The sequence below is a fragment of the uncultured Shewanella sp. genome (assembly GCF_947501665.1).
In the GTDB taxonomy this organism is placed as follows: Bacteria; Pseudomonadota; Gammaproteobacteria; order Enterobacterales; family Shewanellaceae; genus Shewanella.
The window spans coordinates 1-208,047 of sequence record NZ_CANMWS010000007.1 but is presented as its reverse complement, the minus strand read 5'-3'; the positions used below and the strand labels follow the sequence as shown (position 1 = coordinate 208,047).

Sequence of the window (208,047 nt, the reverse complement as noted above, 5' to 3'; positions counted from 1 at the left end):
TTAGTTATTTAGTTATTTAGTTATTTAGTTATTTAGTTATTTAGTTATTTAGTTATTTAGTTATTTAGTTATTTAGTTATTTAGTGAGTTATTGTGGATATTAAGGCAAGGGAATGTCATGAAAAAAAATCAATTATTAATTTTATTATTACTCAGTACAATATTAAGTGCCTGTGGAGGAGGCTCTGATGACAGTGCAAATGATGAAGAGCAAAAAGTTCAATATACTGTGACGACAGTGATCAATGAAGGCGGCAATATTGCACCTGATATTGTTTATACCGATGGTAAAGACTCCACTGTTTTCACGATTACCCAAAATGATGGCTATGAAATAGACCAAGTATCAGGTTGTGAAGGCGTATTGAGTGGGAGTATTTATACCATAGATAAGGTATCTAGCGATTGTGCAGTGAATGTTATTTTTACAAAATTATTTCCGAATGATACTGATGCGCCCAATGTTATTGTTGAGTTTCCAGTGAAAACATCGAGAGCCGATGGACAGCAAATTACGATAAAAGGAAGGGTTGACGATATTGCGGGTGTGAAAGCCGTGAGAGTGAATGGTGTGGATGCCGAACTCATTTTTAGTGAAGATATTGACCATAAATCCGCTAAGTGGCAGATCAATTATATGTCGCCGGTTGATGAAACTGTGTTAATTGAAACTGAAGATATATACCGGAATATTAATACAAAAGCGGCTGAATTGACCATTATGAATGAATCTATTTCAGCCAATAGCCCATTTGTGATTGATAATATGTCTAGTCGTATGTTTATTCACGAAGGAGCGGGAGAGTTTTTTGAAGTTGATTTAGTAACAAAAGCCATTTCTCGTTTTAAGGCTTCTGGAATTAGTTCATATAACATTCCAATTAGTTATCAAGAGAAAACGGACAGCATTTTATATGTTGACAATGAGGAATATGAGTTACGAGTGGTTGCTATCTCTCCAGTCACTGCTCAAAGTGAATTACTGATGAATTATACGCTAGCGGTTGATACTGACTTATGGTCTTATGGGTGGGTTCATAGAGTCGATTTTTCACAAGATAAAGAAGCGCTATTCATTTTATTCAAGTATCTACTAGATGATGGAACATCTTCCATTAAGAATATGATGTTAAAGCTCAATATGGATACTATGGAGTTCGTTGTAGTGTTTGATGAGAAAACACTTAATAATCAATATGTCTATACTCATGATTTTGCTTACTCTTCCTATGGATTTGTGGTATTTGATGATAATTGGCTCGGAAGTCGTTTATTGTTTATTGATTATGATGGCATCAATATGTGGCCTTTAGAGACTTATACTAGCTTAAATATGATGAATATTAATGTAGATAATAATAATGTGGTTGTTTCTGGTAGGGACAGTATTGAGAATATTAATTTAGAAACAGGGATTGTATCTATAGTATCTAAAGATGAAGATGAAGATGAAGATGTAGGTGATTTAGCTATTCAACAAATAAACTATACTGATATTGATGTTGTCAATAACCAACTTTATTTAAGTGATCATGACTTAAATATATTAATGCAAGTAGATTTGAAGTCAGGTGAACGGTCTAAATTTATCAGTGATAATGTGGGAGGGGGGGACTTATTAGTATTCCCTTATAATATTGCTATTGATGATAATAAAAATATTGCTTATACCTTAAATAAATATGATGACAATAGTGGTACGGTTAAATTAATGGAAATTGATTTGAACACTGGGTTAAGAAAAAATATTTTTGAATTAGATGGAGTGTCCTATTGGGACTTATATGGGATGGTCTTTGACCAGGACTCACAAATTATCTATGTAAACAACTATGAGAAAGTGATAGCGATTGATTTAAATAAGAAGGCTCAATTTATATTAACCAGTCATTTTAATGGAGGAGGTATTTTATTTAACAATTTAAGCAGTATTATGCTAGATAATAAAAATAATCGATTATTAGCATTTGATAGCTCGATAGGAAACTTATTAGCCATTGATTTATCCACAGGTGAGAGAAGTTTAATTACTTCATCTGTATTAGTTGAAGATTTAAAAGGCATTAATACGGCTAGTTTAGATCAAGAAAACCAAGTTATTTATATGATCAGTGAAAATCGAAACCATGTTTTACAATTGGATTTAAAAACAAATCAAGTAGTAAAAACATTTGATTCATGTGAAGGGAGGGTTTTTGATGATGATATTTTATATTCTCTTTCTTTTAATAAAGAGAATAATGCACTTTTGTTGAATAGTTCTCAATTTATGCAATATAACTTTGATACGAAAAAATGCAATTATATCAATATTGATGTAAGTGCCAATGCTATCGATGTGAATGCATTGGGGCAGTTTTTTTCTATTGTATTTAGTGGACTATACCAAGTGGATTTAGAAACAAGCAGTAAAGTTGGCGTTTCAATGAACTGAATAACGTTATTATTTAATAGGTAAGCCTTGTTACTATTCTGTTTATTACAATGCTTACATTTTTTTAAAATGTTTCTTTTTAATCAATATTCGTTTGAAATAAAAACAGTTACTTTATTTTTATTGAATAAGGTTTGACTTGTGATAACGCTTACAAATAAAATAATTTAAAATCAATCATCTATAAATTAAATTTGAACGATTTATATACTAGTACTATTTTTGAAACATTAATTGGTGAATTGAATAAGCTATCAAAGAATGCCGAACTCATAGTGATGAATAATTGTGCGTCATGTCGAGTGAATAATCAATTTGATATGCACCTTATTTATTTAGAAGAAACACAAACTGTGCATATTGTTAGCTATATTCAGGTGCTTGATGATAATACTCGCATGTCTGTTTATGAAACTTTATTAGAAGCTAACTTTTTAGCCACGAGAGAGGGGGCTTTTGCTATCACGCCAGATAGGCATTATTTTACTTACAATGAAAGTCGATGTATTTATCAAGTTAGTCCATTTGAATTGGATATTATGATGTCCAGAGTCATTCAAATCAGTCAAAAAACCTTAAGTATTAACTCCGTTATATCATCAAATTGATGACAATGAAGTTTGATATCTAAATTTTAATTAAGAGCGTTATATTTACCATTATGCCAGATTTAAATCGTTTTATTCCATCCCCCGTTAGACACTTTCATGTTGATGAGCAATCTGTTGAGTTAATGCCAACTCATACTGGCGATAAGGTTAAACGTATTCCTGTATCCACAGAATTGATGGATCATTTAGTCAAAGCCAAGCAAACGATTTTATCAATAAAATATGATGAGGGAATTGAGTATATTGGTAATCAAAAAAATCATATTCAAGTCACAAGTGGTCAAAGTTACATTGATGCGATGGCGGGCAAACGTATAAATTTGTTCATTGATAAAGCCAATGGTGAGGTGAATCAAACGGCTTATAATCATTGGGATGAGTTGGGGCAAGCCGTTTTTCGAGCGAGAGTGACTCAAGGTTCGTTTTGCGGTGATGTAGGTCGCTTACTGTTTGTTAAATTAGCGGCTGAGCAGCACAGCATGCCCATACATCTAGCGGCATGGGATGGGGATCATTCTGTGGTGATCATCGGACACTTAAATGAAAAAGGGATGCCAGATGATAATGCGATTGTGGTGGATGCTTGGTGCTTAACGCCAACACCTGTGCTGTATAAAGACAGTCACTTTAAAGCGGTGACCATCAATAAAACGGCGCCGCCGACCACGAACATGGAAGGGGAGACAATGCGTCAACAAATGTTGACTATTTTAGCGGAGACCAAAAAAAGCGTTTTAAATACCGCCCAGAAGGATGCGTTATTGGGAAGCGTGGATTCCAGTAAATATTTACAGTCAAACGTTCAAGCTGAGTATAAAAAAGTGATCCCTAATTTTGAGATCTGTGAGGAGATTTTGCTCAGAGCCAATAAGCTATGGGATCACCCTTCGCCTTATGCCAATGATGTCAATAAAGTGGCTCGAATTTATCAAGAGACTCAAGGAAGAAATCGAACTTACTCCTTTGAAATAGACACTAAGGCCTACCTTGAATCGATGAGTGGCGTCCAAAAGTTTGGGATTTCTCAGGATGAAGAAAAAAATATTCGCTCAGGTTTTACTCAAGCGTTATTGAGTACTAGTACAAGTGTGGATGACTTAAATCGTTTATTACAGCTTGATCCGACAGCCATGCAAGTGAAAGATAAGCAAGGTCGTTTACCCATTCAATATGCCTTAGAAGCTTATTCTTTAGAAATGGATCCGGTTAAACGGCATGCATTGACTGAGAAGATAACCTTTTTAATTCAGCACCTCTCTTTTAATCATAAATCAGTTGCTCAAAAAATGTTTGCGGCTTGTTTTGAATTTACGCTGCAAACGAAAGCAGGTTATCCCATATTGAATGCATTGCTGAAACATCACCCACATATTGATGTAAACACCGCAATTAATCAACAAGGCCAAACACCTCTCATTGCGGCTATCTCAAGTGAAGATGGTGCGATGGTGAAATGGCTATTATCTCAAGAGAAATTATCATTATCACAATGCAATAAGCAAGGGGAGCATCCGCTTTTTGTCGCTTTATATCAGCCAGAAATGTTTCAATTGTTGGTGGCTAAAAATCAGCACGTCGTTGACTTAAGCATCAAAGATCCCGAGACGCAGAATACTTTGTTAATGGCACTCATTGAAAATTATCAGCCCACATTAAGTTTGGCTCAGTTAAGTCATCAGCGTCCTGATGTAAAGCAAATGCTGATGGATAATATGACGGAAAAGGATTTTTATGTAACCAATGGAAAGGGGCAAACAGTATGGGATTTGTGTTTTTCTCATCCAAGTATTTTGGCGCGTAATCATGACATGGTAAAACATTTATCTGTCAAAGCCCCCGAATTCATGTCGACAAATAATTTAAGTCGGCAGCATTATCAAGGGCAAACAGCATTAATGAGCATGGTGTACCAACAAATGCCTGAATTGGAGAAAATCGCCATTGAGCACATGTCACCTAAAGATTTGGGGATAAAGGATGAGTCAGGCAATACGGCCATTTCTCTTGCCGCTCATTACGGTAATGAACAAGCCCTTAGGTTGCTATTAGATAAAGCCAATGTGGAAGACTTACGTTTGAAAAATATTGGTTTTAAGCAAGAGTCATTGTATGAGTGGGCCAAGCATCGGTGTGAAAACCCTTCTTTTAAGACAAAGCTGCAGCGTAAATTATCTGGAACAGAGCTGCCTTATTGCCGAGTCAGTCAAACCTTGTTACAAGAGATTTATGATAATAAAAACTTAAAGCCTTTAAAGTCTTAATGAGACAAGGCATGCCAGTATAGTCTGGCATGCCTTTGATTGACTTATTTTCTATTATTGTAGTGGAAAATTTGTGTTGGAGAGATAAATCACAAATGATTGGACACGGGTGCCACTGTCGCCCAAATTGTCTTTTACTTCAAGTGAAACGTGATATTCACCGGATTGAGTATATTTGTGAACCACATTTTTACCTTGTGCTTGATGGCCGTCACCAAAATCCCAAAACCATTGGGTAATGTTACCGTCATTATCAATACTGTGACTATTGAAACGTGCGACGCCATAAGTCACGTGAGCGGAAAAGTTTGTAATGGGCAATTGATTGGGAGGCGTAGCCGTTGACTGGGCTACTAAGGTGGCGTTGTCATAGGCGGACCAAGCGTGAAGCATGATCCAATAAGTGCCTGAGGGGGATGCGGGCAAATAGCAGGCTTCTTCATTACCGGATTGATAAGGGCGGCAATCAAACTGATTAAAAGTGGGCGCTTCGCCCGCCCTGACATATAAGTCGGCGTCGCCAGTTCCCCCAGACAGCATGACACTGATGTCATTGGATGCATTATCAACATGGAAAGTGTAATAGGTTTTATTGCCTGTTGCGGCGAATACGTCGATGGGAGTGTTAAGTGTCAGTGGAATAGGCTCGGGTAAAGGGGTGGGCTCGGGGGCGATACAAGGTTCCACCCCAACTGCATTAAAGGCATGTTCAATATCCTCAACATTATAACCTAAATCAAAGGCGGCATTTTTAACTCCACAAGCGCCATCCCAAAAGTGACTATCGGCGGTCCAATAAATTTGGTTTGCCAGTAGCATTACCTCAAAGGCTTTACGGGTATCCCAGTTAGGGGTGGTGGCTAAGATATAAAAGGCTTTGTTAAAAATCCCAGAGCTGTAATGCACATTCATGCCATCAAAATAATCCTCTGGGTGATCGATTGAACGGCCATCCAGGGTGGGGTCATTCATATAACGTAAGGCACCATCGCCTTTAAAAATATCGGCGCCCACTTGCCAGTCGTTACTGCCATGCATGTAAAATTCGGCCGCTTCACCAGCCATGTCTGAGAACGCTTCATTCATGCCGCCTGACTGATTAACATAAATCAGGCCAGAGTTTTGCTCTGTGACGCCATGACTGACTTCATGAGATGACACATCTAAGCTCACAAGGGGGTGGAATCGGGTCATGCCGTCCCCAAATGTCATGGCACTGCCATCCCAAAAGGCATTTTCAAACCCTTTTGAATAATGGACGCGCATCGCGAGTTGGAAACTCAGCGGCGCAGTATCATACCACTCGCTGTACATGTTATAGATAACGTTGCCAAAAAAGTGGGCATCATTGAGTGGTGAAAAAGCGCCATTAACAGATTTAACGGTATTGCGTGGGCAGGTATATGCAAATGCCGTATTACCTTCAAAGCGATGGTTTAAGTTGATGGTTTTGACATTGGGTGAGTCCATAATACATTGATTGTTGTCGGTGGTGACATCCAGAAAATCAAAATCCGTTCCGTACTCATACTGCCCTGTTTTTAGGTTACCGCCAGGCCCCGTACCGATTGCGGTATAGTTAATGCCTTCCCACCGTTTAAGCACTTCACCACTATGGGCATCAATGATACTAAAAGGGCGGGTGGGCTGCTCACCATATTGAACATATGAGGTGATATAAACCAGTCTTGTTTGCTTTATGTCATCTAAGTAAATCCATAAGTCTGCTTGCTCGTTATAGAATGGCAACGCACTATTATCACTATCTTGAGTCTGACGTTTTGATGCTGTCAATGCTTGTTCTTTCGTCAATTTTGGTGTGATAAAACTGACGTTTTTTTCAATTTGAGTTAACAGCTTTCCGTTAAGATTAGAATAGACACCGAGTGCAGAGACATTGGCGCTGAGGGTATGGCCAAAAACAGGAATGCCATAAAAGCGTTGCTGTAGACGTTGCTTGATTTGAGCATTTTTGAGAGTGACGGTCTTAACAGGAATAAAATCACTGCCTTTTTCCAGTGATAATGCCTGTTGTAGATCATTTGTTGAGAGTGCTTGATGGCTCTTGGTGAGTTCCACCGTACTGGCGGCGAGACTGGATAAACTGAAAAGGGTTGAAATAGCGAGCACAAGAGGTGAGATCTTATTATTTTTCATTTTGTTATATATCCATTAAAAGTGATGATAAAAATCTGACATCCATTTCAAATAAATGATTTAAACATAAGTGTTGTAAACCATTACCGCTATTATTTATTAGGAAACAATTAATTATCCTATGGGGTGAGCATTTTATGGGCAATAGGATAAAAGAGTGATCTTTTGACCAGTAAGGCTTGATAAGCCTGATTTAACTTGAATAGTTATTTTTTAATGTTAGTCTACAAGGCCATTACATATTGAGAGTCTTGCGTGAGTTTAATCAGTCGGTCTATTTACAGAGCATTTTTTGTGTTGCTATTGTGTTTGAGTTTCATCACTCAAACGATGGCAGGTACGATGATGTCTTGTGAAGAGATGAATATGACTGAAACGAACATGCAAACCGATATGAAAATGGGAATGTTAACTCAAGCGTTATTAATGAAAGATCAGAGTCATCATCAGGCCCATAATGCGTCAGCATCTTGTGGGAAAGATATTGTGAGCGGCATGAATCAAGGTGCCAATCAATCAGCCCATCAGCAATGCCAACAATGTCATTGTGTCGTGGCTCCATGTTCGAGTCCTGTGGTGACTCAGCAATTACATTCCCATACCCCCTTATTGCTATTAGTGGCTCGACTCAGTGCTGTCTCTGTGGCTACTTCTTCGCCGTTAAACCCAACGTTATATCGCCCTCCTATTTATTTATTCGTTTAAGAATGACATAAATTTCAGTTTAGATACTTGTTAAGTCAGGCTTATTGTTCTTATATTTTAGGTAATACTTGCCACTAATTCAGTGTGATTAATGTCGCTTGTTGGTAACGTTTATTCAGCAAGCGGTTGTGTTGGATTAAAAGCTTGCCCTACCTTAATTATCAATAATTTCTGTCAAGACTAAATGGAATTTGAAATCGCTCATTTTATCACAGCTTGCGAATACGAAAAGACGTATTGATGTCCTAAAGATAAGTGCTACTCAGTACTCTCGATAAGGATGGGCTTTGTGTTAAATGAGTGGATAAACCATCATGATTGAATGTTAGGGAGAGCTGTTGAATGCGCAATAGACTCGATAATCATAAGTGCATAGATAGAAGTAAGTGGATATTGTTAAGTGTAATGTTTTTTGTGGGGATAAATGCTCTGGCTCGAGCCAATGAGGCAAGTTATCTGGCTGATGGGATAAGTTTTGAAACAGCGATTGATTTGGCGCAAAAGAATGATCCTTGGATAACGGGCAATATCCATCAACAGCAGGCCATAGAATCAAGAAGCTTAGTTGCCGGTACTTTGCCGGATCCTAAAATATCCCTCGATATGGCCAATTTGCCTGTCAATAGTTTCGATTTAGGACAAGAAGCAATGACGCAATTGAAAGTGGGCGTGTCTCAAGCATTCTCAAGAGGCGATACGTTGAGCTTAAAAGAACGGCAATTAGCGATTCAAAGCGAAGCGTATCCTTTTTTAAGAGAAGATAGAACCGCTAAAGTCGCTATTGCGGTGGGCAGTTTATGGCTGGAAATATATCGAATTGAGCAAAGTATTCGGCTGATCCACGATAACCATGCCTTATTTGAACAATTGGTGGATGTGACGCAAGCCAGTTATTCTTCCGCTGTTGGCAGAACGGCTCAAAAAGATATTATTCGTGCGCAATTGGAGTTAACACGTTTAGATGAGCGAGTGGATACTTTAAAACAGCAAGAATATCGATTGAAAGGACAGCTTGCTCAATGGTTAAGTGATTTCTCAACTCCAGAACAAGCGAGATTATTATTCAATCACACACTGCAAGGTAAAGGGCCGAATATTGAGATCGGTAATTTACTGCCCAATATTTCATTGCATCATACTGAATTATTCATTTCTGGAAAAACTGTCAGTCCTGAAACCTTGATGCCGTTTTTAGCCTTACATCCTTCTGTTATGGCGGTGGATAAAAAAATCAGCGCAACAAAAACAGGTATTGCCATTGCGAGTCAAAAATACAAACCAGAGTGGGGAGTGAATGCCAGTTATGGTTATAGAGCGGACGATCCGACAGGGCAGAGTCGTTCCGATTTCATGTCTGTGGGGGTAAGTTTTGATGTCCCCATTTTTACTGCGAATAGACAAGACCAAGAAGTGAAGGCGGCGGTATCAGATACGGAAGCAGCAAAAACGGATAAAATGTTGTTATTAAGGGAGCTTTTTGGGATTTACATGAGTGATACCGGGCGTTTGTACAGTATTAATCAAAGACTAAACTTGTATATCGATACACTCCTTCCCCAAGTGAATGATGAGGCTGAAGCATCGTTAACCGCTTATACCAATGATGATGGTGATTTTTCGGATGTGGTTCGCTCACGCATTACCGTGCTGAATGCCGAAATTGATAAATTAACGTTAGATGTTGAACAACAGAAAATTAAGTTAGCACTCAATTATTTATTTGTCGGTGAGCAACAACAAGCCAAGCTTTACCAAATGAAACACAATATCGCAAGCCAAGATAATGGCGCAAAGAGGGAGTATTAACATGAGGAACAATATTAAATCTTTGCTGATAGGTTTTGCTATTGGTGCAGCTTTTATTTTGATTTATAAACAATTTTTTGTAAGTGCTCCGCCAAAACAGGCAGGGGATCAAGTTCAAGCTCAACCACAGAAAAAAATCCTTTATTGGGTGGCACCAATGGATGCCAATTATAAGCGAGATAAACCGGGGAAATCTCCCATGGGGATGGACTTAGTGCCTGTTTATGATGATGCTGGACAAGGACCTGATGCTGGGCCGGGAACAATTAAAATCTCACCTAATGTTGTGAATAACCTCGGTGTGAGAACTGCGGTTGCAGGTTATAGCGCTTTGCATTCACAAATCGATACTGTGGGTTATGTTACCTATGATGAAGATACGATTATTCATATTCATCCTAGGGTTGAAGGCTGGATTGAGCAGTTACATGTGAAGGCGGTGGGCGATCCAGTCAAGAAAGGTGAAGCATTATATGATCTTTATTCACCTGAACTTGTGAATGCCCAAGAAGAGTTTTTATTGGCCATTGATAGAAAAAATACTCGGCTTATTCAAGCTGCCGAAGAGCGGTTGTTAGCATTACAATTGTCAAAGTCAGTGATTTCTACGTTAAGGAAAACGAAAAAAGTCCAACAGACAATCAGTTTTTATTCGCCTCAAAATGGTGTGGTCGAAAAGCTGAATATTCGAGAAGGCTTTTATGTGAAGCCTGGCTCAACATTGATGTCGATTGGTAATTTAGCGGATATTTGGGTTGAGGCTGAGGTGTTTGAAAGCCAAGCCGCTCAAGTCAGAGTGGGAATGCCTGTGGTGATGACGCTTGATTACCTTCCCGGTAACGTTTTCAAAGGTAACATTAATTATGTGTACCCAAGTCTAGATGCTAAAAGCCGTACCATGAAAGTCAGGTTGAAATTTCATAATGATAAAGGGGAATTTAAACCTAACATGTTTGCTCATATTAGTATTGATGTGAGCGCGGGAAATGAAGCGTTACTTATTCCAAAAGAAGCCCTCATTCGAACCGGTAACCAAGATAGGGTGGTATTAGCTTTAGGGCAAGGCCGTTTTAAATCCATTGCAGTCACTGCTGGGCGTTTTGATGCAAATAATGTTGAAATTTTAACTGGCTTGACAGCAGGAGATAAAGTGGTGAGTTCAGCACAGTTCTTACTTGATTCTGAGTCCAGCAAAACGTCAGATTTTAAGCGAATGGATCATGACATGAGCAGCATGGACCATGACATGGGCAACATGAACCATGACATGGGCAGCATGGATCATGACATGAGTAGCATGGACCATGACATGGGCAGCATGGATCATGACATGAGTAGCATGGATCATGACATGAGTAGCATGGACCATGACATGGGCAACATGAACCATGACATGAGCAGCATGGACCATGACATGAGCAGCATGGATCATGACATGAGCAGCATGGATCATGACATGAGCAGTAAGGATCATGACATGAGCAGCATGAACCATGACATGAGTAGCATGGATCATGACATGGGCAGCATGGATCATGACATGAGCAGTAAGGATCATGATATGGGCAGCATGGATCATGACATGAGCAGCATGGATCATGATATGGGCAGCATGGACCATGACATGAGTAGCATGCATGAGCAACATGACATGAACAATATGGGCAATATGAAAGGAATGAGTCATAGGACCAATCAAATGGCTCATCACAAGGGTGATGCCAGTCAGCACAATGTTGCCATGGCAACAGGTGTCATTAATCGAGTTAAGGTGAATGAAAATACACTCAATATTAGCCGTGGACCGATTGAAAAATGGGGACGCCCTGCTGCAACATTGGATTTTATTGTCAGTAAAAATATTGAGTTAAGTGATTTTAAAAAAGGTATGCAAGTGGATTTTACTTTTGAAGTGAAAAAAGGCGAGTTCATGATTAACCGCATCAAGCGTATTGATGCAACACCATCTAATGAGACGTCAGCGGCTTTAGGCGCTCCATCCAATACTCATTCACCCGCTCATCGAGCCATGTAGGAGGAAGAAGAGTATGCTGACTTCTATTATTCGTTGGTCGGTGCATAACCGATTCTTTATATTATTAGCGACTTTTATTCTCGTCGTAATGGGCTTGTATGCGGTAAAAAACACCCCTGTTGATGCCATTCCTGATTTATCTGACGTACAAGTGATTATTAAAACAGACTATCCGGGTCAAGCGCCGCAAGTGGTTGAAGATCAGGTGACTTATCCGCTCACGACAGCCATGTTATCGGTACCAGGAGCGGTAACGGTACGGGGATACTCTTTTTTTGGCGCCTCGTATGTTTATGTCATTTTTAATGAAAAAACGGATTTATATTGGGCTCGCTCACGGGTCCTTGAGTATTTAAGCCAAGTGACATCGAGCCTACCTGCTAATGCAAAGTCAGAGCTCGGCCCGGATGCCACTGGAGTGGGTTGGGTTTATTTGTATGCTTTGATTGATAAATCGGGGAAATTGGATTTAAGCCAACTGCGGAGTTTACAAGATTGGTTTTTAAAATTTGAATTGCAAACGGTGCCAGGGGTGTCAGAAGTGGCGGCTTTGGGAGGAATGGTAAAGCAATATCAAGTGAAAGTGGATCCCAATAAATTACGGGCTTTTAGTATTCCTTTGTCATTGATTCAAACCGCGATACAAGAAGGTAATCAAGAAATTGGCGCCTCTGTGGTGGAGATGGCTGAGGCCGAATATATTGTTCAAGCCACAGGTTACATCAAGAGTATTCAAGATTTAGAAAACATTCCTCTGGGCACCAATGAAAATGGCACACCTTTGCTATTAAAAGATGTGGCGGATATTGGTACGGGGCCGCAAATGCGCCGTGGTATTGCTGAGCTTAATGGAGAAGGTGAAACGGTAGGCGGCATCGTGGTGATGCGTTTTGGCGAAAATGCTCAGCAAGTCATTAATGGTGTAAAAGAAAAACTGAAACAGCTTAAGAAAAGCTTACCTGAAGGTGTTGAAATCGTTCCTGTTTATGACAGATCGGCATTGATTGAACGCGCGGTGAGTAATTTAAGCCATAAGTTATTAGAAGAATTTGCGGTGGTCGCGTTGGTGTGTATGGTGTTTTTATTCCATATTCGTTCTTCATTAGTGGCTATTGTGAGTTTGCCTGTGGGCATTTTGATGGCATTTGTGGTGATGTACTTTCAGGGGCTCAATGCCAATATCATGTCTCTTGGTGGCATTGCCATTGCTATTGGGGCCATGATAGATGGGGCTATTGTCATGATTGAGAACATGCATAAACACATGGAGCATACGCCTCTCACCAAAGAAAACCGGTGGCAAGTGGTGATTGACTCTGCCACTGAAGTGGGGCCCGCATTATTTTTCAGTTTACTCATTATTACGGTGAGTTTCATTCCTGTGTTTACGTTAGAAGCACAAGAAGGCCGTATGTTTTCACCGTTAGCTTTTACTAAAACTTATGTGATGGCAGCTTCTGCTGCATTGGCTGTCACTTTAGTCCCTGTGTTAATGGGCTATTTTATTCGAGGCAAAGTGTTACCTGAGCATAAAAATCCTGTGAATCGTTTATTGACAGCTTTATATATGCCAGCGCTAAGAAGGGTTTTACGTTTTCCTAAATCCACCTTAGTGGCAGCAGTAGTATTGATAGGCATTGGCATTTATCCACTGCACAAAATCGGCAGTGAGTTTATCCCTCCTTTGGATGAAGGGGATTTGATGTATATGCCAACGACTTATCCTGGTATTTCCATTGGGGAAGCACGGGAACTATTACAACAAACCGATAAACTGATAAAAACAGTACCTGAAGTGAAAACCGTGTTTGGTAAGGTGGGGCGCGCAGAAACCGCGACGGATCCCGCGCCATTGACTATGATAGAAACCTTTATTCAGCTCAAGCCTCATGACCAATGGCGTGAGGGCATGACAACGGAGAAGCTCAAAAAGGAGCTGGATGCCTTAGTGAAACTCCCAGGTGTCACTAATGCCTGGGTTATGCCGATTAAAACCCGTATTGATATGCTGGCCACAGGGATTAAAACCCCGGTGGGGATTAAAATAGCGGGGCCGAAATTGGATGTTATTCAACATATTGGTCAGCAAATTGAAACGATTTTAAAGGATGTACCCGGTACAGCTTCAGTTTACGCTGAGCGTGTAGCGGGGGGGCGTTATGTTACAGTGGATATTCAGCGAGGAAAAGCGGCGCGTTATGGCCTCAATATTGCGGATATTCAGCAAGTGGTGGCGACGGCAATTGGTGGTATGAATGTGACACAAACCGTTGAAGGTTTAGAGCGTTATCCGGTGAGTTTACGCTACCCACAAGATTATCGAGATTCACCTGAGCAATTGTCATTATTGCCCATTGTAACCCCTAATGGTCAACGAATTTCATTGGGCGATGTGGCTAATGTGTTTATTGAAGATGGACCGCCAGGCATTAAATCTGAAAATGCGCGTCTAAACGGCTGGGCATTCATCGATATCGATGGCGTAGATGTGGGTACCTATGTTGAAGATGCGCGTCAAGTGCTGGAAGAAAAACTTGATTTACCTGTGGGGTATTCCATCACTTGGGCGGGGCAGTATGAATACATGCAACGGGCAAAGGAAAAGTTGAGTTATGTGGTGCCGTTAACCTTGGCGATTATTGTGGTGCTGTTATTTCTCAATTTCAGAAATTTCATTGAAGTGGCCATTATTATGGGCACCTTGCCACTTGCTATGGTAGGCAGTATTTGGTTGATGTACCTTGAAGGGTTCAATTTTTCGGTCGCCGTGGGAGTGGGCTTTATTGCGCTTGCGGGGGTGGCTGTTGAAATTGGCATCATCATGTTGGTGTATTTAAATCAAGCTTTTCATGCAATGAAAGAGGAGCATGCTCAAAACAATCTGCCGATCACGAAAGCGGATCTCTTTAAGGCCGTGTTATATGGCGCAGGTCAACGGGTGCGTCCTGTGATGATGACTGCTGCTGCGATTATTATTGGTTTATTACCTATTTTATACGGCACAGGAACGGGCTCTGAAGTCATGAGCCGTATTGCCGCCCCGATGGTCGGCGGTATGCTCAGTGCCGTGATTTTGACCTTACTGGTATTACCCGTGGTGTTTTATTTATGGCGTTGGTCTGTTGTCAAAAAAGAAGTCAAAAAAGACGCTAAAAAAGCATCGACTGAGGAAGAAATAAAGCTCGTCGACTAACGATTAGAGAGGATCATTAATCTATTAAAGCGGGTTAATTCGTCAAAATAAAAAAAGGCGTGATCATCACGCCTTTTTTGTTTTTGGTTAGATAATGGATTCTAACGTTTATTCATTACATTACTTACGACGACGAAGTGCTGCAAAAGGCAGTAATAATAAACTGAACCACGCAAGAGAACCACCTGAAGACGTTGATTTTGCTTTCTCTTCTGTTTGCTCTTCAGCTTGAATAGTAACCGTTACCGAGGCAGGTTCAGAGCGATTGCCTAAGGTATCAAATGCGACAACTTCAGCAATCATCTGTGACATATCCGTCGTTAACTTAGCATCTTCACTTAGGCTCACAGTACCTTCTTTGTCAATCATGAGGAATGCTGAGTTATTTTCGAGAATAATGACTTCAGAAAAAGGGCTGGTTTCATCTTCATCGATAATGGTCAGTTGACCCAGTATGGTTCCCGGTGCGGTATCTGGACTGATAGTAAAATCAGTACTTGTTACAGAGGGGGCAACGTGAGATATATCATTTTCTTCTACTGGATTAGCTGGTATAAAAGAAAGCGCGCCTTCTTCTGAAAGTAACATGTAGTCATCATTACCTGAAATAACGGCGATATCGCCTGGGCTTAATTCTGTGATAGTTTCATTATTCATGCCTTGTAGCTGAATATCAAATGTTGACTCTTCAAGTAACAAGCTTGTTTTTAGTTCATCACCATTGCCGGTCGAGGCTTGGGCCCATTTATCTTCTTCTATACGGTAGTTAACAGTGATTTCATTCCCAACTGCGCTTTTATCTAAGCCTAAATCTTCTAGACAAGCATAAAGAGTGATGAAATCATTGCCCGTTGTATGGTAGGCGAATCTGAGTGTATTGGCCGATTCACCATAATTACCCACTCCACCATAGATGGCTGCAGGGTATCCATCATCGAACCATTTTAGGTATACCGTACCTAGGCTGTAATCCCACTCACCATTATTATCAACATCAAAATCAACTTTGTAGCTAGCATTTAAGGCATGTGCGATTGGTTGACGTGTTTGCAGCACACTATCAATAGCATAGCCTGTCGTACAGTTTCCGTCCTGAATCATTTGACTCGATGCGTTAATTAAATCATGACGCAAATTATCATTTACGGGGCTTGAAGCGGTTAAAGGAACGGCATAGAGATTTGTTAGTGTTGTAGTTCCAGTGTTTTTTAAGATATACGCAACGGAATCGTCTGATAACACTTTTTGCTCTAGGCTGACAGCACCTTTAGTTTTAGGTAACATGTGATACACTAAATGTAGAGCTGTTTCATCGCCATCTTTAAATTCAATCGCCCCGTCATATTCAGAAAGCGTTAATGCAGCAGTGGCCTCCTCTGATGAGTTATCTATTTCAAACCAAGACGTAAGCTGCCATTGAGGAAGCTTGCTGGGATCCAAAGTTGCAGTCACGTCAAATTCAATAATTTGTCCTGCAGGTACAGTAATGGACTCAGGTAAATCAAATGTCAGTGCTGTAGACTCAAGATCATTCTTAAAACGCTGATTAACATTTAGGCTATAGGTTTTATTTTCAGTTGCAAAGTTTTTAATGCTGACTGTTTTAGTGATACTGGTAACTTCATTCGCTGTAACTAAGCCATAAGCGAGTGCAGCTTGTTTTGTATCCTTATTCCATGCAGCAACCGATGAGTTTATGGCTTTTTCTACATCGACTAGGCCAGCACCAATATAACTAATTGGAGCCAGTTCAGTGTCTGAATTGATTTCACGGGCTTCCATAGTGACATCTAAATTTGCCGTATTCATCATGGTGGCTTTTATTTCTAGTGCGCTGCGGTTAGGCAGTGCTTCTTTAATGATACTCATGGCTCCGGCGGTGATCGGGGCAGAGAATGAAGTACCACTAATAGGGCTTAATCCATCACCTTGTCCTGGATGAGCAGTTAAAATATCGGTACCCGGTGCAGTGATCTCTGGTTTTAATGTTCCTGCTGTTGACGGACCGCGTGATGTAAAGCTAGCAATAGCACCTGAAGTGCTTTTTCCTTCAGAGGCAATAGAGTAATTATTATTACCAGCCACTAAGTCAGCTTTAATAATATCACCATCTTCTTTGGAGATCATAATTGAAGGAATGATGACTGCCGGATCGCTTCCACCCATCACAAACGCACCGTCATTGTCTTTATTATTCGCAATAATAACAAAGATAGCTCCTTTATTTTGTGCACTTAAGACTTTTTGTGTGAAAGAGCAATCACCACGGTCCATTATTACTGCCTGACCAGTAAAGTCAATTTCATCAGCAAATGAATCACAACCTGTTTGGTTAGCATCAGGATAAATCAGTGTTGTTTCATTGCCGTTAAAATCATAATCATGAGAAGTATTAAACCCAGCAGAATATGCTGTTACATCAATATTAGCTAAAGTTGCTGTTACTGCGCCTTGTTTGGTGGTTGGGTGGGTCATTGCGCCTACAGATAAAGCGCTATCAGTGGTACTTGGTCCTCCTACAATAAAGGGTGTTGCACCATCATTGCCCGCTGATATGACTAGATTTACACCTAACTCGACCATTTCATCAATCATAACCTGAACGGCATCATCTTTGTTATCACCAAAATCGCCACCGAGAGACATGTTGACGGTATCGACACGGTCTTCAATGTTACCATCGTCATTAGGATCCATTGCTGCTTCAAGAGCCAGTAACTGAGAAAGCCCTGGACAACCTGAGTTACAAACTGAGTAGACGAGCAGTTCAGCATCAGGTGCAACACCTAAGACAGAGTGACTGACATGTGTACCATGATTAGTATCCACATCGAGAGGATTGCCATCGAAATTAATAAAGTCATAGCCTCCAATAACGTTGCCTTGTGGCCAATTCGGTGCTGTATCAGCTGATTCAACCGCTTTTTCATAATCTTCAACTTTTCCACTGCCACCTAGTGCCGCATGTGTGTAGTCAACACCCGTATCGAGAATAGCAATACGCTGTCCTTTACCTGAGGCGATAGTGGCTTCAACAATTTTAGTCGCATTAATATATTCAGCACTCGCAACAACATCTAGATCATAATCATAAACAGGATAAATATCGGCAATATCGGGATTATTAAGGAGTGATTTTAACGAATGCTCATCGCCTTCCACAACGATCGAATTAACTAGTTTTGATGTTTTTGCTAAAACGCGGACGCTATCACCGAGTGCGTCAATGGATGATTGTACTCTCGCTTGAGAGTCTGTAATAGTTTGTTGAGCAGAGTCTACTTGAAATGTCGTGTTCTTGCTTTGGGTGGCAATAGAATGGGTATTGAGTTTCACCATCCAGGCAACAGCTTGTTTTTTTTCTTTTGTCTGTAATGTTACTTTTGTGCCATTGAATTTATTTAGGGCATCAGAGGGGAGATATTTATTTTCTGTTGATGCATGAGATGTTGTTGACAACAAAGCGGCTGTAATAGCAATAGATAATTTAGTTTTCAAAAGTACTTCCTTTTTAAGTCCATTTTTTAACGATTTATTATTCTTTAACGTTCCAAAAATGTTGTAAAAATAAACGCAGTAAAAATCTTTTTATCATATGAGGAACCTTTAGTTAACATATTATTGTGTTATCCATTCTGATTGGTCGTTAAGTGTACAGAATTTTTTTCTTAATATAATGATTTTAAAGTTAATTATTTTATTGAATACTAGAATCTTTACACTTGCTTAATATGTTAACTTGTTGATTTTTCTTATTTTGATTTAAAGTTACTTATGTGTATTTTTTGTATGGAATTTGATGTTTGTTTGTTTTTTGTGTTAATAATAATTGCCGGTTGATTTTTATGGGGAGTTTTAGATTAAGCATGGCGTAATCATGTTTAACTATAAAAAAAGACCAAAAACGTAATAGTCTGATTTATAACTATAAATAAAAGCATCTTTGAAGGTGTAAAGGGAATAATAAATGAGAAGTCCAGTTGCAGTTGCTGTTTCAGCAGCATTAATGTCCATGGCGATGAGTATACAGGCCTCAGAGCAATACAGCGTATCCATCTCAAAACCTGATTTACCTGCTGACGCGATTCAGTCAGTCAATTCGAAATCACAACAAGATCTTAATTTTGTTAATGGTCAAAGTCGTCAGAAAGTATTTATTCCTGAAGATGATTTAGACTCAGGTGTTCATCGCTATTTTGTGCGTTTTGATGACAGCCCAGTGGCCTTATATGAAGGCAATATCCAAGGCTATAAGGCGACGAGCCCTGCCGTAACTGAAAGCAATAATCGAAAGCTTGATATTAATAATGTGGATGTGAAGGCGTATCGTCAATATTTGACTAATCGTCAAGATACTGTAATCGGTCAAGCTAAATCTCAGCTAGGCACTTTAAAAATAAAACAAAGAACCAACTTATCATACAATGGTATGGTGGTTGAAATGACTCAAACTGAGGCAAAAAAACTTGCCTTAATTAGTGGTGTTGCTCATATTAAACGCGAAGTGTTACGCCATACACAAACGGATGCTGGGCCTGCGATCATTAAGGCTCCTGAAGTTTGGCATGGTAATGCGACTGGAACACTGACCTTTGGTGAAGGCATGGTTGTGGGGATCATCGATACGGGTATTAATAGCGATCATCCCTCATTTGCCGATATCGGTGGAGATAACTATGATCATACTAATCCTTGGGGGGAAGGGGTTTATTCTGGGGATTGTGCCGCTGATTATCCCGCGCTGTGTAATGACAAATTAATTGGTGTACATAGCTGGCCGCTTATTACCGATCAATATCCCGACTATGATCCCGATGTAGCGCAAAACGGTGAAGATCATGATGGCCATGGCTCTCACACTGCTAGTACCACAGCGGGTAACTTCGTATATGATTTATCGATTTCCGATGTTGATGGTAAGCCATTAGGCATTTCGTTTGATGCGATGTCTGGTGTTGCGCCTCATGCGAATATTGTGTCTTATCAAGTCTGTAAGCCAGGCGATGATGATGCCATTGGTTTTAATGGTTGTTATCCTTCATTAACGGTATTAGCCGTTGAGCATGCTATCGAAAATGGCGTCGATGCGTTGAACTACTCTATTGGTGGAGGCACCAGCGATCCATGGCAAGATGCGGATGCATTAGCTTTTTTAGCTGCACGAAAAGCAGGTATTCATGTGGCCACATCGGCAGGTAATGATGGCCCAGATCCACAAACGGTTGGCTCACCAGGTGATGCACCTTGGTTGACGACTGTAGCAGCTTATACCCATGACAGAGATTATGCTGAAAAAACATTATCAGAATTTACTGGTGGTGATACGACAGTGCCAAGCGCTTTAACAGGTAAAGCAGCTTCGGGTGCATTCAGTGGGTCTATTGTTTATGCGGGTGATTTTGTTAATGCAAACGATCCTGATAACGATCCGGCGCAATGTTTACAACCTTTCCCAGAAGACACTTTCGCAGAGAACACCATTGTAGTTTGTGATCGTGGCGCGATTGCTCGCGTTGATAAAGGACGTAATGTACTCGCAGGTGGCGCCTCAGGTCTGGTATTAGCTAACCTTCAAGATGGCGCTAGCAGTGTGGTTGCCGATGCACATACGCTTCCTGCTATTCACATTAATGCAGACCAAGGTGATGCATTAAGAACGTGGCTTGCAACAGGTTCCGATCATACAGCCAGTATTTCAGGAACCTCGATTGTACGAGATGAAAGCCTTGCACGCATTGCAGCTGACTTTACCTCTAGAGGTTCAAATAAATCAGTTCCTGATATTATTGTACCTTCTATTGCAGCGCCTGGTGTGAGTATTTATGCCGCTTATGCTGATGAGCAATCAGATAAATTTAAAGAAAGCCCTAATCCAAGTGACTATAGCTTCTTAAGTGGCACGTCAATGGCGAGCCCGCATATTGCAGGTGCCTTGACCTTGATTGCTAAGTTACACCCTGATTGGTCTCCAGCTGAAGTACAATCGGCACTAATGTTAACTGCAGATCAAAATACCTATAAAGAAGATGGTGTTACACCGTCAGATTTCTTTGATATGGGGGCAGGTTACGCCAATATTTCAGCAGCGGCACAAACGGGTCTTATCATGGATGAGACCTATGAAGGCTATATGGCGGCAAATCCTGGTATTGGTGGTAAACCCCTTGAGATAAACTTGCCGACTATGGCGAATTCTCAATGTGTTGATACTTGTACTTGGACAAGACTTGTTAAGGCGACAGCTGATGCAACTTGGAATGTTACGACTGAGGGGGCTGATGATGGATTAGGCCTAACGGTTTCTCCTACTGAATTTACTGTTGCTGAAGGAGAAATTCAAGAATTGACGATTACAGCAGATGTTTCATCTGCAGATGAAGGTTGGAATTTTGCGAATATTAGTTTAACGGCAAATAAATTACCGGATGTCAAATTACCTGTCGCAGTACAAAAAGGCACCGATAATATTCCTGCAGAAATATCGATAATGGCATCAAGTGACCAAGGTACAGTGACTTACACTAATTTGGTTTCAAAAGAACTTTCTGGCATGACAATTGGTGTATATGATAAAGCTGTCGATATTGCTAAACAACAAGAAATTGATGTGCCAGACGGTGATTTAGGCTTTATTTCCGTTGAATTTGATAATCATGTTGATAATGTAACTTTCACTATTTCCTCAGAAACAGCACCAGATGTTGACTTAAGAATTTTAGATGCTGATTTTACTAAAATAGGCAGTAGTGCGGGGGCTACCTCTGATGAAAGTGTCACTTTTATCGATTTAGCAGCAGGTACTTACTATGTTGTGGTGGATGGCTTTACAGCCTCTGCACCAGGTGCAACTGATAAAGTGTTAATTTCAACGACATCGGTTACAGCAGAGGAAGAGAACTTAAGCGAACATGTTTTTGCTAGTGTTGATGAAAGAGAAAACGATTTTGATTTAATCTTTAAATGGGATAAAGGTGAAGATGCTAAAGGCTTCGCCATTATTGAATCTGCTGATAAAACACTATCAAAACAAATTCCTTTTTCTATCATTCGTCAAGATGATGTTATTCTTGCTCAAAGTTTAGCTGAAGCATTAATACCAGGTGAAATCAATACTGTTAGCTTTAATATTTTGCCTAATACTAGTGAAGAAGATAAAAATTACGCCTTTACTTTAGTTGCCCCTTCAGAAGTTGAGATTGTCAACGTTTCTCAAAACGGAAATATGTCGGAGAATGAGGTAAAATGGGATGTACTTCAAGAAACAGGCGAGTCTACTGAATCGACTATTAGCTTTGATATGTTGCCTAGTAAAGCAGGTAGCAATTATAGCTTATTACTCAACTACGTAGTGGATGATGCTGAGGTTGAACAAGAATATACATTTAGTGTACAAGAAGTCGCACCAGTTGCTGAAATTAGTGCACCTGATAGCGTTATTGAAACGGCTAATATAACTTTGGATGGTTCTAATTCTTCTGATGCGAATGGAGATGAATTAACTTACCAATGGGTGCAAACTGCAGGCTCAAGTGTTGAATTTGATGAATCAAGTTCAAGTATCAGTTTTGATACCCCGCTGGTAACGAAAAGCGGAGATACTTTTGCATTTGATTTAACCGTCACTGATAGTAATGGTAATACTGATACTGCTTCAACAAGTGTGGATGTAAATGATAACTCTAGCGGTGGTTCATTAGGTTGGTTAGCCATGACGTTATTGCCTCTAGCTTGGTTACGTCGTAAGTTCGCTGCATAATGCTCAAAAAGTGAAATGAATAAAGCGTGGCTTTTAATGCGTGCTTTATTGATTGTATATAGATGGTATATATAGGCTGATCCCTTGAAGATGGGATCAGCCTGTTTTGTCTTAGGTTACGGTATTATTAGCCTCGAACGCTTGATGAGCGGGCTTAAGGTTTGACATTTCGAGTGATAGGGTTTTGTAGAATAATTAAGGTTTCAGTAGACTGAATTTCATCAATGGATTGAATGCGATTGATTAACACATGTTGTAAGCCATCGATGGACTGACACATGACTTTAACGAAGACATTAAAGTTACCTGTGGTGTAATACGCTTCAACCACTTCTTCTAACGCATTGAGTTTTTCTAGCGCAGCAGGATAGTCTCCTGCACTTTTTAAGTTAATACCAATGAAGCAACAGACATCATAGCCGAGGGCTTTTGGGTCGACAGTGATCTGTGCACCTGTGATGATCCCTGCTTGTTTCATTTTTTCAACTCTGACATGAATGGTACCGGCACTGACAGAGAAGCGTTTAGCCAGCTCTGCAAAAGGCGTGCGTGCTTCTTGCATTAAGGCGGCAAGGATCTGATTGTCAAGAGGATCACGATTAAATGCCGTTTCCATTTTTTGCCCCTTAATATGTCAATATGTTGATAGTGATTTGATGTGGGTTAAGTCTTAGCCTATCGAGCCCGCGTTTATGAAACACTCACTTATCGCCTCCTAACAGAGAGAAACGACTTGAGAGAAATGAGTTCACTGAGCCATATCTGGACTGTCATTTATTGTTCCCCTTGTGCCTCAATAAAGGGGGTATCACAAGTAAATGTCATGGCTTCACCGGAATAAGGATGAGTGATAGTTAAGCTCTGAGCGTGCAATAATAACCGAGGTGCCAGGCTTTTGGCTAATGGATCAGCATAAAAATTATCGCCTAAGATAGGATGTCCAAGGGCCATCATATGTACCCTAAGTTGATGAGAGCGGCCTGTTATGGGGGTGAGTTTGACTAAACTTGAGCGTTTGGCTTGGCTTATTACTTCAAAATGAGTATCAGATGCTTTACCTATTTGATGGCATACTTTTTGTTTTGGTCTGTTTGGCCAGTCGCAAATGAGCGGTAAATGAACACTGCCTGAGTGGGCTTTAACATGCCCAGCGACTCGTGCAAAATAGGTTTTTTGTGTTTCTCTATCTCGAAATTGTCTTTTCAGTTCTTTTTCAGCACTGCGTCTAAGGGCAACAATGATGATACCAGATGTGGCCATATCTAGGCGATGTACAATTTGAGCATTAGGGTGATCGTTTAATACACGGCTGTAAATACTGTCACTATGAGCAGGATCGCGTCCTGGCACTGACAAGAGTCCAGAGGGTTTATCAAGAACAATAATGTCTTTGTCTTGGTGAATAATGGTTAACCAAGGTGATGTGGGAGGAGAATAAACAAAATCGTTCATGAAAGCCCTTGCTATTGTAATACAGTCAATAAATGCGTCGCAAAGATACCTTTACAAGGGAAGCCTTGCAAGTGCTAGCATTAAGCCGAGGTGATTATTTTTATTTGTAGGCTTAATCATCTTCAGCTTATGGGCTATTCATCAGGAAATGTTCTCAGTAGAATGCGCATATTGATATCATTTGAGAGTGTATGCGTGACAGATTTTAAGGTAATTTATGAGTCGAGCGATGAATATGGGCCGTTAATGGTATTAGACAATAAAGAAACGCGTATATTGGCTTTTGCAGAAAATGATGAGCAAAGTAAATTATTAAAACTGACTCCTCATATCCCTCAACATACTTATGTACAAGCGATGTTATTAGTATTGCTTTTTTGTCAGCCAAAAAGAGTGATGATTTTAGGGCTGGGAGGGGGAGGGTTAATTCACGCGCTTAAGCATTTTGATGCGGGCATAAAAATAACCGCTGTTGAACTCAGAGAGCAGGTTATCAATTTATCTAAGCGTTTTTTTCAATTGCCGCAAAGTAAAAAATTGACGCTAGTCCATCAAGATGCCAGTGTCTTTTTGACTGAAAACGATCATAAAAAGGTTGATGTGGTGTTTGCCGATATTTATGGCGCTGATGGTGTCGATGAGTCACAGTTATCACTTGAGTTTATTGAGTCATGTGCCAAAAATATAAAAGAAAAAGGATTTCTTGTACTCAATTGTTGGAAAGAGCACAGTCAAAATCAAGCATTATTGGCGTATTTACAGCGTTATTTTGTGGATGTTCGAGCATGTTTAACTGGGGGCGGAAATTGGGTCATTATTGCCAGTAAACAGCAGCAAAAAATGAGTGGCAGCGAGCTTAAATCCTATGCGCAAACTCTATCTAAAAAGCTTGATTTCCAACTCGATAGAAGCTTGACTCGATTTAAGTTGCTTGATGATACCTAAGTTATTCGCGGATGAATGTTTAAGGGATTTGAGTATAAATTTGATTGTGGCTTTAAAAGTGACGCTATTGTTTATATTAATATGGCCTGCTAAAGGCTAGAAATGCTTAGGATGAGGTTTAAAAGATGCAGGCAATGTTTATTCCCGATCCTATTGTTGAATCATTTTTAGATGAATTATGGTCAACAGAAGGGTTGAGTGATAATACCTTAGCGGCCTATCGCAGTGATTTATTGCATTTCGACACATACATTCAAATGCAAGGTCGAATGTTATTAGACGTGACTCAAACAGAAGTTAGAGCTTATCTTGAACATCGTTTTGAGCAAGGATTTGCGAATAGTAGTAGTGCACGTTTAGTGAGCAGTTTGAAGCGGTTTTATGGCTTTTTAAGGATCAATAATCGCATTAATATTGATCCTATGGAGATGTTGCAAGCGCCCAAGTTAATCAGAAAGCTGCCTAACTCTTTGAGTGAGGAGGATGTGAGTGCCTTGTTAGCTGAGCCTAATGTGGAAGATGCTGTCGAATGTCGCGATAAAGCCATGTTAGAGTTACTATATGCAACAGGGCTGCGGGTGACTGAATTGGTGAGTTTAACCCTTGAAGAAATAAGTCTTAATCAAGGGTTAGTGCGTATTGTGGGAAAAGGCGGGAAAGAGCGCATTGTGCCTATTGGGGAGTACGCTGTCGCAGAAATAGAATCTTATTTGTCTCATGGGCGAGGTAGTTTATTAAAAAATCAACCCAGTGATGTGTTGTTCCCTTCTAAACGAGCGCAGCAAATGACGAGACAAACCTTTTGGCATCGTATTAAACATTATGCCATGAGAGCGGGTATTCTTTCTCCTTTATCGCCCCACACTTTACGTCATGCATTTGCGACTCATTTATTAAATCATGGTGGTGATTTGCGCGTGGTCCAATTATTGTTGGGTCATAGTGATTTATCGACAACACAGATCTATACTCATGTGGCTAAAGCAAGATTATCTGAATTACATAAAGCGCATCACCCAAGAGGCTGAGACAATATTGGTGTAAGACTTTAGTTGGGTTTAACGAAAGTCGTGATATTATTTTGTACAAAAAAACAACAATCATTGTAAAAAAGTTGCTTTCAGCTAATTGAGGCTGTAAGTTTTGATGCTAAAGCAGGGTCTCGTCTTTTGAAGCATCAGAATCGTGATCCACACTTAATTTATTTAGGATATCCAATGAAGTTTACTCGTGTACTTTCTTTGATGGCGGTGATGGCGTTATCGCCTGCGGCCATGGCAGCAACGGATGCTAATAAAGCTGAAGCGCAAATGCTGAAGCAAAAACTGAGCTCAACACTTGATGTTGATGTGATGTCGATCAAAATGTCATCGATTCCTGGTTTATACGAAGCCTTAACCAATCGCGGCGTTTTGTATATCAGTCAAGATGGCACTAAGTTAGTGCATGGTACTATTTATGATCTTGATAATGGTATGAAAAACTTAACGGAAGCAGCAATGGCAGGACCAAGGCTGAAAATGCTGAAGAAACTTGAAGATAAAATGCTTGTTTATAAAGCAAAAAATCAAAAGTATGTCGTCACTGTCTTCACCGATATCAGCTGTGGTTATTGCCGCAAGTTGCATGCTGAAATGTCAGAGTATAATGATTTAGGCATTACCGTGCGTTATTTGGCCTTCCCTCGTGCGGGTGTGCCATCAGCAACAGCGGATGAAATGGAAGCGGTGTGGTGTTCAGTCGATCCTTTAAAGGCGATGACAGATGCTAAAGCAGGTAAGCCTGTTAAAGATGCGGACTGTGATGCTAAGATTAAAGAGCAGTATGAGCTGGGTGTTGCATTTGGTATTAATGGTACGCCAGCGATTATTTTAGAAGATGGTAGCTTAATTCCTGGCTATCAGCCGCCGAAGCAATTGTTAAAAATACTTCAGCAAATGGATGAGCAAAAAAAAGCAGGATCAGCGAAGTAAGTGAGTTTACCACACTGACATTGTTTTAATAAGAATGAGCCGATTGGCTCATTTTTTATGCCTAATCAAATTGGTATTATTTAGTGTCTTTTTTTATACTTTAGCTTACGATATAGGCCTTATTGTTTCTTTAGGTAACTTTCATTTGTGAACCATCAAATTAATCGCCGCCCTCATGTGGATGATAGCCATCTGTCAGATTCTTTTTCGCCCTTATTAAAACAAATTTATGCCAGTAGAGGTGTACTTGCCCATGAGTGTGACTTAAGTTTAGGTCAATTATTAAGACCCACTACAATGTTGGGACTCACTGAGGCTGCAAGCATTATTGCCGATGCAATGGCGAATAAGAAGCACATTCTCATTATGGGGGATTTTGATGCTGATGGGGCCACATCGACCAGTGTCTGTTTGTTAGCACTGCGAATGATGGGGGCCATTAATGTTGATTATCTTATTCCTAATCGATTTGATTTCGGTTATGGGCTCAGCCCTGAAATCGTGCAAGTGGCACAGGCTAAGGGAGCGCAGCTTTTGATCACTGTGGATAATGGAATTTCATCCATTGAAGGTGTCGAAGCGGCAAAAGCATTAGGGATGCAAGTGGTGATAACCGATCATCATTTGCCTGGACAGGTTATTCCAAATGCTGATGCGATAGTGAATCCTAATCAAGTCGGTTGTGGATTTGCCAGTAAAGCCATTGCCGGTGTGGGAGTCGCTTTTTATTTAATGTCGGCTCTACGAGCAGAATTAAGAACGCGAAATTGGTATCAAACTCATAAACTTACTGAGCCAAACTTGGCCCATTTATTGGATATTGTGGCATTAGGTACGGTAGCAGATGTGGTGCCGTTAGATTGCAATAATCGTATTTTAGTTGAAATGGGGCTAAAAAGGGTTCGAGCAGGACGATGTCGAGTGGGGATCACTGCGTTATTAGATGTGGCGAAAAAGAATCCGTCTCGAGTCGTGGCTTCCGATTTTGGCTTTACGGTTGGCCCTAGATTGAACGCGGCGGGTCGATTAGATGAAATGTCTTTAGGGGTGGAAACCTTACTTTGTGACGATGTCATGGAAGCGCGAAGAATGGCGTCGAAACTCGATAGCTTGAATATGGAAAGGCGAGAACTAGAGCAAGAAATGCAACAAGAAGCATTAACAAGCTTGAAGCGTTTGACATTCGATATTGAATCTTTGCCATGGGGAATTGCTTTATTTCAAGCGGATTGGCATCAAGGGGTTATTGGTATTTTGGCTTCCCGTATAAAAGATAAATATCATCGACCAGTGATTGCATTTGCTGATGCGGGGAATGGAGAAATAAAAGGTTCTGCTCGGTCTATCAAAGGCGTGCATATGCGAGACTTACTTGAATTGATAAACAGTCGGCACCCCAAAATGATCTTGAAATTTGGTGGTCATGCGATGGCCGCGGGGCTATCCATAAAAGAAACGGATTTTGCGGCGTTTCATGATGCGTTTGATAAAGCGATTCGGGAAACGATAACACCTGAGTTACTCACAGGGGAATACCTATCCGATGGCGAATTAACGGCAAACGAATTGACTATGGATGTTGCCATGGAGCTTAGGCAAGCAGGGCCTTGGGGCCAAGCTTTTCCTGAACCATTATTTGATGGGTATTTTAGACTTATTCAGCAGCGTATTGTAGGAGAGAAGCATTTAAAGCTCGTGTTAGAGACGCTATGTGGTCGAGTCATGCTTGATGCTATTACGTTTAATGTAGACTTAAAGAATTGGCCTGATGCCAGTGTTCAGCAAGTGAGATTGGTGTATAAATTGGATGTGAATGAATACCGCAATAATCAATCCTTGCAGTTATTAGTTGAGCAGATTGAAGCGGCATAATAGTGAGCCGGAAATAAATGGGAAAAGCTAAGTTATTGTTAACTTAGCTTTTTTGTTTTTCAGTCTGTGATCGTTTCAACGCCAGTTTCTTTACCCACTAACAATACGTCTGCACCGCGATGAGCAAATAACCCGTTAGTGACAACACCCACAATCCCATTGATTTGTTCTTCTAATATTTTGGGCTGCATAATTTTCATGTTATAGACATCTAAAATGATATTGCCATTATCGGTTTTGACGCCTTCTCGATAAACGGGATCGCCACCGAGTTTAACCAGCTCTCTGGCCACGTAAGAGCGTGCCATAGGAATAACTTCAACGGGTAATGGGAATTCACCTAAAATGTCAACCTGCTTGCTACTGTCAGCGATACAGATAAATTTATCTGCCACTGCGGCAACAATTTTCTCACGTGTTAATGCTGCACCGCCACCTTTAATCATGTGCATGCTGGCATTGATTTCATCTGCACCATCGACGTAAAGAGATAATTCATTGACACTGTTAAGATCGAAAACTGGGATCCCCAAGGCTTTCATTTTTTCAGTTGACGCTTCAGAGCTAGATACTGCGCCATCAATGTCAGCTTTCATTGTGGCAAGTGCATCAATAAAGTGATTGACTGTCGAGCCAGTGCCCACACCGACAATACTGTCATGTTCAACGTATTTTAGTGCGGCCCAAGCAGCGGCTTTTTTCATTTCATCTTGCGTCATTGTGTTATCTCATCAAAGCAGTAAAGTGGCTCTAGTATACTCTGCTTCGCTGAGGTGATCTTTGGTTTTTTCTGATGAAAAATGATTTTGCTAAAAAATGGGCCAAAAAGAGAAAAGCCATTGTGACTATGGGTAAGAAAGCGTATTTTGAAAACATGATTGATGATTTGTATCTAAGGAGTGCCAATGGCGGGTGCCAGTTTACTCACTTTGCTTGATGACATTGCAACTGTGTTAGATGATGTAGCAACCATGAGCAAAATGGCTGCCAGAAAAACGGCTGGAGTATTAGGAGACGATTTAGCGTTAAATGCTCAACAAGTTTCGGGGGTCAATGCTGACAGAGAATTGCCTGTGGTGTGGGCGGTGGCGAAAGGCTCTTTGAGAAATAAATGCATTTTAGTGCCATTGGCGTTATTGATCAGTGCATTCATTCCTTGGGCGGTGATGCCTTTGTTAATGATAGGTGGCTTGTATCTCTGCTTTGAAGGTTTTGAAAGCCTTTATCACGCTTACACTCATAAAAAACAGACAAAGCAATTTGTACACTCTGAGGGTAATTCTACAATTCAGAAAGAGGAAACGCCGCTGGATCTTAAGGCTTATGAAACGAAAAAAATCAAAGGCGCTATTCGAACGGATTTTGTATTATCTGCTGAGATCATTGCGATTACCTTAGGTGTTGTGGCGCAAATGAGTTTAATGACTCAGTTTATAACCTTAGTGATTATTGCTGTTGTGATGACAATTGGCGTGTATGGTATTGTGGCTTTGATTGTGAGGATGGATGATGCGGGACTATACTTGAGCCAGCAGCAGGTAATAGGTCACCGTGGCAATGTTCAGCGAAAAATAGGCTTATTATTATTAAGTGCCGCCCCACGATTGATGAAAAGTTTATCGGTTATTGGCACGATTGCCATGTTTACAGTGGGTGGGGGGATTTTGACCCATGGTTTACATCAAATTTCAGCCTTGTTTAGTGTGATGGCTTCAATGACTCAATCTTGGCATTTATTGGGGGCGATTTTGTTTTTTATCACCCCGAGTATATTAAATGCATTTTTTGGTGTCTTAGTGGGTGGGCTTGCTTTACTCGTGTTTGAGCTGACTAAGACAATCCAGAAGAAAGTGAATAGTTAAAAAGGATGTTCTGTTGAGTGATCGTGATGAGATAAAAATAGCGACATTGAATTTGTTTAATTTTATGGAGCCTCCCGGGGCTTATTATGATTTTGATAATATTTATACTCATCAGGAATGGCAGAAAAAACTCGCATGGATAGCGCAATTTTTATCTAAGGCCAAACCGGATGTGATTGCTTTTCAGGAAGTGTTTAGTGGTGAGGCACTCAAGGCGTTTATTAAAGCGCAAGGCTACCCTTACTTTGCTATTGCAGGTGAGCCTGTACCAATAGCCGATCACGTATATGATTCTCCTGTCGTGGCCATTGCTTCACGTTACCCCATTGAATATACATTGGTGATAGAAGCAGATCCCCGATTAGCGGGAAGCATGGGGTTAATTAGTGACTTTAGGTATAGTCGCTCGCCCTTGCTGGCAGGGATTAAATTGCCGCATGTGGGGAGCTGTGAATTCTATGTTGTGCATTTTAAATCGAAACGTCCTACTATTGAACCAGTACAGAGTGCTTATCAAGTAAAATCATTACCTTCAGAGCCAACAGAGCAGATTGAAATACCTACAATTGATCCTGATAATGTCGGCCAAGTGTTAGCTGAAAATGTGTTGGGTACGTGGGCGTCAAGTATTCAGCGAGGAACTGAAGCTGCGATGTTATTGAGTAATATCATAAAAAGACGACAACATTCTCATCTGCCTTTTGTATTAATGGGGGATTTTAATGATGCGATGTCTGGGGATATATTATCTCACTTATTGACTCATGAATTGCGTTTTTTTCGACCATCGATTGGTGAGCTCAGTGATTTTTGTATACGAGATGCCTTTGATTTATATCAAGGCAGTTTAGATCTCGTGTTTGAATTACCTCGCGCAGCGACACATTATTATGGCGCTCAAGGGATGGTATTAGATTATATTTTATTATCGTCAGAGTTTGTGCCCACCGATAAGCATAATATGGCTGTGGTATCCCAATATCAAATATTTGACGAACATTTAGTTAATCCTCAATATGAGCATGATAGCCAAAGTAGCGATCATGCACCTGTGATGATAAGTTTGCAGCCAAGAGAGTATATTTAATTTGTGCTCTTATGTTTGTTATTTCTTTGTTGTATTAATAAGAGATGCTTTGCTGACGGCTTTACTTTTTATTCGTTAGTGCACACATTACGCTTATTTTTAAGGCATAAATATTTTTTTTAGTATAAAATGCACCTCCAAAATCAGGTGGGTGCTTTAAAAAATAAAGATGCGATAGGTTCTTTGTTTTAACTACATTGAGATCTTGGAAATGCAGGATCAGCCCGCCGTACCAAATTAAATATAATAAACGGGGACGGCAAGATGTCACAGAAGTGCTTTATTACAGCGCAGCAATTATTAGAAGATTCATTTCGTTTGGCAGCGCAAGTTTATGAGAGTGGTTTTCGCCCGCAGTTTATTGTTGGGATCTGGCGCGGTGGTGCGCCCATAGGTATTGCAGTACAAGAGTTTTTTGATTTTAAACAAGTCGAAACCGATCACATTGCTGTCAGGACATCTTCGTATTACGGTATTAATCAACAGAGTAAACAAATTAAGGTTCATGGATTGCATTATATTGTTGAAAATGCAAACGCTGATGATGGATTGCTGATTGTTGATGATGTATTTGATTCGGGTCGCAGTATTCATGCTTTAAAAGAAAAGTTGGGTGAGTTGATGCGTTTAAACATCCCTAAAGATGTGCGTATTGCCTGCCCATACTACAAACCTAAAAATACAGCGGTGCCGTTAAAACCTGATTATTATATTCATGGCTCTGATGAGTGGTTGGTGTTTCCTCATGAAGTGTCAGGATTATCAGCTCAAGAGATCATAGAAGGTAAAGGTGACTTAGCCAATATAAAAGATTTGTTTGTTTAACACTTATTGTTAAAAAAAGGCGCCATTGAGGCGCCTTTTTTGGGCTTAATCACTTTTATAAATGATGGCAATTTGCATAATAGGTGACCGTTGCTGGCCAGTCTGAAAAGACGCCGATAACGCCTACATCTTGAGCTAATACATCCAGTAACTCATAGGTATCCCCATCTTGCTGAATTTTTTCGCTAATACTTTGATAATACCAACCTCCTTTCTCTTTCAATAATCCCGAGCGCTCCAGCGTCCACGTAATGATTTTAAGGTTGGCAGCGGTTGCGGCTTTGGCATAATTTGAAGGCACAATATTGTTATTGTCATCTAAAGTGACTAATGCCCATAACGGAGGAGCAATAATATTAATGCCTTGATTTTTTAACTCATCCATTGTCGGCGACCAGCTAGCAGCATTATTGGGATCAAAATCATTAAGATCATAACGGCCATCAAGATAAACACCTTGTTTGGCATATTCTGGGTGGCTGGTTAACCAATACTGTAAATCCTCTAATTGAAAGGATTGAGGATAAACATCAGATGGAGCAACATCTGCTGCAATATATTCATCCAGCATGTGTTTGGCAAAGTCAGCTTGGCTATATCCATCATAAGGCATAGTAATACTGGGGGTTTTTAACTCGGGAGTCATCTTCACACCCGCCTCTTTAAAGAGAGCAATACTTTCAGCATGGGTCATTACAGTACCACAGCTCGAATATAGATCGGTGCGCCAGTTTGCTGTGCCATCCATATATTCTTCAGCCGTCATCGCCTCAGGATTAAATGCGTCCATTTTTCCACATAAAGATTTAAATTCGGCCACTGTAATATCACTTGTGCAACAAGTCGCACTAGCAGTAATACCGTTATCAAGATCGGCAGGGGTGAAAGGTTGATTACATTGATTAGCCAGCTCTGGAATAGCTAATATGTTGGTCGTAGTGGCTAGATCGCACTGGGAATGACGACACACGAGTTGTTTATCAGAAGTAAAAGTCACGTCGCATTCAACAATTCCTGCACCTGAATCAATAGCGGCTTGGTAAGATTCTTTAGTATGTTCAGGAAATTGCATAGCAGCGCCGCGATGACCAATGGAGAAATCACTACGGTAAAAAGGCTGAGTGGCGCATTGTTCAAGTGTGGTTTTTAATTCGCTATCTTGCATGTCTCTGACAAGAAATAGCGGTCTTGGCCCAAGTTGTGCTGAGATTTTATTTGTTGACTGAGTGTTTTCATCGGCATTTTCAACAAGCTCAGTTGGAAGTGGATCGGAATTGTCATCATTACAAGCTGTTATGAAGGTGAGGCAAGCGATAACACAAGCATAGTGTCGATTTTTTTTTGAGAAAAGCATGATGGTTTTTAACATCCATTGAGAGAAATGAAGGTTAGCATAATGCTTGTAAATGACATTTTTGCAACAAAAATATTACATAATGATTGGCTGGCGCTGGAGTAGCAGGCATTAACTCATATGAGAATGCCTGCTTATATCCGTGATACTTCAAGCTGAATCCTGCATCTTGAAGTATCATGGGTATAAAAGTGTATTACAAGCCTAAGAAAGAGCTTGATTTCACTTTACGAATTTCTTTTTCATCTGACCATTCAATAAGACCTGTTTGTAAATCCATTAAACGCATTGTCATTTTGTAGTAAACATCTTTGGTGCTGCCAGCCTGCTTTACTATGCTCGATAAGTTGCCGTAAAGCATGTATTGTGCGCCAATTTGGCGACCAAAGTTAATGGCAGTTGAAGGATCCACCATACCTGAATTATTCTGATAATCGAGTTGCTTACGAACAGAGTCCACTTTGGTCATGTCGATGAAACGAAATTTGCCAGATCGCAATAACTGGTTACTGATAGAGTCAGTAACGGATTCAGTGTCAATATGCTCAGACGTTTTATTCTTTATACGGTCAACAAAAATAATGGGGCGGTCATTGGCTGTTAGCGCAACAACTGGGGGGAAAGTCAGCATACTGTTGACCATTTTGGTCGTTATTGCTTGGAGATCAGTGGAACCGAAATTTGCATTTACGGTTTCAACTTCAGTTGCATCACCATATTGTACCTTAGATTGACAACCTGCTAAGGCGATTAAAAATGTAATAATAAAAATAAACTTAACGTTTTTCATAATGAATTCCATACAAGTGGTTGCTAAATAATGGTTGAATAAAAACGAGTATAATTACCTGTATCTATAACCCAAATCAAGGTTGTTCTATTGGATTCTATATTAATCTTTGTTGTGGAACTATTATCCAATTGAATATCGTATTGACCGGGGTTGAGGTATTTTCGCGCAATTTGAGCTTGTTGAGGCAAAGTCAACCAACTGCGTCTATCTGCCTGTTCTGATACAAGGTTGAAAATTTGAAGCACGACAGAGCCCCAATCATTGGCATTTCTAGCAAGTGAATATTTAGCATAGACTCTCGCGACTTGCCGAGCAAGGGCAGCAGGTAAATCTTCCTTTAAGGCTGTAATGGCCAATGCACCAATATTAGCAATAGGCGCAGCTTGTAATAAGGGGCCGATACCTTGAATATTTGTGGAGGGTATTTGTGGCTCTCTGGATGGATAAGTGGCTAATGAAATACTTTGCCATTTGTCATTAATGGGAAAAGGCACGGTGAAACTTTGTTTGGCGGGAACAAAACCTCGCTCAATTAAAAAGATCACTTGACCTTGGCCTGTTTTGGGGAAAATAGCGTGTCCCCAACGACGTTTAAATTCATTGTACTGTGGCATGCCCAATTGTTTGGCTAAGCGCACTAAATCTTGATGTACATAAGGGTTGTTGGGGGAAATTTGCGCTGCTTTTCGATAGTCGATAAAGGCATCATTAGGTTCGCCAAGCACTTCATGCAATACGCCAGTGGTATAGTAGCTGTATGCATTTAAGAAAGCACTCGTTGTGCTACCTGCAGCTTGGCTGAGCTTGCTCATCTCTGCATTGACTGTCCCGTTAGCCATTGCTTGTACAGATTTATTTGATTCTTCGTATTTGGCTTGCTCAGTACTTTGTAATTCATTACTACGTCTAACTTCGACGAGCGCGCCTTCAAAATCATCACTAAAAATATAATTCAGTGCTTGATATTGGTGTAATAAAATTCTTTCATAACCTGGACCACGATAGGGGATCACATTGTCGTTGACAATTAAACTACTGGCCGTCGCGCCTGTTTCAGTTAAGCTGACAGTGGCTTTATTATCAAAGGCGATATAATCGCTGACAGCTTGTTGATAGAAGGCTTTACTGGCATCAAAATCACCGCCTATTTGAGCAACTCGTCCTGCTTCTTGTGCATATAATAAGCCGTCATTACCAGATATTTTAGATGTTAAAAGACTCAATCCCTTAAGAGGCGTATTGGTATTGAGATCGGCTTTAACGGGAGCGAGTTGTGAAGGGTAACTAATAAACACACTGTTGATGGCGCACCCAGATAATGTGAGTAATAACAGTAAGGGGGTGAACTTTGCTTTCATGGATCCACCTTAGGTGAATTGGCTACGCCAGTTAAGCTATTTTGCATTCGGGCTCTTTGATCAATCGTGATCCCTTGTAGGTGATCATATTCATGTTGAAAAATACGTGCAATGAAACCCACTAATCGCTCTTCAATCCACTGGCCTTTTAGTGATTGATATCGCACATCCACCCATTGGTGCCGTAAAATGGAATAGCGCTGATTTTTTATGGATAAACAGCCTTCTTCACCTGCCTCCATAATATCTGATGTGGCCAGTATAAAGGGGTTAATGACTACGGTAGGCGAGATAAGAGGCGCATCAGGGTAACGTTCATTCGGATGAGAGGCCATAATAAAGAGCGCTATGCTTTCATGAATTTGTGGCGCGGCCAATCCAACGCCTTTGGCTGCTTTAAGTGTGTCTAGCATTGTTGTGGCCAATGTATGAATATGAGCATCAATATTAGCGATATTGTTGGCTTTTTGGGTAAGGACCGTTTCTCCAACTTGTGCGATAGACAACATAAATGTAAGTGACTCCATGTTAAGCGTTGAGGACTACCAATAAGGGTAAATTGACTTAATATAAGTATATCTAACCCCGTTGATATTGCAGAATGCTACCAGTTTCAGTATTAATCAATAATGAGGTGGGGGTGTTTCATCAGCTTGGCTGGCGATATTGCTTGGCTCAATAGTTTGAATTTTGGTCACTAAGAGTCTGAGTTGTTCTTGCTGGGTGGCAAGGATCTCATTTAATTTGATGACTTGTTGGTTTAACTCTTCAATTGTAATGTCTTGAAAAGATTGTTTCATTTCAAGCTCTTCAATGCGTTGTAGCATTTTGTCCATATTCGCCTCTAAAAGGTAATGCTGAGCCTAACAATCATTGAAAGGCTGCTTAAATCAATTTATATAAAGCAGGATCCGTTTAAACGGGTTTTATTTTTTATTATAGACTTCTTCATTAAGGAAGAGGAGCCTTAGAAGGCTAGGCTGCACAGTCTACGCTATGGTTGAAAAATATTCAGTTAGAGCGTAATTTAACTACGAGAGAACAACAGCAGTTAGGAACATCATCTGTGAGGCATAGCCAATAATATAAATAGGGGGAATTATACTCTTTTTTGACTACTTTTAGGAAAAATAGTTCGGTAAATTATTGACCTGCTAAGGTTGAAAACATTTTTGTCGTTTTATTTATGTTAACTTATGTTAGCCGATATTGATTTTTTGATGCCTGTGTTGATTGTTTGAGCATGGAATGCTTAAAAATAAAGTAAAAATGAGCCGAGTTTAAGGTGTATTGAACTTCTAAAAGGTTGCCATGTCTCAAAGAAACATCAGTGCTATTAAGGTTATTGTCATCTATACGATGGCATAATCAAGGAAGGTCATTACTATTTATGCTGTTGTAATGGAGTAATGAATGTATACGAAATCAGATTATTATATCATTTTTAATGGTAATGGGATGATTTTTTGACCGTAAAAATGCATTTATTTAATCTAATTGGTATAACGTATTTAACTAGTATAAGCTGTTATACCTAACTGTAAGAATCGAGTTTATTATCATCAATTATAGATGCTGAGGAAGCTTTTCAATGAAATCTATTTATAAATTTTCGCTAGTTGCGTTAGCAGTTGTTGGTTTAAGTGCTTGTAATCAAGAAAAAGCAGCGGAGTCGGCAGCAACCACTGCGGCGCCTGTTCAACTTACCACAGAAGCACAAAAGGAAGCCTATAGCGTTGGCGCATCTATCGGTACTTACATGGTTGGTCATATCAAGGAACAAGAAGAGCTTGGTATTCCAGCAGATAAAGAGCTAATCATTACCGGTTTTAAAGATGGACTTAATGGTAATCTTCAACTATCTGAAGAAGATATGCAAAAAATCCTTCAAGGTCTATATGAGAAGTTAGATCAGAAACGCCAAGAGCAAGCAGCTGAAATTGCTGAGAAAAATGAAAAGGCCAGTGAAGCATTTTTAGCAGAAAATAAAGCGAAAAAAGGCGTTGTTACGACAGCATCTGGCTTACAATACGAAGTGTTAAAAGAAGGTACAGGTAAGAAGCCTACAGCTGAAGACACTGTTACCGTTAATTATGTTGGCACGTTAACGGATGGCACTGAGTTTGATAGTTCCATTGCTCGTGGTAAGCCAGCAACGTTTGCGTTAAACCGTGTTATTCCAGGTTGGACTGAAGGTCTACAGTTGATGCCTGTTGGTTCTAAATATAAGTTTGTTATTCCTGCTGACTTAGCTTATGGTGATCGTGATATGGGCAGTATCCCTGCAAATTCAACATTGGTTTTTGAAGTTGAATTATTGTCAATTGATACGCCAGCTGCTGATGCTAAAGAAGCACCAAAAGAAGCACCAAAAGAAGCACCAAAAGAAGCTCCTAAAGCTGATGCTGCTAAGAAGTAAGCAGATTGGGGAATAAAGAGATATAAAATTTGATTTTTATATCATCTTTTATTGATAAAAAGCCATTTACAAAGTAAATGGCTTTTTTGATCGTTTTGTCAATACTATCGATATAGAATAACGATTAGCTTCAAGTCCTCTCGACCGCCATGGCCGTTCGTTCACATCCATATGAACACGGCATTTGTTCATCTGTAAACATCAGATGGTGGGAATGTCTATTAAAGCAGGCGCAATTAACGACCTTGTTTATCGTATTTTGATTCCCCGCTGAATGACCATCAATTTAATCAAATTGGTATAAGCAAGAATATCGGATATGAGTTAAAATCAAAGTTGAAACTGATTTTTGATTTGAGTTTGCTTTATGGAATATGAATTTTTACGTAATAGTATGACTGGCACCTTTTTAGCGCGCTTTAGTATGGAGCATGCCATTATGGGTTTGTGGTTTTCTGAAGAACTGGCGGATGATATGGCGCTCTATGTTGAAATAGGACAAACCGTTGCCCAGTTACAAGCCAATCAAATTACCAATAAAGTGTTTGTGGGTAAAAGCCTATCGGTTGAATTAGACAATGAGCAGGTGCGTGTTTTTGCAAATGAAATAGATATGGAGCAAGACATAGATCATGATATTGGTCTTTCTTTATATGATAGTGAATCAGAAGCATTTTGTGGATTAGAAGATTTCAATGAAGTTCTGCTTAGTTGGCGCCGCTTTATCGATGAAAAACATTAGTTAATCTGAACTCGGGATTATGAGTGTCTGGTTTAATCCCGATTATATTAAAAATCAATAAATTGATTTTTTGTTTTTATTTATGTCATTTTTTTCCAAAAGCAGCTTTCGCTGCTTTTCTTTTTGACTCCTTCTTTTATGTTGCTCGAATTGTGTGCGACTCATTTTTTTATGCACTAAAAAAGTGCAATCAGGATTAACTTTTTGTCAACGGCTTGGTCTACTTTATTGAAATATATCACTTTTTATAGTTGGCCTAATGCTTGAAAGCTGAGATGCCTAGGTAATCGATTACGCCTCTCTTTGTGGATGTTTCGATATCATTCTGTCAATAAAGCATCGAAAAAGCGTGACTAGGAGGCTAGTGATGAAATTAGTGAGTGCCATTATTAAACCGTTTAAATTAGATGAGGTAAGAGAAGCGTTAGGGGAGTTAGGAATAGAAGGTGTTACCGTTACTGAAGTTAAAGGGTTTGGCCGTCAAAAAGGCCATACGGAGCTTTATCGTGGAGCCGAATATAGAGTCGATTTTTTACCTAAAGTGAGACTTGATATTGCCACTCGAGCTGACAATGTTGAACTTGTTATTGAAGCAATCATTTGTGCGGCAAAAACGGGAAAAATTGGGGATGGAAAAATATTTGTATCAGATCTAGAGCAAATCATTCGAATTCGAACGGGTGAAACCGATAACGAAGCGCTTTAAGTTAGGAGTAAAAGATGGAAGAAATAAAAACCCTAAGCCTGACGGTGGCAGAATTACGATTCGCATTAGATACCTTTTATTTTTTAATATCTGGAGTCTTAGTCATGTGGATGGCTGCGGGCTTTGCCATGCTAGAAGCGGGCTTAGTGCGCTCTAAAAATACTACAGAAATTTTAACTAAGAATGTCTGTTTATATGCGCTTGCTTGTATCATGTTTTTACTGGTTGGCTATAACATTATGTATGATAATAATCTATCTGGGGGCTGGGTACCGTCAATAGCCATGTTTATTGGTGAGCAAGCGAATAACGCCACACATGCCTTGAGCAGTGATTTCTTTTTCCAAGTGGTCTTTGTGGCAACGGCAATGTCCATTGTCTCTGGAGCCGTGGCCGAGCGAATGAAGCTTTGGGCTTTTTTATTGTTTACTGTTGTGATGACAGGCTTTATTTATCCCGTTGAAGGTTACTGGTCTTGGGGAGGAGGATTTTTAGCGCAAGCGGGATTTGTTGATTTTGCTGGCAGTGGCATCGTACATCTTGCTGGGGCCGCTGCGGCGCTTTCAGGGGTATTATTGTTAGGGGCACGCAAAGGTAAATATGATGCTAAAGGGAAAGTTAATCCTATTCCTGGGTCCAATTTACCCATGGCAACGTTAGGTATGTTCATTTTGTGGATGGGCTGGTTTGGTTTTAATGGTGGTTCGCAGTTGATGATTTCAGATAATGCGAATGCAGCAGCAGTGGCAAAAATATTTGTTAATACTAATTCTGCAGCGGCGTTTGGTGCCATTTCGGCTATGTTGGTGTGTAAATTAGTCTGGCACAAAGTGGATTTAACCATGATATTAAATGGTGCCTTGGCAGGATTGGTAGCGATAACAGCTGATCCTTTTTCGCCTTCACTGATGATGGCTGGGCTCATTGGTGGGCTCGCCGGCTTTATTGTTATCTTTGCGATTCTTGGATTGGATCGCTGTCAAATTGATGATCCTGTCGGAGCGATTTCTGTGCACGGTGCTGGTGGCTTACTTGGCTTGCTCTTAGTCCCCCTATTTAACAATGGAGCCAGTTTAATTGGACAGCTATATGGTGCGAGTATTATTTTTGCTTGGGTGTTTATTGTCAGTGGGATCACTTGGTTTATTTTAAAGAAAACGATAGGCATTCGAGTGACCGAAGAGCAAGAATACGATGGTTTAGATGTGTCAGATTGTGGTGTATCTGCTTATCCTGAGTTTGTTGCCATGACAAATTCTCGATAAGTCTAAAATGCCTCAAGGGGAGTCAGACTTTCCTTGAGGCAGATTTCTGCATGGCTTAAGCCTTATTTAAAGGTTAAGGCCTGAGCTTGATAGCTTAATCTTGCCATTTGGCTTTGATCTTTTAATTCTAATTCAGATAGCGTAAAAGGGGCTGTTAGGCCAGAAGACTGGACAAGTGCATTATCCAACATGAGTTTAAGTTGTGAGCTATCAGGTGTTAGCCAACTCGCTGCCTGTGTGGTGAAAATAGCTTCAGTTTTTCCTTGTTTGTTGGTGCCTAGCAGTACCGCACTGACTTCATAGCGTCCTTCATTTGCCACATCAAGATTGAGTAAAAGAGAGTGTAACTGCTTATTTTTACGTACTATGGTAATTTCATTCGTAATTTTTGCTGAATTAACATAGGCCTTAAAGGCTGTTTTGACACTCCTGATCACAGGTAAACCATCAACTTGAGTCTCAAGGTTGACTAAGATTTCACTTAATCCTCTATTATGGTGAGATAAAGCGAGGTTGTCAGGTAGGTGAGCTTGCCAATGATCTTGATGTAAGCTGATGTTAAGTGGTGTTTGTAGGCCTTGGTTATTTTGTAAAAAGACTTTAGGAGTAAGCTGTTTATTACTTTGGCTTAAGGTTAAGTTAAAGTCGATGGTTTTTGTCTTTTGGTTTATGGCAATCGGTGCGCTTAATGTTAGCTGGAAAGGAGAGCCTTTTTCTTTTACATTGATGAGATAACGGCCTTCACTGGGGAGCTGTTTGGTCACTTGTAACTGATATTCCCCCGGTTTAGCATCATTGGATAAGGTTAAAGCACTGGAGTTATCATTAAGGCCCGCTGTGGCTAATGCATCGGCATCCACTTTTGACTGGATTAAAGCAATGGGCCTTTGAGTCAATGCTTGTTTTATTGCCGCCTGATTTTTTGGTGTGATAATAATATCATGGGGCGAAATTGTATCTGAGATATTGAGGCTTTTGAGTGTGTCGTGTCTTGGGGCAATGCGAATAATGCTGTTGGTTTGACTGACGCTAAAACTTATTCCTTTATTTAATTGCGATCCTGTAACGACTTTCCAATATTGATCGCTTTGGCTGGTTTGTGTTATTGCGGGGGCCGGACGCTCTTTATTTGTGGCTTTAGAGACATAGCTAATATATTGGCGATGAGTATTGATGGCTGGATGTTCGGCTGTGTTAAGTGATTGAGAATAAATATCCCCCGTTTTCGGAGACGATAATGTCAATGTTTGGCTAGTGAGTTGATCACCTTTTTTGTGACTGAGTTGACTATCTGTCCCATAAACGAATGATGAAAGCGTTAATGGACAGCTTAATATAAATAAAGTGTGAGCAAATTTAATGATTGATGGCATAGTCGCTTTCCTAAATATGTTGGCGTAGTAAAGTGTCTAAGTTAAAGCAGCTACGGCGGCTTTGCTGGTGGCTTAATGGCTCGCGGTCTTGGGTTTTATTGATATCGATAAACCACACCGTGCCCGCTGCATGCTGAGATTGACAATCTAAAAAGCCATCAGAGCAATCATCAAGCCAGTTTTGGGTCGTTTCCAATGCGACTTGACTGGCATAACCCCCACAGTAGCTGTCATTGTCCCAGACAGCAGAACTCACATCTGATCCTACGACAGCTTCAAAAGGTTTTAAGGTTGCTGGGCGGTTGATTGTTCCATAGAGCCAAGTTTCATTATAAAAGTCCATCCAGCTCACTTGCTGCTGTTTAACCGCGTCACTTTTATAACCCAGTAACCAACCGACGGCTTGTTCAAAAACATTACCTGCAATAGCAGCGTCAGCAAGAGGGGTTCCGCCACTTGAAGGGGCTAATGCAATCACATTACTGGTGGTATCTATGATACTGGCGTAGCTGGGATCCCAAGTGGGATTGGATAGAATCCAACGGACGATATTACCGCCATTAGAATGTGTGATCATGATCAAGTCATCAATATTATTATTTGTGATAAAGTCATTGAGTTGTCTGGCTAAACAGCCTGCAGCGGTGTCGTCCCACATGTATTGGTCAAAGTCACAATTAATGACAGTGTATTGATTAGGGTTATTGAGGCCTTGTCGAACGGAGTCGATAAATTCGGTCGTCCAATAATCATCTAGTGCGTTGGTTTGTTTACCTGTTCCATGAACAAAAGCAAGGCCTTTTTCGGCGTAGCTTACAGAGCAGAGAGCAATTAGACTGAGCAGTAACAGAGTATTGAATATCTTCATTGGTGTGTCTCATGTTATTTGGATTTCAATGGGATGTTCAAGCCATAAATTAAGCGCCGTCATGTCAATTTAATTGCTGACAAGGCGTAAGCACTGGTGTGTTAAAAAGCGGCCACTTTTTTACACTCAGTTCAAGAGTATGATTGCTTATCCTTGATATTGAATATGCTAGGTACATAATTTAGGACAACGTAAAATGAGCAGTATGCTGAAGTACAGTGAAAATCCATTTTCTTGTATTTCATTGCTGAAGACGTTATTTATCCTCAATCATTTCTTGCGTGTTTGGGGATAGTCTTCAGGCATAACCTATCTATAACATTTAAAACACGCAAGTTTTGTCTGCGGTACCTTAGTACTAGTTAGCTAATTTAGGATGGGTTAATTTATAACTGGTGTTTTAAACAGTTTTTTTAAGTGGTAATTATTTTTAAAATAGATTGGGTTACTTGAATTCTATTAGGCAGTACTAATTTAAATATAGATAAAAATAAGATAACGGTTATTCATTGTTTCTTCATTTATCATCAATATAAAAATACAGCGTATTTTAAAAGTACGCTGTATTTTATGTGGATTGAGCATGAGTGTTCTGATTGCATTCAATCAGAACACTCACATAAGGGATTAATGACTTGTTGTCGCTTGGGTATGCCCATTAGCATTTTGAGATAAATAACCCTCTTTTTCGAGTTGCTTACGGATTGCTTTGACCATAGCCGCATCAACATTAGAGTCGGTTTGGCTTCCCCAAGTTACCCTAGCAAAATTCACTAATTGTGCGATTTCTGCATCAGTGACTTGCTTGTCAAAATTAGACATAGCAACCGATCCTTTAGTCAAACTTTGTTGCTTGCTTGGAAGGCCGCGTAATATCACCGCAACAGCGTTATAAGGAGAATCAGCACTAAATGTGCTGTTGTTACTTAAAGCCACAACAGCATTAGGTTTACCTAGCCCATCGATGCCATGACAACCAGCGCAATAATTGACATAGGTTTCAAAACCGGGCAATGATTTTTCATCGTCATTAAGGTAACGAGGTGCATTCATTGCAACGAAAGTGCTGTTTATCGATTGAGGTGTTTTGACTTCATCAAGATCTAATAAATAAGCAGAGATGGCGTTGAAGTCATCTTGTGTCATATGGCTAAGGCTGTGATTGACGACCATAAACATACTGTCAAAAGTGATCCCAAGTTTAGACTCGCCGTGCTTAAGAAATTGATTGAGCTCTTCAACTGTCCAGCCTTGCCTTTTTAATTCACCTGAGGTGATATTCATTGCATTCCAGCCTTCTAGAATGGCACCTTCTAATGCTTTTTCAGGTTCCATTGCAAAAGCGAAGTTTCTCGGAGTATGGCATTCACCACAGTGGCCGGCTGCCTCAACAAAATATTTTCCTTGATTCCATTGCACACTTTTATTTGGGTTAGGGCTAAAATCGCTATCATCAAAGAAGAGTTGGTTCCATCCTCCTAAGCCAAATCGAATATTAGCGGGGAAAATAAGGTCGTTGTTAATATTGGGAGTGGCAACAGGCTTGACGGATTGAAAATAGACCCACAGTGCATCCATATCCGCATCGTTTAACTTACGGTAGGAAGTATAAGGCATAGCGGGATATAAATTACCCACATTTTTTGAGTAACCGTATTTGACCGCGCGATAAAAATCTTCACGATTATATCCTCCAATGCCATAGGTGGGATCGGGGGTGATATTGGTTGAATAAATGTCACCAAATGGTGAGGCAAAGTGAACGCCTCCCGCAAAAGATGCGCCATTAGGTGTAGTATGGCAAGCAACACAGTCACTTTCAATCGCCACTTGGCGACCGCGCTCTATGAGTCCGTCACTCTTCACTAGTGCTTTGGCTGAGGGGGCCACCACGGCATTTTCACCGCTACCTAAGTAAACAAAGCTCAGCGCAAAAATGCCAGCGATGAAGCCAATCATTATGATATTTTTCATGGTGATCCTATTGAATAAGTTCTGGCTGAGACAGAATTAAATTTTCCATGGCTTCGTAATATTTTACATACCCTGTACAGCGACAAACGTGTTCGCCTAAATTATTTTCAAGTGATGCTCTCAATTCTGTTTTTGCAATAGGCTTTTGCTTGAGGGATTCATAAAAACCGACGGCTTCATTGACAAAACCTGAGGTACACCAGCCGCATTGAAATGAGAAGTTTTCAATAAAGGCTTGTTGTACAGGATGCAATATCACTTCTTCTGTTTTAACATCAATACTGGCATGACCTTCAACAGTGACTAAGTTCATACCATTAAATGCGCCGACACCATTGATACAAGTTCTATGGGTGATTTGTTCCGTTTTGGTTTGTTCTAAAATCACACAGGCGTGGCATACACCAGCACCACAACCAAATTTAGTACCTGTGAGGTTTAAATACTCATGTAAAAATTGGATCATCATGGTATTTTGCGGCACTTTAATGGGGCCCACTTGCTTGCCGTTAAGGATAAATTCTACTGTGATGGTATTCATGCGTTAATTCTCGCTTTGATCTGTTGTGCTGTAATAGGGGTGTGCTCAAAGCGTTCACCTATTGCATTAAAAAGGGCATCTTGAACGGCTGAAATAACGGGAAGCATAACCACTTCCGCAATCCCTTTTGGTCTTGCAGCACGATCGGTAGAAGGTAAGGTTTCAGATGTCATATTCCACACAGGAAGATCTGACACCATAGGGACATGATAACGGTTGAGGTTCCATGTTCCGTTGCCCGCACCTTCTTCAAATGGGGGTAAATACTCATGCAATACATGACCAACACCCATAGCGAGGCCACCTTGAATTTGCCCATCTACTATGGGTTGAGAAATCACAGGCCCCGCATCTAGTACGCTGTGAGAACGAAGAATATCCACTTTTCCAGTATATTTATCGACAGCAAGTTCAATTAAACAATCGCAAGGAGCATAGTAAGTTACCATGGCATTATTAAATTTTGTGCTTGGATAATTGACCCAGTTACGTTTAATTAAGTGATAGCCGGCGCTGTCCATTTTTTGTTTCTTGGTGTTATTTGCTCCATTACCATATCGAACAGCCATGGCATCTAAAGAGTGAACTTGTGTATCACCTTCAACGGTAAACTCAGCTTCAGTCCAAGACCAACGGTTAACCGTATGAGCGACACAGCCTGTGATAAAGCCAAGTTCGTGAGCCGTTTTGGCCAGTAATTTAAAATCTAAGGCGGGTTTGCCTGCTAAAGTAAATTGACCTTCATGCCAGTTTGCAGCAGATAAATCACTGTCTTTAGCCAGCGACCATAAAATGCGAGCTGCAGGCAAAATACCGTATTGATAGACAACGCGGCATGCCCCTTTGGTGGCTTCCGTTTGGAAGGTGGCTGAATCAGAGGCGCTACTGGCCATGAGTTTAACCGGTGTCCAAAGAGGATCTTTGGACATTTTATCCTGCTTTTCTTGGCTAATGATATACGGATTGTCCGTTTCATACAGTTGCAGTGCTTTCCATGTTTCAGTGACGGCGATATGCACTTCATCTGCGGCTGAGCCAAAGAACTCATGGGTTAATAACCCTTGGCTAGTTTGTGCGCCTGAGCCCATTTCCATGTACTCAATCTCCAGTAAAATATCACCATCAGGAGAGATATTAACTGCTGCATTGGGGCCGACGTTACCTGTACCATAGTTTTTTGCAAGCAAAGAGTAACCCACACCAAAATGCTTATTGGGATGTTTGGCTTCAAAGGCTTTTTTATTGGCAACTCTTTGCTGCCAAATAGGATGTTGCTCTGCCTTATCTAAAATCTCACGGTAGCGTATTTCCCCGTCAATTTCGGCGCCTTGGGTGTTTAAATCAGCGGTTTTTAGCAAGTTCCTACGACGTAATTCAAAGGGATCAACTTGAAGTTCCGCTGCAGCTTGACCGATCATTAAATCAATAACGGGCATACATTGTGTCGAGCCGTAACCTCGCATGGAGCCTGATGTGACATTGCGAGAGTAATGTGCAGTGGCTTGCAGATCGCTTTGCGGAATATAAAAGACGCCTTGCATAGCAGACATACCTGCCGAGGCAACACTGGCCGAGAAATTTTCACGACCACCACCGTCTACATCAGATTTAGAGCTCAACGCTTCAATTTTAAGTGTTTCTTTATTGATGGCTAATCGATTTTCAATTTTAAACGGGTGGCGTTTTAAGCCCGATTGAAATTGCTGGTAACGATCATTTGCAATGCGAATAGGATTGCCATCAGTAAATAAGCTAGCTGCTAAGGCATAAAAAGGAAAGATAGAATGATCTTTCGCGCCAAAGGCACCCCCTACAAAGCCAGAATAGAGTTTGACATTCTCGACTTCTTTACCGGGTTTTGAGGCTTTAAGCATATGCACTGCCATTTCGGTGAAATCGGTGGGATCTTGACAGGTAACAGTACCATGTAGAGTGGCATTTTCAGCATCAAACCAGATATTAGCGGCTTCAGGCTCTAGCATCATAGGCTCGATGATTTGAGTTTGAAATTGTTTCTCAACCACATGAAATTGATCATCAGACATACTTTGATTGATACGATCGGCATAAAACATGCCTCTTTCTCCTAAATCACCACTGACATTACGGTTCGATGGCCATTTAGGTTGTCTGAGTTGGTAAGCGGGAAAGAATAATCCGTCTTGAAAAGGGGAAAAAATATCTTTTCCTTCGGTACGATTTTCAGCGACGCGTACTACGCGCCATGCGGCATAAGGGTTCCGTTCATAAGTGGGGACGGTTGCACCATATTTGATAACGTTTGGATTGAAATCGAGACGTGATTTCGCAGCATTGAAATCATCAAAACGATCAAACAGTAAAATGGCAACGGGATGACCCAGAAAGTGTGCTACTTTGCCTTTTTCAAGTAACATATCTTCACCATGAAATTGAGGTAATTCAATATCATGTTTAGCTAAGTCTTCAGCAAGAATGATTTTGGTTGGTTGTTTTTCTAAAAAGGATAAGTCAATACTTTCGAAAAGTTGATCCGCTTTGGTCGCACATACAATATAGCCATGCCATTGGTTATTTGGCCAGTCATTAAAATCTTGTGCTCTGAAATCACGAGCAAACACTTTCTGTCCCGTGACTTTTTGTACCGCATCAACTCTATATTTTGCTTCACCATTGCTCGCCCAATTTTTATTGGGTTTATAAAGGTATTCTTGTTCTCGAGTCATGGCGCTTGCAAGGGGTGCAAAATAAACACTCACACCAGCAATCACGACGGTTTTTATAAATTCCCGACGCGTCTGTTTAAATTCTTTCATCTAACCGCCTAATACAGATAAAATAAATTGAAGATCAGCACCTTAATTTTGACACTTTGGTACTGTATCTCGTTTGAAATTAGAATTATTTACACGAAAACCGACTAAAATAGCTTAATAACAAACAAGTTTCAAACAATTAGATCAAATTTATACAAGATAAAAACAATATAAAATTCATGGTTATTAGTTAGTTAGTCGATGGTATGTTAATTAGTTATTGATTAATAAGTAAATAATGATTTAAATAGCATTAATCTAGTTTATTTCATCACTATGTCTATTCCGCATTTATCACTTGCTTTTTATCTACATTCACAGAGTCCATTTTTTATTAACAATGAACGGACACTTATTTGTCTTACCGGACAGATTAGGAAATGGTATCGGACACTTCTTTGCGCTGTCCGCCGGACACTTTTATTTGTGGTTTTTATTAAGTTTATGTTTTTTTAATAATAAATGAGTGTTGGCATGCTTCTCGCTTTATTTAATGTAAAACACTGACCGCTTAAATGAATGTAGTAAAGGAAAGCGATATGAGTAATGGATATTGAGAGGCGTGAATATGATTAAAGACACCAGTGGGCAGGATAAGGCGCATACTCCCCGTAAAAACAGAAAAGTTATCAGGCCAATATTGATGATAGGGGGAACAATATTGATGATTGGACTGGTATGGATGAGCCTCTCTTCACCTCAAGCACGCTTTTCTATCGATGCTGAAAAACTGAGATTAGCGACCTTAGAAAAAGGCACATTAATTCGTGATGTGAGTACGACAGGGACGATAGTGGCGGCGAATGCGCCAATATTATATAGCACCGAAATGGGAAATGTGACATTGATGCTCAATCCTGGCGATCGGGTTAAAAAAGGCGAGGTGATTGCGAAAGTTGAAAGCCATGGGTTAATGAGTCGGTTAAAACAACAAAACTCAGTATTAGAAGGCATGAAAAGTGCGTTAGAGCGCGCCAAATTGGATGCACGGCGTCAGCAATTAGCCAGTGAGCAGATCCTTGATTTAGCCAGAGTCGATTTAGCGGCAGCAAAGCGAGAAAGTCGGCGTGGGGATCTGTTAATTAAGACACATTTAATTAGCGAAATTGATTTTGAAGCAGGTAAAGATACGTTACAAAAAGCGATATTACAATTTGCCCATTCAGAAAAAGAAGTGGCGTTGATGAAAGATACATTGAGTTTTGAAATAAAAGACAAGGGAGCAGACCTTCAACGTCAACACCTTATCGTCACTGAATTAAAGCGGCAAGTTAAGGCCCTTGAAGTTACTGCCCCTGTTACGGGGATAATTGGAAATTGGCTCGTGGATCAAAAAGCGCGAGTGACTCAAGGTCAAGCATTATTAACAGTGGTAGATTTAAGTCAGTTTGAGGCGGAGCTGGCGGTGCCTGAAACTTATGCCGATGAATTAGGTTTAGGCATGGATGTTGAGCTTAATTTTGGTGCAGTTACCGTTGCCGGTACCTTATCATCTATTTCTCCAGAGGTGATTAATCGTGAAGTGACCGCCAGAGTCCGTTTTACTCAAGATGACAGTTTACACTTAAGGCAAAATCAGCGCTTATCAGCGCGAGTGTTACTTGAGAATAAGCCCGATGTACTGATGGTGAAACAAGGCGCATTTGTGCGCAGTGGTGGGGGGAAAAATGCTTATGCGGTACAAGAGAATATCGCTAAGCCTATTGAGATCTCGTTAGGGGCTCGCAGCATGAGTCATGTTGAAGTACTGAGCGGTGGACGTGCAGGAGATGTTTGGGTGATCTCCAATCTTGATCCTTTTAAAAATGCCGACGAAGTACAACTTCGTTAGTGATTAACATAATAAAAATAAAAGTTCTTTGTTCATTTCTCATTATTGGAGCTGTCTTTTCAACTTGAAGTGAGCTTGTTTGAGCCCCCTGAGATGATGAAGTGCTTTATTGATGGAACACAACTGGTCTAGCGCCACGAATAAATAAGGAAGAGAAAAATGTTATTAATGAAAAATATCAGTAAGGTTTTTAAAACCGATCTCGTGGAAACTCATGCGTTGCGAGATTTTAATCTAGAAGTGAATGAAGGTGAGTTTGTTGCGGTGACAGGCCCTTCTGGCTCAGGAAAAACCACGTTTTTAAATATTGCTGGGTTATTGGAAGGCTTTACCCATGGGGATTATTTTCTTGATGGCGTCAATATCTCTAATGTCAGTGATAATAGAAGTTCCGCGATCCGCAATGAAAAAATAGGTTTTATTTTTCAAGGTTTTAATTTGATTTCTGATTTGAATCTAGCTGAAAATGTAGAAGTTCCCTTAAGGTATCGTGGTTTTAATGCCAAAGAGCGGCATCGCCGTATGACGCAAGCACTGGAGCAAGTTGGGCTAGCTGCACGCATGAAACATTTACCGTCACAGTTATCGGGGGGGCAGCAGCAAAGAGTGGCGATTGCCAGAGCGTTAGCGGGGGAGCCGAGATTCTTATTGGCCGATGAGCCAACAGGGAACTTAGACAGTTTAATGGCAAGGCAAGTGATGGAGTTACTTGAAAACATTAATCAATCAGGCACGACCATTATTATGGTGACCCATGATGGTGATTTAGCTAGGCGTGCTCAGCGAAATATTCAGATAGTCGATGGTCAAGTGTGTGACTTTAGCATGGATCAATCCCAAGCATTCAATGCTAAAGCAGAAGAACATTCACTGGCTATCTAGCGTGTTATGAAAAGGAAGGATAAACATGTTTTTTTATTATATGGACTTAGGTTGGCGCAGTATCAAGCGAACGCCTTACTTATCGTTGTTGATGGTGCTTGCTATTTCAATTGGGATTGGTATTACCATCACCACTTTTAATGTGTATCAACAGATGAATACCAACCCTGCAGGGGAGCGTTCCAGTCAACTTTTTGCTGTGCAGTTAATGAGTCAAGGGAGGGATACTTGGCCTGATATTAATGAACAAATTACCTATCAAGATGCGATTAACTTACGAAAAAGTACAGTACCGACGAGACAAATCGTGATGTTTAAAACGGGTGCGGCATTGCAAACCAAAGATCCTGATTTTCAACCAATGTTAGAAAAAATCAGAGCGACAGACAGTGATTTTTTTGAATTATTTTCAGTGCCATTTATTTTTGGGGCCCCCTGGAATGAAGAGGTTGATATCAACCCCGCCTATCAAGTTGTGATTAGCCAGACATTAAACCAACGTTTATTTAAAGGTGAAAACAGTGTGGGCCGTGAGCTGTTTCTAAACCAACACCTATATCAAGTCGTGGGCGTGATAGCGGATTGGCATCCAAGTCCAAAGTATTACGATTTAAATAATGGCCCTTTTAGTGAACCAGAACTTATATATGTGCCTTTTTCTTTGGCACCCATTGAACAGTTAGAGTCCTGGGGAAATAATCAAAGTTGGAGTACCGAAGATATTCGAAATTACCAAGAAGGCTTGCTGTCTGAAACACATTGGTTGCAATACTGGGTAGAACTTGAAACTGAGCAGCAAGTTCAAGATTATCAAGTGTGGCTGCAGACTTATGTGAAGCAGCAACAGCGCATAGGTCGTTTTGAACATGAGGAGGCGAGAGGCGAGATTTCAAATGTTCAAACTTGGCTCAATGTTAATAAAGTCGTGCCTGAAGATAATAAAATTCTGGTGGGATTGAGTTTGCTGTTTCTCGTGGTATGTCTCGTCAACATGTTAGGACTACTATTAGCTAAATTTTTAAAACGTGCACCTGAAGTGGGAGTACGCCGTGCCATTGGCGCAAGTCGATTGCAAATCTTTGCCCAATACATGATCGAGGTTGCCATGATTGGCGCTGCGGGTGGAATACTGGGATTATTTTGGGCTTGGGCGGCATTATCTTTACTCACGTCACATTTTAAATTAGGCGAAGCGTTAACTCAGTTGGACGTTAGTATGTGGATTTTTGCGCCCACTGTTGCCATCGGTTCTGCTTTGCTGGCTGGCATGTATCCTGCCTGGCGAGTTTGTCGTACTCAACCGAGCATTTATTTAAAGAGCCAATAAAAGGATGTTACATGTTACATATTAGACCCATTTTCAGTACCTTAATGCGTAATAAAACGGCTCCCGTACTGCTGTTATTACAGATTATGCTGTCGGTTGCCATAGTGGCGAATGCCAGTTTTATTATTATTGAGCGTTTAAGCTTAATGAAGCGTGATTCTGGCGTGTCAGAAGCGCAAGTGTTTACATTTAACCTTTATGCTTTTGATAGTAATATTGATTTAGATAAACAGAGGCAGCGTGATTTAGCAGCAATTAGGCGTTTGCCAGAGGTGATTGATGCAAGCGTGATTAACATGTCGCCTTTAGGTGGTGGTGGCTCTTCATCAACGTTTACCGTGGGGGAGAGTCTAGAGACATCAAAATCAGCCCCTGAGGCACCGACTTTTTATGGTGATGAACACTTAGTAAATACCTTAGGTATTCATTTAATCGAGGGAAGAAACTTTTATCCTGATGAAATAGTGAGTCAAGGTGGCGAGTCACCAACATTAGTGTTAGTGACTCAGGCATTTGCTCAAAAAACATGGGGTGAGGGTTCGCCTTTAGGTCAAACTATTTATATGGGAGAGTGGGGTGATTACCCGACTAAAGTGATCGGTGTGATTGACACGTTACAAGGGGCTTGGGTAGATAGGGAGATGAATGATAATAGCCTTATTTTTAATGTACCAATGAGTGGCGCTTTTTATAAGTATGTGGTGCGCAGTGAGCCTGAAAATATTGCCGCATTAACAGCGCGTATTCCGGCATTGCTGCATCAAGATGAGCCTAATCGAGTGATCAGAGGTTTTAAGACGATTGCGGATTATAGGAAGGGAGCCTATCGTGCTCATGAGTTAATGGCCACCGTGCTGGGGATGATGGTGATATTACTCTTACTCATCACCTCTTTGGGTTTAGCGGGCATGGTGATGTTTAATATTGGCCGCCGTACCAAACAAATTGGTACTCGCCGTGCCCTTGGCGCCACGAAAGGTGATATTATTCGTTTCTTTCTCATTGAAAATTATATTATTTGTATTATAGGCGGTAGCCTTGGAGCTGTATTGGCGCTACAACTTGGGCAACAATTAATGCAGCTGTATAGCTTACCTATGCTTGCACCGCTTTATCCTTTGCTCACGTTTTTAGGCTTAATGATGTTAACGACAATTGCAGTGATCATTCCAGCGCAAAAAGCGGCGATGATTTCACCTGCGACGGCAACACGAAGTGTGTAGAGTAAAGCGTTAAACGCTATTGCATTGAGAGATAAAGTTGAGTTTTAAGGGGCTGTGGCCATGAGTGTATTAGATAATCCGGTATCGTCAGTGATACAAGCAGAAGAGCTGATTTTAATTATTGATGATAATCAGGCAATTTGTGATGCTTTGTCTTTGATGTTACAGCTACAAGGGTATTCAACCTTAACGTGTTTATCACCACAGGCGGCATTGGAGTTGGTGGATAAGCATGATATCGCTTTAGTATTACAAGATATGAACTTTACTCAAGATACGACCTCAGGTGAGGAAGGCAAAGCATTGTTTTATGCCTTACGCAAAAAACAGCCGTCTTTGCCGATTATCATACTCACTGCTTGGACTCAACTGGAGTTAGCCGTTGAATTAGTCAAGCTTGGTGCTGCCGATTACATGGGTAAGCCTTGGGATGATAATAAGTTGCTAACGAGTATCAATAATCTCATTGTTTTGCAGCATATATCAAAAGAAAAATGCCAGCTTGAGCGGGTTAATCAGCAGCGTATGCAAGGAATAGAATCGGCTAATTTATGTGGGTTAGTCTTTGCCAGTGGGGTGATGCAGCGTTGCGTAGATTTGGCTTTGCAAGTGGCTAAATCAGATGTGTCAGTGCTGATCACAGGCCCGAACGGTGCCGGTAAAGATAAATTGGCCGATATTATTCATGCGAATTCGTTACTTGCGAATAAACCGTTTATCAAAGTCAATGTGGGCGCGTTACCTGTTGATTTATTAGAGGCTGAATTATTTGGCGCAGAAGTGGGGGCATTTACGGGGGCTACAAAAGCACGAATAGGCCGATTTGAGGCCGCTGATGGCGGCAGTCTATTTTTAGATGAAATCGGTAATCTACCCTTATCTGGGCAAATTAAACTGTTGCGAGTATTACAAACCGGTGAATTTGAACGTTTGGGGAGTCATGTTACCCGTAAAGTGAACGTACGGGTTGTTAGTGCGACCAACACGGATCTCAATGCGGCAATAACAGCGGGTGATTTTAGGGAAGATTTATTTTATCGTTTAAATGTCATTGAACTGGCACTAGCGCCTTTAAATCAGCGTCAAGATGATATTTTACCCTTAGTGAAGCATTTTATTGGTACCGAGTTTCAGTTGGATAAACAAGCTAAGCATAGTCTTTATCATCATCCGTGGCCCGGTAATGTCAGAGAGCTTGAAAATACCTGCAAGCGGGCCGTTATTTTGGCGCAGAGTCGAATATTGTCGGCTAATGATTTTGGCGTTAATACCCATGACACTGTTGAGTGTGGAGGAACAATGAATAAAGCATTTTTATCGTCACCAATAACGCATCAAGCTTCCCAACCCTTCAGGCAAGGTAAAGATAATGGATCCGTTTTTAGTGCTGCACTTCCCGTTGTGAGTAAAGCGAGTATCGAAAAGGCGTTAATGGATCATAATGGTGTGATAGCCAGAGTGGCAAAATCGTTAGGTTTGAGTCGTCAATCTTTATATCGGCGCATGGACAAATATGGCATCGAAAAGTAAGTGATGACAAACAGATCAATAAAAATGATAGCACGCGTAAGTATGCCTTGGTCAATTCGTACCAAATTAGTGCTAAGTTCAGTGTGTATTAGTGTGCTGAGTCTGGCTGCGGCGTTATTGCTGCAGGAATATGTTGAACAAAGTGCGTTGCTTTGGTCTTTTACATTGTCAGTTTTCATCGCATTAACGGCGAGTGTTTACGTTACGCGTCATTTATCACAATCATTGAAAGCATTAGAAGTTGGACTGCTTAACTTTAAAGATAATGATTTTAGTGTCAGCTTGCCTGAGGGGAAAGAAGAGCCGTTTAAAACCTTATCCAATCTGTTTAATCATGCGTCGAACAGTTTACGTCAGGAACGCCAGTATATTTATCAGCGGGAATTATTGCTCGATAAAGTGATCCAAAGTTCGCCTAATGTGATGTTACTGTTTGATGATAAGCAAAACATTATTTACGCCAATGATCCTGCGCGGCATTTATTTTATCAGGGACGCCCCATTGTGGGGTTAAATTTATCTTTGGTGCTAAACACTATGCCAAAGGTGTTAAGTGATGCGATTACGGAGCTGCAAGAGGGATTATTTTCTTGGCAGAGTGATGAGAATGATGAAAGTGATGAGGGGCCCTCCCGCGATGAAGATCAGGGGGACTACCTTGAAAAATGGGAGACTTGGCATGTGTCCAGAGGCCGCTTTTTATTAAATGGCCAGCATCATCATTTACTCTTATTGAAACAAATGACTCGCGAGCTCGATCGTCAAGAAGTCAGAGTGTGGAAAAAAGTGATCCGCATTATCAGCCATGAATTAAATAATTCAGTTGCGCCTATTGTCTCGATGGTCAATTCAGGAAAGAGGATCACTCAGGATATGGATAATCCTCTACTTAATTTGATTTTTGATACCATTGCCGATCGCAGTCAACATTTAAGCCAGTTTATTGCCGATTACTCTCAGTTTGCCAAGTTATCTTTACCAAGAAAACAGCCTGTGGATTGGGAGTATTTTATTGCGCAGTTAACACAAAGTTATGTTTTTGAGTTAGCCTCAAGCTTACCTGACACAAGGGGATTTTTTGATGTGGTCCAAATGGAGCAAGTGCTGCTTAATTTATTAAAAAATGCCCATGAATCGGGTTCAAGAGCGGAGGCTATTGAATTGTTGATCAAAGATGGTGTGTTCATCGATGCTAAAGCAGGGGTTGAAATTACCATCCAAGATCAAGGTGACGGTATGTCCAGTGACGTACTAAAACAAGCATTATTGCCTTTTTATTCGACTAAACAGTCAGGCACAGGACTTGGCCTACCTCTATGCCGAGAAATTATCGAAGCGCATAATGGTTTTTTAAGTATACATAATCGACTCAATGCTGGGCTCAGAGTTAAGCTGTGGTTACCCAATCAATAATGTACAGCTTTATTGTGTTTTAGGCGTTTGCTGAATGAGCTTTAAGGGAACAGGGATTATCTTGGGGACCCCCTTATCTTGTAATAGCTCGATTGCCGTTTTGACCCCAATTTGACCGATAACATCAGGTTGCTGAGCAATGGTTGCAGTGAGTTTACCTCTTTTTACCGCTGCTATTCCCGCTTTTGTTCCATCAAAACCCACGATAATCAGATGCTTATTTTCTGCTTGAATTGCACTTTGTGCGCCCAGTGCCATTTCATCATTTTGAGCAAAAACCGCTTGAACGTTTGGGTAGGCCGTTAATAAGTTCTCCATGACATTGAGCCCTTTAGTGCGATCAAAATCAGCCGGTTGTGAGGCCAGTAAATTAAGGTTATTGGTTTTCACTGCTTGTAAAAAACCTTCACCTCTTTCTCTGGCAGCAGAAGTACCTGCAATACCTTCTAATTGTATTACAGAGCCTTTTTCTCCAATTTGTTTGGCAATAAAATCTCCTGCCAATTTGCCTCCTTCGATATTATTAGAGGCAATATGTGATATCACTTTACCGTGGTTCGCGCCTCTATCTAATGTAATGACAGGAATGTTCGCACGATTAGCCAGTCGTATTGCATTGCCTACTGCATCTGAGTCGGTAGGGTTAATTAATAAGACTTTTACTTTTTTGGTGATAAGGTCTTCAACATTGGCAAGTTCCTTTGCAGGATCGTTTTGTGAGTTGAGTACACGTAACTCATAGCCTGAAGCACTAGCTTGTTTTGTTGCTCCATCTCGCATGGTGACAAAGAAAGGATTATTGAGCGTGGAGATCACTAAGGCAATGCTCTGATTGTCCTTTGCCGATACTGGAAATGTAAAAGTAATCAATATTAGTGCAATTAATTGTTTCAACATAAGGGGTTCCTTATATACCTGTAGTTTTTTCAGCTGAATACTGTAGCTTGAAGCATCACGGATATAGCATTAGGTTTTTTTATTATCAATAATGACAGCCAGTAAAATAACACCAGCTTTAATAATCATTTGATAATAAGAAGAGACATCTAAAAGGTTTAGTGCATTATTTAAAAAGCCAATGATAAGCGCACCGATTAGGGTACCAATGACAGTGCCTTTTCCTCCCATTAAACTTGTACCACCTAATACAACAGCAGCAATGGCATCTAATTCATAACCCACCCCAGCATTGGGTTGAGCTGAAGAGAGTCTTGAGGTGATAATAATCGCGGCGAGTGCAGATAATGCTCCACATATTGCATATACAGTGATTTTCACTTTTGCAACATTGATCCCTGAGAGATACGCTGCTGCTTCATTACCGCCCACTGCGTAAATATACCGTCCTAAACGAGTGTGTTTGAGTAGGTAATAGGCTAATAAAAAAACAATGAACATGATCCAAACTGGAATGGGGATCGAGAAGGCATAACCTGTTCCAAACCAAGAAAATTGATCTGCAAGATCTGTGTAGCCTGTTGAAATAGGACGCCCATCAGTGTAAACCAATGTTATTCCTCTTATGGCTGTCATGGTCACTAAAGTGGCAATAAATGCTTGTACTTTTCCCTTTGCGATAATGACACCACTGACTCCTCCGAGCATAGCGCCAGCTAATATGGCTAAGGGTAGCGTTATTGCAATGGGGAATGACAGTCCAATCATGCTGGCGGTGATGGCACCACAAAGGGCAAGAACAGAGCCGACACTTAAATCAATGCCTGCTGTCAAAATGACGAGCGTCATTCCCACAGCAATAATGGCATTAACAGAGGTTTGTCTGAGAATATTGAGTATATTATTAGCGGTAAAAAAGTTGTCGTTAAGCAAAGAGACAATAAGGATTAATAAGATCAAGGTGAGCAATGATTTTTGTTCTATTAGCCAAGATTTAGAAAAATAGTGAACGCGTGATGGTGTAGGAGGAGTCATATTGTTTTCTCGTCAATGGCGGCAGTCAGTAATTGTTCTTGGTTGGTTTGAGATGGAATAAACTCTCCGTTAATACGGCCTTGGTTCATGACTAAAATACGATCGGACATACCCAGAATTTCGGGGAGATCAGATGACACTAATATAATGCTGAGTCCATTCGATTTGAGCGTATTGATGAGAGTGTATATTTCTTTTTTAGCACCGACATCAACTCCCCTTGTTGGCTCATCTAAAATAAGGACCTTAGGTTGAAGCATTAGGCCTTTTGCGATGGCTACTTTTTGCTGGTTCCCACCAGATAAATGACCTACAGCTTGTGTAATGTTAGGGGTTTTAATATTAAATTGATGAATGTAATGCTGGATTGAAGCATGTTCTGTAGCATGTTTGATGTGTCCTGTGACATAACACAGACGTCGTAAGGCGCTTAAACTCATATTCTCTTTAACGGATAAAGACAATATGAGGCCGTCATTTTTTCTATCTTCTGATATGTAGGCTAATCCTGCTTGCAAACTCTTATTGGGAGATGTGGGGTTAATCACTGTACCATCAATGCTGATTTTGCCACTATCTCGAGGGAGCGCTCCATAGATAAGTTTCATTAACTCTGTACGCCCTGATCCAATTAATCCGGAAAATCCGAGGATTTCTCCTGCGTTGACATGAAAGTTTTGATTGGTGATTTTAATGCCATTGAGAGAAGGTCCACTAAGCTGTTCTATTTTCAGTTTCACGGTATTTGAAGGAGGAGATTTCTTAGGGTATTGCTGATCCAGTGTTCGACCAACCATCAATTCTATCATGTTATTTTCTGTCAATTCTGTGATGGGTTTTTGGGTGATGCTTTGTCCATCTCTTAAAATCGTTACTTGATCGCATATTTGAAAAATTTCAGGTAAACGGTGAGAGATGTAGACGATGGCGCAGCCTTGTTCTTTAAGTTGCTTAATGACATCAAATAAATGTTGAGTTTCCTTATGGGTAAGGGCATCTGTAGGCTCATCCATAATGACAATACTGGCTTGTTGAGATAGGGCTTTAGCAATTTCAACCATTTGCTGCTCCCCTAACCGGAGTTGGCTGACTTTTGTGTCAGGGGAATGGCGAATATGAAGCTGTGAAAGCAGTTTTTGCGTTTTCTCGTATAATATTTTTTTTACAATGTAACCGTATTGTGTAGGCTCTCTCCCTAAATAAATATTGTCAGCAATAGAGAGCTCAGGGATCAGGTTTAGCTCTTGATGAATGATACTAATTCCTTTGTCTTGTGCTGCTTTGGGGTGTTGAAAGCTTAATTCTTTTTCGTGAAAAATAATTTGCCCTGAGTCTGGCTTGACGCTGCCGGAAAGTATTCCCATTAGTGTTGATTTACCTGCACCATTTTCGCCAAGTAGTGCTACGACCTGACCTGCATATAAAGAGAGTCTTGCTCTATTTAACGCATTAACACCTGAATAGTGTTTACAGATCTCAATTAATTGCAAAATGGGTTGGGTCATGGGCCTTTTTGATGTCGAAGCATGTTTAATAATGATGAGTTTAAGGTTAGTTGCAATTAAACAGTAAGGCGAATTGTTGAGGTGTTGTTTTTATACTGTTTATTTGGTGACTTAATGGTAATGACATTGGTTTTTTAAAAATAAAACTATTAAGAAAACGTTATTCTTAGCATTAAGTCGTAGGTTAATAATGATTATGAATTGATGTGTTTTATCTGGCTGATATATATAGATATTTGTTTTTTTTAGTGTAATCAATTGGAGGTGGGACTGTATTCATCATTTTTTTTCGTTAATAAAATGATGAATATAATGTTTTAAAAAACAGGAGCTTTGAGAATAAATTAGACATGTTATAGCATGTCGGCTTGTTTTGTTTGCATAACAATAATAGACAATATTGGTCATGACATATTCAAATGTGAATGAGGTGTATTCATTGAATTTATTAATCATAACCCATTTATTATGCTGACATAATTTCTGATCTTAATGTTGTTCATTAATAATAAAAGATCGTAAAAAACAGGTTTAGATTACTATGTTTAATTTTTTAAAAGCGGCTTCGATAAAGCCAATGATGACGTCTCCTAAGCAAGTCGATAAGGATTATAAGTTCTGGCGCTTGCACCTGATGTTCACTATGTACATAGGATACGCTGTTTTTTATTTTACTCGGAAAAGTTTTAATTTTGTCATGCCAGCTATGGTGGCTGATTTAGGGCTTGATAAATCTGATATTGGTGTCTTAGGCACCTTGTTTTATTTGACCTATGGTTGTTCAAAATTTGTCTCTGGCATTATGAGTGATAGAGCAAACCCTCGTTATTTCATGGGAATAGGGCTAATTGCAACGGGTGTTATTAATATTCTCTTTGGCTTGTCTTCTTCAATAATGGTTTTTGCATCCCTTTGGGTACTGAATGCCTTTTTTCAAGGTTGGGGGTGGCCGCCTTGCTCAAAATTATTGACCACTTGGTATTCACGTTCTGAGCGTGGTTTTTGGTGGTCGATTTGGAACACTTCTCATAATGTGGGAGGGGCCATTATTCCCTTGCTAGTGGGAATATTGACGTTGCATTTTAGTTGGCGTATGGGGATGATAGTACCCGGTATTTGCGCCATAGTGGTTGGGTTATTTTTGTGTTGGCGTTTGAGAGATAAGCCCCAAACTTTAGGCCTTCCCAGTATTGGTGATTGGCGCAATGACAAGCTTGAGCAAGCTTTTGAACACTCAGATGAAGGCTTGAGTACCAAGGAAATTTTGTTTAAATATGTGCTTTCCAATAAATATATTTGGCTATTGGCGCTGAGTTATGTACTGGTCTACATTGTTCGTACGGGGATTAATGATTGGGGAAATTTGTATTTAACGGAAGAGCAAGGCTACGATTTAATGACAGCCAATGGTGCATTGTCTTTATTTGAGATTGGCGGATTTATTGGTTCATTAGTGGCAGGTTGGGGCTCAGATATTTTATTTAAAGGTAACCGTGGGCCCATGAATTGGTTATTTTCGATAGGTATTTTAATTGCTGTGGCGGCACTTTGGTTCTTTCCTACCCAAGGCTACTTTATGCAGGCAGCCTGCTTTTTTGCCATTGGTTTTTTCGTTTTTGGCCCACAAATGCTCATTGGTGTCGCGGCTGCAGAGTGTTCACATAAAGATGCTGCAGGAGCTGCAACAGGATTTGTTGGATTATTTGCTTATATGGGGGCTGCATTAGCCGGTTACCCTTTAGCACGTATTTTAGAGCTGTATAGTTGGACCGGATTTTTTACTGTGTTGACTTGTTCTGCTGGGGTGGTGGGGCTATTGCTCATTCCTTTTTTACGTAAACAAGCTGCTACTTCATGAAAGTAATGAATCTTAAATGGGGATTACAGAAGATTAACGCCTACTTAATGTGGTAAAAATAGGCGTTTTTTTCTATCTCGAATTGCACTTGTTTAATGTCTTTCTTGGCTGATTCTAAGCTCTGATAAGGACCAACGAGTATTCTAGATACTGTTTGTTCTCTGATCATATCTGGGAAGACAATATAGTCAAATCCACTGTTTTTGATTTTCTTAATGGCGTTATTGATTGAAGATTGTTTAGCAAAAACCCCCACTTGAATATACCACCCAGATTGATCGGCTGGAGGCTGATTAAGTTTGTTTTGACTTATTGGCGCAATACTGAGGGGAGAGGCTTTCTTCGTTGAGGGGCTGATTGGCGTTGGTTTGTTGCCCTTCTTTTTGTCATTTACTTTTGTAGTGGTAGCGGCACTGACAGGTGTGTTGTGTTGGACACTGTCCATTTTGATGACAGTAGTGACTCTATCTTTGCCTTTACTTCCACTTTGTGCGGTGAGTTTTTGCTGCAATATGTCATAAGTAATAGCGTTACTAGTGACTTTATTGCCACTTTGTTCAAGTATTGCATCTCCTGTCAGTTGTAATACTCGTGTATTCAGATCATAACGGATTTCCTTAGCACTGGCTGAGGCCATCAATCCATTATCCATCTTTTGAGAATAGGTTGCAGGTGCCCCTGTGGCGACTAAAATTTTATGCTCGTCATCGGTTGTTGAAAATGCCCGTAATGTTTGCGCCGTTATGGTAATAGAACCTTGAGTGACTTTTACAGGGCCATTAAAGATCATTTGGTTATTTTTGATATCGGCTTGCTGGTTTTTAGCCGATATAATCACTTCTTGTTGGAGATCGCTTTGTAAAGCAAAGGCGTTAACATTAAACAATAGTACTAAGCTTAAAAGTGTTAATCTGTAATGCTTCATTATGTTCTCTATTTGAGTGTCCATTATGAGCATAGTATTGAGTGACGTTTGTTGACAGTGCTTTTATTAAAATTTAACGGCCTTTTTCTTATTCATTACTTAGGTGGCATGAACTATACACTTGAGCTTAACATTTGTTCGATGTGGTTGAATATTGTCATACTTAAAAATGAATTGACTTAAGCCACTGAATTGTCTTTTCAAGTGACTTATGTAAAGAGATAATATTAAAGGACTGTGATTGATATAGCTATAGTATGTCGTTACTGAGGGCTTATCGCATTATTTCTAGGGCAATCAGAGGGGTTTTTAGCCAGCAAATGTTCTTCAAAGAAGTTATAAATTTTATCATCTTGACTCATCCAAGCACCATGTTCACCTGCTGAGGTGATGTGTTCAAAGTGATATGGAAAATCATGGTTTCTCAGCCTTTGCATCATTTTCTCTGACATTTCAGTCGATGGCCAATGCCTATCATTAATCGCTGACATAAACAGTAATGGACCTTGAATATGTTCTACCTTAATAGCGGCATTTTCGACAGCTTCTTCATCTTCTAACATAATATCAATGCTGGATTTTAAGTCTTGAGTAAAATAAGTTAACACTGAATGAAGTGATACAGGAACAAAGGGGAGCTGCTCTCCATTGATTGACAATGAAGATGTTGCCATAGTGTTCGTAAAACCTGCGAAGACGACATGACTCGGAACGATACCGGCAATCGCTCTGATTTCTGGATAATAACTGCCTAAGGTTAAAGCAAGCTCGGCTCCTTTAGATACCCCAATGACTGCAATGCATTTCTGATTAACTTGCGGGTGACTTGCTGCATCCAATATGGCTTTGTGGACGCCCGCTAAATCAATTCGGTCTAAATGTTCTGGGGTGCCATCTTTACCAAAATAATCTAAGGTGAGCAATGCATAGCCTTTATCGGTTATGGTTTGTAGTTTTTTAGGATCAAGGGACGCATCACTATTCCAGTGATGGTGATCTTCTTCTCCGCCTAAATAGACCAGTAATGGTTGCTGCTCTCCTTGGCTTAAATGAAGCCTTGATTGCACCTTTCCGTGATGTTCAGGCAAGTTAGCTGCTTCGGGTTTTAATCTTAAATAAGAATGGTAAGCGGTAAAAAGAATAATTAGGGCGAGAAGTGCGAGTAAAATCCACTTTGTAAATGATGTAAATAGTTTCATTGAAACATCCTTTCCATTGTTCGTTACACGTATCGATTAAAGTATTTTTTATTATTATGTTTTTAATCCATCTCAAATATAGCTTATTAACATATGGTTACTTCATGCTTTAGGCTATGAGTAAAGTCCTTTTATATTTTTATCGTTGTTATAAATAAGCGGCAATAGTCCCATTTAACTGTTTTATTATCTTAGACTAAAATTCGAATATAACCTTGTCAATGTTGTTTTAATGTTTTTAAGTGTTTCTTAATGAGTTTTATTGTATTTATAGAGTTTTTATATTGTATTTTTAGTGTTTAACTAATTGTAAGATTAAGCAAAGGTCCTAGAGTTCATTTGAGTTAAAGGCATAAAATGATGACCTTGTGTGTCATTTAGTATATTGCCCATTGACATGAAGATGCGAGTTTCAGAACCGCTCAAATACTCGAGTTCAAAGCCTGTTATTGAGGGAATGTAGGCACTTTTTAAAATGATAAAATGCAGAAGTAGGGCTTGTTCGATCCCTAACAGGCTGATTTTTATTAATAAGATTAAAGCGTTTTATATTGCGTTATTGAACATTGACTTAGAACAACTAGGCTCGCTGTTCAACGCTTTGCCTATAAGCCTTTTTATTCCAGCTCAATTCTGCATTTTCATGTTATTTGGGTATACACAACATACTGAAAGTAAAGTTCAATATTTTTATTCCAAAAGGCTAGTTATTTAGTTTTATAGATGAAAGTCGTATTCCAAGCTGAGAGATATTAAATAAAGTGATGTGGTATTTTTAATGTATGAGTTTTTTAGAGGCTTTATTTTTCGTTTATTTGTTAAAGTTTTGAATATGATTGTATCTAAATCGATTTATATTTTTCAGTTGGTTGTGTTTTAAAAAGACTCAACTTGAGCATATAAAGTTGTTTAGCCGACTAATGAGTTTATTTAATAAAATGAGTGTTAACCTATGTTTGTAATGAAAACCTTAATCCTTTTTGTGATTACTGCTATTGCTGAAATTGTCGGCTGCTATTTACCTTATTTGTGGTTAAAAGAAGATAAGAGTGCTTGGTTGTTAGTACCAGCAGCCTTAGCGTTAGGATTATTTGCGTGGTTACTTTCTCTTCATCCTGCAGCAGCTGGAAGGGTGTATGCTGCTTATGGTGGGGTCTATATTTTTGTAGCCATACTGTGGCTTTGGGGAGTCGAAGGGATAAAGCCCAGCGGCTGGGACTTTCTAGGGGCTTCAGTTGCGCTGGCCGGTATGGCCATTATCATGTTTGCGCCTAGGGGATGATATGACTTTCAAAAGAAGAACTTTATAGCTAAATCAATATAAAATGATAATCTCAGAGCAATCAATTGAGCGGCAATTTGAGGCGTATTAGTGATGGAATGTAGGCACCTTTCGAGATAATGCAACAAAGAAGTGTCGCTCAAATGAAGCTCCTAAAAGGCTGGTTTAAAAGTGATTTATGCGTTGTTGATTTGTTTTACCGTAGAATGACTATGCTTTTAACAATTCGCCTAGCCTAAATCACTTTTTATTCCAGCTGAGTATGTCATTTTATATTGATTTAGCTATATCTTTTGGGTTCTTCTTTTGTTGTGCCGCTTTTTTATTTTTCAATTGGATTGTTTTTATGCTTAGTCCATTCACTCCAAGATCCAATGTAAAGTTTATAGTGGCTAAAGCCTGCAAGTTCCATGGCGAAGGCATTATGACATGCTGTTAAGCCCGAACCGCAGCTGTGAATGATAGGATCTGATGTGCTGTATTGAGCAATAACTGAAAAATCCCTGACAAGTTGCTCTTGCGGTAGGAAATAACCTTTTTTATCAATATTTTTCTGACAAGGATGATTCACTGCACCCGGAATATGGCCTAATACTGTGTCGATAGGGTTCGGTTCTCCATTAAATCGCAATAGGGGTCTTGCATCCGTGATGAAGTGTTGTTCTTTTAACGCAACCTTATGCTGCACATATTGCATATCCACATGTTGGCTATCATCAAAAGAAAAAGAGTGAGTGGATGCAGTGATTTGAGGCAAGTTTTGGGTGACAGGTAACCCTGCATCCTGCCAAGCGCTAAAACCGCCATCAAGTAAAGACACGTTATTGATATGAGCCCAGCGAAAGAGCATCCACCATAAGCGGGCAGCAAATAAGTTCCCTGTATCAGCATAAATAACAATTTTGCTGTTAGGGGTAAGGCCCAATACTTGTAACTTCTGATTAAAATTCTTATGAGTAGGTAAGGGATGCCGACCTGAACTATCTGTAATCTCCCCTGTTAATTCGGCATCAATATCGACAAACTGTGCGTTTGGAATATGCCCTTTAAGGTAAGCTTGTTTCCCTTTTGTAAGTGCGTTAGCGCTTGTTTGGAAGGCTGTGGGTTGAGGCAGAGCATAGCGACAGTCGAAAATACATAACTCATTATTGTTATTGTCGATAAGTTGCTTTAATTCGATAGCGGTAATTAACATAGTGGTGCCTTCATGAAATAAGCGTTCATTATTTTTTATCTTGTAGAAAGAGCGCATAGTACTCGTCTACAACGGTTTTGGTTAGTTGACCTATGGCGATATATTCATTGTGAGTGAGATTGGCAAGAGAAACCCGTACTGAACCATGAACGACATCAAAGCCTTTTCCTGGTAGTAACACAACCCCTGTTTCATCAGCCAGTTTAAAGAGGAATTCTGGGCCATAACCTGATGTTTTAAACCATTGTACAAATTGCTCACCATAGACATGCTTGCCTAATACATCTAAATCGAGCAGCGTATAATAATCAACGCGGTTAACATCGTTTTCAATATTAATTCCCATGCTTTTATATAAGGTTTGGTACCGATCTCGAATAATACGTTTTGCTGAGTGTTGATAATAATGCTCTTTATCCATTAAACACGCCAGAGAAAAAAAGACCATTTGTACTTGTTGAGGTAGAGATAAACCGGCTGTGTGATTCAGGGCGACTGAGCGACTATCAGCTACTATTCTATCAATAAATTTAATGGATTGAGGTTGAGGAGAGAGTGTTTTATAGCGGGTGTTTAATAATGTTTTCATTGTTTTGTTAAGGGATTGGAGTGCATCGTCAAACACATTTTCTTCTTGTAAGGCTATAACGCCAAGGCGCCAGCCCGTTGCGCCAAAGTATTTAGAAAACGAATAAACACAAAGAGTGTTATAAGGGCATCGTGCAAATAAGGAGACAAAATTATCAGCAAAAGTGCCATAAACATCATCTGTGATAATAAACAGATCTTGTCTTTTTGTTTCTATTAGATGAGAGAGCTTATCCAGTACCTGATCTGAAAATTTATAGGAGGCCGGATTGCTGGGGTTAACCACACAAAAGAGTTTAATGTTAGGATCATTCAGTTTCTCAATTTCACTGTCATTGAGTTGCCATGTTTCTTCATCGAGCCTAATTTCAACGATTTTTAGTCCGTATTCTGCTAGGGTAGGGATTTCTAAATACGGAGTGAAAATAGGTGTGGTTAAGGCAATTTTATCCCCTTTTTTAAGCAAACCATTTTTAAATAAAGTTTGAAATGAGTAAGTCATTGCGGCAGTACCGCCTTCTGTTGCAAATAAGTTAAAATGTTCATTAGCTGGTAATCCCCCATACATTTCTTGTTTTATATAGTCTTTTACAATAGATTCTGAGTGGGGCAACATACGTGGGGGAATAGGGTAATTACAGCCTAAAAAAGCATTGACCATTTCATGTAAGAATTCATGTCTGCTCAAACCTAGCTGATCTTTTACATAACTGATCGCCGATTGGATGAATTGTACACCTTCCGTGTCTTTATGTTTTTGTGCAAACGTATCAAATCGACCGACAATGCCTTTAATATCAGGGATCCCACCAAAACCGCTATTAATATAGGCATAGGAACGCTCTGCTTCCTCTAATGCAAAATCCCCTAAACGGATAAAAGCACGTCTGGGTAAAGTGGCTAAAAAATTGGGGTTACCTCGCCCAGCATCAAGTAATAATCGATGCTGATTATTACAAGCAATATCAATGAGTTTATCTTTTAATTCAAAGGGGCTTAATGCTGCCCATTGAGCATATTCTTTATTTGGCATAGTCAGTGTCCATTTTAAGCATTTATTATTAACTGGCGTTTTGCGTAATGATCCCAATAATTATGGGTCCCCAAAGAGTAAGAAGGACGTTCGCGACAGCGTAAGTGACGGTAAATGAAAAAACGGGAGTGGCATTTCCCGCTTTATCGAGCAATGCGGCGAAACCGGGATTAGCACTCCTGCCACCGACTAAGCAGCCCATGGCTTCAATGGGGTTTTTAATGCGCAAGACATAGTAAGAAAAATAAAAGGTGATAATTTGGGGAATGAGTGTGACGCCGAATCCAAGAAATAATAAGGTCATGCCATACTCTTTAATGGTAACCACAGCTTGAGGCCCTGCGGTTAATCCAACTAAACCGACAAATACCGCTAGCCCAAAGTCTCGTAGAAAATTTGAGGCTCCCATAGGTAAAGAGGCAAATCTAGGATGTCGGCTTCTTGCCCATCCAAGTATTAAGCCTGACACTAAACAACCTACACCAGAACCAATAGTGACTGGAATACCAAACAGTGAAAAATGAATTTGGCCTATCAATATTCCAAGGGTCATGCCAATGCCAAAGAAAACAAAATCAGTACTGAAGGGGGAAATGAGTCGATGACCAATGGTTTTTTCAACACGGTTTAAATCTTTGGGGGCGCCTGTGACTTCAACTTCATCGCCTTTTTTAGAATGAGCTGAGGATCAATGGCTAACACTTCACCTGCGCGTTTTACTTCTGTAAGGTAGACGCCACGACGAATAGGCATTTGTGTTTCTTGCTTAATTGTTTTCAATGTGTGGTTAATTAATCGTTGATTATTAACGATTAAATGCCTATACTCCTCAATAAGCTCAAGTTCTCTGGGGGGATCGACCTCCTCACCAAAATAACTCATGAGTTGTTTGACTCGCGCGCGCAGTCCAGACACAATTACCATATCCCCAGGTTGTAATGTATCGTCTTTCTTGAAGCTCACGCTATTCCCTCACGTTTAATGACTTCAATGGCAGCATCATTCAGCTCTTCATTGATTTCTGATACGCAGCGGTTAATCGATTGGCTTTGATTGGATACATAATAAGCACGTGTGACAACCCGCTCTATGGCATTAAATTGACCGGGCTCTAATTCTGCTTGATCCGGTGCCGTTTGATTCGCAAGTTTGATGGCTTCAGCGCGTAGATCCCAATGCATGACCATAGGGAAAAACCAAGTCACCATGAGAATGGGGCCTAATGAGCCAAAGATATAAGTGACCGCATAGCCCACCGCCACATTGATTTGCATGATGGCTTTGCTTTGCTCAGAAATCCCCGTAAGCTGAGATATCGCGTCTCCTGCTGTTCCTATGATAGATGATTGTGTGAGTCCGCCTGCCGCTAATCTTGCAGCTGTTCCGCGATCTAAGTTAAATAACCAAGCGGCGATAAGCACGCAAATGAGTCCCGTCAGGGTCATCACGACTGCTGATATCAGGATATTAAGTGTACGTAAATTTAAGGCATTAAAAAAACGAGGACCACCTTGAAAACCAACCGCATAGATAAAAAGCGCAAAGAAAATATTTCGAATACTGGTGTCAATCTCTACGCCGACTTGACCCACCACTATCCCCATCAGTAGTGTGCCCGCAACGCCGCCTAAAACAAAACGACCTATGGTGATTTTACCGACTAAATAGCCCAAAGTGAGTGTAATAAATACGGCAAGGAGTGGCGATGCTGTAAAGAGAGAGTGTAAAATGTCCATATCAACACCGTAAAAAAGACGTTGATTAAAAACTAGTTGATGGTGTGATATTTAGCTACTAAAGCGTTATAAAATCAGGTGCTGAATAGGGGATCATTGCTTTTTGAAAGTAGCCTGATGTGTTATCAGGCTATTGAGAAAGAAGAAAGATGGCTTTTAAGCGGATCCAGCTGTGATTAATGTATCTGAATAACTTTGATAGGCACTTTCAAAGTCCTTTGCGACAGGATCGGGGAATAAATGAAAATCACCTTGGTTAAGAGAATGAATAATCGCTTGTGCCACACTGGCTGGTGTCGCGCCGTCAGCAAAGCCGACTTGCGCTGCCATGTCGGTATCAATGGGGCCAGGATGTACGCTTAATACGTGAATATTCTTATCGATGAGTTTGTCTTTTAGTCCTTGAGTAATAGAGTAAGCAGCTGCTTTGGAAGCGGAATAAAAATCTACTCCAGAGAAGTTTTTAATTGAAGCAACAGAGTTGAGCTGCACTAAGGCGCCACCACCATTTTTCTCAACAACGGGGACTAATGCGTTACTGATCCTTAATAGGCCATATAAATTAATCGTTAGCTGCTTATCAAGCGCAGCTTCGGTATTGTCGTTTAGCAGATCGGTTAATGCTAATACGCCAGCATTATTCACAATAATTTCAAGATCGCTCACCTGATCGGTCAAGGCTGCAATGGCTTTGGCATCAGCCATATCGACTTGCAACGTTTTTACTTTATCACCAAATTTAAATTCAAGTTCTGTGGTGCTTTCTGGATCTCGTACTGCTAGATAGACTTTTTTTGCACCTTGTTCGATAAAGGCTTCAACAATGGCTTTTCCTATGCCTCGATTGGCGCCAGTCACTAATGCAACTTTATCTTTAATGGATACACTCATATTTTATTCCTTGATTTTAATGTGTTTTATTAATACTAACACCGATACATTGAGTCGTTACTTGAAAAAGGGTCGGGAAATTGCTTTTTCTGTACCACTTGGTATACAATATAATGTACTTACCGGTACATTATTGTCAAGGTTATTTTAAATAATATTGTTTTTATTTTTAACATTATGATTCAATTTGTTTTTAATGAGTACTTACAATATTGTCGTTTGATAGGTAAATAAACATTGTGCGGAAGGCTAAGCTTAATGGCTAGCTATGATCTTGAATGTGTTTAGCATCCGTTTTCTGTAGTGAGATTAAGTATCAGTATTAAGTGAGGAAGCATCATGGCAACGACATATACACCACCTAAAGTGTGGCAAATGAATAATGAAAACGGTGGGCAGTGGGCAAGTATTAATAGGCCGGATGCTGGGGCGCGTTTCGAGCAAGCTTTACCTGTGGGTGAGCACGCTCTGCAGTTGTATTCAATGGGGACACCTAATGGACAAAAAATCACTATCATGCTTGAGGAGTTATTGGCCTTAGGGGTGGCGGAAGCGGAATATGATGCACATTTAATTAATATTGGTGATGGTGAACAATTCTCATCAGGCTTTGTTGAAGTGAATCTGAATTCAAAAATTCCTGCGCTGGTGGATAATACCAGTGAGATGCCTGTGAATGTGTTTGAATCAGGGGCTATTTTACTGTATTTAGCCGAAAAGTTTGGCCATTTTTTACCGAATGAGCTACAGCAGCGTACACAAGTGATGAATTGGCTTTTTTGGCTACAAGGCTCAGCCCCTTATCTGGGAGGCGGCTTTGGGCATTTCTATGTTTATGCACCAGAGAAATTTGAATACCCCATTAACCGTTTTACCATGGAAGTAAAGCGTCAACTGGATGTACTCGATAAGCAATTAGCAAATAACACTTTTATTGCAGGTAATGAGTACAGTATTGCGGATATGGCCATCTGGCCTTGGTATGGCAATTTAGTGTTAGGTAAAACCTATAATGCTGCTGAGTTCTTAGAGGTAAACAGTTATCGACATGTGCAGCGTTGGGCTAAAGTCCTCTCTGAGCGAAAAGGTGTGCAGCGTGGCCGTATTGTGAATCGCACTTGGGGCGAAGATTGGGAGCGTTTAGAACATCGTCACAGTGCCGCTGATATTGACAGAGTGCTTAGTAAGCGATAGCGCAGACATTTTAGTTTAGTACCTTGAGATATAAATCGTGATGCATCAATAGGCCTTTCTGGTTACAGTGAAGGCCTTTTACATTTTTTAGATTGCAATATCGAGATTGTTGCTCACGCTGGTGGTGAGGGAGGAGGCTAATTCGACTAAATCTCGGTAATAATTCATGGGTATTTGATTCAGTTCGTTTTTGAAAAATAAATATTCTAACCATAAATTGGCACTATCTTGATGATTCGCTGTTGAGTTTAATTTGCTGTTTAAATAGTTTTTCTGTAAAGAACCCTCTATGCTTTTAAGTTTTTCTTCTTTTTTATCGTTAGTTGGATGTGTCTTTCTTGATAGTACTGCGTCAAACATTCCTAATGCTGGATTATTTTGATAATAAACAGAAAAGATATTATCAAAATAATAATGGTATTCAGCTTTATAGTTTTTTTCTGGATATTTGTTTTCTGGTGGAGATCTAAATCCATTATCGGATACCCCTAAATATTTTGTAATGGATTGTGGTTTGAACTGGTTCTGAATGTCGTATACTTTTGTATTAAAACGGGCCGTTAGATAATCAGCAAGTGTGATTTCTTTATCGCCGTCTTGTCGTTTAAATCTTTGAGAGACAATTTCCTGATATAAGCTTTCATCTTTCTCGCGAATACACAAAAGTGTGGTGAGCATCAACAGATCCAGTTTACTACCTTCGGGCAGGTTTACCACAGTGGCAATGACTCTTTCGGTCACTTGAATGGCGGAGCGAGGTGGGAGGTTAAAGCAATTTAAAATGGCGCTGATATTGTCGACCGTTAAATCAATATTATCATTCATCGGCCATAATATAATGTTCTTATCTCGTAATTGACTGTTGTCCAGCGCTTGTATGTTGCAATGGATTGGCAGTAACTGAGTGAGATCCGCTTGGCGTAAGCTAAAGCGACTATGAAAGAAACGGCCCAAGTAAAGCTTGGCATCAAAGCCTTCACCATAAACTGCTTTAATGGCGTGTTGTAGTTGTTCAGTATCTGTGGCCACCACAAATACCATGCCTTCAATATCGAAGATATGTTTAATGACTTCCAGCATTTCAACGGCGTAGCTTGGGCGGCAGCGATCCAGCTCATCAATAAACACAAAGGCTGGACGCTTGAGTGGTGATTTATGTTGGCTAAGGCCAATGGCGGCACCAATCCATTCTTTGACGCTGGTTTTTAAGGCTTCGATGGCCATTGATTTAGCATCGTGTTCATCGAGTATGTGTTTAACGGCTGCAGATGCGGCAAAGCCCATGTCAATGGGATTGCCTTTAACGTCTGTTATTGGATTGCCTTGTTCATCGAGTAATTTTATTGTTTCGTCATCACGAGCTTGCATGATTTCAACAGGATCGATGCCCATAAAACGCTTACTGAGACCTCTCGCGATCCCTGGGGCTGCGGCTTTAAATAATCCAACCCACTTTTTAGAGGCCTTAAAAGAGTCTTCTTTATCTTTGCCTGCGAGTACTCTTAGCTGGTTTATCATGGATGAAACTACAGTCAATAAGGGGTCGTCTGAATAATCTTGCTTCCACGCATCGACATAAATGACTGGGTAGTGTTGCTGTAACGTATCAAACCAGCGTTTGAGAAAGTAGGTTTTACCTGAGCCCCATTCGGAGTTGAGGTTAATCACATAGTTTTTATATGTATTTGGTTCCTGATTAGTATCTGTTACTTGCGAAAGCAGAAAGTGAGTGAGAAATTCAGCGTACTTTGCCCTATCAAGTTTGTCCTCTGGGAAGGTTTCTGTCTTGTCATCCGTATCCTTCTTAGTTTGAGAAGTGATAATGTTAGCAGGCTGAGACCAATCAAATTTTACAGAATTATCCATAGTGTATATCCATATTTAACATATTTTACAGTATCTTGTTGATTTTTAGTCCTTGATGCAATGTGAATGAGCGAAAGTGTGAGCCTGCAACACTTTGTATCTCTTTGCCGCTTTTTCTTGGTGGATAGACACAATCTTCGCTATGATAAATATACTGTATAAATAAACAGTATTTTAATTGTGAGTGTGAGAAAGGTAGAGTTTCATCGCTTAGAGTAAAAAGAATGAGTAAGCATATGATGCAGGCGAGGCAGTAATGATAAAAGTGATCCCAATTTATATCGCAGCGGGAATTAACGGATTTGAAAGTCCTGCAGCGGAGTATTTACAGCTCCCTTTGAGTTTAGATGAACTGCTTATTGAGCATCCCAGTGCGACATTTCTCGGTTTTGCCAGAGGGAACTCTATGGAAGGGTTAGGTATATTTGATAACGACATCTTGATTGTGGATAGGTATGTCAAAGTCAATCAATTTGATGTCATCGTGGCAAATTTAAATGGTGAGTTTGTGTGCAAGCAATTGGATGTGCACCAAAAACTTCTCCTGTCATCTCATTGTGAGTATCAAGCCGTTAGTGTCAATGAGTATGATCAATTTAGTATTGAAGGCGTGGTAATACGTTCGGTACGTTGCCATCGTCCTAGTCCCGTTTTAGCGTGTTCTGTAGCGCAATGAGAGAAAGTAGCGATGAAACAAGGTAATAAGACATGTTTGCCTTAGTGGATGCCAATAGTTTTTATTGCAGTGCAGAGCAAGTGTTTCGCCCTGATTGGCGGGGTAAGCCGCTGGTGGTGTTATCTAATAATGATGGCTGTATTGTGGCAGCCAATAGACAAGCAAAAGCATTAGGCGTAAAAAAGTTTGTGCCTTATTTTCAGGTAAAAGCCTTATGTGAAAAACGCGGGGTGATAGCACTCTCGTCAAATTATGCGCTGTACGGTGATTTGTCCATGAAAATGATGCAAATCATTGGCCGTTTTGCACCTGAGCAATATATTTATTCTATCGATGAGAGCTTTCTGTCTTTTAAGGGCGCCGCTGCGGGAGAAGGAGGTAGCGTAGCATTTATGGATATCGGTCAGCGTATTCGCCGCGCAGTATGGAAAGAGGCACGTTTACCTGTGTCTGTGGGCATGGGAGCCACATTAACATTAGCAAAATTGGCGGCTCATATTGCCAAGACGGTGCCTGAGTATCAAGGTGTGTGTGTGATTGATACTGAGGGCAAACGGCTTGATATGCTCAGGCGAGTGTCTGTGGGAGATGTGTGGGGGGTAGGCCGAAAATTGATGAAAAAACTAGCCCGTTTGAACGTACATTCAGCCTATGATTTATCAGGTCTGCCATATGAGCTAACTTATAAATCGTCATCTAAAAATTTGGGTCATGGCTTTAATATCGAAGTGAGTCGTACCATTGCTGAGCTCAATGGTGAACCCGTTAAAGAATGGGATCGAGTACATGTTGATAAAAAGCAAATTTTTTCAACTCGCAGCTTAGGGGAGCGTATGACTGATAATAAAGAGGCTTTGTGTCAAGCCTTGTGTTTACATGTCGATATTGCGGCGGTAAAAATGCGCCAACAGCAATCGGGCTGTTTGCAATTATTGTTATTTGCTATGAGCTCTCCCCACGACACCCATGCTCGTGCTTTCAAGGTCTTGCATACCTTTGAGCGACCCGTCAGTTCAAGTTTGGAGCTTTGCAGGGCAGTAAAACAGCTTGTATCGCGTTTATACCATAAAGGTATACGTTACTATAAAGTGGGCGTGGGGCTTATGGATTTGGTGAGTTGTCATCACCAGCAGTTAGATATGTTCTCGCCCCTGCTTGAACACCCAAATCTGATGCCTGTTTACGATAAGCTTAATCGACGCTTTGGTCGCGGAACCGTATTTGTGGCCGCTGAAGGTACATCTAAATCACGAGCCGATTGGACCATGCGCCGCACCTATTTAACCCCACAATACACAACACAGTGGCATTGTTTACCTAAGATTAACTGCTAAGACGTTTAGTATGATATTGAAGACACTATGTTGAAGGAGGGGATAGAAGATCTTTAGCGTCAATTCTTTCTACTGACAGAGAGACAGTAGAAAGAATTTAAGTTAATTTAAAAGGGGTTGTGGTTAATTAAAAGTTCGATTCGTGCCCTAGGTTTATGTCTACACCTGCTTGTTCTATTTTTGAAAGAAATAACGCTTTGATACCCTCAAATTCGTAGTTATTGCCATGTACCTCTTTTGCTACCTTTTCTACTTCCCTTAATATCTTAACAAGTTTAAATTTATTTTCATCAATACCATTAAAGTCATCGATTTCTGTTTTATCTGCATCTCGTAGCTCCCAAACGTCTAATCCTTGAACATAAATTAAGTTCTTTTCAATGACATCAAGGATGTTTTCATCATTGACTCGAGCAGCACGTTCTTGATCTGCTAATTTTTGTTGTGCAGCTATTTCATCCAAGTAAGCTTGATATTGATTGGCATTATCGGGTGAGAGAATTTCAACTTTGTCGTATTGATTGATCTCTTTTAGTGTTTCTGGCTCACAGCTAAACAAGGCGTGATTTGGGAACGTATGCACATAAGCATCAATTTGAGCATTATAACGGGCAGTGTGGGCAATTTGGTCATCTTGATAAAAGACTGCGATTTTTACATTAGGATCTTGGTCATGTAAATGCAGATATTCATCATATAGAACATCTTTACTGCTGATTATGTCAAATACATTGTTTCCCTGACTGTCATCAAACTCGCAACCTAAGGCATATTTATGACAATTACCCGGATTTATTTCTGTGTTTAAAATTTGAATATGACCTTTTAATTCGGGTTGATAATCAAATAACTTTGTCTCTGCCAGCTGAATGGCTTGAGGATCCCTCTCTTGTGCAGGTTGAATATGACTTGGAAGTGCTGAAATGGGCTTCGCAATTGGAGGTTCAACAAGTTTAAGTCGAGCTTGTAATTGTACTCCTTGCCCAAATGGTAATTGAGGGTTTGCATCGGATTGTGTTCTGACTTCTTTTAATGACTGCTGAATATTTCGCTCCATTAACTCATCAGTGAGCTTGATTTTTGAAGAAGGAAAAGCAGTTGGGTTTTCTTTTTTATTCACTAAGTGCATTAAAAATTGAACTTCATTACTCACGTGATCTGTTTCTTCAGCGTTGAGCTTGATATCAATAAGAAGGCGTAGCATGTCTGTTGATAAATCAGTGAGTAAAGGTTTATGGCCATGATTTTCATTTTTGAGGCATAATTGATGAAAGGTTTTGCAGGAGTGTTTCAGTTGCTCTTCTCGAAAACTGCCTGGTTCAGATTTTTGAGCCAGCTCTAATAATAACTCATTGGCTTTATGACCAATATAGTCCTTTCTTACCGTTAAATTACAAAGAATGTCGATAGACTCTTGATCATTATTGAAGGCAAAGTGCTTCAATGCACCAAAAGTATCATCTAATTTAAATTGATTAAATTGTTGTTCATTGATATTTTTATCTGAAAATAGTAGTTCAAACTTAACGGGAGTTTGTTTGGGATCCGTTGGATTTACACAATCTAAGAATCGTGTACTTGACACAGCGATACTGTTCATAAAAACCTTAATTATAAAGAATTGAAGTATTGCAAAAATAATACGCTGTTGAGGGAAAGAGGACTAAAAGAAATAACCTTGCTATTTAATAATCTGGTTAGACCAGGTTGTCAAGGATAGGATATATAAAAAGCAGCTCATTAAATTGTTGATTTTAAATGCTTTAATTTGTTTTCAACTGTTTTCTTTATTAAAAAATTATTCATTTTTATAAATTATGGAAATAGGTAGAATAAAATAATTGTTCATGAAATTTACTATACTACTGTTATTTAACATATAGTTTTTAATTTAACAAAGTAAAGTAAAATTAATGTAATGGTTATTAAATCATTTGAATATGGAGTCTTTTAAATAATACCAATCTAAGTAAGTGAGCATTCAGCGGGAATTAAAAATGCGGTAGGCAAGGTCGTTTAATCGCTCCTGCATTAACAGACAATCCCACCATCTGATGTTTACGGATGAACAAATGCCGTGTTCATATGGATGTGAATGACCGGCCATGGCGTCGTCGACTTGGGTTCCAGACATCGCTCTAGCTTCTCCATCCATGGCGTCGTCGGCTTAGGTTCCAGACATCTCTCTAGCTTCTCCATCTGATGTTTACGGATGAACAAATGTCGTGTTCACAGGGATATGAATGAACGACCATGGCGTCGTCGGCTTGGGTTCCAGACGTTGCTCTAGCTTCTCCATCTGATGTTTACGGATGAACAAATGTCGTGTTCACAGGGATGAATGAACGACCATGGCGTCGTCGGCTTGGATTCAAACGCCGCTCTAGCTTCTCCATCCATGGGGCGTATATCGAAAACAGACAACGCAGCATAACGTATTTTTAAACTCACACAGAGTGAGTCACTCAGCCATTTTACTTCTGTGTTACATTAATTTGAAAGGAAATGACCCTTCCTGCATCAATGTGCCTTGAATCGAAAAGCCTTAATGGCTCTGAACTGATCATTGACTTAGATTGGTATAACTTAGGTAATTAGTGAGCTTTATTTGTCAGGGGGAGATTGGGGTGGAGAAAAGTGTTTGATTTTATCTTGGGCATTAAAACGAAAAACGCGCAATAAGTATAAACTTATTGCGCGTCATCAAAATTTGGTGGCCCCTCACAGACTCGAACTGTGGACCTAACGATTATGAGTCGTGTGCTCTAACCAACTGAGCTAAGGGGCCGACTTAAGGTAATCGTCATTACCGAAAGCGAGACAGAGTATACGAGCTTTAATTACGCTTGTCACCTCCGATTTTAATAGAAAATGCCATATTTGATTCAAGTGCTTATCTGTTAATCAATTCCGAGTGGTTTTTTACTGGGAGATGCTATTTTTTACCATGATGTTGATAACATTGAGTGGATTGTGACATCAGTATGACAGGTTAATGGTGGATCTTTAGTTTAAAGGTGGGAGGAAGTAAAAGCTGTGTACGGTAAGTATCTTAAGAAGAATATTTAACCTATTATGTTTATAAGAGACTTTAAGCATGCTTTATGCTCGCAGGTAGCAGACAGCATGTGTTGATGACATGAGTTGAAAGCATGAAGGCTGATTTTTCAAATGAGGTTGTGTCAAACACAGATCTTGAGCGGCAATCAAATGGACTTTTCCCATTTGAGTTAATGGATAGTCGGGAGGGAATTGCATCAGAAGCACAGCAGGTACAATTGGTGACAGAGTTGCCCTTATCGCTGAGTTATAACGGCATTAATTATGCGGTTATGATGATTTCTCCCTATGATTTGGATGATTTTATTTTAGGGTTTTCACTATCTGAAGCCGTTATTGACCATGCTTTGCAGCTCAAGGATATCGAATATCAACACACTGATTTGGGTATTGAAGCCAGCATTACAATTAATGAGCGGGCTTTTAATGCGATGAAAAATAAGCGGCGGCAATTATCTGGGCGAACAGGTTGTGGTATTTGTGGCCGTGAAGCCTTAGAGCAGCTTTGGTTACAACGCACTCCTTTATTAGCCTCCCCTTTACCGCAGGCTGGATCTCTACAAGATCTCAATCACAAGATTGGGCCTTGGCAGCAACATGGAAAAGTGACCGGTGCATTACATGCCGCTTTGTTTGTCAAACATACAGGTGAGATTTTAGCCTGCCGTGAAGATGTGGGCAGGCATAATGCGCTGGATAAACTCTTGGGGGGGATATCTAAGAGGCAATATGATGTAGGAACAGGCTTTATTGTGGTAACAAGTCGTTGCAGTTATGAGTTAATTCAAAAGGTTGTGTTACACGGAGTGAGCACCTTAGTGTGTTTATCTGCGCCGAGTTCTTTGGCGGTTATTTGGGCAAAAAAATATAATATCAACCTCATTCATATTCTAAAGAATGAAGCTGCTAGAGTGTTTCATCGCAGTGTATAGCTTATGTGTCTCGTGGAAGTGATTAAGGAGTCGCTATGAGTAAGAAAATTACGCAATATCACAATGCTGCGGGAGGTTGGGGGGCGCTTGCTAGCACTGCTAAGCATCTTATTAAAAGTGAAAATATTGCTAAAAATATTCGCAACTTATTGAATACGAATCAAGATGATGGTTTTGATTGTCCTGGCTGTGCTTGGGGAGAAGACGATGAAGTTGGGCATTTTAAATTTTGTGAAAATGGGGCAAAAGCCGTTAACTGGGAGGCAACCAGCAAAAGAGTCAGTAGTGATTTTTTTGCAACTCATACGGTGAGTGAACTCAAAAAACAAAATGGGCATTTTTTAGAGTCTCAGGGACGATTACATCAACCATTATCGTACGATGGCCAGTCTGATCATTATTTTCCCATTAGTTGGGATAAAGCTTTTGAATTGATTGCAGGAGAATTAAATCGGCTTGAGTCGCCGGATCAAGCCGAGTTTTATACTTCAGGCAGAACCAGTAATGAAGCGGCTTTTTTATATCAGTTGTTTGTCAGAAAATTTGGAACCAATAATTTTGCGGATTGCTCCAATATGTGTCATGAGGCCAGTGGTGTTGCATTAAAACAGGCTCTGGGTGTGGGAGAAGGCACGATACAACTGATTGACTTTGAATATGCTGATGCGATTTTCGTTTTTGGACAAAATCCAGGTTCTAACCATCCAAGGATGTTAGACAGTTTGTATAAGGCCGCTCGACGAGGGGCCAGCGTTGTGAGTTTCAATACGCTAAAAGAGCGAGGGTTAGAGCGTTTTGTCAGTCCTCAAAATGCCGTTGAAATGTTACAAAATAGCTCAACTAACATCAGTAGCCTATATTTTACACCTAAATTAGGTGGCGATATGGCTGCTATTAGAGGCATGGTGAAGGTGATGCTTGTTATTGACAAGCAGCGTAAAGAAAAAAATGAATCGGGAGTATTTGATGAGGCATTTTTAGCACAACATTGTGAAGGGCTAAATAATTATATCCAACAAGTTGAGACAACAAGCTGGGAAAAAATAGAAGCGCAGTCGGGATTGACTTATGCTCAAATTGAGCAAGCGGCGAAAGTACACCTCAATAGCAAGAGAGTGATCTGTACTTGGGCAATGGGGATCACCCAGCATAAACATTCTGTGGCAACCATCCATGAAATTGTCAATATGCAATTGTTACGTGGGCAGTTAGGAAAACATGGCTCCGGTTTATGCCCTGTTAGGGGACACAGTAATGTGCAAGGCGATAGGACGATGGGGATTAATGAAAAGCCCTCTGTTGATTTCTTAAAAAAGTTGGGTCAAGTTTTTGATTTTAATCCCCCTCAAAAGCATGGCCATAATACGGTGCAAGCGATTCGTGCCATGCTGGAAAAACGAAGTAAAGTCTTCATTGGATTAGGGGGAAATTTTGCTGTAGCCACTCCTGATACTCAAGTAACAGAGCAGGCTTTGAGCCAGTGTGAATTGACAGTACATATAGCGACAAAACTAAACCGTAGTCATTTGGTAACGGGTAAGCAAGCGTTAATCTTGCCTTGTCTGGGCCGTACCGATATTGATATCCAAGCAGGAGGGCCCCAAAAAGTTACAGTGGAAGACTCCTTCAGTATGGTGCATGCATCATCAGGGGTTGTCCCCAGTGATAGGGGGGATATGCGCTCAGAAGTGGCGATTGTTGCAGGAATAGCTCAGGCTACATTAGGCTCAGAAGAGATCCATTGGCAAGACTTTGTTGATGATTATGGCCTTATTCGTCATAAAGTGGCTGAGGTTTTACCTAAATTTAAAGGTTTTAATGAAAAAATTCAGTATCCAGGCGGGTTCTACTTAGGGAGTCATGCGGCGGAATATCATTGGCAAACACCATCAAAAAAAGCACAGCTTATTGCTCATGCATTGCCAGAATCGATTATCGCATTTGATCCGAGTGCGCTAACAGAGCAGGCAACGTTTATATTGCAAACGCTGCGATCGCATGATCAGTACAATACCACGATTTATGGAATGGAAGACAGATATAGAGGTGTTCATGGGCATCGAAAAGTACTCATGATGAATGATAAAGATATGTTACAGCAAGGATTAGCACATTTAGATAAAGTAGTATTAACGTCATTATGGCCAGATAAGAGTACTCGGCAACTTTCTGGTTTTACTGTGATTGAATATGACATTCCACGTGGTAATGTGGCTGCTTATTATCCTGAAGCCAATGCATTAGTGCCATTAGAGAGTGTCGGTGAACTCAGTGACACGCCCACTTATAAATCGATTGCGATTTTGGTGGATAAGGACTCTGCTCAGATTAATGTGAAAGTGGAAAAATAATATACTGGTTTATAGTGATTAAAAAGCCCAACACGCAGGTTGGGCTTTTTAATCATTAGATGAAAAATGTTAGTGCATTATTCATCTAGGAATGATTTTAAGATTTCAGAGCGAGAAGGATGACGCAATTTACGTAACGCTTTTGCTTCAATTTGACGAATACGCTCACGGGTCACATCAAACTGCTTACCCACTTCTTCTAACGTATGATCGGTATTCATATCGATACCAAAACGCATACGTAAGACTTTTGCTTCACGGGCTGTTAGGCCTGCTAGGACTTCGTGCGTGGCATTTTTTAAACTTTCGCCAGTGGCTGAGTCTAATGGTAGTTCAAGCGTCGTGTCTTCGATAAAATCACCTAAGTGTGAGTCTTCATCATCACCAATGGGGGTTTCCATTGAGATAGGCTCTTTGGCAATTTTAAGGACTTTACGGATCTTATCTTCCGGCATTAACATGCGTTCAGCTAACTCTTCAGGCGAAGGCTCACGACCCATTTCCTGAAGCATTTGACGTGAAATACGGTTAAGCTTATTAATCGTTTCAATCATATGAACAGGAATACGAATAGTACGCGCTTGATCGGCAATTGAACGAGTAATGGCCTGACGGATCCACCAAGTTGCATAGGTTGAGAACTTATAACCACGGCGGTATTCGAATTTATCCACCGCTTTCATTAGACCAATATTACCTTCTTGGATCAGATCTAAGAATTGCAAACCACGGTTGGTGTACTTTTTGGCAATAGAGATCACCAAACGCAAGTTGGCTTCAACCATTTCTTTCTTGGCACGGCGGGCTTTCGCCTCACCAATTGACATACGGCGATTAATATCTTTAATCGCACCAATGGCAAGGCCAGTTTCGTTTTCAATGGCATCGAGTTTCGCACGGCTACGTTGCACATCGTACTCAACCATTTTTAGCCCTTCGGCATAAGGTTTACCAGATGCAAGCTCAACATTGAACCATTCAATGCTGCTTTCGTTACTGGTATAGCCTTTGACGAAGTTCTTTTTCGGCATTTTGGCTTGTTCAACGCAGAGCTTCATGATGAGACGCTCTTGAATACGCACTTTGTCCATCATTTCGCGCATATTTCTCACTAAGCTATCGAACTGCTTAGGCATCAAACGGAATTCTTTAAAGATTTCACCAATTTCAAAGAGGGCTAAGGTTGACTCAGCATGACCACGACCTTTTAATGCAATGACTTTTAATGCACTTTCATGGGCTTCTCTTAATTGAGTAAAGCGCTCTTCAGCTTCCTCTGGATCAGGTCCTTTTGGACCCTCTTCATCATCTTCGCCTTCTTCACCTTCAACATCTTCATCCGCTAAATCTTCATCGGATAACTCAGAACCGATATGGGTCGCTGTTGGTGCGACATCTTCGGCGTTCGGATCAACAAAACCTGAAATGATATCGGATAAACGTATTTCTTCAGCTTTGTAACGATCATATTGGTCAAGAATGATACTGATTGCTTGAGGATATTCAGCAACAGATGCTTGTACTGTGTTGATCCCTTCTTCGATACGCTTAGCGATAACAATTTCGCCTTCACGAGTAAGCAGTTCAACGGTACCCATTTCACGCATATACATACGGACGGGATCAGTGGTGCGACCAAGTTCGGCTTCTACGGTGGCCAGTGCCGCCGCGGCTTCTTCAGCTGCATCATCATCAGTGCTGTCTTCAGACATCATAATGTCATCGGCATCGGGCGCCTGTTCGTAGACCCGGATCCCCATGTCATTAATCATCTGGACAATATCTTCAATCTGGTCGGCGTCGACCATATCAGCAGGTAAGTGGTCGTTCACTTCTGCATAGGTTAAATAACCTTGCTCTTTACCTTTGGCAAGCAACAATTTAAGTTGCGACTGCGGAGTGTGATCCATAGATATCATCCAAGTTGGGGTAACAGTTAAAACGACGGGGCAAGTATGCCACGCAAATCGTCAATTATAGCCTTGTACGCGTCCTTGTGCTAGTCTTAGCGGCAAGTTTTGCACGTTTTTTATGCTAAGCTTGTGCTTTCATGACCGAGATAAGCTTTTGAAGCTGTATCCTTTCTTCTTTTGTATGTTGTTGCTTGAGACTGAGTTCTTGGTATCGCTGCTCAATATATTGATTGTTCAACCATATCAAAGTCCCTTTTAACTTTTGCAGTAAGTTTTCATCCGCCACTTGATGGTCCCATTGGGCTAATTTATTCAGGATGTTGACTTGTTTGTCCCCCCTGAAATGCTCAAGTAGTTGTGCGCTGCTCATGACTTGCTGCTGTGTTAATGTTAATACTAAGCTGAGCAAATCAATGCCCGGCATTTGTATGTATTGCAGTGCCGGTTGCTCTGGTAACCCAAAACCTAAACGAGGGTGTTGCACTAAAAGGGCAATGGCCAGCCGTAAAGGCGTGCCTCTTCCTGCTAACGCTTGGGATTTATTTGGCTTATTTTGTCCTTTTGAGACAAAATTAAACTTACGTTTGAGCTCGTCGGCATTATTCATTCTGAGCTTATGAGCCAGTTCTTCTAGCAATAAGCTTTGTAATACAGTATCTTGTATTTTTTCTATTAGTTTGATGGCATTTTGTGCCAATAAACTTTTGTCATCTTTGCCGTGCTTTAGGGCAAGGTTGTCAAATAAAAAGTCTGATAAAGGCTTAGCCTGAGTCAGTTGTGCTTCAAAGGCTTCTTTACCGACTTGTCTTATCATGCTGTCAGGATCTTCACCTTCCTGAATAAACATAAACCGGATTTGTACGCCTGGCTTTAATAAAGGCAATGCTGTTTCAAGGGCTCGCCAAGCGGCTTCTTGTCCTGCTCTATCACCATCATAGCAACAAATGACTTCTCTTGTGCTACGAAGCAAGAGTTGAAATTGCTCGGCTGTGGTGGCAGTGCCTAATGATGCAACGGCGTAATCCACACCAAATTGCCCCAATGCCACGACATCCATATAGCCTTCAACAATCAGTATTTGCTTTGGATCTTTATGGCGTTGCTTGACTTCATACAAGCCATATAGCTCATTGCCCTTATGAAATATGGGCGTTTCGGGAGAATTCAAGTATTTTGGTGTGCCGTCACCTAATACACGTCCACCAAACCCAATGACTCTGCCGCGCCGGTCCCGTATGGGGAACATGAGTCGATCACGAAATCGGTCATAACGTTTGCCATTATCATTCTCAATGACCATACCCGCGGTCAGCAATTTATTTTGTGCATCACTGCTTTGACGGTAACGGCTTAATAATCCATCCCAGCCATCGGGTGCAAAACCAATGTTAAAGTGCTCGATAACTTCCTGTGATAAGCCTCTGTAATCAAGGTAATCAAGTACTTTTTGTTTGTCATCATGCTGTCTAAGCTGATGTTGATAAAATAAACTGGCTTCTTCCATTAATTGATACAAATCACGACTTAAACTGTCATTTCGTGGCTTGCGAGAACCTTGTTCCTGAGGCACTTCTAGACCCAGTTGTCCGGCTAATTCATCAATGGCATCAATAAATTCAAGTCGGTCATATTCCATAACAAAGTCAATGACATTACCGTGAGCGCCACAACCAAAACAATGGTAAAACTGTTTATCTCGGCTAACCGTAAATGAAGGTGACTTTTCACTATGAAAGGGGCAACAGGCAGAGTGATTTTTACCTGCTTTTTTTAACGGCACTTTAGCGTCAATAAGATCGACTATATCGATACGAGCTACTAGCTCATTAATAAAATCACGAGGTATCGCCATTTTTTGGAAAAAAGCCGCCTTTAAAACAGATTATTTGGAAGATAATTGTATCGTTTAACGTCGACTACTGAACAAAACAATCTAGGATTTAAACAAACAAGCCGCGCAGGAGCACGGCTTGTTCATACATTAAAATCAAGGTTATTTAAGTTTTGCTTTAATCATAGCACCAATTGATGCCATATCAGCTCTACCTAATACTTTTGGTTTTAATGCTCCCATTACTTTGCCCATATCCGCCATGGATGATGCTGACATTTCAACAATGCTCGCATCAATTAACGCAGAAATTTCCTCTTCTGTTAGAGGCTGAGGCAGAAACTTTTCAAGGATCTGAATTTCTTCTGCTTCTATTTGCGCTAATTCGTCACGTCCTGCTGCGGTATATTGCGCAACGGAATCACGACGTTGTTTTACCATTTTGGTTAACACTGCTATAGCTTGCTCATCAGTCAGAGATTCGCGGGTATCCACTTCAATCTGTTTGATGGCTGCTAATGCCATACGAATGGTGCCTAAACGTACCTTTTCTTTGGCACGCATGGCTTCTTTCATTTGGTCTTTTAGCTGATTAACTAGGCTCATAAGAGATTAGTATAAACGTACGCGACGCGCATTTTCACGAGAAAGCTTCTTAGCAAGACGCTTGATAGCAGCGGCTTTAGCACGTTTACGTGCAGTCGTTGGCTTCTCGTAGAATTCACGAGCACGAACGTCAGCTAAGATACCTGCTTTTTCGCAAGAGCGCTTGAAACGACGTAAAGCTACGTCAAATGGTTCATTTTCACGTACTTTAATAATTGGCATACGCCATCACCCCTTAGGTGTCGGTTGTTGAGTCAAGACGAATCAGACCCAAGTTAATTTAAAAATGGTGCGAAATTCTATACCGATTGACGGGTGTTTGTAAAGCTTTTCACACGATTGAAATGCGCATATTACACAAAGGTGTGATTTTGATGTGCGCATAACTGGTGTAATTATGACTCAACAGGTAGAATTAGGCTTCATTTTATTAACCAAAAAGACGGAAAATAATGCGGGTTTTAGGTATTGAAACATCTTGTGATGAGACGGGGATTGCGATTTATGATGATGAACAGGGTTTGTTGTCTCACACTTTATATAGTCAGGTAAAATTGCACGCTGACTATGGGGGTGTTGTGCCCGAATTGGCATCAAGAGATCATGTCCGTAAAATTATTCCGTTAGTGCGCCAAGCATTGGCTGATGCTGAGATGGAAATGAGTCAACTTGATGGAATCGCTTATACCAAAGGGCCAGGACTCATCGGTGCATTACTTGTTGGTGCGTGTGTTGGACGTTCATTGGCTTTTTCATGTGATAAACCGGCTATTGGTGTGCATCATATGGAAGGGCACTTATTGGCGCCAATGTTAGAAGATGATGCCCCTGAATTTCCGTTCTTGGCATTATTGGTGTCAGGAGGGCATTCAATGCTTGTCGGTGTGGAAGGGATTGGCCGTTACGAAGTGTTAGGGGAGTCTCTTGATGATGCTGCAGGTGAGGCATTTGATAAAACGGCTAAATTAATGGGGCTTGATTACCCAGGGGGCCCAAGATTATCTAAGCTGGCTGCCAAGGGGGTGCCGGGCAGTTATCGTTTTCCAAGACCCATGACAGATAGACCCGGTCTTGATTTTAGTTTTTCTGGATTAAAAACCTTTACGGCTAACACGATAGCCTCAGAGCCGAGTGATGAACAAACTCGAGCGAATATTGCTTGTGCGTTTGAAGAGGCCATTGTGGATACCTTAGCGATTAAATGTCGTCGTGCATTAAAGCAAACGGGTTATCAGCGTTTAGTGGTTGCCGGTGGAGTGAGTGCTAATACGCGCTTACAAGGATCATTAGCCGATATGATGCAAAAAGAAGGTGGAAAAGTGTATTACCCTAGAGGGGAGTTTTGTACCGATAACGGCGCCATGATTGCTTATGCTGGATTACAGCGGTTAAAAGCAGGGCAAATCGATGATTTGGCCGTTAAGGGGCAACCAAGGTGGCCACTGGATACTCTGCCGCCTGTTTCTTAACTTTATGTTTCATATGAACCTGAAGAAAAAGCGATTTTATTTTCACTCTGTTTAACGTCAAAAAACACCTATTTAGGTGTTTTTTTCTTTAATTGTAATTTGGTTTCTTTTCCTTTTAATAGGCGAATAATATTGTCTTTGTGGCGAAGCACAATCAGTACAGATAGCATGGCCACAGGTAATGTGAACCTTTCATCTAACCACCAAGTATAAAATGGAGCGGTTAGGGCGGCAGCAATAGCGGCGAGAGAAGAATAGCGTGTGATAAAGGCAATGATGAGCCAAGTGCCAATGAGAGAAAGTGCTAAATCACCACCAATGGGGGCCATTGCGCCAAACGCGGTGGCAACCCCTTTTCCGCCTTTAAAGTGAAAGAAAACAGGATAAATATGACCGAGACAAGCGGCAATGGCAATGACGCCGAGAAAAAGGGGAGAGATACCTAAAACAAACGCAATATAAGCCGGAGCTGCGCCTTTGAGCATATCGAAAATCAATACCATGATAGCGGTACTGATACCGCCAAAACGCATAACGTTGGTCGCGCCTGGGTTTTTTGAACCTTGAGTGCGAGGATCGGGCAGACCACGTAATCGGCAAATTAATACGGCACTGGAAATCGAGCCAGCTAAATATGCAGCAAGGATCATGATAAGTGTCAGTGCGGTTGTGCTCAAATTGGTTTCCTTATCCGTCTTAAGGTATTATCACGCCACCACTAAAAATGCTTTTCAATCGTCCATTATACTGTGGATGTTAATGAGTTTTCCTTCAGTGGCGAAAAATCCATTTTAATGTGGCTATTTAGTCGACGATTAACAATAAAACTTAAGATGGAATGTTAATTTGCATGCGCCTGACTCTATCCTACTCGGGTTTTTAACCGGAGAAAAGCAGGCAAGTGATATTATTCACTAATTTGGAGCATATAATCATGCATACAGGCATTAATCTAAACTCTTTATCATTTTGGGAGGTCTACGATGGACAAGGTATTGATTCGTGAACTGAAAGTAGAAACAGTGATCGGCATTTATGAATGGGAAAAGCAAATACATCAGAACCTTTTGATTGATTTGGATATGGATTACGATATTCGAGAAGCTGCGAGCAATGATGATTATCAATTTGCATTATGCTACGAAACGGTATCAAACCGCTTGATAGACTTGATCACTGAAAAGCCAATTGATTTGATTGAAACCGTGGCTGAAAAAGTGGCAAAGTGTGTGATGGATGAGTTTAATGTACTCCGTGTAAGAGTTAAAGTAATGAAGCCGGGCGCCGTGCCATCAGCGTCGGCTGTCGGTGTTGAAATTGTGCGAGGACATGATTAAGTATGGCAACAATATACATCAGTATAGGCAGTAATATTGAGCCAGAAAAATACGTTAAGGCTGCATTAAAGGATTTAGAGGCAATATTTGGCTCATTAACGCTATCCTCTGTTTTTGAGAGTGAAGCTGTGGGGTTTGAGGGACATAATTTTTTAAATATGGTCGTTGCTGCACAAACACTTGAGCCTATTAAGGCTGTTGTAGCTATTTTTAAGCAATTGGAAAAAGAGTGTGGGAGATTACCCGGAGAGAAGAAGTTCAGTGCCAGAACATTAGATTTAGATTTATTATTATATGATGATTGTATTTGTCAGCAACCTATTGTGCTCCCCCGTGAAGAAATTCTTAATAATGCTTTTGTGTTATGGCCACTTGCTGAAATAGCGCCCAATCGAGTGCATCCTGTTGTCAATCGAACTTATCAGGATTTATGGCAAGCCTTTGATAAAGATTTACAGCGATTGTGGCGAGTGGATTTATTGTCGTAATAGAGTCAGAGTCTGCTTTTTCTTTTACCTTAAAGCGAATCGTTAGCTCATTATCGCTTTATCGATATGTACTGGATATTTATGGATACTTTACAAGTTATTCTTTTAGCCCTTATTCAAGGTCTTACAGAGTTTTTGCCTATTTCAAGCTCTGCGCATTTAATTTTACCGGCTCAACTTTTAGGTTGGCAAGATCAAGGGTTATCTTTTGATGTCGCTGTCAATACAGGCTCCTTATTGGCAGTGGTTATTTATTTTCGCCGTGAACTCTTTTCAATGTTTACCGCTTGGACTGGCAGTATTGTGAGCCGTGAGCAAAATGAAGAAAGCCGATTAGCGTGGTGGATTATTTTAGCAACGATCCCCGCTGTGATTGTGGGGTTTACGGCGAAAGATTTTATTGCAACGCATTTTCGTAATATTGAAGTGATTGCGGCAACGACGATTATATTTGGCTTGTTACTTTGGTGGGCTGATAAAATGAGCCGAGAAGGGTTAAGTGAGTTTCAGGTAGGTTGGAAAAAAGCCCTTTTTATTGGTTTAGCGCAAGCGGTTGCTTTGATCCCTGGCACATCACGCTCTGGGATCACTATGACAGCAGGATTAATGCTGGGATTAACTCGAGAAGCGGCAGCACGGTTTTCGTTTCTCATGTCGGTTCCTGTGAGTTTAGGCGCGGCAATATTGGTAACAAAAGATCTGCTCTCAAGTGAGCAAGCAATTGATTATCAGGCATTAGGAATAGGGATCTTAGTCTCTTTTGTATCGGCTTATCTTTGTATTCATTATTTTTTAAAGATTATCAGCAAAATGGGTATGACGCCCTTTGTTATTTATCGTTTACTGCTGGGGATTGTCCTTTGTGGTTTCATTTTCTTATAAGGCAGGCTTGAGCTGATGACAATAAGCAGTATTTACCTATGCCCCAAATGTAACGAAGCATTGCGAGTACATGTCTCTTCTCAGGGATTATATTGTGATAATAAACATCATTTTGATAAAAATGAGCAAGGGTATTGGATATTTAGTCAGGCGAAAAAGCCAAAACTTGACTCTCGGCAGGTGATGCGTGCAAAACGTTATCTATTAGAAAGTGGGATGTTTACACCTTTGATAGAAGCGATGGCATCGCTGTTGAGCGACAGTAAAGACAAAGTTGGAATTTTAGCGCAAGGGTCGTTACAGCAATTGGATTTTGATTGTGGAGAGGGCTTTTATATGCGTGAGCTAAAGCGTGTGCTAAAGTCACAATCGCCTGCAATATCACTTGTGCAAACGGGTATTGCAGAAGCTGAAAATGCACTATTTGCTGCAGCAAAATCCGTGCCGGAGAACACTTATATAGCGAGTCAATTAAAAGCATTACCTTTTATTGATAGTAGTTTTGACCTAGTTACTTTGATTGATAAGCCTTTAAAAGGCAAAGAGTTATTTAGAGTGTTGAAAAGTAATGGTATTTTCCTTCAGGTTATTCCTTCGCCGCGACACCTATGGCAGATAAAGTCACATATTTATACTGATTTAGCGGATAAGGAACTAGACTTAAGTATACCAAGCGAGGCTGAATTGATAAAAAGTCAGCGCGTTGCCTTTACTGTACCTTGTACTGGGGAGCAAGCATTGACTTTATTGGATATGACCCCTTTTGCATGGAGGGCCAGTGACAAAATACGTAAGCAAATTGCTTTAATGTCTTTGGATGCTGTTGAAGTTGATTTTGTCGTGGCATTGATGGTAAAAAAATAGGCTTCACTTTAAGGTCCGTCGTTTTATGGATAATGTGTACTTTGCCGAATTCGCGACCTTTTTAATCATAGGAAAGAGTGGTAGATGATGCGTTTATTGTTGTGGTTCATCTTAGTGGTATTCCCTTTCACCAGTGTGGCAAATGTGTATCCGCTTCCTGAGACAAACAGTCGATTAATCGGTGAAGTACAAAAACACATTGTTCAAAAAGGTGAATATTTTCAAACAATAGCCAAAGATTATAATGTGGGTATTTTAGAGTTAATGGCAGCGAATCCGAATGTGGATCCTTTTTTACCTAAAGAAGGCACCTTGCTAAAGATCCCCACTGAAATGTTATTACCCGATGTACCACGAGAAGGCGTGGTGATTAACTTGGCAGAATTAAGGTTGTATTATTTTCCGAAAGGAAAACAAAAAGTGTATGTTTTCCCTGTTGGAATAGGGAAAATAGGCAGTGAAACACCTGTTATGGTGACAAAAGTTAAGTCGCGAATTCCCAACCCAACATGGACACCTCCAGCGAGTATCCGTAAAGCACATTTGGAAGAGCGCGGTGAAGTCTTACCTGCCGTTGTTTATCCCGGTCCTGATAATCCTTTAGGTAAGTTTGCTATCCAATTAGCTTATGGAAGGGGCAGTTATCTTATTCATGGTACCAATCAAAAATTTGGCATTGGCATGAGAGTGAGTGCCGGTTGTATACGCTTGAGTCCAGATAATATCGAATGGCTATTTCATCATATCTCACGTGGGGAAAAAGTCACCGTGATTAATCAAACAGTGAAAACAGCAACAGAGCCAGATGGGCGCAAAATGATAGAAGTGCATTCTCCATTATCTAAGAGTAAAGATAAACAAATTCAAGTGGTGAATTTAACCAAGCAAGCCCTGAAATTTATGAGTCAATATGATATCGATACCAATACAGTTGATCAGGCTATCATGCAACAAAGTGGATTACCTGTGAATGTGGGGTTGTTTCAATAGTATAGGCGTATTGTGCAACGCTAGATCACCATTTAGCTGAATGCTGTAGTGTTTATTTTATTTGGCTTGGAAAGGGGGAGTCAATTAAGGGGGAAATAGGCAACATCAAATAGATTTGATGTTGCCAATACTGATAGTTCTATTTCTTACTTGCTGTAAGAAGAAGCGATATTATCGATACGATCATTGGCACGCTTGGCTTCAGCTTCTGCATTCATTGCAGCAGCTTTTGTATCTCTCATGTCAGAAGCCATTTTAGCTTGATCAGATGACATCGCATTCACTTGCGCCGATAGTTGATCAACTTTATTGCTTAGTTTTTCAAGGTCGCCAGTTGAAGCACAACCACCAAGCATTACAGTCATAGCAACACCAGCTATCATCAGTACTTTTTTGTTCATTGGGAAATCCCTTCAGTCAGTTAATTTAAATTGAACAGCTATGCAACATAACTGCAACAAGTTAATTATGGCATAGCACACTAAATTTGCTATGCCTTTCACGCTAGGTACAGTATACCTTAGACAATATCACTGTAATTGCAAGCTTAGCGAGAAGAATTACAACTCACCTTTACCTTGCCATACATAGGCTTAATGAATCATGAATATTTTCGACTAATTATTTATTTTTTTGTTGAAGTTATGTTTTGCTTCTTTAATTGCTTTGATTCTTTCTATATCGAGTTGTTGCTTGATTGCAGCGCCTTGAAACCCTGCTTCAATAATCGTTTGAACAGAAACAGAAAGTGCTGACTTGTAACAGTCATGTAAATATTGAGATTGAGGATAATCGGTGTCTTCAAAGCCTGTTCTGCCTTTTGCATCCGCTTCACAGATTAAGCCCAATTGTGTGACACGCTCAGGTTTGCGCCAAAAGTCGGCTTTATTAAAAATATTAAGCAGGGTTTCTGCACGTAATTGCGTTATATTATGAATATTTTGGTGCTGATCGCTGGCCAGTAAGGCTAAGTCACGATAATGGTTGGGTATGCGTAATCGAATACACATTTGCTTGATGCATGCTAAGCCTTTTTGACCATGGCCATGGTGTTTCGGTAAGTCGGCTTTGGGACTCAATGCTTTACCCAAATCATGAGTGAGAGCTGCAAAACGGACCGCATTATCTCGGCTTAGCTTAGAAGCTTGTTCAAGCACCATCATGGTGTGAATGCCAGTATCAATCTCTGGATGCCATTTTTCTGGTTGGGGAATACCAAATAAGGCATCAATTTCAGGAAATAAGACTTTTAGCGCTTGGCATTGCCTTAAAACAGAAATAAAGATATGGGGGGTTTGAGTGGAGAGGGCTTTATCCAACTCTTGATAAACTCGCTCAGGGGTGAGTGCTGCTAGCTCACCGCTGAGGCTAAGTTCTGTCATTAACGCTAAGGTTTCAGTGGCAATACGAAAGCCTTGTGTATGATAGCGGGCTGCGAAGCGTGCGACGCGTAATACTCTTAAGGGGTCTTCAACAAAAGCAGGGGAGACATGTCTTAGTATTTTTTGATTGAGATCCTCTATGCCGCCAAAAGGGTCAAATAAAGTACCCGCATCATCTTGTGCGATAGCATTGATGGTAAGATCGCGACGTAATAAATCTTGTTCAAGTGTCACGTCAGCTGCGGCATAACAATCAAAGCCACCATAACCAGAAGCCACTTTTTTTTCTGTACGTGCTAAGGCATATTCTTGTTGGCTTTTGGGATGTAAAAATACAGGAAAATCTTTGCCCACTTGTTTATACCCTAGGTTAAGCATTTCCTCTGGGGTTGAGCCGACAACCATGTAATCTTTGTCTTTAACGGGAAGGTGTAATAATGTGTCTCTGACGGCGCCGCCAACAAGGTATATTTTCACAATAATTGATTTAAATAACAAAAGAGAATAATGAGCTTATCATGATGGAGTGTAGGGATAAAGTGAAGGCACTGAGACCATGATTTTATCGCTAAAAGTGAATAAGTTAATTTTGACAAAAATACCGCTTGGCTTTACCTTGGTCTGGACTTTTTATTGAGGATTTTTGCACGTTATGTACAAGGCTTTTTATGGACTCAGCGATAACCCCTTTTCGATCGCGCCTAACCCCCATTATTTATTTCTAAGTGGTAGGCACAGAGAAGCACTCGCGCATTTAACCTATGGCTTAGGTGAGACGGGAGGTTTTGTACTCTTAACCGGTGAAGTGGGAACAGGAAAAACCACCGTATCACGTAGTCTATTAAACCGACTACCTGATAATACCGATACTGCTTTTATCCTCAATCCGTCACTGACCGAGCAAGAATTATTAGCCACCCTGTGTGATGAACTCAGTATTTGTTACACAGATAATCCGAGCATTAAGCAATTAACGGATTTAATCAGCGGCTTCTTGCTAAATAATCATCAAGCTCAACGTAATACAGTGTTGATTATTGATGAGGCGCAGCATTTACGTCCTGAAGTATTAGAACAATTACGGTTATTAACCAATTTAGAAACGGATACAAAGAAATTATTGCAAGTGATTTTAATTGGCCAGCCCGAATTACAGCAATTGCTAAGAAGACAGGAGTTGAGGCAATTAGCACAAAGGATCACCGCGCGTTACCATTTATTGCCTTTAACGTTAGAGGAAGTGGGCTTTTATGTGCTGCACCGATTGCAAGTTGCTGGTCGACAACAACTGTTGTTCAACCGAGGGGCCATTAAAGCACTTCACCAATGCAGTGGCGGGATCCCAAGGTTAATCAACTTGATTGCTGAGCGAGCCTTAATGGCCGGTTTTGCCCATAGTCGCAGTATGATTGATGCAAAAATGGTGAAGTCGGCTTATTTTGAAGTGTCAGGAGAAGAGAAAAAGAGTCAAAACGGCCTGTTTCCTTGGGTGGCAGGCATTGTTTTTATGAGTGTTTTTTCAGTGGTTTTCTATTTATTCTATGCGGATGCCAGTTCAAATGATGTAAAGCTTTCACTTAAACAGCCAATTGAGCAGTCAATAGTACAAGCCCCCAGTCATCAAGAGATGAATCATCAAAGGTTAGGCACTCAAGGGCTGGGCAATCAAGAGATGAGCCATGATGGCATGAGTAATAAGAGGGAAGGCTCCCATCTGACTATGCCATCGTCAGCAGAAAAGCAGGTTCCTGCCGTCAGTGTTGCCGCCACTATAGCGAATAAACCTGCTTCATTATTAACCTCGACTATAGAGAAAAGTCGGCAGATAGCACCTGCATATGCCAGCTTATTAGGTGCGTGGGGCAAAGTTCCCTACATTGGACTGAGCGGGTGTCAAGCGGCCAGTATGCAAGGTTTGGTGTGCTTTCAATTACAAGGCAATTTACTGCAATTATTGAAACTGAATTATCCGGCCATTGTTTATCTGGTTGATGAAAAAGAACAGCTCTTTTATGGCACTTTATTGGCGAATGACAATGAGCAAGTCTTGCTGCAGTTAAATGAGCAACAGTTGTGGGTGAGTAAGCAGTGGTTTAATCATCATTTTTCAGGTACCTATGAAGTGTTTGCAGAGGCTGCGTCTGCCCCAGTGGTAATTGATGAACGTGCGAGTGTTAATCAACTTCAATGGTTGGAAAATAGCTTAGCATTAGTATTAGATCGCCCCCCGCGTTTAGTCAGTACTTTTGATAAAGGCCTAAAACAAGAGCTAAAAATGTTCCAACAACAACACGGATTGAGGGCCGATGGTATTGCAGGTAGTCAAACTTTATCTCAGTTAAATTTGTATTTAAGTACCCAAGGCCCGCGATTAGGTGATAAAGGGTTAGGTAATAAGGGAGGGTACTATTAATGTCTATTTTATTAGATGCAGTGACACGTTCAAAACAGCAAGAAGCGAATATCGATCCTGTATTGACACCGAGGTTGGATTTTTATTCAACCCAGCGAAAAGATAACCTCACAAAAAAAGCGATTGTGTTCGTCATTATCATTGTTTCGTCAAGCGTGTTAGCTTGGGCTGTGAGTCGTTTTATGATTAATGGATTAGCTGTTGAGTCACAATCTGTTGATGAGGGAGTGACTCTAACGTCAAAGAATGAGGCATTGTCCACGTCTTATGCGTCCCAAAAAGTTGTTATTGAGCCAAGTAAGGCAGTTAATCATCAAGTCATTAATAGCCAAGCGGTGAATAATCAAGCTGTGAATAGTCAAGCACAGGTCGCCTCTATCACTTTTGTCGGAAAATCGGCTTTACCCGTGCCTCAAGCTCAGCCTATAGCCCCCATTGAAAGTAGAATGACCGCACAGAGGCTAGCAAAAGCGGAAACCGTGACGGCGATAGGCCCTCGATATACTGAAAGAGCGGTGACAGACGAGAGCTTGGCTGGCGGGAGTTTGCCTGCACCCATTGAGAAAAAAACGCTCACAGTGAGTGCAAAAAGAGATGTGGCTAAACAAGAGCCAATGATATTGGGGGCTAATAGCAATCAAAAAGGTCAAGATAGACTTGCAGCACTTAAAAAAGAAGTGGCAATAGCCGCCTCTGAAGTGGGCTTGAGCGATAAATCTACTCAGGTTCATGGTGCACAGTCAAAACGAATACCGTCAAGTTCAGTACCATCAAAATCGGTAGAGCCAACGTCAGCTCAAACGAAAGTGGCAGCGCTTTTAGCCGCTAACACCGAACAAGCCCCGACAAGTGAAGAAAATGCATTACTCATTGCAACACTTCAAAAAGAGTTAAGGCAAGTGGAAAGGGAGCATGCACAAGCCGCTGACGTTCAGCTATCGGCCAGCACATCAACAGAGCCATCAGCTCAGGCATCAAGTAAGCCACCAGCTTATACCTTTGCTGAGTCATCAACACAGGTGCCTAAATACGGACAATTACCCACAGCGGTTCAATTGCAAGTGCCAGAGTTTAATATTAATGGACACGTCTATTCCAGTAATGTAGATAAGCGTTGGCTTAATGTCGATGGTGTAGAGCTACAACAAGGGGATCTGATCCAAGGAAAATTAAAAATCATTGAAATAAGGCCGCAAGATGTGGTGCTTGAGATTTCAGGAAATAAATTCTCCGTACCAGCAGCTTAGGGAGTTGGGTGGCATGGCCACCCATACAGAATTGAGTATTAAGCTTCGCTTAAATAGAAGGTCGTGAGTTCCCACTCACACTGGGTAAATATAAACTCGCGTTTGGCTTCATTGGTATTGGCGAGAGTTTTTCAGTTTGTAATTTTATTGATATTGATTGCCTGCGGCAGGCTAAAGTAGTGAGTTCCCACTCACACTGGGATTAGGAGGACTGCTCGTCCTTATCCTCCTAATGACCACCATAACGCCCGACGGAGTGATATGCATAAGTTTGCTGCTTTGTTCTGTCTTGAAGAAATAGCTAACATTTCCGATGCTACATCCCTATAGCCCGAAAATTAAACAGATATCCATATCTGTTTTACGCCATTTATTCAAACGAACTTCAGCCACTCCGATGGGACTCTCAAAGCAAAAGCAATAAAGCAGGGTGTTTTTTCGAATTAGCCTTTTGTTATTTAGGGAGGTATAAATGAAACTTGTGAGCTAGATCAATGGTTTTGCTTTTCTTTTTGTTTAATTTAAACATTGTATTTACAAAAGTACGGTTTGGGTGGTAGCTTACTGGCTGAATGGGTTGGTATAATGCTCTATTTTAATGATTTGTTTAAAAAAATAGCCATTAGTCTGGAAGGTTATCCTGCTGCAAATCAATAAGCTTTATGTTCTATTACCGACTCTATGCTTGGTTCTACTAATCTTGGTTTTTGAAGAAATAAGGAAGTTGAGTGGCTAAATCAGATATAGAAAGAAAAAAGCCAACAGAGAATATGAGGCTGGTCTTATTTGATGAGGTCAGTGGTATTTGTCCTAAGTGCACTAAGCCCCTTATGAAAAAGGGAAAAGGACAAATGACAAAGCTTTTTGAAGTTGCCCATATTTATCCACATAGCCCTAGGCCAGATGAAACAGAACTGCTTAAAAATGAAGAAACGTTGAATGATGATGTTGATCATGAAGATAATTTAATAGCTCTTTGTAGGGATTGCCATAAAATCTTTGATAACCCTCGTACAGTCGAGGGATATCGTGAAATGATTTCTATCAAAAAAGAGCTTCAACGCTTGAGCAATTTAAAAAACAGTTGGTTTGCCAATTCTATTGATAGTGAAATACACGAAATTATTACATCACTAGCCACTCATTCTGGGGACTTATTAGAAGAGTTATCATTAGAAGCTCTTAAAGTTGATGCTAAATCAGATGATACTTTGAATGGTTTAGTGAAGCTTAAAATAAAGAATAATATAAAATACTTTTACCCTGAAATTAAAGATAAATTCGCAGAACTAGATAAAGAAACACCATATACTTCAGACGCAATTTATAGCCAGATAAGATCTTATTACTTAAAACTTAAGAAGAAAAGCTTAGACCAGACACAAATATTTTCGGCTTTGACTGATTGGCTTATTAACAGCTCTAAATGCAAAAGCACTGAGGCATCAGAAATACTTGTTTCATTTTTTGTTCAAAATTGTGAGGTCTACTCATGATTACCCCAAGCAAAACCATACCGTTAAAAGAATCCATCATATTCAAAATGACATACATTCTAGACGTGGAATTTGAAGAAACCTCTCTATCTGAAATTTACAAGAAGACTAAGGCAAAATTTATAGATTTAGAAGAGTTTATTTATGCAATAGATATCCTTTTCGTTTTAGGGAAAATAGAAGTGAATTTAGATTTAGGGAAAGTAAAAAAATGCTGAAAGAATTAAGGTGCAATAAATTAGCTACAGGGAAACTTGAATTCGAAGCTGGTTTGAATGCTCTTGTTGGGCCCGAGGATGGTGCTAATTCCATTGGAAAATCCTCTGTTTTGATGCTTATTGATTTTGCATTGGCAGGCGATGATTTTATCAGTCTTTGCTCTGATGTAATGGATAATGTAGGGGCAATAACCATCGAGATGGATTTTATTTTTGGTGGCGAAAAATATTGTTTTGCTAGAAGCACAAATGACCCTAAAATAGTTGTCTTTTTAAGTGAAGATGAGAAGCCTGAAAAGTCAGTGGACGAATATAGAAGCTTTCTTAAAAAGAACTATATATTCCCTGAAGAGGGTGCGAGCTTTAGGGGAGCGGTTAACCCATTCTTTAGGATATGGGGAAAAGAAAACGATAACCCAAACAAACCGTTAAACTCTTTTCCTAGTGAACCCTATCAAAAAATAAAACCGAATCTACTTAAATTATTTTCCTTCTATGGTGTTTTAAAGAGCTTAGAAAAAGAAAAAACAGCAACTTCTAAGAAGAAAAGTATTCTGAAAGGCGCATTTGATGAAGGTTACATAAAGTCACTAACTAAGAGAGAAAAGGAAAAAAGTGAGAAAAGGATTGAAGAAGTTGAGTCGGAAATAAATGAGATTAAAAAAGTTATAGAAGCTCACTCTATAAACGCGAATAAAATCATCAGTAAAGAAAATTTTAAGATTAAAGCTGAAAAAGATGCTCTTGTACGGTCGCTGTTTCAGTTAAAAAGTCGACAAAAAAGAATAGAGACTAACTTAACATATGGAAGTGCAGTCAATAAAAAACATTTCGATAAACTTGAAGAGTATTTCCCCGAGGTTAATAGTGGGAGATTGACTAAAGTCGAGCAATTTCATTCAGGTGTTTCCAAAATTCTTAAAGCTGAACTCAGATATGAAAAACAGATTCTAGATGATCAAGTTAAAGAACTTGAATTTGAAATAAGTGAAGCTGATAAGAGGTTGCTTGAGTCTACAGGGATGATAGAAAAGCCATCTGGGTTAGTGGATAAGATGTTAGATTTATCTTTCGAAGAAAGGAGTTTACGAGATCAAATCAGATTTCGTGATATTAAATCTTCTATAGATACCGAGGTTGTTACTATCTCGGAGAAAATCACCGAAAAAACAACTCAATCTCTGGCTAGCATAGAAAGTAAACTCAATTCAAAAATGGCCGAATATATCAGCATCTTTTATGAAGGAAAGCCGGTGACGCCTCAGATCAAACTTTCTGAAACTAGATACGAGTTTAAACATAATGAAGACTCTGGGACAGGAAAGGCATACGCTAATATGGTAGCGTTGGATATGAGTATTCTTGAAGAGACCTATCTCCCTATATTAATTCATGATTTAATTGTTTTTTCTAATATTGAGGATCATGCAATCGAAGCGATACTTGAAGAATATTCAGTGGCGAATAAGCAAGTGTTTATAGCATTAGATAAGCTAGGTAGATTTAAAAATGAAATTCAAAAGTTAGTGAAGGAAAAAGAGTTTTTAGCTTTAGATTCAAAAACATTAGCCTTTGGTCAATCGTGGAAAAAAAGAACATAACAAATGATTATAGTATCAATAGTGAATGTGACGCTTTTTATGTTTCGATCAAGTATAGCCAACGGCTAATTTCTCCCATAGTAAAACGTTAGGTTACGTATTTAGGAACATCAACATTTAAGGATGAATATGACTGAAGAGCACTTTAGAAAGTTAACATATTGCATTGTTTCAATGGCCGTTTTTTTTGAAATTGGACATCTACTCTGGGAGCATTTAAACGGCGGAATCGTGAGCCATCATTTGTTGAATCGTTCAGACTATCCTGCAATATCAAATTGGTGGGGGCTCTTGATCTTGCCCTTTTTAGCTTGGTTTGCGATGGCGCAGATTAAAAAGCGTGTCAATTTTCAATCTGGTGATAGCTTAGTAACAAGAAAGCTTTTAAATAGAGCGCTTATCGGTTTTGTGGGAATGCTGATGTTAAGTATCTTACAGTCCGTCAGTTTTACTATCGGTTACGGTAATATTGCCATATATTTATCCCTAGGCCTGTTCGTGGTGGGGCTATTCTTACCTATCTATAGAGCGGAGTGTATTTTTGGATATGTATGGGGGTCAATACTGTTTACTGGCGCAATTATTCCACTTATTGGTATATTGGTAATCGCAGCGGTTTCAATGTTTGCTGACTTATGTATAAAACCATTCATCTTAAGAATAATAAAGCCATTATCGCAGTAGTGTAGCCAAGGGTTTTATTATCGTAGCCTAGTAAGCTTACCTACTTAATATGAGTTGATAGCTTGATATAGGAGCATTAATGGTTCGTAGAAGCGCTGTTTTAGAGAACGAAAAACAGAATGAGAATTCATTCCAGATAAATTTAACATTGGATGAATTGACACAGTAAAAGTGAAGGCCCACTGCCTATTAAAAGACAAGTGGGACTTCATGAGCTCAGCCATGATGGCTAAGGCTTAAGAATAAAAATGATAGGCCAAGTACAAGGTGAGGCTATAGCCAATGCTATAGCAAAGGAATAGGGCGGGTACATAGCGTAGATAGCTGACAAAGGTGAGCTCTTTGACTTTGGTCATGGCAATAATGCCCGCGGCTGAGCCGATGACCAGTAAGGATCCGCCTACGCCGACGGCATAGGTTAAACTTAGCCACTCTGGCGTATTAAGGATAGGATCGGCTTTTAAGAGTGCGGCGGTTAAGGGCACATTATCAAGCAGTGCTGAGCCAATACCCGTTATGAAGTTGGAGATATTGGGATCAAATCGGGTATAGGCCTGTGCCAATAAATCCAGAGTGCCAATTTCTTTGAGCATACCGACCAATAATAAAATACCTAAGAAGAACAGCAGGGTGTCATATTCAATTTGACGCACATATTCTAAAATTCGGCTTTCCTCTTTATTGCTTCTAAAAATATGCCCAATTAAAAACATCACAGACAAACCGGTTAAAAAGGTCAGTACAGGCGGGATAGCATACAGCACATTTAAGGCCATGGTGGCTAAGATGGTACTAAAAAAGATGATGGCAATAATAATATCCACAGCCTGATATTGATGTTTAACCGGTGTGGTGCAAACTTGCCCTTTTGATTTTATTGAGAAAATAATAGCTAGCAGCATTACACTGATCATGGACGGAATCGAGAGCATTAATAATTCAGAGATTTTGACATGGCCTTCTAAGAAGATCATTAATGTAGTGACATCGCCTGTGATCAACGCTACGCCGCCAGAGTTGACTGCAAAAATAATCAATACCGCCATACGCAGGCGGACTTTTGCTTCAAGTTTAAAGGTCGTTAATAAACCCAGTGACACTAACGTTGAGGTCACGTTATCACAAAATGAGGAAAGTACTAGGGAAAACAGCGCGACTAAGATCATTAATAATCGAACCGATAACTCTTGAGGAAAAATTTTCTGAACTAGTACTTGAATAAGGCCTTTTGAATTGAGGTAAGCCACAAAGGTCATGGTGGACATTAAAAATAACCAGAGTGTGGCGATTTCTAATAAGTTTTCATTGAGCTGCTCAGACACTAAGTGTTGCTGAGTCGGATTGTCGGCACAAATAAATAAGGTGACCCAAGAGATACAGCCTAAAAACAAGGTGGTTTTGGCTTTATTAATATGGGTGACTTCTTCAAAGATAATACTGAGTAGGGCAAGTACTGCTAATGAGAGCAAAAACAAAGACAGCATGGTGGCATTCCAAGATTGATAAATGACAGGTTTAACCAAAGAAAAGTGGATTTCAATTGCATTGATAAAACAAAGACAATTTGGAAAGGGATCTGACCACAGCTATTAACATATGGCAAGTGAAATTGATAAAAATAACTTTATTTTCATAATGTTAAATAAATGTTGAGTGTTGAGAGTGAACAGGCTTATTAGGGTATCGCGCCTTTCGAAGAAAAGCGGCGATTACCCAAGGTGTCATCACATTGTGGTGTTAGTCTACTTAACCTGAACTCGGGATAATGAGTGTCTAAGAGCAGTATTAATCCATTTAAAGTCAATAGGTTAAAATCAATCCCGTTATTGTTTATTGTTTAATTTGGCTAAATACCACTATTTTTGTCTATATCAAGGCGGGATTTCGTGTCTAATAGCGGGCTATTAGTAGAAAACACAACATAGATAGGGGCAAAAATAGCGCTATTAAGCGGCGCTGCTTATCCCGAGTTCAGGTTACTTATGCCATTGAGGCGAGTACGCGATCGGCTGCGGCCAACGTGAGTGCAATGGCTTCATCATCATGAGCCATAGATAAAAAGCTGGCTTCATAAGCGCTCGGTGCCAGATAAATACCTTCCTCAAGCATGCCATGATAGAAGGTTTGGAAATGCTCAAGATTACATTGAGTGACTTGCTCAAAACGCGTGATGTTTTGCTCTTTTGTGAAAAAGAAGCCAAACATACCGCCGACAAGATTGATGGTCATCGGAATACCATGTTTATCAGCGAGGGTTTTAAATCCTTGTGCAACTTGTCTGGTTTTGTCAGTTAATGCGTTATACAAGCCTTCTTCGCATAATGCATTCATTTGAGCCAGACCAGCAGCCATTGCAATGGGATTACCTGATAGGGTACCTGCTTGGTAGACCGGGCCTGTTGGCGCAATATATTGCATGACTTCTTTACGGCCGCCAAATGCCCCCACAGGCATGCCGCCGCCAATGACTTTACCTAAGGTGGTTAAATCAGGTGTGACACCATAATGGCCTTGAGCTCCGGTTTTAGACACGCGAAAACCTGTCATAACTTCGTCAATGACTAATAAGGCGCCATACTCATCACAGAGTGTTCTTAAGCCTTGTAAAAAACCGTCAATGGGCGGTATACAATTCATATTGCCCGCCACAGGCTCTAAAATAATACAAGCAATGTCATTTGGGTACTGCTTAAAAAATTGTTCAACAGACTCAAGATCGTTATATACCGCTGTGAGTGTGTGCTTAGCAAAATCTTCAGGCACACCTGGAGAGCTAGGTTGGCCCAATGTGAGGGCGCCAGAGCCTGCTTTGACTAATAAGCAGTCTGCATGGCCATGATAGCAACCTTCAAATTTAATAATTTTATCTCTATGGGTAAAACCACGGGCTAAACGAATGGCACTCATGGTGGCCTCTGTGCCAGAGCTGACCATGCGTACTTGTTCAATAGACGGCATCATCTCAATGACTTTTTCGGCCATTTGTATTTCAAGTTCGGTGGGTGCGCCAAAGGATAAACCATTGTCTACCGCATCAAGTACTGCTTGACGAATAGCGGGATGATTATGGCCTAAAATCATGGGTCCCCAAGAACCCACATAGTCAATGTAGGCTTTTCCATCAGCGTCGTAAATATAAGCGCCGTCAGCTTTTTCAATGAAACGGGGAGAGCCTCCAACACCATTGAAAGCGCGAACAGGGGAGTTTACACCACCTGGAATGCTGTTCTTTGCTTGAGCAAAAAGCGTATCAGAACGTGTCATGTGTGATCCTTACTAAAAATGATAAATTAATCCTATTATCGACTGCGTTATGGTCGTCGATTAAAAGTCGGCTTTACGTGAATACCAATTGACGGGGCATTCATATTGTGTGAGTTGTTTATCGACCCCCAATGTCAATGCAAATAGCGCCATACGAATGAGCAGCCCATTATCGGCTTGTCTGAAAATGGCTAGATTAGGGTGACTATTGAGATCATTATCTAATTCATTTGCTGCGGCGCGCGAGTCTCTGGGCAGTGGGTGCATGATGACAGTGTTGGATTTACAGTGTTGAGTATAAATACCTTTATTTAATCGAAATTTTCCTCGGTATTTATTGGCTTCTTCTTGTGATGGAAAGCGTTCTTCTTGAATACGGGTGAGATAAAGAATATCTGCTTTGTCTAAATGGCCTTCAAGTTGATCGGTAATGTGTATTCGGTGACCCGCTTTCTCAATGTCCGCCAACACTGTTTCAGGCATTGACAGCTCTTTGGGGGAAACAAGGGTAAAAGTGACATTAGTATACATGCACAATAAACGAGACAGAGAATGCACCGTGCGGCCAAAGCGTAAATCACCGACCATTGCAATATGCAGCCCATTGATATTTCGGCCTCCTGCAGCCAGCTCTTTTTGAATGGTAAATAAATCCAATAAGGCTTGAGTGGGGTGCTCATTGGCGCCATCGCCACCATTAATAACGGGGACACGACTACCTTCGGAAAACTCTTGTACTGAAAAAGGATCGGGATGGCGCATGGCTATCACATCAGAGTAAGTGGATAACACGCGAGCAGTATCGTATAAGGATTCACCTTTTGAAAGTGACGATGAGGCCATGCCTGTTGTTTCGCGTACATTACCACCGAGTAAATTAAAGGCACAACCAAAACTGACGCGAGTACGCGTGCTAGGCTCAAAAAATAAGTTGCCTAATACGGCTCCATCAAGGACACGTGTGCGTTTTTGTCTTAAAGCATAGGGAGTCATTTGGGTGGCAACATTAAAAATAGTATCAATTGCATGCAAGTCGAGCTGGTTTACTGAGAGGATATGGGATCCTTGAAACTGAGTCATCAGCCTGTTTCCAATGTTATAGGGAGAATACTGCAAGCTGGTAAGTCTGGAGCACTTAAAGCTGCACATAACGCCCAAAGTTGAAGAAAGTAGAGTCGAACGTGGCTGAGGCGCGATGATAGCAGAAATGAGATAAGAAGTTAATAGTGTTTATTTGAGAACAAATGAGATGGAAGATGGTGAAGTGATGTTTAAAAAGCCGACTAATAATATTAGTCGGCTTGACGGGAGATTAGGTTTGATTAACTAGTCCTAACTCTGACGTCCATCTTGGAATCCACGTCCAACACTCCAGTTTAAACCAGCAGCGGCAAGGCTAAATGGGTTATACCAAGTGACTTTTGACTGATTATCTGTGGATGTCACTTGCGACTGACTTTTATCAAGCGGCAACTTAACTTCTTGTGATGAATTATTTTTTTGGTGAGAATTAAAAACTGATTCATCTTTTTCTGTACTAGAATGGGATGTTGTTGAGATACTTCCTCTGTTGTTTGGGCTTTGAGGTGTTAAACCAAGCACTTGATTATCATCTAAAATTACTTTTTCATCACTGTGTAAACTGTATTGGGTTGATTGACTATTTTGGCTTTGAATATCAAGGGGACTATTAGATCTTAAGTTGCTCATTGTTTGGAAACTGCTTGATGTTGTTTCACTTCCGATACTTGAACCACTCATAAAGCTGGTTTTACTTATTTGACTTTGAGTATCATCAATATACGGAGCCTCCATTAATGAGCCGCTAATATTGCTTTGAACATCTATTTGTTGTTTAGGTTTAATGCTTGTTGTAGATAAGCTGCTTAAAGGTGTTGATACAGTTTCATTGCTTGTACTGCTGTATTCTGTTTGGCTTGCTGTAATAGGACCAAAAGCTTTTTCTAATCTTTCTTGAAGAGAAAATTGCTTGTTTTCAGTTTGTGATGAGAATAGTTCGAGGTTTTCAAGTGTTAATGATGAAGGTTTACTGAGTACTTGCTTTTGAGTTTGAAGGACTTCTTGTTTACTCAATTCTACATTCGAAAGCATGCTATCTTCCGTTAATACTACTGAAGAGCCAGAGTTTTGAGTATTTTTTTGATGTAATAAATGCAGTAAATTTTGTGTCTCATTACTGAGCTCATATTCAGTTGATAGTTTTATATCTAATATGACTTCAAGCATACCTGTTGTTAATTGGTGAACTTGAGGGGAGCGATTATTAGCCTCATTGTTTCTACAGTTTTCATATAGATCATTACACATAGAGTCGAGTAATTCGCGTCTATGAGTTTTTTCTTCTGATAAGTTTCTTATATTAGTTAATACGCTTGTTGCTGCCTTTCCTATTTCATCATTTCTTGCTGTTAGATTACAAAGTATTTCCATACTTTCGCCATCATTATTTAAGGCAAATGTTTCTAAATTATCAAAAGTAGAGGCTAGATTTAATTGTTCAAAACGCTCTGAACTGATGTTTTTATCCGTAAATAATTTATCAAAGTCAATTGATTGCTGCTTTGAGTCATCAAGCCGAATATTGTGAAGGAAGCTTGTGGAGGCTGGATTGATAGATGTCATTAAGATATTCCTAAAGATAATTAATTATCAGTTATCATATTTTATTCTATGAACTTCATCTTCTATATATATAGGTAGATTGAATTAAGTGGTCAAACCTGTGGTGTGAAAATTGAGGTAAGTAAACAATATTTATATAAGAAAAGGTGATTCTTAATTTTTCAGTTAAAGATTAGTTGCTAACGATTTACTTTTTACTTAAGAAAGTCGAAAACCAACTTGATAGTTTTTCTGACAATGGCATTGTCGTTGTTTGTACTTCAATGTCCTTTTTGGGTGTTTCTTTTTCTATGTTATCCGGCTTTAAAAAATCAGGGGTTTTAGAAAGAAGCGAGGGGGATACTATTGTACTGTTATGCATAATATTATTGTTTTTCTTAACGGATTCATCACCTTTTAGATTTGTATTTGATAGACGAGATTGCCAGTGAGAATACGCTGTTTTTGTTGTTGAATAAGTCGCTTCAATTTCTGGTTTAGGAATAAAAATAGGATTATTTACATCCCATTTATGAATTAATTTTTTCATCACATTATCACTGAAATTGGTTGATTTTCTAATATGCTGCAAAAATTCAATAAATTCATGACGCGATTGTGAAAGTGGGTCGATCCCTTGAACAGTGGAAAATTCAGTCGCCTGTTGATGACTGTCTGAAAGCAATAAATATGGGCTAAGTGAAAGAGGATTTATATTTGAGATATCACTATCCATAATGTGATGTCCATTTTGTGTTGATGTTTCTGTGTGAATATTATTAGATATTGAAGAGGATAAATCAGTATTTGAGATAACAATAAAGCTTTCTTCTTCGGTTGTTGAAACAGGAGAAGAAGCTAAGAGTAAATTTTCTTCAATATATTCTTGAGTTTTATTCGACTTTTTTTGTAATATTTGAATTAAAGTAAATATATCTTGATTACTTGAATGGTTTTGTCCTGTTAGCTTTATATCAATGAGTGTTGTTAACATTTCAATGGATAACTGAAATAATTGTGGAGAGCGGTGACTTATTTCATTTAAGCGGCATTGTTGATAGAACTTTTCACAATGGAGGTTAAATACTTCACGATCATAAGAGCCTTTTAGTGTTTCTGTTTTAATTTCCATTAATACTTTTGTTGCCGCTTTACCTATTTCATCTCGGCGGCTAGTTAATGTAAACAGAAGGTCGATGCTAGAGAAGTCATCTTGCTTGGCAAAGTACTTAAGTTCACTAAATGTTGGGCTTAAGTTTAAATGAGTAAATGTTTCTTCTGAAATATATTGCTCGCTGAAAAGCGAATCAAACTTATTGTTGTTTTCTGTGAGGCTGTTGAGTTCAACATTTTGCAGAAAGCTTGTTTTACTTGGAGAAATAAGTGTCATTTAAATCACCTAAATTTCAAGAAGAATATGCCAGATGCTAAGAAAAGATGTGCTATTGATATTCTTCTATTAAAATGTAGAGACAATTAACATGATTAAATGTCTTATTCTGAGTACGACAAACCATTATGACTATTGGTCTTTTAGTCTTTCTCTAAATAATTGACTTTGAGATTGATAAGTATTGTTATTATTAGACGGGCCTGTACTGAATTCTCTATGACTGTTGTTCAACAATAAGTCAGTGAAAGGCGCCGTTGAAATATCAGAGCCGAAGGTACGTGTTACTGCGAGACTAGCCGCTTTTTTTTCAGCTGTTTGGCTCGCTGTATTACAGGTTTGATCTAAGGTTTGGACAGCTTGCAGCATGCTTTTACTGCTCACATCAAGATTAATAGGTTTTGGTTCTAAACTGGCTAATATGTGTTGAGCTTGCTGCGCTTGCTCACCAGTGAGTGAAGAGAGTTCATATAATTTAGTCATGCTGCTAGGAAGGCCTTTTTCACCACCTTCTCTGAGTTCTCGCAATGTTTCATGGTCTTGTGACGTTGATTTAACCGATTCCATTTGATTATCACTTGAATTGTCATAAATTGAATTATTAATATAAGATGATGAAGGTTGGATTGTACTGCTCATATTAGACTCCGAGTAATGCGACCGGTAGGTTCAATCCAGCCTATTGTCATTTATTATACTAAAAAGTAATTTTTCTGTTAGTGTCTATATTCTCATGAATATTGTGAGATGAATATAGGATTGTGCTCTCTGTTGTGAGAAACTGGTCTAATGAGTTTAAATTTGCTCGGATTGGATCTCACGTTGCAAGTCTTCCCAAGAAATAATTCCGACAATCTCTTGTGTGTTTTGCTCAAAAATAAAAACATTTCCACGCCTTTGTGGAGATAAGCGTTGATACACTTCACTTAATGTACAAGTATCAGGCAACCCACTCATTTTATTCTTTAACAATGTCGTTTCAGTATGGCTAGTATGTAATTCAAGTTGTACTATTTCTACGTCATTTTGCTCGGTATAGGTTAAGATGGGATGACCGTGTTGTTCCTTTAATGCCGCCAATAGCTGTTCATTATTATTGTCTACCAAGATAAAGTGTTTATTCATGATAGCTCGCACGCCTATTTTTTGTAATCCCAAATTAACGGCGGTGACTTTATATCCGAGATTCATGATCTCAAGCTGGCGGAAAAAAATTGATTTTGTTTTAAAAAATTGATGAGAAATAAGAAAGGCAGGTATGATGACAAACATGGAGGGTAAGATAATGGCTGTGTTATCACTGAGTTCAATTAGAGCAACCAGTGCAGCCAAAGGTGCGCTCAAACAAACTCCCATCATTGCTGTCATGCCGATAATGGCATAAAGTCCAATATAAGGTGTCAATGAAGGAAACCATTGTTGAAAAAATACAGCAATCACGGCACCAAGTAATGCACCAATGCCATACAGAGGTCCAATCAAGCCTCCTGGGATCCCAAGACCAACTGCTGCAACAGTGGCAAAAATTTTACCTACTAATATAGCAGTTAATAGCATCATACTTGGATCTGCTTGTATGGCTTCACTGATTGCATGTTCGTTACTGCCAATTGCTTGAGGTAAAAATAAACCAATGAAACTGGTGAGGAGGCCTGCGATAAGTAACCGTTGTATGAGTGGCCATTTTTGGGACTTTTCGGTTAATGTGAGTAATGAAAAATTAAAAAATGCGGCGACACAACCTAAGATGAGCCCCGATATGGCTAAAATAGGATATTGGGAGAGGGGGATTTTTATCACACTGATTTGATCGAAAGCATGAATATTACCAAAAACTAATCGACTGGATAGTGCCCCACATATTGCCGATATTGTAATGGGAAAGAAGTAGTGAATTTTATATTCACGGAGTATGACTTCAAGTACAAAAATGACAGCAGCGAGTGGCGCATTAAAGATAGCTGATATACCCGCTGCAATACCACTTGCACACATAATACGTACACTATTATCGGGTAAATTAAATTTTTCGGCTAATACGCTAGCACTCACGGCGCCTAAATGGATCGCAGGTCCCTCTCGACCAACAGAAAATTGTGATGCTAAGGCAAATAAAGCTTGAAAAAACTGAGCGGGAGCAGATGCAAGCGGAATTTTACCATAATGAAGCTTAACTCTATGTAATACATAAGCAATTCCCATTCTTTTGTAACGTTTAGAACCGACTTTTGCGATTGCCCAAATTAAAAAGGCGCCGAATATGGGTAATAATACTCGCCAGTCGTCAATCATATCAGTAAAATTAAACTGCTGGGTTTGCGTGAAACGGTCAAGCCATACGAGGAGTGATCGAAAAATCACAATGACTGTCGAGGCAATGAGCGCAAAAAATAATGCCAGCAAGCAAAGCTGAACACTGACTTTGGCTTGTGAAAGTGTGTCTTTTAAACGTGTGTTAACAATTTTATTCCATTTTATGGTTTGTTTTTTGTTGGACAATGGCACAAATATATCCTGATTTATGTGGCTCATTTTATGAGTGTATGAGTGCAAGTGGCACAGAGAGGTTGTAGCTTAATGTCAAATTATTATCGTTGGCTTGATCGCCTTCAAGCAATGGAGAGAAAATTCTATTCATCTAGAGTTAACTTGCTATTGCTATTGCTTATTGTTTTTATTCTAGGTGGCTTAACGCTAAAAGCAATATTGCCTTTTATCAATATTAAAGCCGATAGCACTGTTCAAAGTGTAAGCGGTGAACTGACAAAAGTGCAAGCGTTAAATCAACAGTTAGCGGCGAGAAAGCTCGAGTTGAGTATGGCTATTCAAACGAATGATGATATGAAAGCGATGTTTGAAGCTCAACATACTAAGCAAAAAGAGCTAGAGCGAGAACTCGCTTTTTATCGTAGTATCATGTCTCCAGAAAGTAATGCTGATGGTGTAGTGATCAATGGCTTTGAGTTATCAAAAGACTTATTGCCTGATCAATATCGTTTAAAATTAGTGTTGACTCAATTGCAAGATAAGAAGCAATCTTTGAAGGGGAGTGCAAAGGTGACTCTGATAGGGTTATCAAAGGGAAAACGGAAAACAATCAATTTAAGCCAGCTCTCTAAAACACCTTTCCAATTTCAGTTTCGTTACTTTCAAGTGTTAGAAACCTCAATTACTTTACCTGCTGATTTTGTGTTATCGAGCATAAAAGTGAAAGTTGAAGTGCCAAAAGGACGTTGGTCAAAGGGATCTGAAACTGAGAAAGAGTTTAGCTTGAAAGAATTACAGTTAGAAGAAAAAGATGCTGAGGGAATACTTGATCAAAGTAGTCAAGCATTAGATAATCTTACTCAGTAAACCGTTTTATGAGGTCGTCATGACAGAAGAAACAGAAGATTCGTTGCCCATTAGTTTTACTGATGCCGCGGCTTCGAAAGTAAAAGTATTACTCGATGAAGAAGAAAATGAAGCTTTAAAGCTTCGTGTTTATGTGACGGGGGGGGGCTGTTCAGGCTTCCAGTATGGATTCACTTTTGATGAAAAGATAAATGAAGGTGATTTTATTGTGGAGAAACAGGGGGTCAAATTGGTTGTTGATCCAATGAGTCTTCAGTATTTAGTTGGGGGAGAAGTCGATTATACTTCAGGTTTAGAAGGTTCACGCTTTTTTGTTAAAAATCCCAATGCTACGACAACTTGTGGTTGTGGAGCCAGTTTTTCAGTATAAACAATAAGGGTCAACTTTTTATTGAAGTGAGAGCGGATAAAGTGCGGTGATATTCAGGCATTTGATCATGACTGAATATCGGGTACTGTTAGGGGTTAACTCATAATATTTAAGTTGATTTGTTGTTTAAAGTAAGCACTTACTTTTTGGCTAAACGCCAGATAAACTTGCACAATAGCGATAATAGCGCAGGCTATCCAAAGCAGTAGGTAAAAAAGTTTAGACTGTCCCATCATAGCAGGAAAGGGGGCAATGATGCTGTCAATATGACTTCCTTGATAGTGTAATATCGGCAGACAGCTGAGTAAGAGCAATACTATGCAACTGTATAAACGTAACATAATTAATCCTGCTTTTTGTCTTCCTACTGACGCAAGAATAATGAGTAGCAGTAAAATGGCAATTAATATGCCTTGCTGAAATTGTAAGCCTATTATTGCTGGAAGAGCGGTTAAGATTAAAAGCAGTAACAGTCGTTTTGGAAGAGGAGGGCGCTTTTCTATTGGTTTAGGGGTTCCTGCCATTGATTTATTCCCTAGTATGTATTGGCTGAGTTAATGTTGATGTTTTCATTGCCTATAATAAAATATTGGGTATCGTTGATGATTTTTACACGCTTATATTAATGCTTGTGAAGATCGATACCCGAAAATTTAATGAATATTGAATTAATGTTCTTTTTTAGGGAGTAATCTAGATTCTAATTCAAAAGGAGGGATAACAACACCTAAATCGTCTTGAACAGGGAACACAGCCACAAAAAGATCATCATCTTGCATACCGGGTACCCAACGTGCTAACCATTCAGTTAATGGAATGGATAATGGCTGGCAATCTTTCCAATCATCAACTGCCCAAAGTGTTGCGGCTTCCTCTGAAGGCCACATGGGGATGCAGTCTTCTTCATCCGTTGTTAACATCACACAGCCGTTAATGTCTTGTAATGTCCAAAGGCTTTGCTGCTCTTTAACTTGGTTAACTAAAAAGTCATAACGGGCTTCTGGAGTGAGTTGGGTTATTTGTTTTAAGCTTTTTTCATTGGTGCTCATGTTAAATTCTCGTATTATAGATAAAGCTTAAACAGACTAAAGTGCCAAGACTATTATCATATGATGAAAGGGGTGAATAGGGTTTAATTCATTGTAAGGATCATAACACTTAGCCCAGTAATGAAGAAGAGGTCCCGCTTAAATAGGTACTTTTAACTTCTTTAGTATTGGACTGTGCTAGGGCTTGTTGATCTTTGGTGAGTGTTTCTGCAGTAGTTTGTCGCTTCTTTATACAAGGAAGAGCTTATGCGGTGTAGTTGTTCTCGGCTTGGGTTCAAACGTCACTCTACCTCCTCCCATCCATGGGGTCGTCCATCAATAAGAGATAACGCCGTAGAAAGGATCGACAAGCGCTGTCCTCATTCTTTTATAAGGCAGGATCCACTAAACGTGTTTTACTCTTTGTTGAAAGGCACTCGCTTAGAATAACTAGGCATCAGACCTCTCGCCGCGATTAAAACACGTTTATCTCGGACATAATTTAATCAGCAAAGATTAACAGGCCCTAGTTTGCACAATATTTCCCCCCTAATATTGTTGTTCGAGAAGCACCCGTTACGGAAGGTAAATTGCCTGGTAATGCGTATTCATAGCGCATGGCCAACCAAGCAAAAGCAATGCTTTCTACCCATTGAGGGGAAATCCCTAACTTTTCTGTGGTATGAATTTGGTATTTGGGCAATTGTTGAGCGAGTTGTTTCATTAAGTGGGTATTATAAGCGCCCCCTCCACAGACAAAGAGCTCACCACTGGGGGATAATGTAAGAATGTCTTTAGCGATACTATGGCAGGTTAGATCTAATAAAGTCGATTGAATATCGGCTTCTTCTAAGTGGGTAAAATTTGATAATTGTTGTTCAAGCCACGCATAACTGAATAATTCCCGCCCTGTACTTTTAGGGGAACTTAATGAAAAATAAGGGTGTGATAATAATTGATTGAGCATTTGAGTGTCGGTTGTGCCTGTGGCTGCCCATAGCCCTGATTTATCGTAAGGCTCTTGTTTAATTCGTTGGATCCAAGCATCCATTAACGTATTACCAGGTCCAGTGTCAAAACCTAATACTTGATGTTCATTGCCGGGTAAAAAAGTAATATTGGCAATGCCACCAATATTAAGAATTATTCGTTTCTGTTGGGGCTTAGAAAAGACATATTGATGAAATGCAGGTACTAATGGTGCGCCTTGACCACCTAATGCGATATCTTTTCCTCGAAAGTCTGCAATGACATCAATACCGGTTTCAGTGGCAATGGTATTGGGATCGCCTACTTGAAGAGTAAAACCCATGTTTAAGTTCGGCATATGTCGAATGGTTTGCCCATGAGAGCCTATAGCAATCACTTGTTCTTTTTTGACTCCAGAAAAGGTTAATAACTTATTGACAGCGGTGGCAAAAAGTTTACCCGTGGTACGGTCGATTTGTCCAAGTCGATTAATTTCATCATGATCAGGTAAGCAGAGTTTATTTAAATCTTTAAATACCTTTTCAGTCATAGGTTCTTGATGCGAAGCGATTAAAGTGGGGATGTCGCCATTAAATTTAACCAGTACAGCATCGATAGCATCCATACTGGTGCCAGACATCAGCCCGATAAAATAAGTTTTATTCATAACGCAATACTCTTAAATAGGATTGTTGGCGAATATGACATCGCATACTTAATCTCTATAGGCCAATTGAATTTGTTTATTTTGTTCAAGTGTAGTCATTACTTGTTTACTTAGAGCGAGAAATTGTGCTTTTTCTTGTTTCGCAATAGGCTTTGACTTAGGTAAATCAATGGTTCTTGGATTGCGGTGGACACCATTTACAATAAATTCATAATGTAAATGGGGACCCGTTATGCGACCTGTCGCACCTAATGTGCCTATAATATCACTTTGCTTAACGATTTGACCTGTCTTTACTTTGCGTTTTTTCAAGTGTAAATATTTAGTGGTATAGGTGTCATTGTGTTTAATGAAAACATAATTGCCATTGTATTTGTTGTAAGAAGATTTTATGACTCTTCCTTTACCTGCAGCTTTAATCGGTGTGCCAATTGCTGCAACGTAGTCAACTCCTCTGTGTGCTTTAATTTGTCCTGTAACAGGGTGCAAGCGTTTAGGGTTAAAACGAGAACTAACATATTTGAAATCCACAGGTGAGCGTAAAAAATCTTTACGCATACTGCGTCCGTCTTCAGAATAATATTCGCCATCAGTGTAGCGAATAGCGGTGTAGCGCTCTCCTTGGTTGATGAATTCAGCAGCCAGTATTTGACCGTTTTTGAGAAATTGTCCCTCGGTAAACTCTTTTTCAAACAGGATGGCAAAATGATCGCCTTTACGAAGATCTAATGCAAAATCAATATCCCAGCCAAAAAGGGTGGCGAGTTGCATGATTTGACTCGGGGTCAGTGATGCATCAATACCTGCATTCCAAAAATTAGTTTCAATGATCGCAGAGGCAAAACTTTGGCCGTATTCAATGGTTTTACTGTGTATATTTGCCTGATATCCTGCCTTATCTTTATTGATAATTAATGTATTGATAGGATCTAAATGGTACTGTAATTGAACAAACTCACCCTGATCATTTTTACTAATGCTGATTTTTTCACCCGGTAAGATTTTAAGCAAATTGGCTTTGGCTTTGGGTAATAAGGTGATGTCGTATACATCTTTAGGACTTAAGCCTGCACGTTTAAAGAGGGCGGCTAAAGTGTCCCCTTTTTTTACTTTAAACTCTTTGGAATGATATCGAGGCGTTGTTTTTATTGAATTAGTAGTGGAGATTAAGTGAGCTCCCTGAGTGGATATTGGGTCCTTATTTAATGGATTAACTTCTGTTCTTGTTGTGTTAATCATGTCATTGATAGTATTGTCTCTATCATGAATATCGACAATATACCGAGTATTTAAGGCATACTCCCCTTGATTATGTGTCTTTTCTTGATGTGCTTTTTCATCATTGGGTACAAAAATAGCGATAAAAAGCAGACTGCAAGTAATAACACCGATGGCAATTTGATGAAATCTTGGCAATAAATTAAATAATGTAACGAACTTTCCCATTGAGACTAAACCTAATTCTATCCCTACTATCTTATTCCCTTAGTTTACACTCTTTCAATTATGCTGGCTAACAAGTAACATGTATCAATAATATATTTATCATTAGAGTAATTGCCGAAATGGCTGATATAGCACATGCATTAGCAGAGATTAAACGCGGTACTGAAGAAGTATTGCTTGAAGCCGATCTGTTGGAAAAGTTAAAAGAAGATCGCCCATTAAGAATTAAACTCGGTTGTGATCCTACTGCGCCAGATATTCATCTTGGTCATACCGTGATATTAAATAAACTCAGAACTTTCCAAGATTTAGGGCATGAAGTCATCTTTTTGATTGGTGATTTTACAGGTATGGTTGGGGATCCTAGTGGTAAAAATAGTACCCGACCTGCGCTCACTCGTGAACAAGTAAAAGCCAATGCTCAGACTTATATCGAACAAGTTTATAAAATATTGGATGCGGATAAAACACGGATTGAATTTAATTCCGATTGGTTAGAGCCTTTGGGCGCTGCAGGGATGATCCGTCTTGCGTCACAGCAAACTGTTGCACGCATGATGGAGCGAGATGACTTCAAAAAACGATATGGCTCAGGTCAATCTATTGCCATTCATGAATTTATGTATCCACTTTTACAAGGTTATGATTCTGTTGCATTAAAAGCAGATGTGGAGTTAGGCGGGACAGATCAAAAGTTTAATCTATTAATGGGACGTGAATTACAAAAATCTGATGGGCAAAAGCCGCAAACCGTCATTATGATGCCGTTACTTGAAGGGCTCGATGGTGTAAAGAAAATGTCTAAGTCTGCCAATAACTATATTGGTGTCAATGATCCTGCAGAAGAGATGTTCGGGAAAATCATGTCCATAAGTGATGAGCTGATGTGGCGTTATTTTGAATTATTATCGTTCCGTCCTCTTACAGATATTGAGCAGTTAAAACAAGATGTTGAGCAAGGTAAGAACCCTAGAGATGTAAAAATTTCTTTGGCGAAAGAAATTATTGCTCGTTTCCATAACGACAGTGCTGCTGAGGCGGCTCATCAAGCCTTTATTCAACGTTTTCAAAAAGGCGCTATTCCTGATGATATTCCCGAACTGGAAATGGAAGTGGGTGACGGAGTGGGCATTGCAAATTTATTGAAGGAAGCGGGCCTTGTGAGTTCAACGTCTGATGCCATGCGGATGATAAAGCAAGGTGCGGTTAAATTGGATAGTGTAAAAGTCGATGATACTCGCCTACAGTTTACCACTGAAATGACGGGCGTTTTTCAAGTTGGAAAACGTAAGTTTGCTAGGATCACCTTAAAGTAAATTCGTTATCTATTACCACCAATTGTTTACAGTGGGGCTTAATGAGCAAGGTTTAGTGTTGAAATGCCGATCATCTCGGTTTTGACATTGCCATGACAATTGAGCCTCTTCTAATCGCCAATATTGCCCATTTTGGTTAAGTGTTAAAATAAGTAACAAGGTTTGGTTTTGATCTTTATCTTGGTGCACATTATAGGTAATGATTTTTTCATTGGTTTGCTTCACTTTGAGTAAAACAAACTCATGCCCAGTATACTCGGCAGATATATTTTGGGGGTGAAAACTCCAACTCAATTGTTGTAATTGAGCATCAGCAAGATTTTGATTAAATCTTTCGATGGGTTGCAGTGCGTAGGAAGCGATGACCGGCTCTTCAAAGGCGATAGACATATTACTGAACATTAATATCAATGTACTTGGAATGAGCCTGTGTAAATATTTTTTCATCATATAACCTAGACTAGAGCCTGATATCAGTACTACTTTACCATTGTTTGACCGATTAAGGTTAATAGCGTTTCATTAATATGTGTAAAACCCGATGATATACTGAGATCCATATACAATTTCCCCTATTTTTATTGGATGGCGAGCTGATCGGACATCGTTTGATAATCCAGTAAATCTTGGTGCTCTTTTACTCTTCGCTTATTCATATCTAATGTGAGCATTGTGACACTGGGAATGGCTAAATCAATGATTTTACCTGGTTTACCAAATAGATCGCCTGGCCCTTTATAATAATAGTTTCCAATTAGTACAACTAAAGATCCAGAATTAAACATATGATCAATTGTAAATTTATATTCCAATACCCCTTGTTGCACTCGTTTTAAAAAATAAAGGATATTGTCTCTACCTATGTATTTTCGATTGGCAGTTTTATCGAAGAAAATACTATCTCGGTTATAATAATGAGTTAACTTTTTAAATTTTTGGTGTGTTAGCGCATCCATATAATCAACCGCCATTGCTTGTTCAGCTGGCATGGTGCCGTTACTTGCTTTGGCTGATAAATTTGTGAAAAGAAGCAGTATTAAAATAGAGATGAGGCTCAGTTTCATGTTGAAATTTCTTATTTTGTTTTTATAAAGTGATTTTTTGTTGCTTATTTGTTTAATTCTTTTAGGTGGATGTTAAGGGCGTCAACCGAAATGCGAATTTCAATGACCGATAACAATAATGAATATAAAAGTAATAATAAGCTGCACCCAAAAATAATTGAGCCAATATGGTTTAATCCTGTATAAATAAAAATCATGCATAATACACAAAAAGCAAAACTGAGTACGCCAGCTTCTTGCATTCTTCTGATAATACTAATACGGCGATGTAAATTTTTTAATTGCTTACCGTTCACAGGCGTCCCTTCACTGCTGAGTGTGCGAATGAGTGCAGCTAACGCAAAGAAACGATTTGTATAAGCAAGAAGTAATAAGGAAATTGCTGGAAATAAAAGTGCCGGCGTTGTTAACGAAATTTGAGTATTACCGAGGGCCATATTAACACTATTGATGGCTGCAAATGAGTGCTGTTAATAATATCAAGTCCCTAAGAGATGTTCAAAATAAATTAATACTTTTGTTTATGGGTATTTTTCATCAGCTATTGTAAATAGTGAAGTAATGCCCAAAGTCCGGGAATGATGAATAAGCTTAATATCCAAAAAGTAAATGCAGTTGATGTGAGTAAGATAGCTTTTTTGATATCATGGTGATCGGGAACAGGCCCATATTTTATTTTAGGTAACGCAATACAGTTGTGACCAAAAGTCATTGGGCCACTAAGTTCGATATTGAGGACTCTCGCACCAATTTCACAGACATAGATATAGCCCCGTGGAACACCTTTTACTCTAGGCCTAATAAAAGTCAACAAGCTTTGGGGCCCACCTTGTATTGCAAGGCTAAAGCTCCACAATAAAGTTGGAATAAAAAAGAAAATATTACTGATCAAGTAGCTAGAGCGTCCAAAGTATTGGTATTTGGGATTAAAGCAGGGCCAGGATAGTTCAAGTTGTTTGATCATTCTGGCAAGTAATACCAATGGTGCGCCGCCTAAGCTGTAGAAGACAATGGTACCGACGACACCATAAACGGGTGCAGTAATTAATTTTTCTATGGTCGCTTTACTCAGACAACTAAAAGACAATACGAAAGTGTTTCGAGTTAGCCATGGGTGAAGCAAAGCTCTTGCTCTGAGTTTATCTTGCTGGGCAATAGAAACGCAGACCTCCTCAGCAACGAGTTTAAAATTGGCATCATTGAGACAAATATAAAGAATAATAAATTCTAAAATCCAAGGAAAGCCAATACTATGTGTTAAAAAGAACGCTAAACCAGAAAAGGGAAGTAACAAGGTTAAACTGGATACTATGCCAGTAATAGCCTGTTTAAAAGGGCTGTGATGATTGCGATAGACGTATTTATAGAGCTTTTTGGCAAGCAGCCCAAACCAAACAATAGGCTGCATATTTCTTGGTAGAGGCGCAATTCTAGCCAGTAAAAGTGAGATAATTAATATTATCGCTCCTTGATATATACCTCTATTAATATGTAAGGAGGAAATGAGCTCTGGAGTGATAATATCAAAATTCATCAGAATGATAAGGTCTTTAGCAGTGCCATCACCATTAAGGCTGAATGGTGGCCAGCTTTAACAAGGTAAGTATCAAAATCAACCGGAGAATCGTTATTGGCATTATCAGATAGCGAACGGATCACAACAAAAGGTAATCCAAATTGGTGACAAACTTGTGCAATGGCAGCGCCTTCCATTTCACAGGCCGCCATAGTTGGAAAATGTGCCAACATTTGTTTGGTGCGAATAGGATCGCATATAAAACTGTCTCCTGTACATATTAGACCTTCAATCGCTTTGACTTCGCCTATATGTGTGATGGCATTTTTAGCCGCTTCAACTAATTGATTGTCACAGGTAAAAGCAGCGGGTTGTTGTGCCATTTGCCCTATTTCATATCCAAAAGCGGTAACATCGACATCATGATGACGTACTTCAGATGCGATGACAATATCACCGATATTAAGCTCAGGTAAAAATCCACCCGCAGAGCCTGTATTAATAATGGCATCTGGTGAATATTTTTCAATTAAAAGCGTCGTGGCCATACTCGCAGCCACTTTTCCGATCCCTGAACGAGTGACAATCACATTTTTATTCGCTAATTGGCCTGATACAAATTCGATACCTGCAATTGTTTGTGCTGTTTTAGCGGTCATGGACTCAATGAGGTGAGCAACTTCTGGTTCCATTGCACCGATAATACCGACTTTCATGAAATAACCTTATTTGTTTGAATGATATATATGTTGCTAATATAGCATAATGCCGAAGCTAATTGGTGTTAAGTTAGCGTTGTGTGCTCACAAGAAAGAGATACAAAGGTATAAGTGTGGAAGCGTTAATAGATAAGATATTAAAATGATTAATATAGAGTCTCTTAATCCTTCAGAGACAAAGAGACTCTTGTGGTGCTTTATTACGACAAATAGTTTAGGATCCCAAGTGCTGCCTCTCGACCTTCGGCAATGGCTGTAACAACCAAGTCTGACCCCCTCACCATATCGCCACCGGCAAACACTTTTGGATTACTGGTTTGAAAAGGGTTGTCGGCTTGTTGAGGCGCCCTGACTCGACCTTGATGATCAATATCGATATGATGTTGGTCAAACCAAGGTGCTGGATTGGGTTGAAAACCAAAAGCGATGATAATAGCGTCTGCCTCTAAAATGTGTTCGCTATTAGGAATTGGGATAGCGGCTTGGCGACCACTTGCATCGCTGTTGGCCATTTCAGTAGCAATACATTCAATACCCACGACCTGTTCATTTTGTGTTTTAATTGCTATTGGTTGTTGGTTAAAAAGGAATTTTACACCTTCTTCTTTAGCATTTTGAACTTCTTTTCGAGAACCCGGCATATTGACTTCATCTCGTCGATATAAACAGCTGACCGATTGAGCTTGTTGTCGAATGGCTGTGCGGACACAATCCATGGCAGTATCACCTCCGCCGAGCACAATGACACGTTTATTCTTCAAATTCAGATAAGGTGCATCTGTTTGCTGAGTATTCATTATATGGTGAGTATTACCAATTAAATAGGGTAGGGCTTGGTAGACTCCTTGTGCATTTTCACCTTCAATGCCTGCTTTCATCGCAGTATAGGTGCCCATTCCCAAAAAAATGGCATCGTAGTCTGAGAGTAGGGATTCAAAGCTCATATCATCGCCAATTGTGATCCCCAGTTTAAATTGAATGCCCATGTCTTCCATCACAGCTCTTCGAGTGGCCATCACGGATTTTTCGAGCTTAAAGGCTGGGATCCCATAAGTGAGTAATCCCCCTATTTGAGGGTTTTTATCGTAAACAACGACATTAATCCCGTTTCTGCTAAGAATGTCAGCGCACCCTAATCCTGCGGGACCAGCACCGATAATCGCGACTCGTTCTGAACGAGGCTGGACTTGGCTGAGATCTGGGCGCCAACCTTGAGCAATCGCGGTATCGGTGATGTATTTTTCAATGTTGCCTATGGTTACCGCTTCAAAATCATCATTAATGGTACATGCCCCTTCACACAACCTATCTTGCGGACATACTCGACCGCATATTTCCGGTAATGTATTGGTTTCATGAACCAAAGTAGCGGCTTCCATGATACGACCTTGCTTGGCCAAATTAAGCCAGTTGGGGATGTAATTGTGCAATGGGCATTTCCATTCACAATATGGATTGCCGCAATCTAGACAACGATCGGCTTGTTGATTGACCTCTTCTTTTTCAAAAGGTTGATATATCTCAACAAATTGTATTTTTCGTGTTTTTAGGTCAACTTTATTAGGATCTTGCCTACCAACATCAATAAATTGAAAATCATTGCTCATGGTTATTTACCCCGCTCTGACTGCGAGTGCAGGTTCAGTTTGTTCTAATTTGAGGAGATCCTCGACCTTGACATTTTTGGGTTTGACCAACACAAAGCAATCAAGCCAATTTTCAAAATCAGTTAAGATCATCTTGGCATGTTCACTGCCTGTCTCAGAAACGTGTTCTTCAATTAATGCCTGTAGGTGTTGCTGTTGAAGGGGAAGCTTGAGTTTTTGTGTATCAACCATTTCTGGATTTACGCGACGATTAAAGTGCCCATATTGATCAAAAATATAGGCAAATCCACCCGTCATGCCAGCCCCAAAATTAACCCCTGTTCTGCCAAGAACTAACACTATGCCACCCGTCATGTATTCACAGCCATTATCACCTACGCCTTCAACAACGGCGATTGCTCCTGAATTTCTGACCGCAAATCGTTCCCCAGCTTTACCTGCAGCGAATAATTTACCGCCTGTTGCGCCATATAAACAGGTATTCCCTATAATAGAGGAACGTTCAGTCTTAAAAGAGCTGCCCAATGGTGGATGTATGGTCACTTTACCCCCAGACATTCCTTTAGCGACATAATCATTAGCATCGCCTGTGAGTTTAAGGTGGATACCTTTTACATTCCATACCGCAAAACTTTGTCCAGCGCTGCCATTAAACGTTAATGAGATTGGTGAGGTCAGTCCAGCATTACCGTATTGGTTGGCAACATATCCTGCTAAACTGGCACCGATTGCACGATCAGTATTATTGATGGGCAGATTCAGGCTATGGGGTTGCTGAGCATCAATGGCTGCTTGACATTGGCTCAAGAGTGTTTGGTTAAGCTGTCCTTGATCGATGGATTGATTATTTTCTTTCCAAGTGAGCGCTGAGTCTTGAGGCAGAGGTGGCGTATATAAAATGGGGCTTAAATCCAGTTGTGCTTGTTTGTCCGTCTGCCCTTCCATTGTAGTTAGCCATTCACTGTGGCCGACTAAATCTTCAAAATGATTGACACCAAGCTTGGCCATATACTCACGAATTTCTTGCGCCATAAACTCGAAGTAAGTGATCACTCTTTCTGGCAGGCCATGATAGTGATTATCGCGTAATGTTTTGTTTTGTGTTGCAACACCCGTTGCGCAATTATTCAAATGGCAAATTCTTAAGTATTTGCAGCCTAGAGCTATCATGGGAACAGTGCCAAAACCAAAACTCTCAGCGCCGAGCAAGGCTGCCTTTATCACATCTTTTGCCGTTTTTAAGCCACCATCAACTTGTAGACGAATTTTATGTCTTAATCCATTTTTCACTAATGCTTGATGTACTTCAGCTAAGCCCAACTCCCAAGGGCTACCAGCATATTTAACTGAGGTAATGGGGCTAGCTCCAGTACCGCCATCGTAACCAGAAATAGTGATCATATCCGCATAAGCCTTAGCGACACCTGTTGCTATGGTACCGACGCCGGGCTCTGAGACTAATTTTACTGAAACTAGTGCGTTAGGATTGACTTGTTTTAAATCAAAAATTAATTGAGCCAGATCTTCAATGGAATAAATGTCATGGTGTGGTGGCGGTGAAATTAAGGTAACGCCTGCTTTTGCATGGCGTAGAACAGCAATTTCAGCACTGACTTTATGGCCGGGTAATTGTCCTCCTTCACCGGGTTTTGCACCTTGGGCGACTTTTATTTGTAAGACATCAGCATTAACAAGGTAATGGGCTGTTACACCAAAGCGGCCTGACGCGATTTGTTTAATAGCGGAATTACGTTCAGATTTGAAACGTCGAGGATCTTCGCCTCCTTCTCCAGAATTGGAACGGCCACCCAGTCGATTCATGGCAACGGCTAATGCTTCATGCGCTTCTGGGCTCAGCGCCCCAATACTCATAGCGGCACTATCGAAACGTGGAAATAATTTGATCGCTTTTTCAACTGCTTGGATAGGAATGGGTTTCAGTGGTGAGTCAATAGCGATGAGATCTCGCAGTGTGGCTACCGGTCTACGATCAACTAATTCAGTAAATTTTTGATATATTTTATAATCGTTATGTTTTAGCGCTTCTTGCAACGTATTAACAATATCAGGATTAAAGCAGTGATATTCTCCACCTTGAACAAACTTTAATAAGCCCCCTTGAGGAAGTGAAAGGTGAGGCCTAAAAGCTGTTTGATGTAACATAGCTTGATCTTGTTCAATCAAATTGAAGTTAGCTCCTTGAAGGCGACTGATCACCCCATCAAAGCATAGCTTTATCACTTCGTCACTGAGACCGATGGCTTCAAATTGTTGACTGCAACGATAGGAACCTATGGTACTTATCCCCATTTTAGACATGATCTTTCTAAGGCCTTTATTGATGCCTTGTCTAAAATTAAACAGCAATGAGCGATGATCATCTATTTGGAACTGCTTTGCTAAGCTTGAAATACATTCATAAGCAAAGTAGGGATAAATGGCCGTAGCACCAAAACCCAACAAAACAGCAAAATGATGAGGATCCCGAGCAGAAGCGGTTTCAATGATGATATTTGTGTCACATCGCAGGTTGTTGCTGACTAATACTTGTTGAACTGCACCGACAGCCATGGCTGCTGGAATAATGTATTTTTCTTTTGCTGTCGCTCTATCTGATAAAATTAATAAGGTTGTGCCAGTTTGCGCTAATTGTATGGCTTGCTCACAAACGCGATGTAATGCGGCTTCTAAACCTTCCTCTATAAGGTAATTTAAACAGATTGTATCAGCTTGATAATATTCTTGATCTAATGCTAAAAGCTGCATCAAATCAGTATAAAGTAGAATAGGTGAGTTAAACATGACACGATAGGCGTGTCCTGTTGTTTCATTAAAAAGGTTTTGCTCACGCCCGACACAAGTGGCCAAAGACATGACATGTTTTTCTCTTAAAGGATCAATTGGGGGATTGGTGACCTGGGCAAATTTTTGTCTGAAATAATCATAAAGGCTTCGAGACTGTTTAGATAATACAGCCATAGGAGTGTCGTCACCCATGGAACCTGTAGCTTCTTCGCCTTTTTGAGCGAGAACCCAAATGACTTGTTCTAATTCTTCTCGAGTATAGCCAAATAGTTTTTGATATTGGAGCAGTGTTGCTGCGTCAAACTCATTATTGCCTTGCTGTTTAAGCTCAAAGCTTTCTGCTGGTAATAAGGTGGTACTGTTTTTAGCCATCCATGCTTTATAGGGATGCCGCCTTTTTAAATCATTATCAATGGCAAAAGAAGAAAATAATTTACCGTTTAAGGTGTCTAATACTAATAACTCTCCAGGGCCAACGCGTCCTTTTTCGGTGACTTCGTCGGCGGAGTAATCCCAAATACCAACTTCAGAGGCTAAAGTGAGTATACGATCTTTTGTAATAACATACCGTGATGGTCTTAAACCATTTCTATCAACAGCACAGGCAGCATAACGGCCATTGGACATGACGATACCTGCGGGGCCATCCCAAGGTTCCATATGCATAGAGTTGAAATCGTAAAAGGCTTTCAGTTCATCATCCATTTCCGGATTACTTTGCCATGCAGGAGGAATGAGCAGACGCATAGCACGATATAAATCCATTCCTCCGGCTAATAACATTTCCAACATATTATCTAAAGCAGAAGAATCGGATCCCTTTTCATTGACAAAAGGGGCGGCTTGTTGAAGGTCGGCGAGTAATGGAGCATTGAATTTATAGGCACGTGCGCGCGCCCATTGACGGTTGCCGGTAATGGTATTAATTTCGCCATTATGCGCTAAATACCGAAATGGTTGAGCCAGTGGCCATTTAGGTGAAGTATTTGTTGAAAATCGCTGGTGGAATAAACAAATTGAACTTTGTAATCGTATATCGGCAAGATCGGAGTAAAATGCCGGTAGATCGGCAGGCATCATTAGGCCTTTGTATACGATGACTTGGCCAGAGAGGCTAGCAATATAAAATTCATCATCATGAGCCAACTGTTGTTCAACACGCCTACGTGCCATATAGAGACGTCGCTCCAAATCTTTTTCTCGCCAGCCGATAGGGGCGTTAATTAAAACTTGATAAATTTGTGGTTGGCAGGCTTTGCCTATTGGGCCCAATACATCAGAATGGGTGGGAACGAGTCTCCAACCAGCAACACTTAAGGTTTCTTTCTCTAACTCTTTGGTTAAACAAATTTTAGCTGCGTTGGCTAATGATTCGTCTGGATTTAGAAATAACATACCGACCGCAAATTTACGACTTAAATGCCATTCATTTTCTAAAGCAATAGCTTTAAAAAAAGTGGTCGGTAATTGCATTAGTAAACCACAACCATCACCGGTTTTACCATCGGCGGCGATCCCACCCCGATGTTTCATTCTATCTAGCCCATGAATAGCTGTTCGAACAATTCGATGACTTGCTTCACCGTCCATTTGGGCGATGAGTCCAAATCCACAGTTATCACGTTCAAAACTTGGATGATATAAGCTCATTTAAACACTCCCTCAATCGCTTTAAATACAGCTCAAGTGCATCTTTTTTATTGTCATATATATGCACTCGAACCAATCAACCTAACGCGAGAATCTCTAAAGGTCAAATCAAAAATTGTCAGTGTTGATGGGGACTAAGGCGGGTTTATTCTACAAAAAGCAAGCCGTTACCTTAACGTAAACTGCCGATTGATGTGTATAATGCTATGAATAAAAAGGATTTTAACTTTCATGGTATGTTAATAAACTAAATTCATACATTTTAATAAAATTTAGTGATAGATATTTTTTTTATTAAAAGGTTAAGGCTACTTGTGTTTTGAATTGACTATTTATGCATTAAAATCTAATTTCAATTGCCTGTGCTGTTATGGTTTAGCATATGTACTTTTTACTCTTTGGGTAAAAGTGGCGATGTTCAGAGATGTTGATTTTTAGAAGGGCCCAGCAGCTGTTCATGGGGAGACTTTATACAGGAAGAGTTAATCTTGTGTTATAGCTTAGGTTCAACATTGCTCTATTTTCCTCATCTGATGTTTAAGAATGGGGACATGCTGTATTCATAGGGGGAATGATAATCGTGTTGTATATGAATAGCTCATTATGCTTAAAAAACAACATGAATACTGTCATCATTACTTGAGAAAGCTGGATTTACTAACCATGTTTTAGTCTTTGTTGCAGACTTCTTTATTAAAAGAAAAGGGACTTAGAATTACTAATCCCAGATTAAAACAGGCATATTTGGGGCATAATCTCACTATGAAAGATAAGTCACTCCCAGACTGTTTATCTTTAGTGATTATTTATTCAGTAGTTTATGGAGGTTACACAAAACAGAGCTTATGCTGTGTCGTTATTCTACTTCAATAAACAAGTACGCAGTAATAAAGGCACCACAAGTACTGCCACCATTGTTTGATAAAGCAAAACTCACTAAACGTATTTCATTGTTGCAGACTTCTTTATTAAAGAAAAAGGGCTTAGAAGAGCAGGTTATACTTACTATGCCCTGATTAAAACACGTTTAGTTCGAACATCATTTAACTATCAAAGAACAATTTCCCCCTAGAGCAGCTTATCGGTTAATAATTTTCGATTAATATTAGGATAAGCAAGATGATAAAATATTGTTGAGACGGTTTAATTATTTTTCTGTGCTATTGTTTATTGGGGTGTTTCTTTGATATATAAAGAGGTGATATAACGTTGAAATTAAACTCACGCAAATATTTTTATATTCATTCATGCATGAAAATTGAAAGCGTCAATTAAAGCGATGGTAATGATACTGAGTGATATTATCCGTGTATTCGTTTTTTGTTATAATAATGTTCTCTTGAAATACTTTTTAGTGAATTTATTGATATTTGGTTAATCAATGGTTATATATCAGAGGATTTAACAATGAAGCGCACCTAGATGTTGCGTAAGCAGCAAGAGTGAGTATTATGGGTTAGGTTAGTCTTTTTATACATTTGGCAATATTTGAGAGGTGCCTAAATATGGCAACAGCCGAATTAGAATCAATTTTAGATCTAAATACACTTGAGCAATACTGCCAAGCCATTGGTGCAGGGACTTTATTAAAAAGTGTTGTTTTGTTTGAGCAACTGATGCCAGAGTATGTCGGTAATCTTGTCAGTGCGGATAAAGCAAACGATAAAGCCACTCTGTGCTCTGAAGCGCATAAATTCAAGGGGGCTGCTGGATCAGTTGGTTTGAAACGAATTCAACAATATGCTCAGCAGCTTCAACATGGTGAAGAAACCGCTTGGGCTACGGGGCATACTGCTTGGTTGCAAGCGATTGTGACACATAGTCAAGGTGACCTTGCTAAGTTAAAGGAATATCTTGAGTCTAAGGTATAATATTTAACGTTATCGTCAAGGTTAACTTTATTTAATTTTGACGTGATATCACTAAACTAATCTAAGATCATTGTATTCGAGATTAGCTTAAGTTGATAAGCTACATTAACAGTTCATTTATTATGAGCTGTTTTTTTATGCCTTTTTTATACTTGCCAATCGTGGGTTTTTTATTGGCATTACACTTTGTTGATGTCTAATTTACTTGTTGTATTACCTGTATAAAGAAGGGAGTAACCAGATACTCCTTGAGAATGGAGTATGCTAGACTTTCATATTATTTCTTTTGGCCGCGCATCTATGAAGCATCTCCCGAGTTTAAAAAATTTATTTTATTTGGTTAACCTATATCAAGAACAAAATTTTAATCGAGCAGCAAAGCTGTGTCATGTGAGCCAATCAACATTATCCAGTGGTATACAGAATTTAGAACAACAATTGGGACATCAGTTAATTGAACGAGATCATAAATCATTTATTTTTACGGCTATTGGTGAGGAGGTGGTTCATCGCGCTGGGGATATTTTGACTGATGTAGATGAACTTGTCGAGTTAGTCAAACATCAAGGCGAGCCCATGAGTGGAGAATTACGCATTGGTTGTATACCCACGATTGCTCCTTTTTTACTCAGCAGAGTTGTTCAACATTGTACAAAAGTGTATCCAAAGTTGAATTTGTTTTTAAAGGAAGAAACCACTGATAGGTTATTAAGCGCCTTAGGGAAAGGCGAGTTAGATTTACTTTTACTTGCACTGCCTGTTGATACCAGCGGTTATCATAGCATGAAAGTTGGCATTGACCCTTTTAAGATGGTATTACATAAAGATTTATCCATTCAAATTCATGAACCTATCGATTATCATACTTTACCGGATGAGAGTATATTTTTATTAGAAGCTGAGCATTGCATAACAGGCCATGCTATCAGTGCTTGTCAATTGGAAGAAAGTACAAAAATCAATCCTTTTTCCGCGACGAGTTTACATACCTTAGTTCAAATGGTGAATTGTAAACTCGGGACGACTTTCTTACCTCAAATGGCAATAGATGCAGGTATTTTGAATAATACTGATCTGATCAGCATGTTGCCTTCGGGAGAAAGTCCATATCGGGATATAGGCTTAGTATGGCGTCAAACATCAAGTCGATTAAGAACGTTTAGAAATTTAGGATTAGAGATCCAAAAATTGCTCAAGCAGGAAAATGATCTGAGCTAATTTAGTTTGACTTGAGTCAGCTATATAAGAAAACAAGTTGAGATTATTTAGGGTTAACACCAAAAACTGTTATTGAGTGTTGTTTACCTTTGAGTTTTATTGGGCCTAAATTATTAAGCTGATAATGAGGTGATAAATTTAAACGGGATGCAAGTTCACCCGATATCAACATTTTTTGTTTCAATGGGTTACATTGATCTTGCAGTCTGGCGAGCGTATTTAATACATCGCTGAAAAACCCAATTTCTTGTTTATGTACTCCAACCACTGCGGCGACAACTTGTCCACAGTGTGCAGCGGCTTTAAATTGAGGGACGAAGCCATATTGTTCAATAAAGTAATGCCGTTGCCAGTTAAGAGATTGCGTAAATTCATGATAAATATTTAAGCATCGATCATTGATAATACCATCTTTTAATGGCCAATGAATAATGACAGCGTCACCAACATAGCGGTAGATCTCGGCTTCATTATTATTAACAGGATCAGCAAGTAAACTAAAACTATCTTGGATAAGTCGGCTAAATTGATAATCTCCAAGAGATTCTGCATGCGTGGTAGATGAAGTCATGTCTAGATATAAAAATAATCGTTGCTCATAGCGTGGTTTATGGTACTTACCCAAACCAATATTCATCAGTACACGTGGGCCGACTAATAAAGCCATTTGTTCAATAAATGCAAGGCTTACACGTACCACAACAAGATAGACTATAAGGGCTTGAAAAGAGGGACTGTATAAAATATGGGCTGTGAGCATCTGACGTAATGTTGTCATGTGATTTTCAATAGCCCACATATTTAAATATTGAGTGACATAGGCTAAGGTGATAGCCCCAAGTAGCAGGAAAAGCCCTTTAAAGATAACTGAACATAAATATGGTAATCGCTGTATACCACTAATTTCTGCTATGAGGTTTGACATCCAATGTAAGCTGCCAAAAATGATCCCCATGTAAATTGAAAGCGTTGCTAGATCCGCTGATCCAATCGCCCACTGTGGTAGATTAGGGGCTTGGGCGTAGCGAAAAAAAACAAAAGATGCCATTGCAATAGTCCAAGCAAAAATGGCAAAAATCAGTTTTTTTGCTTGTATAGCGGCTTTCACTGTATTAATTATGTCCTAGTGCAACAAGTTCAGGAGGCGCTAGTTTATAGATAATTGCCCCATCATTTCCAGTAGTATTTGTGATCTTGATCAAATCAAGTGTATTACACCGTTATAGAAGTTGAGAGAGGATTTGATGAGTGAAGGCGATTTTTAAGTAAAACCCCCTTGGATTGGTTAAGGTTAATAGCCCTTTTTCACCAATGCATTGGGTTAATATTTTACTGTTAGCGGCTTTAGGCCGTAATTGCAATACTTCACCATGTCTTGCGGTAATGCTTTCCACTTGACCTAAGGTTATTAACTCCATTATCTCTTCCCAATCTTGCTTGAGTTGCTGCATTTCTATTTCATTTGGCTGCCATAAAATAGGGGTGCCGATTTGTCTGTCAGCGATGGGAATATGGCGTTCACCTTGAATAGGAACCCATAATACTTGTTTTAACTTATGATAAACAACACTATTTTCCCAAGTTAACCCTTGAATATCTTGTAACGGTGCAACTGTGACATAAGTGGTTTCGATTGGTTTACCTTGGTGATTAATGGGAATCGTTTTAAGTTCAATACCGAGATCAATAAAATCAGGCTCTGGTTTAGATCCCGCGATGGCGCCAAGTTCATGTTCAATGAGTTGTCCCACCCAGCCTTTATCTCGTTTGAGGTTTTTTGGCACTCTTATATTGTGTGAATGGGCCAGTAGGCCTAAACTTAAACCTGCCATGGCATTTGCTCGCTCCATGAGTTCTGAAAGGCTTTGTGGTGGTTGAGGAATTGTTTTCATGTGTCAGTTTAAATCTGTTTGAAATATCATGATGAGCGAAAAATAATCATGGGCACTAGAGATGAAACAAAGCTATGCTAGTTTACATGCAACTTATTGTTTTATATTTGTAAGATAGAAATAAATAGGTCTTTAATTTAAAAAAAAAACAATACAGATAAGATTTTATTGGGTTGATCACATACTTATCCACAGAAATTTTGGATAAGTTATTTTATCCATTTCGCTAATCAATTATTGAAGTTTTGTCAATGAGGTTTAATCTTAGAATACGGGCTTTTTTTTCTTGTTTCAATGCTTAATTTAAAAGATACGGCTTGTATATTGATATAGATATGACAATTTTAGCGGTATGGTTATTAAATAGTCTTTTATTACTTTTCGGTTCTATTCCGTTATATTTTTATATTATGCATTTGTTTTATATATATTTAAAATCATTTTGGTGATTATGCTAAAATTAATATTGAGTGTGTATATACAGGTTAACGCTGTTGACTTAAAGTTTCGAACAGAGATATCCACAGAAATTGTGGATATCTTGCATTGTTTTCTTTTTTTTGTTGATAAATGCTTAGAGAAATGAATGTTATCCAGTGTCTGTATTCATCATATGGATTGCTGCACGGCTTGGTTTGTGAAACAATCGAGTAATTAAATAGCGAATAAGTTCGGAGTCCATGTGATTGATAGTGACGGCTTTCGGGCAAATGTAGGCATCATTATCTGTAATCGTTTTGGGCAGGTTATGTGGGCTCGTCGATACGGGCAACATTCCTGGCAATTTCCACAAGGCGGTGTTGATGAGGGTGAGTCGATAGAAGAAGCTATGTATAGAGAGCTATATGAGGAAGTAGGCTTAAAACCTGAGCATGTGAAATTATTAACTTCGACACGCTCTTGGTTACGTTATCGATTACCCAAGAGGTTGATCAGACAAGATAGTAAACCCGTTTGTATTGGTCAAAAACAGAAATGGTTTTTATTACAGTTAACTTGTAATGAAAGCGCAATTAATCTGAACGCTAGCGGTCATCCTGAATTTGATGATTGGCGTTGGGTCAGTTATTGGTATCCCGTACGTCAAGTGGTTTCTTTTAAGCGTGATGTGTATAGAAAAGTAATGAAGGAGTTTGCTGTGACGGCTTTATCATTGCAATTGAAAGAATCAAGTCATAAAAGAAAAGGTCGGCGTCGTAGTTCGTTTCTTAAGGGAGTTTAAGCCCAGTGCTAAAAACGCTCAGGGATATAACACAAGCCGTTGCGGCGGCAAATGATCTGCAATCGGCTTTGGACTTGTTGGTATCGCAGACCAAAGCGGTGATGGCAACGGAATCTTGCTCTGTGTATTTAGTGGAGCAAGATGTATTACAATTTTCTGCAACTGATGGCTTAGACAAACAAGCTGTTGGGAAAGTGCATATGCCTTTAACACAAGGCTTAGTTGGACTCGTTGCGCAAAGAGAGGAGCCCATTAATTTAGCTGACGCACATATACATCCTCGTTTTAAATTATTACCTGAAATCGCCGAAGAAGAATATCGCGCATTTTTAGCCGCACCAATCATTTATCAAAAAGTGGTTGTAGGCGTGATAGTCATTCAACAAATCGAGCCAAGACAATTTAGTGAAGGCGAAGAAGCTTTTTTAATGACGCTTGCTGCTCAGCTGGCTGTTGCGATAAGAGGGCTGAGACATAAAGCCAGCAGTAGCAATAATATTAGCCAACAATATTATACTGGAAAAATTGCTGCGAATGGCGTCGCTATTGCGAATGCGCTTGTGTTAGGTGGCCATATTTCCTTGTCCTTTCCTGATGTAAAAAGTCGAGATTTGCCTTCAGAAGAGACACGTTTAAAGTTATCCATGTCTCGAACAAAAGATTTACTCACCACTCTTTCACAACGCTTTGATTCAGAAAAAGATGAAGAAGTTGTTTCTATTTTTTCTGCTTTATTATTATTACTCGATAGTGCCAGTTTGGGTGGTGAATATATTAAAGAAGTTAGACAAGGTTGGAGTGCAGAATCTGCGGTATGTCGAGTGTCCTTACGTTACATTAAACAATTTACAGAGATGAAAGATCTCTATTTAAAAGAACGTGCGGGTGATATTCGTGATTTAGGTCAAAGAGTGTTAAGGCAGTTAGTTGAACCTGGAAGGATTGAATTTGAACCTGATACGCCTGTCATTTTAATTGCAAAAGAAGCCAATGCCACCTTAATTGCTGAGTTTCCGAGACAAAAACTAGCTGGCATCGTGACAGAATTAGGGGGGATTAACTCCCATGCTGCGATTTTATCCCGTGCATTAGGCGTTCCAGCATTGATTGGTGTCGCTGACATTCTAAATGCTGATATTGATAAGAAATTAGTGATCCTTAATGCCAGTCGTGGGCAGTTATTAGTGTCTCCCCGCCCCAGTGTTATTACGGAATTTAGAAGTTTAATGTCAATGGGGAAAGCCTTACAGGAGCGTTATACACAAGACTTATCTTTGCCAACGATTACGACTGACGGTGAAAGAATTACCTTACAGCTCAATGCAGGCTTATTGGCGAGTTTAGAGTCTGATATTGCGACTGGAGCTGATGGAGTGGGACTTTATCGTACTGAAATTCCTTTTATGCTGCAAAATCGTTTTCCGAGTGAGTCTGAACAAATCAAGGTTTATAAGCAAGTACTCGATGCATCAGCCGGTAAGCCAGTTATTATGAGAACGTTAGATGTAGGTGGAGATAAACCCCTTTCTTATTTTCCAATCAATGAAGAGAACCCATTTTTAGGCTGGCGTGGGATACGTTTATCATTAGATCACCCTGAATTATTCTTAGTACAATTAAAAGCGATGTTGCAAGCAGGGGAAGGTAGTGATCAATTGAGTATCTTATTACCTATGGTCTGTTGCATCGATGAAATAGATCAAGCGATAGCCTATTTAGATCAAGCTTATTTTGAGCTCGGAACAGAAATGGGTCTGGATATTGTGAAGCCAAAGATTGGTATTATGCTTGAAGTGCCCGTATTGTTATATCAGTTACCTGATGTGGCAAGAAGAGTGGATTTTATTTCTGTAGGCTCTAATGATTTAACACAATACTTACTTGCTGTAGATAGAAATAATCCTAGAGTGAGTACATTGTACGATTGCTACCATCCCGGGATTTTAAGTGCTTTGAAAAAAGTTCGTGAAGAGTGTAAAACCTATAATTTGCCCGTGAGTGTTTGTGGAGAATTAGCAGGTGAACCTATAGGAGTATTATTGCTTGTGTCTATGGGCTATACCAATCTTAGTATGAACCAAGGTAGTTTAGGGCGAATTAATTATTTATTAAGGCGCGTTTCTTATGCCGATCTTAATCATTTATTAGATAAAGTATTACGTTTAGGGAGTGGTCAAGAAGTAAGAGTTTTATTAGCGGAATATTTAGAAACTATCGGTTTGGTTGAATTACTGAGTTTATAATTCATAATGCTTTTCTTATTATCCTTGCGTGAAATGAAGGGGTGAGTATTTGAATCGCTCAACTGTCCTAGCTAAAAGTACATCATTGATTTAGCAATTAATACCTTTTGATATGATGGAGTGCAGACATAAGATACTTGATAAACCTCTAGGTTATCAAATCGTTACTTAAACGGTTTTTTATGCCAGTTGGCTTCTGCCTCTTCATGGTATTTGGGCGTATATTGATGTTGACCTAATCACTGTCATTTACGTAGGTAAACATATGGAAACTGTGCTGCAAGTTTTTGGGATCTGCTTAATATTAGGTGTTATTATTGGTTTTATGGCGGGGCTTTTAGGGATTGGAGGGGGGATTATTGCTGTTCCTGCGTTGTTACATATTCTTCCTTTTGTGGGGGTATCTGCTCATTTTTTACCTCATGTAGCCATTGCCACATCACTGGCCGCTATTATCTTAACAGGATTATCTTCGACTCGTTCTCATCATAAAAGATCTAATATTCCTTGGCGATTATTTAAACCTATGTTACCCGGTTTTATACTCGGCTCAATAAGTTCTGGTTTTATTTCAGAATACATTAGCGCAAATGTGTTGCAGCAAAGCTTTGCTATTTTTGTTATGCTAATGGCCATACAGATGGCTTTTCCTTTAGGAAAACAGGGAGAAAAAGAGAAGCTGCCATCAAATATTTTGTTGTTTTTTTCAGCCGCTATCGTTGCTATCATTGCAGCGCTGATGGGGATTGGTGGAAGTGTATTGCTGGTACCGTACCTCACTTTTTTTGGACTACAAATGCGATACGCTATCGGTTTTTCTGCGGCAAGTGGGTTACTTATTGCAGTATTTGGCAGTGTAGGTTATGTTCTGGCTGGTTGGAATGTGCATGGGTTACCTCAATTCACATTGGGTTATATTTACATCCCAGCGTTGCTTGGTATAGTAGTCAGCTCTACGCTTACAGCGCCATTAGGCGCTAAAAAAGTAAGTGTTTGGCCAACAAATGTATTAAAAAAATTGTTTGCATTATTGTTACTTATTATTGGGCTTAAATTAGTCACTACTGGGTAAATCTTTTATTCTATTACTTTTAAATTGGAAGAAATATGGCGTTAAATTTTCCAAATATCGATCCTATCATAGTGTCATTTGGCCCATTTCATCTTTTTGGGCAAACCTTTGAACCTGCACTAAGATGGTATGGGTTTATGTACCTGTTAGGCTTTATTGCCGCAATGTTTTTACTGAATCGTCAAGCAGATCGCTCAAAAGGGTTATGGAGCCGGGATGAAGTTTCTGATTTGCTCTTTTATAGTTTTTTAGGCGTAATCTTAGGTGGGCGTGTTGGCTATGTTATTTTTTATCACTTTGATTTATTTTTAGCTAACCCTTTATATTTATTTAAAATAACAGAGGGGGGGATGTCGTTTCATGGGGGATTGATGGGCGTGATTTTAGCCATGCTCTATATCGCTCGAAAACAAAATAGGACCTTTTTTTCCGTTGCGGATATGGTGGCACCCGTAGTCCCTATTGGTCTTGGTGCGGGTCGTATTGGTAATTTTATTAACGGTGAGCTTTGGGGAAGAGTCACGGATGTGCCTTGGGGAATGGTATTTCCTGGAGGGGGACCGTTACCTCGCCATCCATCTCAATTATATCAATTTGCACTTGAAGGTGTTGTACTGTTTTTATTGTTATTTTGGTTTAGTCGTAAAACCAATAAAACTGGGGCAGTCTCGGGGATGTTTTTGTTAGGCTATGGATGTTTTAGGGTCATTGTGGAGACTGTTCGGCAACCGGATATTCAGTTAGGGCTTTATTTTGGCTTTATGACGATGGGGCAAATCTTGTCCATTCCAATGATATTATTTGGTTTATATTTGTTGTTACGTCAAGCGCCAGATAATGCGAAAGGAAAGAAGTAATGCAGCAGTATTTAGAGTTATGCCAGCGTATCATCAACGATGGAACTTGGGTTGAAAATGAACGTACGGGTAAACGTTGTTTGACTGTGATTAATGCCGATCTTGCGTATGATGTGCAGAATAATCAGTTTCCTTTGATAACAACCAGAAAAAGTTTTTGGAAGGCTGCTATTGCTGAATTACTGGGTTATATTCGTGGTTATGATAATGCGGCTGATTTTCGTGCATTAGGCGCGAAAACTTGGGATGCTAATGCCAATGATAATATTCCATGGCTTGAAAATACTTACCGTAAAGGTCCAGATGATATGGGACGGGTGTATGGGGTACAAGGTCGTAGCTGGCGTAAACCTGATGGCGGAAGTATTGATCAATTAGCAAAGATTATTGATAACCTCACTCGAGGTGTGGATGATAGAGGTGAAATTTTAAGTTTCTATAACCCTGGTGAATTCCATATGGGCTGCCTAAGGCCTTGTATGCATACTCATAATTTTTCATTATTGGGTGATACATTGCATTTAACCAGTTTTCAGCGTTCTTGTGATGTACCTTTAGGTCTTAATTTTAATCAAGTGCAAGTTTTCACTTTATTAGCACTTGTTGCTCAAATTACGGCTAAAAAACCAGGAGTGGCTTATCATAAAATTGTGAATGCTCATATTTATGAAGATCAATTACCGTTGATGCGTGATGTTCAAGTTAAACGTCAACCCTTTCCGTCACCACAACTTGTTATCAATCCAAATATCAAGTCGTTGAAAGATTTGGAAACTTGGGTAACATTAAATGACTTTGATGTGGTTGGTTACGAATATCACGATGCTATTCAGTATCCCTTTTCTGTCTAATCTCTGATCCATATCAATTTTTATGCTAAACCCTTACGGTTAACGTTAAGGGTTTTTTTATGCCCTTTCATAATATTTCTATTTCCTCTCATTGGTTAATTGTTGTGCTCACGAGGATTTGTGCTCTTTAATAACTCGAAATTTCCGAGTTATAAAGTTGATTCAATCGATTATTCATACTATATTCATTGAGCTACACTGACAAATCTAGTGTAAGGGCTTAAAAAGGAAAGAAATATGGAACGAGTGATTAAAAATTTTCTTGATAAGGGATCTGCTGGCGGTATTTTGCTGATGTTGGCGGTGATCTTAGCGCTTCTTCTCGCCAATTCTCCTCTTTCATGGTTGTATCAAGACTTTTTACATACTGAAATGCAAATTCGCTTGGGCAGTCTTGATTTGGATAAAACGTTAATCCATTGGATTAATGATGGTTTAATGGCTATCTTTTTTCTGTTAATTGGATTAGAAGTGAAGCGTGAGCTGTTAGAAGGGGCTTTATCGACAGCGGCTCAAGCGTCTTTACCCACTTTTGCCGCTATTGGTGGAATGGTTGTTCCTGCGGCTATTTTTTTATTGTTTAATTTTTCAGATCCTGTTGCCCAGTCTGCTTGGGCCATCCCTGCGGCCACTGATATCGCATTTGCATTAGGGATTATCGCATTACTTGGCAGTCGAGTGCCTGTGTCGCTGAAAGTTTTCTTATTGGCCTTGGCGATTATGGATGATTTGGGTGTTGTGGTGATTATTGCGATTTTTTATAGCACGGATCTATCTATGCTCAGTATGGTGGTTGCTGCGTTTGCCATTATGGGGCTAGTGAGCTTGAACCTTAAAGGGGTAACGGCGCTTGCACCTTATGCTGTAGTGGGTAGTATTTTGTGGATAGCGGTATTAAAGTCAGGGGTTCATGCGACACTGGCTGGCGTGATTATTGCGTTCTGTATTCCATTAAGAGCAAAAGATGGCAGCTCACCTTTAGAAAAATTAGAGCATGATTTACACCCTTGGAGTACTTTTCTGATCTTACCGGTATTCGCGTTTGCTAATGCAGGGGTGGATTTATCGGGGATGAGTATTGATTATTTAGTCTCACCTCTGCCTATTGGTATTGCGCTTGGATTACTTTTAGGTAAGCCTATTGGAGTCATGATCTTTAGCTATATGGCGGTGAAATTAAAATTTGCTGTATTACCAGATGGAGTGGGCTGGAAACAGATTGCGCCTGTTGCTGTGATGTGCGGAATTGGTTTTACTATGTCAATGTTTATTAGTTCCTTAGCATTTATTGGTGCGGATCCCATATATGGTGATTTAGCACGGTTAGGGATTTTAATGGGCTCCATTGCTTCTGCTATTATCGGTTATTTCTGGTTATCTAGTGTATTAGATAAAAAGGGAGAATAAAGATGAAAATAAAGATATTTATCGGTTTTTTATCCGTATTTAGTGTGGCGCAGGTGAGCGCGACACAAATTGCCGCTTGTAATAAAAATGTCAGTAGTTCAGCTTGCCAAGATTATTTACAAGGAGTTGTTGATGGAGCGCTCATGCATAGAATGGACAGTGCTCAAAAGGATATTGTGCCAGATTCTTATGCAAAAAGAGCGTTAAAATATCGCAGTGGTCAACGTTTTAAAGAGGCAAATCGTATGTATTGTCAGGGGCGGATCCCTGACAGAGAGTCTTTAGTTTCAGGACTCGGTGAGGCTTTTATTACGAGCGATATTAACGATGTAACCGCGCTTAAGGGAGTCATGCTTAATTTAATGGACTGCAATCGAAATCAATAAAGGCGTTATTGATTGAGAGCAGGCTTGAATGATAAGTGCTGAGTCCTAGGAGCTGTTGAGTTTAGGTAATTGTTTCTTCAGTAGTTGGTGGGAGTTAAATACAAGGTGGAGTTTGTGCTGCGTCGTTACTTTCGGCTTGGGTTTAAACGTCGCTCTACCTCCTCCATCCTTGAGGTCGCACATAAATAAACGATAACAAGGTAAAATCGCTTTTTGAAGGATTCATTAAACGTGTTTTATTCTTTGTTGTAGACCTCTCTTTTAAAGGGAGGGGGCTTAGAAGATTAGGCATTACTCTATACCGTGATTAAAATAGGTTTTATTTGGATCTAATTGAGCCACAAACTATTTAACAGGCCTTAGTGAAAACAGAGATATAAATTAGATGATTAACTTGAATTATAACCATCTGTATTATTTTTGGATGATCCAAAAAAAAGGGTCTGTGGCGAAAGCTGCGGAAACATTGTGTTTGACTCCTCAGACTATTACTGGGCAAATTAAAGTATTAGAGGCCCGATTAAATGGACGTTTGTTTACTCGAGAAGGTCGGCAATTGGCCCCAACAGAGTTGGGGAAATTGGTTTATCGTTATGCTGATAAAATGTTTAGCTTAAGTTATGAAATGCTTGATATTATTAATTATCAAAAAGATAAAAAAACACTTTTTGAAGTAGGCATTGCAGATGTGTTATCTAAAGAGTTAGTGGGGCATATATTATTATCTGTAATGTCAGATGATGACAGTTTACATCTTGCTTGTTTTGAGGCCACACATGAAGATTTAATGGCGCGGCTGCGGGATCATAAATTGGATATTATTTTATCCGATTGCGCTGGAGAGTCGCTGAAGTATCCGGAAATATTATCTAAAAAGTTAGGAGAGAGCGGCGTGGCTTTTTTCTCACATAAGCCTCTTAGTGCTCCTTTTCCACTTTGTCTTGAACAAGATAAATTGCTTATTCCTGGCCGCCGGACGTCTTTAGGCCAGCAGTTGGTGCATTGGTTTGATGTAAAAGGGCTTAAGGTCCGAATTTTAGGCGAGTTTGATGATTCGGCTATGATGACGGCATTTGGTTTTTCTAATCAAGGTATTTTTGTTGTTCCCAGTATTTATAAACAATCGGTGATGAACCGTGGCATGTATTTATTGGGGGAAACCGATGAAGTGAAAGAATATTATCATATGATGTTTGCAGAACGTATGCTTCAACATCCAGCCGTTAAACGCTTACTGGAGATGGACTTTAGTGCTTTTTTTACCCCTAAGGGGAATGGGTCATTGATTGTTTAGTCATTTTGTCATTGATGTCTTGTCGACAGTAGGCGCTTAGGGCTGATAAACTAGTATGTAGTCGTTGTGGGATAATACACATATTCGAGGAGCAAGAGCTTGTCTGATCCAATGAAGATTGCAAGAGTAAGATGGGCATGCCGTAGAGGTATGTTGGAGCTGGATGTGTTATTTCAGCCCTTTGTTGAAAATCACTATGAACAATTAACTGATGAAAATAAAGCGGTGTTTGTCCGATTATTGGAATGCGAAGATCCTGAATTATTTGCGTGGTTTATGGGGCATGAAAGCTGCAAAATCCCAGAGCTTGCAGATATGATTGTGAAAGTGCGTGGTCGAACAGCACCTTAGTTTTTCACTTGTATCATCTTTTGACCAGCGTTTAACTCTGGTCATATTTTATTTGATTTTATTGGCATCTTTTTTGTTTTGGCCCCAAACAGAATTAGTGATATTCCTAACGGTTAAGCTATTATTATTTATTGCTTTATCTATCTTATTTGTTTGGCAAGGATGGAAGCTTAAGTGTTGGCAATACCAATTTAGTTTAACAGCTTCAGGCACAGGGCATTTTTCAAATGGACGACAATTTAATTTAGTCAAAAGACCACTGATTAGCGCTTTTGCGGTAGTGTTTTATTATCAATATCCTGATGAAAAGAAAATAGGCGCTATGATGATTTGGTCTGATATGTTAACCGACACAGATTACAGACATTTGTGTCGGCTTTTATGTCAAAACAGATGAGGTTGTATTACTTTTAAGGATCAGGCTGTAATATGGTGGGCACCGGATTGGGTAATTTATTAGGGTGGTCGATATTATAGTGTAATCCTCGGCTTTCTTTTCTCTCCATGGCACAGCGGATAATCAGTTCTGCCACTTGCACTAAATTTCGCAATTCTAATAAATGATTTGAAACACGGAAATGTTGATAGTATTCTTCAATTTCTTGCTGTAATAAAGAACAACGTCTTAATGCTCTTTCTAAGCGTTTATCTGAACGGACAATGCCAACATAATCCCACATAAAGAGTCTGAGTTCATGCCAGTTGTGCGCAATGACAACCTCTTCATCAGAATTAGACACTTGGCTATCATCCCAAGGAGGGATACTGCCGGGCATACGTACTTTGTGTAGTTGGCTTTCAATATCTTCACTGGCCGCGCGAGCAAATACAAGGCATTCCAGTAATGAATTACTGGCTAAGCGATTGGCGCCATGCAAACCAGTATAGGCCACTTCCCCAATAGCATAGAGCCCATTGATATCTGTTTGCCCATGTAAATCAGCCATGACACCGCCACAGGTGTAATGCGCCGCTGGAACAACTGGAATCGGCTCTTTGGTCATATTAATCCCTAATTCAAGGCAGCGCTGATAAATAGTAGGGAAGTGTTTGATGATAAAATCTGCGGGTTTATGGGTGATATCTAAATATACACAATCAGAGCCTAATCTTTTCATCTCAAAATCAATGGCTCTAGCAACAATATCACGTGGTGCTAATTCTGCTCTTTCATCAAAATCAGGCATAAATCGGCTGCCATCAGGGCGACGTAAATATGCCCCTTCACCTCTTAGTGCCTCAGTGAGTAAGAAGTTACGGGCATCCGCATGATAAAGGCAGGTCGGATGAAATTGATTAAATTCCATATTGGCAACTCGGCATCCTGCTCGCCAAGCCATGGCAATACCATCACCTGAAGCGACATCAGGATTGGAGGTATACTGATATACCTTTGAGCTGCCGCCTGTTGCCAATGCAACAAAACGTGCCTTAATGGTTTCGACTTGCTCAGTTTGCCTGTTCCACACATAAGCACCTTGAACTCGGTTGCCTGGGCGATTTAACTTGCGAGTTGTGATAAGATCAATGGCGTTGTATTTTTCAAAAACAAGAATATTGGGATGTTGGCGAACACACTCTTGTAAAGTGACTTGGACTTCTTTACCTGTTGCATCAGCGGCATGTAGAATACGTCTGTGACTATGACCGCCTTCTCTGGTTAAGTGATAAGCGGCATCGGCAGCGATATCGCCGTCTTCGTTTTCTTCTTTATCAAAGGCGACCCCACACTCGATAAGCCAACGAATGGCTGATTGTGCATTTTCAGCCGTAAAATTGACAACCGCTGGATCGCAAAGTCCTGCACCAGCAACTAATGTATCGGATACATGAGATTCAATGGTATCTTCTTCGTCGAAAACAGACGCAATGCCACCTTGGGCATAATAAGTGGACCCTTCACTGAGAGGACCTTTAGAGAGTAAAATAACGTTAGATTTTTCAGCAAGATGTAATGCTAAAGTGAGACCAGCTGCGCCGCTGCCAATAACCAAAATGTCAGATTGGTGTTCAACTACTTGTTTCATCGGGTATCATAGTATCTTGTGTGGGTTTAGTTATAGTAAACTAAGATGGATATTATGGATATAGGCTAATAGCAAGTAGGTTACATTCAGTATTTAAATATTTTTTTAGAACTTTTTTTTCATTTGTGAGTCTACATACTAGATGTATGAATTCGAGCGACTGAGAAATCAGCACAGATTTAGGAGTAGTCGGCTCGAATGAGTGGACAAATAAGTGATCAACAATTAGTTGAGCGTATACAGCGTGGTGACAAAAATGCTTTCAACCTTTTGGTGTTAAAATACCAAAACAAGGTGGCGAATTTGGTTGTTCGTTATGTGCGAAATCAGGCTGATGTGCCTGATATTGTTCAAGAGGCTTTTATTAAAGCTTATCGAGCGCTGCCAAATTTCCGTGGTGAAAGTGCTTTTTATACTTGGTTGTACCGAATAGCAGTCAATACTGCAAAAAACCATTTGGTCGCATATGGAAGGCGTGCACCAGCAAATGATGTCGATGTTGAGGATGCTGAGTATTATGATGGCAGTGATGCGTTAAAGGAGTTTGCTTCTCCTGAGCGTTTGGTGTTGTCAGATGAAATTCAGAAGGTAGTTTTTGATACTTTAGAGACATTGCCACAAGAGTTGAAAATGGCTATTTCATTACGTGAGCTTGATGGAATGAGTTATGAAGATATTGCGAATGTCATGGATTGCCCTGTGGGCACAGTACGGTCGCGTATTTTTAGAGCTCGAGAAGCAATCGATAAAAAGCTACAGCCTTTGCTGGAGCGATAGCATTTAAATTGATACAGGTAGAGAAATGGATAAATTAGGTCAGGAATGGGTGTCTGCAGCCGTTGATGGTGAAGTCGATGACAAGACGTTGGCGGATTTAGCCAATGATGTCGATTTACATGAACAGTGGCGTGACTACCAAATCATAGGCGATGCAATGCGTAATGAATTACCTTCTGCATTAAATATTGATCTATCAATCAATATTGCAAAAGCGATTGAGCAAGAGCCTTGTCACAATGTCACTCATGTTCAGTATGATAGTCATGTCCCTGCGACTAATCAGACTCTAGATAGGCCAAATAAAGGGTCTAAAGTGATCCCTTTATTTAAACAATTTGGACAATACGCCATTGCGGCAAGTGTGGCTTTAGTTGTCGTCGTAAGTGTTGATAATTATAATAAAGACACAGCGGTTGACACTACTCCATTATCGGTACTTAATACACGACCGTTAGTCGGGAGTGTCTCTCCGGTGAGTTTACAAACGGGTTCGGTACAGTCTAATTCATCCTCTAACGCTAAAAACTCTCAAGTTGCTGAGCAGCGATTACGTATAAATGCTTATATTCAAGATCATCAATTACAACAAAGGTTGAATAATGATATGAATATAGATGACAATAGCCAAACCGAGGCCATACAGAGTCAGTAATTATTTATGTCATCAATTTTTAATAGAGTTAACGTCCGTATTTTTGGGTTGGCTCTTTTTGCCTTGACGTGCCCAGCATGGGCTCAAGAATCGATTTCGGCAAAGGCTTGGTTAGAGAATATGAGCCAAGCTTTGCATGAGAAAGAATATAAAGTCTCCGTTATTCAGCTGCAGGCCGAACATATCAGCCCCTTGGTTTATATCCATGGCAAAGTGGATAAAAAAGAGGTTGCTTTTCTAGAATATCTTAATGGTCCTCCTCAAAGTGCAGTAAGAGTAGGGGATACAGTCAGTTTTATTGAGTATCAACAGCCTCCTTATAGCGTTAATGCCAAGCGCATACCTGGCATACTTCCTGCTGGTTTTGCGGGTAACATAGACAGGTTAGAGTCGGGTTATCAATTCGTTTTAGGCGGGCGAAGCAGGCTGGCGGGCAGGCCTAGCCAGTTAGTGCGTCTCATTCCTAAAGATGATTTTCGTTATGGTTACCAAGTGTGGTTGGATATGGAAACCGCATTACCTTTACGTTATGATTTATTAACCAAAGATAAACAGTTGCTTGAACAGTTATTAGTGGTGGAGTTATTGGTGCTTGATAAAGCGCCAGCGATTTTAGTTGAAGCGAATAAGCAGGATTGGCCGGCAGCTGTGGTGCAAGCAGCGAGCCCTAATAAGGTAAAATGGCACTTTAGTTGGTTACCTCAAGGCTTTTCAGTACAAACAAACGATCAGCATCGTTTAATTGGGAATAATGAATCAGTCGAATATATAGCTTTAAGTGATGGATTAGCCAATATATCGGTATATATTTCTAAAGTGGGAGATAGCCCCTTGCCCGAAGGGCTAGTTACGCGTAACGGTCTTGGCTTATCGGCTGAAGTTGTGGGTGATGTGGAGGTTGTGGCTGTGGGTAAAGTGCCTTCTGAAACCCTAACCCGTATTGCGAAAAGCTTGATAGTTAACTAGCTTTTTGGTCGTTATTGAATAGAAATGGGGGGAGTCTTCTTATGATGGAAGAAATGGCCAAAGTGGTTGCTTGTGATGAGAGTGGGTGGATCAAAGTCGAAGTTAAGATTAAGAGCGCCTGCGATCATTGTGATAATCATGACTCTTGTGGAACGTCTGCGGTCTCTAAAGCGTTTTCTTTAAAATCACAACAATTTTCGATTATGAGTGACAAAACTTACCCTATTGGTGAATGGTTAAAGATTGGTTTACCTGAAAGTGTAGTATTAAAAGCGGCAGCGTTAGTATATTTATTGCCCCTAGTAGGCTTTTTTATGGGAGCTTTTGCGGCCAATACTTTGCTTGCCAGCTCTGATCTTTTTACGTTTGGAGCCGGTCTAGTGGGGGCGAGTTTAGCGTGGAGGTTTGCGCGCACAAAAGCGGCTAATATGGAGAACAGTGCACAGCCTGTTATTCTGGCTTATATTGGACAACGAATTAACCAAAGCTTATAAAGATATTATTGATGCCAAGTGGTATGTTAAGTATTTGATATTAATCATTAATTATGATTTTCATTGGCTTGTGGTTATTACGTCTTTCGGTTTTTTTATTGTTATGTTAATAATCACGATTGGTATTGTCTGTTTGATAAGGTACAATTCCGCACTTTTAGAATTCTTTTCAACTTCGAGTTTAGTCATCCCAGCATAATGAAGCATATAAGAAACTTTTCAATTATTGCCCATATCGACCATGGCAAGTCGACACTATCAGACCGCCTTATTCAGGATTGCGGAGGTTTGTCTGATCGTGAAATGGCTGCGCAAGTTCTAGACTCAATGGAGTTGGAACGTGAGCGTGGCATTACTATTAAAGCACAGAGTGTCACCTTAGATTATAAAGCCGATGATGGTGAAACTTACCAATTAAACTTTATTGATACACCAGGTCATGTGGACTTCTCTTATGAAGTGTCTCGCTCTCTAGCGGCATGTGAAGGCGCATTGTTGGTTGTTGATGCAGGTCAAGGTGTTGAGGCTCAAACCTTAGCCAATTGCTATACTGCATTGGAAATGGATTTGGATGTAGTTCCGATTTTAAATAAAATCGATTTACCTCAAGCGGAGCCTGAACGCGTTGCTGATGAAATTGAAGATATTGTTGGTATTGAAGCGGCAGATGCGGTGCAGTGTTCAGCTAAAACAGGTTTAGGGATCAAAGCAGTATTAGAAGATATTGTGGCTAAGATCCCACCGCCAGAAGGGGATCCCGATGGGCCATTACAAGCCCTGATCATCGATTCTTGGTTTGATAGTTATTTAGGTGTAGTCTCATTAGTTCGAATTAAGAACGGTGTCTTGCGTAAAGGCGATAAATTTAAAGTCATGTCAACGGGCCAGACTCATAATGCCGATCGTGTGGGTATTTTTACACCTAAACAAACTGATACGGCGGAGCTGGGTACCGGCGAAGTGGGCTATGTTATTGCCGGAATTAAAGAAATTCATGGCGCGCCAGTGGGTGATACATTAACACATGCTAAGCACGGTGCGCAGTTGCCTCTACCGGGCTTTAAAAAAGTGAAGCCTCAGGTTTATGCTGGTGTATTCCCTATTTCCACCGATGATTACGAAAATTTTCGCGAAGCTTTGAATAAATTGAGTTTAAACGATGCATCGCTGTTTTTTGAACCTGAAACATCTTCCGCGTTAGGTTTTGGCTTTCGAATCGGTTTCCTTGGCTTGTTGCACATGGAAATTATTCAAGAACGCTTAGAGCGAGAATATAATCTTGATTTAATTACCACGGCTCCAACGGTTGTTTATGAAATTGTGGGCACTAATGGTGAAGTGCTTTACGTTGATAACCCATCTGATTTGCCCGCGGTGAATAATATCGAGGAAATGCGTGAACCCATTGTTGAGACCAATATCCTAGTGCCTAAAGACTATTTAGGTAATGTGATCACTTTATGTGTTGAAAAACGTGGTGTACAAACCAATATGGTTTATCACGGCAATCAAGTGGCGATTACCTATGATATGCCAATGGCAGAAGTGGTGATGGACTTCTTTGATCGCTTAAAATCCACCAGTCGCGGTTATGCCTCGTTGGAATATAACTTTAAACGTTTTGAGCAAGCAGACATGGTGAGATTGGACATTTTAATTAATGGTGATCGCGTTGATGCGTTAGCAATGATTATTCATAAGTCTAACGTTCGTTACCGTGGATTAGCGTTAGTGAATAAGATGAAAGAACTGATCCCTCGCCAAATGTTTGATATTGCAGTGCAGGCAGCGATAGGCAGTCAAATTATTGCCCGCTCTTCGATTAAAGCCTTACGTAAGGATGTAACAGCTAAATGTTACGGGGGCGATGTGTCTCGTAAGAAGAAACTGCTGCAAAAGCAAAAAGAAGGTAAGAAGCGTATGAAGCAAGTCGGCAATGTGGAAGTACCACAAGAAGCGTTTTTAGCAGCGCTTAAATTGAATGATTAATTATCCTTTTGTTAATAGCGAAGGATAACGTCAGTGGCGCCGCAGTTTTGCGGCGCTTTTATTCATTCTGTGTCGCATTTTGTTTGATTAATTTCTGGTGAAATTGCTTTATATGTTTATTTATTAATAATTTAAAGCAGTGTGTTATGGTATAAATAGGAAGAGGTGATCATTGGTTTTCGATGCTTGTTGTGGATCGTTACCTGTGGTTGCATATTTAATTAATGATTATTGACCAATAGTCATTTACTTACTTAAAAACTGGCAGGAGCGCGTAAACTATGGCAGCTTATTTTTCTCTCATTTTAGTTCTTGTGACGCTGTTTAGTGGCCTAATATGGTTGATTGATGCACGTTTGTTTGCACCCAAACGTCGAGAGAAATTGGCGTTAGCACAAGCTGCAACGGGTGAGTTAAGCGAAGAAAGTGCAGCAAAAATTATACGAGAGCCCTCCATTGTCGAAACGGCACGTTCGATTTTTCCTGTGATTGCGTTTGTGTTAGTACTACGCTCTTTTATTTATGAGCCTTTTCAAATCCCCTCAGGATCTATGATGCCGACATTGCTTGTTGGAGATTTTATTTTAGTTGAGAAATTCAGCTATGGACTCAAAGATCCAGTATGGCGTAAGAAGCTTATTGAGACCGGCGAGCCTAAAAGGGGCGATGTTGCGGTATTTAAATATCCAGAAAACCCTAAAATCGATTATATCAAGCGGGTGATTGGCTTACCGGGTGATACGATTATTTACAGGAATAAACAGCTATATATTAAACCTGCTTGTATGCAAGGGCGCATTGATTGTCCCGCGGCTAAACAAGTTAAACGCGTTGAAATTAATAGTGGACAATTCTTTCAGGATGGCACGCCTTTAATTCGTTATAAAGAGCAGTTAGGTGATGTTAGCCATGACATTTTAATTAATCCAGCGAGACCTGATATGATTAATTATTATTTTAGACAGCCCAATTTACCTGTTGGTGAGTTCGTTGTCCCTCAAGGTCATTATTTCATGATGGGAGACAATCGCGATAACAGTACAGATAGTCGGTACTGGGGCTTTGTACCAGAGGCAAACCTTGTTGGAAAAGCGGTGGCTATTTGGATGAGTTTTGAATTTGATCGTAAACCATCTGACTTTCTACCCACTTGGATCCCAACGGGTGTTCGCTTTAACCGTGTAGGCGGAATTCAATAACTATGGAACCGATTAAAAATATCCCAAGGTTATGTCGCACTTTGGGCTATGAATTTACTGATGTTAGTTTGCTTAATCAAGCGTTGACACATCGTAGTGCTGCAAGTAAGCATAATGAACGCCTAGAGTTTTTAGGCGATTCAGTGTTATCTATTGTCATCTCAGATGCACTTTATCATCAATTTCCCAAAGCCAAAGAGGGTGATTTAAGCCGCATGAGAGCGACTTTGGTATGTGGAAAAATGTTGGCAGAAATTGCACTTGAATTTAAGTTAGGTGATTATTTAAAATTAGGGCCCGGTGAGTTAAAAAGTGGTGGTTTTAGGCGAGAGTCTATTTTAGCCGATGCCGTAGAAGCGATTATCGGTGCAGTGTACCTTGATAAAGGTATTGAGCCGTGTCGTCAATTGGTGCTGACTTGGTATCAAAGCCGACTAAAAACCATTAAACCTGTGGATCAGAAAGATCCTAAGACCTTACTGCAAGAGCACCTTCAGGGGTTTAAGAAACCTTTGCCTGTTTATACTGTGGTGAAAACGGTGGGGGAAGCGCATAATCAAACGTTTACGGTTGAATGTATGGTAAAAGGCCTCAGCGAACCCATAGTTGGAGTTGCAAGTTCAAGACGTAAAGCAGAGCAAATTGCCGCGGCCCAAGTGCTGGAGTTAATAAAGAAATGAGTGACAAGAAAGAAGAAACAGCACAAGGAAATGTGGAACCAAGTTTAGATGAATTACTGGCGCAGATGAATAAGTCGACCAGTCATTCAAGCTATGACGTCACTTATTGCGGCATGGTGGCGATTGTGGGTCGCCCTAATGTGGGTAAATCGACATTATTAAATAAAATATTAGGTCAGAAAGTCAGTATCACCTCTAAAAAGCCACAAACAACACGTCATCGTATTATGGGGATCCATACTGAAGGACCCAAGCAGGTGGTGTTTATTGACACGCCTGGACTGCACATTGAAGAAAGACGAGCCATTAATCGTTTGATGAATCGTGCTGCCTCAAGCTCTTTAGCGGATGTCGCTTTAGTTGTTTTTGTTGTTGATGGTATGAATTGGACCGCTGACGATGACATGGTGTTAAAGAAATTACACCATAATGACGATGGTAGAAAAATAGTATTAGCGATTAATAAAGTTGATAATATTAAAGATAAAGAGGCTTTGTTTCCATATTTAGAACAAATGGCGACAAAATTTCCTTTTGATGAGATTTTACCTATCTCCGCGACTCAAGGAACCAATATTCAACGTATTTTAGATTTGTCTTTAGGTGCCCTACCTGAGTCTCCTCACTATTTTCCCGAAGATTATGTGACTGATAGGTCGCAACGTTTTATGGCATCGGAAATCGTAAGAGAAAAGCTTATGCGCTTTTTAGGGGATGAGTTGCCCTACGATGCAACGGTTGAAATAGAACAATTTTCGATGATGGAGAATGGTGTCTATCAAATTAATGCACTTATTTTGGTTGAGCGCAGTGGTCAAAAACGTATGGTGATAGGGAAAAAAGGTGAACGTATTCGCACCATTGCAACTCAAGCGCGTCTGGATATGGAAACCTTGTTTGATAATAAAGTCTTTTTAGAAATTTGGGTTAAAGTTAAATCTGGCTGGGCAGATGATGAACGTGCGCTGAGAAGTTTAGGTTACGGCGAAGAGTAAATGTTATTGTGATTGATGATTAAAAGACATTAAGTCGGTAATATTTTATGTTGCGTGGATATGTATTACACACTCGTCCATATCGTGATAATCGCGTTATTGTGAACTTATTAGTTGAGGGGCAAGGGCGAGTTGATGCGCTTGCCCGTTTAGGCGGTAAAAAGCACTCTATTCGTAGTATACTTCAACCCTTTCAACCGTTGATATTTGTGATCTCAGGTTCTGGTGGTCTTAAAAATCTCACGCAAATAGAAGCGGCCAGCCCAGCTGTGCCGCTCGCGGGCAACACTTTATATGCTGGTCTTTATTTGAATGAGCTATTGATCCGCTGTTTGACGGTTGAGCATCAAGCTGACAGTATTTTTTATCAGTACCACCAAACATTATTATCTATGGTACTAGGGTTAAAAGAACAATATTTACGTTACTTTGAATTATCCTTATTACAAGAATTAGGGATTATGCCTTCTTTAGAGCGGGATCCATTAGATAATCCTATTAGCGGTGAAGGTTTTTATCGTTTACTTCCAGACAGTGGTTTTGTGCCTGTGTTCCCAACGGTTTTTACTCAGCATAAGTTTTTTCAAGGCAGCCTGTTATCCGCATTAGCCAATCGATGCTTATCTGATGAACATTTATTGGTAGCAAAAAAACTCATGCGCCAACTTTTAATGGGTGTTTTGGGGAGCAAACCACTGTACTCAAGGGCGTTGTTCAAACAGCGTCAAACTAATATATCTCCATGACGATTAGGCCAAATCACCTGAGATTACCATTCGTTATTCTGTGTTAGCTAATTAAACTAAGGAAATGCCAATGAGCCAGATTTTACTGGGTGTGAATATCGATCATATTGCTACTTTACGACAAGCGCGAGGTACTGATTATCCTGATCCTGTTCATGCTGCTGCTGTGGCTGAACATGCTGGCGCGGATGGGATTACGGTACACCTTCGTGAAGACAGACGACATATTATTGATAGAGATATTCAGCTATTAGCGCAAACATTAAAGACTCGCATGAATTTTGAGATGGCTGTGACAGATGAAATGTTAAATATTGCCTGTGACGTCAAGCCTTATTATGTATGTTTAGTACCAGAAAAAAGAGAAGAGCTCACCACCGAAGGAGGCTTAGATGTTGCTGGTCAAAAGGATAAAATTGCCGCAGCTGTGCGCAGGTTAAGTCATGAAGGCATTCAGGTGTCGTTATTTATTGATGCAGATAAAAGCCAAATTGATGCGGCAGTTGAAGCGAAAGCACCCGTGATAGAAATTCATACAGGTGGTTACGCCGATGCGAAAACGGAGGCTGATGCAAAGACTGAATTGCTGCGCATCACTGATATGACAAAGTACGCGCATGCGAAAGGGTTAATAGTTAATGCGGGTCACGGTTTACATTATCATAATGTGAAGCCGATAGCGGCGATTCCTGAATTGTATGAACTCAATATTGGTCATGCTATTATTGCAAGGGCCGCCATTGATGGATTAGCCATTGCTGTAAAAGACATGAAGCGCTTAATGCAAGAAGGTCGTCGTGGTGAGTAAATGTTGTTTGTTCTTGAGAGGCGATAATTTAATGTCTATGACTCTGAGGGTATGATGGCAATTGTTGGTTTGGGAACAGATGTAGTTGAAATTGAGCGCATTAATAAGTTGGTAGCTGGTTCATCTTTAAAATTAGCAAAAAGAGTATTAACGGCGAGTGAACTTGAGCAGTTTCAATCCGTTAATCAACCTGCTCGTTATTTGGCGAAACGTTTTGCTGCCAAAGAGGCTGCGGCAAAAGCCTTAGGTACGGGGATAGGGCGCGGTGTCTCATTTCAGCATATTGAAATTAGAAATGATGATTATGGGGCGCCTCATGTTTATTTTAGCCAAGGTGCGGCGCAGAGATTGGCTGTTTTAAAGGGACGCTTCGCCCATGTGACCATTGCCGATGAATTGCACTATGCAGTTGCAACCGTGATTTTAGAATCATAAGTATTGTCGCTTACTAAAAAGCCCACAATGAAATGCTCATTGTGGGCTTTTTAGTGGGAAAGAAGATCATCAATAAAAAAGCCGATGTACTGGTATTTCCATATATTTTGAGTATATTAGAAAATATATGCCTGTTATTATTTTGAAAAGGAAGCCAATTAATGAGAAATGCTGTAGAGAGATTATCCACTTATAAAAGCGTGCATTTAAATGCTCATAATGTGAAGACTCACTTCATTGGCGTCCCTTTGATTGTTTTATCAGTGTTTATTTTATTAGCCTTAACTCCAATAGCTATTTTGTTTGGAGATTATCGATTAGGCATCGATAAGCTGGCCATTATTGGTTTGTCTATATATTACCTGTTATTAAATATACGCTTGGCTATCGGCTTAATTGTTTCAATGATAGTGACGCTTGTTATTGCCAACACGATTACACAATGGAGTGGTGCACTGGGGTTAGCAATAGGGCTATTCATTTTAGGTTGGATAATTCAATTTATTGGTCATTATTTTGAAAAAGCGAAACCGGCGTTTATAGATGATTTAGATCAACTGTTAATCGGTCCTTTCTTTTTAATGGCTGAAGTGTATTTTCATTTTGGTTGGCTTAGTTCTCTTGAAAATAAAATTACCCCCATTGCAATGGAAAAACGCAAAAAAGTGGATGAAACTGGATAGTGTTAATTTCACTAAATATGTTCAATTTTATTACAATTAGTGATGTAGAGTTACGCCTATTAACTTCAATGGGGATAATTTGTTCACTATTCCTCTTCTTATCTCACTTTCTCGCCTTAATGGGGACGTCACGCTAAAATGTTTGCCAGTAAAATGATGGCAGTTTAAGGTAAGAGGCAGCGATGATGGATATTGAAAGAAAACAAACTAAGACGAGAATGAGCCGTATTGTGAAACATAATGGTGTGATCTATTTATGTGGTCAGGTTTGTCAAGATGCGTCACAAAATATAACGGTACAAACGCAAACTATGTTAGATAAAGTGGATAATTTATTAGCTGAGGCAGGTAGTGATAAAGCTCATATTTTATCGGCCACTCTTTATATTAAAGACATGAAATACTTTAGTGACATGAATGCGGTGTGGGATGCTTGGGTACCAGAAGGGCATGCTCCCGCAAGAGCTTGTGTGGAAGCGAAAATGGCACGCTCTGAATTATTGGTTGAAATTTCAGTGATTGCGGCTGAGAAGCCATCAATAATATAATATTATGAGAGTGCATCCGTGCTCTCACTTTTCTATCGATATTTTTACTCGGTTATAATTAAATATCCTCGACTTAACCCTTTATCTAGATCGGCATTACTCACAATAGCACGGTATAAATCGGCTGTTGTTACCCAAATTGCGGGATATTTAAAACGAGAGACGTCAAGGAGTAGGAAGCGATCACTTTTTTCATCGTAAGCGGCGAGAGGAGAAAAATGACCTGAGCCCACTTGATTCAAGGCTTGTCTATGGTAATTGACAATAATAAATTGTGTATCAGAGCTGACAGCTTTAATGGCATCGGTGCGAAAGTCTGCCTCATTCATTTGTGTGCCGCGATGAAGGTTAACAGTTAGCTTAAATGTTTTAATAGCACTTGATAATTCATCTATGGTCATTCCCCCCATACCAACTTTAGCTGGTGTGGTAATGTCTAAGACTTCTGGCGTGAAAAAGTTATCTTGTTCAAATATTTGGTAGGGAGCAAGCAGCAAAGACGTGGGGCGGGGAAGATTTGAGGCGTTTAATATCATTGATGCACTTGTAGGCCCACAATAGGTTAATGTTTGCTGCGTGGTAAAGTAGGGCATCAAATTAAAAATGTCATTTTTGTGTTGGCTACGATGTAATAGGGTTTTGCCTTCACTAGAGTTAAATGGAATGAGACTATCATCTAGGCTTAAGTCTGGCAGCGTTGTTGCTTGTAATGACAGTGACAGTAAGGATAAACAAATAAAAAGTAAATATTTATGGCGCATAAGAAACCTATTGTTAAGTGAAAAATAATTGAATAGGGTGACCATATTAGCCCAAAAGATTTTTTTATATTAGACTTTTGTATTAAGTGTTTTTTTGGCTATTGAAAGATGGAGCAGGGCTTTTATTTTTAATGTTTATGTATAAAAAAGTTTGCTTTAAAACAAAATGATTACTTAGTTAACTTATGATTATAAAGATTATTTTTTATTTTCTATTTTTTATGTTTTTTTCTGTTTGTAGTTTTGATATTTAGTACTACTTATTAACTTTTACATAATGTTGTTAAATTGATTATTTTTGCCTTTAAGCTGTTAAGTTAGTTGTATCGTATAGTTAAAGTTGATGTTGGTGATTAAATAGAGAATGTCATGTTTTTTACCTATACTGAAAGCGGTCTGTATTATTGGAATAGGACATGCTTTTTATCATTAAGAAACAGTTAACAGTATTTCTATTGATCCATATTTTGATGGTGAGTTGTTTTTTTCAAGTAAAAGCATGTCAGTTACCTGAAAAGATGAATGGGGTAACGATTATTTTGTCCGTTGGTGAAGAGTACAATAATATGACATCGTTTGAAAATGATGTCATTGAAATGACATTTGCAGAAAAAAGTTATCGGGGTATAGGTTATAAAAACAATCGAGATTTTATCGGTGAATATTCTTACCGAAAATTAGCAAAGAACGTTTCTCAAATTAGAACAAGAGAGCTCTTTGGAGCAGATATTCTGCAATATAGTATCAATTTAGTCTGCCAAAGTGATTATGAAGGTTATTACTTATATGCGCCTTCATCGGGGAAAACGGGGCCTCAAATAGGGGTAATGGTAGAGCGTTATATTGTTGTACAGTAATTTGGTTAGTATTTATCGATTTACTTCTGCATTCAATACAGATAAAAAGTTAGTCGACTTTATTTTAGTATGTTTATAAAAAAGTGCTGGATGGGTTGAATTCATCTACACTTTTCATAGCGTATCAAATAGGTTTAATAATAAGGAAAAAACATGAAGCTATTTTATAGCTTAATATTATTTTTTTGTTATATAGGGCAAAGTGTTGGAGACTCTTGTACTATGCCTAAAAGCTTTGCTGGTTTGACTTTGTTGATCAGGGTGAATGGAAATTATACGCCAGATAATCCGATGGCTGGCACATTACAAGAAATGACTTTTAGCCGTTTAAATTTTAAAAGTATGGTTTTGAACACTCGAGAAAGTGTTGAAGGTTCCTATCGGTATACTCGCTTAGACAGTAATTTAGGCCAGCTGAGTATAAGAGAAGGTTCAGGCGATAATGTGTCCTTATATACAGAAACCTTTGTGTGTGAAACGAATACGACAGGTTATTTCATTTTCAGCCAAACTCAGGGCGTTATTAAGCCTAATGTTCGTCAAAACACAGGGATTTATATTATTCGGAAGTAAATACTTTAAATGCTCTGCATCGATAGGTGTTCTCTATAACTTGAATTTGTTAGGTGAGGGTGGGCTTGGTTCATGACGTTTAAAATAATCGTGTTGGTAGGTATATGTATTTTTTCAAGGTTTGGGAATGCTGAGGGGTGTCAATTACCGGTGAGTTTAAATACAAAACAGATCTTGTTTATGGTTAATGAATTATATACACCAAAAAACCCCAGTGCTGGTGAAGTTGTACAAGCTCATTTCACAGAAAAAAAGATTAGCTCAATGGAGCTAATGAAAGGGATCACAAGTCAAGGCGTATATGAATATCGCATTATTGAACCGGGTGTTGGGTTATTAGAGGTTCAGTTAACTGGAGGTGATGATAGAGCGAAATTTAGAACGGTTTTGATGTGTGAAAATGATTTCAGTGGTAAGTATATTTTTAGTCAGAGTCAAGGAATGGTTAAACCAGATAAGAGAACGAATACAGGAAGTTACTTTATAGAATGATGTTACTTTGAGCATTTAATTTATGCTTTCTTCTACAGTTTATATTTAAAATGATTTATCTTTTGGAGAGTTATGGCAAACTTTTTTATTTATTATCGATATGCCAACTAAACTTGTTTGGCTTATTGCGCTTTTTGGTTTACTCAGTTTTACCTCTGCGGCTGATAGTGAACCGATGTGTCATGTCCCTGATTCGTTAAATGGAAAAGAGCTGATTCTATCGGTGGACGAAGAATACTCTTTTAATAGTCCTGAGGTGATAGGGTTGATGCAGTTTTCTTTTGATATGAATAGTTTTGTTAATTATATCATTCAAGAAAATTATTTCTTTCCTGGTAAGTATACTTACCAACGTTTTTATAAGGATTTAGGGGTCATCAGTGTCGTTGAAGTTGTGGGGGATATGCTTTCTAAATACCAAGTTTTACTCGTCTGTATTAGTGATATACAAGGATATTTTATTTATAACTTAGAGTATGGTGAGAGGATGCCTAATGTGGAACACGATACGGGGTTTTATATTTTACGTGAGTGATAGGCTACATGAAGTCTAGGGCCTGTTGATCTTTGGTGGTTAAATTATGTCCTAGATAAACGTGTTTTAATCGCGACGGGAGGGATGACGCCTAGTGATCTAAGCACATTACTCCCAACAAATAGTAAAACACGTTTAGCCGGATCCTACGGACAGCGTTTGTGGCTCCTTTCTACGGCGTTATCGCTTGTTAATGTAGAATAACTACACGACACAAGATCTGCCTTGTATAAAGTACCCACAAACTGCTGCAGAAATCATCACCAAAGCTCAACAGGCCCTAGTGACTCTTTTAAGGATAAAAATGCGGATATTATTAGCTCTGGTGATCTTGCTTATGTTCTCAGATCAAACTATGGCGAATAAGTGTCAATTACCCATTGATTTAAAAGGGAAGACTTTACTTTTTAAAGTGAATGGCGTTTATACGCCAGATAATGTGTTGGCTGATATGGTCATAGAATATGTTTTTGAAGAAAAGACTTATCAGGTGACTATACTTAACACGAGGAGAAAAATGAGTGGTGTTTATGATTACCGCCGATTAACCCCCATGTTAGCTCGTTTCAGTGTGTTTGAGGGAAGTGATGAATTCGCGTCAATATACTCACAGACATTAGTCTGTGAAACCAATACCACAGGTTTTGTGATTTTTAGTCAAACGAAAGGATGGTATAAGCCGGACATTAGGCAAGATACCGGAGTATTTATTATCGATACTCAAAGGGAAAAGAGTGAATAAATTGATTTTAGTCATATTGATTGTTGTGAGTAGCTTCTATTCAAAAGCGGAAAGCAAACAATGTCGTTTACCCGAAAAATTAGCGGGTTATACTTTATTTTTTGAATTGAGCGGAATGGATTATAAAGTAGATCTGGATACTATGGTACTTAGAAAGTTATCATTTTCAAATAATTGGGTTGAGAATGAGAACTTAATAACAGGCCAACTTTTTAAGGCATATTATATTTATTCTATTTTTCCTCCTGATATAGCATTTATTGAAGTTTATCAAACCTCTAGATTAGAAACCTTATTATATCGAGATATTCTAGTTTGCCAGACTAATATTGTGGGTAAGTTAATTTATAGTCCAGAGGTAAGTGCTCAGGAGGTAAATTTATCAGAGCAGCTAATAACTGGTAAGTATATTTTAAAGAAAACGATGGCGTTATTGTAATGCCATTTTTTTAATAAATATGTAAAAGGTGAGTGAGTGAAGGCTTTATTGTTTTGTCAGTTTGTATTGTTGATTAGCTTATGTCAGGTACAGGCAAACGATTGCAAACTGCCTGAGTCGTTAAGTGGAATGACTATACTCTTTAATATTTCAGATAGTTATACACCTCATAATATGATGGCTGGAGTGTTACTTCAATCAAAATTTGATAAGAGTCAGTATGATATTGAAGTTTTAGATACAGGTGAACGCTTTTCAGGGAAATATAAATATCAGCGAGTTAAACCCCAAATTGCTCGTTTTACTGTTGAGGAAGGAATGAGAGGCAGCTTAACACAGTATTCAAAAACATTGGTTTGCCAAACCGATAGGATGGGGTTTGTGTTATTTAAACTTCTTCAAAAACCTAAACAATCTGTTCCTGCTCATGATATTGGCATATACGTTATTCAGTCATCTTTGAAAACAGAGTAACAATGGAGTGCTTAATGTGTTTGATTTACAAACTGTTGAAACGACTCATCGTCACTACAATATTATTAATATTGAGTGCGACCGCTTTGGCAAGTGAATGCCAGCTTCCTAAGAAGCTTGTTGGTAAGGTCATGATTTTGCATATATATGGCATTATATCTCCTTCAAACCCTTTGGCAAATCAAGTGATAGAAATGCATTTCGATAGGCAGACTTATTTACTGAAAAATTTGCAAACAGGTGCAAAATTTATGGGAAAGTATACTTACCGACGTTTTGAGTCTGACTTGGCTGAATTAAGAGTTGAGGAGCAAAAAGTGGCGAATAATATAAATAAAGTTGCTTATTATACAGAAACATTTGTATGCCAGACGAATGTAACGGGTTATTACATTTTTAGTGCTATAGCAGGTGTTATGCGACCTTTAGAACGTCAAAATACCGGGCGTTATTTTTTCCGATAAATAGACAGAAAATATATCTTAGAATAAGGAAACGTTAATAGTCACTTAAAGGGAGGGGTGGGTGAGATTACAATTTTTATTGATTTATTTAGTCGCTGTCGGCTTAGAAGCAAAACACTGTCATCTACCTGATATGTTGGCGAATAAGCGGATAATGTTGATTATTGATTTGTTTTATCAACCTTCCAACCCTAAAGCTGGAAACTTGCATGAGCTAACATTTTCTAAGGACAAAATTAATGATACAAGGTTAAGTAATAAAGAAGTGAGTCATGGAAGTTATCAATATCAAAGATTAGATCCTAGTGTTGCGGTATTGAATTATCAACTCACATTGGGTAAAGAACTTACTCAGGCGAAATTTGTGTTTGTTTGTGACTCTAATAGAACTGGAAAATACATCTATAGTCAAATTCAAGGCTCTGTGAAACCTAATGTTCGTCAAAATACAGGGAGCTATATTATAACGAACATTGAACAAACCGTTAAGAAGAGTCAGTAAGTCGTTAGGTTACAATTTTTTATAATGTTGTGGAATAACCCTGACGGTTTTAACGCGGTTATCGCCTATATCAACGACTTCAATAGGGTAACCCGCAATTCTCATACTGGTATTGGGTTTAGGGATTTCTTCCATATATTCCACCACTAAGCCACTCAATGTTTTAGGGCCGTTAGTCGGAAAATGCCAGTTCATTTCTTTATTGAGCTCACGAATATTAATCGTCGCTTCAATCAAATAACTGCCATCTTGTTGTTTGTTTATTTCTTCACTGGGCGCTGGCATCATCGAGGTGGTAAAATCGCCAACAATTTCCTCTAAAATATCTTCAAGGGTGACCAGACCTTGAATGTCACCGTATTCATCAACAACCATACCAATTCTTTCTTTATTTTGTTGGAAATTAGCTAATTGTACGTTAAGGGGCGTCGTTTCAGGAATGAAATACAGCTCTTTTACGGCCCTAAGCAGTGACGATTTACTAAACTGCTCTTTTGCCTGTAATCGCAGGGCATCGCGAATGTGCACAAAACCGACGGCATCATCAATATTATCTCTATACAAGAGAATACGTGTATGGGGACTTTGAATGACCTGCTTATTGATGAGCTTAAAGTCAGAGTTGATATTAATGGCGTAGAGTTCGGCTCTTGGGATCATGATGTCTTCTACAGTGACTTTTTCAAGATCTAAGATGGATAACAACATTTCTTGATGTCGCTGCGGGATCAATGCGCCTGCTTCATGGACGACGGTGCGAAGCTCTTCTTGACTTAAGGCATCACTGCTTTGTTGCGTATGGACGCGCATTAAACGTAAAAAGCCAGATGTAATGAGATTAACGACTTTAACAAGAGGTGAGAGTATGGTTAATAACAGTTGTAATATAATACTTGAAGGAAAGGCGATTCGCTCTGGATGTAAAGCGGCAACGGTTTTAGGCGTGACTTCGGCAAAAACCAATACGACTAGGGTTAATGCCCCTGTGGCGATGGCCACACCCATATCACCGTATAAACGTATACCAATAATGGTGGCAATGGCTGAAGCCAAAATATTAACTAAGTTGTTACCAATTAGAATAAGGCCAATGAGTCGGTCCGGACGTTCTAGTAGTTTAATTGCTCGTAATGCACCTTTATGCCCACTTGAGGCTAAATGACGAAGTCGATAACGATTTAACGTCATCATGGCAGTTTCTGTGCCAGAAAAGTAGGCTGACAGTATTATTAGCACTAGAAGAATAATAAAAAGTGCACTGGTATGTATCGCGTCCAAAAAGGGCTCCGTTTGAGGGGTAATGAACAATCAAAAGCTTATAAAATCAAATGATAGTGACACTTTATTAAGCCATAAAATGTTAACTCTATCGGCTGATCGTTACGAAAATTAAGCTTATTTTAAAATAAGCTCTTTAACAATGCGAGCACCAAAATAGGCAAGCGATAATAAAGTGGCGCCAGAAAGTGTGTAAATAACTGCCGCCCTTATTTTGCATCCTACCCAATATTGCTGCGCGAGCATAGCAATATATACTAGCCAAGCGAGCATAGATAACACGGTTTTATGGCCTTTTCCATTAGCAAACATGTCATCTAAGAAAATAAATCCCGTCGCCAATGCCAAACTCAATAAAATCACACCGATAATGACCAAATGATACAGTTGTTTCTCCACCGTCATTAAGGGGGGGATAGACGGGCTAAGAATAAGCTGCTTACTTTTTAATTTATGTTGAATAATCGCCAACTGGATAGCGTATAAAGCGGCTATCATAAGTGCACTATAAGCCATTAAAGACAAAATAACGTGGGCGAGTACCTCAGGATACAGCTCAAAATGAATGATAAGTTTGGGTGGCAGTAACCAGAGTAATGCCACAGACAAAATAGAACAGATATAAACAACAGGTAAAACCATAATCACTTTGACTCTGAATATGAGCAAGGTAAAACTGAAGGCAATAATCCAATTCACTAAAGAGATCACGTTGGTTAGACTGAAATTTTGTCCATTACCTGTAAAAATGGCTTCAGATAAAGCGGCTGCATGAAGTCCTACTGCGATGGCAGCAAAAATAGACACCAGTTGACGATTAGGCCCTTCGTTATGAAACAGTTTGCTTGCAATTAAAATCAATGCAATAAAATAAAATAAGACGGCTGAAGCTGAAAAAATAATCATTAAGTATTAGCCTATGACTTTGTTGATATTAATGAACGATAACATTCAATTGTGAGTCTGTCTTTGTGTCTTTCGCTCACTCTCATAACGCGTATCACTTTAACGGTTGTGGCCCTATTACGCCTGATCTCATTTGTGCATATGGACTTTATCCTGCTAAGGATAACATGAGCAGGATACCGTTAGGCAATAACAATACGAGTAAAATGGCGTGGTTTCTTTGTGTTAGTTCGCATTTTTGACAAATGTTAAGACTCACTTTTTAGTGATAATTAAACGATGCAGTAGCATAATATCTGGGCATCGCTATAATACTTACCTATCTATAGTAAAAGAAACGGTAAGAACTGGATAATGTTTGAGAACTTAACTGACAGATTGTCACGCACTCTGAAGAATATCAGTGGCCGTGGTCGCTTAACAGAAGAAAATGTTAAGGATACACTGCGCGAGGTCCGCATGGCACTGCTTGAGGCTGATGTCGCCCTGCCTGTGGTACGAGAGTTTGTTAATAGTGTTAAAGAGCGTGCTGTTGGACAAGAAGTCTCAAAAAGTTTAAGTCCAGGTCAGGCTTTTATTAAAATCGTTCAAAGCGAACTTGAAAATGCGATGGGCGAGGCCAATGAAGCCTTAGATTTATCCATGCAGCCGCCTGCTGTGATTATGATGGCAGGACTTCAAGGGGCGGGTAAAACCACCAGTGTCGCTAAGTTGTCAAAATTCTTACGGGAACGTGAGAAAAAATCAGTTTTAGTGGTCAGTGCTGATGTTTATCGTCCAGCCGCAATCAAACAGCTTGAGACATTAGCCTCTGAGGTTGAAGTTGAGTTTTTCCCATCGGATGTCAGTCAAAAACCAGTTGATATCGCGAATGCAGCTATTGCTCATGCAAAGCTTAAGTTTATTGATGTGGTGATCCTTGATACTGCAGGTCGTTTGCATGTTGATGATGCCATGATGGATGAAATTAAAGATCTACATGCAGCGGTTACGCCCGTAGAGACTTTATTTGTTGTTGATGCGATGACTGGTCAAGATGCAGCAAATACTGCGAAAGCCTTTAATGAAGCCCTGCCGTTAACTGGGGTGGTATTGACTAAGGTTGATGGTGATGCCAGAGGTGGGGCTGCTTTATCCATACGCCACATTACAGGTAAACCCATTAAGTTTCTCGGTGTGGGTGAAAAAACAGATGCATTAGAAGCATTCCATCCTGATCGTATTGCTTCTCGTATTTTAGGTATGGGCGATGTTCTTTCTCTTATCGAAGATGTGGAGCGCGGTGTCGATCAAGATAAGGCGATGAAGCTAGCCGCTAAAGTGAAAAAAGGCGGTAATTTTGATCTCGAAGATTTTCGTGAACAGCTCTCCCAAATGCAAAATATGGGCGGCATGATGAATATGATAGAAAAACTTCCTGGTGTTGGCCAATTACCCCCAGAGGCATTAGCCCAAGTGCAAAATGGTAAAATGACCGGGCAAATGGAAGCCATCATTAATTCAATGACTGTGGGTGAGCGTCAACGTCCAGATATCATTAAAGGATCGCGTAAAAGGAGAATTGCGGCAGGCTCAGGTACGCAAATTCAAGACGTGAATCGTTTATTAAAACAATTTTCACAGATGCAAAAGATGATGAAGAAAATGTCTTCAAAAGGAGGAATGAAGAAAATGATGCGAGGAATGAGTGGTATGCTGCCACCAGGAATGAAAATGCCAGGTCGTTAAGATATTATTCACAGGTATGATTTAAGCAGGCAACAAAAAAGCACATCAATGATGTGCTTTTTTGTTGCCTAAGTTTAAATCAATATTTTAATCAATTTCATTTAAGATAATAGTGCTAAGATGATTATTATATTGCTTTAATATCAATCTGTTGTTGGTTTTATTGTGCATTTTGATGATATTAAAGCTCTTGGAGAGGCATAAAAACTGTCCTATTTGAGGAGGAAGTCATTTTTTAAGGCGAATGAATTCGAGGGATATTCAGTAAAAACGTCTAATTTTGTTGCATTCGTCGTGAAGTAAGGTAAAATCTTCCGGCTTTCTATCTGATACTCTTCGCGAACACGGAGGATCAGTTTTTATTTTTGCTTTTAAAGAAGCAAATCATTAGAGGAATAAAACGCATGGTTACCATTCGTTTAGCTCGTGGCGGCGCAAAAAAGCGTCCATTTTATAATATCGTAGTTGCTGATAGCCGTAATGCTCGTGATGGACGTTTCATCGAGCGTGTTGGCTTTTTTAACCCATTAGCACGTGGCCAAGAAGAAACATTACGTTTAGATCTTGACCGTGTTGAGCATTGGGTTGCTAACGGTGCTGGTACTTCAGACCGCGTAGCGAAATTGATCAAAGACGCACAAAAAGCTGCGGCTTAATGGCGTTAAGGTATAGATGATGAGCAGTAAACAAGAACCCGTTGTGTTAGGAAAGTTAGGTTCCTGTCATGGCATTAAAGGTTGGTTGAAGATCACTACCTATACCGATTCTGTTGAAGGTATTTTTGACTATTCACCTTGGCTCATAAAAGAGCAAGGAGAATGGCGCGAAGTGAAAGTCACTCAGTGGCGTTTTCAAGGGAAAGCGGTGATTGCTGAACTTGAGGGGGTCAATACGCGGGAAAGGGCGCAAATGCTCACTAATTGTGAGATTGCCATTCCTGCTGAAGACATGTTGGATTTGCCGGTAGATGAATTTTATTGGCGTGATCTGATAGGTTGTGAAGTGGTGAACACCGCTGGTTATAACATGGGGAAAGTGCAACAGATCGTGGAAACAGGATCAAATGATGTACTCCTTGTGAAAGCTAACGCGAAAGATGGCTTTGGTAAAGCGGAACGTATGATCCCCTTTGTCATCGAGCAATTCATTAAAACAGTGGATATCTCGGCAAAACAGATTTTAGTGGATTGGGATCCGGACTTTTAAATCGAGGTATAGCAGATGTGGTTAGGGGTAGTCACCCTGTTTCCGGAGATGTTTAGTGCCATCACCGATTTTGGAGTAACGGGTCGGGCCGTTAATAAAGGCCTTTTAGCGTTGCAAACGTGGAATCCGAGGGATTTCACCCATGATAAACACAATACTGTGGATGACAGGCCTTATGGTGGTGGTCCCGGTATGTTAATGATGGTGCAACCTTTACGTGATGCTATCCATGCGGCGAAAGCGGCAGCAGGCGAAGACGTAAAGGTGATTTACTTATCTCCTCAAGGGCGCAAGCTGACACAGCAGGGCGTGGAAGAGTTAGCTAAGTCATCAAGTTTGGTGTTAGTGTGCGGACGATATGAAGGTATTGACGAGCGCATTATACAAACAGAAGTGGATGAAGAATGGTCAATCGGTGATTACGTGCTTTCGGGCGGTGAATTACCAGCGATGACCCTGATTGATTCAGTATCAAGGTTGGTACCCGGTGTACTGGGTAAGCAAGCTTCTGCAGAGCAAGATTCTTTCTCTGATGGTTTACTGGATTGTCCACATTATACGCGTCCCGAATGTTTGGATGGGCATGATGTACCAGCCGTTTTATTAAGCGGTAACCACGAACATATTAGACGCTGGCGTTTACAGCAGAGTCTGGGTAAGACTTTATTGAGACGACCAGAATTATTTGAAAATCTAGCTCTGACTGACGAACAGACCGAGTTATTAACAGAGTTTGTCGACACCATGAACAAGCATGGTTAGTTAGGTTCAGTTACACTAGAATGGAGTTTATTCATGAACAACATCATTAAAATGCTCAACGATGAGCAAATGAAAACTGACGTACCAGAATTCGGCGCAGGTGATACTGTCGTTGTTAAAGTACGTGTAAAAGAAGGCGGAAAAGAGCGTCTACAGGCTTTTGAAGGCGTTGTAATCGCAAAACGTAACCGTGGTCTGCATTCAGCATTCACTGTACGTAAAATCTCTAATGGTGAAGGTGTAGAGCGTGCATTCCAAACGCATAGCCCTATCATCGCAGGCATCGAAGTGAAGCGTCGCGGTCGTGTTCGTCGTGCTAAGCTTTACTATCTACGTGAGCGTTCAGGTAAATCTGCACGTATCCGTGAGAAACTATCTACCAAATAAGAATTTATTTGCTAGAAAAAAAGATGCAGTGTTCGCACAAAAGACCGCCCTCGAGGCGGTTTTTTGTGTTTAACTATCTGAATAAAATGAATTTTAAGTTTATCACGGATCAATACCTTTTATATCGTAAGTTGAGTTTAGATATATTTACACCATCAATGTAATGGTGTAATATTACGGCTATACAAAATTGGTATTATTTTAAGCATTAGGTGAGATCATGCAACAAGACACGATTAATAATATTCATATTACTTCTGAAGAGGTGCTGGTTAGCCCTAAAGCCCTTAAGCAGGCCTTACCTTTATCTGAGCATGCGAGTCAGTTTGTGCTTAATGCGCGTAAAACGGTATCAAATATTGTGCATAAACGCGATAATCGTGTGCTTATTGTGACTGGTCCTTGTTCTATTCATGATGTGAAGGCCGCGAAAGAGTATGCTTTAAAGCTTAAGCAATTGCATGATGAATTGAGTGATGAGTTTTTCATTTTAATGCGAGTTTACTTTGAAAAACCGCGTACTACGGTAGGCTGGAAAGGAATGATTAATGATCCTGATATGGATGAATCTTTCAATGTTGATAAGGGGTTACGTCAAGCAAGAGAGTTGATGATTTGGCTGGCTGAGTTAGAATTACCCGTTGCGACAGAAGCGTTAGATCCTATCAGTCCTCAATACATGTCAGAATTGGTGACTTGGTCGGCGATTGGCGCGCGTACGACAGAGTCACAAACCCATAGAGAAATGGCCTCGGGGTTGTCTATGCCTGTCGGGTTTAAAAATGGCACCGATGGTAAATTGCAAGTAGCGATTAATGCATTGGAATCAGCTGCTAGCGGGCATCGTTTTATGGGGATTAATCAACAAGGACAGGTTGCGTTATTAAAAACGGAAGGTAATCCGGATGGGCATGTTATTTTACGCGGCGGGAAAAAGCCCAACTATGATGCACAAAGTGTTGCTGAATGTGAAGATCAATTACATGCTGCAAAATTAAATGCAAGATTAGTCATTGATTGTAGTCATGGCAACTCCTCAAAAGATCATTCAAAGCAACCAGAAGTTTGTCAGGATGTGTTTAAACAAATTCGCAATGGCAATAAATCTATCATAGGAGTGATGCTAGAAAGTCATTTGAATGAAGGCAATCAAAGCAGTGATCAGCCAATCAATGAATTGGCTTATGGTGTATCTGTGACCGATGCTTGTATTAATTGGCAAACGACTGAAACATTATTGAGAAATGGCGCGAAAAGTTTATCATCGACTTTACCGCATCGTTTTGATATGACCTGAGTGCAGGATGAGAAGATAAACCATGAATGAAAAAACAACGGCCGACCTGGAGAACCTTCGAGGATTAATCGATGGTGTTGATCAACAGCTGCTCCACTTATTAAGAAAGCGTTTAGATCTAGTGGCGCAGGTAGGAGCAGTTAAGCATGGAGCGGGATTGCCTATTTATGCACCTCAACGAGAAGCTGCAATGCTCGCAAAGCGTCGAAAAGAAGCGGAAAACATGAAGGTTTCACCTCAATTAATTGAGGATATATTGCGACGTTTGATGAGAGAGTCTTATCAAAATGAGAAAGATGTAGGGTTTAAGCAAGTCAAACCTGATTTAGGTCATGTAGTGGTGATTGGCGGTCAAGGAAAATTAGGTGGCTTATTTTCACAAATGTTGACCTTATCAGGTTATGAGGTTAAATCATTAGATAAAGGTGATTGGGGTCAAGCGGAGCATTTATTTGAAGGTGCGGGGTTGGTGATTGTGACGGTCCCAATTCAAATGACCTGTGATTTAATAGCGACTCAGTTGACTCAACTGCCTAAAGATTGCGTGTTAGCGGACTTGACTTCGATAAAATCCGATCCAATGGCTGCAATGTTAAAGGCCCATGAGGGACCCGTGATAGGTTTACATCCCATGTTTGGGCCCGATGTTGGTAGTCTAGCAAAACAAGTCATCGTTGTATGTCATGGTCGTGATGAAGAGGCCTATCAATGGTTACTTGAGCAGATGACGATTTGGGGAGCGAGGCTTGTTGAGGCAGAACCTCAAGAACATGATAAATCTATGCAGTTAGTGCAAGCAATGCGTCATTTTTCTTCTTTCGTATATGGTTTGAATTTATGTAAAGAGTCGGCTGATATTGAGACATTATTGCAATTTAGTTCACCAATTTACCGGCTTGAGCTCGCCATGGTGGGGAGGTTGTTCGCACAAAGCCCTGAATTATACGCTGATATTATTTTCTCTCAACCTGACAGCTTACATGTCATCAGTGATTATTTAAAAAATTATACTCAAGCGTTAGAGCTGCTTAAACAAGGTGATAAAGAAGGTTTTATTACTCAATTTAAAGGTGTATCGACTTGGTTTGGCGATTTTGCTTCACAATTTCAAAAAGAAAGTCGCGCTATGTTGCAATCAGTCAATGATATGAAAACAGATTAAAGCAGGTATCTTTCTCCACACATGCATGAATATCCAATTATATAAAAAGAGAGCTTGTCTCTCTTTTTATTGTTATAGAGGGGAAATATGATCAGAGGATGATACTTTTATGTCATGGCGATCCTTTTGTTACATTCTGAAAGTTGCAGAAAAGTGAGATAGACAGTAAAGTTAATATTAGGATACGAATGGATTTGCTCCTAACCGCCTTTCCTTTATGGAGTAAATTTATGACCTTGATGACTTCAACACCGAACCTATCCTCTGATAATATTCAGGAGGATACCAGTTTAGGACATTTCCTCTATGGGCTATTAGCCGCCTTTCCTCTGTTACTTCTGCCTTCTTTGTTGAGCTTGTTGATTAATATGTTACAGAGAGAAACTCACTTAGGTGAAGTGCTAAAGTCCCATTTAGGCTGGCAACGTCGGTCTATGTTTGGGTTATTAGCCGTGTTGTTACTAGGTTATAGTCTCAATGCTATGTGGGCAAGTATGACGCTCTATTTATTGGGCGCATTATGGTTTACGGCTCGTCTTGTTAAAGGTTGGTTGAGTTTATTGGAAGGTCGGCCGATTTAGTTCATGGTGATGCCGCTATGCTTTGAGATTGTTAAGTGGCAATGATAATGATTGTTTTGTTTGTCTCTAATAAAAATGCCGCAATTGATACGGCATTTTTATTAGAATTAACCTATTTAGCTGTTAATGGTACAAAGAATGTAAAATCTCATTGAATAGTGTGTTCTCATCAGAAGTGATAACCTGATTTGATAATGATAAGTGAAGTACTATGCCATCTGCAGAGAGGTTTTTTATTGCGGGTAAATAAGTCGTGATTTGTGATAATTCTATCGCATAACTGGGATTGGTAATAACGGGTAAGTGAGTGGTGTTTTTCAACAAAACTAATCCAGCTAAATCTAATGAGATATGCTCACTATTATTCACCTTAATGCCCGAATCGCATAATATGACTTGTTGGTTACCTTGGCTTAATACTGTATTACTGGCAGATAATAATGCTTCAATATTGGCCATAGGATTACGCTCTATAATGATAGGTAAAAGCAAAGATCCTAGCTGCATTAACAGCGATTGGTTGTACATTTGCGCACTATCAAGCAGTAACAGATCAGCATGATGTGTAGCAATAGCTAAATCGGACTCATGTTCAATAACAATGATGCAAGCTAAATTAAAGTGCTCAAGTGTTCTCTTCATTTGCGTCAGAGTAGAATTAACATCAGGTTGTAAATGTAAACCTCTAAGTTGAACAGCTTGAAAGCCTAACTCTTTTAATGTTTTTACCTGTTGTTCAAATAGCGCCACTTCAATGGGTAATTGTACTTGGATGATAGCTGCGGGTTGAGCAGTATTAAATTCTAATTGACCACACTTGATTTGTGTCGCATTCATCTTATAGTTTTTGCTATAACGCAGTGGTTGACTATGCTCAGTTTTTTGTTCTATTTGCTCTGAGTGATTATCTAACATAAGTTCTTGATGTGCCAAATGGGTTGGTTTGACGGATTCACAAGGATAGCAACCTAATACTTTAATGAAGCGGGTAATTCTCTCGAGTTCTTTCAATGCTGTTTTCATGGCAGTTGAAGATAAATTGGCTTCTATATCCAGATAAAACATTTCTTCCCAAGGGGTACCAGCAATGGGTCTTGATTCGAGTTTACTCATATTTAAGTGATGCGCTTTTAAGACAGATAAAGCATCGACTAATGCGCCAGGTTTTTGTCCTGTTGCCATAATGAGGGTTGATTTTGCGGGTAATTGCTCAGGGACATCAACAGGCTTTTGTGCAACAACAATAAAGCGACTTTGGTTTATTTTTTGATTAGCAAGCCCTTTTTCGATAGCATCAAGTTGATATAATGCGCCACCTTCTGCACTGCCAATTGCTGCAACATTGGGGGTGGGACTTTGTTTCACTTTTTCCATGGCCTCTGCACTACTAGAGCAATACTCCAATTTAAATTGACCATGCATTCCAAGATATCGGCTGCATTGGCTAATTGGCTGCGGATGGGCATAGACCGTTTTAATGTGATTAATGTTACTGCCAGATTGAGCCAGTAGACAATGTTCAACTTCAATTGTGGTTTCACCTACAATAGCAAGGCGAGTATGTTGGAGCACATCATACACTTCATTGATTGAACCTGAAGAGGTATTTTCAATAGGTAAAAAACCATAATCAGCTTGACCTGACTCCACGGCTTGGATGATGGCATCAAAACTGTGGCAACCCAGTTCTTGCATATCTACTTGTCTGCGTGCACAGTAACGGGTGGCTGCAAGGTAAGAATAGGAGCCTTTCGCACCTAAGTAAGCTGCGATATAGCGTGGTTTTTGTGTTTCAGGATTAGCTCGTCCGTGTAAAAAAGCTTGCTGATTAAGTACAGAGTCTTCAATAATACTTTGATAAAGAGAAATAATGTAATGAGCATCGAGTCCTTTTTCGCGGCCTTGTTTCACTAATCGAGCTAAAAGATCTTTTTCTCGTTCGGTATCACGTATAGGACGTATGTCAACTTCTTTGCTTCGAGCGACATTCAAACTCAATTCGCGCCTTTTAGCCAATAAAGTGAGTAATTCATTATCTAGTGCAGTAATTTGCTCTCGAGTCTGGTTTAAAGGAATGGTTTTACTCATTTAGGCCTCTACATCTTCATTTTATACAGTATTAAAAACAAAAAAGCCTCCGTTTTAGGAGGCTTTGGAATTTTCACTTTCGTTTGTACACCGAAAATCCGCCTCTATTGGGGGGAGGTGTAAAAAAGAAAGTAAATAAACCGTGGAAACATATTTTCATTGTTTAAAAATAATAGTCTATGCAGTGAGTGTCAACGAAAAAATGATAAAGTTCGTTTATTTAGTGGGGAAAGTAAAAAGCGCACCGAAAGATGCGCTTTTAAGTAAATAAAATGTAATCAAGCTGCGTATTCCTCCTCATTATTGTAGATAAAATCATCGTCTCGAGTATCATCTTCTAGATTAAGTGTTGCTCGACGCTGACTTTCTGGTTTATGGACTTGGCGATTGAGTTGTTTTTCCAGTTTCTGCCCCATTGCGTTAATGGCGGCATAAAGGTCGTCACTTTTCGCCTGTGCAAATAGTGTTGCATTCGGAATGCCAACAGAAGCTTCGATTTTGAATGTTTGCTTTTCCTGTACGATGATGACATGTGGGTTAAGGAACTGCACATCATGCCTTGAAAGCTTAGCAATTCTGCTTTCAATACGTTCACGGATAGAGTCAGTTACGTCAAATTGCTTACTAGTAATCTTTATCATATGTCGAACCTTCTGTTATTTCCTTGAATTCAGACTACCAATCTCTATGGGAAAAGTCGTGACTTAAATCACATTTTTTTAGCCTTTTTTAATTGTTCGCGTTTTATTTGATCACTTAGACAAAAATTAAAAATAATCCTGCTGTTGGCCTTGAAACTTATTATAAACCCGTGCATATTTGATGGGATAACCTCGGCTTAGGTATAGCTATTTCACTTCATTTTTTGCATGAACGCTTCATTTTCCTTATTGAGATATTCTTTTCATGCTGCATATTTCACTTTTTAAGAGTAAGACAATATGGATAAAACTAAATCAAGTATTCAAGTATGGGACTCTCCAACGCGTTTATTCCATTGGTCAGTGGTGGGGTTACTCATTGGCCTATGGTGGACGGCATCGATAGGAGAGATGCATTGGCATCAAGTATTGGGTTATGTGTTATTGGATTTGGTGTTGTGCCGTTTAATATGGGGATGGGTCGGAAGTGATACAGCGCGCTTTGCTTTTTTCATTGTTTCTCCTAAAAAAATGCTCAAGTACCTTTTTGAAAAGCGAAAAACCAGTAGCACTTTAGGGCATAACCCTATTGGTGGGTATATGGTGGTCCTACTGCTTTCATTACTGAGTCTTCAATTAATGAGTGGATTGCTTGCAACGGATGATATTTTTACCGAAGGGCCTCTCGTTAAGTATGTGAGCAGTACTACAGCAGCCTGGTTTACTTGGCTACATAAAAATAATTTTAATCTTATATTGGTGTTTTCGAGTATGCATATTTTAGCTGTCTTAGTTCATTTGCTAAAAGGGGATAACTTAATTACAGCCATGTTTACAGGTAAAAAGGAGAGAGGTAATGCTGATTATCCTTCGCTCAAGTTTACTCATACCTTTGTGGCTTTAGGCTTGTTTATCGTTATTGGGTTGGTGATTTTTTATTTTTGGGTTCAACCGATTTTACCTATGCTTTGAAGTAAAAAGTGATGAATAATAGGCGAATGGGCTATATTCATGATTAGGTTTATATAGCCCTGATGGAATTAACTAGTCTTTCTTGTAATCATCGTGGCATGATTTACAGCTCTTTCCTGTGGTCATAAAAGCTTTTTGCACGGCTTTTCTATCACCGCTTTTGGCTGCAACGACTAACATACTTGCACTTTGCTGTAGTGTTTTCATTTTTTCATTAAACTTGGCCTTTTCGGTCCAAATCTTATCGAGAGCGTCACGCTGATCTAAACCATCAGATTGAACAAAGCCTTCTAATGGCAATTTTGATAAAGCGGCAACATTTTCAGCTCGAGTAATAACTGAGGCGGCGTTGTAAGGCTTCTTTCCTTTTAGCATAGTGCCAATATCGCCGAAATTATAAGCCATCATGCTAAAGGCTGATTGTCTATACTTGACAGCATCTTCAGGCTTCTTGAAATTAGTGCTAGGAGAGGTGTCTGCGATGCTAACAGTCATTGCTGTGCTCGTTAAGATGGCTAATAGGCTCAAAGTTAGTTTTTTTCTCATAGTGCTTGCTCACTGTTGAAGGTTGTTGTTGTATTTATATTGTTGTATTTATATTGTTGTATTTATATTGTTGCATTTAACGTCCTTTAATTGAAACTTCTTTTTCAATTAAAGGTCATTATTGAACGTGTTATGCAGCTAGGGTTATTAAGAATGAATAGAGTATTGAATATTATTTTTGTTACAATACGACTTAGTTATTAGCATTGGAGGACACAGGAGCGTACATGCGAGCGGAATGGGACTTAGTATTAGAGAAAGTTATTTCTTATCATGATTATAGTGGGTTGATTGATTTATTTGAATTGCTGCTTACCGAAGATGAACGCAGTGCAATTGCGAGTCGATTGAAAGTGTTTCAGACTTTGCTTGACGGAGAAATGAGTCAAAGACAAATAGCCCAAGAATATCAGATCAGTATTGCAACGATCACTCGGTGTTCAAATTATTTAAAGCATATGCCAGCAGAAAAGAAAAATAAAATAAAATCAATGATTTTGTGAATATGACATAGCAGGTAAAGCCTCAATTCAACTTTGAGAACTGGGGCTTTTTCATTTTATTCTAGTGGCCGTCGCAACATCCGTCTTTATGTTCGTGTGCTTCAGTTGTCGTTTGACTTTCGCAGTGACCAGAAGGATGGACATGGCCATGGGCCAGTTCCTCTTCTGTTGCTTGACGAATATCGACAACTTCGACATTAAAGTGCAACCTTTGTCCGGCTAAAGGATGGTTTCCGTCAACAACGGCAACATCATCTTTTACTTCGACAACTTGCACTGGTCGTTGGCCCATTTCGGTTTCAGCAATGAAACGCATGCCTGGCATAATATCTTCGACATCTCCAAAAGCATCAAGAGGCACTTCCTGGCGTAACCCATCATGATATTCACCATAGCCATCTTTAGCTTCAATGCTGGCTTCAATTTTGTCTCCAATGGTTTTGCCTTCAAGCTCAGCCTCAAGGCCTGGGATCATATTTTGAGCACCGTGCAAGTAAAGCATTGGTTCACCGTCAAATGAACTTTCAACGATACGATTTTCGTCATCTTTTAGTTGATAATGGATAGTGACTGCACACTCTTGTGTAATGTTCATGCTAAAGCTCCAATAAATGAATGGCGGGTATTTTAACTGGATTTTCCTTAAGATGCGATCATGGTTAGCACGGCAAAATATGGCTATGGCGTGGAATATTATGAAAAAAGTCATCGTTAATGCATAGTCATGCAGTTAACAGTATTCTATTGTGGTTATTGTTTGACATAAAAAGCACATTAATGATGATCTGCTAAGATCTGTTTTCATATTTCAATGACGTGCTTGATAAAATAGAAAGCCAATGTATAACACTTTAATAACAGATGGTTAAACTCAATGTTTCTATCGAGAAACAAAGTTGTAGTTTTCTTTTTTTACTCAAGAAGTAAAATATTCAAGCTATTTAACCGTTAAATCTTTTAAAAGGGATAGCTGATTCAAATTATTCATAAAAAGGGACTTGACAGCCGCCGTGTAAAAAGCAATTCTGTAAGCATAAATTAACGAATGATTGAATTTACCCTATTTATTATGACGCTTTGCCGCACTGTTGTAATCACCATTATTACGACCACCACGATTATTATCGTGGGGACAGGCTGAGCGTATCTAATATTAGATTAAACATTAAGCCTGCTTCCCATAAAGAAGCAGGCTTTTTTGTTTCTGAAGAGGGGTGGGCACAGGAGAAAATATGAAAGTCATGAAGTTTGGTGGTACCTCACTTGCCAATTGGCAGAGATTCCAATCGGCTGCCGCTATTGTTGCTAAGTCAGCGAGTGAAGAGTCAATTGCTGTTGTCTTATCTGCGCCCGCAACGATTACCAATAGTTTATTGGAAGTGGTGGATGTTGCCATCGAGGGTGGAAAATTTGAATTAGTGTTATCTAGAATTGAGCAAGTGTTTACGGATCTCTATAAACAAGCAACCACGGCACTATTAACGAACAATCAGAGTCAGCACCTACAAGCTTGTTTAGATAAACAACTGGCTTTTTGGAGTAATAAATTACAGGGTGTTTCTTTATTGGGTGTTTGTCCTGATAGCGTGAGAGCTGAAATCATTATTGGCGGAGAGAAGCTTTCTGCTGCATTAATGGAGCAATTGATTAACGTTATGGGCCACAGAGCTGCTCAGCTCAATCCTCAAACTTTATTATTAGCTGAGGGCCCCAGACTTGAATCAGCGGTTGATATTGAGGCAAGTAAAGTTAATTTTAATGCCATTAACCTCGATGAGTTTAGAGTGTGGGTGATGCCAGGATTTAGTGCGGGAAGGGAAGATGGTTCAGTTGTTACCTTAGGACGCAATGGGTCTGATTATTCTGCTGCTGTTTTAGCAGCTTGTATTGATGCTAGTTGTTGTGAAATTTGGACGGATGTTGATGGTATTTATAATACCGATCCTCGAGTGGTTGTCGATGCAAAATTATTAGCGCAGATGAGTTACCAAGAAGCCATGGAAGTCTCTTATTTTGGTGCAAAAGTTTTGCATCCTAAAACTGTTGCCCCTATTGCTCAATATCATATTCCTTGTTACATACGTAATAGCTTTAATCCTGATGCGGTAGGGACATTGGTTTCCAACGCACAAGATGAGTCAGGGCTAAGTGTGAAAGCCATTTCGAATCTGGACGAACAAACAATGTTTGATGTCTCCGGCCCTGGAATGAAAGGCATGGTGGGGATGGCGAGTCGAACATTAGGTGCGATTTCAAGAAGTGGCGTGTCTGTGTCTTTGATCACACAAAGCTCATCTGAATACAGTATCAGTTTTTGTGTGAATACTTCTGATGCAGCAAATGCAAAACAAGCATTAGAACAAGAATTTGAACTTGAATTGCAAAGTGAGCTTTTAGAACCACTAGAAATGCGTCATAACTTAGCGATAGTGTCATTAATTGGTGATGGAATGCGCACCAATAAAGGGATCACGGCTACTTTCTCCCAAGCGTTGGCCCAAGCAACGGTTAATATTATTGCGATTGCACAAGGCTCGTCAGAGCGCTCAATCTCTGCTGTTGTTGAGCAACGTAAAATTAAAAATGCGATTTCAGCCTGCCATCAAAGCTTTTTTGACGTGCAGCATTACTTAGATGTCTTTCTTGTCGGTTGCGGTAATGTTGGGGCTGGATTGCTTGATCAAATTGCTAGTCAAGCGGATATGTTAAAAGAACAGCATATAAGTATTCGAGTATGCGGTATCGTCAATTCAAGTCAAATGTTACTTAATGCTCAAGGGGTGGACTTGAATGCATGGCCCTCTTTACTTAATGAGTCGAAGCAACAAAGTGATCTTGATTTTATGTTGCGTTGGGCTAAAGAACAGCAATTGCTTAATCCGGTACTGGTTGATTGTACCTCAAGTGATTTTGTGTCAAATAAGTATCTTGATGTCATGAATGCTGGTTTGCATGTGGTGACACCAAACAAAAAAGCCAATACCCGTGACATGGCTTACTATGAAGCGTTACGTAAAACGGCGTTGAAGCAACGACGCCAATTTCTATATGAAACCACGGTAGGTGCGGGATTACCTGTAATTGACAATTTGAAAAAACTCTTATGTGCAGGTGATAAATTATTGAGTTTCAGCGGTATTTTGTCTGGTAGTTTGTCGTATATTTTTGGCATGTTAGATGAAGGCATGAGCCTATCTGAAGCGACACGTATTGCGAGAGAAAAGTGTTTTACTGAACCCGATCCCAGAGACGATCTCAGTGGCATGGATGTGGCGCGTAAAGTACTGATTTTAGCCAGAGAGGTGGGATTAAACTTAGAGCTGAGCGATATACAAGTTGAATCAGTATTGCCGCCTCATTTTGATGCGTCTGGTGATGTTGAAACCTTCATGACGAATTTAACCACATTGGATGAAGACGTGGCCATTCAAGTGAGTAATGCTAAAGCGAAAGGTCGATTGTTACGTTATGTAGGCCAAATTGATGATCAAGGCTGCCGAGTGAAGATTGTAGAAGTTGATGCAAATAACCCACTGTATAGTGTGAAAGGTGGGGAAAATGCCCTTGCCTTTAACAGTCGTTATTATCAACCCATTCCCTTTGTGTTAAGAGGATACGGTGCGGGTACAGAGGTGACAGCAGCAGGGGCTTTTGCGGACGTATTAAGAACATTAAATTGGACTCGCGAGGTAACAGCATGAGTGTAAAAGTTTATGCTCCGGCATCCATTGCCAATATTAGTGTAGGCTTTGATACCTTAGGCGCAGCTCTTGCGCCAATTGATGGGACTTTATTGGGCGATACGGTTGCTATTGAGGCCGCAACGCAAGGTGTGGCGTTAGAAGTGCTGGGACCTTGGGCACATAAATTACCCGTTGAGCCTAAAGAGAATATTGTTTATCAATGTGCGGAATTTTTTATTGATCAATTGGCCAATGATAACGCTCTAGTGGGTGGCATAAAGCTGACGTTAGCGAAAAATTTGCCTGTAGGAAGCGGACTAGGCTCTAGCGCAAGCTCAGTTGTTGCTGCACTTTATGCATTGAATGAGTATTTTAACCGCCCTTTTTCTGCCGCTGATTTATTGTTAGTGATGGGAAAATTTGAAGGACAAATTAGTGGATCGGTTCACTATGATAATGTTGCACCTTGTTATTTGGGAAAAATGCAACTGATTTTAAATGGAAAAAATCAGGTGTGTGATGCCATTCCAAGCTTTAATCAATGGTATTGGGTGATGTCATATTCAGGGGTGTCTTTATCGACAGCTAAAATGAGACAGCTTTTACCTGATCAATATGAGAAATCCACGGTCATTGAATTTGGTCGCCATTTAAGTACATTTGTTCATGCATCTTACAAACAAGATGAGATATTGGCATTTGAGGCGTTAAAAGATGTGCTTGCAGAACCTTATCGAGCGGTGGCTATTCCAGGTTACAGTGAAGCAAAAACGGCACTGGAAGCGATGGGAATGTTAGCAACGGGGATCTCGGGCAGTGGCCCGACACTGTTTTCGATTACCAATAGTTTGGACAAAGCTGAGCAAGCGAAAACTTGGTTGGATAAACATTACCTTACAGATGAAAATGGTTTTTCACATATTTGCCGAATTGATCCGGCGGGCGTAAGAAAAATTTAATCGTCGAGCCTATTTGAAACCAATAGGCTTTAGGGTTATCTCAGATAAGTAATAGCAATAGTTAGTGTATTGAACAGTTAAAAGGGTAAGTTGTTATGCAGTTATATAATTTAAAGCATCCTTCTCAAGTCGTCAGTTTTACTGAAGCAGTAAAGCTTGGTCTAGGTAAAGATAGAGGGCTATTTTTTCCAACAGCTATTCCCGTTTTGGATGATATGGAGACGTTATTAGCGCTGCCGTTTGTAGAAAGAAGTAAAAAAGTCATTGGTGCTTGGCTTGCATCAGAGCTTGGACAGGACACTGTTGACTCATTAGTGGAAAAGGCGTTCAATTTTGATGTTCCTCTAGTGCAGGTCGATGACAATCGATACAGCTTAGAGCTTTTTCATGGACCGACATTAGCATTTAAGGATTTTGGCGCTCGGTTTATGGCTCAGTGTCTGAATGTGTTAGCAAAAGATGAAACCATTAATATTCTGACCGCCACATCGGGTGACACAGGCGCGGCAGTTGCAGATGCATTTTTTGGTCTTGATGCCATAAACGTTGTCGTGCTATATCCCAAAGGGAAAATTAGTGTACTGCAAGAGAAGATGTTCACGACATTAGGCAAAAATATTCATACTGTTGCAGTCGATTCAGATTTTGATGCTTGTCAAAGCCTCGTGAAACAGTCATTTGAAGACAGTGCTATTCGAGATGGTTTACATTTAAACTCTGCTAATTCAATTAATATCAGTCGATTACTTGCCCAGATCTGTTATTACTTTGAAGCGGTTGCACAGTTTAAACAACAAAATGAGACTTTACCGGTTATTGCTGTACCCAGTGGTAATTTTGGTAATTTAACCGCTGGATTGTTTGCTAAAGCGATGGGGTTACCTGTTAAGTATTTTGTGGCGGCGACAAACAGTAATGATACTGTTCCGCGTTACTTACTTGATGGAAAGTGGTCTCCCAATACAACGGTGGCGACAATGTCCAATGCGATGGATGTGGCTGAACCCAGTAATTGGCCAAGGGTTGAGGCCATTGTTGATAAGATGGGCTGGTCGCTTAGTGATATTAAAGGCGTGGCCTTATCTGAAGAACAAACATCTAATGCATTGACGGCATTACATAAGGCAGGTTATTTATCTGAACCTCACGGCGCCATCGCGGCGAATGCGTTAACCCAAGTGATGCATGAAGATGAAAAAGGTATCTTTTTAGGCACGGCTCATCCAGCAAAGTTTAATGAAGTGGTTGAAGCTGAGCTGAAAATTAGTTTGCCTTTACCTCAGCCTTTGGCTGATGTGGAAAACAAGGCTATTTTATCTGTGGATTTACCTGCCAATTTTGATGAACTTAAAGCACATTTGTTTAAGCTGCTAAAGTAATTGGGTAATTAAAAGAGCAGCATAACAAGCTGCTCTTTTATCATCGGGCTAGAAAACTATATGAATAAGTTGTCTATTTCATCATTGAAATTATTATCGATATCTTGAAGTTCTTTAAGTAGGCGATGTTTTTCTTTTAGCGCTTCTATTTCACGCCATTTTCGCTTTTTACTGGAATTTCTCGAGCGGCTGGGTTTTTCTACTACACTATCTAGCGCACAACCATAATCTAAACGATTCATAGCAACCTCCTGTCGTTTCTGTGTATTCAAATAAATAGCATGTTTTTAAAACAGGGTGCAACAAAAATGTTTCACTTATGTTAATTTTGAGTGTTTTTTTTATTTATTTACACTTTTAATGCCGTTTAGTGTCATTGGGAGAGAAAAAGAGAAGGGGACTTGAGTGTAAAAAAACCAATAACACTGTTATTGGTTTTTTGTATGCTAATTTGATCTACTAGCGCGAGAGATTAAATTTTCTGTTGGCGAAATAGATTAATCAACCCATTACTAGAACTATCAAGCTCTGAGGCTGCTTTATTCGCGTTTAGGCGTTCGAGTACATCATTACCTAATACTTTACCGAGCTCAACACCCCACTGATCAAATGAATTGATTTGCCAAATTGCTCCTTGAACAAAGGTTTTGTGCTCATAAAGTGCAATGAGTGCGCCTAATGTTGAAGGCGTAAGCTTGTCCATCAGTAAGGTATTACTAGGCTTGTTGCCCGGCATGACTTTATGCTTAGCAATAAGCTGTTTGTCATCGTGACTAAGCGGGCTGCTTTGTAATTCAGCTAAGGCTTCCTCAAAGGTTCTTCCTTGCATTAAGGCTTGAGTTTGACCAAAACAATTTGAAGCTAATTGAACGTGGTGTTCACCTAATGGATTATGGCTATTGAGTGGCATAATAAAATCCGCTGGAATAAGCCCTGTTCCTTGATGCAATAACTGATGATAAGCGTGTTGGCCGTTAGTGCCTTCACCACCCCAAATTACGGGGCCTGTATTGTAATCAACATTTTGCCCTTGAAGGTTTACCGATTTGCCATTACTTTCCATATCAAGCTGCTGGAAATAGGCAGGGAGTCCTCTTAAATAATGATCGTAAGTCAATACAACATGGGATTGTGCATTGAAAAAGTTAACATACCAAACTGATAATAGTCCCATGATAACAGGCATATTTTTTTCAAGAGGCGCATTGGCAAAATGCTCATCCATTTCATTGGCGCCGGCCAGTAATTCACAAAAGCGCGGCATGCCAATTAATAGTGCGATGGGTAAGCCGATAGCTGACCACAGAGAATAACGCCCGCCAACCCAGTCCCACATTGGAAAGATGTTTTCAGCAGCAATGCCAAATTTACAGGCTTTATCCACATTAGAGCTTACAGCGACAAAATGTTTGGCCACATCATTTTGGCTACCACCTTGACGAATAAACCACTCTTTTGCACTCAAGGTATTAGTGAGAGTTTCCTGGGTGCCAAAAGACTTCGATGACATTACAAATAATGTTGTCTCGGCATTTAAGTGTTTAAGCTTTTCAACGATGGAGGTCGCATCAACATTTGCGACAAAATGGCAATTGATATCACCTGTCCAGTAAGGTCTTAATGCTTGAGAGACGATTTTAGGCCCTAAAAAAGAGCCTCCAATACCGATACTCACGACATCAGTAATCTTCTTACCTGTGTAACCTTTCCATGATCCCGAGGTAATGCTGTCAACAAAACTTGTCATTTTAGCTAAGGTTTGTTGGATCTCAGGGAAAATACTTTGGCCATCAACTTGCAGATCTTGGTTCGATTGAGCGCGTAAAGCGCTATGCAAAACTGCGCGTTGCTCTGTGGTATTAATCTTTTCTCCACCGAGTAAGGCTTGAATTTTCGTTGTCAATTTAGTCTCTTTAGCGAGAGAAAATAAATGCGACAATGTTTCATCTGTAATTTTGTTTTTAGAATAATCTAAAAACAATCCACAAGCAGATAAAGAGAGTTTTTCAAAACGATTAGGATCACTGGCAAAGAGGGTCCGCATATGTGGCACATGCTCACTGTGACGTTTAAGTGCGTGCCAAGATGATAATTGAGTCAATTCAGTCATGGTGATTTACTCGCAAGCTTAAGAGGCCAATTTGGCTTTAAGCATCGTTTCAAGTTTGCCTTGATCAATCGCAAAATTGCGAATACCTTCTGCGAGTTTTTCGACAGCCATTGGGTCTTCGTTAAACTCCCAACGAAATTGCGCTTCAGTAAGCGGTGCTTCTTGTGTTTGCGTTGATGTTGCTGGTACTAATTTGCGTTCTATGATCTTGTCTGAATTGGCCAGTTCTTCAAGTAATGCTGGACCAATGGTGAGGCGATCACAACCTGCAAGTTCAATGATTTCACCAGTATTACGGAAGCTTGCTCCCATAACAACGGTATTAAAACCATGTTGTTTATAGTAATTATAAATTTGTGTCACTGACACAACACCCGGATCGGTTGCTGCAGAGTAATCTGTTCCTGTTTCTTTTTTATACCAGTCTAGAATACGACCAACAAAGGGAGAAATAAGATAGACGCCTGCTTCAGCACAAGCTTTGGCTTGAGCGAAGCTAAATAATAAGGTTAAGTTACAATTAATGCCTTCTTGCTCAAGCTCTTTGGCGGCACAGATCCCTTCCCATGTAGAGGCTAATTTAATCAAAATTCGTGATTTATCTATGCCAGCTTCTTGATACAGTTTAATGAGTTTATGTGCCTTGGCTATAGAAGCATTTTTATCAAATGAAAGTCGAGCGTCAACTTCAGTTGAAATACGTCCAGGAACCAGTTTCAGGATCTCAAGACCGATATTAACAGCGAGTTTATCTCCAGCATCTTCTAGTTGCTGTTTAACATCTTCACTTTGCTGTTTTGCCCAAGTAATAGCATTGTCAATCAGGCCAGCATATTCTGGAATTTGAGCTGCTTTTAAAATAAGTGATGGGTTTGTTGTCGCATCTTCTGGTTGATAACGTTTAATGGCCTCAATATCGCCAGTGTCGGCAACGATAGTCGTAATGGATTTGAATTGTTCTAATGTATTAGCCATAAAAATTACATCCTTCTCAGGTGGCAGCGTATAAATATGATGTTTGCAATAACGTATTAAAAGCGATTTTACTCTATAATCCAACTCTAAGTGAAAAAAAATTACAGAAAAGTTGTAAAATATCATAAAAAATTCAAAAATTGACTATTATATTCTGTTAATAGTCAATTTTTTACATGATTAAGCATGTAAAGTCAGTTAATACAAAATGTGACAAAAATAAAGCCCATGCTTGTGTCAGCATGGGCTTTATTTTAGTTCAACTTAACTTATTTTATTGTGAGTGATAAGTCAGATATTACTCAATGACTTCTATACGCATGAGTGGAACTTGTTCTACACCCGTGACTTGTGCTTCAATACGGCGATTTGCTTTATTCGCTGCTGCGGAACGTCCAGGAATAAGAGGTTTGGTAATGCCGTAACCTTTAGAAGTGACTCTCGACTTGTCAATACCATAACGCGTAACGAGTATCTCAGCGACAGCATCTGCTCGGCGTTGTGAAAGTGCCATATTGTAGTCAGGTGCGCCAACATTGGAGGCATAACCAGAAACTTCAACCATACTATCGGGATACTCAATCATGAAGTCAGCAACTTTTTTGATATCAGGCATGGCGGATTCTTTTACAACGGCTGAGTTGTTGTCAAATTCAGCACCGATTTCAAATTTGAATATCTTGTCTTCATAAATGGTACATCCGTAAGCATCCACTCTTTCATTGGGTGGAGTATTGGGGCATTGATCAATATCATCTGGTACCCCGTCACCATCGGAATCAAAGATGACTACGACCATTTCTTCCTTAGCTTTGTGTCCAAAACGATAACTAAGTTGCAATCCCCAATAATTACTTTCCATATCATAGGTGTTGTATTCTGTATCGTTGAGATCTTGATAGCGACGATATTTCATTTCAAATTTGAAATTTTCGGTAACATTAAAACCAAACCCAGCACCAAAGTAAGGTGCGAAATCTGTTGCACTGTAATAGTCACTGCCGTTATTTTCATTGTTGTACCAAAGGTAATGCATTGCCCCTACTTCTGCATTAAAGCTCCAGCGATCGCCTAAAGGAAGAATACCGACGAAACCGGCTGTGACACCATGTACCCCTACATCATTTAGGTTTCCTGAGTAGTCAGTAAATTCTGAGCGACCAAGATCGCGATAGCCAACTTCAATACCAACATAATCATTGAATAAAAAGCCTGCAAACACATCCCATGCATAAGGATCGTCTTCTCCACATGAGGCCATTGTTTTCATGTCGCATTGGGGTTCATAATCGTTGATACCGATACCAGCACCAATATACCAAGGTGTCATACCATCATCTGCATGAGCAGCAAAAGGCAGTATTGATGTGAGCAATACGGCTTTTAGTGTGTTGTTCATCATTAAAATCCTTATGTTTTATAATAAAAACTCCTCCACTGACCACAATATAAAACATCGTTAGCGTAACAAGTGGAGTTCCTTTAACAACGGGCTAACAAGCATTAGTATCTGTCGCAAATGAGGTTATTGCCAATTTAATGAAGATATTTTTTATGTTTATTTATTTTTTATAAGAGAATAATGACACCCAAAATAATTAGACTAGATTTTATTGTTATGTATAACAAGTGCTTGTATTTATTTTATGGATTCAAGTTTAAAAGGGCTGATTTAATAAATGATTCTTGAGAAGAAAGAGCATGACTTAGGCCTTTAATAGGAGAAGAGTGGGCTAAGTTCAGTGCTAGCGATATTTTAATGGAAGTCGACTAGACTTTGAATATGAATTGATTGTTTTAAGTTTGGTGATAAAGGGTTTTCTTTATGTTATTTTCTATGGGCTGTTGAACTGCGTGGTGATATTTTCATCTTTTATGGATTATTTAGGTTGGAAGAGCCTTGGGAGGCATCTTCTTCTCGGTTTGGATCTAAATGTTGTTTTAGTCTTGTTTTTATAGAGAAGTGGATCCATAAATGATAGCCCTGCATTAAAGAACAATAAGTGTTGTTTGTAGGATTTGACGAAATCTGTTTGACACTTTGAGAGAGCACTGAATTAAAGTGGAGAGTGAGATGATGAAGCGGATTATTTTTTGTTTCAATTAAACCTAGGGCCTGTAGATTTTTGGTGAGTATTTCTACAGCGGTTTGTTGTTTATTTGTACAAGGTAGAGCTTATGCGGTGTAGTTATTCCCCATAAATAAGCGATAACGCCTTAGAAAGGAGCGACAGGCGCTGTCTGTAGGTTCCACTAAACGTGTTTTATTCTTTGTTGAGAGCTGCTCCGTTTAAGAAAAGGGGCTTAGAATGACTAGGCATCACACCTCTCGTTGCGATTAAAACACGTTTATCTGAACATAATTTAATCACGAAAGAATGACAGGCCCTAAGGCGTCATGTCATCTTGAAAGTTGAATGGCGATTATCTTAATTATTCTTGGATTGATTCAATCTAAGCCTGAAGTTTTTTAGTTTATGGTTTTTTAGTTTATGGCTTTTTAAACTCATTACCGAAATAGTGTGACAAATAGTAAGCTTTTATTTGCCATGAGGGTGAACAGAAATATGTTTGAAATGATTGTCGATTTTCTTAATGCACTGTTGTGGGGGAAGATACTTGTTTATGGGTTAGTTGGAGCGGGATTATTTTTTACTTTACGTTTAGGCTTTATTCAAATTACCCATTTTAAACATGCAATTATTACGCTTTTACATAGCAGAAAAGTGGTGACACCTGGAGGGTTATCTTCTTTTCAGGTTTTTTGTACCAGTATGGCGGCACGAGTTGGCGCTGGAAACATGGCGGGTGTTGCCGTGGCAATTGGCGCTGGTGGACCGGGTGCTATTTTTTGGATGTGGTTGATTGCTGTACTCGGTATGGCAACGGCGATGGTTGAGTCGACATTAGCGCAAATTTATAAAGTCCGTGATGAGAATGGCCAGTTTCGAGGCGGGCCCGCTTATTACATGGAAAAAGGCTTAGGCCAGAGATGGATGGGGATCCTATTCTCCATTTTTTTGATTATTGCTTTTGGGCTGGTTTTTAATGCTGTACAAGCAAATACAATCGCTGCTGCAATGACTCAAGTTTTTGGTTTCTCTGCATCTGATATCGGATTAATATTGGTTATATTCAGTGGGTTTGTGATCATGGGGGGACTAAGAAAAGTCGCACGAGTATCAGAGTTACTGGTTCCTTTCATGGCATTAGCTTACATTACTGTTGCGGTTATTGTTGTGGTCACTAATATTGACAAAGTGCCTGCAGCTTTAATGCTCGTGATTAACAGTGCCTTTGGTTTACAAGAAGCGGTTGCAGGTGGTGTGGCATACAGTGTGGCACAAGCCATGCAATCAGGGATCGCCAGAGGATTGTTCTCTAATGAAGCTGGAATGGGCAGTGCGGCCAATATAGCAGGCAGTGCCTCGCCTTATCCTAATCACCCTGCATCTCAAGGGTTTGTACAAATGATAGGCGTATTTGTTGACACAATAGTGATTTGTACTGCAACAGCGGCCATTATTTTATTGACGGGTGATATTAATAGCGATAGTGATGGAATTCGCATGACAATTGATGCTTTGACTGGGCATGTAGGTCAAGAAGGGGGAACTTTTATTGCTTTTACTATCTTGTTTTTTTGTTTCACTTCTATTATTGCTAATTATTCTTATGCAGAAACCAATGTATTATTTTTAACTGGGCATAAAGAGAGGATTTTACCTTTATTCAGGGTTGTCGTGTTAGGTATGGTGATGTTTGGTTCTCTTGCAAAAGTAGGATTGGTTTGGGCACTTGCTGATGTGTCTATGGGGTTAATGGCGACAGTGAATATTATTGCGCTACTCTTATTATCGGGTTTAACGGTACGTGTGATACAAGATTATTCTCATCAATTAAAGGCGGGTAAACTACCGACTTTTAATTATCAAGATTTTCCTGAACTCATGCGTCATAAGGATAATGCGTGGATTGTGAATACAGTAAAAACGACGAATGAACAAAAAAGTGATGATATCCCATTGTTAAAGGATAACAATACGCCGACTTAAAAGTGAAAACGGTCAATTTTATCTGTCATTTATACTGTGATAAAACCTATTACCGCAATCTAAAAATCCATGAATTTAATACGTGGATTTTTTGTTTATGGCGCGTATCATGTGTTATATGAGTGAATAATAGCTAAGGTAATTTAATGTTGATTTTGATTTCTCCCGCGAAAACACTGGATTTTGAAACCCCTACGACGTCGCAGGAGTATTCATATCCAAAACTATTAAAAGAAAGTGAGGAGTTGATTCAGATCTGCCGTGAGTTAAGTCCTACTGACATTGCTAGTTTAATGAAAGTGAGTGACAAGATTGCAGGGTTGAATGTGGCGCGTTTCAATAGTTGGAATAGCGATTTTACGCTTGAAAATGCGAAACAAGCTATTTTTGCTTTTCGAGGTGATGTCTATACAGGATTGGATGCTGACTCTTTCAATGAGCAAGGCTTGAAGGCTGCGCAAGATAAATTACTTATTCTATCTGGTTTGTATGGGCTTTTAAGGCCGCTTGATTTAATGAAAGCCTATCGTTTAGAGATGGGGACACGTCTTGAAAATGATAGAGGCAGTAATTTATACCAGTTTTGGGGTGAGATTATCACAGATGAAATAAATGCCACATTAGCGAAAGTGAAGAGTGAATTACTGGTTAACTTAGCGTCTAATGAGTATTTTAAAGCCGTTAAGCCAAAAAAACTAACAGCGCAGCTCATTACTCCTGTTTTTAAAGATCACAAAAATGGTCAATATAAGGTAATAAGTTTTTACGCTAAAAAAGCCAGAGGTTTAATGGCGCGTTATATTATTGATAACAATATTAATACATTAGATGAACTTATAAGATTTGATACTGCTGGTTATTACTATAGTCAGAAAGACTCAACCTCAGTAAGCCCTGTCTTTTTAAGAGAAGAGCAATAATGTTTATTGCATTGGCTCAGCATCATTGACCACAAACTTTAGCGGGTGAGTAAAAAGCAGCAAATTGCTGTTTTTTTGTTTTTTGTTTTTTGTTTTATTGCTACTTGTTGGCTAGGGCCTGTTGAACTTTGGTGGGTGTTTTTGCAGCAGTTTGTCGTTTCTTTATACAAGGTAGAGCTTATATGGGGTCGTTATTCTCGGCTTGGCTTCAAACGTCGCTCTACCTTCCCCATCCATGGGGTCGTCCATCAATAAGCGATAACGCCGTAGAAAGGAGCCACAAGTGCTGCCCTCATTCTTTGTATAAGGCAGGATCCAGCTAAATGTATTTTCCCCCTTTGTTGAGAAGCATTCGCTTAGAATAACTAACCTGAGCTCGGGTTAATGAGTGTAAGATATACATTAAAAATCAATCACATAATTTTATTGCTTGTTTGTATTTATTTTACTTTTTACTAAATGCCGATATTTTTGTCGATATCAAGGCGGGGTTTCGTGCCTAATAGCTCGCTATTAGTAGAAAGCACAACACAGATAGGGGCCAAAATAGCGATATTTAACGGCGCTGCTTAACCTGAGTTCAGGTTAACTAGGCTTAACACCTCTCGCCGCGATTAAAACACGTTTATCTCGAGCATAATTTAATCATCAAAGATCAACAGGCCCTATGGGTCTTAGTTGACTTTTTGATTGAGCCATAAGATAAGCAAATTGCGCATATGCTGCGACATTTTGCTGTAATTTTTTAGGGTCGATTTTATCGAGAGTGTCATTTGGGGTGTGATGATAATCAAAATAATCAAATCCATTTTGTTTTAACGAAGCCACGGGGATCCCCTTATTGGGGAAAATAGAGACATCAGGTCCGCCATATGCGTGGTTATTTCCTAACGTGATACCATTGGATGTCATTGGTAATAATGAGTGATGGAGTTCATGAAAAGCCTGCTGATTAACATTTAAATCGAGTTGATAAATCAAGCCTGCGCCAAAATCGGATTCGGCTGCAATATAATGCTGATTAAGTTCCTTTTCATGTGCTTTTAGGTAAGCTTTAGCCCCGATAAGGCCCACCTCTTCAGCAGCAAATAGGACAACTCTAATTGTTCTATCTGGTTTATTTGGAAGATCTTGAATGAGTTTTGCCGCCGCGGTAACAATCGCGACTCCCGCCCCATCATCAAGGGCGCCAGTGCCTTCATCCCATGAGTCTAAGTGAGCACTAATCAGCACTATCTCTTGAGGCTTTGTTGCTCCAGTGACTTCAGCAATAACATTATACGATTGTGCAAAGCCTTGTCTTGAGGAAGTCATATTGAGACTAAGAGTAATATTAGGTGAACGTTTGAGCATGGCATTGAGTAAGTCGGCATCGGGGTTGGACATGGCTGCAGCCGGAATTTTTACAACATCTTCGCTATATTTCATTAGACCGGTATGCGCCATACGATCGCTATCAGTACCAATGGAGCGAATGAGTATGGCTATGGCTCCTTTTTTAGCAGCTATAATAGCACCTTGTGAGCGGCCTGATACTGTTTCACCGTAACCTGCTCCCGTCATGGTTTTTCGTGTCTTATGATCGATAAAGACAATTTTGTCTTGCACCTGCGCTGAAGTAGCAGCCTTTAAAGCATTTAAGCTATTAAAGCGAATAATCTCTGCCTTTATACCAGATTTAGGTGTACCTATGCTGCCGCCCAATGCGGTAATCACAAGTGGTTGTTGAAATGGGGCGATAATGTCAGCTTTTGCCGTGCCTCTATGCCAAACGGGGACTTGCACAGCTTCTTTATAGACTTTATCAAACCCTAATGCATTGAGCGTCGTTTCGGCCCATTTAACAGCGAGTAAGTCTTTATGGCTGCCAGAGAGTCTGGGGCCCACTTCAACGGTTAGTGACTCGACTAATTCATAAGCTAAATTGGAGTTAAATGCCATTTGTTTTATTTTTGTTGCATTTTTTTCGTTATTGATTGTTTGTGAGGAATGGCTATGGCAGCCCATTAACACTAATAAAATTAATGAAATGCATAGTTTTCTGTGCAACTTATTCATAAAAGCCCTTTATATTTTTATTGTTCACATCCATTTTTTGAACAATTTAGCAAAAAGTGTGCGTTGTGTCGCGACTATATTTTTACATTCAGGTTATATTAAGGGTTAATGTTTGTTTTAGGAGAATGTGCTAGTCATGAATATTAAATTAATGCAACAAAGAGCAGATAATGCTGTTGTATTGTTAAAAGCGTTAGCGAATGAAAGTCGTCTGTTTATTTTATGCTATTTGCTCAATGAGGGTGAAATGTGTGTTAGTGACATGAATAAAAAGTTGGGATTAAGCCAATCGGCACTGTCTCAGCATTTGGCATGGCTTCGCAAAGATAACTTAGTGACAACTCGTAAAGTAGCACAAACGGTATATTATTCACTGAATAGTGAAGAAGTGAGTGAGATCATCCAAGTATTAAATACAATTTATGCACAAGAGACATGCACGGCTGCTTAAGCGTATTTAACGCAATATAAGTTAGAAGGGCTACATTTAGGCGCAATAGAAAGAGTGAATCGCTAGCGATATTGACGTGTTAATAATGAAAGAACTTTTGATTTAACCATTTCGGCACATCTATAGCATGGACGTTGAAAATGACATTAAAAAACCGGCATAAGCCGGTTTTTTTTACATCGTTTGAAGCGAAAATTAAGCAGCTAGTGCTTTGATTTTGGCATTCAGACGTGCTTTATGACGTGCAGCTTTATTCTTATGAATAAGGCCTTTTGTCGCTAAACGGTCAACGATTGGTTGTGCCGCAACAAATGCTTCTGTAGCCGCTTTGTGATCGCCGGTATTAATTGCAGCGATAACTTTTTTTACGTATGAACGTAACATAGAGCGACGGCTAGCATTATGCTTACGACGCTTTTCAGACTGAAGCGCGCGCTTCTTTGCAGACTTGCTATTAGCCAAGGTGCAACTCCTAAAACTGGGTTTGATATTTTTAAGGTCGAGGAATATGCCTTGTTTTTGTCATTTTGTCAATGACAAAGATTGAATCAGTGCGGTAAACACAAAATAATCCAATCGACTTTGGCTATCTTCGGCCTAACTCGTGTAATATGGTGCGCAATTCTAGCAGCTATTGCTGTCAGGCAACAGAGGTAAGCTCGACTATTTATGTGATGTTGTCGTGTTTTTGCTAACTTTAGGGGGATTGTTTGAGCAGAAAATTAATTAGATCGGGTATGATTGTCAGTTCTATGACATTGATCTCTAGAGTTTTGGGTTTAGTTAGGGATGTTGTTATTGCTAACTTGATGGGTGCGGGTAGTAGCGCAGATGTTTTTTTCTTTGCGAATAAAATACCTAACTTTTTACGTCGATTATTTGCTGAAGGGGCCTTTGCCCAGGCTTTTGTCCCAGTATTAACGCAGTATCAAGAGAAAAATACCTCGGAAGAAATTAAAGAGCTGCTGGCAAAAGTCGCTGGAACCTTGGGGGGATTAGTGACGTTAGTGACGTTAGTCGGAGTATTAGCATCGCCTATTTTGGCTGCGTTATTTGGTGGAGGTTGGTTTTATGCTTGGCTCAACAATGAGCCTGATGGGGCAAAATTCGAACTGGCCTCATTAATGTTAAAAATTACGTTTCCATATTTATGGTTTATTACCTTTACTGCGCTTTCTGGGTCAATACTCAATACGAGAGGCCGTTTTGCGGTATCGGCATTTACACCTGTTTTTTTAAATATTGCAATCATTATTGCGGCTTTGTATTTCGCCCCACATTTGGATAAGCCTGAAATAGGTTTGGCTTGGGGAGTCTTCTTTGGTGGTGTGGTTCAATTTTTATTTCAAATACCTTTTTTATTGAGAGAAGGGGCATGGGTAAAGCCTTCGTGGGGTTGGCATCATCCTGGGGTAGTGAAAATTAGAACTTTGATGCTGCCAGCCCTGTTTGGTGTATCGGTATCGCAAATCAATTTATTGTTTGATACGTTTATTGCGAGCTTTTTAATCACGGGGTCCATCAGTTGGCTCTATTATTCAGATCGATTACTGGAATTCCCCTTGGGTTTATTTGGTATTGCAATTGCGACGGTGATTTTACCTGCCTTATCAAAAAAACATGTCAACGATGAAGGTAAAGGGTTTACTCACACCATGGAATGGGGGATTAAAGCGATATTACTCTTAGGCTTACCTGCAATGTTTGGTTTGATCTTACTTGCTAAACCTATGTTAATGGTGTTGTTTATGCGAGGTGCATTTAGTTTTGAAGATGTTGAAATGGCCTCTTATAGCCTCATGGCCTACGGGAGTGGCTTACTCAGTTTTATGTTAATAAAAGTGTTAGCGCCAGGCTATTATTCAAGACAAGATACCCGCACACCTGTTCGTTATGGCATTATTGCCATGATCAGTAATATTGGATTAAATTTATTATTTGCTTATCCTTTTGGCTATGTTGGTCTTGCGTTAGCGACATCTTTATCGGCACTGTTAAACGCGAGTTTGTTATATCGGGGTTTATATCAGCAACAGGTCTATAAAATTAGCCGTTCAACTGTTATATTTTTTATCAAAGTATTGTTATCAGCTTCCATTATGGGAGGGGTGCTATTTCAATTAGACCCAAGTCAACATGTGTGGCTGAATTGGTCTTTACATCAGCGAGGTTTAATGTTGGTTGAGTTAATTGCTGCTGGGGTCGTGAGTTATTTAGTGTGTTTACTGATATTGGGGATCCGCCCTTGGAAATTAAAAACGGCTAACTAGTTTTTTATCTGATAAATAGCGTTCATGCTATTTGTTTCAGAGAATGAGACAGCAGCAAAAGTAGCGATTAGGGGAAATGTTCGAATCTTGGCGGCATTCAGCATTTCCAAGTCGTTTGGCTATAGTATATAATCCGCCCATTTAGATAGGCTTATCATATTAAGAATGGAATTAATTCGCGGGATCCATAATATTTTACCAGTGCATCATGCTTGTGTGCTCACCATAGGAAATTTTGATGGTGTTCATCGTGGTCATGCTGAAGTGATTGCACAACTTGTCAAGAAAGCAAGGTATCTTGGCTTACCTGCAACGTTGATGACGTTTGAGCCTCAGCCACAAGAGCTATTTAATGGTGAAAATGCCCCTGCTAGATTGAGTTCATTGCGTGATAAGTTGGCTTTACTCGATGAATTAGGCATAGATAGGCTTTTATGTGTGAATTTTAATGCACAGTTTGCCACATTATCTGCTCGTGAATTCATTGATGATTTGCTCGTCAATAAACTGGGAGTGAAATACCTCGTAGTGGGTGATGACTTTTGCTTTGGCAGACAAAGAAAAGGTAACTTTTCGATGTTAAAGCAAGCAGGCGAAGCCAATGGCTTTGCGGTGGTGAGTACCCAAAGTTTTATGTTGGCTGATAAGCGAGTGAGCTCAACAGAAATTAGAGATGTATTGAGTAAAGGGAATTTAGAGCAGGCAAGACGCCTATTAGGCCATCCTTTTGTACTCAGTGGTAAAGTGTTTCATGGTGATAAAATTGGACGCACACTGGGCTTTCCAACGGCCAATATTGCGTTAAAGCGAAAAGTCAGCCCAGTAAAAGGCGTTTTTGCAGTCAAGTTTTATTGGTCTGGAAGTGACGTTTATGAAGGGGTTGCTAATGTTGGATTTAGGCCAACAATTAAGGGACAGAAGTGCCAATTAGAAGTTCACTTATTTGATTTCTCAGGTGATCTCTATGGTAAAGCCGTTAAGGTGGAACTCGTGGCCAAAATCAGAGATGAACAGCCATTTAGATCGTTAGATGCGCTGAAAAAACAAATTAAAAATGATGCTGACAAAGCAAGAGCTTTGCTTGGCAGTGATGCTGGCTAATAACCTTAGTCAAATAATACGGTGTAGGATCAATGAGCGACTATAAATCTACTTTGAATTTGCCGGAAACTGATTTTCCGATGCGTGGTAATTTGGCTAATCGTGAGCCAGAAATGTTGAAATCCTGGACCGAAAATGGACTGTATCAACAGATCCGTGATAGTCGTGTTGGCTGTAAACCTTTTATTTTGCATGATGGCCCTCCCTACGCGAATGGCGATATCCACATTGGGCATTCAGTTAATAAAATCTTAAAAGATATTATCATTAAATCTAAGACGTTATCAGGTTTTGATGCACCATATATTCCTGGCTGGGATTGCCATGGTCTGCCTATTGAGCTCAAAGTTGAGCAGAAAGTGGGTAAGCCTGGTCATAAAATCAGTGCCAGTGACTTTCGTCAAAAATGTCGTGAATATGCCGCCAAACAAGTCGATGGACAACGTGACGATTTTATTCGCTTAGGTGTGTTTGCTGATTGGCAAAATCCGTATTTAACGATGGATTACAGCACAGAAGCGAATATTGTTCGTTCATTATCGAAAGTGATCGATAGCGGCCATTTACACAAAGGTGTAAAACCTGTGCATTGGTGTACCGATTGCGGTTCGGCATTGGCTGAAGCTGAAGTTGAATACGAAGATAAAATGTCACCGGCAATTGATGTTGCTTTTTCTGTGGCCGATAAAGCAGGATTATTAGCTAAATTTGGCTTAACGGAATATAGCGCAAACATTGCGATGGTGATTTGGACCACAACACCATGGACTTTACCTGCAAACCGCGCTTTGTCGGTAGCGGCGAATGTTGACTATGTATTAGTTGAAATGGTCAAAGAAGGTGAGAAGCAAGCCTTAGTCTTAGCTGAAGAATTAGCGGCGTCGTGTGTTGAGCGTTATGGTGCAGACTCACATACTGTTTTAGGTCAAGTTAAAGGGCATGAACTGGAGTTATTGAGATTTAATCACCCATTTTATGATTTTGATGTGCCCGTTATTTTAGGCGAACATGTGACCGTTGAGTCTGGGACAGGTGTCGTGCACACCGCACCAGGGCACGGTCAGGATGACTTTGTTGTGGGTCAACAGTATGGTCTTGAAGTGGCTAATCCTGTTGGTGATAATGGAGTGTATAAAGCCGATACCGAAATTTTTGCAGGCCAGCATGTCTTTAAAGCCAATAAAAATGTGATTGCGCTTTTAGCTGAAAAACAGGCTTTATTGAATCATGTTGATATTTCTCATAGCTACCCACATTGCTGGCGTCATAAAACACCCATTATTTTTAGAGCCACACCGCAGTGGTTTATTTCTATGGATAACAATGGCTTAAGAAAGCAGTCGTTGAGTGAAATAGAACAAACACAATGGATCCCTGACTGGGGTCAAAGTCGCATTGAAAAAATGGTTGAAAATCGACCTGACTGGTGTATTTCTCGTCAACGCACTTGGGGCGTGCCGATCACTTTGTTTGTCCATCGGGAAACAGAAGAACTGCACCCTGATAGTGTGTCTTTAATGGCGCGCGTGGCGAACCGTATTGAACAAGAAGGTATTCAAGCTTGGTGGGATTTAGACGCTAAAGAACTCTTAGGTGATGAAGCGGATCAATATCGTAAAGTCACTGATACGTTAGATGTTTGGTATGATTCAGGTTCAACCTTCTCATCGGTTGTTGCATCTCGTCCAGAGTTTAATGGCCATGATATTGATTTATATTTAGAAGGGTCTGATCAGCACCGTGGCTGGTTTATGTCATCATTGATGATTTCAACGGCCATGAATGGAAAAGCGCCTTACAAGCAAGTATTAACCCATGGTTTTACCGTCGATGGTAAAGGCCGTAAGATGTCCAAGTCTATTGGTAATGTTATCTCACCACAACATGTGACCAATAAGCTTGGGGCTGATATTTTACGTTTATGGGTTGCAGCAACAGATTACAGCGGTGAAATGACCGTGTCTGATGAAATCTTAAAGCGCAGTGCAGATGCTTATCGTCGTATTCGAAACACGGCTCGTTTCTTACTTGCTAATATAAATGGCTTTAATCCTGTCACCGATAATGTTGCGATTGAAGACATGGTTGCATTAGATCGCTGGGTAGTTCGCCGTGCAGCTGTTTTGCAAGAAGAGCTATTAGAAGCCTATGAGCAATATAACTTCCATGTTGTTACTCAAAAACTTATGCAGTTTTGTTCTGTAGAATTAGGCAGCTTTTACCTTGATATCATTAAAGACAGGCAATATACCGCGAAGCAAGATAGCCATGCACGCCGTAGCTGTCAGTCGGCTTTGTATTTGATCTGTGAAGCCATGGTACGTTGGATCGCGCCAATCTTAAGTTTCACTGCCGATGAAATTTGGCAATTATTGCCAGGTGAACGTGAACAGTTTGTCTTTACTCAGGAATGGTTCCAAGGTGTCAAGTCCATCACAACAGAGCATGATTTAAGTGATGATTTTTGGCAGGAGTTATTAAGCGTCCGTGGCGAAGTGAATAAAGTGATTGAGCAAGCACGCCGAGATAAACAAATCGGTGGGGCATTAGAGGCAAAAGTGACTTTATATGTTGAGCCTGCATTGTTGAAGACATTGGATCTCATCGGTGATGAACTGCGCTTTGCATTACTCACTTCTGAAGCTACTTTGTGTCCGTTAGCTGATGCACCTGATAATGCGATTGATACGGATCTCAGCAGTTTGAAATTGGGTTTAGATAAAACACAAGCACCTAAGTGTGAACGCTGTTGGCATCATAGAGAAGATGTGGGTCAAGTTGAATCTCACCCGAGTTTGTGTACACGTTGTGTCACCAATATTGAAGGTGACGGTGAAACTCGTCAATTTGCATAAATAAAGGAACGCGTTATGCCGTCGACTTGGAAAGAAAGTGGGTTACGTTGGTACTGGGTTGTTGCATTAGTCTTGCTGGCTGATCAATTGTCAAAGCAATGGGTGTTATCCAATTTTGCCCTGTATGATTCAATACAGCTATTGCCCTTTTTTAATTTCACTTATGTTCGAAATTATGGCGCGGCGTTTAGTTTTTTGAGTGATGCGGGTGGGTGGCAACGTTGGCTATTTACTGCTGTAGCAGTAGGATTTAGCTTATTATTGAGTTTCTGGCTAAGACAGCAGTCCTTTAAAGCTTGGCGGCTTAATTTAGCCTATACCTTAGTCATTGGCGGCGCATTGGGCAATTTAATCGATCGCTTACAACATGGTTTTGTGGTCGATTTTTTAGACGTATACTGGAAAACCAGTCACTTTCCGGCATTTAATTTAGCTGATTCAGCTATTTGTGTCGGAGCGGGATTGATTATTCTTGATTCATTGTTTGTGAGCCAACAAAACAAAAAAAACAATGATGATGTAAAGGAGTAATGAAATGCCAAATATGCCATCTATTTTATGTCATATGAATATTTTGCTTGAAGACGGCTCGACGGCTGATAGCACAAAAGCGTCGGGTAAGCCTGTGAGGTTTAATCTTGGGGATGAAAGTTTAAGCCCTGCTTTTGAGTCTGAAATAAAAGATCTTAAACAAGGTGATAAACACAGCTTTACACTGCAGCCAGAGGATGCGTTTGGTCTTTCAAATCCTGATGCTATCCATCATATGGATAAAAATCGTTTTCCAGCCGATCTTTCATTAGAGCCGGGTGTGATTGTGAGCTTTGCAGGTCCTGGTGGCAGTGAAATCCCTGGTATTGTGAGGGAGGTAATTGGTGATTCTGTGACCGTGGATTTAAACCATCCGCTTGCAGGACAAGTACTGACCTTTGAACTCGAAGTTGAACAGGTACTGGAATAATGAATATTCTTCTAGCGAATCCAAGAGGTTTTTGCGCTGGCGTTGATAGAGCGATCAGTATTGTTGAACGTGCATTGGAGTTGTTTTCTCCGCCCATTTATGTTCGTCATGAAGTGGTTCATAATCGCTATGTTGTGCAAAACCTTAAAGATCGTGGTGCTGTTTTTGTTGAAGAATTACATCAAGTTCCAAATGATAGCATTGTTATCTTTAGTGCTCATGGTGTCTCGCAAGCCGTGCGTAAAGAAGCCAAAAACCGTGGTTTAAAAGTGTTTGATGCGACATGCCCATTAGTGACAAAAGTGCATTTACAGGTGACTCGTGCAAGCCGTAAGGCCATTGAGTGCATTTTAATTGGGCATGCAGGTCATCCGGAAGTGGAAGGCACCATGGGACAATATGATAATCCTAATGGTGGTGTTCATTTAGTTGAATCTCCAGAAGATGTGGCTAATTTACAGGTTAATAATCCAGATAATTTATGCTTTGTAACGCAAACGACATTATCGATGGATGATACGGCCGATGTGATAAAAGCCCTGCAAAAGCGTTTTCCCGCTATTGAAGGGCCGCGTAAAGATGATATTTGTTATGCGACACAAAATCGTCAAGATGCTGTCAGAAATGTAGCTGAAGATGTGGATTTGTTTATTGTGGTCGGTTCGAAAAATAGTTCCAACTCCAATCGCTTAAGAGAGTTGGCTCAGAAAAAGGGCACAAACTCTTATCTTGTTGATAATGCTGATGATGTTCAACCGCAATGGTTTAATAATGTGACTAAAGTAGCCGTTACTGCAGGCGCTTCAGCGCCGGAAGTATTAGTACAGCAGGTGATTGATGCGATCGCTGAAATGGCGCCTAGTGTGATAACCGAAGTTGAGGGACGCAAGGAAGATACCGTTTTTGCTGTACCAGCAGAATTACGTTAATTGTGATTTCTTAATAATATAAAAAAGAGGCGCTTAGCCTCTTTTTTATTCCCTAATCATTAAAGCTAACCTTCCATTTTCAATCGACTATACTTTAGTATTGATACTTAAGTTAGGTTTGCCATGTTTATTTATAATCACCCTGATGACATCATGGCATTGTCCTCTGTTTAGACCGCTAGAAGGACAGGGATGGAAATTAAGCAGCAAGGAAGCACACTCATTGAAGTGTTAGTCGCACTTACTATCTTAGTGGTCGGACTGATTGGGATCTTTAACCTGCATTTAGTGGCTAAGCGCAGTAGTTTTGAGTCTTTTCAGCAAACACAAGCCTCCTTACTTGCTAACGATATGATTAATAGAATTAAACTTAATACCAGTCAGTTAAGCGCTTATGGAGGAGTGTACAGCAGCTTACCAAGTTACCCTGATGTGGATTGTGATCTGGCTGATTCAGCCTCACCTCAATGCACGCCTGCACAAACGCTGATTTGGGATCGCTATCAATGGCAATTGTTGATGCAAGGGGGCTATGAGCGAGTCGGAGATAATCGCGTGGGGGGATTAGACTTCCCAGTGGCATGTATACAAGCCAATGCCAATGGTGATGTATTGATTGCCATGACGTGGAGAGGGGTTAACAGTACAACAGATAGCGCAACTCATTATAGTGATTTTGTTCAATCTTGCGGCACAAGCCATAGTCGGCGGCGGGTTTATGTGATTAACACTTTCATATTTTGAATAGGTGAAAGAATGAGTAAACAAAAAGGATTGTCACTTGTTGAATTGATGATTGCCATGGTGATTGGCTTATTCTTGATTGCGGGGGTCTTTACTCTGTTCATGCTTTCCTCCAATAACGTCACGACAACGAGTCATTTTAATCAACTGCAAGAACATGGTCGTATTGCCCTTGATTTTATTGAGCGGGATTTACAGATGCAAGGCTTCATGGCCGAGTTTACAGGGGAAGGCTTCGTACTGGGCATTAATACACGAAATAATGCGCCAGCTCTTTCAGATGCTCAAGACTGTATCGGCAGTGGGGTGAATAATGCCAGCTTTCCTAAGGATGAGTCGGCACATTTTCGACTGCTCTGGGGTTATGAACATGGGGTAAGTGTCGACACACTCGATTGTTTAACGCAAGTACAAAGCAATACTGATGTTTTACAGCTGAAACGGCTTATTGGTCCGAATGTGACTTCCTTTGATGATAACCGTTATTACACTGCTATTTCGGCAAATGAAGTGATTTTTTTTGCTGGCGATCAAAGTGCTCCCACATTGGATAATGCACGCTTTTGGGAATATCAGCATCATGTTTATTTTATTCAAGAAGATAATGGCATGCCAGTGCTCATGCGGCGTATTTTGACCAATGGAGGCATGCGAACCTCAAGTAGCCTTCAGCAACTTGTAGAAGGGGTTGAAAATATGAGAGTGCTATATGGTTTTGATAACGATGGTGATTTATCGGCAGACAGTTTTATGCCTGCTGAGCAAGTGACTGAGTTAATGTGGGATCAAGGCGCTGTCGCATTGAGAATATTCTTGCTGATCCGCACTTTATTTGAAGATAACAGTTTTACCAATACCGTGCGGTATCAGTTAGGGGATAAAAATATTGGGCCAAATAACGACGGGTATAGACGTAAAGTCATGATGACGACATTAGTACTTGAAAACCCGATATTGGCCCATTAGGACTGTGTTGCTTATGTTGGGTGATAATAGCCTAATTGAAATGACTAGGACATCTATATAGAAGTGATGGAAGGAATTATCATGAGAAATCAACAAGGAATGGTATTATTTTTTTCGCTTATTGTATTGCTGATCATGACGGTTATTGGTGTTGCAGTCGCGATGAATGCCACACAATCTTTGCGTATGTCACAAGCAGGCTCAGATAGAGTGAAAGCCAATATTGCACTGCAAGGTGCATTGAACACTGTGGTTATGAACAATGAAGGCAGTACATTGGCTAATTTAGATGATCCTCAAGTGATTATTGATGCTGCCTATAATGTCACAAGTACATTAACTCCTTTGTATGACGGGGACGTTGCTTGTGCTCGTAGCTCAAGACCAACGGCTGGAATAGAATGCCGAAAGATTGAATTGTCTAGTGAAATTACCTTCGGTCGAGGAAATTTAGCGCAATTGACGCGAGTGTCTGGATTAGAACAAGAAGTATTGGCGGATTAATGATGAATATCGCTGCGAAAGGGTTAATACCATTGTTTTTTGGTTCTATTGTGAGTGTCTATTTAATTTTATCTCTCACTCATTTTTCTTTGGCTGATGATACGCAATTGTATGTATTTGAGTCGTCAGCACGTTCGGGGGTTAGGCCACAAGTACTCATTGTCTTCGATACATCGGGTAGTATGGGATATGATGAAGATACTGAGACGCCGTATGATAGGGGGGAGGTGTTAACCTCATCCACTAAGCTTTATTATGCTAAAGGCGGTGGAGCCGTTCCTTTATTGAGTAGTCCCAATGTCATCTTACAGAGAAATAATGGTTGTCATACATCGTTTTCTTTTTTAGAAGGTTTTGGTTTTTTTACGGGGTTTATTCGTGAGTACACTTTTGTTGGGGACAGTGGCAGTTGGTCTGAATTACCCGATGAGTTAAACAGTAGTATTTATACCACAGATTGTTTTGAAGATTTTGAAAACAGCGATGCGCTTAATTTTGTCAATGCTAGCGATATGGGTCAAGGGTTACCCGTTGATAGTCTAGGCTCTCCTGATGAGAGAATGCCATATACTGATGTTAATTCAGGTTCCTCTGAAACTGATATTGCTAGCGCACTTAGTAAAGCTAAGCTGACCAATTTAGGCATTGGAAAGTCAGTCACCTTTTATACCGAGCGTTATGTGACTTGGTATCACAGTGAAAAAGAGACCTTGTCATCAACCAGAATGGATATCGCAAAACGGGTTATTGAAGATACCATAGTGACAACCCCCAGTGTGGATTTTGGTTTAACCGTTTTTAATCAAAATAATAGTTCAAGGCATGGAGGACGAATTGTCTCAGGTATTAAGCGACTCGATGCAAGCGCTAAACAAGCATTAATCAGTACCGTTAATAATTTAGAGGATGACGGCAGTACCCCTTTGTGTGAAACCTTGTTTGAAGTGTATCGCTATTTTGCAGGGCTATCTGTTTTTTACGGTGATAATGATAACACCTCGACACCTTATCGAGACACCAGCATAGAGCTTGATGGTCGTTATATTTCTCCCTTTGATGTTAGTCAGTGCGCAAATCGAGCTTATGTTGTCTATATCACGGACGGGGAGCCAACCAGTGATACTCATGCCAATAGCTATATTGATGACTTACCTGGCTATAGGGCATCTGAACGGATTTCCTATACCTATGATTGTGGTTACCGCCGCTGCACTTCTACGAGTTATCTACCGGCTTTAGCCGGTATATTAAATCGTGAAGATGTCAATACCAGCCTTGCGGGCGATCAATACGTGACGACTTTTACAATAGGTTTTAGTGAAGGGGCGGCCGATGCGGCACCGATTTTACAAGCGGCAGCGGATTATGGCGGCGGTTTATATTTTGCGGCTAATGATGCCTCCCAGCTACAAGCGGCTTTGCAGCAAATTTTTTCCCAAATACTTGAAGTTAATGCCAGTTTTACTTCGCCGTCTATTGCCAGTAATAACTTCGATCGAACCCAAACTTTTGACTCTGTTTATTATGCGATGTTTTTGCCCAATAAAGGCCCTAGATGGCGAGGTAATCTGAAAAAGTTTAAGGTGACAGGTACCGGTGACATTGTTGATAAAAATGACGTTTTGGCAATAGGCTCAGATGGTAATTTGCAGTCATCAGCTTGTTCTTATTGGACATCTGAAAGTACATGCAGTGCAGCCAGTGGAGGCGGAGATGGTAATGATGTGCGTATCGGTGGCGTGAGCGAGCATTTAATGAATAACTCGAGTCGTACCTTATACGGTGACTTTGGCGCTTCAGGAGCGTTAAGCGCTTTTTCAAGAAATAATGCGACAGTTCGAGCGGGCAGTGAGGATGACTTAGCCAGTTTTATGGGGGTGGCTATTAGCCAATTGGAGTCCTTGTTCAATTGGGCAAAGGGTCAAGATGTTGATGATGATGATAATGATGGAAGCACCTCAGATAACAGGCTGGATATTTTCGGCGATCCCTTACATTCAAAACCCTTAGCCATTAATTTCGGTACACCAGCAGAGCCCGATTTACGTATTCTTGTGGGAACGAATCATGGGGTAATGCACATGTTTAAAGATACTGGGGACAATGTATTTGAATCTTGGGCTTTTATGCCCTATGAACTGCTGCCTAATTTAGTGGATTTGAAAGTGAATGTCCCAACAGGTGTACATTCAGTATATGGGTTAGATAGTCCTCCTGTTGCTTATATTGAAACAGGTGGTGAAGGTGTTGAAAAAGCTTGGGTCTTTTTTGGTATGCGCCGTGGAGGCAAATCTTATTATGCCTTAGATATTACCGAACCCGATTCTCCTAAAATGATGTGGAAAATTAGCTCCGACTCAGTGGGGATGGCGGAACTTGGACAAACTTGGTCTCAACCTGTTATCACTTTTATTCCAACATCAGGCGTGGAGTCTGAAAGTGAGGGGAAAGCCCCCGTCCTCATTTTTGGCGCGGGTTATTCACCTTCCACTAAGGATGGCGTGGAGCAAGGTACACCAGACTCCCAAGGAAGGGGGGTTTATATTGTTGATGCTAAAACAGGTGAGCTGGTTCATGGATTTGGACGCATGACTGGCAGCAAAGTCACAAGTATTCCCACACTTGTTGATAGTGTGCCTAATTCGGTAGCGGTAATTGATGCAAATGGCGATCAGTTAACCGACAGAATTTATGCATCAGATACGGGTGGGAATATTTGGCGAATGGACTTACCCACAAGTGATCCTTTTGATAGTGAGCAGCCTTGGACGGCATTTAAGTTTGCTAAGTTAACGGAAAATGGACTCAGTAATGATAGACGTTTTTATGCTGAGCCTGTTGCTGTGCAAACTGTTTTTACGAATATATCTGAAGTGACAACGGATAGCGGTGGTGAAACGACAACAACAGTTACTTATCAAAATGTACCCTATGATGCGGTTGTTTTAGGCTCCGGGCATAGACCACAGCCTTCTGATTTATCTAGAAATGATAAGTTTTTTACACTGCAAGATCGCCATGTTGTCACTCGCTCTTTTCTAGATGATGATATTCCAGAGCCACTTACCCTTGAGGATCTTTACGATGTGACCTCAAGTCCACCCATTAGTCAATCTGAGTATGTGGCTTTTGGATTAAAGCGGGGTTGGTATTATCATTTTGCTGATGAAGGAGAAAAAAGCCTTGCTGCAGCAACTATTGTGGAAGGAACGGTATTCTTTACCTCTTATGTTCCTGGTGACTTAAGTGAAACCGATCAATGTTTAATATCCGGAATGGGGCGTTTATATGGCTTCAATTTACACCGTGGCACCCGAGCTTATACCAATGAATACTTAGAAATGGGGGAAAGAGTGCCTGACACCCCTCAGTTGGTTATTCCTGCTAATGGAGAGGATGACAGTTATATGTATTTGATTGGTATTGGCGCTGCTGGTGAAGAAATGGAGCGAGTGAATAATCCTCTTGATGATTGCCCACCTGAAGATAGTCAATGTCTCGGCGGGCAACCTGGGGTGAATCGCATTTATGTTCATGGACATGAATAACGATAATGAATAGGTATTATTTAACCTCAGCGGATGAGAGGAGAGGCGAGTATGCAAGTGCGCTACTATCAATGTGGGTATGCTTTAGTTGAGCTAATTATTGTCGTGATGATAATTGGAATTTTAGCGGTTATTGGTTACCCTATGTATACAGATTATATGATGCGGACAGCTCGAAGTGAAGCGATTACGGCATTAACTCGCTTGAGTCATTTACAAGAACAATTTTATTTTGACAATAAAGTATACACAACGGATCTAACGGATTTAGGTGTAAATGCTAGCCCTTATATCACAGATAAAGGATGGTATAGCATTAGTTCAACTGGAACGGCAGGCTTTACTTTAGTCGCAACGGCTCAAGGAGTGCAAGCGTTAAGAGATACTGACTGCGATGAAATGACTGTGACTTTTGAAGGAAATCGCACACCTGAGGATTGTTGGTAAAATGCGTGACGGTTAAAGGTGCGATAAGTGCTAATCACAAGTAATGTTTGTGTCGTTTGAAAATCTAACGCGTCCAGATTGACTGATAATAATGGCTTTAGAATAACTGCTCTTTGGATCTCCTGGACAATATTTTAAGGTGCCATTCGTGCCTGATGCCATGCCATTATTTTGAAAGCGAATAGAGGTGCGGTTAAATGTGACAAAGTCGGCATCGTTAAACTTACCTGTGGTATAAATAATCTGATCATCACCATCGACTTTATTAGATTCATCGCTATCAAAAAAAACATCCACTCCTTGATGCCATTTCGAAGAACAAACATTCTCTTCTAAGGGGCATACAGTGACCGTTTTTTTATAATTCATGGCTTGATTACGGGCCAGTTGTAAACTTTGCATAATATGCCGAATACTTGAGTCCGCCCTTAAATGATGGTAAATAGCCGTTAAAGAGGGAACGGCCACAATAATGAGTGTAATAGCAACAATTAACACCGTCATTATTTCAATAAGGGTAAAACCATTTCTCATGTTCATAAGTTGAAGTGACCCTTAGGGTGTAGCGATAGTCTGATACACATTTAAGTATAGACAATATGCTCAAACATTGAGTGAAAGGGGGTAATAACAGGACATTGTGTAAAATTTTTTTAATGTAATCCTATGATATAAAATAATTTTTTGTGTTTTTTGTGTGAAGGGTGAAGAATAAACATCTCTATTTTCAAAGTACAAGAGGCTTTAGTGTTAACAGTCATCGTGTTAAGCTTAAGAGAGAATGATTTCCTTATTTAGCAAGATGACAGGAGTGTTTGATGAAAAAAGTCGAAGCCATTATTAAACCGTTTAAATTAGATGATGTGCGCGAATCCCTTGCAGATATCGGAATAACGGGAATGACGGTGCTTGAAGTTAAAGGCTTTGGTCGACAAAAAGGTCATACTGAGCTTTATCGTGGTGCTGAATATATGGTTGATTTTCTTCCTAAAGTTAAAATTGAACTGGTTATTCAAGATGAACAGCTTGAGCAAGCTTTAGAAGTGATAGTGGATACAGCAAGGACGGGTAAAATTGGCGATGGAAAAATCTTTGTGACGGATATTGAGCGAGTGATCCGCATTCGCACAGGAGAAGAAAACGAAGAAGCGGTATAGTTTTTTTACTGAGAACGACCGATGAAGTATCGTTATTCAATTTAACCTTTTCATAATTCTTGCTTCCAATTTTGTATAGTTATTCCGCACAGTGAGTCATTAATATCGACTGACTCACTGTGCGGAATAACTACAAATATAAAAAGATAGACACAAAAAAACCACTCAATTAAGTGGTTTTTTTGTGTCTATCTTTTTATAGATGGTGCCGGCACCAAGAGTCGAACTCGGGACCTACTGATTACAAGTCAGTTGCTCTACCAACTGAGCTATGCCGGCT

The 208,047-nt window shown here is 39.9% G+C and carries 179 protein-coding genes, 2 tRNA genes, 2 pseudogenes and 1 other annotated feature; of the genes and pseudogenes, 110 read left to right on the top strand and 73 right to left on the bottom strand.

The features are described 5' to 3' along the window. The first annotated feature begins 118 nt into the window (after positions 1-118). From Q0976_RS07260 to Q0976_RS07250, 3 genes are all read left to right on the top strand, one after another. Complete coding sequence (locus Q0976_RS07260; RefSeq protein ID WP_299492497.1) at positions 119-2,434, top strand: hypothetical protein; 2,316 nt, start codon at positions 119-121, stop codon at positions 2,432-2,434. Between the two features lie 194 nt (positions 2,435-2,628). Next, a complete protein-coding gene (locus tag Q0976_RS07255; RefSeq protein WP_299492496.1) occupies positions 2,629-3,042 on the top strand; it encodes a hypothetical protein in 414 nt (137 codons plus the stop codon). A 53-nt stretch (positions 3,043-3,095) separates the two neighbouring features. Then, the gene (locus Q0976_RS07250; protein WP_299492494.1) at positions 3,096-5,306 is read left to right on the top strand and encodes an ankyrin repeat domain-containing protein; all 2,211 of its coding nucleotides are present in this window, start codon (positions 3,096-3,098) and stop codon (positions 5,304-5,306) included. A 54-nt stretch (positions 5,307-5,360) separates the two neighbouring features. Here the strand turns inward: Q0976_RS07250 and Q0976_RS07245 are convergent, their stop codons facing one another. Further along, positions 5,361-7,463, bottom strand: coding sequence for a M4 family metallopeptidase (locus Q0976_RS07245; protein WP_299492492.1), 2,103 nt, complete (start codon positions 7,461-7,463; stop codon positions 5,361-5,363). Between the two features lie 255 nt (positions 7,464-7,718). Here Q0976_RS07245 and Q0976_RS07240 point away from each other — a divergent pair, with 255 nt between their 5' ends. From Q0976_RS07240 to Q0976_RS07225, 4 genes are all read left to right on the top strand, one after another. Continuing rightward, entirely contained in the window at positions 7,719-8,168 is a 450-nt protein-coding gene (locus Q0976_RS07240; RefSeq protein WP_299492489.1) for a hypothetical protein, read from the top strand. Between the two features lie 342 nt (positions 8,169-8,510). Further along, positions 8,511-9,974 carry a TolC family protein gene (locus tag Q0976_RS07235; protein ID WP_299492487.1) on the top strand — a complete coding sequence of 488 codons (1,464 nt, stop codon included), beginning with the start codon at positions 8,511-8,513 and terminating at the stop codon, positions 9,972-9,974. A gap of 1 nt (position 9,975) precedes the next feature. Beyond that, complete coding sequence (locus tag Q0976_RS07230; protein WP_299492485.1) at positions 9,976-12,009, top strand: efflux RND transporter periplasmic adaptor subunit; 2,034 nt, start codon at positions 9,976-9,978, stop codon at positions 12,007-12,009. Between the two features lie 13 nt (positions 12,010-12,022). Further along, positions 12,023-15,202 carry an efflux RND transporter permease subunit gene (locus Q0976_RS07225; protein WP_299492483.1) on the top strand — a complete coding sequence of 1,060 codons (3,180 nt, stop codon included), beginning with the start codon at positions 12,023-12,025 and terminating at the stop codon, positions 15,200-15,202. Positions 15,203-15,322: 120 nt separating this feature from the next. Here the strand turns inward: Q0976_RS07225 and Q0976_RS07220 are convergent, their stop codons facing one another. Next, positions 15,323-18,700, bottom strand: coding sequence for a S8 family serine peptidase (locus Q0976_RS07220; protein ID WP_299492481.1), 3,378 nt, complete (start codon positions 18,698-18,700; stop codon positions 15,323-15,325). Positions 18,701-19,169: 469 nt separating this feature from the next. On the opposite strand from Q0976_RS07220, the gene Q0976_RS07215 reads away from it, so the two are divergent. Then, complete coding sequence (locus tag Q0976_RS07215) at positions 19,170-22,958, top strand: S8 family serine peptidase (protein WP_299492479.1); 3,789 nt, start codon at positions 19,170-19,172, stop codon at positions 22,956-22,958. Between the two features lie 154 nt (positions 22,959-23,112). Here the strand turns inward: Q0976_RS07215 and asnC are convergent, their stop codons facing one another. Together asnC and rluA are read right to left on the bottom strand one after the other, a co-directional pair. Next, positions 23,113-23,574: a transcriptional regulator AsnC gene (gene asnC, locus Q0976_RS07210; RefSeq protein ID WP_299492477.1), complete on the bottom strand. Its 462-nt coding sequence runs from the start codon at positions 23,572-23,574 to the stop codon at positions 23,113-23,115. Between the two features lie 158 nt (positions 23,575-23,732). Then, positions 23,733-24,410 (bottom strand): bifunctional tRNA pseudouridine(32) synthase/23S rRNA pseudouridine(746) synthase RluA, encoded by a 678-nt coding sequence (rluA, locus tag Q0976_RS07205; RefSeq protein WP_299492475.1) that lies wholly within the window; start codon positions 24,408-24,410, stop codon positions 23,733-23,735. A 195-nt stretch (positions 24,411-24,605) separates the two neighbouring features. Between rluA and Q0976_RS07200 the strand changes: the two genes are divergently transcribed. The 4 genes from Q0976_RS07200 to recJ all read left to right on the top strand — a co-directional run bounded on the left by Q0976_RS07200 (position 24,606) and on the right by recJ (position 29,200). Next, positions 24,606-25,355, top strand: coding sequence for a fused MFS/spermidine synthase (locus tag Q0976_RS07200; RefSeq protein ID WP_299492473.1), 750 nt, complete (start codon positions 24,606-24,608; stop codon positions 25,353-25,355). 125 nt (positions 25,356-25,480) lie between these two features. Beyond that, entirely contained in the window at positions 25,481-26,383 is a 903-nt protein-coding gene (gene xerD, locus Q0976_RS07195) for a site-specific tyrosine recombinase XerD (RefSeq protein WP_299492471.1), read from the top strand. Positions 26,384-26,572: 189 nt separating this feature from the next. Continuing rightward, positions 26,573-27,328: a bifunctional protein-disulfide isomerase/oxidoreductase DsbC gene (gene dsbC / locus Q0976_RS07190; protein WP_299492469.1), complete on the top strand. Its 756-nt coding sequence runs from the start codon at positions 26,573-26,575 to the stop codon at positions 27,326-27,328. 147 nt (positions 27,329-27,475) lie between these two features. Then, on the top strand, positions 27,476-29,200 hold the full coding sequence (recJ, locus tag Q0976_RS07185) for a single-stranded-DNA-specific exonuclease RecJ (RefSeq protein ID WP_299492467.1): 1,725 nt from the start codon (positions 27,476-27,478) through the stop codon (positions 29,198-29,200). Positions 29,201-29,259: 59 nt separating this feature from the next. On the opposite strand, the gene rpiA is transcribed toward recJ, so the two are convergent. Beyond that, positions 29,260-29,919 (bottom strand): ribose-5-phosphate isomerase RpiA, encoded by a 660-nt coding sequence (rpiA, locus tag Q0976_RS07180; RefSeq protein WP_299492465.1) that lies wholly within the window; start codon positions 29,917-29,919, stop codon positions 29,260-29,262. A 74-nt stretch (positions 29,920-29,993) separates the two neighbouring features. Between rpiA and Q0976_RS07175 the strand changes: the two genes are divergently transcribed. From Q0976_RS07175 to Q0976_RS07160, 4 genes are all read left to right on the top strand, one after another. Further along, on the top strand, positions 29,994-30,137 hold the full coding sequence (locus tag Q0976_RS07175) for a hypothetical protein (protein WP_299492464.1): 144 nt from the start codon (positions 29,994-29,996) through the stop codon (positions 30,135-30,137). Continuing rightward, positions 30,106-31,062, top strand: a complete 957-nt coding sequence (locus tag Q0976_RS07170) for a DUF808 domain-containing protein (RefSeq protein ID WP_299492462.1) — start codon at positions 30,106-30,108, stop codon at positions 31,060-31,062. The genes Q0976_RS07175 and Q0976_RS07170 overlap by 32 nt, the downstream gene beginning before the upstream one ends. Positions 31,063-31,075: 13 nt before the next feature. After that, on the top strand, positions 31,076-32,149 hold the full coding sequence (locus Q0976_RS07165; RefSeq protein WP_299492460.1) for an endonuclease/exonuclease/phosphatase family protein: 1,074 nt from the start codon (positions 31,076-31,078) through the stop codon (positions 32,147-32,149). A 264-nt stretch (positions 32,150-32,413) separates the two neighbouring features. After that, positions 32,414-32,974, top strand: coding sequence for a phosphoribosyltransferase family protein (locus Q0976_RS07160; protein ID WP_299492458.1), 561 nt, complete (start codon positions 32,414-32,416; stop codon positions 32,972-32,974). Positions 32,975-33,029: 55 nt separating this feature from the next. On the opposite strand, the gene Q0976_RS07155 is transcribed toward Q0976_RS07160, so the two are convergent. The 5 genes from Q0976_RS07155 to Q0976_RS07135 all read right to left on the bottom strand — a co-directional run bounded on the left by Q0976_RS07155 (position 33,030) and on the right by Q0976_RS07135 (position 37,315). Then, a complete protein-coding gene (locus tag Q0976_RS07155; RefSeq protein ID WP_299492456.1) occupies positions 33,030-34,328 on the bottom strand; it encodes a glycerophosphodiester phosphodiesterase family protein in 1,299 nt (432 codons plus the stop codon). 196 nt (positions 34,329-34,524) lie between these two features. After that, positions 34,525-35,118, bottom strand: coding sequence for a penicillin-binding protein activator LpoB (lpoB, locus tag Q0976_RS07150; RefSeq protein WP_299492454.1), 594 nt, complete (start codon positions 35,116-35,118; stop codon positions 34,525-34,527). 23 nt (positions 35,119-35,141) lie between these two features. Beyond that, entirely contained in the window at positions 35,142-36,479 is a 1,338-nt protein-coding gene (locus Q0976_RS07145) for a hypothetical protein (RefSeq protein ID WP_299492452.1), read from the bottom strand. Continuing rightward, a complete protein-coding gene (def, locus tag Q0976_RS07140) occupies positions 36,476-36,988 on the bottom strand; it encodes a peptide deformylase (RefSeq protein WP_299492450.1) in 513 nt (170 codons plus the stop codon). Before def ends, Q0976_RS07145 begins: the two co-directional genes overlap by 4 nt. Before the next feature lie 114 nt (positions 36,989-37,102). Beyond that, positions 37,103-37,315 (bottom strand): SlyX family protein, encoded by a 213-nt coding sequence (locus Q0976_RS07135; RefSeq protein ID WP_299492448.1) that lies wholly within the window; start codon positions 37,313-37,315, stop codon positions 37,103-37,105. A 755-nt stretch (positions 37,316-38,070) separates the two neighbouring features. Between Q0976_RS07135 and fkpA the strand changes: the two genes are divergently transcribed. The 4 genes from fkpA (at position 38,071) to Q0976_RS07115 (ending at position 41,611) form a co-directional block, all read left to right on the top strand. After that, on the top strand, positions 38,071-38,898 hold the full coding sequence (gene fkpA / locus Q0976_RS07130) for an FKBP-type peptidyl-prolyl cis-trans isomerase (RefSeq protein ID WP_299492446.1): 828 nt from the start codon (positions 38,071-38,073) through the stop codon (positions 38,896-38,898). 367 nt (positions 38,899-39,265) lie between these two features. Beyond that, positions 39,266-39,640, top strand: coding sequence for a YacL family protein (locus Q0976_RS07125; protein ID WP_299492444.1), 375 nt, complete (start codon positions 39,266-39,268; stop codon positions 39,638-39,640). Positions 39,641-40,007: 367 nt separating this feature from the next. Further along, positions 40,008-40,346: a P-II family nitrogen regulator gene (locus Q0976_RS07120; protein ID WP_299492442.1), complete on the top strand. Its 339-nt coding sequence runs from the start codon at positions 40,008-40,010 to the stop codon at positions 40,344-40,346. Positions 40,347-40,360: 14 nt separating this feature from the next. Continuing rightward, on the top strand, positions 40,361-41,611 hold the full coding sequence (locus Q0976_RS07115; protein WP_299492440.1) for an ammonium transporter: 1,251 nt from the start codon (positions 40,361-40,363) through the stop codon (positions 41,609-41,611). Positions 41,612-41,673: 62 nt separating this feature from the next. Here the strand turns inward: Q0976_RS07115 and Q0976_RS07110 are convergent, their stop codons facing one another. From Q0976_RS07110 to Q0976_RS07090, 5 genes are all read right to left on the bottom strand, one after another. Further along, positions 41,674-42,984: a DUF4785 domain-containing protein gene (locus Q0976_RS07110; RefSeq protein WP_299492438.1), complete on the bottom strand. Its 1,311-nt coding sequence runs from the start codon at positions 42,982-42,984 to the stop codon at positions 41,674-41,676. A 10-nt stretch (positions 42,985-42,994) separates the two neighbouring features. After that, entirely contained in the window at positions 42,995-43,852 is an 858-nt protein-coding gene (locus tag Q0976_RS07105; protein ID WP_299492436.1) for a hypothetical protein, read from the bottom strand. Positions 43,853-44,479: 627 nt separating this feature from the next. Beyond that, positions 44,480-45,826 carry a cytochrome c gene (locus Q0976_RS07100; protein ID WP_299492434.1) on the bottom strand — a complete coding sequence of 449 codons (1,347 nt, stop codon included), beginning with the start codon at positions 45,824-45,826 and terminating at the stop codon, positions 44,480-44,482. 7 nt (positions 45,827-45,833) lie between these two features. Next, positions 45,834-46,367, bottom strand: coding sequence for a 2Fe-2S iron-sulfur cluster-binding protein (locus Q0976_RS07095; RefSeq protein WP_299492432.1), 534 nt, complete (start codon positions 46,365-46,367; stop codon positions 45,834-45,836). Beyond that, on the bottom strand, positions 46,364-49,162 hold the full coding sequence (locus Q0976_RS07090) for a molybdopterin cofactor-binding domain-containing protein (protein WP_299492430.1): 2,799 nt from the start codon (positions 49,160-49,162) through the stop codon (positions 46,364-46,366). Before Q0976_RS07090 ends, Q0976_RS07095 begins: the two co-directional genes overlap by 4 nt. A 568-nt stretch (positions 49,163-49,730) precedes the next feature. Here Q0976_RS07090 and Q0976_RS07085 point away from each other — a divergent pair. The 6 genes from Q0976_RS07085 to Q0976_RS07060 all read left to right on the top strand — a co-directional run bounded on the left by Q0976_RS07085 (position 49,731) and on the right by Q0976_RS07060 (position 57,368). Beyond that, positions 49,731-50,993, top strand: a complete 1,263-nt coding sequence (locus tag Q0976_RS07085) for an HlyD family efflux transporter periplasmic adaptor subunit (protein WP_299492428.1) — start codon at positions 49,731-49,733, stop codon at positions 50,991-50,993. 159 nt (positions 50,994-51,152) lie between these two features. Beyond that, positions 51,153-51,875: an ABC transporter ATP-binding protein gene (locus tag Q0976_RS07080; protein WP_299492426.1), complete on the top strand. Its 723-nt coding sequence runs from the start codon at positions 51,153-51,155 to the stop codon at positions 51,873-51,875. Positions 51,876-51,900: 25 nt separating this feature from the next. Beyond that, a complete protein-coding gene (locus tag Q0976_RS07075) occupies positions 51,901-53,202 on the top strand; it encodes an ABC transporter permease (RefSeq protein ID WP_299492424.1) in 1,302 nt (433 codons plus the stop codon). A gap of 11 nt (positions 53,203-53,213) precedes the next feature. Next, entirely contained in the window at positions 53,214-54,425 is a 1,212-nt protein-coding gene (locus tag Q0976_RS07070) for an FtsX-like permease family protein (RefSeq protein ID WP_299492422.1), read from the top strand. Positions 54,426-54,485: 60 nt separating this feature from the next. Next, a complete protein-coding gene (locus Q0976_RS07065; protein ID WP_299492420.1) occupies positions 54,486-55,955 on the top strand; it encodes a sigma-54 dependent transcriptional regulator in 1,470 nt (489 codons plus the stop codon). 24 nt (positions 55,956-55,979) lie between these two features. After that, positions 55,980-57,368 (top strand): ATP-binding protein, encoded by a 1,389-nt coding sequence (locus Q0976_RS07060; protein ID WP_299492418.1) that lies wholly within the window; start codon positions 55,980-55,982, stop codon positions 57,366-57,368. A 9-nt stretch (positions 57,369-57,377) separates the two neighbouring features. On the opposite strand, the gene rbsB is transcribed toward Q0976_RS07060, so the two are convergent. The 3 genes from rbsB to Q0976_RS07045 all read right to left on the bottom strand — a co-directional run bounded on the left by rbsB (position 57,378) and on the right by Q0976_RS07045 (position 60,805). Further along, the gene (gene rbsB / locus Q0976_RS07055; protein ID WP_299492416.1) at positions 57,378-58,265 is read right to left on the bottom strand and encodes a ribose ABC transporter substrate-binding protein RbsB; all 888 of its coding nucleotides are present in this window, start codon (positions 58,263-58,265) and stop codon (positions 57,378-57,380) included. Positions 58,266-58,334: 69 nt separating this feature from the next. Continuing rightward, positions 58,335-59,300: a ribose ABC transporter permease gene (rbsC, locus tag Q0976_RS07050; protein ID WP_299492414.1), complete on the bottom strand. Its 966-nt coding sequence runs from the start codon at positions 59,298-59,300 to the stop codon at positions 58,335-58,337. After that, positions 59,297-60,805 carry an ATP-binding cassette domain-containing protein gene (locus Q0976_RS07045; RefSeq protein ID WP_299492412.1) on the bottom strand — a complete coding sequence of 503 codons (1,509 nt, stop codon included), beginning with the start codon at positions 60,803-60,805 and terminating at the stop codon, positions 59,297-59,299. The genes rbsC and Q0976_RS07045 overlap by 4 nt, the downstream gene beginning before the upstream one ends. Positions 60,806-61,346: 541 nt before the next feature. Between Q0976_RS07045 and Q0976_RS07040 the strand changes: the two genes are divergently transcribed. After that, the gene (locus Q0976_RS07040; protein WP_299492410.1) at positions 61,347-62,663 is read left to right on the top strand and encodes an MFS transporter; all 1,317 of its coding nucleotides are present in this window, start codon (positions 61,347-61,349) and stop codon (positions 62,661-62,663) included. 40 nt (positions 62,664-62,703) lie between these two features. On the opposite strand, the gene Q0976_RS07035 is transcribed toward Q0976_RS07040, so the two are convergent. The 3 genes and pseudogenes from Q0976_RS07035 to Q0976_RS07025 form a co-directional block, all read right to left on the bottom strand. After that, entirely contained in the window at positions 62,704-63,108 is a 405-nt protein-coding gene (locus tag Q0976_RS07035; RefSeq protein ID WP_299492514.1) for an SPOR domain-containing protein, read from the bottom strand. Then, positions 63,088-63,588: pseudogene (gene lptA, locus Q0976_RS07030) on the bottom strand (lipopolysaccharide transport periplasmic protein LptA); the annotation flags it as partial. The pseudogene lptA and the gene Q0976_RS07035, both read right to left, overlap by 21 nt. Positions 63,589-63,851: 263 nt before the next feature. Beyond that, positions 63,852-64,787 carry an acyl-CoA thioester hydrolase/BAAT C-terminal domain-containing protein gene (locus Q0976_RS07025; RefSeq protein ID WP_299492408.1) on the bottom strand — a complete coding sequence of 312 codons (936 nt, stop codon included), beginning with the start codon at positions 64,785-64,787 and terminating at the stop codon, positions 63,852-63,854. Positions 64,788-65,739: 952 nt separating this feature from the next. Between Q0976_RS07025 and Q0976_RS07020 the strand changes: the two genes are divergently transcribed. After that, positions 65,740-66,069: a YnfA family protein gene (locus Q0976_RS07020; RefSeq protein WP_299492407.1), complete on the top strand. Its 330-nt coding sequence runs from the start codon at positions 65,740-65,742 to the stop codon at positions 66,067-66,069. Between the two features lie 322 nt (positions 66,070-66,391). Here the strand turns inward: Q0976_RS07020 and Q0976_RS07015 are convergent, their stop codons facing one another. The 6 genes from Q0976_RS07015 to Q0976_RS06990 form a co-directional block, all read right to left on the bottom strand. Next, positions 66,392-67,321, bottom strand: a complete 930-nt coding sequence (locus Q0976_RS07015) for a sulfurtransferase (RefSeq protein ID WP_299492406.1) — start codon at positions 67,319-67,321, stop codon at positions 66,392-66,394. Continuing rightward, positions 67,293-68,885, bottom strand: a complete 1,593-nt coding sequence (locus Q0976_RS07010) for a bifunctional aspartate transaminase/aspartate 4-decarboxylase (protein ID WP_299492404.1) — start codon at positions 68,883-68,885, stop codon at positions 67,293-67,295. Before Q0976_RS07010 ends, Q0976_RS07015 begins: the two co-directional genes overlap by 29 nt. Positions 68,886-68,913: 28 nt before the next feature. After that, positions 68,914-69,438 carry a hypothetical protein gene (locus Q0976_RS07005; protein WP_299492402.1) on the bottom strand — a complete coding sequence of 175 codons (525 nt, stop codon included), beginning with the start codon at positions 69,436-69,438 and terminating at the stop codon, positions 68,914-68,916. Positions 69,439-69,512: 74 nt separating this feature from the next. Next, positions 69,513-69,848, bottom strand: coding sequence for a hypothetical protein (locus Q0976_RS07000; RefSeq protein ID WP_299492400.1), 336 nt, complete (start codon positions 69,846-69,848; stop codon positions 69,513-69,515). Next, positions 69,845-70,621 (bottom strand): hypothetical protein, encoded by a 777-nt coding sequence (locus Q0976_RS06995; RefSeq protein ID WP_299492398.1) that lies wholly within the window; start codon positions 70,619-70,621, stop codon positions 69,845-69,847. The genes Q0976_RS07000 and Q0976_RS06995 overlap by 4 nt, the downstream gene beginning before the upstream one ends. A gap of 156 nt (positions 70,622-70,777) precedes the next feature. Beyond that, complete coding sequence (locus Q0976_RS06990; RefSeq protein ID WP_299492396.1) at positions 70,778-71,512, bottom strand: SDR family oxidoreductase; 735 nt, start codon at positions 71,510-71,512, stop codon at positions 70,778-70,780. 339 nt (positions 71,513-71,851) lie between these two features. On the opposite strand from Q0976_RS06990, the gene yghU reads away from it, so the two are divergent. Beyond that, positions 71,852-72,706: a glutathione-dependent disulfide-bond oxidoreductase gene (gene yghU / locus Q0976_RS06985; protein WP_299492394.1), complete on the top strand. Its 855-nt coding sequence runs from the start codon at positions 71,852-71,854 to the stop codon at positions 72,704-72,706. A gap of 87 nt (positions 72,707-72,793) precedes the next feature. Here the strand turns inward: yghU and Q0976_RS06980 are convergent, their stop codons facing one another. Next, positions 72,794-74,572: a P-loop NTPase fold protein gene (locus Q0976_RS06980; protein WP_299492392.1), complete on the bottom strand. Its 1,779-nt coding sequence runs from the start codon at positions 74,570-74,572 to the stop codon at positions 72,794-72,796. A gap of 259 nt (positions 74,573-74,831) precedes the next feature. Between Q0976_RS06980 and Q0976_RS06975 the strand changes: the two genes are divergently transcribed. Both Q0976_RS06975 and Q0976_RS06970 read left to right on the top strand, forming a co-directional pair. After that, on the top strand, positions 74,832-75,248 hold the full coding sequence (locus Q0976_RS06975; RefSeq protein ID WP_299492513.1) for a S24 family peptidase: 417 nt from the start codon (positions 74,832-74,834) through the stop codon (positions 75,246-75,248). A 32-nt stretch (positions 75,249-75,280) separates the two neighbouring features. Next, on the top strand, positions 75,281-76,582 hold the full coding sequence (locus Q0976_RS06970; protein WP_299492390.1) for a Y-family DNA polymerase: 1,302 nt from the start codon (positions 75,281-75,283) through the stop codon (positions 76,580-76,582). A 127-nt stretch (positions 76,583-76,709) separates the two neighbouring features. Here the strand turns inward: Q0976_RS06970 and Q0976_RS06965 are convergent, their stop codons facing one another. Both Q0976_RS06965 and Q0976_RS06960 read right to left on the bottom strand, forming a co-directional pair. Next, a complete protein-coding gene (locus Q0976_RS06965) occupies positions 76,710-78,182 on the bottom strand; it encodes a hypothetical protein (protein WP_299492388.1) in 1,473 nt (490 codons plus the stop codon). Between the two features lie 1,111 nt (positions 78,183-79,293). After that, positions 79,294-79,370, bottom strand: a tRNA-Ile gene (locus tag Q0976_RS06960). A 364-nt stretch (positions 79,371-79,734) separates the two neighbouring features. Here Q0976_RS06960 and fdhD point away from each other — a divergent pair. Together fdhD and Q0976_RS06950 are read left to right on the top strand one after the other, a co-directional pair. Next, positions 79,735-80,574: a formate dehydrogenase accessory sulfurtransferase FdhD gene (fdhD, locus tag Q0976_RS06955; protein ID WP_299492386.1), complete on the top strand. Its 840-nt coding sequence runs from the start codon at positions 79,735-79,737 to the stop codon at positions 80,572-80,574. 35 nt (positions 80,575-80,609) lie between these two features. Next, complete coding sequence (locus Q0976_RS06950; protein ID WP_299492384.1) at positions 80,610-82,925, top strand: FdhF/YdeP family oxidoreductase; 2,316 nt, start codon at positions 80,610-80,612, stop codon at positions 82,923-82,925. Positions 82,926-83,002: 77 nt separating this feature from the next. Here Q0976_RS06950 and rpoD read toward each other — a convergent pair whose 3' ends face one another. The 4 genes from rpoD to rpsU all read right to left on the bottom strand — a co-directional run bounded on the left by rpoD (position 83,003) and on the right by rpsU (position 87,497). Next, a complete protein-coding gene (gene rpoD, locus Q0976_RS06945; RefSeq protein ID WP_298768312.1) occupies positions 83,003-84,835 on the bottom strand; it encodes an RNA polymerase sigma factor RpoD in 1,833 nt (610 codons plus the stop codon). A 124-nt stretch (positions 84,836-84,959) separates the two neighbouring features. Continuing rightward, the gene (dnaG, locus tag Q0976_RS06940) at positions 84,960-86,690 is read right to left on the bottom strand and encodes a DNA primase (protein WP_299492381.1); all 1,731 of its coding nucleotides are present in this window, start codon (positions 86,688-86,690) and stop codon (positions 84,960-84,962) included. 141 nt (positions 86,691-86,831) lie between these two features. Continuing rightward, entirely contained in the window at positions 86,832-87,275 is a 444-nt protein-coding gene (locus tag Q0976_RS06935) for a GatB/YqeY domain-containing protein (RefSeq protein WP_299492379.1), read from the bottom strand. A gap of 6 nt (positions 87,276-87,281) precedes the next feature. Continuing rightward, positions 87,282-87,497 (bottom strand): 30S ribosomal protein S21, encoded by a 216-nt coding sequence (rpsU, locus tag Q0976_RS06930; protein WP_020911290.1) that lies wholly within the window; start codon positions 87,495-87,497, stop codon positions 87,282-87,284. A 230-nt stretch (positions 87,498-87,727) separates the two neighbouring features. On the opposite strand from rpsU, the gene tsaD reads away from it, so the two are divergent. Next, on the top strand, positions 87,728-88,744 hold the full coding sequence (tsaD, locus tag Q0976_RS06925) for a tRNA (adenosine(37)-N6)-threonylcarbamoyltransferase complex transferase subunit TsaD (protein ID WP_299492377.1): 1,017 nt from the start codon (positions 87,728-87,730) through the stop codon (positions 88,742-88,744). A 68-nt stretch (positions 88,745-88,812) separates the two neighbouring features. On the opposite strand, the gene plsY is transcribed toward tsaD, so the two are convergent. Next, entirely contained in the window at positions 88,813-89,421 is a 609-nt protein-coding gene (gene plsY, locus Q0976_RS06920; protein ID WP_299492375.1) for a glycerol-3-phosphate 1-O-acyltransferase PlsY, read from the bottom strand. A gap of 306 nt (positions 89,422-89,727) precedes the next feature. On the opposite strand from plsY, the gene folB reads away from it, so the two are divergent. From folB to Q0976_RS06895, 5 genes are all read left to right on the top strand, one after another. After that, positions 89,728-90,081 (top strand): dihydroneopterin aldolase, encoded by a 354-nt coding sequence (gene folB / locus Q0976_RS06915; RefSeq protein WP_299492373.1) that lies wholly within the window; start codon positions 89,728-89,730, stop codon positions 90,079-90,081. Positions 90,082-90,083: 2 nt separating this feature from the next. After that, a complete protein-coding gene (gene folK, locus Q0976_RS06910) occupies positions 90,084-90,569 on the top strand; it encodes a 2-amino-4-hydroxy-6-hydroxymethyldihydropteridine diphosphokinase (protein WP_299492371.1) in 486 nt (161 codons plus the stop codon). A gap of 81 nt (positions 90,570-90,650) precedes the next feature. Continuing rightward, entirely contained in the window at positions 90,651-91,451 is an 801-nt protein-coding gene (locus Q0976_RS06905; protein ID WP_299492369.1) for an undecaprenyl-diphosphate phosphatase, read from the top strand. Between the two features lie 15 nt (positions 91,452-91,466). Beyond that, the gene (locus Q0976_RS06900) at positions 91,467-92,315 is read left to right on the top strand and encodes a methyltransferase domain-containing protein (protein ID WP_366525072.1); all 849 of its coding nucleotides are present in this window, start codon (positions 91,467-91,469) and stop codon (positions 92,313-92,315) included. Positions 92,316-92,399: 84 nt separating this feature from the next. Next, positions 92,400-93,305 carry a L,D-transpeptidase family protein gene (locus tag Q0976_RS06895; RefSeq protein WP_299492367.1) on the top strand — a complete coding sequence of 302 codons (906 nt, stop codon included), beginning with the start codon at positions 92,400-92,402 and terminating at the stop codon, positions 93,303-93,305. Positions 93,306-93,451: 146 nt separating this feature from the next. Here Q0976_RS06895 and Q0976_RS06890 read toward each other — a convergent pair whose 3' ends face one another. Then, positions 93,452-93,706 (bottom strand): Lpp/OprI family alanine-zipper lipoprotein, encoded by a 255-nt coding sequence (locus tag Q0976_RS06890; RefSeq protein WP_299492365.1) that lies wholly within the window; start codon positions 93,704-93,706, stop codon positions 93,452-93,454. A gap of 216 nt (positions 93,707-93,922) precedes the next feature. Then, positions 93,923-95,164 (bottom strand): multifunctional CCA addition/repair protein, encoded by a 1,242-nt coding sequence (locus Q0976_RS06885; protein ID WP_299492363.1) that lies wholly within the window; start codon positions 95,162-95,164, stop codon positions 93,923-93,925. Positions 95,165-95,339: 175 nt separating this feature from the next. Between Q0976_RS06885 and Q0976_RS06880 the strand changes: the two genes are divergently transcribed. From Q0976_RS06880 to Q0976_RS06855, 6 genes are all read left to right on the top strand, one after another. Beyond that, positions 95,340-97,100: an ExeA family protein gene (locus Q0976_RS06880; RefSeq protein ID WP_299492361.1), complete on the top strand. Its 1,761-nt coding sequence runs from the start codon at positions 95,340-95,342 to the stop codon at positions 97,098-97,100. Next, positions 97,100-98,347 (top strand): general secretion pathway protein GspB, encoded by a 1,248-nt coding sequence (locus Q0976_RS06875; protein ID WP_299492359.1) that lies wholly within the window; start codon positions 97,100-97,102, stop codon positions 98,345-98,347. Before Q0976_RS06880 ends, Q0976_RS06875 begins: the two co-directional genes overlap by 1 nt. 728 nt (positions 98,348-99,075) lie before the next feature. Beyond that, the gene (locus Q0976_RS06870; protein WP_299492357.1) at positions 99,076-99,843 is read left to right on the top strand and encodes an ABC-three component system protein; all 768 of its coding nucleotides are present in this window, start codon (positions 99,076-99,078) and stop codon (positions 99,841-99,843) included. Then, positions 99,840-100,061: an ABC-three component system middle component 7 gene (locus tag Q0976_RS06865; protein ID WP_299492355.1), complete on the top strand. Its 222-nt coding sequence runs from the start codon at positions 99,840-99,842 to the stop codon at positions 100,059-100,061. Before Q0976_RS06870 ends, Q0976_RS06865 begins: the two co-directional genes overlap by 4 nt. Beyond that, on the top strand, positions 100,055-101,662 hold the full coding sequence (locus Q0976_RS06860; protein ID WP_299492353.1) for a DUF2326 domain-containing protein: 1,608 nt from the start codon (positions 100,055-100,057) through the stop codon (positions 101,660-101,662). The genes Q0976_RS06865 and Q0976_RS06860 overlap by 7 nt, the downstream gene beginning before the upstream one ends. Positions 101,663-101,791: 129 nt before the next feature. Continuing rightward, the gene (locus Q0976_RS06855) at positions 101,792-102,346 is read left to right on the top strand and encodes a hypothetical protein (protein ID WP_299492351.1); all 555 of its coding nucleotides are present in this window, start codon (positions 101,792-101,794) and stop codon (positions 102,344-102,346) included. A gap of 236 nt (positions 102,347-102,582) precedes the next feature. Here Q0976_RS06855 and nhaD read toward each other — a convergent pair whose 3' ends face one another. From nhaD to Q0976_RS06820, 7 genes are all read right to left on the bottom strand, one after another. After that, complete coding sequence (gene nhaD, locus Q0976_RS06850) at positions 102,583-103,830, bottom strand: sodium:proton antiporter NhaD (RefSeq protein ID WP_299492349.1); 1,248 nt, start codon at positions 103,828-103,830, stop codon at positions 102,583-102,585. Between the two features lie 496 nt (positions 103,831-104,326). Then, on the bottom strand, positions 104,327-105,610 hold the full coding sequence (gene hemL / locus Q0976_RS06845; RefSeq protein ID WP_299492347.1) for a glutamate-1-semialdehyde 2,1-aminomutase: 1,284 nt from the start codon (positions 105,608-105,610) through the stop codon (positions 104,327-104,329). Between the two features lie 60 nt (positions 105,611-105,670). Beyond that, a complete protein-coding gene (locus Q0976_RS06840) occupies positions 105,671-106,690 on the bottom strand; it encodes an aspartate carbamoyltransferase (protein ID WP_299492345.1) in 1,020 nt (339 codons plus the stop codon). A 252-nt stretch (positions 106,691-106,942) separates the two neighbouring features. After that, positions 106,943-108,253: a hypothetical protein gene (locus Q0976_RS06835; protein ID WP_299492343.1), complete on the bottom strand. Its 1,311-nt coding sequence runs from the start codon at positions 108,251-108,253 to the stop codon at positions 106,943-106,945. A gap of 187 nt (positions 108,254-108,440) precedes the next feature. Beyond that, positions 108,441-109,622 carry a hypothetical protein gene (locus Q0976_RS06830; RefSeq protein ID WP_299492341.1) on the bottom strand — a complete coding sequence of 394 codons (1,182 nt, stop codon included), beginning with the start codon at positions 109,620-109,622 and terminating at the stop codon, positions 108,441-108,443. A gap of 132 nt (positions 109,623-109,754) precedes the next feature. Beyond that, positions 109,755-110,261 carry a hypothetical protein gene (locus Q0976_RS06825; RefSeq protein WP_299492339.1) on the bottom strand — a complete coding sequence of 169 codons (507 nt, stop codon included), beginning with the start codon at positions 110,259-110,261 and terminating at the stop codon, positions 109,755-109,757. Positions 110,262-110,417: 156 nt separating this feature from the next. Beyond that, entirely contained in the window at positions 110,418-112,127 is a 1,710-nt protein-coding gene (locus tag Q0976_RS06820) for a chloride channel protein (RefSeq protein WP_299492337.1), read from the bottom strand. A gap of 72 nt (positions 112,128-112,199) precedes the next feature. On the opposite strand from Q0976_RS06820, the gene Q0976_RS06815 reads away from it, so the two are divergent. Together Q0976_RS06815 and erpA are read left to right on the top strand one after the other, a co-directional pair. Continuing rightward, positions 112,200-112,976 (top strand): DUF6776 family protein, encoded by a 777-nt coding sequence (locus Q0976_RS06815; protein WP_299492335.1) that lies wholly within the window; start codon positions 112,200-112,202, stop codon positions 112,974-112,976. A 19-nt stretch (positions 112,977-112,995) separates the two neighbouring features. Continuing rightward, positions 112,996-113,346 (top strand): iron-sulfur cluster insertion protein ErpA, encoded by a 351-nt coding sequence (erpA, locus tag Q0976_RS06810; RefSeq protein ID WP_299492333.1) that lies wholly within the window; start codon positions 112,996-112,998, stop codon positions 113,344-113,346. A gap of 95 nt (positions 113,347-113,441) precedes the next feature. Here erpA and Q0976_RS06805 read toward each other — a convergent pair whose 3' ends face one another. The 4 genes from Q0976_RS06805 to Q0976_RS06790 form a co-directional block, all read right to left on the bottom strand. Next, the gene (locus Q0976_RS06805) at positions 113,442-113,870 is read right to left on the bottom strand and encodes a hypothetical protein (protein WP_299492331.1); all 429 of its coding nucleotides are present in this window, start codon (positions 113,868-113,870) and stop codon (positions 113,442-113,444) included. Positions 113,871-114,014: 144 nt separating this feature from the next. Beyond that, a complete protein-coding gene (locus tag Q0976_RS06800; protein WP_299492329.1) occupies positions 114,015-114,395 on the bottom strand; it encodes a DUF2750 domain-containing protein in 381 nt (126 codons plus the stop codon). 505 nt (positions 114,396-114,900) lie between these two features. Next, complete coding sequence (locus Q0976_RS06795; RefSeq protein ID WP_299492327.1) at positions 114,901-116,010, bottom strand: anhydro-N-acetylmuramic acid kinase; 1,110 nt, start codon at positions 116,008-116,010, stop codon at positions 114,901-114,903. Between the two features lie 48 nt (positions 116,011-116,058). Continuing rightward, a complete protein-coding gene (locus Q0976_RS06790) occupies positions 116,059-117,456 on the bottom strand; it encodes a peptidoglycan DD-metalloendopeptidase family protein (RefSeq protein ID WP_299492325.1) in 1,398 nt (465 codons plus the stop codon). Positions 117,457-117,575: 119 nt separating this feature from the next. On the opposite strand from Q0976_RS06790, the gene tyrS reads away from it, so the two are divergent. Then, complete coding sequence (gene tyrS, locus Q0976_RS06785) at positions 117,576-118,772, top strand: tyrosine--tRNA ligase (RefSeq protein WP_299492323.1); 1,197 nt, start codon at positions 117,576-117,578, stop codon at positions 118,770-118,772. 12 nt (positions 118,773-118,784) lie between these two features. Here tyrS and Q0976_RS06780 read toward each other — a convergent pair whose 3' ends face one another. The 7 genes from Q0976_RS06780 to gltB form a co-directional block, all read right to left on the bottom strand. Beyond that, positions 118,785-119,222, bottom strand: a complete 438-nt coding sequence (locus Q0976_RS06780) for a hypothetical protein (protein WP_299492321.1) — start codon at positions 119,220-119,222, stop codon at positions 118,785-118,787. Positions 119,223-119,350: 128 nt separating this feature from the next. Beyond that, positions 119,351-119,836, bottom strand: a complete 486-nt coding sequence (locus Q0976_RS06775; protein WP_299492319.1) for a nuclear transport factor 2 family protein — start codon at positions 119,834-119,836, stop codon at positions 119,351-119,353. A gap of 44 nt (positions 119,837-119,880) precedes the next feature. Continuing rightward, a complete protein-coding gene (locus tag Q0976_RS06770; RefSeq protein ID WP_299492317.1) occupies positions 119,881-120,273 on the bottom strand; it encodes a DUF2721 domain-containing protein in 393 nt (130 codons plus the stop codon). Positions 120,274-120,377: 104 nt separating this feature from the next. Further along, a complete protein-coding gene (locus tag Q0976_RS06765) occupies positions 120,378-121,370 on the bottom strand; it encodes a cobalamin biosynthesis protein (RefSeq protein WP_299492315.1) in 993 nt (330 codons plus the stop codon). Next, a complete protein-coding gene (locus Q0976_RS06760; protein WP_299492314.1) occupies positions 121,370-122,068 on the bottom strand; it encodes a 5'-methylthioadenosine/adenosylhomocysteine nucleosidase in 699 nt (232 codons plus the stop codon). The genes Q0976_RS06765 and Q0976_RS06760 overlap by 1 nt, the downstream gene beginning before the upstream one ends. A 203-nt stretch (positions 122,069-122,271) precedes the next feature. Next, on the bottom strand, positions 122,272-123,678 hold the full coding sequence (locus Q0976_RS06755) for an FAD-dependent oxidoreductase (protein ID WP_299492312.1): 1,407 nt from the start codon (positions 123,676-123,678) through the stop codon (positions 122,272-122,274). Positions 123,679-123,684: 6 nt separating this feature from the next. Continuing rightward, complete coding sequence (gene gltB / locus Q0976_RS06750) at positions 123,685-128,133, bottom strand: glutamate synthase large subunit (protein WP_299492310.1); 4,449 nt, start codon at positions 128,131-128,133, stop codon at positions 123,685-123,687. Between the two features lie 1,505 nt (positions 128,134-129,638). Between gltB and Q0976_RS06745 the strand changes: the two genes are divergently transcribed. Further along, positions 129,639-130,004: an Hpt domain-containing protein gene (locus tag Q0976_RS06745; protein ID WP_299492308.1), complete on the top strand. Its 366-nt coding sequence runs from the start codon at positions 129,639-129,641 to the stop codon at positions 130,002-130,004. Positions 130,005-130,304: 300 nt separating this feature from the next. Continuing rightward, complete coding sequence (gene oxyR / locus Q0976_RS06740; RefSeq protein ID WP_299492509.1) at positions 130,305-131,222, top strand: hydrogen peroxide-inducible genes transcriptional activator OxyR; 918 nt, start codon at positions 130,305-130,307, stop codon at positions 131,220-131,222. Between the two features lie 43 nt (positions 131,223-131,265). Here the strand turns inward: oxyR and Q0976_RS06735 are convergent, their stop codons facing one another. After that, positions 131,266-132,330 carry an adenylate/guanylate cyclase domain-containing protein gene (locus Q0976_RS06735; protein ID WP_299492306.1) on the bottom strand — a complete coding sequence of 355 codons (1,065 nt, stop codon included), beginning with the start codon at positions 132,328-132,330 and terminating at the stop codon, positions 131,266-131,268. A 112-nt stretch (positions 132,331-132,442) separates the two neighbouring features. Then, a complete protein-coding gene (gene mutH / locus Q0976_RS06730; RefSeq protein WP_299492304.1) occupies positions 132,443-133,114 on the bottom strand; it encodes a DNA mismatch repair endonuclease MutH in 672 nt (223 codons plus the stop codon). 682 nt (positions 133,115-133,796) lie between these two features. Here mutH and rppH point away from each other — a divergent pair. The 10 genes from rppH to Q0976_RS06680 all read left to right on the top strand — a co-directional run bounded on the left by rppH (position 133,797) and on the right by Q0976_RS06680 (position 143,194). Beyond that, positions 133,797-134,336: an RNA pyrophosphohydrolase gene (rppH, locus tag Q0976_RS06725; protein ID WP_299492302.1), complete on the top strand. Its 540-nt coding sequence runs from the start codon at positions 133,797-133,799 to the stop codon at positions 134,334-134,336. Positions 134,337-134,341: 5 nt separating this feature from the next. Further along, the gene (gene ptsP, locus Q0976_RS06720) at positions 134,342-136,579 is read left to right on the top strand and encodes a phosphoenolpyruvate--protein phosphotransferase (protein ID WP_299492301.1); all 2,238 of its coding nucleotides are present in this window, start codon (positions 134,342-134,344) and stop codon (positions 136,577-136,579) included. A 265-nt stretch (positions 136,580-136,844) separates the two neighbouring features. After that, entirely contained in the window at positions 136,845-137,651 is an 807-nt protein-coding gene (locus tag Q0976_RS06715; RefSeq protein ID WP_299492299.1) for a sulfite exporter TauE/SafE family protein, read from the top strand. Positions 137,652-137,686: 35 nt separating this feature from the next. Next, on the top strand, positions 137,687-138,508 hold the full coding sequence (gene lgt, locus Q0976_RS06710; RefSeq protein WP_299492297.1) for a prolipoprotein diacylglyceryl transferase: 822 nt from the start codon (positions 137,687-137,689) through the stop codon (positions 138,506-138,508). Further along, positions 138,508-139,359 carry a thymidylate synthase gene (locus Q0976_RS06705; protein WP_299492295.1) on the top strand — a complete coding sequence of 284 codons (852 nt, stop codon included), beginning with the start codon at positions 138,508-138,510 and terminating at the stop codon, positions 139,357-139,359. Before lgt ends, Q0976_RS06705 begins: the two co-directional genes overlap by 1 nt. A 237-nt stretch (positions 139,360-139,596) precedes the next feature. Then, on the top strand, positions 139,597-140,766 hold the full coding sequence (gene nhaA, locus Q0976_RS06700; protein WP_299492293.1) for a Na+/H+ antiporter NhaA: 1,170 nt from the start codon (positions 139,597-139,599) through the stop codon (positions 140,764-140,766). Between the two features lie 2 nt (positions 140,767-140,768). Then, complete coding sequence (locus Q0976_RS06695) at positions 140,769-141,152, top strand: hypothetical protein (protein ID WP_299492292.1); 384 nt, start codon at positions 140,769-140,771, stop codon at positions 141,150-141,152. A gap of 385 nt (positions 141,153-141,537) precedes the next feature. Continuing rightward, on the top strand, positions 141,538-142,446 hold the full coding sequence (gene nhaR, locus Q0976_RS06690; protein WP_299492291.1) for a transcriptional activator NhaR: 909 nt from the start codon (positions 141,538-141,540) through the stop codon (positions 142,444-142,446). Between the two features lie 111 nt (positions 142,447-142,557). Then, positions 142,558-142,797, top strand: a complete 240-nt coding sequence (locus Q0976_RS06685; protein WP_299492507.1) for a succinate dehydrogenase assembly factor 2 — start codon at positions 142,558-142,560, stop codon at positions 142,795-142,797. Continuing rightward, positions 142,778-143,194 (top strand): protein YgfX, encoded by a 417-nt coding sequence (locus Q0976_RS06680; protein WP_299492289.1) that lies wholly within the window; start codon positions 142,778-142,780, stop codon positions 143,192-143,194. The genes Q0976_RS06685 and Q0976_RS06680 overlap by 20 nt, the downstream gene beginning before the upstream one ends. A 13-nt stretch (positions 143,195-143,207) precedes the next feature. Here Q0976_RS06680 and nadB read toward each other — a convergent pair whose 3' ends face one another. Then, positions 143,208-144,824, bottom strand: coding sequence for an L-aspartate oxidase (gene nadB, locus Q0976_RS06675; protein ID WP_299492287.1), 1,617 nt, complete (start codon positions 144,822-144,824; stop codon positions 143,208-143,210). A 198-nt stretch (positions 144,825-145,022) separates the two neighbouring features. Here nadB and rpoE point away from each other — a divergent pair, with 198 nt between their 5' ends. The 13 genes from rpoE (at position 145,023) to Q0976_RS06610 (ending at position 155,799) form a co-directional block, all read left to right on the top strand. Next, positions 145,023-145,601, top strand: coding sequence for an RNA polymerase sigma factor RpoE (gene rpoE / locus Q0976_RS06670; RefSeq protein WP_299492285.1), 579 nt, complete (start codon positions 145,023-145,025; stop codon positions 145,599-145,601). Positions 145,602-145,626: 25 nt separating this feature from the next. Then, positions 145,627-146,256 (top strand): RseA family anti-sigma factor, encoded by a 630-nt coding sequence (locus tag Q0976_RS06665; RefSeq protein ID WP_299492283.1) that lies wholly within the window; start codon positions 145,627-145,629, stop codon positions 146,254-146,256. A 6-nt stretch (positions 146,257-146,262) separates the two neighbouring features. Continuing rightward, positions 146,263-147,222, top strand: a complete 960-nt coding sequence (locus Q0976_RS06660; RefSeq protein ID WP_299492281.1) for a MucB/RseB C-terminal domain-containing protein — start codon at positions 146,263-146,265, stop codon at positions 147,220-147,222. Between the two features lie 41 nt (positions 147,223-147,263). After that, the gene (locus Q0976_RS06655; protein ID WP_299492279.1) at positions 147,264-147,716 is read left to right on the top strand and encodes a SoxR reducing system RseC family protein; all 453 of its coding nucleotides are present in this window, start codon (positions 147,264-147,266) and stop codon (positions 147,714-147,716) included. A 198-nt stretch (positions 147,717-147,914) separates the two neighbouring features. Further along, positions 147,915-149,705 (top strand): translation elongation factor 4, encoded by a 1,791-nt coding sequence (gene lepA / locus Q0976_RS06650; RefSeq protein WP_299492277.1) that lies wholly within the window; start codon positions 147,915-147,917, stop codon positions 149,703-149,705. A gap of 281 nt (positions 149,706-149,986) precedes the next feature. Next, positions 149,987-150,904 (top strand): signal peptidase I, encoded by a 918-nt coding sequence (lepB, locus tag Q0976_RS06645; RefSeq protein WP_299492275.1) that lies wholly within the window; start codon positions 149,987-149,989, stop codon positions 150,902-150,904. Between the two features lie 2 nt (positions 150,905-150,906). Further along, positions 150,907-151,584 carry a ribonuclease III gene (rnc, locus tag Q0976_RS06640; RefSeq protein ID WP_299492273.1) on the top strand — a complete coding sequence of 226 codons (678 nt, stop codon included), beginning with the start codon at positions 150,907-150,909 and terminating at the stop codon, positions 151,582-151,584. Next, positions 151,581-152,579 (top strand): GTPase Era, encoded by a 999-nt coding sequence (gene era / locus Q0976_RS06635; protein WP_299492271.1) that lies wholly within the window; start codon positions 151,581-151,583, stop codon positions 152,577-152,579. The genes rnc and era overlap by 4 nt, the downstream gene beginning before the upstream one ends. 47 nt (positions 152,580-152,626) lie before the next feature. Further along, positions 152,627-153,325 (top strand): DNA repair protein RecO, encoded by a 699-nt coding sequence (gene recO, locus Q0976_RS06630; RefSeq protein ID WP_299492269.1) that lies wholly within the window; start codon positions 152,627-152,629, stop codon positions 153,323-153,325. 70 nt (positions 153,326-153,395) lie between these two features. Then, the gene (gene pdxJ, locus Q0976_RS06625; RefSeq protein WP_299492268.1) at positions 153,396-154,133 is read left to right on the top strand and encodes a pyridoxine 5'-phosphate synthase; all 738 of its coding nucleotides are present in this window, start codon (positions 153,396-153,398) and stop codon (positions 154,131-154,133) included. A 54-nt stretch (positions 154,134-154,187) separates the two neighbouring features. Continuing rightward, entirely contained in the window at positions 154,188-154,568 is a 381-nt protein-coding gene (gene acpS / locus Q0976_RS06620) for a holo-ACP synthase (RefSeq protein WP_299492505.1), read from the top strand. A gap of 161 nt (positions 154,569-154,729) precedes the next feature. Next, positions 154,730-155,251 carry an Mpo1-like protein gene (locus Q0976_RS06615; RefSeq protein ID WP_299492266.1) on the top strand — a complete coding sequence of 174 codons (522 nt, stop codon included), beginning with the start codon at positions 154,730-154,732 and terminating at the stop codon, positions 155,249-155,251. Between the two features lie 185 nt (positions 155,252-155,436). Continuing rightward, the gene (locus tag Q0976_RS06610; protein ID WP_299492503.1) at positions 155,437-155,799 is read left to right on the top strand and encodes a RidA family protein; all 363 of its coding nucleotides are present in this window, start codon (positions 155,437-155,439) and stop codon (positions 155,797-155,799) included. A gap of 44 nt (positions 155,800-155,843) precedes the next feature. On the opposite strand, the gene Q0976_RS06605 is transcribed toward Q0976_RS06610, so the two are convergent. Then, a complete protein-coding gene (locus tag Q0976_RS06605) occupies positions 155,844-156,560 on the bottom strand; it encodes a phytochelatin synthase family protein (protein WP_299492264.1) in 717 nt (238 codons plus the stop codon). Positions 156,561-156,976: 416 nt separating this feature from the next. Here Q0976_RS06605 and Q0976_RS06600 point away from each other — a divergent pair, with 416 nt between their 5' ends. The 9 genes from Q0976_RS06600 (at position 156,977) to Q0976_RS06560 (ending at position 161,638) form a co-directional block, all read left to right on the top strand. Then, positions 156,977-157,417, top strand: coding sequence for a hypothetical protein (locus Q0976_RS06600; RefSeq protein ID WP_299492263.1), 441 nt, complete (start codon positions 156,977-156,979; stop codon positions 157,415-157,417). A 153-nt stretch (positions 157,418-157,570) separates the two neighbouring features. Next, the gene (locus Q0976_RS06595) at positions 157,571-157,990 is read left to right on the top strand and encodes a hypothetical protein (RefSeq protein ID WP_299492261.1); all 420 of its coding nucleotides are present in this window, start codon (positions 157,571-157,573) and stop codon (positions 157,988-157,990) included. A 72-nt stretch (positions 157,991-158,062) separates the two neighbouring features. Next, the gene (locus Q0976_RS06590) at positions 158,063-158,482 is read left to right on the top strand and encodes a hypothetical protein (RefSeq protein WP_299492260.1); all 420 of its coding nucleotides are present in this window, start codon (positions 158,063-158,065) and stop codon (positions 158,480-158,482) included. A gap of 100 nt (positions 158,483-158,582) precedes the next feature. Next, positions 158,583-159,017 carry a hypothetical protein gene (locus tag Q0976_RS06585; protein ID WP_299492258.1) on the top strand — a complete coding sequence of 145 codons (435 nt, stop codon included), beginning with the start codon at positions 158,583-158,585 and terminating at the stop codon, positions 159,015-159,017. Between the two features lie 304 nt (positions 159,018-159,321). Next, on the top strand, positions 159,322-159,759 hold the full coding sequence (locus Q0976_RS06580; protein ID WP_299492257.1) for a hypothetical protein: 438 nt from the start codon (positions 159,322-159,324) through the stop codon (positions 159,757-159,759). After that, entirely contained in the window at positions 159,752-160,198 is a 447-nt protein-coding gene (locus tag Q0976_RS06575) for a hypothetical protein (protein WP_299492255.1), read from the top strand. Before Q0976_RS06580 ends, Q0976_RS06575 begins: the two co-directional genes overlap by 8 nt. Positions 160,199-160,234: 36 nt before the next feature. Beyond that, on the top strand, positions 160,235-160,672 hold the full coding sequence (locus Q0976_RS06570; protein ID WP_299492253.1) for a hypothetical protein: 438 nt from the start codon (positions 160,235-160,237) through the stop codon (positions 160,670-160,672). Positions 160,673-160,686: 14 nt separating this feature from the next. Further along, positions 160,687-161,136 carry a hypothetical protein gene (locus Q0976_RS06565; protein WP_299492251.1) on the top strand — a complete coding sequence of 150 codons (450 nt, stop codon included), beginning with the start codon at positions 160,687-160,689 and terminating at the stop codon, positions 161,134-161,136. Between the two features lie 61 nt (positions 161,137-161,197). Continuing rightward, a complete protein-coding gene (locus Q0976_RS06560; RefSeq protein WP_299492249.1) occupies positions 161,198-161,638 on the top strand; it encodes a hypothetical protein in 441 nt (146 codons plus the stop codon). A gap of 9 nt (positions 161,639-161,647) precedes the next feature. On the opposite strand, the gene Q0976_RS06555 is transcribed toward Q0976_RS06560, so the two are convergent. Together Q0976_RS06555 and ccsA are read right to left on the bottom strand one after the other, a co-directional pair. Continuing rightward, on the bottom strand, positions 161,648-162,916 hold the full coding sequence (locus tag Q0976_RS06555) for a CNNM domain-containing protein (RefSeq protein ID WP_299492247.1): 1,269 nt from the start codon (positions 162,914-162,916) through the stop codon (positions 161,648-161,650). A 117-nt stretch (positions 162,917-163,033) separates the two neighbouring features. Further along, positions 163,034-163,822, bottom strand: a complete 789-nt coding sequence (gene ccsA, locus Q0976_RS06550; RefSeq protein ID WP_299492245.1) for a cytochrome c biogenesis protein CcsA — start codon at positions 163,820-163,822, stop codon at positions 163,034-163,036. A 354-nt stretch (positions 163,823-164,176) separates the two neighbouring features. Between ccsA and ffh the strand changes: the two genes are divergently transcribed. From ffh to Q0976_RS06510, 8 genes are all read left to right on the top strand, one after another. Further along, positions 164,177-165,550, top strand: coding sequence for a signal recognition particle protein (ffh, locus tag Q0976_RS06545; protein WP_299492243.1), 1,374 nt, complete (start codon positions 164,177-164,179; stop codon positions 165,548-165,550). A gap of 404 nt (positions 165,551-165,954) precedes the next feature. Continuing rightward, positions 165,955-166,206 (top strand): 30S ribosomal protein S16, encoded by a 252-nt coding sequence (rpsP, locus tag Q0976_RS06540; protein ID WP_248938369.1) that lies wholly within the window; start codon positions 165,955-165,957, stop codon positions 166,204-166,206. A gap of 19 nt (positions 166,207-166,225) precedes the next feature. Then, the gene (gene rimM, locus Q0976_RS06535; RefSeq protein WP_299492501.1) at positions 166,226-166,756 is read left to right on the top strand and encodes a ribosome maturation factor RimM; all 531 of its coding nucleotides are present in this window, start codon (positions 166,226-166,228) and stop codon (positions 166,754-166,756) included. Between the two features lie 15 nt (positions 166,757-166,771). Further along, positions 166,772-167,518: a tRNA (guanosine(37)-N1)-methyltransferase TrmD gene (gene trmD / locus Q0976_RS06530; protein WP_299492241.1), complete on the top strand. Its 747-nt coding sequence runs from the start codon at positions 166,772-166,774 to the stop codon at positions 167,516-167,518. A gap of 33 nt (positions 167,519-167,551) precedes the next feature. Continuing rightward, positions 167,552-167,905: a 50S ribosomal protein L19 gene (rplS, locus tag Q0976_RS06525; RefSeq protein WP_298768487.1), complete on the top strand. Its 354-nt coding sequence runs from the start codon at positions 167,552-167,554 to the stop codon at positions 167,903-167,905. 220 nt (positions 167,906-168,125) lie between these two features. Continuing rightward, positions 168,126-169,202 carry a 3-deoxy-7-phosphoheptulonate synthase gene (locus tag Q0976_RS06520; RefSeq protein ID WP_299492239.1) on the top strand — a complete coding sequence of 359 codons (1,077 nt, stop codon included), beginning with the start codon at positions 168,126-168,128 and terminating at the stop codon, positions 169,200-169,202. 22 nt (positions 169,203-169,224) lie between these two features. Further along, on the top strand, positions 169,225-170,364 hold the full coding sequence (gene tyrA / locus Q0976_RS06515; protein WP_299492237.1) for a bifunctional chorismate mutase/prephenate dehydrogenase: 1,140 nt from the start codon (positions 169,225-169,227) through the stop codon (positions 170,362-170,364). Positions 170,365-170,552: 188 nt separating this feature from the next. Further along, positions 170,553-170,945: a hypothetical protein gene (locus Q0976_RS06510; RefSeq protein WP_299492235.1), complete on the top strand. Its 393-nt coding sequence runs from the start codon at positions 170,553-170,555 to the stop codon at positions 170,943-170,945. Between the two features lie 123 nt (positions 170,946-171,068). On the opposite strand, the gene pheA is transcribed toward Q0976_RS06510, so the two are convergent. Both pheA and raiA read right to left on the bottom strand, forming a co-directional pair. After that, positions 171,069-173,033 carry a prephenate dehydratase gene (gene pheA, locus Q0976_RS06505; protein ID WP_299492233.1) on the bottom strand — a complete coding sequence of 655 codons (1,965 nt, stop codon included), beginning with the start codon at positions 173,031-173,033 and terminating at the stop codon, positions 171,069-171,071. A gap of 36 nt (positions 173,034-173,069) precedes the next feature. After that, positions 173,070-173,191 (bottom strand) — a sequence feature (Phe leader region). Between the two features lie 120 nt (positions 173,192-173,311). Beyond that, positions 173,312-173,674, bottom strand: coding sequence for a ribosome-associated translation inhibitor RaiA (gene raiA, locus Q0976_RS06500; protein WP_299492231.1), 363 nt, complete (start codon positions 173,672-173,674; stop codon positions 173,312-173,314). A gap of 300 nt (positions 173,675-173,974) precedes the next feature. On the opposite strand from raiA, the gene Q0976_RS06495 reads away from it, so the two are divergent. Continuing rightward, positions 173,975-174,646: a cytochrome b/b6 domain-containing protein gene (locus Q0976_RS06495; protein WP_299492229.1), complete on the top strand. Its 672-nt coding sequence runs from the start codon at positions 173,975-173,977 to the stop codon at positions 174,644-174,646. Positions 174,647-174,718: 72 nt separating this feature from the next. Here the strand turns inward: Q0976_RS06495 and Q0976_RS06490 are convergent, their stop codons facing one another. Continuing rightward, positions 174,719-175,192, bottom strand: a complete 474-nt coding sequence (locus tag Q0976_RS06490) for a cytochrome c (protein ID WP_299492227.1) — start codon at positions 175,190-175,192, stop codon at positions 174,719-174,721. 227 nt (positions 175,193-175,419) lie between these two features. On the opposite strand from Q0976_RS06490, the gene trpR reads away from it, so the two are divergent. Further along, positions 175,420-175,695, top strand: coding sequence for a trp operon repressor (gene trpR / locus Q0976_RS06485; protein WP_299492225.1), 276 nt, complete (start codon positions 175,420-175,422; stop codon positions 175,693-175,695). 136 nt (positions 175,696-175,831) lie between these two features. Here the strand turns inward: trpR and Q0976_RS06480 are convergent. Then, positions 175,832-176,290, bottom strand: a pseudogene (locus Q0976_RS06480) (peptidylprolyl isomerase); the annotation flags it as partial. A gap of 637 nt (positions 176,291-176,927) precedes the next feature. Between Q0976_RS06480 and thrA the strand changes: the two are divergent. From thrA to thrC, 3 genes are all read left to right on the top strand, one after another. Further along, the gene (gene thrA, locus Q0976_RS06475) at positions 176,928-179,396 is read left to right on the top strand and encodes a bifunctional aspartate kinase/homoserine dehydrogenase I (protein ID WP_299492223.1); all 2,469 of its coding nucleotides are present in this window, start codon (positions 176,928-176,930) and stop codon (positions 179,394-179,396) included. Beyond that, positions 179,393-180,337, top strand: coding sequence for a homoserine kinase (thrB, locus tag Q0976_RS06470; protein ID WP_299492221.1), 945 nt, complete (start codon positions 179,393-179,395; stop codon positions 180,335-180,337). The genes thrA and thrB overlap by 4 nt, the downstream gene beginning before the upstream one ends. Before the next feature lie 95 nt (positions 180,338-180,432). Further along, the gene (gene thrC, locus Q0976_RS06465) at positions 180,433-181,716 is read left to right on the top strand and encodes a threonine synthase (RefSeq protein WP_299492219.1); all 1,284 of its coding nucleotides are present in this window, start codon (positions 180,433-180,435) and stop codon (positions 181,714-181,716) included. 56 nt (positions 181,717-181,772) lie between these two features. On the opposite strand, the gene Q0976_RS06460 is transcribed toward thrC, so the two are convergent. The 4 genes from Q0976_RS06460 to Q0976_RS06445 form a co-directional block, all read right to left on the bottom strand. Next, entirely contained in the window at positions 181,773-181,958 is a 186-nt protein-coding gene (locus Q0976_RS06460) for a DUF3545 family protein (protein WP_298768509.1), read from the bottom strand. A 230-nt stretch (positions 181,959-182,188) separates the two neighbouring features. After that, positions 182,189-183,826, bottom strand: coding sequence for a glucose-6-phosphate isomerase (gene pgi, locus Q0976_RS06455; protein ID WP_299492217.1), 1,638 nt, complete (start codon positions 183,824-183,826; stop codon positions 182,189-182,191). Positions 183,827-183,844: 18 nt separating this feature from the next. Then, the gene (gene tal / locus Q0976_RS06450; RefSeq protein WP_299492215.1) at positions 183,845-184,801 is read right to left on the bottom strand and encodes a transaldolase; all 957 of its coding nucleotides are present in this window, start codon (positions 184,799-184,801) and stop codon (positions 183,845-183,847) included. 298 nt (positions 184,802-185,099) lie between these two features. Further along, the gene (locus tag Q0976_RS06445) at positions 185,100-186,203 is read right to left on the bottom strand and encodes an OmpA family protein (protein WP_299492213.1); all 1,104 of its coding nucleotides are present in this window, start codon (positions 186,201-186,203) and stop codon (positions 185,100-185,102) included. Positions 186,204-187,368: 1,165 nt separating this feature from the next. Here Q0976_RS06445 and Q0976_RS06440 point away from each other — a divergent pair. Then, on the top strand, positions 187,369-188,856 hold the full coding sequence (locus Q0976_RS06440) for an alanine/glycine:cation symporter family protein (RefSeq protein WP_299492212.1): 1,488 nt from the start codon (positions 187,369-187,371) through the stop codon (positions 188,854-188,856). A 146-nt stretch (positions 188,857-189,002) separates the two neighbouring features. Further along, on the top strand, positions 189,003-189,776 hold the full coding sequence (gene yaaA / locus Q0976_RS06435) for a peroxide stress protein YaaA (RefSeq protein WP_299492210.1): 774 nt from the start codon (positions 189,003-189,005) through the stop codon (positions 189,774-189,776). A gap of 648 nt (positions 189,777-190,424) precedes the next feature. Here the strand turns inward: yaaA and Q0976_RS06430 are convergent. Then, complete coding sequence (locus Q0976_RS06430; protein WP_299492499.1) at positions 190,425-191,783, bottom strand: M20/M25/M40 family metallo-hydrolase; 1,359 nt, start codon at positions 191,781-191,783, stop codon at positions 190,425-190,427. Positions 191,784-191,970: 187 nt separating this feature from the next. Between Q0976_RS06430 and Q0976_RS06425 the strand changes: the two genes are divergently transcribed. Next, complete coding sequence (locus Q0976_RS06425; protein WP_298768524.1) at positions 191,971-192,285, top strand: metalloregulator ArsR/SmtB family transcription factor; 315 nt, start codon at positions 191,971-191,973, stop codon at positions 192,283-192,285. A 195-nt stretch (positions 192,286-192,480) separates the two neighbouring features. Here Q0976_RS06425 and rpsT read toward each other — a convergent pair whose 3' ends face one another. Next, on the bottom strand, positions 192,481-192,747 hold the full coding sequence (rpsT, locus tag Q0976_RS06420; protein ID WP_299492208.1) for a 30S ribosomal protein S20: 267 nt from the start codon (positions 192,745-192,747) through the stop codon (positions 192,481-192,483). A gap of 248 nt (positions 192,748-192,995) precedes the next feature. On the opposite strand from rpsT, the gene murJ reads away from it, so the two are divergent. The 11 genes from murJ to Q0976_RS06365 all read left to right on the top strand — a co-directional run bounded on the left by murJ (position 192,996) and on the right by Q0976_RS06365 (position 206,610). Further along, positions 192,996-194,555, top strand: coding sequence for a murein biosynthesis integral membrane protein MurJ (gene murJ / locus Q0976_RS06415; protein WP_299492206.1), 1,560 nt, complete (start codon positions 192,996-192,998; stop codon positions 194,553-194,555). Positions 194,556-194,720: 165 nt separating this feature from the next. Continuing rightward, the gene (gene ribF, locus Q0976_RS06410; protein ID WP_299492204.1) at positions 194,721-195,656 is read left to right on the top strand and encodes a bifunctional riboflavin kinase/FAD synthetase; all 936 of its coding nucleotides are present in this window, start codon (positions 194,721-194,723) and stop codon (positions 195,654-195,656) included. Positions 195,657-195,688: 32 nt separating this feature from the next. Then, complete coding sequence (gene ileS, locus Q0976_RS06405) at positions 195,689-198,511, top strand: isoleucine--tRNA ligase (RefSeq protein WP_299492202.1); 2,823 nt, start codon at positions 195,689-195,691, stop codon at positions 198,509-198,511. A 15-nt stretch (positions 198,512-198,526) separates the two neighbouring features. Then, positions 198,527-199,042, top strand: a complete 516-nt coding sequence (gene lspA, locus Q0976_RS06400) for a signal peptidase II (protein WP_299492201.1) — start codon at positions 198,527-198,529, stop codon at positions 199,040-199,042. A 4-nt stretch (positions 199,043-199,046) separates the two neighbouring features. Then, positions 199,047-199,472, top strand: a complete 426-nt coding sequence (gene fkpB / locus Q0976_RS06395; protein WP_299492199.1) for an FKBP-type peptidyl-prolyl cis-trans isomerase — start codon at positions 199,047-199,049, stop codon at positions 199,470-199,472. After that, positions 199,472-200,401: a 4-hydroxy-3-methylbut-2-enyl diphosphate reductase gene (ispH, locus tag Q0976_RS06390; protein WP_299492197.1), complete on the top strand. Its 930-nt coding sequence runs from the start codon at positions 199,472-199,474 to the stop codon at positions 200,399-200,401. Before fkpB ends, ispH begins: the two co-directional genes overlap by 1 nt. A 192-nt stretch (positions 200,402-200,593) precedes the next feature. Beyond that, complete coding sequence (gene pilV, locus Q0976_RS06385; protein WP_299492195.1) at positions 200,594-201,145, top strand: type IV pilus modification protein PilV; 552 nt, start codon at positions 200,594-200,596, stop codon at positions 201,143-201,145. Positions 201,146-201,157: 12 nt separating this feature from the next. Then, positions 201,158-202,111 carry a PilW family protein gene (locus Q0976_RS06380; RefSeq protein WP_299492193.1) on the top strand — a complete coding sequence of 318 codons (954 nt, stop codon included), beginning with the start codon at positions 201,158-201,160 and terminating at the stop codon, positions 202,109-202,111. Between the two features lie 81 nt (positions 202,112-202,192). Beyond that, positions 202,193-202,615: a PilX N-terminal domain-containing pilus assembly protein gene (locus Q0976_RS06375; RefSeq protein ID WP_299492191.1), complete on the top strand. Its 423-nt coding sequence runs from the start codon at positions 202,193-202,195 to the stop codon at positions 202,613-202,615. Beyond that, the gene (locus Q0976_RS06370; RefSeq protein ID WP_299492189.1) at positions 202,615-206,163 is read left to right on the top strand and encodes a PilC/PilY family type IV pilus protein; all 3,549 of its coding nucleotides are present in this window, start codon (positions 202,615-202,617) and stop codon (positions 206,161-206,163) included. The genes Q0976_RS06375 and Q0976_RS06370 overlap by 1 nt, the downstream gene beginning before the upstream one ends. A 51-nt stretch (positions 206,164-206,214) precedes the next feature. Continuing rightward, positions 206,215-206,610, top strand: coding sequence for a type IV pilin protein (locus Q0976_RS06365; protein WP_299492187.1), 396 nt, complete (start codon positions 206,215-206,217; stop codon positions 206,608-206,610). 30 nt (positions 206,611-206,640) lie between these two features. Here the strand turns inward: Q0976_RS06365 and Q0976_RS06360 are convergent, their stop codons facing one another. Further along, the gene (locus Q0976_RS06360) at positions 206,641-207,150 is read right to left on the bottom strand and encodes a GspH/FimT family pseudopilin (protein ID WP_299492185.1); all 510 of its coding nucleotides are present in this window, start codon (positions 207,148-207,150) and stop codon (positions 206,641-206,643) included. Positions 207,151-207,428: 278 nt separating this feature from the next. On the opposite strand from Q0976_RS06360, the gene Q0976_RS06355 reads away from it, so the two are divergent. Further along, positions 207,429-207,767, top strand: coding sequence for a P-II family nitrogen regulator (locus Q0976_RS06355; protein WP_299492183.1), 339 nt, complete (start codon positions 207,429-207,431; stop codon positions 207,765-207,767). A 203-nt stretch (positions 207,768-207,970) separates the two neighbouring features. Here Q0976_RS06355 and Q0976_RS06350 read toward each other — a convergent pair. Then, positions 207,971-208,046: transfer RNA gene (locus Q0976_RS06350), tRNA-Thr, on the bottom strand. Position 208,047: the final 1 nt, after the last annotated feature.

Bases quoted from the DNA above. Each gene is read 5' to 3' on its own strand.
- rimM (WP_299492501.1), top strand. From the start codon at position 166,226: ATGAGCAGTAAACAAGAACCCGTTGTGTTAGGAAAGTTAGGTTCCTGT.
- trmD (WP_299492241.1), top strand. From the start codon at position 166,772: ATGTGGTTAGGGGTAGTCACCCTGTTTCCGGAGATGTTTAGTGCCATC.
- Q0976_RS06880 (WP_299492361.1), top strand. From the start codon at position 95,340: ATGTACAAGGCTTTTTATGGACTCAGCGATAACCCCTTTTCGATCGCG.
- rnc (WP_299492273.1), top strand. From the start codon at position 150,907: ATGGAACCGATTAAAAATATCCCAAGGTTATGTCGCACTTTGGGCTAT.
- Q0976_RS07085 (WP_299492428.1), top strand. From the start codon at position 49,731: ATGATTAAAGACACCAGTGGGCAGGATAAGGCGCATACTCCCCGTAAA.
- Q0976_RS06665 (WP_299492283.1), top strand. From the start codon at position 145,627: ATGGATAAATTAGGTCAGGAATGGGTGTCTGCAGCCGTTGATGGTGAA.
- Q0976_RS07060 (WP_299492418.1), top strand. From the start codon at position 55,980: ATGATAGCACGCGTAAGTATGCCTTGGTCAATTCGTACCAAATTAGTG.
- Q0976_RS06855 (WP_299492351.1), top strand. From the start codon at position 101,792: ATGACTGAAGAGCACTTTAGAAAGTTAACATATTGCATTGTTTCAATG.
- rpoE (WP_299492285.1), top strand. From the start codon at position 145,023: ATGAGTGGACAAATAAGTGATCAACAATTAGTTGAGCGTATACAGCGT.
- erpA (WP_299492333.1), top strand. From the start codon at position 112,996: ATGACAGAAGAAACAGAAGATTCGTTGCCCATTAGTTTTACTGATGCC.
- mutH (WP_299492304.1), bottom strand. From the start codon at position 133,114: ATGAAAACAATTCCTCAACCACCACAAAGCCTTTCAGAACTCATGGAG.
- Q0976_RS06965 (WP_299492388.1), bottom strand. From the start codon at position 78,182: ATGAACAGTATCGCTGTGTCAAGTACACGATTCTTAGATTGTGTAAAT.
- Q0976_RS06440 (WP_299492212.1), top strand. From the start codon at position 187,369: ATGTTTGAAATGATTGTCGATTTTCTTAATGCACTGTTGTGGGGGAAG.
- lspA (WP_299492201.1), top strand. From the start codon at position 198,527: ATGCCGTCGACTTGGAAAGAAAGTGGGTTACGTTGGTACTGGGTTGTT.
- Q0976_RS07160 (WP_299492458.1), top strand. From the start codon at position 32,414: ATGTCACAGAAGTGCTTTATTACAGCGCAGCAATTATTAGAAGATTCA.
- rbsB (WP_299492416.1), bottom strand. From the start codon at position 58,265: ATGTTGAAACAATTAATTGCACTAATATTGATTACTTTTACATTTCCA.
- Q0976_RS06755 (WP_299492312.1), bottom strand. From the start codon at position 123,678: ATGAGCAATGATTTTCAATTTATTGATGTTGGTAGGCAAGATCCTAAT.
- dnaG (WP_299492381.1), bottom strand. From the start codon at position 86,690: ATGGCGATACCTCGTGATTTTATTAATGAGCTAGTAGCTCGTATCGAT.
- trpR (WP_299492225.1), top strand. From the start codon at position 175,420: ATGCGAGCGGAATGGGACTTAGTATTAGAGAAAGTTATTTCTTATCAT.
- Q0976_RS06605 (WP_299492264.1), bottom strand. From the start codon at position 156,560: ATGCGCCATAAATATTTACTTTTTATTTGTTTATCCTTACTGTCACTG.
- Q0976_RS06565 (WP_299492251.1), top strand. From the start codon at position 160,687: ATGTGTTTGATTTACAAACTGTTGAAACGACTCATCGTCACTACAATA.
- folK (WP_299492371.1), top strand. From the start codon at position 90,084: ATGGCAACAATATACATCAGTATAGGCAGTAATATTGAGCCAGAAAAA.
- Q0976_RS06610 (WP_299492503.1), top strand. From the start codon at position 155,437: ATGGATATTGAAAGAAAACAAACTAAGACGAGAATGAGCCGTATTGTG.
- Q0976_RS06360 (WP_299492185.1), bottom strand. From the start codon at position 207,150: ATGAACATGAGAAATGGTTTTACCCTTATTGAAATAATGACGGTGTTA.
- Q0976_RS06790 (WP_299492325.1), bottom strand. From the start codon at position 117,456: ATGGGAAAGTTCGTTACATTATTTAATTTATTGCCAAGATTTCATCAA.
- Q0976_RS06380 (WP_299492193.1), top strand. From the start codon at position 201,158: ATGAGTAAACAAAAAGGATTGTCACTTGTTGAATTGATGATTGCCATG.
- oxyR (WP_299492509.1), top strand. From the start codon at position 130,305: ATGAAGCATCTCCCGAGTTTAAAAAATTTATTTTATTTGGTTAACCTA.
- Q0976_RS06425 (WP_298768524.1), top strand. From the start codon at position 191,971: ATGAATATTAAATTAATGCAACAAAGAGCAGATAATGCTGTTGTATTG.
- Q0976_RS07040 (WP_299492410.1), top strand. From the start codon at position 61,347: ATGTTTAATTTTTTAAAAGCGGCTTCGATAAAGCCAATGATGACGTCT.
- Q0976_RS07025 (WP_299492408.1), bottom strand. From the start codon at position 64,787: ATGAAACTATTTACATCATTTACAAAGTGGATTTTACTCGCACTTCTC.
- Q0976_RS07065 (WP_299492420.1), top strand. From the start codon at position 54,486: ATGAGTGTATTAGATAATCCGGTATCGTCAGTGATACAAGCAGAAGAG.
- Q0976_RS06705 (WP_299492295.1), top strand. From the start codon at position 138,508: ATGCAGCAGTATTTAGAGTTATGCCAGCGTATCATCAACGATGGAACT.
- Q0976_RS07090 (WP_299492430.1), bottom strand. From the start codon at position 49,162: ATGAAAGAATTTAAACAGACGCGTCGGGAATTTATAAAAACCGTCGTG.
- tyrS (WP_299492323.1), top strand. From the start codon at position 117,576: ATGGCTGATATAGCACATGCATTAGCAGAGATTAAACGCGGTACTGAA.
- Q0976_RS06595 (WP_299492261.1), top strand. From the start codon at position 157,571: ATGAAGCTATTTTATAGCTTAATATTATTTTTTTGTTATATAGGGCAA.
- yaaA (WP_299492210.1), top strand. From the start codon at position 189,003: ATGTTGATTTTGATTTCTCCCGCGAAAACACTGGATTTTGAAACCCCT.
- recO (WP_299492269.1), top strand. From the start codon at position 152,627: ATGTTGCGTGGATATGTATTACACACTCGTCCATATCGTGATAATCGC.
- Q0976_RS06815 (WP_299492335.1), top strand. From the start codon at position 112,200: ATGTCAAATTATTATCGTTGGCTTGATCGCCTTCAAGCAATGGAGAGA.
- Q0976_RS06905 (WP_299492369.1), top strand. From the start codon at position 90,651: ATGGATACTTTACAAGTTATTCTTTTAGCCCTTATTCAAGGTCTTACA.
- Q0976_RS07075 (WP_299492424.1), top strand. From the start codon at position 51,901: ATGTTTTTTTATTATATGGACTTAGGTTGGCGCAGTATCAAGCGAACG.
- Q0976_RS06590 (WP_299492260.1), top strand. From the start codon at position 158,063: ATGACGTTTAAAATAATCGTGTTGGTAGGTATATGTATTTTTTCAAGG.
- Q0976_RS06830 (WP_299492341.1), bottom strand. From the start codon at position 109,622: ATGACACTTATTTCTCCAAGTAAAACAAGCTTTCTGCAAAATGTTGAA.
- rpoD (WP_298768312.1), bottom strand. From the start codon at position 84,835: ATGGATCACACTCCGCAGTCGCAACTTAAATTGTTGCTTGCCAAAGGT.
- Q0976_RS06895 (WP_299492367.1), top strand. From the start codon at position 92,400: ATGATGCGTTTATTGTTGTGGTTCATCTTAGTGGTATTCCCTTTCACC.
- Q0976_RS06520 (WP_299492239.1), top strand. From the start codon at position 168,126: ATGCAACAAGACACGATTAATAATATTCATATTACTTCTGAAGAGGTG.
- pdxJ (WP_299492268.1), top strand. From the start codon at position 153,396: ATGAGCCAGATTTTACTGGGTGTGAATATCGATCATATTGCTACTTTA.
- rbsC (WP_299492414.1), bottom strand. From the start codon at position 59,300: ATGACTCCTCCTACACCATCACGCGTTCACTATTTTTCTAAATCTTGG.
- Q0976_RS06445 (WP_299492213.1), bottom strand. From the start codon at position 186,203: ATGATGAACAACACACTAAAAGCCGTATTGCTCACATCAATACTGCCT.
- nhaA (WP_299492293.1), top strand. From the start codon at position 139,597: ATGGAACGAGTGATTAAAAATTTTCTTGATAAGGGATCTGCTGGCGGT.
- hemL (WP_299492347.1), bottom strand. From the start codon at position 105,610: ATGACACGTTCTGATACGCTTTTTGCTCAAGCAAAGAACAGCATTCCA.
- Q0976_RS07005 (WP_299492402.1), bottom strand. From the start codon at position 69,438: ATGACCCTTGGAATATTGATAGGCCAAATTCATTTTTCACTGTTTGGT.
- Q0976_RS07045 (WP_299492412.1), bottom strand. From the start codon at position 60,805: ATGACCCAACCCATTTTGCAATTAATTGAGATCTGTAAACACTATTCA.
- thrC (WP_299492219.1), top strand. From the start codon at position 180,433: ATGCAGTTATATAATTTAAAGCATCCTTCTCAAGTCGTCAGTTTTACT.
- Q0976_RS06695 (WP_299492292.1), top strand. From the start codon at position 140,769: ATGAAAATAAAGATATTTATCGGTTTTTTATCCGTATTTAGTGTGGCG.
- Q0976_RS06970 (WP_299492390.1), top strand. From the start codon at position 75,281: ATGTTTGCCTTAGTGGATGCCAATAGTTTTTATTGCAGTGCAGAGCAA.
- Q0976_RS07235 (WP_299492487.1), top strand. From the start codon at position 8,511: ATGCGCAATAGACTCGATAATCATAAGTGCATAGATAGAAGTAAGTGG.
- ispH (WP_299492197.1), top strand. From the start codon at position 199,472: ATGAATATTCTTCTAGCGAATCCAAGAGGTTTTTGCGCTGGCGTTGAT.
- ccsA (WP_299492245.1), bottom strand. From the start codon at position 163,822: ATGATTATTTTTTCAGCTTCAGCCGTCTTATTTTATTTTATTGCATTG.
- Q0976_RS06600 (WP_299492263.1), top strand. From the start codon at position 156,977: ATGCTTTTTATCATTAAGAAACAGTTAACAGTATTTCTATTGATCCAT.
- gltB (WP_299492310.1), bottom strand. From the start codon at position 128,133: ATGAGCTTATATCATCCAAGTTTTGAACGTGATAACTGTGGATTTGGA.
- pheA (WP_299492233.1), bottom strand. From the start codon at position 173,033: ATGAGTAAAACCATTCCTTTAAACCAGACTCGAGAGCAAATTACTGCA.
- Q0976_RS06840 (WP_299492345.1), bottom strand. From the start codon at position 106,690: ATGACTCAGTTTCAAGGATCCCATATCCTCTCAGTAAACCAGCTCGAC.
- Q0976_RS06765 (WP_299492315.1), bottom strand. From the start codon at position 121,370: ATGAATTTTGATATTATCACTCCAGAGCTCATTTCCTCCTTACATATT.
- Q0976_RS07170 (WP_299492462.1), top strand. From the start codon at position 30,106: ATGGCGGGTGCCAGTTTACTCACTTTGCTTGATGACATTGCAACTGTG.
- fdhD (WP_299492386.1), top strand. From the start codon at position 79,735: ATGAAGGCTGATTTTTCAAATGAGGTTGTGTCAAACACAGATCTTGAG.
- Q0976_RS06770 (WP_299492317.1), bottom strand. From the start codon at position 120,273: ATGGCCCTCGGTAATACTCAAATTTCGTTAACAACGCCGGCACTTTTA.
- nhaD (WP_299492349.1), bottom strand. From the start codon at position 103,830: ATGCTGTCTTTGTTTTTGCTCTCATTAGCAGTACTTGCCCTACTCAGT.
- Q0976_RS06745 (WP_299492308.1), top strand. From the start codon at position 129,639: ATGGCAACAGCCGAATTAGAATCAATTTTAGATCTAAATACACTTGAG.
- Q0976_RS06950 (WP_299492384.1), top strand. From the start codon at position 80,610: ATGAGTAAGAAAATTACGCAATATCACAATGCTGCGGGAGGTTGGGGG.
- Q0976_RS06835 (WP_299492343.1), bottom strand. From the start codon at position 108,253: ATGACATCTATCAATCCAGCCTCCACAAGCTTCCTTCACAATATTCGG.
- Q0976_RS06775 (WP_299492319.1), bottom strand. From the start codon at position 119,836: ATGAAACTGAGCCTCATCTCTATTTTAATACTGCTTCTTTTCACAAAT.
- Q0976_RS07010 (WP_299492404.1), bottom strand. From the start codon at position 68,885: ATGCCAAATAAAGAATATGCTCAATGGGCAGCATTAAGCCCCTTTGAA.
- Q0976_RS07120 (WP_299492442.1), top strand. From the start codon at position 40,008: ATGAAATTAGTGAGTGCCATTATTAAACCGTTTAAATTAGATGAGGTA.
- Q0976_RS06490 (WP_299492227.1), bottom strand. From the start codon at position 175,192: ATGAGAAAAAAACTAACTTTGAGCCTATTAGCCATCTTAACGAGCACA.
- Q0976_RS06585 (WP_299492258.1), top strand. From the start codon at position 158,583: ATGCCAACTAAACTTGTTTGGCTTATTGCGCTTTTTGGTTTACTCAGT.
- pilV (WP_299492195.1), top strand. From the start codon at position 200,594: ATGGAAATTAAGCAGCAAGGAAGCACACTCATTGAAGTGTTAGTCGCA.
- Q0976_RS06495 (WP_299492229.1), top strand. From the start codon at position 173,975: ATGGATAAAACTAAATCAAGTATTCAAGTATGGGACTCTCCAACGCGT.
- Q0976_RS06980 (WP_299492392.1), bottom strand. From the start codon at position 74,572: ATGGATAATTCTGTAAAATTTGATTGGTCTCAGCCTGCTAACATTATC.
- thrB (WP_299492221.1), top strand. From the start codon at position 179,393: ATGAGTGTAAAAGTTTATGCTCCGGCATCCATTGCCAATATTAGTGTA.
- rpsU (WP_020911290.1), bottom strand. From the start codon at position 87,497: ATGCCAATTATTAAAGTACGTGAAAATGAACCATTTGACGTAGCTTTA.
- Q0976_RS07100 (WP_299492434.1), bottom strand. From the start codon at position 45,826: ATGAAAAATATCATAATGATTGGCTTCATCGCTGGCATTTTTGCGCTG.
- Q0976_RS07135 (WP_299492448.1), bottom strand. From the start codon at position 37,315: ATGGACAAAATGCTACAACGCATTGAAGAGCTTGAAATGAAACAATCT.
- Q0976_RS06795 (WP_299492327.1), bottom strand. From the start codon at position 116,010: ATGAATAAAACTTATTTTATCGGGCTGATGTCTGGCACCAGTATGGAT.
- acpS (WP_299492505.1), top strand. From the start codon at position 154,188: ATGGCAATTGTTGGTTTGGGAACAGATGTAGTTGAAATTGAGCGCATT.
- Q0976_RS06825 (WP_299492339.1), bottom strand. From the start codon at position 110,261: ATGAGCAGTACAATCCAACCTTCATCATCTTATATTAATAATTCAATT.
- Q0976_RS06375 (WP_299492191.1), top strand. From the start codon at position 202,193: ATGAGAAATCAACAAGGAATGGTATTATTTTTTTCGCTTATTGTATTG.
- Q0976_RS06800 (WP_299492329.1), bottom strand. From the start codon at position 114,395: ATGAGCACCAATGAAAAAAGCTTAAAACAAATAACCCAACTCACTCCA.
- Q0976_RS06355 (WP_299492183.1), top strand. From the start codon at position 207,429: ATGAAAAAAGTCGAAGCCATTATTAAACCGTTTAAATTAGATGATGTG.
- tsaD (WP_299492377.1), top strand. From the start codon at position 87,728: ATGCGGGTTTTAGGTATTGAAACATCTTGTGATGAGACGGGGATTGCG.
- Q0976_RS06805 (WP_299492331.1), bottom strand. From the start codon at position 113,870: ATGGCAGGAACCCCTAAACCAATAGAAAAGCGCCCTCCTCTTCCAAAA.
- lepA (WP_299492277.1), top strand. From the start codon at position 147,915: ATGAAGCATATAAGAAACTTTTCAATTATTGCCCATATCGACCATGGC.
- Q0976_RS06460 (WP_298768509.1), bottom strand. From the start codon at position 181,958: ATGAATCGTTTAGATTATGGTTGTGCGCTAGATAGTGTAGTAGAAAAA.
- dsbC (WP_299492469.1), top strand. From the start codon at position 26,573: ATGAAGTTTACTCGTGTACTTTCTTTGATGGCGGTGATGGCGTTATCG.
- Q0976_RS06685 (WP_299492507.1), top strand. From the start codon at position 142,558: ATGAAGATTGCAAGAGTAAGATGGGCATGCCGTAGAGGTATGTTGGAG.
- yghU (WP_299492394.1), top strand. From the start codon at position 71,852: ATGGCAACGACATATACACCACCTAAAGTGTGGCAAATGAATAATGAA.
- Q0976_RS06875 (WP_299492359.1), top strand. From the start codon at position 97,100: ATGTCTATTTTATTAGATGCAGTGACACGTTCAAAACAGCAAGAAGCG.
- ribF (WP_299492204.1), top strand. From the start codon at position 194,721: ATGGAATTAATTCGCGGGATCCATAATATTTTACCAGTGCATCATGCT.
- Q0976_RS07115 (WP_299492440.1), top strand. From the start codon at position 40,361: ATGGAAGAAATAAAAACCCTAAGCCTGACGGTGGCAGAATTACGATTC.
- Q0976_RS06615 (WP_299492266.1), top strand. From the start codon at position 154,730: ATGAGAAATGCTGTAGAGAGATTATCCACTTATAAAAGCGTGCATTTA.
- Q0976_RS06865 (WP_299492355.1), top strand. From the start codon at position 99,840: ATGATTACCCCAAGCAAAACCATACCGTTAAAAGAATCCATCATATTC.
- Q0976_RS07215 (WP_299492479.1), top strand. From the start codon at position 19,170: ATGAGAAGTCCAGTTGCAGTTGCTGTTTCAGCAGCATTAATGTCCATG.
- Q0976_RS07070 (WP_299492422.1), top strand. From the start codon at position 53,214: ATGTTACATATTAGACCCATTTTCAGTACCTTAATGCGTAATAAAACG.
- fkpB (WP_299492199.1), top strand. From the start codon at position 199,047: ATGCCAAATATGCCATCTATTTTATGTCATATGAATATTTTGCTTGAA.
- Q0976_RS06995 (WP_299492398.1), bottom strand. From the start codon at position 70,621: ATGGACATTTTACACTCTCTCTTTACAGCATCGCCACTCCTTGCCGTA.
- Q0976_RS06860 (WP_299492353.1), top strand. From the start codon at position 100,055: ATGCTGAAAGAATTAAGGTGCAATAAATTAGCTACAGGGAAACTTGAA.
- Q0976_RS07110 (WP_299492438.1), bottom strand. From the start codon at position 42,984: ATGCCATCAATCATTAAATTTGCTCACACTTTATTTATATTAAGCTGT.
- rluA (WP_299492475.1), bottom strand. From the start codon at position 24,410: ATGAACGATTTTGTTTATTCTCCTCCCACATCACCTTGGTTAACCATT.
- Q0976_RS06370 (WP_299492189.1), top strand. From the start codon at position 202,615: ATGATGAATATCGCTGCGAAAGGGTTAATACCATTGTTTTTTGGTTCT.
- def (WP_299492450.1), bottom strand. From the start codon at position 36,988: ATGTTGTCTATCGCACAAGTTGGAGAAACGGTCCTTACCCAAAAAGCC.
- tyrA (WP_299492237.1), top strand. From the start codon at position 169,225: ATGAATGAAAAAACAACGGCCGACCTGGAGAACCTTCGAGGATTAATC.
- rpsP (WP_248938369.1), top strand. From the start codon at position 165,955: ATGGTTACCATTCGTTTAGCTCGTGGCGGCGCAAAAAAGCGTCCATTT.
- rpiA (WP_299492465.1), bottom strand. From the start codon at position 29,919: ATGACGCAAGATGAAATGAAAAAAGCCGCTGCTTGGGCCGCACTAAAA.
- thrA (WP_299492223.1), top strand. From the start codon at position 176,928: ATGAAAGTCATGAAGTTTGGTGGTACCTCACTTGCCAATTGGCAGAGA.
- xerD (WP_299492471.1), top strand. From the start codon at position 25,481: ATGCAGGCAATGTTTATTCCCGATCCTATTGTTGAATCATTTTTAGAT.
- Q0976_RS07020 (WP_299492407.1), top strand. From the start codon at position 65,740: ATGTTTGTAATGAAAACCTTAATCCTTTTTGTGATTACTGCTATTGCT.
- Q0976_RS06715 (WP_299492299.1), top strand. From the start codon at position 136,845: ATGGAAACTGTGCTGCAAGTTTTTGGGATCTGCTTAATATTAGGTGTT.
- Q0976_RS07125 (WP_299492444.1), top strand. From the start codon at position 39,266: ATGGAATATGAATTTTTACGTAATAGTATGACTGGCACCTTTTTAGCG.
- tal (WP_299492215.1), bottom strand. From the start codon at position 184,801: ATGGCTAATACATTAGAACAATTCAAATCCATTACGACTATCGTTGCC.
- Q0976_RS06580 (WP_299492257.1), top strand. From the start codon at position 159,322: ATGCGGATATTATTAGCTCTGGTGATCTTGCTTATGTTCTCAGATCAA.
- Q0976_RS06890 (WP_299492365.1), bottom strand. From the start codon at position 93,706: ATGAACAAAAAAGTACTGATGATAGCTGGTGTTGCTATGACTGTAATG.
- lgt (WP_299492297.1), top strand. From the start codon at position 137,687: ATGGCGTTAAATTTTCCAAATATCGATCCTATCATAGTGTCATTTGGC.
- Q0976_RS06655 (WP_299492279.1), top strand. From the start codon at position 147,264: ATGATGGAAGAAATGGCCAAAGTGGTTGCTTGTGATGAGAGTGGGTGG.
- Q0976_RS07035 (WP_299492514.1), bottom strand. From the start codon at position 63,108: ATGGACAGTGTCCAACACAACACACCTGTCAGTGCCGCTACCACTACA.
- nhaR (WP_299492291.1), top strand. From the start codon at position 141,538: ATGATTAACTTGAATTATAACCATCTGTATTATTTTTGGATGATCCAA.
- Q0976_RS06990 (WP_299492396.1), bottom strand. From the start codon at position 71,512: ATGAGTGTATCCATTAAAGATAAAGTTGCATTAGTGACTGGCGCCAAT.
- lepB (WP_299492275.1), top strand. From the start codon at position 149,987: ATGGCAGCTTATTTTTCTCTCATTTTAGTTCTTGTGACGCTGTTTAGT.
- nadB (WP_299492287.1), bottom strand. From the start codon at position 144,824: ATGAAACAAGTAGTTGAACACCAATCTGACATTTTGGTTATTGGCAGC.
- Q0976_RS06780 (WP_299492321.1), bottom strand. From the start codon at position 119,222: ATGATGAAAAAATATTTACACAGGCTCATTCCAAGTACATTGATATTA.
- Q0976_RS07225 (WP_299492483.1), top strand. From the start codon at position 12,023: ATGCTGACTTCTATTATTCGTTGGTCGGTGCATAACCGATTCTTTATA.
- Q0976_RS07250 (WP_299492494.1), top strand. From the start codon at position 3,096: ATGCCAGATTTAAATCGTTTTATTCCATCCCCCGTTAGACACTTTCAT.
- Q0976_RS06510 (WP_299492235.1), top strand. From the start codon at position 170,553: ATGGATTTGCTCCTAACCGCCTTTCCTTTATGGAGTAAATTTATGACC.
- Q0976_RS07015 (WP_299492406.1), bottom strand. From the start codon at position 67,321: ATGCGCTCTTTCTACAAGATAAAAAATAATGAACGCTTATTTCATGAA.
- Q0976_RS06430 (WP_299492499.1), bottom strand. From the start codon at position 191,783: ATGGGCTGCCATAGCCATTCCTCACAAACAATCAATAACGAAAAAAAT.
- ileS (WP_299492202.1), top strand. From the start codon at position 195,689: ATGAGCGACTATAAATCTACTTTGAATTTGCCGGAAACTGATTTTCCG.
- Q0976_RS07145 (WP_299492452.1), bottom strand. From the start codon at position 36,479: ATGAAAGCAAAGTTCACCCCCTTACTGTTATTACTCACATTATCTGGG.
- Q0976_RS07230 (WP_299492485.1), top strand. From the start codon at position 9,976: ATGAGGAACAATATTAAATCTTTGCTGATAGGTTTTGCTATTGGTGCA.
- Q0976_RS06900 (WP_366525072.1), top strand. From the start codon at position 91,467: ATGACAATAAGCAGTATTTACCTATGCCCCAAATGTAACGAAGCATTG.
- fkpA (WP_299492446.1), top strand. From the start codon at position 38,071: ATGAAATCTATTTATAAATTTTCGCTAGTTGCGTTAGCAGTTGTTGGT.
- asnC (WP_299492477.1), bottom strand. From the start codon at position 23,574: ATGGAAACGGCATTTAATCGTGATCCTCTTGACAATCAGATCCTTGCC.
- ffh (WP_299492243.1), top strand. From the start codon at position 164,177: ATGTTTGAGAACTTAACTGACAGATTGTCACGCACTCTGAAGAATATC.
- rplS (WP_298768487.1), top strand. From the start codon at position 167,552: ATGAACAACATCATTAAAATGCTCAACGATGAGCAAATGAAAACTGAC.
- pgi (WP_299492217.1), bottom strand. From the start codon at position 183,826: ATGACTGAATTGACTCAATTATCATCTTGGCACGCACTTAAACGTCAC.
- folB (WP_299492373.1), top strand. From the start codon at position 89,728: ATGGACAAGGTATTGATTCGTGAACTGAAAGTAGAAACAGTGATCGGC.
- Q0976_RS07155 (WP_299492456.1), bottom strand. From the start codon at position 34,328: ATGCTTTTCTCAAAAAAAAATCGACACTATGCTTGTGTTATCGCTTGC.
- Q0976_RS06365 (WP_299492187.1), top strand. From the start codon at position 206,215: ATGCAAGTGCGCTACTATCAATGTGGGTATGCTTTAGTTGAGCTAATT.
- Q0976_RS07080 (WP_299492426.1), top strand. From the start codon at position 51,153: ATGTTATTAATGAAAAATATCAGTAAGGTTTTTAAAACCGATCTCGTG.
- Q0976_RS07245 (WP_299492492.1), bottom strand. From the start codon at position 7,463: ATGAAAAATAATAAGATCTCACCTCTTGTGCTCGCTATTTCAACCCTT.
- lpoB (WP_299492454.1), bottom strand. From the start codon at position 35,118: ATGAAAAACGTTAAGTTTATTTTTATTATTACATTTTTAATCGCCTTA.
- Q0976_RS07175 (WP_299492464.1), top strand. From the start codon at position 29,994: ATGAAAAATGATTTTGCTAAAAAATGGGCCAAAAAGAGAAAAGCCATT.
- era (WP_299492271.1), top strand. From the start codon at position 151,581: ATGAGTGACAAGAAAGAAGAAACAGCACAAGGAAATGTGGAACCAAGT.
- Q0976_RS06660 (WP_299492281.1), top strand. From the start codon at position 146,263: ATGTCATCAATTTTTAATAGAGTTAACGTCCGTATTTTTGGGTTGGCT.
- Q0976_RS06760 (WP_299492314.1), bottom strand. From the start codon at position 122,068: ATGAAAGTCGGTATTATCGGTGCAATGGAACCAGAAGTTGCTCACCTC.
- raiA (WP_299492231.1), bottom strand. From the start codon at position 173,674: ATGATAAAGATTACTAGTAAGCAATTTGACGTAACTGACTCTATCCGT.
- Q0976_RS07260 (WP_299492497.1), top strand. From the start codon at position 119: ATGAAAAAAAATCAATTATTAATTTTATTATTACTCAGTACAATATTA.
- Q0976_RS07095 (WP_299492432.1), bottom strand. From the start codon at position 46,367: ATGAATACCATCACAGTAGAATTTATCCTTAACGGCAAGCAAGTGGGC.
- Q0976_RS06935 (WP_299492379.1), bottom strand. From the start codon at position 87,275: ATGAGCCTAGTTAATCAGCTAAAAGACCAAATGAAAGAAGCCATGCGT.
- Q0976_RS07105 (WP_299492436.1), bottom strand. From the start codon at position 43,852: ATGAAGATATTCAATACTCTGTTACTGCTCAGTCTAATTGCTCTCTGC.